The organism is Caproicibacterium sp. XB2 (assembly GCF_044880635.1).
GTDB lineage: Bacteria > Bacillota > Clostridia > Oscillospirales > Acutalibacteraceae > Caproicibacterium > Caproicibacterium lactatifermentans.
Genome location: NZ_CP173227.1, coordinates 639193 through 869878, shown reverse-complemented (window position 1 = coordinate 869878; position 230686 = coordinate 639193). Strand labels below are relative to the sequence as shown.

The window sequence follows — 230686 nt, the reverse complement described above, 5'->3', positions numbered from 1 at the left end:
CTGTTTTGGCTCGGCGCAGGGCAGACACAGGGCAGGAAACAATACGCACCACCAATTATGTCCGGCACCGCTGCCAATTGTCACACGCAAGGCACGATAAGTTCCCGCAGGAAACGTAACCGCCTGATACTGACGTGTTGGAAACCATGTGTCTTCCAAACTCACGCGGACCGGTGCAGAAGAACCATTTTTCCGAAGCTCTTCTGTGGCTTGCTTTTGTATTTCCGCCAAATGCTGCTCCGCCGCCTGTTCTGCCTGGCTGCGGGTGCGTACCCCGGAAAACCACACATCGCTGCTGCGCAGAATACAGTCGCGCACTTTATATTTCAACGCCTGATCTGAAGCAGAATCGCTGTTTGCCAAAACATGCAGGCGCAGAACGCGTCCGGGAATCCCCTCACTTGCCGCAACTGCCGATGTGCAGGAAAAAGCAAATGACAGTATCAGCCCCAATACAACAGCGCGTTCCCAAAGTTTCCACTTCATGCGGAAATACCCCCTTTTCTTTATCAGGAGTATGCACATAGAATGGAAATATTATGCAATTCTATCTAGAAAAGACATCATTTTGCAGACGAGCATTTTGTTTGCGGCGGCGATCTGTTTCCTGCTGGTCAATCTGCAGTATACCCTCTGTATCATCTATTTGCAGCACGGTACCCTCTTTGGCACCTTCCGGCAGTTCAGTTGATTCAATGCCAAAGAGTCCTCCATCTTTATCCTCACAGACTGCATACTTGCCTTCAAAACGGTCAATAGAAACAGTTTTCATAGTTACCTCCATTTTTTATCCATTTTCAGTGGTTTCTTCCGGTGGCTTTGTCGCACTGCGTTCCAGCCACTGCTGATAAGTGATAAGCACCTTCCGCGGTTTGCTTCCCTCACGTGGACCGATAATCCCCATTTCTTCCATTTGATCAACAATTCGTCCCGCACGCGCATACCCTAAACGCAGACGGCGCTGAAGCAGAGAAGTAGAGGCTTGCCCAGCTTCCACCACACATTTCACTGCATCTTCCAGCATGGGGTCCACATCTGGTGCAGAAGAAGAGGATGATGATGTTTCTTTTTTATCAGCCACTGCATTCTTTTCAATCTCTTCTGCTATCTGCGGGTCATATCCAGGATTCTGCGATTGCTTAATAAATTCTACAATACTTTCAATTTCACTATCACTAACAAAGGCACCCTGAATACGGACCGGCTTTTGTGCACCAACCGGAGAAAAAAGCATGTCGCCATTACCGAGCAGTTTTTCGGCTCCGCCTGTGTCCAGTATTGTCCGGCTGTCCACCTGTGACGAAACCGCCAACGCAATGCGGCTTGGAATATTGGCCTTGATTAAGCCAGTTACAACATCCACACTAGGCCGCTGGGTAGCAATAACCAGATGCATTCCGGCAGCACGCGCCATCTGTGCTAGGCGGCAGATACTATCTTCCACCTCATTCGGAGCCGCCATCATTAAATCTGCCAGCTCTTCGATAAAGACGACAATCTGCGGCATATATTCAACGGGTGTACCGTCCTCTGCCACATAATCGTGCTGGGCGGCCAGTCTATTATAAGATTTCAGATCGCGTACATTGTATTTTGCAAAAAGCTTGTAGCGTTTCAGCATTTCCGTTACAGCCCAGCCAAGGGCACCGGCAGCTTTGCGCGGGTCCGTTACAACCGGAACCAAAAGCTGCGGAATGCCATTATAAATGGACAGCTCAACCACTTTCGGGTCAATCATCAAAAAACGAACATCTTTTGGTGTAGATTTATAAAGCAGGCTGATGATAAAGGAATTCAAACAAACCGATTTGCCAGAACCGGTGGTACCAGCAATCAGCAAATGCGGCATTTTAGAAAGGTCCGCTACCTGTGGGTCTCCGGCAATATCGCGTCCTAAACAAACAGTCAGCTTGCCCTTTGCCATCAAGAATGCGTTGGATTCCACTAGGTCACGCATACGTACGATGCTTTTTTTCTTATTTGGGACTTCTATGCCAACTGCTGCTTTTCCTGGAATAGGCGCCTCAATACGTACGCCGGACGCTGCCAAATTCATGGCAATATCATCGGCCAAACCGGTAATCTTACTGATTTTGACACCTGCAGCCGGCTGCAATTCATAGCGGGTAACAGAAGGCCCACGGCTAATATTAACAATCTTTGTAGACACGCCAAAGCTGTTGAGTACCTGCACCAACTGCTGTCCATTCGTGCTCAGCTCCTGCTGTATTGAAGAATTGTCGGGCATTGGGGATGATTCCAGCATAGAAACCGGCGGTCGCTGATAGCCGTCCTGTCCCTGCTGCTCCTGCACAGGCTCTGATTTTGCTGCTGGCTGTTCCCCGTTTTCTGGACGAGTCTCCGGCGGATGATTCTGTTCTTGCTGAACTGTTTCCACCTGTTTTTTGACATGTTCCATAAACTTTTCTGCTGCCTGTGCTGACCCACTGTCTGGCTGTTCTTGATGCTGTTCCTGTTCTGGCTCATTCTTATGGACACGGTCGTCACGAATTGGCTTTTCCACAATAGCGGAAGGCGGTACCTGCCGGGAAAAAGTTTTCTTTTCTTTGCTTTCGCTAGACCCAAAGATATCCTGCAAACGAGGCCGTGCTATTCTGCTCTTTTTTGGCTGCGGCGTCTGTACTGGGTGCATTGGCATTCCTTCATTATCCAATGGAATGTCAATATCTCGATTCCGATTTTTAATTTGTACGGATTCTACATAATTTTCATGTACGGCTCCTACTGCCTGACTAACTGCTTTTGCCGGCTTTTGAATTCCATGCCACAATCTTGCAAGTGTCGTCCCTGTCAGCAGCATCAGCGTAACAAAGAGCAACAGTATCAGTAAAATGCATGCGCCAGTTTTGCCAAGCCCTGCAATCATAGGAATGCCAATCAATCCCCCGACCAGACCAGCTCCGCCATGGTCTTTGCAGGAAAGGAAAAGGCTAAGCAGCTTTTCTCCAAATCCATGTGAAATTGAAACATTAGATGGCTGTAAAAAAGCAGTTACAACCGCGCTAAACAAAACAATGGAAACTGCTGACAGCCCAACTTTTGTGCTCATAAAACTGCCCTGTCGCTCAAAAGCCGTAGTAAAGGCCACATAAAGCAGCAGTATCGGCCACAGGAAGGCGCAATCGCCAAACAATCCCCGCACCAGGTGGTGCAGCATCAACCAAATATGTACCCCTGGAACAAGCGCAATGCAGGCAAGTAAAATTGCCAGTGCAAACAGCAGGACCGCCGATATTTGGCACTGACGTTGTTCTGTTTCCAGTGTACGGCGATTAACTGGCGGCGCCGGACTGCGTGTGCGCTGACGCGGCGGTGTACGGCTTGCCGTTCGCTGCTGCTTTGCCTTTGTTGGCGTTCTTCCAGAAGGTTTTCGCCTTCCGGAAGAACGTGAACGATTTGATTTCTTTTGTGCCAATTTAACATTCCCCTTATGTTTTAAAAGAGCAATTTCCAACCAGTACGAATGTACGGCGCAGTGCGCCGAATATTAAGATTTATGTGCTTTTTTGGAGGGTTTAGAAGATTTTGTTCCAGCCGCTTTTTTGTGGTTACGGTCAATCATATGGTACAGATAGTCTACTGCATCAGACAAACCGCCCAATGAATCAATCAGTCCCTCTGCTACAGCGTCTTCACCATCCAGTACAGTTCCGACATCCATGACCAATTCTTTGGTATTCATTGCCAACTGCATAAATCGTTTTTCTGACATCCGGCTGTTGGCGGCGACAAAACGTGTAATACGCTCCTGCATCCGCTGAAAATAGTCAAGAGTCTGTGGTACTCCAATCAACAGGCCGCTCATCCGCACTGGATGAATCGTCATAGTTGCGCTCGGCACAATGAAGCTGTGCTTCGCCGCCACCGCAAGCGGAACGCCAATGCTGTGTCCACCGCCCAATACCAAACTAACCGTTGGCTTTTTCATACTTGCAACAAGTTCTGCCAAAGCTAGGCCCGCCTCTACATCGCCGCCGACGGTATTCAGCAGCATAAGCAGTCCTTCTGTCTTCTCGTCCTCTTCAATTTCGACCAGCTGTGGGATAACATGCTCATATTTAGTCGTTTTGCTGTTGCTGGGCAGAATGGTATGGCCCTCTATCTGTCCAATAATCGTCAGGCATTGAATTTTATGATGCCCAGAGCCGGTAATAATGGTCCCCGTATCAGAGGGACGATCCCCTTCTTCCTCATCAGGCCCAAAATCCGGTTGCCCTCCCGACAAAATCTGGTTGTAATAATCTTTTTTCATGCTTCCGCCTCCTGTGACACTAGTCTGTCACAGAAAACAAAATCTATGTATTCCCATATAAGGAAATACATACTTAAATGCTTTATATAAACGGCTGCATTCCCGCATTGTATAAATCTGTACGCACAATTTGTGCATTCAAAGTGATTTTTAAATATGTTTCAATACAGTTGACAAGCAGATGCGGGTTAAGATTAAAATTGCAGCCAGCCGGCAAGACCGCATGAATACAAACACCCTCTGGCGTTGCGCTGACCTGTGTACGGTTAAGTTCCGGGTGCAGGTCCATCTGCAGAACACCATGTTTGGATTTTTTATCAACCAAAAGCGGCTGCCTTTGAAGCAGTTCCTGGATGCCCTGTGAAAGCGACTGCGGTTTTTTTGACGGCAGAAAAATTTGATAGGACGCAAATTCAATTTCGCCAGGCCTCATTTTCGGTTCCGTCACGTCCAGTACCCGAATGTCCGGCGGCAAAACTTTGTTCATGCGTTTCGTTATTTCTTCAACCGGCATATCCTGTTCCAAACGCAGGTCCATACTTTCCCGCAGCCCGCTAACACCAAGACTTAAAGGCAGCGCAAATGTCATATAGACACGGGAATTAAACCCCTGTGTATACCACAGCGGTAAATGTGCCCGGCGGGCAGCACGAGTCATGCAGCGCATAAGATCCAAATGAGAAATAAAGCGGGCAGAACCGGTCTTAGAAAACCACACTCTAATCTCTCTCATAGCAGATACCTCCCCCAAACTGTGCTGCTCCGCAGTGAGAGCAGGCCTCACGACAGTTCGGTGTTGTTTGTGCGGCATATGCACGCTTACACTCTCGTATTAAAAATTCCTTGCTAATGCCATAGTCCATATGGTCCCATGGAAGAACCTCATCAAAGCTGCGCCGTCTGTTGGCGTAAAAGGCAGGGTCAATTCCGCTCCGCCGGAAAACATCCAGCCATCTTTCAAAGGAAAAGCCCGCTTCCCAGCCATCCATTTTGCAGCCGCAGCGATGTGCCTCCAACAGTGCTGGTCCCAGCCTACGGTCACCGCGTGCAAAAACAGCTTCTATCAGACTGGTAGAAGCATCATGCCAGGTCGGATTGATTTTATGTGACTTGACTGCGCACAGCATATGATGCTGCTTCTCTTCCATTTGTTCCATGGTATCCTGCGGTTCCCACTGAAAAGGCGTATGTGGTTTGGGAATAAAAGCAGAGGCGCTGACCGTGACCTTCACTCCACGTCCCTTATGCCGCGCTGGATTTGCGTAGTACGCATCCACAACTTTCTGTGCCAGCTGAGCAATACCTTCTACATCCTCCATCGTTTCCGTTGGCAGACCAAGCATAAAGTACAGCTTAATGGTACTCCACCCGCCGGAAAAAGCGGTATTGACGGTTTTCATCAGTTCTTCTTCCGTTACGTTTTTATTAATAACGTTGCGCAGGCGCTGCGTACCGGCCTCCGGCGCAAAGGTAAGGCCGCTGCGCCGGACAGTTTTAATTTTATCCATAATCTGTGGCTGAAAGCCATCCACACGCAGACTAGGCAAAGAAATACTGGTCTTTTCGTCTTTTGACCACGTCAGCATACGGTCCAGCAGAGGATTGATTTGTGTATAATCACTGGTGCTCAATGAAGAAAGAGAAATCTCGTCGTAGCCGGTACTCTCACACAGCTCATGGCACTGCCTGTCCACAACTTCCGGACTTTTTTCCCGAACCGGGCGGTACAGGAATCCCGCCTGGCAAAAGCGGCATCCACGGATACAGCCGCGAAAAACTTCTTCCACAACACGGTCATGGATAATATCGATATAAGGCACAATAAATTTATCCGGATAAAAGCTGTTGTCCATGTCCATCATCAGACGCTTTTTCACACGCGCCGGTGCGCCGTGATTCGGCGTAATTGCCTGTACGGTACCGTCATCATGATATGTTACCTTATAAAAAGCCGGTACATAAATGCCCTGGATCTGTGCTGCCCGGGTCAGAAATTCTTCCTTTGTAGCACCCGCTTTTTTACATTCCCGATACAAATCACAAACTTCCAAGTCAACTCCTTCACCTTCGCCCAAAAAGAAAAGGTCAACGAAATCGGCGATTGGTTCCGCATTGCAGACGCAGGGGCCACCTGCCACGACAAGGTTTTTGAGTCCCTTTCGGTCACGGGAAAGGAGTGGTACACCCGCCAGCTCCAGCATATTTAAAACATTTGTATAGCAAAGTTCATACTGCAAGGTGAAACCGATGATGTCAAAGTCTCCTACCGGGTCACCGCTTTCCAATGCATACAGCGGCAAATTTGCTTTCCGCAGTTCTTCTTCCATGTCCAGCCACGGCGTGAAGACACGTTCACACCATAAATAATCCCGTGTATTCAGCTGACTATATAGAATCTTTATACCCAAATGGGACATTCCAACCTCGTATGTGTCGGGAAAGCAAAAAGCAAACCGGACTTCGATATTCTGTTTATCTTTTACAACGCTGTTCAGTTCTCCGCCAACATAGCGGCCGGGTTTCTGCACACGGCTTAGCAGCGTTTCAGTTTCTCGATTAATCATATATCCTCCTGGGGCAGCCAGTCTGATATGGCTGTAATCTTATTTATTATACCCCAGATACAGCTGCCCTTCAAGCCTGCCCAAACCTTTCTGGCTTCATTAGCAGCAGAATAAAAAGATAAATGTCTGCCAGCAGCAGTGTGACATTCCAGTGGGAGCGAAACAAGAGCAGAAAACCGGCTACCCCAATCGGTACCAATGTCATAAAAGAGCATATCTGCACAATCCTATATGAAGTCTCTCTTTTACAATGACAGCTCAGCAAACTTAAAAGTGCCTGTCCCCCATCCAGTGGCTGAACAGGGAGTAAATTGAAAACTGCCAGTACGATATTTGCTAAAGCAAAAAGCTGCACAGCCGGGCTGACCGGTGCCAAAATTCGGCATAATAAAAGGAGCAAATACAGCAATAGATTCACCAGTGGACCGGCAGCCGCAATAAAAGCGTCCTCTAAATAAGACTCCGTCCCACCCTCCGCGGAAATTTCTGCACCAAGGGCTGTGAAACGGATTTTTATCGGTGCCCGCCCGCACAAGTGCATGGCCAGGAGGTGTCCGCCCTCATGTAGTGCTGCCGCACATAGTCCGCACAGTGCCGCACCGGTCCTATCTGCCAGTAGAAGGAATGCCATCAATGCAAAAAAAGGCACTGTTGTTTCCACACGGCAGTTTCCTGTAAAAAAAATCATGTTTTTTTGCTGTTTGCGGCTACTGAAGATGCTGATTTCCCTTTAGACGAACCGCCGTCCGACTGGGTATGGCTAGACTGCTGCGGCAAAACAGGTTTTGAAAAGTCGGCCTGCGGAAACCATTCCACAAATTTTTTTTGCAGATTTTTCGCTGTGGAATCCGGAAGAACCGAATTCTGCAGCAGGCCGGTATACCAAATTTTGCTGTCCGCATAAGTTTTTCCACCAACTGCAAAGCGCACAATCAGTGCCACCAAAAGTACCACCATACACAGGACAAGGCGGACTCTCCATAAGACCCGTTTTTCTTCTTTCATTTAGCTGCCCCCTGCCTGTTCTCTTTTCCAGTCAGATATATGTAACCGATGGAAAGAATAGAACCTAGTACAGCAAAAAGCCCGCCGCTTTTACAAGCAGCAGGCTAATCAAGTTTACCTGTTATTTGTTTTTGCCTTGAATAAATGCGTCAATGGAATTTGCCGCGGCTTTGCCGCCGCCCATCGCCAGAATAACGGTTGCCGCACCGGAAACTGCATCGCCGGCAGCGTAAACGCCCTCACGACTTGTTTTCATAGTTTCTTCATCAACAACAACGCAGCCTTTGTGATTTGCTTCCAGTCCCTTGGTAGTGGAGCGAATAAGCGGGTTCGGGCTGTTGCCGATTGCGACAACAACGCAGTCCACAGACTGTTTAAAGTTACTGCCCGGAATCTCTACCGGACGGCGGCGTCCACTGGCATCCGGCTCTCCAAGCTGCATTTTGACACACTCTACTTCCTGTACATGTCCCTTATCGTCCCCTAAAATGCGCACGGGAGCGGTCAGGAAATTAAAGATGACGCCTTCTTCTTTCGCATGATGAACTTCTTCCCTGCGAGCCGGCATCTGTTCTTCGGCACGGCGATAAAGGACGTGCACCTCTTCCGCACCCAAACGCAGGGCCGTACGAGCCGCATCCATGGCAACATTGCCGCCACCGATGACCGCCACTTTATGGACCGGTACGGCGGGTGTATCATAGTCCGGCTTGTAGGCTTTCATCAGATTGACCCGTGTCAGGAACTCATTCGCTGAATAAGTACCAACCAGCGCTTCACCCGGAATATTCATAAAATTCGGCAGTCCGGCACCCGTACCGATAAACACAGCTTCATAACCCATATCAAACAGTTCATCAATTTCCAGCACTTTGCCGATAACCATATCTGTCTTAACTTCAACGCCTTTTGCCTTTAGCGCATCAATTTCCTTCTGCACAATTTCCTTTGGCAGGCGGAACTGCGGAATACCATACATCAGCACACCGCCTGCAACATGCAGTGCTTCAAATACGGTAACCTGATAACCTTTGGCCGCCAAATCCCCGGCACAGGTAAGGCCGGACGGACCAGCGCCGATAATGGCTACTTTATGTCCGTTAGAAGGCACTTTTGTGCTTTCTTCTGTTCCATGCTTCATGTGCCAGTCGGACACAAAACGCTCCAGGCGGCCGATACCGACCGGTTCACCTTTCAGTCCACGCACACATTTACTTTCACATTGTGTCTCCTGCGGGCAGACACGGCCGCATACTGCCGGCAGAGAATTTGTCAGTTTGATAATTTGAAAAGCTTTTTCATACTCTCCATTGGCAACATGAGCAATAAAATCAGGAATGTGCACGCCAACCGGGCAACCGGAAACGCAGGGCTTATTTTTACAGTTCAAGCACCGCTGTGCTTCGTTTTTTGCCATTTCCTCTGTGTAGCCCTCTGCCACTTCTGCAAAGTTATGGCACCGAACCTCTGGTGCCTGCTCCGGCATCGGTGTCTTTTTCTGCTGCATATTAGGCATTTTTTGCACCCTCCATCAACTTGCACTTTTCTTCTCTGGCCATTCTGCGTTCCTCATCATAGTAGGTGTGGCTGCGTCTAATAGTCTCATCAAAATCAACTTCAAAGCCATCAAAGTCTGGGCCATCCACACAGGCAAACTTTGTTTTACCGCCAACCGTCAACCGGCAGCCGCCGCACATGCCTGTTCCATCAATCATAATAGGGTTCATACTGACAATCGTTTTGATGTTTTTCGGCTTGGTAACGCCGACAACCGCGCGCATCATAACCAGTGGACCAATGGCTACCACCAGGTCATAACCGGCGCCGTTGTTAATATTCTCTTCCAATGCGCTGGTAACAAATCCCTTATGGCCATTGCTACCGTCGTCCGTCATTAGATACAGGTTGTCACAGGCAGCGCGCATTTCATCTTCCAGAATAATAATATCCTTGTTGCGAAAGCCAGCAATCATATCCACTTTTGTACCCATCTGATGGAGCGCTTTGGCCTGAGGCCAAGCGATTGCACAGCCAGCACCGCCGCCAATGACCGCTGCACGGTGATAACCCTCCAGTTCACTTGGCTTCCCCAGTGGGCCGACAAAGTCAAGCAGGGCATCCCCTTCCTGCAGCTGGTCCAGCTTCATAGTTGTCTTGCCCACAACCTGATAAATAATCGTTATCGTACCGGTCTTGCGGTCATAATCTGCAATGGTCAGCGGAATTCTTTCACCATGCTCATCCACACGCAGAATAATGAACTGACCCGGTTTTGCCTTTTTTGCAATAAACGGAGCTTCTACAACCATAAGTGTCATGGAATCGTTCAGCTTGCGTTTACCTACGATTTGAAACATGACTCCACATCCTCACCAGTTATTTGCCTATCTTTGCCTGATTAGCTTTTGCCGCATGACATAATTTTATTATATCTATCTTTGCAGGCAAAAGCAAGAAAAAATCGAGCAAACAGCCGAAAGCCCTGTTTGCCCGAGTGTTTTTGAACATTTTATTAAAGAATAATGCAAATCAGGCCGTTGCAGCCATCATTGATAATGCGCTCTATTGTCTCCCTTACCTTTTCACGGGCGTCCTGCGGCATACGGTACAGCTTGTTGTGCATACCCTCGTTAACCAACTCATGCAAGCTCTTGCCAAAGATATTAGACTCCCAAATCTTCGATGGATTTTCTTCAAATTCTTTTAGGATATAAGAAACAAGCTCTTCACTTTGCGCCTGTGAACCCACAATGGGTGTAATTTCCGTTGTAATCTGCGTTTTCATCATGTGAATAGACGGTGCAGTTGCCTTCAGCCGAATGCCGTATTTGCCGCCCTGCCGAACAATGCGCGGCTCCTCCAGTGTCAGCTCATCTGTCGACGGCATGACAATACCGTATCCGGTTTCCTGCACATCATGATAGGCATCTTTAATTTTATCATACTCTTTCTGCATATCAGCGAAACGCATCATGCTATCCAGAAGGTCTTCCTCGGTTTCCAGCGAAAGCCCTGTTTTTTCGCCCAACACTTTATAAAACAGGGACTGCGCCAGAGTGACTGCTATCCGGACCTTGCCTGTGCCGAGATCAACATTAGAAACCTCCGCTTTATCAACGTATTCGCACTCAGACACTTTTTGTGTCATGTTGGTCATTTCTCGAATACAGCTTACCACAGCGGCGTTGTCCCGAATGGAAGTGTACACGGCAGAACGCAGCCAGTGGTCTTTCTCCAGTGTGGAAACCCAATGAGGCATATCGACACGAATTTCCTGTATTGGGAACTCAAACAGTACTTTAGAAAGAATCTGCCGAATTTCTTTCTCTTCCAACTCCAGACAGTTCACCGCGAGAACCGGCACTGCATACTTTGCCTCCAGCTGCTGTGCCAGCTGCTGCGTTTCAGCTGAACCGGGGTCAGTGGAGTTCAGCAGGACAATAAAAGGCTTATGTATCTCTCTGAGCTCTGTAATGACGCGTTCCTCAGCATCCTCATATTCTTCCCGTGGAATATCGCTGATGCTGCCGTCCGTGGTCACAACCAACCCTATAGTCGAGTGTTCCGTAATGACTTTCTTTGTACCAATTTCCGCAGCCATATTAAACGGCACCGGGTCATCAAACCACGGCGTCATGACCATGCGCGGATTTTCCCCTTCCACATATCCCAAAGCACTGGGAACAATATATCCTACACAATCAATCAGCCGGACAGAGAAAACGGCATTGTCGCCAATGTGTACCTGTACCGCCTGTTCCGGAATAAATTTCGGTTCCGTCGTCATAATTGTCCGGCCGGCCGCGGACTGCGGCAATTCATCCACCGCCCTGTCCTTACGGGCTTCCTCATCAATGTTTGGAATGACGATGGTATCCATAAATTTTTTGATGAAGGTGGATTTCCCAGTACGCACCGGCCCAACGACACCAATATAAATATCTCCGTTTGTCCGTTCAGCAATGTCCCTGTAAATCGTATGTTCTTCCATTTCCTGCCCTCCTGTATTGTGATGCTGCCATGGCTGCTGTGCGGTTTTGCTTTACATAGGAATCAGCAGCATTCCCTGATTTTCCACAGTCTCACCGGCCAGGCCGTTCTCTTCCTGAATTGCCTGCACACTGGTGCAGTAATGGCGCGCGATGTCCCAAAGCTTTTCACCGGCGTCTGCGAAGTAAATGCACAAAGCTGCTGTATCCTGCTGTTTCGTATGCGCCGTGTCCTCTTCTATTTCTGTGATAAACTTAAAAGTCTGCAGGCCATATACCTCTGCTGTCAGCAGTATCTCGGCTTTTAAGTCCATTTCACCGCCTGCAAGATGATAGTTCAGGCTAAGTACACTGCCCTCCGCAGCACAGCGGGTATCGGTTTGTGTTTCGATTGGCTTGGTACAGGTAAATTCCGTAGAACGCTCAAAATAAAAGGGTGTATTGTCCTTATTCAGTGCCAACACACAAATGGGGAGTTTTCCCACAAACTTCAGCTCGCCATTTTCCACCGCCGCTGTCACCGTACACGGTTCACTCCACAAATCCAAAACTTTGGTCAGTCCATCGTCACACTGTACAGTAAACCGATGGGAACAAGTGTCGCTAACAATGCTGTTCAAACTTTCCAGTGTTTTTTGTTTGCGGGTAATATTCAGCTCATAAGTGCGGGAATACGCGTCAACCAACGCCGTGACAGTCTTCGGTGTAAAGCAGGTCACAGATGCCAAAAGATGCACATGTGTATCAAAAGCAGAGGATTCCCCACTATAATCTTCCTGTACCTGTATTTCAACACCGGAGACAGTCAGCTGTATGCGGCACGTCGTCTGTGCAGAAATGCCGTCGCAGTCCAGCAGCTGTGTAAACGGCATGACATATTCCATAAACTCCGGTTCCGCATTTTCGTTCCCAGAGGCATATAAAATATGCAAATGCACTTCACCTGCCGCCATTACCTGCCCCTCCATAGGCTCGGCCGACTTTAAAACGGCACAGGTATCCGTACGCAGAATGGTTTCTGCCGGGGTTTTCCCTGGTGTCAGCTCCAGTGTATCTTCAACAGTAAAGGGCTGCTGTGAAAAGCTGGAAAACATACTGCAGCTTAGTTCTTTGGTCTGTTGTTCCATATCTTTATCATCCGCAGAAGTGACAATTTCCATATCACTGCTTCCACAGACACGTGCACAGACAGAAAAAGCCCCATGAATATCCAAACGGCGCGGGCTTGTTGGACGACAGTTGATGTATTCCACCCGGGTAGATGTCAGAATGCGCGGCCGTTCGGACGGCTGCTTGAGGGTAATGGCCGTTAAATACGGACTTTCCGTTTCGTAGCATCGGACCGCTTTTCCTCCTGCATCCAGATAATACACCCGTACTGCACAGGTGCCCTCTACCTCCAGCCGATCGCCGGACACGCTGCGGGAAGTAATGCTTGGGCACACCTGACACTTCAGAATACGCTGTATATCCGGGCAGTAATCCGGCAGACTGATGTCCAGATCGATAGGCTGTTCCTGACAGCCGTCATAAATGACTTCGCTTGCAGAAAGCACCTCACGGTTAAGCATATTGATAATCTCTCCTTTTCCTTTTCTGGCACATCATATTCCAAAAGTGCCTGTAATATGCCTGCCAGCAGCAGAGGAAAGACAGGAAACTGCAAAAAGGTCTGACATCTGTTTAGAAAACAGATGTCAGACCTTTTTAAATACTGTGCAGATTCAAATATCCGTATACGCGCCCACTCAGCGTTGGGAATCTGGTTTTTCCTTCTGAATATGGAACCATTTCCTCAGGAAAAAGCTGAGTACCTTTGAACTGTGTACCACTACGATTTTCACAGAAAATCCCCCCATTAACCACAGCGCCGGGTAAGCGAGATACCTAGGCAGACCAGCAGAACCGCCACAATAAAGAGAATCAGCCCTATCGGGCAGAAGGTGGAAAGCATCAGTCCTACGCCAAACGCAACCGCGCAGGGAACTCCTTTCCCTTTCATGCACTGCTGAAAATGTCCACGCATCGGCTCACCGCCTTTACTGGTTGATAACCCAGTATATACGCTGACGGAATTATCTGTGCATCTTTCGTTTAATTTTTTTCGCCGCTAAGTACATAAATAATGACATTGCCGCCAAGGACGGTAATAGTTGCATCGTCACTTTCAATAATGTTGCTGGTACCAATGGGGTTGTCGGAAGTCATAACGCTTTCTGTCAACGGGTACTTCATACCAGTATAGGAAACTGTAGCATTCGGTGCACCGAAAGGATAGACAGAAGCTGTGCTTCCCTTCATCCCCCGCAAGTGCAGCCGTCCACCCGGCATGAAGAAAAGCTTTTCATTGTCCGACACCATGACTCCATGGCCACCCAAGTTGCTGATGTACTGCAGGACCGCAGCATTGGCATACGAATGGTCAAACCGACCGCCCAGTGCGCCAAACAAGATAAAATCCTTATACCCACGATGCAGGCCCTCTTTAACTGCAGAAAGAGTATCGGTATCGTCCTTCTCACGCATCAGACGAACGGTTTCCACGCCCGCCGGTGGCTGCGCCTTTATAGAGTCAAAATCGCCAATCAGCAGATTCGGCTTAATCTTGGCTGCAAGCGCAGTATCCAAACCGCCGTCTGCACAAATAACAAAGGAATCCTCTACATGATATTCCCGAAAAATTGACAAGTTTTTTACTGGAGCAGAGCCAATGACGATACATTGATTCATTTTTGATTCCATTCCTTTCTATCCTTTAATTCCTGATAGATTGCGGCATAGCTGTCATGGCGCGAACGGGGTATTTCTCCGTTCCGCACCGCGCTAAGAACAGCGCAGCCTTTTTCACAGATATGCGAACATCCCTGAAACTGACAATGCCCAAGGTGGGGTGCAAATTCCCGAAAACAGTACTGCAGCTCATCTTTCTGAAAAGCGTGGTACCGTTCGGTACAGATTGAGGAAAAACCCGGCGTATCTGCCACCAGTCCACCTTCCGGAAGATGAAGCAGTTCTACTTGACGCGTCGTATGCCTCCCGCGCCCCAGCTTGTGACTAATTTCGCCGGTTGCTAAAGACAGCTCCGGATACAGTGCATTGAGCAAAGAAGATTTGCCTGCACCGGTATTGCCCGTCAGCACTGTTATTTTGCCTTTCAGAAAGGGGCGGATTGCCTCTACTCCACTATTAGTCGCGGAAGAAATGGAAAAGCACCGGAAACCAGCCTGCCGATAAATATCGCAGAGCCAGTCGCCGCTTTCCAAATCAGTTTTAGAAACGGCAACAGCAGGTTCAATCTGCTGTTGTTCCGCCGCCGCAATCAGCTTGTCGATAATCAGCGTACTGGGTGTTGGGTCACATACTGACACCACTATCAGTAATTGGTCGATATTTGCAACCGGTGGGCGTACCAAAAAATTTCGCCGTGGCAGCAGCTCTTCAATATAGCCGCTTCCGCTTTCCGGACGAAACCGGACATGGTCTCCCACCACTGGCTTCTCGCCGGTTTTGCGGAAGCGCCCACATGCGCGGCACTCTGTTTCTATGCCTGCAGGCGTTTCCACCTGATAAAATCCGCTGAGACTCTTTAAAATGACACCTTCACACATTTCCATATTATTTTTTCACCGCCGATGAAGAGGAAGAATTCTCTCCACTGGAAAACGATGAAGAGGTAGAGGAGGAAGACTGATTGGAAGAAGAAGAGGAGGAAGACTGACTGCTTTGTGAAACATCACTGCTGCTCACCGCTGAAGAAGAAACCTGCTGATCCTGGTAGTCTCCACGCCATGTAACCTCCCAATTACCCATATCAAAGTTCAGCCGATACTTAATATATTTTTGCCCATCCAACTCTACCAGCAGTTCCTTTATCCCACTGCTGTCTGTAAAGCGGCCCGTCCAAGTATTATTAGAAGCCGGATTAACCGTTTCGCTTCCCTGTTGAATGCCGTCCAGATAATAGGATAAATCAACACTATGGGAAACATTGGTCGGCAGCTGAACAACGACCTTTACCTCTTTTTCATTCTTTCCAGAACTATAGTTAACTGTTATCGTATCGCCCTTTTTCGCAGTATTCCCTGCACCCGGAGAAGTAGAAGTAACATAATAAGCTTCTCTGTTTGTATTATCATGAGCAACCGCCGACACATGGAAGCCAGCACTTTCTAATGTCTTTTTGGCCTCACTTAAGGTCTTTCCCACAACATCAGGAATCGTCATGGAGCCGGGGCCCGTGCTGATATAAACCGTAATGGTTTTCCCTTTTTCAACGCTGGACCCTGCCGCAGGACTGGTAGAAATTGCATTCCCAATATCGACCGTATCACTGGAGTGATTCTGGAAAGAGGCCAGCAGACCGCTTTCTTTCAGAGTCTGTTCAGCCGCTGCTCTTGTCTGGTTAGATACATCCGGGACGACAGCGGAATCGACACTTTTCACAACAGAAAGCGAAACTTTGGAACCAGGTGTTACCATTGTACCATTTTGGGGGTCTTGGGCTGTAATAGTGCCGGCATCCTTGCTGTTGTCTGTTACATATTTAATATCGAACTGAAAATTGTTTGGATTGTTCGCCTGTACGGTAGAAAGCGTTTTCCCAACAAAATTATCCAGGGCAATTTTCGCCTGTGAATGCATTGCACCAGAAAGAACCAGAATAGCCGCTACAATCAAAAACGCTGCGATAATTCCGGTTGCAATAATGGGAGCCTTACTGCGCGTTTTTGTACGAGTTTGTGTTTCATCCGGATGATTGTCGGCATTCCCATCCTCTGTATAAACAAAATCGTCGTTATATCCATGTTGTGGATTGATTTCAGTCGTATCTGTATCCAAATAATGCGTTGGTTTATCATTATTGGAATAATACTGATAGTGGAACCGTACTCCCGGGTCCTGTTCAAAAGTACTGATGTCCCGCAGCATCTGTGCGGCAGACTGATAGCGCTGCATTGGGTCTTTCTGCATTGCTTTCAAAGTGATTTCCTGCAGGCCCATCGGAATGTCCGGATTGATTTCCCGCGGCGGGCGCGGGTCCGTCTGCAACTGCATAATAGCGACAGAAACCGCATTTTCCGCCTCAAACGGAAGCTGTCCGGTCGTCATCTCATACAGCATGACACCTACAGAATAGATATCCGCTTTTTCGTCTGTAAGGTCACCGCGGGCCTGTTCCGGTGCAATATAGTGAACGGACCCAATTGCTTTATCCGTCATAGTACGCGTTTCACTGCGGGCAAAGCGTGCTATTCCAAAGTCAGTGACTTTGATATGTCCATTTGGCAGGACCATAATATTCTGCGGTTTAATGTCGCGGTGGACAATTCCGCGCTCATGTGCATGCTGTAGAGCCTGCAAAATTTCCATAGTGAAGTGCAGTGCCTTATGCCAGTCCACATTGGGCTGCTGGTCCAGGTACTGTTTTAGCGTAGTTCCATCAATATATTCTTCAACAATATACTGAATCTGGTCACCAAAACTGACGTCATATACTTTTACAATATTGGGGTGCGAAAGCAGCGCAATCGCTTTGCTCTCATTTTTAAAACGCCGAATGAATTCTGCGTTGTGTAGGTACTCGTCCTTTAAAATTTTGATGGCAACTGTACGCTCATCCAGCGTGTCGTATGCACGGTATACCAGTGCCATACCGCCCATACCGACCAGTTCATGGATTTCATACCGTCCATCAAGGCGTTTCCCAGTATATTTGTCCATTTACCGAAAGCACCTCCTGCGCGTCAGTTTTCGATAACAGCAACAGTAATATTATCACTGCCGCCGCTTTCTTTTGCTGCGCTGACCAACTTTTCAGCAAGCTGCTGTCCCGTATACTGCTGAGAAAAAGTATAGAGGTCCTCTTTTTCTAGGTAATTGGACAACCCGTCTGTACACAGAATAAGCAGACTTCTCCCCTCAAAGGGGACCTCGTTGTAGTCGACCAGTACAGAGGGCTCTATCCCCAGCGCACGCGTAATAATATTCTTTTGCGGGTGTACTTTTGCCTGTTGCTCTGTCAAATCACCGCTGTCTACAAGCTCCTGAACCATAGAATGGTCCGTAGTAATCTGCTTAGCTTCATCCGGTGTTACCAAATAGGCACGGCTGTCACCAGCGTGCGCAATACGTGCAACGCCATCACATACAATCGCCGAAACAACGGTAGTACCCATTCCCTTCAGCTCTTCATCTTCACGGGAACGGTCATAAACAGCTGTGTTGGCTTTATAAATAGCCGAAACCATCAACTCTCGTATTGCATCGTCATTATGGGACTGATTTTCCCGAAAAAAAGCATGGTATTGGCGCATCATGGCCTCTACTGCAACACTGCTTGCAATATTGCCGCCATTGACGCCTCCCATTCCGTCACAGACCACAGCCCACGCAATTCCGCTGGTAGTCAGGCCGCTTTTGCAGGCATCCTGATTTGACTGACGGACCAAACCAATATCTGTTTTATGACATACTTTAAACATGGGACACCTCTTCTTGTCTTCTGCGTCGAAGCTGTCCGCAGGAGGCGTTGATATCTGAACCCAAGGTTCGCCGCACGGTGGCGGTGATGCCGTGATGTTCCAAAATAGAGATAAAATGCTGCTGTTTTTCCAGAGGGCTTTTGCGGTAACCCGTTCCTGCTACACTGTTCACAGGAATAAGATTGACATGGCAAAGTGTTCCTTCCAGCCTTTCCGCCAGCTCTTTTGCACAGGCTTCACTGTCGTTGATACCTGAAATCATTGCATACTCATAAGAAACCCGCCTGCCTGTTACCTTTTCATAGTAGCGACATGCCTTTAAAAGTTCTTCTATCGAATATTTGCGGCTAATTGGCATGGTTTGGCTGCGAATCTGGTCATTTGGTGCATGCAGGGAAACCGACAGTGTCAATTGGTAGCGATGCTCCGCGAGGTCATAAATGCGGTCAACTAAGCCGCAAGTGGAAAGTGAAATATGGCGCATACCTATGTTCATGCCATCTATATTTGTTATTAATTCCAAAAAGCGCAGAACATTCTCATAATTGTCCAAAGGTTCTCCCATTCCCATTAAGACAATATTAGAAATGCGGACACCGCCGTCACGCTGAGCAGCCTGCACCTCGGCGACCATTTCTCCCGCTGTCATATTGCGGGAAAAACCACTTTTGCCAGTTGCACAGAAGGTGCAGTTCATCCGGCATCCAACCTGTGTGGAAATACAAATAGTGCGCCCATGATGATAGTCCATGAGAACCGCTTCCACCAATTCACCATCATTCAGCTGAAAAAGGTACTTGCGGGTGCCGTCGATTTTAGAAACCAGCCGCTGTGCAATTTCGGCATTCGCTATGTAATACCGCTGTGCCAGTGCTTCCCGCAGTGCTTTGCTGACATTGGTCATTTCCGAAAATTTTTGAATCCCATTTTTCTGCAGCCAGGAAAACACCTGCTTTGCACGGTAGGAAGGCTGCCCTAAATCTGATAAAACCCGTGACAGTTCCTGCTGATTTTTTGAACGAATATCTTCTGGCTCCAACTTATGCTTCCTTCCTGAATACGCTGATAAAGAATCCATCTGTATGATTGGTCTGCGGAAACAGTGTCAGCTGATTGTCCGGTTCTGAAATTGTACGCAAAACGCCTTTTGACAGACACAGTGACACACCCCTAAAGTCAAGATGCTCCCGCAGAAAGCGGCCAGCGTTCCCGCCGTTTTCCATAGGATTTAAGGTACAGGTGGAATACAGTAAAGTACCTCCCTGACGCACAAGCGCTGCGGACTTACACAGAATACGGTACTGCAAATCTGGCAGGCTGTCAATAGTTTCCCTTGATTTATAACGGATTTCGGGCTTCCTGCGCAAAATTCCATAGCCGGAACATGGTACATCACACAATACCCGGTCCGCTGGCGGCAAAGGAGTGCAATCCCCCACGGCGTCCCGCATGGCAGCTGTCACACAGCAAATTCCCAGCCGGTCGGCCCCTTTACGTATCAGCCCGACTTTTCCGCGGTATTGGTCAAACGCGTGAATCTCGCCGGTATCCCGCATCAGCTGCGCAATGGTAAATGTTTTGCCTCCGGGAGCTGCACATACATCATAAATATGTTCCCCCGGCTGTGCCCCCAGAAGGTGGCAGCACAGCTGACTCGCCAAGTCCTGTATATGGAAAAGCCCCTTTTGAAAACATCCATTCTGTGCAATAGAACCTGTGTGTGTCAATTCCAGTGCATCTGGCAGCCACGAAATTTTCTTTGCAGTAATACCTTCTTCCTGCAGGGCATCTATCAGCGCATCACTGCTGGTTTTCAAGGTGTTCACCCGCGCGTATAGAGGCGGGCGGGAAAAGCTGTCCTGCAGCATGGCTTCTACAGTAGCTGTGCCATATGTCTTCTCCCATCGCTCTATCAGCCATTCCGGACAAGAATAACGGACGGACATTTGCTGCAGGCGGCTGCCCTGCTGCGGCGGAAATGGTGTTTTTTCTTTTTGACGCAGCAGGTTTCGCAGCAATCCATTGACAAACCCGGCCGCTTTTTCTTTACCGGCTTCCTTTGTCAGGAAAACCGCTTCATTGACTGCTGCACTGTCTGGAATACGGTCCATATAATAAATTTGATAGGCCGCCATGCGCAGAATATCTTTGACCGCTATATTCAGTTTATCTTTCGGGTTTCGCAGATACGGCCGTAGGGCAGCATCCAATGTGATGCGGCGTTCCAACGTCCCATAGAACAAAGCGGACGTCAGTGCTTTGTCACGCGGCGCAAGCTCCGAAGAACGCAGCGCTTTGTCCAGCACTAAGTTGGAATACCCCTCATTTTCATCTACGCGCAAAAGTGCTTTCAGTGCAACTTCCCGTGCATTCAATTATCATCGCTCCTCCGGCCACTGGCAATCATCAGCAGCCTGACAAGCTGCAGCAGTGCTGTAAAAGATGCCGCAACATAGGTCATAGCGGCTGCAGAAAGTACCTTTCTGGCCCCATTTAATTCATCTGATGTTAAAAGATTTGTTTCGTCAAGGGAACGCAGTGCGCGAGCACTCGCGTTAAACTCCACCGGCAGTGTCACCAACTGAAAAAGCACTGCTATACTGAACAGAAGGATGCCCAAGTTGACGACAAAACTGTACTGGACCGGTAAAATCAGCCCAATAAAAATAAGCGGAAAAGAAAGACGGGATGCAAACTGTGTTGCCGGTACAATCGCTGTACGAATGCGGTTCGGCAGATATCCCTGTGCTGTCTGTATGCTGTGACCTGCCTCATGGGCAGCTACACCGACTGCACTAATGGAAGCACTGTCATATACGTCCTGCGAAAGGCTGATAGTATTGTTGCGCGGGTCAAAGTTATCCGTAAGGCTGCCGCCGATGCGGCGAATCTGCAGTCCCCTGACACCTCCGTAATAAGCAACCGTTTCAGCTGCCTGTGCACCAGTACAGCCACGCAGGCAGTGCACCCTGCTGTACCGACGAAAGGTAGACTGTACTTTCATCTGTGCAAAAGCAGTCAGCAAAATTGCTGGCAGCATCCATAAAAAATAAGTGTAATTATAGTAGTAAAAACCCATCGGCATTTCTCCTTTCAGCAAGGCAGCACAGCACCCTCCGGCACAGGATGTCCCCGCAGAAAATCAACAGCAGACATACGCTTTTTGCCTGCCAGCTGTACCTCTGTTACCTGCAGCGCCGTCCCCTCTCCACAGCAGACGGTCAAATCGCTGTCCACGGTGCCGGGCTGCTGGCCCGCCTGTTTTGGTTTCACAACACGAGCAGCAAGAATTTTCAGCTGTCGGCCGCCATAAGTGGTAGAGGCTGTTGGCCACGGATTCAACCCGCAAATCCAGCTGTGAATCTGGCTGGCTGTGTGGCTCCAGTCAATCGGACTCATGGATTTGTCCAGCATGGAAGCATAAGCTGTAGTTGCTTTTCCCTGCGGGCGAGGCTGAATAGCATCTAGTTCTGCCAGTGTGCGCACTAAAAGATGCGCCCCCAGCGCTGATAGACGGTCATGCAGCTGCCCCGCGGTTTCTTCCGCCCCGATTGGCGTTTTTTCCTGCAAAAGAATATCGCCGGTGTCCAGCCCCTCTGCCATATACATGGTTGTCACACCGGTTTCCTTATCTCCATTCAGCACAGACCACTGAATGGGCGCTGCCCCACGGTAAGCCGGCAGCAACGATGCATGCACATTGATACATCCCTTTGGCGGAATCTCTAATATTTCTTTAGGCAGAAGTTTTCCGTAAGCAACCACAAGCACTGCCTCTGGTGCCAGCTGCCGCAGCTGCGCTGCCGCTTCCGGTGTACGCAGTGTTTTCGGCTGAAAAACCGGAATACCGGATTTTTGCGCCAGAACCTTCACCGGCGGCGGTGTCAGGGTATATTTGCGACCTTTCGGCTTATCCGGCTGTGTATATACGCCGCACACTGTATGTCCAGCATCCAGCAGTGCCTGCAGACAGGGCACCGCAAAATCCGGTGTCCCCATAAAAACCAAACGCATTTTGTTCACCAATCCTGATAGGAGTTTATTTCCGTTTCGATAAAATATACATTACTGGGACATTCATTTCATTTTTTCAGTTCTTCATCTGTCAGGAAATGTTCAACATGTGAAAGGAACACAATGCCGTTCAGGTGGTCAATCTCGTGACAACAGGCAAGTGCAAGCATTTCTGTGCCGTCCAATTCAAAGAAAGTGCCATCACGGCGCTGTGCACGTACTTTGACATGATTCGGACGATGTGTAACGCCCCAGCGGTTTGGGAAAGACAGGCAGCCTTCTACACACTGCTGTTCCCCTTCCTGCAACAGGAATTCCGGGTTAATCAGTTCTACACGTCCGTCACCGACATCAATGACCACAATGCGGCGCAGAATGCCTACCTGTGGTGCAGCCAGGCCAACGCCGTTTGCACGTTTCATGGTTTCATACATATCATCCAAAATCTGGCCTAGGTGATCATCGAATTTTTCCACCGGACGGCAGACAGTCTTTAAACAAGGGTCATTTCCTGTACGAATATTACGAATTGCCATTGCAATTCCTCCTTATGTTTTTAATTTCAGCAGGACTTTATCAATATCAATAAGATTATAAACGGAATTCATTTCTTTTTTATGAATAAAACCGCACATCTACAGAATGCTGTCCGGATTGATGTCCGCAAAAGCGGTAACCCCTTTGGTATCTTTCCGTTTGGAAAAGGCAACCAACAAACATGCGATCATTTTCCGGAACAAAAGGCTGTTCCGGCACTTTATCAGAAGCTTATAGCGGTACCGCCCATCCATACGGACAATACGTGCCGGAGAAGGACGCAACACCCGAAGCGGCAGCTTCCCATATTCACTGGCCGCCAGCTTTCGCAGCATCTGCAGAAAAATACTGCTGCCGCCGCGGACGCGCGCTTCCTCACTTCCGACAAAACCGACCACACACAAATCGGCAAACGGTGGATACAGCATCCATTTGCGCAGCGGCAGCTCCTGTTCATAAAAAGCGGGGTAATCCTGTTTGGCTGCCAGCGCAAATACTGGATTTTCCGGTGTATAGGTCTGCAGATACGCTCTGCCGTGCAGACGGCCCCGGCCAGCTCGTCCAACAACCTGCGTCAGTAAATCAAATGTCCGCTCAGAACTGCGAAAATCGTCATTGTACAGGGAGCCATCCGCATTCAGTACACCGACCACCGTCACGTTTTCAAAATCAAGGCCTTTTGCGACCATTTGGGTTCCAATCATAAGGTTGTACTTGCCGTTTGCAAAGGCATGCAGCTTGTCCTCATATGCATAACGAGACATGGCTGCATCCGCATCCATACGCAGAACACGCGCTTGCGGCAGAAGCTTTTTCAGTTCTTCTTCCGCTTTTTGTGTGCCGGAGCCGCGATACTGCAAATGCGTTCCGTGACAGGCCGGACATTCCATCGTCATAGGGACAGAATAACCACAGTAGTGGCACATCAGACGATGGTTGGCCGCATGGTAAGTCAAGGAAATGCTGCAGTTGGGGCACGTCATTACATGACCGCAGTCCGGACAGACCACAAAGGTATGATACCCGCGGCGATTCAGCAGCAAAATGGCCTGCTGTCCATCGCACAGTGTCTCCTGCACAGCTTCCAAAAGCGGGCGGCTTAAAATAGAAACATTGCCGTTCTGCAGTTCTGCATTCATATCACAGACATGTACTTCCGGCATCTGTGCCGGACCATAGCGTTCCGGAAGAATCTCTAAATCTATTTTTCCCGTTTTCGCCGCATAATAAGTTTCTACACTGGGCGTTGCAGAAGTCAGCAACAAAAGTGCATGATGGTACCGGCACCGAAACCACGCCACTTCTTTTGCATGATAACGTGGGGAACTTTCCGACTGATAAGCAGATTCCTGTTCTTCGTCCACAACAATAAGTCCAATATGGTCTAATGGCGCAAAAACCGCAGAGCGCGTGCCAACAACCACCGTGGCTTCCCCCCTGCGCACACGTTTCCACTCGTCCATACGTTCACCGACAGAAAGGCCACTGTGAAAAACAGCCATTTTCTTTCCATAACGCTGCCGAAAAATGCGAACCATCTGCGGTGTCAGGGAAATTTCCGGCACCATTAGCAGTGCCGTACGGCCCGCCTCTAAGGCTTTGTCTATCAGGCAGAGATACACGCTGGTTTTCCCACTGCCTGTCACACCGTACAAAAGCGCGGCTGACGCATCTCCTTTGCAGGAAAGCTGATATAGGTGTGTAAAGGCTGTTTCCTGTGCGGGGGAAAGATGAATCGGCGTTTGTTCACCTGCTGCAATTCCATTTTTCGAATATGGAATGCGATATTGCTCCTGCTCGTATGTTTCACAAACGCCGTGAGCTTCCATGTTCTCAATAACGACCGGTGTAACACCTGTAAAATAACAAATTTCTTTGACAGACGCGCACCCGACGTCCTGCAAGACCTTAAAAACTTCCTTCTGCCGCGGTGTAAGGCGAAACTGTTGCGGCAGCTCGGCACACAGCCGTACCATCTTCTTGAAAGCGTCTCCCATGCGGCGAACCGGATTGCGTGTACAGGACAAAATGCCCGCTTCACACAAACGGTCGGGCACATTGGAATCCGGCGGCAAGCCCGCACATTTCAGCAGCTTTTTTCGTTCAACTGCCGCATGATTTGCAAGCTGTGCGACTACAATCTGTTCGTCCGGCAAAAGGCGCTGCACCTCTGCCGGACGAACGTCTGGTGCCAGTGTATAAAAACGGCGCAGCTGGTAGGTAAGTCCTACAGGCAGCAGCAATCGTACCGCTTCAAACAGTGTACAAAAGCAGCGCTGTTTCAGCCACGGTACCAAAAAAAGCATTTCATGCGAAAGAAGCGGTGCTTCATCCAGCACCGCTCTTATATATTTCAGCTTTTTGCCGCTGTCCAATTCCTCGGCGGAGGACAGAATCATGCCCTGGCGCAGGCGGCTGCCTGCGCCAAAAGGGACCAAGACGCGGCACCCTGGCACTGCCTGGCCGGTAAGAGAGTCCGGCACTGCATAGTCAAAGTCTTTATCAAAATGATACACTGTTTTTTCCACAGCGACTTTGACAACCTGCATTTGCCTTATCTCCCTCTTACTTCTATTCTTCAGGCTGTTCTGCGTTTTCCTCGTTCCACGCTTCGGAGCTCACCTTTGCATTTTCTTCAGCCGCGGCGATTTCAGCATTGCGCTGTTCTTCCAGCTGCTGCACCTTTGCCTCGTCCGCTTCTTCATCCTCATTGCGGTTGGATTCCACAATATGATATTTATGCTCTGTCAGTTCCTGAACAGCTATTTCGACCGGCTGCTCATCCAAAACGATGTGGTTTTTTTCCGCTTCTTCTGCAATTTCACGAGCACGCTTGGAAACGCCCACGCATAGTGCATAACGGCTCTGGCCCGGTTCTGTCAAAAGATCTGCAATCGGTTTAATCATGATTCAGCACCCTTTCTATCAGCGCCTGATTCCGGCTTGTTTTGTGTTTTTCTGCAGTGACGATTGCTGCAAGGTTCTCCGCCGCTTTTTCTACGGTATCATTTACCACCGCATAATCGTACTCTGCAGCCTTTGGAATTTCCCGTCTGGCTGCTGTCAAACGGTTTTCCACAACTTCTTCTGCTTCCGTTTCACGGCCCCTCAGACGCTCTCCCAGTACTTGAATGGATGGCGGCAGAATAAAGACACCGACGCTTTCCGGCAGCAGACGGCGAATCTGTGCACCGCCCTGCACCTCTATGTCCAGAAAAACGTCTTTGCCGTCTTTCAGGGCTTTTTCAATCGGTGCACGCGGTGTTCCGTAACAGTTACCACAGTACTCCGCACTTTCCAACAACTCATTATTCTGCTTCATCTGCATAAATTTTTCTCTGGATACAAAATAATACTCACGGCCGTCCTGCTCACCCGGACGGGGCTTGCGCGTAGTAGCAGAAACTGAGAATTGGGCTTCCGGGTGCTTTGCAAAGTAGGCGCTTAAAACCGTACCCTTTCCTGTTCCGGAAGGACCGGAAAAAACGATCAGCAGTCCTTTACTCATTGTTTTCACCCAGCTCCTCTTCATCCATATCGTTCTCTTTGCAGTTCAGCCGGTTTGCAACTGTTTCCGGCTGAACTGCAGACAAAATGACATGCTCGCTGTCCATAATAATCACTGCACGCGTGCGGCGGCCGTAAGTCGCATCAATCAGCGTACCCCGTTCTTTTGCGTCCTGAATAATGCGCTTGATAGGCGCAGACTCCGGACTGACAATAGCGACCAGACGGTTTGCGGAAACCATGTTTCCAAAACCGATATTGATCAACCTCATAAAGTCTTTATTCCCCCTGTTTTTCAGGATAGAAAATATTTATTCAATATTCTGAATCTGTTCCCGGATTTTTTCAATTTCCGCCTTGATGTCCACCACCAGATAGGCGATTTGTGTATCAGTGCACTTGGAACCGATGGTATTGGCTTCCCGGTTCATTTCCTGCACCAGAAAATCCAGCTTGCGGCCTACTGGACCGTCAGATTCCAGCATAGCACAAAACTGAGAAAGGTGACTGCGCAGCCGAACGGTTTCTTCATCCACCGCGACTTTGTCAGCAAAAATAGCCGCTTCCGTCACGATGCGCTGCTCGTCAACCGTCTGGTCCTGCAGCACTTCCTGCAAACGCGCCTGCAGTCGTCTGCGATATGCTTCCACTGTCTCCGGCGAACGCTGTTCAACTTTCTCCACTATTTTCAGAATGTCGTGTGCACGTGAAGCAACATCCTCTTTCATCTTTTGGCCCTCTGCTAAACGCATTTGTGCAAAAGAATCCATCGCATGGTCCAGCGTTTTCTGAACATCTGTCCAAACTTCCTCTTCATTTTCCGGCTCATGAAAGACTGTAAAAATGCCATCAAAATGTGCGAGGTCCGAGACCGAAAGGTCATTTTTTAGGCCATAGGTGCTGCAAAGGTCTTTCATCGCGGCAATATACCCTGCAGCAACGCCGTGATTGACGGAAATCTGTACATTTGCGTCCTCTACCGGCTCTATCAGCACCATAGCATCCACTTTGCCGCGGGAAATGCGGCTTTGCAGATAAGTACGAATTCTATCCTCCAAAAAGCCATATCCACGGCTAATGCGTGCGGAAAATTCAAAATAGCGGTGATTGACTGACTTTACTTCTGCTTGAATATGCCGACCATTGATAATAGCTTCATATCTTCCATAGCCGGTCATGCTCTTTATCAAAAAACCATCTCGTTTTCTTTATTCACTTCTGTTCACATACTTTATTATTGTATCAGATAAGTCCCCCGCTTGTCAATAAAAGGCCGTCTGGGAGGTCATTTTATCGCATAAACAGAAAAACAAATGTACCTGTTGGATGGTTTTTGCATATGCCGCTTTTTGAAAGGATACATCTGGTTCAGCGCCTGCTGTTATGGGGACGCGGCGCAGAAGTACTGTCGGACTGCCTGTCCGCCTTTGCCGCCGCATTCAGCTGATTTATTTCCTGTGCTGTTAATTCCCGATAATCACCCGGCTGAAGCATTCCCAAACGCAGCGGACCAATCGCCGTGCGCTTTAGACGCGCTACCTCCAGCCCCAATGCTTCGCACATCTTGCGGATTTGCCGGTTGCGCCCTTCATGCAGGATGATTTCCAGTACGACGCGCCCCTGCTCCTGCTTTAGGACGCGCACCTGTGCCGGCGCCGTACGGCGGCCGTCAATAACGATTCCAACGGCCATCTGTGTCAGCTGTTCCTCAGTAATGCTGGGATGAACCGTAACACGGTACGTTTTCGGCACATGACGGGAGGGATGCGTCATAGCATTTGCAAAAGCACCGTCGTTGGTCATCAGGAGCAATCCTTCGCTTTCCCGATCCAGCCGGCCGACCGGATAAACACGTTCCGGAATATCTTTGACCAAATCAGCAACGCATTTTCTTCCCTTTTCGTCCGACATGGTTGTAATAAAGCCGCGCGGCTTGTGAAGCAGCAAATAAACATTCGGTGTGTGCGTCTTTAGAAGCCGGCCCTTAACCGTAATTTTGTCGTGTTTTGGGTCCGCTTTGTCGCCCACCTGCACCGGCTGGTCATTTACCCGTACATCACCGGCGGCGATCATTTCCTCCGCTTTTCTGCGGGAAGCAACGCCTGCGTCCGCCAGTATTTTCTGCAGTCTGATTTTTTCTGCCATTTTTCATCCTCGTTTTATCTATAAAATTCAATTCATCAGTTTTTAGGAAGCAAATAGGGACTCTGCCAAGGAACTAAAGAAAGAGCAGATTTTTTGCCAAACGCTGCTTTCCTGTGGTGGTGCGGCAGATTCTTTCTGGGCTGTCAATACGGTTTGGGCTACTACTTTGCCCCCATAGCAGTACTGAACAGTGCCAACCGGTTCCTCTTTATCCAATGGTGCATACAAGAAATGAGGGAGCTGTACGCTGCGGTTCAAATTGGCATCTTTGGGGATAACGACTGTGCTGCCCGCCATGCCATGGACCTGCACTGCTTCCTTACTTCCGCCTACCAGCGGCAATGAAACAGAGTAGGCACTGTCATCAATTGGGACCGATCTCAGCTGCGAAAATCCATAATCAAGCATAATCTGATGGTCTTTCCAGTCATCCGGTGCGGAAAGTGTAACAGCCACCAATCGAACGCCATTGCGCTGTGCACAGCTGACAAAGCAGCGGCCTGCTTTCTTCGTAAAGCCTGTTTTCACTCCTATGCAGCCATTATACATAGACAATAGCTTGTTGTGATTGGTAAACGTCTGTGTACAGTCAGGCTGCACAAAATGCACCTGTATGGTTTTCTGCGCTGTAATCGCCGCAAATGATGCATTCTTCATCGCTGCACAAGCAAGTTTTGCCATATCCTCTGCAGTGGAATAATGCTGGCTGTCATCCAACCCAGAAGGGGTAGCGAAATGCGTATTGGTCATTTTCAGCTCTTGTGCACGCTGATTCATTTTTTGTACAAATGCTGCTGGGCTGCCAGCCAACGCATAGGCCGCTGCTGTGGCGGCGTCGTTGCCGGAAGTGCTGAGCATACCGGCCGCCAGTCCACTGAGAGAAAGACGGTCACCTGCGCGCAACCCCATGGAGGAGCCCTCCACCCGTACCATATCGGCTGTAATGTCAACCACACGGTCCTTGCAGGCAGCTGTTTCCAGTGTCAGCAGTGCCGTCATAATCTTTGTCGTACTGGCCATGGGACGTTTCTGTGCGGCATTTTTGGCCCACAGCACACTGCCATCATCCGCATTGACCAAAATGGCCGACTGCGCTGAAACCACTGGAACAGCGTCCGCTGTTTTGGCTGAGCAGACAACAGCGGTCCCACAAAAAATACAGAGTGCAAGAAAAAATGCTGCCCATTTTTTCCCGTCTTTTTTTATGTAACGAATACCTTCTCCCCCCTTAATAAAACAAAACAACCACCTGCCCAAAATACCTATATGCAGGCGGTTGTAAAAAGATTATTTCTGCGGCTGTGTTTCGGTATTTTCCTGCTTTGCCGCCGCTTGTTCGTCTTTTTTCTTCTTTTTTCCGTTAATCATTTCATTTACTTTATCAACAATATCCGGAACCATACCAACAATGCGGTCCGTAGAAGAATTATACGGGTCAATCTGCAGCATCTTAACATTGCCGTTGGAAATTGTGAGAAACGCGACCGGACTAATGGAAACACCGGCACCAGCACCGCCACCAAAGAAATCTTTGTCGGGGTTTGCTTTACAGGCAAAATCAGAACCGCCAGAAGCAAAACCATAGCTGATTTTAGAAATGGGAATAATAATCGTCCCGTCCGGCGCCGTAATGGGGTCGCCGATGATTGTGTTAATATCCACCATCTGCCGGATATTTTGGAGCGTTGTGTCCATCATGCCTTCAATTGGATGGTTGCTGTCGCTCATTTTCTGCACCGCCTTTTCTATTTTGATTTTGTGTGTCACTGTTTATTTTAGCCGATTTCATAAGTTTCATGTATGCCATCAATGCACGTATAAGTGCAGTTATTAAAAAGACTACACGAATTTTGACATCAGCTGTACCTTGTATTTTTGTTTGGATACCGTGAAAACTGGGAACAACCGCCACTTCAAACGCACGGCATCGCATGGCCTGCGTTAAAACCGAAAAAGCAGGATAAACTGCCGCACAAACATAGCCATACTTAACCGCTGTCGTTGCAGCATCTCTTTCTGCAACGGATATATGCAGAGAAAGCTGTTTTGCCCGAATATGCCGAAACAGCGTTTTCAATGCGCCGCTGGCCATATCCGCCAGTCCTTTCAGCAAATGCAGTAAGCCAGACAGACCCCGCTCCCGATAAGCTTTGTGGAAAATATTCTCTTTTTTCTGCTTTGGCTTCTCCTCCTTTTTCGGAGAAGGCTGCTTCTTTTTTGCCTTTTTCTTCTCCTTTTGCGGTAAAAGCATATAAGAGAAAAAAAGATAAGAGATTTTCATATGCAGTGTATCATAATAAGAAAAACGCAGACGCACCGATGCCATGGAAAGCAGGAAAAAAACAGCGTTCATTATCAAAAATACTTTTAAGAACGTCATGGCACCGCCTCCGACACCTGCGAAACAGAATCAGGAGTTGCTTCTGTTTCGCTCTTTTCGTCCTGTTTAAGCGGAGGGAGTTCATCTAATGAAGCAATTCCCATACACCGCAGAAAGTTAGAAGTTGTTCTGTAAAGCAGAGGACGGCCGGGCAATTCCAAACGGCCACATTCTTCTGCCAATCCTTTCTGGCAAAGGCTGTTCACCGTACTAGACGAATCAACTCCCCGAATCTGTTCAACAAATGCTTTTGTAACCGGCTGGTTATACGCGATAATTGCCAAGGCCTCCAGTGCTGCCTGTGAAAGCGGCGCATTGTGCCGAATATTAAGCAGGGCTCGAACCTGCCCAGCGAAAGGCGGTGCACTGCACATTTGGTAGCTGTCTTCCACGCGAATAATCTGTATTCCGCGGTTTGCTGTATTAAAAGCCATGCGGGTTTCTTCCGCTAGCTGTAAAGCTTTCTGTGGTGTTAGCCCCAACACTTCCGCAATTCGTTCCAGAGGAAGCGGCTCGCCGTTAGCAAACAGCATTGCCTGCAGCGCACCAGTCATGTCTTTGCATTTCATTTGTGTTCACCCACCTTCGTTAATTTCACAGTGGGGTTGTTCCCCTCGCCCTCTACACGCACACGTTTATCATGAATTAGTTCCAGTAAAGCGAGGAAAGTCGCCACAATTTCTGAACGATTCTGTTTACGGCGGAACAGTTCCTGATAGGCTGCCCGTCCTTTTTTCCACAAGCAGCGCATTACCCCAACCATTTGGGAGGCAACAGAAACGACTCGATGTGCCACTAATTTTGAGAAAGAATTTTGCGTTGGCGGCGGCATACGCCGGCCGGCAGCACCGTAATACGCTTTTTGCAGATTTTCCGGGTTAATTGGCCGGCGGTAAGTGAAGTCCGGTGCAACTGGTTCCGGTTCCCTTGTAAACGATGTATCCACCATAAGCGTACCGCCCAAAACTGCCGCCACTTTTTTGCATTCCTCATATTCCAGCAGCTGTCCCGAAAGCTGTGCACGCATGGTTTCAGCCTCTTCATGCTTTGGCAGAAGGTAAACTGTCTTCATATAAACAAGACGGGCCGCCATGTCCAGGAACTCGCTGGAAACATCCATATCTTTCTGCTGTGCAGCGTGGATATGGTCCATATACTGCTGCAGGACTTCTGCGATTGGAATGTCACAAATATTGAGTTTATTCTTGCGTATTAGATATAAGAGCAGGTCCAGTGGACCCTCAAAGGCGTCCAGTTTATAGGTTAGCTTTTCCATATTGTTTCCAAATATTACACACCCAACAGACGAAACGGCAGATTTGCCAAAGACATAATGCCAAAAGTGAACACACGCTGCAGAAAATTCAGCGGGACATCCAGTGCACCAATCAGAAGAAGCGCAAAAATACCGAACATAATATATTTTTCATACCGATAATATGCCATCATGGCCCGGTCACTTAAAAACATACCCAATATACGGGAACCATCCAGCGGCGGAATTGGCAGCAAGTTGAAGACCGCAAGGGAAATGTTGATGGTGGTGCAGGCACCGAAAAACAGCAGGAAAAACTGTACAATGCTGTTTTCCGGATACAGGCCATAAGTAACACTGCCGCCGCCTACCAGCAGAACGACATTAAAAAGGATACCGGAAGCCAGGGACGCCAACAAGTTGGCCAACGGGCCGGCAACAGCTGTCAATGCCATATCCTTTTTTGGGTTCTTAAAATAGCGCGGGTCGATTGGAACAGGCTTTGCCCAACCAAAGCCAAAAAGAATCAGAAACAGTGCACCAAAAGGGTCCAGACTCGCCAATGGGTTAAAAGTAAGGCGACCAGCATTTTCCGCCGTAGGGTCACCCAGTTTTTTGGCAGCCCAACCGTGCGCATATTCGTGAAACGGCAAAATGAAAATAATAATCAGGATGGAAGCCACAACATCAGCGAATGCGCTCATGGCATTGAAGCCCTGTCCCTGAATCATGGATTGAATAACATTAAATAGCATTTAAACTTTTCTCCTTTGTTCCATTCTGCCGGCACATGAGATATGCTTTATTATAATACGCCTGCCAATAAAATACAAGGCAAGTGCCGCCTACGCACAAATTCTAAAAAAGTCTTGCTTTTTAAAGGGAGTTCCTGTATAATATACTTTGTTATCGCAACATGCAAATATGCAAAAATCCTTTTAGAAGGAGGTGCAGACTCATGGCAAAGTGCGAAATCTGTGGCAAGGATCTTGCTTTCGGTATTCGAGTGTCCCATTCTCATCGTCGTTCCAACCGTACCTGGAAGCCAAACATCCGTCGTGTAAAAGCGATTGTTAACGGTTCTCCGAAGCGTATTTACGCCTGCACCCGCTGCCTGCGTTCCGGCAAGGTAAAACGAGCTATGTGAGAAATAAAGGAGCCTTCGGGCTTCTTTTTTTTATTGTTTTTTACTCTCAGGAACGTAAAAAGCACCGTATATGCTTTGCCCACAGCGGGCAGGCCATATACAGTGCTTTTTTATGTTTCGGTTTTAAAAGTCCTATTTTCAGTGGCTGCCATGGTGAAGAGAAAACTTTTTTTCTGTACCATGTATCAGCCGGCTGATATTTCCGCGGTGACGGATATCAATGCAGACTGAAAGAAAGCACAGAAGCAGCGTGGTAATCGTCATATACGTAAGAGAAACCTGCCCTGTACGGAAAAGCAGAAAATAGTTGAACATCCAGCCCCACAGCGGAAATGTACTGGCTGCAATAACCGAACCGAGCGAAACATATTTACTGATAATTGCAATAACCAAAAACAGTGAAAAATCGACAGCAATCAGCGGCGGATAAATCATCAGCAAAACCGCCGCGGTAGTCAGGACACCTTTTCCCCCACGGAATCCAAAATAAAAGGGAAACATATGTCCCAGCACACACGCAATACCGGCAATATAAACGCCGTAGCGGGCAAGCTCCGTTCCGCTGCCCAACAGTGCCACAAAAATCTGTATGCCTATAAAGCAGGACAAAATGCCTTTGCCGAAATCACAAAAAATCGTCAGCAGTCCCGGTTTGATACCCGCCGACCGCAGAACATTTGTCATACCGGCATTTCCGCTGCCCATGGTGCGGATATCCTTTTTCTCAAACATTTTTGTAAAGATGATAGAAAAAGAAATACTGCCCAGCAGGTAGCTGATAATTGCGGATAAGGCAATTGCAACAATAAAGTTTACAGGATACTGCATATTGGTTCCTCCCCAGAAAACCAGATTTTAAGAGCGCCGGTCACGTTCCCGAATGATAAAGCGGACCGGAGTTCCTGTAAGGCCAAATGTGTCGCGAATGCGGTTTTCCAAATACCGCTGATAGGAAAAATGAAACAATTCCGCCGAATTGACAAAGCAGACAAAAGTGGGTGGGCAGGTACTGGCCTGCGTCATATAATAAATTTTCAAGCGATGGCCCTTGTCAGTCGGCGGCTGTACACGAGCGGTAGCTTGCGCCAAAACGTCATTCAGCATGCCCGTTGCAATACGCTTTTTGTTCGATTCAGCTGACTGGCAAATTGTCTGGAACAGGTCCTTTAAATGTTGCCCTGTTTTTGCGGACAAAAAGATAATAGGCACATAGCTCATGAATGAAAAATCTCCCTGCAGTTTTGTACGCATGGATTCCATAGTACCTGTTTCTTTTTCAACAGCATCCCATTTGTTGACTGCCACTACACAGCCCTTCCCTGCCTCATGGGCAAGTCCGGCTACCTTTGAATCCTGTTCGGTAAAGCCTGTCAGTGCATCAATCATAATCACGCAGACATCCGCACGCTCTATGGCCATTTGTGCACGCAGCACACTGTAATGTTCAATTTGGTCAGTCACTTTACTTTTCCGGCGCAGGCCTGCTGTATCAATAAAAATAAACTTCCCATAAGAATTATCGACTTCCGTATCAATCGCGTCACGCGTTGTGCCCGCAATATCGGAAACGATGCAGCGATTTTCTCCGGAAATATGATTGATAAGCGATGATTTGCCGACATTTGGTTTGCCAATAACGGCCACACGAATCGCTTCGGTATCTTCTTCTTCCGTTTCTTCCTTTGGAAGATAAGAAACCACATGGTCCAACAGGTCACCGGTTCCATGACCATGCACGGATGAAACAGCAATCGGGTCACCAAGTCCCAGATTATAGAATTCATAAAATTCAACAGGTGGCTCGCCAACTGTGTCACATTTATTGACACACAGAATGACCGGACGGCCGCTTCGGCGCAGCATAGAGGCTACCTCTTGGTCCGCTGCAGTAACACCTGCATGCAGGTCCGTTACCATTAAAATAACATCTGCCGCATCAATCGCCAGCTGTGCCTGCGCACGCATCTGTGAAAGCAGAATATCACTGGTATTTGGCTCAATACCGCCGGTATCGATCACCGTAAACGAATGGCCGCACCATTCACATTTTCCATAAATACGGTCACGCGTAACACCCGGCGTATCATCAACAATAGACAGCCGTTTCCCTACCAGCTTGTTAAACAGCGTTGACTTTCCAACATTTGGGCGGCCAACAACTGCAACAACAGGTTTCGACATTTTTTTCACTCCCAGTTACTACAGGGAATCAGCTTGGACAGGGGCATCTTTTTCCTGCCTGTATCTGTTTCCGTGCGATATCATCTAAAAAAGTTTTTTTATAGCGCAAAGCACAGCTTGTCCTGTGCTCACTTCAGTACAGCAGGGCCGGCCGTGAAACTGGCTAAACGATACATAAGAAGATTATGGCATTTTCTGCGCAGTTCGTCAAGCGGAGATTCCAAAAAAGCACTTGCTTGCAGCCGAAAAAGTAAAATCCTACTATCAATATTCCCCTGACTGTACACAAGCATACAAATAAAGAAAAACAGGAGCTGCCCCACACAGCAAATGCTGTGTTTTACGAGACAACCCCTGGATTTTCCGGAAAACCAGCAGGACAATCAAACGTCCTTTTTGTTGATAACCTGTCTGCCATTGTAATAGCCGCAGTTACCACACACCTGATGTGCAACCTTAAAAGCACCACACTTTGGGCATTTCATCAGAGCAGGAGCGCTAATTTTCCAAACATTGGAACGCCGTTTATTCTGTCTTGCACTGGAAAGTTTGCTTTTTGGTACCGCCATGTTCAGCACCTCCTTATATGACTCTATATGACTCTGGTCATTTTATCAGTTGTTTCAGCACCTCAAGGCGCGGGTCAATCTCTTTGTGGCTACAGCCGCAGGGACCGTCATTCAAATTCTTGCCACAGATAGGGCACAAACCCTTGCAGTCTTCCCGGCACAAAAATTTGTTAGGAAGAGCCAAGAGGATGTCTTCCTGCAGCAGATGGTCCAAATCCAGTGAACCGTCCTCCTGCAGAACAACGTACCGGTCATCGTCTGCATCCCGTTCATTGGTAAGCGACGGAACCAGCGTGTGAGAAAACCGATAGGTCAAGCGCTTGTTTATCTGGGCTGTACAACGGTCGCACGGGACTGAGAAATCGAAAGATACAGCTGCCTGCAGCTGTGCAAAGCCGCCGTGCATATCTACTGTTCCCTCCACCTGGACAGGAGAAACAAAAGGATATACCGCATCACAGGAAAGCTTTGAAAGGTCAAACGAATACTGAAGAGGAAGCGAAGTTCCGTCTTCCTGTATTTTCTTTTTCAAATTCAAAAGCATAGATAGTACACCTCAATACGCGCTACAATTGATTATTATAGACGCTGTCCCGTTCGATGTCAAGAAAAAAGCAAAAGAAACGCGGAAAAAACATAGAAAATGCTGCCGGTAGGCAGCATTTTCCCTCGGCAGAAGTCAAACTTCTGTAATATACTGACGAACGCCATCCGGAATATCTGCCTTATCCGCAGAGATAAGGCAGGTGATATTTGTGTTTGCCATAGCTGCCAGTGCATTGACCTTTTCTGCAAACGGAATCAGCTGCTGCAGGTCAGGACCCATAATCTTGAGGGTGGAATCGACAAAGATGTCTGTTACATCATAGTTGCCGGCGCAGATGCCGCTGATAAAGCCAAACAATGCTTCCGCACCCTTAATGCCGTATGCCTCAATGTCTATCAGACGAGCTGCATGGTCAACATCATAGGTAAGCTTCAGGCCCTTTTCAATGACCACGACATTGCCCTTGGAGGAAGCAACTGCAGCATTTGCGCCTTCAATCAGCTTTTTGGTTTTTCCTGAGCCTTTTTTGCCTGTAATGAATGTAATCATAAAACTATCCCCTTTATGTTATTTGTGCTAACCTGCTTTACTTGTTTAACCGAGCTTCCAAAGCATCTTTCTGTGCCTCATAACCAGGTTTGCCAAGCAGAGCAAACATATTCTTCTTGTAACTTTCCACACCAGGCTGATTAAACGGGTTAACGCCCATCAGATAACCAGAAATGGCACAGGATTTTTCAAAGAAATATATCAGCCGACCAAGCGAATCTTCTGAAAAGTCTGGTACACGAATAACCAGATTCGGTACATTGCCGTCTGTATGTGCCAGCACAGTACCCTCAAAAGCTTTTTCGTTTACATAGGCCATTGTCTTGCCTTCCAGGAAATTCAAGCCATCAATGTTCTGCGGGTCATTGCCAATCGTGATTTCCTTTTTCGGCTTGTCAAACAAAACGGTCGTTTCAAAGAGGATACGGCGGCCCTGCTGAATGTACTGTCCCATAGAATGCAAGTCTGTAGAAAAGACCACCGAAGCCGGGAACAGTCCTTTGTTGTCCTTGCCTTCACTTTCGCCGTACAGCTGTTTCCACCATTCATTCATCATGGTAAAGCACGGTTCGTAGCTGACCAAGATTTCCACTTCTTTGCCTTTACGGTACAAAAGGTTGCGTGCCGCAGCATACTGATAGCAAGGATTTTCCGCAAGATTCGGATTATTGTAAAGCTTCTGTGCCTTTGCTGCACCTGCCATGAGGGCGCCGATGTCTGCACCGGAAACAGCAATCGGCAATAGGCCTACCGCCGTCAGAACACTGTAGCGTCCGCCGACATTATCCGGCACGACGAAGGTTTCGTATCCTTCCTCATCCGCCAGATGTTTTAAGGTCCCCTTGGATTTATCTGTTGTACAGAAAATGCGCTCGCGTGCACCTTCTTTGCCGTACTTTTTGTTCAGCATATCACGCAGTACACGAAATGCAATGGACGGCTCCGTTGTTGTGCCGGACTTACTAATCATGTTAATAGAAACATTTTTGCCTTCACACAGTTCCACTACTTCGGCAAGCGCCGTGGAGCTGATGCTGTTGCCAACGAAGTAGATATTCGGTGTATCTTTCTTCAGTGCATTATAGTTGTTGGACTTTAGGAATTCGACTGCAGCGCGTGCGCCTAGGTACGAACCACCGATACCAATGACAATAAATACATCTGAATTGTTTTGAATCCGTTTTGCAGCGGCCTGAATGCGGGCGAACTCTTCTTTATCATAATCTGTCGGAAGAGTGACCCAACCGGTAAAATCATTTCCCGCACCTGTACCTGTATGAAGCAGTTCATGCGCCAGTTTGACCTGAGGAGCCAGATTTGTCATTTCCTCTGGTATGGCAAAGCCATCCAGGTATTTTGTTTCCAGCCGAATAGACATAATAGGATTTCCTCCTTAAAAGCTTTATCAGTCTATGTGTTTGTTCATATTTTACAATATCACGTAATAATTTGCAAGTGAAACCGCCAGAATTTATATTCCGTTCACAGCATGACTTTTTTCTTGCTTTTTATTTATACATAAAGCAAATTCAGGAGGAGCAGATGCAGTACACGCTGAAAAGACAGCGGGCAAACCGTCTGTGTGGCCGTAATGGGACGGACACACACGACTTTCCCACCCAATGTATAGGTCACTTCACCAAGCTTCTGTCCCTTTGCAACCGGTGCCCGCACAGACGGCTGAACTGTTACCTTGCTGGAAACTGCCTTTTCTTGGCCTTTTGGTACCAATAATTTTCCAGAAAAATCCGCTTTCACTGGAACCGTGTCTGACATGCCGTTTTCTACAGTAACCGCTGCAAGGTTTTCTTTTGGCTGCTTTAAAGGAACCATAGACCAGCCTGCAAAGCCTTTGTTCAACAGCGCCGCGGCTGTGGAAAAGCGGTCCTTTGTGCTGCCCGCACCGAGAACAACTGCAATCAGAGAAAGGCCGTCCCGCTGCGCGGTTGCAGAAATACAGCTGCCGGCTTTGCTGGTCGTCCCTGTTTTCAGCCCGGTAATTCCTTTATAAGATTTTAGCAGTTTGTTGGTATTGGTCAGCTGTGTTTTTCCGCCGCGCAGGTGGTCTATCCAAACGGTTGTATAGTTAAAGATTTGTTTATGCTGAATCAATGCACGACTCATTAGCGCAACGTCATAGGCACTGGTTACATGCCCATCCTCATCCAAACCGTTGCAGTTTTTAAAGGTGGTATCCTGCATACCCAATGTTTTTGCTTTGGCGTTCATTTGTGCAATAAATACGTCATCACTACCGGCAACGTGTTCCGCCAACGCCACAGCGGCATCGTTTGCACTGGCGATTGCCGTAGCCTTAATCAGGTCATTGACAGACATGGTCTCCCCTTCCTTCAGCCAGATATCCGACCCACCCATAGAGGCAGCGTGCGCACTGGCAGAAACCATATCCGTCAAGTGGATTTTGCCGGTATCCAGTGCTTCCATAACCAGTAGCAGCGTCATTACTTTTGTCACTGACGCACAGGCACGCTTTTCATGCGGTGCTTTTTCGTACAGTACCTGCCCAGTAGATGCTTCCATTAAAACGGCGGCCGGCGCTTTAATGTCTGTTTTTGTTTCATCTGCAGCATACACACGTACTGGTGCTGCCGCTGCAATCATGACCACAGCAAGAACTGCGGCAGTGATTTGTTTAACCTTCATTCCCGACACCTCCAGATTATTCCACATGATATGTATGCAGAAAGAAAAGCTTTTACCCGTCCTTTTTATGGGAATTGCGGACTTTATGGTTTTTGTATGAGCTTTTATATATTCGTACCGTTCTGCATCTGTAAAGTATTTTGCTTTACTTATTTTCACTTTTAGTCTTTCTTGTACTTTACGCGTTCAATTTTGATAAGTATAACGCTTTACGTCTAATATCCCAGCAATTTCAGCATTTTACATGCTTTTTGTAGAAAATCTGTATGGGTTATTTTAAAATTCAGGAAATACTTACTTGTGAAATAAATCTGTAAAATGATCCTCTTTACAAATATTATGTAAATTTCCGCCGTATAATACTTTGGCGGAAAAGATATAAACCAAATTTTAAAAGCAACAAGGTCCAAGATAGACCGCATTGTTTCCCAGCAGTTCCTCTATACGCAGCAGGCGATTATACTTTGCGATACGCTCTGTTCGGCTGGGTGCGCCGGTCTTTATCTGTCCCGCATTGACGGCAACAGCTAAATCAGCAATCGTTGTATCCTCGGTTTCACCGGAACGATGGGAAACAATCGAGGCATAACCGGTACGGTCCGCCAAACGAATGGTTTCCAGTGTTTCAGAAAGTGTCCCTATCTGGTTGCACTTAATTAGAACCGCATTGGCACAGGACTGGTCGATTCCTTTTTGCAGCCGCTGTACATTCGTAACAAACAGGTCATCCCCCACTAGCTGTACCCTGTCCCCCAGCGCCTGCGTCAGCTCTGCCCAGCCGGACCAGTCCTCTTCACCAAGCGGATCTTCAATAGACGCAATCGGAAAACGTTCCACCAAACCCTCCCAATATGCATTCAGCTCTTTTGAGGTATACGCTTTCTGTGATTTAGGCAGCAAATAATTGCCGCCGGACGTATACCATTCACTGGCAGCCGCATCAATCGCAAAAACAAAATCTTTTTTCAGCACATATCCTGCTGCCTCTACCGCATGGGACAAATATTGAAGCGCTTCCTCATCATTTTGCAGATTCGGCGCATAACCGCCCTCGTCCCCCACTGCTGTAGAAAGATGTTCCTTTTTTAAAATGGCAGCCAGTGCATGGAAAACTTCCGCGCACATACGTAGACCCTCATGGAAGGAATGAGCCCCAACCGGCATAATCATAAACTCCTGAATATCCACCGTATTTGCTGCATGAGCACCTCCGTTCAGGATATTCATCATTGGCACCGGCAGGACAACCGCATTGCTGCCGCCCAAAAAACGGAACAACGGTATTCCCAGTGCTGCAGCAGCGGCCTTTGAACAGGCGATTGAAACAGACAGAATCGCATTGGCACCTAGTCTGGATTTATTTTTACTCGCATCCAAAACCAGCATTCTGTGGTCGATAGCTCCTATGTCAGAAACATCCATTCCACAAAGGTTGTCAGCAATGACCGTATTGACGTTTTGAGTGGCCTGCAGGACGCCTTTCCCGCCATAACGGTGTAAATCTTCGTCTCGAAGCTCGACTGCCTCATATGCACCGGTAGAGGCACCGCTGGGCACGGCCGCACTTGCTGTTGTTCCATCGGCAAGCGTTACCTCTGTTTCGACCGTTGGATTGCCCCGTGAATCGAGTATTTCGCGGGCGTGTATTTTTTGAATCTGCAGTTTCATATTGACCATCCTTTTTTTCATTTTGCAAAGCTTAAAATAGTATCCCCGTTTTTATTGATTTTGCAAAAAAATTTGCACCAGAAAAGAAAAAAGCAGTTCCAGACTAATGAACGCCTGAAACTGCGCAAAACAATCTCCACTACAAACGAAAGGCCGCACTGAAAAGCGTAAAAGCAGCTTAACAGTGCGGTCTTTCAACAATCCTATGTGGTCGAGGTGACTGGATTCGAACCAGCGACTTCTACGTCCCGAACGTAGCGCTCTACCAAGCTGAGCCACACCTCGAAAAAGAAAGCCCCAAGCATGGGGCCATGTTTGGTTGCGGAAGAAGGATTCGAACCCTCACAAACAGAGTCAGAGTCTGTCGTGCTACCTTTACACAATTCCGCAATATCCGCTGCTTCTTTAGAAGCACTAAGTGAAGCAACGTGTATTATTATATCAAAAATTTGATAATTGTCAAGCGTTTTTTCTAAAAAGTTGAAATTTTTTCGGGATGTTACCTTTTCCACCCTGCGTTCTGTGATTCCAGCAGGATTGCTTCCGCACAACGAATGCCGTCTACCGCGGCCGACATAATACCGCCAGCATAACCGGCGCCTTCCCCGCAGGGATATAATCCACGTGCGTCCGGTGCAAAAAGGGCACTGCTGCGTACAACACGCACTGGTGATGAAGAACGGCTTTCTACGGCAGTCAGCAACGCGTCCGCGTCGTCAAAGCCATGCAGGCGTCCCGCCAGCTTGCGTATGCCTTGTTCCAGCGGTTCCGTCAAAAAAGGCGGCAGGCATTTGTGCAGGTCCGTATAGGTAACGCCGCGGCTGTAAGTTGGCCGAACGCTCCCACAGCGCTGTGATGGCTTTCTGTCCAAAAAATCGCCCAGCCGCTGAACCGGAGCCAAATAAGCGCCGCCGCCCGTCAAATACGCTGCTGACTCTAACTGCCGTTGAAGTGCAATACCTGCCAAAGGATGTGGGCTGCCAAAATCTGCCGGTGTCAGCCCCGCCAGCAAAGCGGCGTTGGCATTCCTGCCATCCCGTGCAAAGGAGCTCATGCCATTGGTTGCAACACGTTTTTCTTCGCTGGCTGCCGGAACGACTGTACCGCCGGGACACATACAAAACGTATAGATACTGCGCCCGTCCGGGAAATGGACCGCCAGTTTATAGCTGGCAGCACCTAAAGCCGGGTCGCCGGCTGCCTGTCCGTACAAAGCTTGGTCAATTTTCTCCTGCAGATGCTCAATCCGCACACCAACGGCAAAGGGTTTCTGCTGCAGCTGCAAATGACTCTGCAGCAGCATTTCAAAGGTATCTCGGGCACTATGCCCGACCGCTAAAATCAAATGACCGCACGGCATATCGTACCGCGTCCCGTCCTCCTGACAAACCGTAACGCCTTGCAGAATTCCATTGTGTACCTTTATATGGTCCAACTTAGAATGGAAACGCACTTCTCCGCCAAGGGAAAGAATCGTCTGCCGAATGGTGCGGACAACACCAGGCAGGCGGTCCGTTCCAATATGCGGCTTTGCCTCCCACAAGATACAATCCGGCGCGCCGGCCTGTACAAAGGTTTCCAGCACATGGCGAATATGTGGATTTTTAGTACCGGTCGTCAGCTTGCCATCTGAAAAAGTACCGGCACCGCCTTCGCCAAACTGTACATTGGAATTTGTGTTCAGACTTCCCGTTTTCCAAAAGTGCTCCACGTCTCGGCTGCGCTCTTCCACCGGTGCACCCCGCTCCAAAATAATCGGGCGCTGCCCAGCCTGTGCCAGCGTCAGCGCCGCAAACATACCGGCAGGGCCAAAGCCCGCAACAACCGGACGCACCGGTAAAAGATTGCTTTCCGGCAAATGATACTGGTATACAGAGGCCTGCTGAATTTTATGATCACGCTGCAAAACGTTTTTCTTGACCTGTACACCCGGGCGAAGCGTCACTTCCGCTGTACAGATAAAATGAACATCATTTTTCTTTCGGGCGTCCACCGAACGGCGGTAGAGTTTGCAGGACGCAATATCCGAGTCACGAACACGAAGCCGTTTAGCTGCGCGTGCAGTCAACTCCCCCTCTACGTTGTGCAAGCCCAGCGAAATTTCCGAAACATGGTACATCATGACATCTGCGCCTCCTTATAAACCGCCTCTGCCGCACACAGTGCTGTGCTCCATGCCCAGTGCAGGTTAAAGCCGCCGCAGTCACCATCTACATTCAGCAGTTCTCCCGTCAGCCATGCATGGGGCGAACGCAAACTTTGGCAGGAAGCGTCCACTTGAGAAAGCGGCACACCGCCCGCTGTTACCTGTGCCTGCTGAAAATCAGCTGTACGGTCCACAGTAAAGCAGAAATTTTTGCAGAATTCAAACGGACAATTCTGCACCAATGCTTTATGCAAAACGCCCTCTAAGCGGCCGCCAGTCGCTTTGCGCAGTTCCGAACTTGTATAATCGGGTACAAGGTCCAGAGAAATGATATCGCCGTGCCGAGCTTCCCGTGCCAACTCAAAGATACAAATGCCGGACAGACCGCGCTCTGTAAACTGTACCTCGCCCTCTGTCCTGTGCAGCATTTTTCCGCCGCACTTCAGGACCACCGCCGCAGGTGCACGTACGCCCTTCAGGGCGCGCACTTTTTTCGTTTCCTGCACCCAAATCGGTGCCAGGGCTGGTTTGAGCGGCGTTATGCTGTGCCCCAGCTGTTTCACCAATGGATAGCCTGTTTCATCTCCGGTGTGAGCCGTGCCGCCGGTACACAGCATAACGAACTGTGCACACACCGGTACCTTCTCCTGGGAATACAGGACATACCCGTTTGGCGTGCGGTGAACAGTACGCACTGCAAAATTGCAGCGCTCTTCCGCACCGAGGTCCTTTAGCCGTGCCCGCAGAATATTCAATACCGTAGAGGCCTGCAGGCTGTACGGATAAACACGGCCCTGTGTCTGCTCACGGCAAAGCAGCCCTATATGCTGAAAATAAGCCAGTATTCTTTTGGGCGGAAATGCCTGCAGAATTTGCTCGGCACGTTCGGTATCCCCATGATAACGCGCAATATTCACACCCATATTGGTAAGATTACAGCGCCCATTTCCGGTCATCAGCAGTTTTTTTCCCACCCGTGCGGCGGCTTCCAGCACAACCACATTGGCGCCGCCCAGCAATTCTGCCGCGCGGACCGCTCCCAACAAACCGGATGCACCGCCGCCTACAACGGCCAGCGTATATCTTTTTGGCAAGAAAAGCCCTCCCTTTTTGTCTTATTGTAAACACTCCACGCGAAAAAAGCAACGCCGGCATGACATTTCCTGTTTCATTTTTATATAGGCAACGCATTGCATGCTTTCCCTTCAAATCCCGCGGCAGCAACTTTTCATTGTATTAGCGGCAGCAGAATGCTATAATGAAAATGAATGCATTATCCTTTTTCTCGTGCAGACAGCCTGTATTTTTGCCGGAAGTAAGGTATACGAATAAAATAAAGGAGCCTGCTGATTTGAAACTGTCTATTATTGTTCCCGTGTATAATACCCAGCAGTATTTAAAGAACTGTGTGGAAAGCATTCTTTCACAGCCTTTCAAAGACTATGAACTGCTGCTGGTCAATGACGCTTCTTCCGACCATTCCCTGGAAGCTGCACACGCTTTGGAACGTCAGGATTCGCATATCACGGTGTACGACAAGCCTCATGGTGGATTGGGGGACACCCGCAACTTTGGTGCACAGCGTGCACAGGGCGAGTACCTCCTTTTTATTGATTCAGACGACTGGATTGGTGAGGATACTCTCTTTAAAGTAATGGAGCCAACGCTGAAAGCGCAGGCAGACCTAACCGTTTTTAACTTTATACGGGAAAACGAAACAGACAGCATCAGTCGGCTATGCACTCTGCCGATTCATACACCAACCGATGATGCTGCAATCAACGAAATTGTCCTAAAAGAACAAATCGGTCCGGATGCCGGCAGCACCCCGTGGCGCAGTGTGGATATGCTGGGCTGCGCGTGGCGCCGCCTGTACCGCCGAGAATGGTTCCTGCAGCATCATTTGTCTTATCCAGACGAACAAAAAGTCATGCTGGAGGACCGGCCGGTCAGCATTATGGCCCACTTCTACTCGAAGAAAACTCTGTTTTTAGATGTTCCGCTTTACCACTACCGCTACAATCCGGATTCATTGAGCACCCGCTACCGGCCGGAAAAAATGCAGAAGCTTTCCTGTTGTTTCCAGCTGGTGGAATCCTTTCTAAAGGATAAAAACATCAACGGAAAGCTGCGGGACCGCCACATGGCGTGGTATCTGCGGAATGCAGCGCACAGTGCCCTCGTCAATGTTTTCAGCACCGGAAATAAACGGGATAAACGTGGAAAAAAGGCAGAAATTCAGAACATTCTGACAGACCCGCTGCTGAAACGTGCAGCAAAAAGCAGGTATCTGTGCAAAGGAACGGCTGCTGACCGTGTTATCTATCGCGTGATTAGTTCCGGCTCTGTTGGGCTGGTTTACACATTCTACCGCTGGTATGCAGACAAACTGCGCCAGCATACAGAAAAGCAATAGGAGAAATTATGCCGAAGAAGAAAATCCTTTTTATCAATTACTCCCTGCACAGTGGCGGGATTGAAAAAAGTCTGGTCACCCTGCTGACGCTGTTCGACTATGATCAGTATGATGTGGACCTGCAGCTGTTTGCCAATGATGGTCTGTTCCTGCCGCGGGTCCCCAAACAAGTTCATTTGCTACCGCCGCTTTTTCCAAAAGAATATCGTCTGAATATCCGGCAGGCGCTGCCGGCTCTGCTAAAAAACGGCCATCCGCTGACTGCCCTTTGCCGGGCGGGTGTCACATGTGCCGGCCTGCACGGCACCATGGGAGAACGGCTGGTGAAAATGTGGCGCTGCGAACGATGCTTTGTCCGTAAAAATCCTGTACAGTATGATGCAACTGTTGCCTATATGGAAGGCCAGCCTATCTATTATTGTATCGATGATGTGCATGCGAGACGCAAAATTGGCTTTGTGCATGGCGATTATACCGCAATGGGCCTGGACCGTGCATTTGACACCCCCTATTTTGCAAAGCTGGATGCTATCTGTACCGTTTCGGAGTCATGCAAAACAGCCTTGCAGACGAACTTTCCGCAGGACGCGCAGAAATGTCATGTGCAGTATAATTTACTTTCCTCTTCCCTGCTACGCCAAATGGCGGAGGAACCGGCAGCTTTTCCGGATAGCGGGTACACTGGCCTGCGTGTTTTGTCAATTGCGCGCCTTTCCCAACAGAAGGGGCTGGACCTTGCACTTCCGGCGGTTGCGGCCCTGCGCCGGAAAGGACTCGATTTTCGTTGGTATATTATTGGGGTTGGCCCGGAAAAAGAGTCTCTTCTCGCGCAGATACAAAAGCTTGGCCTTCAGAAAGACGTCGTCTTTCTGGGGGAACAGGCAAACCCCTACCCCTTCGTTCGGGCATGCGATATTTATATGCAGCCCTCCCGCTTTGAGGGGAAAAGCATTGCCGTTGATGAGGCCATGGCACTTTCCCGGCCAATTCTGCTGACGGATTTTTCCACTGCAAAAGACCAAATTGCGGACGGAAAGACTGGATTGATTGTACCTATGTCGCCGGAAGGAATTTCTAATGGGCTGGAACACCTTTTGACGAACGCTTCTCTGCGGCAATCCTTTTCCGCGGAACTTGCCGCACATGACTATTCCAATATGGAGGAAATCAGAAAGTTCTATGCCATTCTCAATGGTTCCCGTACCGCAGAACCAAACTGAAATGAAACATAATGAGGTGTACAGAAATGACAATCAAAGAACTGCTGGAAGATATGCCATGTAAAGTGACTGGACCGGTCGATACACCGGTAACCGGCATTGTTTATGACTCCCGCATGGTGAAGCCGGGCTGTGTGTTTGTCTGTCTGGTGGGCAGTAAGACGGACAGTCACGTTTATGCTGCACAGGCAGCGGAGGGCGGCGCGGCCGCCGTTGTAACACAGCATGATATTGCACCGGTTTCCTGCACGGAAATTCGTGTGGAAGATACGCGTAAGGCACTGGCACTGCTTTCGGCAGCATGGTTCGGTCATCCCGCGGAAAAGCTGAAGGTTATTGGTGTCACGGGCACCAAAGGGAAAACAACTTCTACCTATATGATTCATTCCATTTTGGAAGCCGCAGGCATTACGACCGGCATTATCGGAACGATTGGTACAGTCATCGGCAGCCAGCTGATTAAAACCAATAACACAACGCCGGAATCATACGACATACAGAAATTTATGCGCATGATGGTAGACGCTGGCTGCCGTGCCTGTGTGCTGGAAGCCAGTTCGATAGGCTTGCGTGACCACCGTGTGGACGGTTTCACCTTTGATATTGGGCTGTTTACCAACTTTAGCGAGGACCATATCGGCGGGCTGGAGCACAAGGACATGGCGGAATATATGGCCTGCAAAGCAATGCTGTTCCAGAAATGCCGTCTAGGTGTCATCAATATCGATGACGAAAACTGGAAAGGCATTACCGCAGGACATACCTGTGAACTGACAAGCTATGGCTTTGGTTCGGAAGCCAAGCTGCATGCTGAAAGTCCGGAACTGGTGTCACAGCCCGGTTACCTCGGCATTGCCTTTGACCTGTGCGGCAGTATGCAGGGGCGTGTACGCATTGATATTTCCGGTAAATTTAACGTTTATAACGCACTCGGTGCTGTAGCTGTCTGTCAGCAGTTCGGTGTTGCATTGGACAACGTGCGCAAAGGGCTGGACACTGTGAAGGTAAAGGGACGCGTGGAGCCGGTGGAAGTTCCCGGCGGCTACACCCTGCTGATTGACTACGCACATAACGCCGTCAGCATGGAAAACATTCTGACAACACTGCGGGAATATCACCCGAATCGCCTTATCTGTATGTTTGGTGCCGGCGGCAACCGCCCGAAACTCCGCCGCTACGAAATGGGTGAAGTCAGCGGTAAGTTGGCCGACCTCTCCGTGATTACCGCGGACAATTCCCGGTATGAAGATGTGATGGATATTCTGGCCGATATTGAAGTGGGCCTGAAAAAGACAACCGGCAAGTATATTGTCGTTCCGGACCGCAAACAGGCTATCAAGTACTGCATAGACAACGCCCAGAAAGGCGACGTTGTTGTCCTGGCGGGCAAGGGTCACGAAGATTACCAGGAAATCAAGGGAGTTAAATATCCCTTTGATGAACGGGATGTAATTCATGATATTCTGCAGGAGGAAGGAAAACTTCCGGCAGAATACTAAAAAGCATAAACATGGTGCAGCGTTTTGGGCTGCGCCATTTTGCTGTTAAAACATTTTTGAAATTCCTGCTTTTGCGGGAAAAAGATAAGGATTTTGCAATATGAAAATAACAGTCAGAGAAGCAGCAGAAATGAGCAGCGGACGGCTGCTCTGCGGAAATGCGGACAGTTGGATTACTTCCATTGTAACCGACAGCCGGGAGGCGTGCCCCGGTTCCTTGTTTGTGCCCATTCGGGGCGAAAAAACAGATGCACATATTTATATTCCAGCTGTTTTTGCCGCGGGTGCAGCGGCGTCCTTTACGCAGGAAGAAACAGCTGTTCCGCCGGACAGCAGCGCACTCATAGCTGTGCCGGATACAACAGCTGCCCTACAGCGTTTGGCGGCCGCCTACCGCCGCCGGTATACCGGCCCAGTTGTCGGCATAACCGGCAGTGTCGGCAAAACGACGACTAAGGAAATGGTGGCCCTGGCGCTTTCCGCCCGCTATCACGTAATGAAAACACAGGGAAACCAGAACAGCCAAGTTGGTGTGCCGCTAACCATGTTCCAGCTGAACGCAGACACGGAAACAGCAGTTGTGGAAATGGGAATGAGTCAGTTCGGTGAAATGGCCCGCCTTGCCAGGATTGCGGCACCGCAGTTTGCGGTTATGACGAACATCGGTATCTCTCATATAGAAAATCTGCATACACAGGAAAACATCATGCGGGAAAAGCTGCACATCACGGACGGCTTTACACCGCAGTCCGTACTGGTACTGAACGGTGATGATAAAATGCTCGCTACCCTGCGCGGGAAGCTGCCGTTCCATACAGAATTTGTGGGTACATCACCGTGGTGCAGCTATCGGGCCGTGCAGGTGGAAAGCCAGAACGGCTGTATGCACTTTTCCATGCAGCACGATGGGAAAAGCCTGCCGGTTACCATTCCAGTACTCGGTATGCATCAGGTGACCAATGCGCTTGCTGCATTGGCAATAGCCGACATTCTGCACGTTTCTCTGCCGGATGCAGCGGCTGAACTTGCCAAGTATCAGCCGCTGGCCATGCGCCAGCAAATACATGAGGCAGGCGGCATGACCGTCATTGATGACTCCTACAACGCCAGTCCGGACGCTATGCGCGGTGCTCTGGATGTTCTGTGCAGTTTTCCACACCGGCGTGTCGCTGTACTGGCGGATATGCTGGAGCTTGGGGACGCTTCCTGCCGTGCCCATCAGGACTGTGGGAGACACGCGGCACAGGCCGGCGTGGACGTACTGGTTACAATCGGCAAAGAAGCCGCGGCAATTGCAGAAGGCGCACATGAGGTTAATTCCAGCCTTCCCTGCACTGTTTGCAGCAGCAATCAAGAAGCAGGGGCTTATTTGCGCAAATTGCTGAAGCCAGGCGATACCATTCTGGTAAAGGGTTCCCGCGGCATGCACGTAGATGAAATCGTTTCAGGCATTCTTGCTTTCGCCTGACTGCGTAAAAATAAAGAAGTGACTGTACGGCCCCTAAAAACAGGGCGTACAGTCACTTTTTTATTCCCGATTTTATTAAAAAGGCAAAATATTTTCCGCAAATGCCGCAAAATTTTTATCTGCCTGAAAAGATTGTTCCCAAACTGCGCGGCAGGCTTTGCGCTGAGCAGCCATTTTTTCGGCAGACTGAGAAGCCGCATCCCGAATTGCCTTTGCCAATGCTTCCGGTGTTAAATCAGCGGGCAGCAGCTGCCCGGTCTCCCCTGTGCGTATCAACTCACTGGTGCCGCCTACATCTGTTGCTATGGATGGAATGCCAAAAGAGGAAGCCTCCATAATCGAAACCGGCAAGCCTTCACTGCTGCTGGTATTGACAAACAAGCTGACCGGGGTGGACTGATAAAAAGACATCAACTGCTGGTTTGGAAGTGCACCGCGCAGGTCCGTTTCCATAAAAGCAAGGTGTTCCTTTGCGAAGTTGCGCAATTCTTTCAGTGTATCGCCGTCACCAATATGCGTCCACTTTAGTTTCAGTCCGCTTCCCTGTAGCAAAGAAAGTGCCTGTGCCAACAATTCCACACGTTTTACCGGAGAAATGTGGCAGCAGCTAACAATGTGGAAACAGTCTTCCCGTGGCACTGGACCTAATCCATAGTCACGTGTACCCAAATATGCGGTGTGCACCTTTCCCTTTCCCGCAGGCCAGTGCTGTAGAATATAGCGGGTTCCATTTTCGCTGCAGGGATAAACCGCATCCAAATTTTTCAACAGATAAGGACGCAGCGGCAGAAAACCACTGGGCTGCCGTTCCTGATAAAGGTCATATCCGTGTGCCCGGCACACCGCTTTGCTTGTTTGTGCAGGGCAGTATTTTTTCAGCTGATTGGCAACAACCGCGACATCATAAAACCAATACGCATAAAATGTGATACCATCATACGCTTTCATGCGGTGCGCCAGCAGAATGCGGCGGCAGATACTAAACAGCACTTCACTCTTTGCAATAAAGTAATAAAAAAATGCCCACGATTTCAGTTTTGCATGTGCCTGCTTTAGTTCGTCCCGCTCTATAAATCCATGCATACTGGGAGAAAACAGCAGACGGGCCGCCGCGCCCGGCAGATACCGCTTTACTTGACTGGCCGGGATATGGTAAACCGTTACATTCTGCGGCACCTGCCGCGTCTGTACAGCGTTGTCTGCTGTACTGGTTGCAATCAAAAAAACATGCTCAAACTTTTCTGCCAGAACCGGCAGCTCATTTTCTATAAATTCTTCTCCTTTATCAAATGGAAAAGTCTTTGTCAGCATGACTAAGCAGTCCCTCATCTGTTGTCCTCCTGTACGCACAAACGCAGTTCGTCGTGCATTTTTGTTTCAAATTCATACAACAGAATAGCATATTTTTCATAGATATACAAGCCTGCACGCTTTTAGGCGACGTCAAATTGGTACTTTTGTGGCTGCACACAAAAAGCAGCTCCAGCTGTTTTGCGGCTGGAGCTGCTTTTATGAAGATTTACAGAAAGGGCGTTTTTTATTCCCCAAAATAACGTTTCAGAAGTCCCTTAAAGCCACAACCGTGACGGGCTTCATCCTTCGCCATTTCGTGAACGGTGTCATGGATAGCATCGTAGTTCAATGCCTTTGCTTTCTTGGCAAGCGCCAGCTTTCCGGCGCAGGCACCGGCCTCTGCCTCTACACGCATTTCCAGATTCTTCTTGGTGCTCTTTGTGACTACCTCACCAAGTAGCTCCGCAAACTTGGAAGCATGCTCTGCTTCTTCAAAAGCGTAGCGTTTATAGGCTTCTGCAATTTCCGGATAACCTTCGCGCTCTGCCTGACGGCTCATTGCAAGGTACATGCCAACTTCACTGCACTCGCCGTTAAAGTTGTCCTTGAGGCCCTGATAGACTTCCGGGTCGCAGCCCTGTGCGACACCCACTTCGTGCTCACAGGCAAAGCCAGCTGCAGCAACCTGCTCTTTAAACTTGCTCTTCGGTGCACCACACTGTGGGCACTTCTCCGGCGGCTGGTCACCTTCATAAACATAACCACATACAGAACAAACCCATTTTTTCATAGCAATACCTCCAATAATAAAAATAAATTTAGACTATTTGGTAAGGAATACAGGGCTTTTATGCGCCCTGATTGGTCTTGCATTCAGCAGCACAGGCGGCACACAGTCCCCGAAAAACAATTTGGTGACTTTCCACCTTGGCTCCCAGCATACGGGAAACCTTTGCGCTGTCTTCCGGTCCTAGAAACTCCATATTGATGTCCAAAACAGCGCCGCAGTGTGTACATACAAAGTGCGAATGGGGAGAAACATCTGCATCGTACCGTTCCTGTCCATTGACAACGGCAACTGTAATAATGGTTCCGTTCTTTTTAAAACGGCCAAGATTGCGGTAAACAGTTCCGAGGCTAAGGTCCGGGAAAGACGGTTTCAGTTGTTCATATACCCACTCCGCTGTCGGGTGTGTTTTGGTCGCCTTCAGTGTTTCTAGAATTGCTTCTCTTTTACGGCTGAAATTCTGCTTTTTTTCCATGTGACAATACTCCATCAAATACATATTTTCTGTTAGATATTGTATCATGCAGAACATAGAGTGTAAAGGAGCGGCAGATGAAAACGATAATAATAATTATTCTCTTTCCATGGCTATAGAATAGCACATCCCATGGTATTTGTAAAGCCCTTTTTTGAAAAAAAATAAAATATTTTTTCAATAAGACCAAACATCAGAAAATGCCCGCTCTATACATTTTTTCATTTTGCTCCTGCATCAGTTTGTGGGAAGAGCCTTGTATTTATTATGCACTGTTCTTTTTCAAAAAACGGCTTTCAAATTTTAAAAAATTTGAAAAAACAGCTTGTATTTTCTATATATATGTGTTATTATGTATAAGCTGTTTCAAGAAAGTACAGCTATGATATGGGGTATTAGCTCAGCTGGGAGCGCAGGGCATCCGGTAAGCAACACCTCAGAGTCAGGAACAAGCGAAAAATCGAATAGCCCGGAAAGCCGCATCAGTAAAGGGCTTTCCAATATTTGGGGGTATAGCTCAGCTGGGAGAGCGCCTGCATGGCATGCAGGAGGTCAGCGGTTCGATCCCGCTTATCTCCACCAAAAACAATAAGCCACAAGGCCAAAACCTTGTGGCTTGCGTTTTATCTTACAGCGACTGGGCACTTGATAAATATCAGGGGAATGCGGAGATCAGTCATCGCATGATGGGTACTCCCTGATATCCTCATTTTCATAGAGCAATCCCATTACCAAAAGCGAGGAAAGAGCTATGTTTTCCAATTGGAGGACATAGCTCTTTTTTTATATCCAAACGCGAAAATCCTAATAATCGCGGGCGTTATAAAAATGGAGTAGCTATTCCGTTCTCTTCGTGGTATCTTGTGTGCTTGACAAATCAAAAAAAGGAGATGAATATTGGTGAGCGTAAACGCCAGAGAAGAAGAATATGAGCATGTGGAGCTGTTCGGCCGGCCCGCGCTTTTTACGAATTCCCGCATTGACCGCGGCACCGTGCCGGAAGGCTTTCACTGCTATGACCTGCACGGCTCGGACCGTGACCCCGGAAAACCGACGACGGTGGAAAATCGGGTGGCCGTCCATCACGCCGGTACGGTGCTGACAGCCGAGCCAATCACCATTCCCAGGGAGGGCTTTCGCCGATTGCGCGGCGGCCTCAACTTTCTCGGTGAATGTCTGACGCTCCCGGAATTCTGTGAAAAGCAAAATCTCAGGCTCCCACCCGACGACCGGAAGTTTATTCTGCGGCCTGCCTCTCCCAGTGAGGCGGGCTTTTTTTTCGCCCTGCCGAAAGGACGGGACGCGGAGCTTGGAACCATTGGCCATATGCGGATCGATTTCGGCGGTGAAGGAAAGGAGTTCTGGCACACATGGTGGCCGAGGGGCGACGAGGAATTGAACAGCCCCGAATTCAAAGCGGAGATGAAAGAGCTGGTGAATGAACTGAAGGAAACCGGTCCGCTGAAAAGTCTCAGCACCATGTCCGGCTACTGCGGCGGGCATGGCGGCCAGATCGAGGGCGGCGGGCGGCAGAACTATGGCTACATCGTGGAAACGGAGCATTACCGCTACTGCCTGCGGTGCAATCCCGGTCCCGGAGATTATCAGGCGTACCTGACAGCTTTCGATCTGCGGGTACAGAGGGTGAATATGAAACAGAAAACGCCCGCGCAGGATTGCGGCCTTGAAGATAGAATCGGGGATCAGACGCCCGAACAGGGCATCACGATGGGAGGCTTATGAGATGAGACAGCATCCGAAATGGCTGGAGTTTTTACGCGAGCAGTACCCGCCGGGCACACGTATCCGGCTCGCACAGATGAACGATCCCTATTCCCCCGTGCCGCCCGGCACCGAGGGGACGCTCGAGTACATCGACGACGCGGGCCAGTTCCAGATAAATTGGGACAACGGCCGCACCCTCGCGCTCATCCCCAGTGAAGATCACTTTTCCGTCATTCCGCGGCCGCTCCAGACTCTCAAGCTCTACATGCCGCTCACCGTCACCACCTATGAGCGCGACGAATACGGCGACATGGACAACGATCCCGTCGAGCTTGACAGCCGGACGGTCCTTCCCTATGAGGATCATATCCTCGCCGCCATTCTGAAGGAGCGCGCGCCGGAGGAAGCGGAGCGCGGCCTCATGAAATACTATGGCGCGGACGACGCTGTAAACGACAAGGTGAGGTCTTATGTTTTCACGGTGGAACGTGTCCAGGGCCAATTGATGGGAGTCGCTGAGTGCCGCATCAAGAGCGAACTGACAGCTGAGGAACTGGAACGGCTAAAGGGGAACATCTCCGGCCAGGCGTCCGATGGGTTTGGGGAAGGATTTGAGCAGCGGCCGATCAAGACCCCGGACGGTGAGATTTACGTCAGCCTGTGGAGCAGCGAGAAAGGCTGGAACATCATGACGCAGGATGAGCTGGAGCAGAGCCAGCAGATGGGAGGCATGCGGCTTGATCAACAATAAAAGAATCATGGAGCTGGAGATCAGCCGTCCCGGTACGTTCGGCTCGAATACTTCGTCGACAATTGCGTTGCCCGCCACCCCCTATGAGCTGTTGGATGCACTGGACAGGGCGCGCGTGACCGACGAACGGGTTATCTACTCCACGGAAATCCTGCGCTGCGAGCTGGACTACCTGCCCCAATTTCTCAGCCCCAGCTCCAACCTGTATGAAATGAACCATCTCTCCCAGCGGCTGGCCTCACTCAGCGATTGGGAGCTGGACTGCTTCGAGGGGATGGTGATGATGGATGCTATCCAGAACAGCTATGCTTTGATCCCTGTGGAGCGGCTGATCAACATGACCGCCAGTATGGAGCACTGTCAGATCGCCTACGAAGCACACAACGACGAATCCCTCGGCAAATTTTATGCGGAAAACGGCTTCGTGCCGCAACTGGACAGCCTGCCGGACAATATCTACGCATGGCTGGACTTCGGCAAGATCGGAAAAGAGATGCGCGAGGGCGAAGGCGGCGTCTTTACCCCGCACGGCTATGTGGTGCAGAACGGTATGATCGCGCGGCTGTATCAGAGCGGAGAGGCCGTCCCCGCCGAGAAGCCGGACTACACGGTGCTCCTGCGCGTGACCAAAGGGCATTTCAACGATCCCGAATCTGACAACGGTCTCTCCGCACTTCTGAAGCTGCCCGCCGGCGATCAGGAGCTTTTTCAAGCGGTGAAGGAGGTGGACGCGATATCGCCGGAGGACTGCTCGTTTGTCGCCGTGGACTGCGCCATTCCGCAATTGACGGAGAAAATCACAGATGAGCTGGAAGCAACAAATGGCGATTGCTACGGTCTGGTCAATGAGCTGGCAGGACAGCTACGGCATCTTGACCGCGAGGGCGGCGTCCCCATTTGCAAGGCAATGCTGATGTCGGCGCCCAGGGACATCTCTCTGGAGGAAGCGCTCGACCTCGCGTATCAGACTGACGAATTCAGGCTTCTGCGGGAGACCGCGACCCCTGCGGATTACGCGAAAGCGGAGCTTGCGAAATGTACGATCCCGCTGAAAAAAGAACTGTTTGCCAGCGATGCTGCCCTTTGTTACTACGGTGAAAAGCTCATGGAGCACGACAAGGCTTCCTCTACCGAATACGGCATTCTCGTCGCACGGGGCGGTCAGACGGTGGAACAGTGCCTGAACCGACCCGAACCGCAAATGGAAATGAGGTAAATGAATCATACTATTATCCAGAGATGTGCAACCGTAAACAGAATAAACTTTGCGTCGCCTTTTGATTTTAACGAAGATCAAAAGGCACTTTTTTGTTTCAGGAGGAAAAGTGTTGGCAGGACAATCGAATACGGTTAACAAACGGCGCCGCCTTTGCAAAAAGGCAGCGCCGCTTCCGTTATAAGGAGATGAACCATGGATCAGAAAACAAAAGAAAATCCCGGAACAGGATCGGCGGGCCCTCCGAAGCCGGTAACCCTCCCGCTTCCCAAAGAGCTGTCCCGCTGCAAAGGCTGCCCGTACCCCGGAATCGGCTTCATCTGCTGGAACACGGACGGGACCTGCATACGCACGGATGAGGAAGAAATGAACCGCCGCGATGGAAGAAGGCGGCGCAAGTGAACAGCATCATCAGCTGGATCGGCGGGAAGAAAGCCCTGCGCGACCAGATCTACCAGCGGATGCCGATTCAGATAGGACGATATGTCGAGGTGTTCGGCGGGGGCGGCTGGGTGTTGTTCGGACGAAGGCCCGACTCCGCTATGGAGGTGTATAACGACTTCAATGCCAATCTTGTCAACCTTTTTCGCTGCGTCCGCGACCGCCCGTTCGCGCTTCTGAAGGAACTGAACTTTCTGCCCCTTAACGGGCGGGACGAATTCGGCGTCCTCAAAAGGTACCTCGAAAAAGAGGAATTCACCAGCCCTTACCTGAAAGAGGAACTGGAGATCGCCGAGCGTTACCTGGCTCCTCCGGAGTATGAGGAAATCAAGCCGATCCTGCTCGAAAACGCAACGATGAATGACGTCAAGCGGGCCGCGGCCTTTTACAAACTCGTCCGCCTGAGCTACGGCAGCGGCTGCACCAGCTACGGCTGCCAGCCCTTCGATATCCGCAAGACCTTCCATTTGTTGTGGGAAGGCAGCCGGAGGCTCCGCGACACGGTTATAGAGAACAAAGACTTTGAGGCCCTCATCCGGCAGTACGAGCGGGATGACGCCTTCTATTATTGCGACCCGCCGTATTACCAGACGGAAGGTCATTACGCCGTGGCGTTTGGCCTCGAGGACCATTACCGTCTGCGGGACACGCTCGCTTCCTGCAAGGGGAAATGGCTGGTGAGCTATAACGACTGCGCATTCATCCGTGAGCTCTACCATGACTTTCAGATCGAGGCGATCAGCCGCCTGAGCAACCTTGCCCAGCGGTATGACGGCGGCTGCGAATACGCCGAAGTCCTTATCGCCAACTATGACACCAGTGAAAGACTGCGCGAACTGCCGGTGCAGATGAATCTCTTCGGTTCGTCCGACGCCGGCCTTTTTTGCTATGCAAAAGCATAGCAAAAAAATAAATTCAACCGCGCCACATGCGCAAAAACTTCATGCGCTCCCGCCTCTTTTGCATCCATCGTGGCGCGCGATAATCCGCGCATGAAGTTTTATGACCAAACGGCTCAAATCAAGGAGGAAAATGCAATGAGATTACTTGAAACCAGCGCCGCCGTCGACCGGAAAGGGCGCCTCAGAATTCCCGAGGAAGTCTCCATTCAGCTGGAACTTTCCCCCGGCGATGAAATCCGTGCCCTGATCTGCGACGATTCGCACACTCTGCAGGCTCTGTGGCGGGAGTTTGTTTCCCGCCACGGCGTGGAGGATGAACAGGATCCGGCTGACAACGAGGCTTTGGAGGAAGTTGTGCTTCCCGGGGAGATGCTGGCGCAGGCGGGGTTCCGCGCCGGCGACGAGCTTGACGCCGTCTGCGGCGAGCGGAAGATCGTCATTACGGCCTCGGACGAAACGCCCGGCCGTCTCAACCCTCTCGACAGTCTGCCGGACGATCTGCGCAGGCTGTGCGGTGATCTCGGATTCAACCCCGGCACGGTTCGGAATGTGATGCGGGAAGGAGGTTATTTCCGTGAATAAGCCGATTTACAAGATCCTCGACGCCAAGGGGCGCGTGCTGATCCCGCGGGAAGCGCGCTCAGCCGCGGGCATGGACTACGGCGACATTGTCCGTCTGGATGTTCAGAACGGCCGGGTGTCGGTCAAAAAGGTCAACATCGTCGAGGTTGGGGACAAATCTCCGGAGGCGGTGGAAGCATTCGTGCACGCCGCCATCCGGGAGATGCCGGAGGATAGCCAGATCGCCATCGCCGCCCGGCTGCTGGAGCTGATCCAGCAGAGAAAGGAAGGCCGCCATGGATGAGAAATCGGCCTATGGCGGGGAAGACTGCGTCCAAACCGGAACCGGCATGTTCATTGCCGGAACTGTGGTCGTCCTCAAGCCGGAAGCACTGCCACAAGATCAGCGCGGTATCCGTCATCTCCTCTTCTGCGAAGGCGGATGGGGCAGCGGCCCGGACGAGCCCGACGGTTCTTCCGTGCGCGCCGTTTCCCTCGCCAACGGGGAATGTGTTCGCCGGAAACGCAGCGAAATCCTTGGGTTGCTGAAAACCGAGCTGCTTCCCGACCGCGCGCGGCTTCAGCTGTCACAGATCCGGCCCCTGGATTCGGAGGTTCCCAAGGCGCCGCAATTTTTCGGTTACTGCTTCCTGCCGGACGGGCGCTATGCCGCGGGTGTTCCTCTTTCCGATGAGATGGAGGTGCGGGAGTACATCGACACGCAGCGCGGATACCAGCACCGCGTCATGATCTGCGACAGCGAAGACAGCTGTGTGTTCGAGATGACCGCAGGCAAAGTCACTTTCCCCACGCGGGAGGACATCGAGCGTTTTAATAAAGAACAAACGCCGCCGAACGCGCCCGAGTCCGGCGGGATGGAAATGAAACCGTGAGTTTCCGAGAAAGTGAGGCGATCCGGCAATGAAGAATATTGAAATCCGAAACGGCCGCGTCCTGTATTACAGCAATGAAGCGGGCTATGTGGAAAACGGCAGGGCCGTGGTCGACCCCATCTTCCAAAGCGATGAACTCTCGGACTTTCTTGCAAAGGAGAAGCTCGAGACTCTATGGACCAACGGTGTCTACGACCGACTCACCACCGCGAGAGAAACCTCGGCGGCGGGCGCGGAGGTCCCCGCAGCCGGGCGGGCCCATGGTTTCCCCGACCGCCCGCCGCTGAAAAGCTGCCGGATATGGCAGCTGAAGCCGGACGTGGATGTCCGCATGAAATTCGTCGGCTACGACGAGCTGCTGAAGAACTTCGGCGAGCCGGATCCCGGCAATTACCAGATTGCCTACGACGGGCAGGTGGAAACCAACGATCTGGAGGAACTCTACACCAAATTCAACGTCGATCATCCGCCCGGTTACGAGGGGCACAGCCTTTCCATGTCGGACGTGGTGGAGCTGTACGACGAAACGGGCAGCTCCTTCCACTATATCGACCATTTCGGCTTTAAAGAGATCGGATTTGGCCCACCCGGGCAGGAGATGCGCCAGGGACCCGCCCTGAGTCCTTGAAGAGCGCTACAAAATTTCAAACAAAATACGGAGGTGTGGAATGAACCACGAAAACAACGACGGAAAGGAAAAAAATAAAAAGCGCAAAAGGGTGCTGCTGATTATCCTGCTCATCCTTTTGCTTGCGATCATCGGCATCACTTTTTCTTTTTGCCATGCCGGGACACCGAATGATGGCGGCCCGTCCCCATCCAGCCAATCGGCCCCTTCTTCTTCCCTCGACGATAACGGCAACGCCTTACCGGGCGGGTACGTCCCAAAATCCCGGCAGGAGATCCTGTCCGAGCTGCGGAAAAAGGAGGTCGTAGTCACCGACAAGGTGAGCGAGCAGATCGCTTTTTCAAGCGGCGTCAAGGGAACAGTCGGCACATGGGCGGTGGAGAACCCGGCATCCAACAAGGTGATTGAGCAGTGCGCTGTCATACTGAACGGACAGACCGTCGCGGAATCGGTGCCGATCTATCCCGGCCAGCATATTGAGCAGATCACCCTCTCCCAGAAAGTAGCCTCCGGTACTTACGACGTCATCGCAAATATCAAATATTACAGCACGGATACCAAGTCACTGCTTGGTCAGGCGGATTACCGCCTCAAGCTCACCGTTTCATAAAGCCGGATTTCCGGCTTACAATCAGATTTATAAGGAGGATTCCCCATAATGAAAAAGGGTATCAAAAAACTGCTTGCGGGCATCGTCACCCTCGCTATGCTTTCCCTCGCGGCGGTTCCGGCGTTTGCCGCGACCACCACAACCGACTCGGGAACCGGCAGCGTCACCGGCTCTGTAACCATCAACGGCTCCATTTCGCCGCTGACGATCAGCGTGACGCACCCCATCAACGTCGCCTACGCCATCAGCCCCGACACCGGCACATTCACTTCGCCGGACATCGGGATCACCAACAACACCAAAACGGCGGTCAACGTCACCGTTCAGTCCCTCACCGCGGCATCCGGCGGTACGCTAACCTTCACCGATGTCGACCCCGCGTCCAAGTCGTGGAATACACTGAACAACGCGGATTCCAAAAAATACATCGCGCTCGGCGTGAAAGCGAAGGACTCCACCGGCTGGAACTCCGGTTACAGCACCGCCACCCATTGGGCGACCACCCCGTCGCCGCTGCTGGTCGGATCGCTGAATCCCGCCACGACCGGGATCCTGACGCTTACGGCGGATTACGGCCTTGCCTTCGACGCAGCCTACACCGCAAACCACAGCCTCGTGTTCCTATTCCAGCTCACATAACCGATAACGGACAGGCGACCGGAGGCACACAGTTTCCGGCCGCTGTCTGTCCCACGGAAAGGAGGTCAAACTCTTCATGCGTTGCTTCAAGCGCCTGTGTTGCGTCCCGCTCCTTGCCTGCTTTCTCCTGTTCACGTCCATTTTGCCCGGCATCACGGCCTCCGCGGCAACCACCCTGACACTTTCTGCAACGCCGAATCCCGCAGCAAATTATGTTGCTTTGAGCTGGACAAACAGCGACAAAAGCCAGCCGTACAGCTACATGCTGTACAGCAAATCATCCCATGATTCGACGTTCCAAAGTATTCCATCAAAGGCCAGCGTGAAAGTGCTGAACATCTACCCCGACGTGACGCCGACCGTGACCTTTACAACGTGGCAGGGGCAGAACTATACCCTTCCGAAATCCGCATCGCTGAAAATATGGATGGAAACTCCGAACCAATACGACCCCAAAGGCTTCGGCAAAGGCTTGATTTCGGTCGACCCTGTATCCATCACCAGTTTCAACGCAAGCCCAAATTCATACCTGAAAAATTCAGATGGGACTTATAAGTACGATACCCTCTATTTCGGGGCGTGGGACGCTTTTGCCAGCGAGGATCTCTCCGCTGCGGCGGAAACCGTTACCGATGCTTTCATAAAAACCGGCAGAGGGGTTCTTTTCGGACATGATACGATGGTGAATAACGACACCATCTCCATGCCGAATTTTTTTAAGCTGGCCCATTACTGCAATATTCAGACCATCAGCCATTACACGATACTCGGTAATACGCAGATCAAGGTTTTCAAAAAAGGCTTGCTGACCAACTACCCCTGGCAGGTTGGGGACATCGGCACGGTGCTGAACGTGCCGATGTCTCACTCCAACCAGATGGCCTTCGGCGACATCTGGATGACCTACCAGCAGCCTTTTACCTATCCGAACAGCACCCTTGTTACCTCGGGTCTGGGCACCAACAATTTCTATCTCACCAGTTGGAGCAATGCCGCAATGATCCAGACAGGTCACTCCAATGGCGACGCTACCCCCGATGAGCAGCGGGTGACGGCGAACACGCTTTTCTATTTAAGCCAGATCACCACCGATACGAGTTGGTCTGATCACAAGGGGCAGGATCTGGACGCACCGGATGCGCCAGCCATTTCAGGCATCACCCATAATTCCGGGCGAACACAATACACGGTCAGCTACTCCTCGCAGGACAATGCTACTGGTTATCAGTATTATGTGGAAAGCACCGGTGAAAACGATGGTATGAAATACGATTCGCCTACCATCAGTACCAGCATCGAAAGCGGGATGAAGGGTTACTCCATTGCCGTCGACAATAACCCATCCGGGGTTCCTGACGGCTCCATCACCACCACAGCAGGAAGTTACACTTTTGCGCGGCCATCCGGCAGCGGTTTTTATGTTCACATTGCCGCTGCCGACAACGTAGGAAATGTTTCAGCAGTCTCGACCTATCATGTGGACGAGCTCGTTTCCGTCACACATCCGGTCAGCGTCGGCTATGCGATCAACCCCAACAGCGCGGCTCCTTTTACGGCGCCAGATGTCCAAATCGTCAACAATTCCACGATCCCCATTCGGGTTTCCGTTCAAAGCCTGTCCGCATCCACCGGAGGCTCGCTCACGCTGAACGACGTATCGCCCTCCAAGTATGCGGACTGGAGCAAGCTGACAACCGTGCAGACCAGATCGAATATTGCCCTCGGGCTTGGGATCAGGGAAACAGCAGCCGGAAGCGGCACATGGTCGGAGATCGACCGGACAGCCCCGCTCTATGCCTCAGATATCACAGACAAGACTCCTCTCGGTGTCCTGAACCCCAACGGCGCCGCGGGAACACTGGAGTTAACGGCGAAATACGGTCTTGCCTGGGATAAAGCCTACACTTCGGTTCACAGCCTTTCGCTGTTTTTCGATCTTACAGATTGAAAACGGATTTCTTCCACTGACAGCGGAAGGCTGTCTTTTTATACCCAAATTTGAAAACACAGGAGGAACAAGTCATGAGTGAACTGCAGAATGTACCGGCCGCCGCCCCCGAAAGTCCGGCGCAGCCCATGCAGGTGGATGTGAAAATCGGCTCCATCCGGCCGGAGGGCAATGTCAAAGCCTACGCTTCAGTCAACCTGAACGGCTGCTTTGCTATCCGTAATGTCAAGGTGCTCGAAAGCAGCAAGGGGCTGTTCGTGAGCATGCCGAGCTACCGGGCCGGGAACGGCGAGTACCGGGACATCTGCTTCCCGGTCACCAAGAAATTCCGGGAGCAGCTCAACGGCGCGGTGCTGGACGCCTATCACCAGGCGCTGATCCAGGGGCAGAAGGAAGCCCTCAGGCAGCATCTTCCCGAGGCTCCGAAGCAGGAAGCCGGAATGCAGATGGCGGGCGTGTGACGCCCGCCATCTTTTCGCCCCAAAGTATAAACAGAATAACGGAGGTATGTCATGAAAAAGAAAATATCCAGCGCGAAAAAGGAGTTCGCGTGCAAGCTGCTCCGGTTTTATGCCAGAGTATCCTCCCGGAAGGCGGAAGGATTCGTTGACAGCGCCATCAAAATCCTGATTGCCGTCGTCATCGGTGCGCTGCTCCTCGCCGGCCTGTATGCCCTGTTCGGCAATACGATTCTGCCGACCGTGACCCAGCGAATCAAAGATATGTTCAATTATGCCGGGTAAAGGCCATGGTCTGGATACGAACCGCCGCTTTTTTTCTTCTGCTGTCGGCGGCTGCTGCCGGCGATCTCAAAAACAGGGAGATCCCGAGGGGCGACATTCCCGGCATATTCCTGGCCGGGCTCCTCGTCTTTAACCCGATCAGGCTGCTCGGCGCCCTCGCGGGCGCCCCAATTTTTATCCTCGCCCTGATCTGTAAGGACAGGCTGGGTTTCGGAGACGTATGGCTGACAATCGCGGCCGGGTCCGTCGTTGGATTTGAGCATGGGCTGTGGGCACAGATCATCGCCTACAGCTCCATGCTCTTTTTTTACGTTGGCTGTCGGATCTATCGGAAGTACAGGCCGCATGGAAAGGTGCTGAACCAGCCGTACCCCCTTGCGCCTTTTATCTCATTCGGCTTTATCGCGGCCTATTTTCTATGAATATTGGAGGGATTATCTCGTGAGCTTTTTCAAAAACCGCACCGTTCTCGGGGCGCTCTGCATTTTGCTTTCACTCCTCATTTGCTTTGCGGTCACGCCCCTTTTTAACGCCGGGGTTTCGCATAAGACAAGCATTGTGCGCGTCACGAAGGACATCCAGGCCGGGCAGCAGATTACCAAAGACATGGTGCAGACGTTGGAAGTCGGCGGTTACAACCTGCCTTCAAATGTACTGAAAAGCCCGGACAGTGTTGTCGGAAAATACGCCGCCGCAGAGCTCGTTCCCGGCGACTATATCCTCAGCATGAAAGTCACCGGAACTCCTACCGTGTCAAACGCCTATCTGTCGGCCCTGAACGGGAGCAGGCAGGCTATTTCCGTGACGCTTAAAACCCTTGCGGAAGGGGTTTCAGGCAAACTGCTGCCGGGAGATATTGTGTCTGTCCTCGCCCCGGACTACCAGAACCAGGGCAGCACCGTCACTCCGAAGGAACTGCAGTATGTGGAAGTCATCGGCGTGACCACCAGTGAGGGCGCGGATGCCAATGCAAACATCGGCCAGAACGCATCGTCGGGCGGCACAACGACGAATGATGCGAAGAATCTGCCAAGCACCGTCACCCTGCTGGCGACACCGGAGCAGAGCGCCATCCTCGCGGGGCTGGACGCGGACGGGAAACTGCACCTTGCCCTTGTCTACCGGGGCAGCAAGGACAACGCTCAGAAATTCCTGGACGCACAGGACAAGGCCCTGAAAGAGCTGTACCCGGACGCCTCCAGTACGGCGCTGACGGATTCCTCCGGCCCGGCTCAGGAAAGCAGCTCTTCCCAGACCGCCGCTTTCTCCGGCGAGGGGGGACAGTAATGTTCCATTTTCAGACCGGAAGCCTTTTCTCCCGGAGCTCCGGCGCGTCCAAGGCGGATCCCGAGCCGGAGCCTTCCGCACAAATTCTGGCCGTATGGGGAAGCCCCTCCTCCGGAAAAACCACGGTCAGCGTCAAGCTGGCCCAATACCTGACGGATCAGCGCCGCAACGTGCTGCTTCTGCTCTGTGACAGCACGGTTCCCATGCTGCCCTGCATCTGCCCGCCCGCGGACCTTGAGTGCGAGTGCTCCCTTGGGAGTGTCCTTGCCGCTTCGCATATCACCGCAAGCCTGATCCGGCACAACTGCATCACCCATAAGCGCATCAGCCACTTGAGTATTCTCGGAATGCGCAAAGGAGAAAACGTCTTTACCTACCCGCCATATACCTCCGAGCTTGCGGCGGAACTGATCGCCGGTCTGCGGGAGGTCGCGCCCTATGTAATCATCGACTGCGGCAGCGCCATCGCCCATGACATCCTGTCAGCGGTGGCGCTCATGGAGTCCGACGCCGTTCTGCGGCTGGTTGGTTGCGATCTGAAATCCGTCAGCTACCTGTCCTCCCAGCTTCCGCTCCTCAAAGATAACAAATGGGATGCGGAGAAGCAGTATAAGGCGGCAAGCAACATTAAGCCCAATCAGGCCAGCGAAAACATGGAACAGGTTCTCGGAAACGTTGCGTTCAAAATTCCACATTCCGACGAGCTGGAAAGCCAGATGCTCGCCGGAGATCTGTTCCGGGAGTTGTCGCTCAAGGAGAGCCGGGGCTTTCGCAGGGAAATTCAGAAAATCAGCAAGGAGGTGTTCGACGTTTGAAGCCCATTCATATGACAGACAGCCAGAACCTGTTTTTTACACCCGCGGACGAATCCAGAGACTTCGGAGAGGTTCTGCGGGAAGTTCAGGGGTATATCTCCACCCACTACGCCTCTCTGCTTTCGGCGGGGGCGGGCCTTGAATCCAAGGCGCAGCTCAAGCGGTACATCGCGCAGTATGTGCGGGAAAACCGGATCGCCGTCGCCGGCATGGATCAGCCCCGGCTCGTAGAGGCGCTGCACACTGAAATGGCGGAGTTCGGTTTCCTGACCCATTACATTTTCGGCTCCGGCGTTGAAGAAATCGACGTCAACGCCTGGGACGACGTGGAGGTGCAGTACAGCGACGGCAGCATAAAAAAACTCGATGAACGCTTCGATTCCCCGGCGCACGCCGTCAGCGTCATCCGCCGCATGCTCCACATATCGGGCATGGTGCTCGACAATGCCAGCCCGGCCGTGCTGGGGCATTTGAGCAAAAACATCCGCATCGCAACGCTCAAGGATCCTCTGGTGGATGAGGACGTGGCGGTGGCCGCGTCCATCCGGATTGTCAACCCGCAGAACATGGGGCGTGATGATTTTATCCGTCTCGGCACGGCGACGGAGGACATGCTGGATTTTCTCTCCGAGTGCCTGCGTTACGGCGTTTCCATCTGCGTCGCGGGGCCAACCGGATCCGGCAAGACCACACTTGCGGGCTGGCTCTTGACCACTATACCGGACAATAAGCGCATTTTCACCATTGAATCCGGGAGCCGCGAGCTTTCACTGGTGAGAAGGGATGCAAACGGGAAAATCCGCAACAGCGTCATCCACACGCTGACGCGCGACAGCGAGAACGGCCGGCAGCGCATCGACCAGACCGACCTGCTGGATATCGCCCTGCGTTTCAACCCAGACTATGTCGTGGTTGGCGAAATGCGCGGGCCCGAAGCGGACGCGGCGCAGGAGGCCGCCCGCACCGGCATCGCGGTCGTCACCACAATCCACGCCAACTCCTGCCAGGCAACCTATTCCCGTATGGTATCCCTGTGCAAGCGCGCCGTCGATACGCCCGACGCGACCCTCATGGGCTATGTCACGGAGGCGTTCCCGCTGATTGTATTCTGTAAACAGCTCGAAAACCGGCAGCGCCGTGTGATGGAAGTGATGGAGTGCGAAATCCTGCCGGACGGCGCGAGGAATTTCCGCCCCATCTTCCAGTTCGCCATCAATGAAAACCGTATCGAAGACGGCCGGTTCATCATCAGCGGCAGCCACAGCGTGGTACAGGGTATCTCTCCGAGCCTGCAGAGGCAGCTCATTGAAAACGGCATGCCGCAGGACATCCTCAAACGGATCCTGCAGATTGGAGGCGAGGCCGCATGACCGCAATAGAATTGTTTGCCTGCGCCGGCCTGATCGCCGGCGCTTTTATGATCCTGAAGATCTCGCCGCTGGAATTCGCGGACGGGCTGTTCGGCTTTCTGCTGAAACGGCCCCGGAGCATCCGGGATAAGATCAATGAAACCACCAGGCGAAAAAAGCCGTCATTCCTGCACCGTGAAATCAGCGAGGCGCAGGAAATCCTCCGTATGACCGGACGGAGCGAACGCTTCTCCATGGTCTGTGCGGCGTCGCTCCTGTTCTTCGCTTTCGGAGCGTGCGTTGCCATTCTGATGCAGAATGTGTTTCTTGTGCCGGTTCTGGCGGTGGGGCTTGCGTTTCTGCCGTTTCTCTATGTCAGGACAACGGCGGAGCACTTCAAAAAGAACGTCGCTACCGAACTGGAAACGGCGCTCTCCATTGTCACATCGGCCTATTTGCGCAATGAGGATCTGATGACCTCGATAGAGGAAAACCTGCCCTATCTGAACCCGCCGGTGAAGAATGTTTTTGCGGAATTTACCGCGCGGGTCAAGCTCATCGACCCCGACATGGAGGCGGCAATCCGGGAGATGAAGCCCAAAATTCAAAACGAAGTGTTTCAGGAATGGTGCGATGCCGTCGCCGTGTGTCAATACGATCGGAGCCTGAAAAGCACGCTGACGCCGATTGTTACCAAGCTCTCCGACGTCCGCGTGGTCAACGCCGAGCTGGACTACCTGGTGTTTGAACCGCGAAAGGAATTCGTCATCATGGCGCTGTTGGTTGTCGGCAACATCCCGCTCATGTATTTCCTCAACCGGAGCTGGTACGCGGCGCTGATGCACAGCCTCGCGGGCCAGATCGTCCTTGCGGCCTGTGCCGCGGCAATTTTCATCAGCAGTGCCTTCGTGATCAAACTGACAAAGCCCATCCGCTACAGGAGGTGACGTGGATGACGGGTCTGCTGTTTCTTTTTGCAGCCCTGCTTGCGGCGGGGCTGTTTTTCCTTCTATCCGATTTGCTGAAGCTTCCGACGCTGGCCGCGGCCAAGGCTCTGCTGAGCGCCGGGAAGCCCCGGAAAAAAGCCGCCAAAAGCGTGGAGGCTTACCTCATGACGTGTGCCGGCAAGCTGGCAAGGCTTATCCGCATGGACGAATATAAACGCAGCCGGTTGGAGAACACCCTCAAAGCGGCGGGGATTCCCATGACGCCGGAGGTCTACACCGCGTATGCCATTGTGAAAGGCGGAGTGATCGTTGTCCTTGTGATCCCCTGTCTGTTCTTATTTCCGCTGCTGGCTCCGGTGCTGATGCTGCTTGCCGCCCTTGTATATTTCAAAGAAATCCGAAAGGCGGACGAGCAGCTCAAGGCGAAACGCGAGCAGATTGAAAGCGAGCTGCCCCGCTTTGTGGCGACCATTGAGCAATCCCTCAAATCCAGCCGCGACGTGCTGGCGATGCTGGAGCATTACAAGCAGAATGCGGGCGAAGCCTTTGCAAATGAGCTGGGAATCCTGACCGCCGACATGCGCTCCTCCTCCTATGAGGCGGCGCTGACCCGCTTTGAGGCCAGGTTCAATTCGCCTCGTATATCCGATGTGACGCGCGGCCTGATCGGGGTGCTGCGGGGCGACGACGGGGCGGTATACTTCCAGATGCTCGATCACGACTTCAAGGCGCTGGAGCTCCAGCGGCTGCGCGGCGAGGCGCTTAAAATTCCGCCGAAGATCCGCGTCTATTCCTTTGTGATGCTGATGTGTTTCCTGTTCACATGGCTCTCCGTCATGGCGATCTCAATCATGAAATCCCTCGGCACCATGTTTTAGCGGCGAACCGCCGCTGATATGACGCGGGTGCAGACAGCATCCAGCGGAAAACAAGGCGCCCGGGATCCTGAATATATCCATGTATGTGAGGAAGGGAGGTTTATAGATGGACCATCAGAAAACGCTGCAGGAGCTTCAGGAAAAACTCGATGAAAATTACAATGCCTTTGTGCAGGGATGGTTAAATCTCGACACACCGACCCTGATCGAAAAAGCGGAGGAAATCGCCGCAACCAAAACGGTATACAAGGCGCTCCGGGCCAGCCATTTCAGGGACATGGAATATCTGCTCCGATTCCGGAACCCTCTGGAGGTTGTGCGGGATCAGTGGATGGAGGAAGAATCCTATGCGCCCGATGAGGATATGGAGCATGTTCTCTGGTCGGTCGCGGACCGCAGCGACGCAGAGCAGAGTTATGAACTTGACGAGGATTTTCACCCTCCGGAACAGCAGGGGGTGAAACTGTGCTGAAACGGCTCCGCTCCCGCCGCGGGGAAGGTTATATCGACATCGCGGTGCTGGTGCTCTGCGCCATGCTGGTCATCGCTTTCGCGGTCAAACTGTTTCCCGTGTATATAGAGAAAAACCAGCTGGACTCCTTTGCCACGGAGCTGTGCCGGGAAGCGGAGATCTCAGGCCGCGTCGGTACGGAAACGGACGCACGGGCGCGGGAACTGGAGGAACAGACCGGGCTGCACCCGTCTGTCGACTGGTCAAAGACAGGTAAAATCCCGCTCGATCAGGAATTCACAGTGACGGTGTCCGCACAGGCGAATATCGGACTGTTCGGCGGATTCGGCAGTTTTCCGATCAATCTGGAAGGAAAGGCCAACGGGAAAAGCGAAATTTACTGGAAATGAGGTGAAGGAAAACGTGCGCAAAAAACTGAAGCATATTCTGAAAGACCGGCGCGGGTTTTCCTTCCCGCTGGTTGTGGCGGTCGCCCTCGCGCTGGTGCTCATCCTGTGCGGGATCTCCGAATACCTGCGTCTATGCATCATCGCGTCGGGCGTCCGGGATGCGGTGCAGTCTGCCGTCGTCGCTACCGTAACCGACAATTACAGCAACGTTTATCACGGAATCCGTGAGGGATATTCCGGTGGATATCGGCCCAGCGGCTCTTCCTGGGTCGGAAGCGTCAGTACCGGCGATATTTATGGTCGGCTTGATCGGAACCTCGGCCTTACAAATGAAAGCGGAGCCCATGTGAAGGAAGCGGGCGGCGCGGAGGAATTCAAGATATCCGGCCTGTCGGTAACCATACAAAACGCGCCTCTGGCGCCCTCCAATCCGGCCAACAGTCCGGTCTTTATGGCCGACGCGACGATCCAACTGGAAGTACCGGTGAGCTTCGGCGGTAAGACGCTTCCTCCAATGCACGCCAAATTGAAAGTTCGGGCAAAATATATGCCTGTTTTCTAAAAAAATCGCAGTAGCAATAGACTTTTTACCCTTTCTGTGATAGTGTGTGAAACAAGAGGAAACAAACGGAAAAGAGAAAAAAGGAGGTCAAACTCCATGAAGAAATTATCGGATAAAGCCAAAAGATCATTGACTATCGCCGGCATCGGCGTGGTGTGTGTGGCTGTGATAATCGGGATTTCCTATCAGCTTAAGGCCGAGGGAGCCAAAGACGTTGACGTCACACCGTCCTCTTCAGCCTCCTCCAGCGAAGTGACTGTCTCACCTATCGGGACGGATAATAATACAACGGAAAGCACGGCGCCTTCTTCGTCCGCATCCTCTCAGGCACCGGAGACCTCAAGCAAAGCGGATCAAGTGATACAACCCGATGTATCGAAACCCGCGGCACCTTCCTCTAAACCCGCCGCACAGGGCAGCACTACAAATCCGTCCAAGGCACCGACGTATAGCTCGAAGGATACTTCTCCAGGCAAGGGATCCGGAGATAAAAACTTTCAGAAAAAAGACGGGAAAATCTATGTCCCCGGATTTGGATGGGTAACGAACAACGGCGGCGGTGGCTCGGGAAGTACAGCGAGCGATATGTATGAAAACGGAAACAAGGTCGGACAGATGGACTGAGTCAAATTTCAAAATTTAAAACAGTATTTAAGACGCACGGCATAATTTGGCTGTGCGTCTTTTTTATTTTGGAGGCGATTATGAAGCGGCTATTCAGCATCTTTCTTTCTCTGGCATTGCTACTGACGCTTTGCACTCCGCTCAGCGCTTATGCCGATGGGGACAGTGACGGAAACATCGATCATGGAGGCGGCGGGCTCGGAAACGGAAGCGACGAGAATTTCTGGGACTCCGGTGACGAAGGTGTCCGAGTAACCGTCATCCGGGCCAGCGACCATGCGGTGGCGTCAGCTTCCGTGGATTTCACCAACAGGCATCCGGATAATATTATCATCAACTTTGGAAAAGTAAGCAAGATCGCCTACAACAACGGCCATGCGCTGGCACTGAATACCGGCCGGTATTCTTATGTCAATCCAGCGCAGCCGCTTCCCAAGATCATCAACTCCGATCAGGGGCAGTCCAGTATCGAAGTAATAAAAAGTTATTTCACTGACGAACAGGTGCTCCGAAGTATTGCAAACCTGACTGGCTTTAGCTACTCGATTCTTACCAATGGCAATTACAAAATTCTGTTGGAACCTATCGCATATTTCACTTTTTATGGCGCACGGGTGGCGATGACCGCTACGGAAGCCGCATTGTACGATCAGAGACTCGGAGGCGACCTTCGTTCCAAGATGGCGTCCCTGACGCACAAGAATTTGCCGCTTTCTATGTTTCTCGATACCTCGGATCTTGGTTACCCCGCCTGGACGGGTTCCAGAGATGATCGCGTGTCCGACTCCACGATTATTTCCTCTCTCGGTCTCGGCATCGTCCGCTTTTCCGCAGCCGAACCGCCAACGCAGGTCAGCACTCAGAATTACACTTACCATGTCAACACCGAAGTTATCACACCGGTGACTGTCAGCGGCGGGCAGTCGGATCCCGACCACCCGGTAACGGTAAGATTCAATATCGGCGGCAGAAACTATGCGGTTGGCAACGTATATTATCCTGACGGCGACAGTCAGCTGGCTTGGGTGCGCTGGACAACGCCTTCCACGCCGCAGTCCATGGCCATTCATGTGTCTGCAACGGGCGGAGGAAGCACCAGTGAAGGCACAATCAACGCGAGCATTGTGGATCTTTCCGGTCATGACCCGCCTGATCCCAACGCCGATGACCGAAACAGCGGCTATTCCCCGGCGAGTATGCCAAGCAATCCACAAAAAGCTTCGGCCTCATGGAACGTATGGCGGCCCGTATGGCATGCCGATTGGGTGTGGGTTTCGGACTGGATTTGGCACGGCGACGACACCAGCGGTTCTTGGGAGGACAACGGCAGTTGGGTTGACCACGGCTGGTGGGACTTTGCCTGCGACACCTATTCCGCAAGCCTTTCCGCGTCCATGAGCATCACGCCGGACGGCAAAGACCCGACTGCATCCGACGAAACAATCAAAAGCGGATATGGAATCCATCAGACCGCTGCGGCGTCAGTCAGCACCAATCATTCCTCGGCGGTAACTGGCGCTCAAACCGCCGTCACCTACTTCCCCGAATTTGGGTATAAGACGTATTGGCGCCTGCTGGACCCAACAGCCGGCGGGTACAACGCACGGTTTGAATTTGCCCCCAACCGCTATTCCACCTACAACCGGCGCACTCATTTCACACCGCTTTGGATGCCGGACGGAAGCTATACTCCATACACCTTTTTGGAAGATTGTTGGACCCCGACCGGCATGCTCAGCATGAATCTGACCGACTCAGTGACAATTAGGGGAAACCTGTGGTCGGACTGGCGCGCCATCCCGGCATTACCCTGAACCATCCGCAGATAAAGAAGAAGGCCGCAGACATCATGCTCTGCGGCCTTGAATTTTATCCTACAATGAAAGGTGTGAAAGCATATATGAAAAAGCGGAAGAAGTTTGTGATTCTCATTTGCATGGCTTTAGTGATGCTCTCCGTGTTTTGTATCACGGCGTCCGCAGCCGGCAGCGGCGACGTGGCGGGGGCGGTACAGAGTACCTGGTCGACTGCTTCCCAGCAGATCAAGACGGTTGTCAACAAAGTGGTTTTCCCCGCTATTGATCTGATTCTCGCTGTTTTCTTCTTTGCAAAACTTGGCACGGCTTATTTCGACTACAGAAAACAGGGCCAATTTGAGTGGGCCGCGCCAGCCATTTTGTTTGCGTGCTTAGTTTTCACCTTGACGGCCCCCCTTTATATCTGGGGTGTCATCGGGATGTAGCCAATTGACCGGTCAGCCTAATCCCGGTGTTATAAGGTCTAACCAGCAGACCGCTTGGCGTTTCCGATATTTTGTTTGTTATTTTCTTGCTTTGTAAAGGGCAATTCGGTATACTATAGTAAAATTTACATATAAGGGATGATGAAAATGCCTCGCGGCAGCCGTAAGACCATTGAAGAACAGATTTCTGAGGTTGACTCGAAACTCAAGGAACTGAACGAGCAGAAAAAGCAGCTTCTTGAAAAAAAGGAACAGGAGGATATCCAGACACTTCTCGAAGCGGCAAAAAAGGCCGGAGTATCTCCCGCGGAGCTTGTAAAAAAGCTCAAGGAAAAGGCTCCGACAGAGGAATGATTGCTATAAAAACCAAGTGACCTATCCCAAAACATAAAAACGAGAGGCTGGCATCCTGTCGAAAAGCGCAGGATACCGGCCTCTTTTGCTTTTCTGAAAGCCACCATACGGTGGCTTTTTATTTTGCGCAAAGGAAGTGAATGCTGTGTTCATCTGGAATTTCGTAGCTGGAACCGTGCTCAATCAGATTATCGACTGGATCTATAGTCAGATCGTCGGTTTCCTTGGAAACTTTTTCGCGCAGATGGGTGACATGGGTGCCGAGCTGTTCGACATGGACTGGGTGAAGTCCATCGTTCTCTTTTTCGTTTACCTGGCCTGGGCACTATACGGTACGGGTCTTGTAGTGGCGGTTTTCGAGTGCGCCATTGAGTATCAGTCCGGTCGCGGCAGCATCAAAGACACAGCCCTCAACGCGATCAAAGGGTTTATGGCAGTCGGGCTTTTTTCGACCGTACCGGTGGAGTTGTATAAGCTGTCCGTATCCCTGCAGAGCAGCCTGACGGCGGGCATCACCGGTTATGGTTCGGGAATCAGCGACCTTGCAAGCTCAATCATCACCGGGCTTAACTCGGCAGGCACACTGGAACAGGCGGCAAGCACCAATGTATTCGGCGGGCTCGGCGCCATTACCAGCCCCATTCTGATCTTGTTTATCCTCATTCTCATGGGGTACGCCGTGATTAAAGTATTTTTCAGCAACCTCAAACGCGGCGGAATCCTGCTGATCCAGATCGCAGTGGGAAGTCTGTATATGTTCAGCGTCCCGCGCGGCTACATTGACGGATTTGTATCATGGTGCAAACAGATCGTCGGGTTGTGCCTGACGACGTTTCTGCAGGCGACCATCCTCTGCGCCGGTCTGCTGGTGGTCAAAGACCATGCCCTGCTGGGGCTTGGGCTGATGCTGTCGGCCGGCGAGATTCCCCGCATTGCCGGGGCTTTCGGACTTGATACGTCAACCAAGGCCAACCTCATGAGCGCGGCGTATGCCGCACAAACCGCAGTGTCTATCACCCGCACCATTGCGAAGGCGGTGGCGAAGTAAACGAAAAGAAGGGATGAAGTTTGAAACTGGTCTATATCTGTTCCCCATACGCGGGGAGCATTGAGGAAAATGTCCGCTTTGCCAAAGCCGCGTGCCGGTACGCTATGAAGCAGGGCTGCGCACCCATTGCCCCGCACCTTCTGTACCCGCAGTTTTTGAACGATGCCGTTCCCATGGAAAGAGAAGCCGGTATCCGAATGGGGCTGCGGGTTTTAGCCTCCTGCGAAGAACTGTGGGTGTGTGGAAATCATACCAGCGAGGGTATGGAAAAAGAAATTGCTGAAGCAAAGCGGCTCGGCATTCCGGTCCGCAGGATATCGGCTGAACAAATTCAGAAAAAACAAGCCATCAGGCAGTACGGCATTCTGGCGCGCCGCAGCGCCTTGTCGGTCTGCGGTTCCGCCGAGGCGTGGGTGAAACAGGATGGAGAGCCGGTAACGTTTGACACCTACGAGGAAGCGGCCACCGAAGCAGGGCGGCTTAATGAAGGAATAGGGCCCGTCAACCGGACGGTGGAATATTTTCCGCAGAAAAGAAGTCCCCTGCCGGAAGAAACGCTTGTCTTCGGCATGAGCATGCGGCTATGAGCACTTCACTGACCATGGGCAGTCTATTCGACGGGATAGGCGGCTTTCCCCTCGCTGGCAGCCGGCAGGGCTTCACCCCTCTGTGGGCCAGCGAGATCGAGCCGTTTCCCATCCGGGTGACCAAACTTCATTTTTCAAATATGATTCACGTAGGCGACATTACTCAGCTCAACGGGGCAAATTTGCCCCCTGTGGATATGGTCTGCGGGGGCAGCCCGTGCCAGGATCTGAGCACTGCGGGAAAGCGGGCGGGGCTCCAGGGCGCGCGTTCCGGGCTGTTTATGGAACAGATCCGGGTGATCAAGGAGATGAGAACACATGACGCAGGAACCGGACGGACAGCTGACGCTGTTCGCCCCCGATACATGGTCTGGGAGAACGTACCCGGCGCCTTCTCCAGCGCCGATGGAGAGGATTTCCGTATCGTGCTGGAGGAAACCTGCCGAATTGTCGACAGCGCCATATCTGTTCCTCGACCTCCGGGCGGGGTGTGGTACGCTGCTGGGTGCATTATGGGAGATCAATTCTCCCTCGCTTGGAGAATATACAACGCTCAATACTGGGGTCTCGCCCAGCGCCGCAAAAGGGTGTACCTTGTCGCGGATTTTGGAGACTGTACCGCACCCGAAATATTATTTGAGCAAGACCGCCTGTTTGGGGATCCTGCGCCGGGCGAGGAAACGCGGGAAAGACCTCCCGCCGGTGCTGCAAATGGCTCTGGAGATTCAGGCAGGGATCCGGTCAACATAGGCGCGGATGGCAGTTTCGTTGCCTTTGCCTGCAACCAGCGGGACGAGGTGCGGAATCTCCATAATGTGTCCGGCACCATTCAAGCCCAGCCGGGGATGAAGCAGCAGACTTTTATCGCTCATCCGTCCAAGGAAACGCAGACTTCCAACTGCCTGACTTCATGGGACACCCAGCAGAAGCGGATCTTTACGGAAAAAAGTGTCGCTCCGACGCTTGCCGGTGCGGATGGAAACGGCGGCAGAAACCCCGGTGGCCTCCTGCTGTCTGCGGGCGTAGTCAGCAAAGGAAACGGCGAGTGTTTTCTCACACCGGAACAGCATACAGCCCTTTCATTGGGCGGCGGGCAGGCAGGCCAGGGATATCCATGTGTACTGACCGCCGCCTTTTCCACGGGAGCCGGTGCTGCGGCGGGCGGAATCGGATATCATGAGGAATGCGCGCCGACCCTTAAAGCGACCGAAGGCGGCAACATGGTGCCAGGCGTTCTGTGTCTGAACGATCAGGGCGGGAGCCGCATCGATCTGAGCGGCAACCTCTCCGGTACGCTCCGGGCGCAAGAGCATGGGCACACGCCTCTCGTGATGGGCGAACCGGAGTTATATAAAAACCACAGGATCGATTCCCGCTACACCGGGCCGCACGGCGTGGCGCCCACAATATCCGCGCGGTACGGAACGGGCGGCAACAACGTGCCGCTGATCAGCCAGCCGAGCGAAGGGGTCGGCTCCGACCTTCCTACCGGTCAGAGTTACTGCATCGCCGGCAACATTATCGACCGGCAGGATCATAACGGCGGCAACGGGATCGGCGTTCAACCAAACATCAGCTACACGCTGAACACCGCGGACCGGCATTGTGTCTTTTCTCAGCAACGAAGCGACGAGTACACGCCGAACGGCGTGGTCAGCACCCAAAGTGCCCGCCAGTATAAAGACGCGACCGATCTCGTGTGCGACACCGACATCGCGGGAATCAACTGCCGTGCCGGATCGGAAAACGGCGACCTGTGCGGTACGCCGCAGTCTCATCCAGGCGGCGGTTATTCGTTCAACACTCTGTATCCAGTGCGAACCGGAAAGCTCATCCGACGGCTGACACCGCTCGAATGCGAACGGCTCCAGGGCTTTCCCGATCACTGGACGGATATCCCCGGCGCATGTGACAGCGCGCGGTACAAAGCCCTCGGAAACAGCGTGGCGATCCCCTGTGTGGAGCATGTGCTCCGGGGGATCGCTTATTTTTTGCTCAAAATCAGAAATAAAAAGGACTGATTGCATGTATATCTATCCGGATAATCTCCGGGCGAAGCCCACCCTCTGGCTGTGGGAGTTGCGGGATCTCGGCGTGATCGGCATCGGCCTTCTCCTCGCGGTGCTTGCGTTGGCTCAGCTGCGATTTCTGCCGCCTATTGTCCTCGTCGCGCTTTACGCCTTTTTGAGTATCCGCTTCGACGACACCAGCATTTTGAATTTCATCAAGAATGCAGCGGCTTTCTTCCTCACGAAACAGCAGTATTTTGAATGGGGGCTGTCGGACGCTGCGAATCCGCCTGATATGGGACCGCGTGGAAGGAGCAAAAACTTATGAGCAGGCAAACAAAAAAACAGGCAAGGCAGTGGCAGACCACCCGCCAGCTGATCAACACAAAAGCCATCACCGATTACAGCCTGCAAACCTATCGGAACGACGAACTGGTCTATTTTATCGTGCAGCCCACAAATATCTCCGTGCTGTCTGAAGAAAGCCTGTCCGCCCGGATCTATGCGCTGATGACCGTCCTCAAGGGGATTGCGGAATTGGAGTTTATATGCTTAAACAGCCGCGAAAATTTCGAGGGCAACAAGCAATTTCTGCGCACGCGGCTTGAAAAGGAACAGAATCCGGCTATCCGTGCTCTGTTGGAGGCCGACCTGAACCATCTGGATCGTATCCAGATGCAGATGGCGACGGCGCGGGAATTTCTGGTCGTGCTGCGCCTGCGGAATGAGAAGCAAGGCGAAATTTATTCCTATCTTAACCGCATTGAGAAGACCCTGCGGGAACAGGGCTTCTCCGCCAAACGCGCAGATTCAGAGGACATCAAATGCCTTTTGGCCGTTTACTTCGAACAGAATGTCACCTCTGAAAAGTTTGAGGATTTCGACGGGGAGCGTTGGTTGATTCCAGACGAATAGCGGTGCCAGTTCTTGTTGGGTTTGGTAATAGACTTGACACAGAATTTCGGATATTGTGTATCCAAAGGGGTCCCCTTGGATTACATATTTACGGTTAAGGACGTGTAAAACGATGAAGGATGTTGACGAGGCGCTGAGCGACTATCTGGAAACCTATGAGGCCGATGAGATCTTCAACGACCATTTTTCCGGCATCCGCAGAGCGTTTATTGCGGGTTTTAAGGCGGCGGGAGGCGAAGTTCCCCCGATACAGCCCGTATTCAGGATCATACGGCAAGACCATCCCCCAAAATGATTCAGGAGGGATCGCAAAGAATCTATTATGAATGTTTTTGAATCGGCATTTACCCAGCTGTGCGAATCCATGGCGTTCGATGCCGTGCGCATTTGTGGATCCGGACACCATACCGCTCTTTTGTTGCTAAGGCCACAAAAGGAGTAACCGTAAAGCCGATTTATACTGTTCACTCATCACAAGCATGAAACGCCATCAATTCAAATATCTGCCCATCTATGCTGATTGTTTCGTCAATAGGGATCACTGTGCCGTCGGTCATAACGACAACCTGTTCATATTCGTCTATCTTTTTAGCTGAGCCGACAGCAGTAACATAGGCACCGCCTTTTTTCTTCGCATCCGGCTGGAAATAGGTGATCGTGATTTCGGGATGCTCTTTAATCCGATCTGTTATGATTTGCAGCTTTTCTCGCAGAGCGTCCTTCGCATATTCGTCCAACTCTACTCTCTCGTCAGTCAGTCTTGCGGTTTCTTTGATTGCGGCTTCATAACCGGTCAGTGCGGCAAACGGGGAAAACTGAGCTGCCCGGTCAATAGCGGTCATATGGGAACGTGTCGCGGAGATATGGTGAGGGAGATTGATGATGTCGTCATATGTCCTTTTCATGCCTTGTGCCCTCCAATCTGCCTGTTCCGATCTATTGTGGTAGCGCCTTCCTCCAGATTCATACCCCTTAGAATGGCGTTCTTGCCGTGTTTCTTTTTTATCTCCAGCATTGTTTTCTGCACCTTTTTTTCTCGTGCAAGTTCGGATTTTTCATCCTCTTTTTTCGCCTGCGCAGCCGCGTAATCCGTAAAGAGATCAAGCTGTTCAAAGTTGTCCGCCTTTTGAACAGTTCCCTCATCAACAACATGATTTGCTGTAATGTTGACTCTTCTGATCAGGAGATTTTTGTCAATGATGCGGTCAAACAGCTTTGCGACGGCATCCAATATTAGCTTTGTAGACGAGGTCGGTCTGCCAAGATTTATTGAACCATGCGCGGATTTCGGAACGGCGCGTCCATAGTGATCCATGGTAATTGCTCCGTGATATGATTTTTTTATCGTCGGATTTGTCAGATTTTCGATATCATATCCGACCGTCAAGACAAGCTGGTCGGTCACAAGCCGTTTATCCACCAGATCGAGTACCAGCAGATCGGTCATTTCCCGCACGATCAGCTTCGCTTTGTCAAAAGTATAGGCGGATTGCAGCACCTGCCCCGATCCAACACTGTTTGAGCCTGGCTTATATGCTTTAATATCGGCAATCGTGCATGGTTCCCACCCCCAGGCGTGGTCGATCAGCAGCTCGGCGTTGACGCCGAACAGCCTGTACAGTAAATCCTCGTTATAGTAATCGGTAGGTTTACCGAGAGAGCATCTCGCAATATCCCCCATCGTAAAGAGGCCGTGTTCCTCCAGCTTCTTGGCATATCCTTTTCCGACGCGCCAAAAGTCCGTTAGGGGCCGATGTGACCATAGGGAGCGTCGGTAGTTCATTTCGTCCAACTCGGCAATCCGCATACCGTTGTTATCAGCCGGTATGTGCTTTGCCTGGATATCCATAGCGATCTTGCTGAGGTACAGGTTTGCGCCAATTCCCGCCGTTGCTGTAATGCCAGTTGTTTTGAGTACATCCAGAATCATTTCCTTGGCAAGCTCACGGGCTGAGAGATTGTAGGTGTTCAGATATGCGGTGGCATCAATAAATACCTCGTCAATGGAGTAGACATGAATATCCTCGGGCGCGATGTACTTCAGGTAGATATTGTAAATTTGTGTGCTGTACTCTATATAATAGGCCATCCTCGGCGTTGCGACAATATAATCCAACGAAAGACCCGGTGAGGATTTCAGTTCGGTATCGTTACAGGAGGCACCGGAAAAGGCTCGTCCCGGTGCTTTGCGCAGCCGTCCTGCATTTACTTCCTTGACCTTCTGTACGACCTCAAACAGCCTCGCCCTGCCGGGGATGCCGTATGCTTTGAGGGAAGGAGAGACGGCGAGGCAGATGGTTTTTTCGGTGCGGCTTGCATCAGCGACAACGAGGTTGGTGGTCAGCGGATCAAGCCCTCGTTCCACGCACTCGACCGAAGCGTAGAAGGATTTTAGATCGATTGCGATATAGGTCCTGTTCTCCATGCTTATTCTCCGGCCTCCTCCTTTAAAAGTCATCTGTTTGCAGATTGAAATTACAGAGTTCCCATTTTACGTTTCCCCACTATGCTTCATGAAAAACCACGTTTCAGGGGTACCATTCGTTGAAATATATAGTACATTACCCTAAAATTAGAAACCAAGTTGTTTCAGCGTTTTCACAATGTCTGATAAAGTGCATTTAACATCGCACTTATTATACCATGCTTAACCGCAAGAGGGTCCGTGCCGTCACAGAGATGTGACGGCTTTTTTATCCAAAATCCAATCGGGAAGGAAGATGCCAAATGGCAAAGCAGCAGAAGACGAAAACGCCGCCGCAGGAGGATGTCCGCATGCAGGAATTTCTGGACATGATCGCACCCTCGGTGATCAAGTTTTTCACGGATTATTTTATCTGCGGCAACACATTTCGGTGCGTTTGGGCTTTGCGTGAATACCCGACGACGACCGATGAGCAGGCCATCTTACGCTATCTCGGAGAAAAAGACGGCGTAACCCTGCACCTCTACACCAGGCACGTCACACCCATGGAGGAAAAGAAAATCATCTCAAATGCTGCGAACAAAAACCGTATGCAGCGGAGCAGCACACAGGATCTTCAACAAACCGTCACAGCTGAGTCGAATTTACAAGACGTCACCACCCTTGTCACACAAATGCACCGGAGTAAGGAGCCGCTTCTGCATACGGCGGTTTACATCGAGCTCTCCGCCCACAGTCTGGAACAGCTCGGTCTGCTTCAAACCGAAGTGCTGACAGAACTCATTCGTTCCAAGCTCAATGTGGATAAACTCCTGCTCCGCCAGCAGCAGGGATTCCAGAGCGTCATCCCCTCAGGCTGGAATGCGTTTTCCAGCCAATTTGAGCGGGTCCTGCCCGCAAGCTCCGCCGCCAACCTGTACCCCTTTAATTATTCGGGCAAAACAGATCCCCATGGCTTTTACCTGGGCCGCGATAAGTTCGGCTCGAATATAATCGTGGACTTCGACAAGCGGGACGATGATAAAACCAACAGCAATATTTTGATCCTTGGCAATAGCGGCCAGGGCAAAAGCCACCTTTTGAAGCTGATCCTCTGCAATATCCTTGAATCCGGAAAAAGCGTGATCTGCCTCGATCCGGAACATGAATACGTTGATCTGGCCGAAAACCTCGGGGGGTGTTTTGCCGACCTCATGAGCGGTCAATATATGATAAACCCTTTGGAGCCCAAGACCTGGGACGAAGGCGGCAGCCCCGAGGATAAGGAAGCGCCCCAGGCATTCCGGCAGCGGACAAAGCTCAGCCAGCATGTTTCTTTCCTGAAGGACTTTTTCCGCTGTTACAAGAATTTTTCCGACCGCCACATCGATGTTATCGAAATCATGCTGGGTAAGCTCTATGAAAAATGGGGGCTCAGCGACCGCACCGATTTCAGCAAGCTGGAGGCCGCTGATTACCCCATCCTTTCCGACCTGTACGCGCTGATTGAGGATGAGTACAAAAGCTACGACCAGGCAAAATATCAGCTCTACACCGCCGAGCTCCTGCAGGAAATCCTGCTGGGGCTCCACTCCATGTGCCAGGGCGCCGAGAGCAAATTCTTCAACGGCCATACCAATGTGACTTCCAACCGCTTTATTGTGTTTGGCGTCAAGGGATTACTGCAGGCCAGCCGGAATGTCAAGAGCGCTCTCCTGTTCAACGTCCTTTCCTTTATGTCCGACAAACTGCTGACCGAAGGCAATACGGCCGCCAGCATCGACGAGCTGTATCTGTTCCTGACCAACAATGGCGGCGGGAACGGTAACAATTATGTGGTCATTGAGTATATTCGAAGCTGCATGAAGCGGGTACGGAAAAAGGACTCCGCCATGATTCTGGCCTCGCAGAATCTCGAAGATTTCAACATCGAGGGCATCAGGGAGCTGACGAAGCCGCTGTTTTCCATCCCCACGCACGCGTTCCTCTTCAACGCTGGCAACATCGACAAGCATTTTTACATCGACTCCCTGCAGCTCGAGGAATCCGAGTACAACCTGATCCGTTACCCTCAGCGGGGCGTCTGCTTGTATAAATGCGGCAACGAGCGGTATAACCTGATGGTCACCGCACCGGAGTACAAATCAAAACTCTTCGGTACGGCCGGAGGCCGCTGATCATCGGAAAAGAGATGAAAAATTTTGGACATGAAAGAACAGCGGTTCGGGATTGAAATCGAGATGACAGGCTTGACCCGTGAGGCTGCCGCACGTGTGCTGTCCGAACATTTAGGGAATCCCGTCAGCCGCGACGGGGGGTATTACGGCGAATATTCTGTTTTGGACAGTGAGAGCCGCCGCTGGAAGGTCATGAGCGACGGCAGTATCACCTGTCAGAAAAAAGAAGGAGGCAGGCTTGTTCCCGCGGACCATGATTACAGTGTGGAGCTGGTCAGCCCCATCTGCCATTGGGGTGACATCGAAATCATCCAGGAAATCGTGCGGAAACTGCGCGGCGCCGGAATGATCGCCGATAAAAGCTGTGGGATCCATGTGCATGTGGACGCCTCTCCGCACAACGCGAACACTCTGCGCAACATCACCAATATCATGGCTGCGAAAGAGGATCTGATCTATAAGGCCATGCAGGTGGAGGTTGCCCGCGAGCACCAATATTGCAGAAAGGTCGATCAGCGTTTTCTTGAAGAACTCAATCGCAAAAAACCCAGAACGCTCAATGAGGTCAGCCGCATCTGGTACGGAGGCGCAGACCGGAGCTACCACCATTACGACGATTCCCGTTACCACTGCCTGAACTTACATAGCGTGTTCCAAAAGGGCACAATTGAGTTCAGGCTTTTTAATTCCACCACTCATGCCGGAAAGATCAAGGCATATATCCAGTTCTGCCTCGCCGTTTCCGCGCAGGCCCTCAACCAGCGCTGCGCCAGCAGGCAGAAAACCCACAGCACCAATGAAAAATACACTTTCCGCACCTGGCTTTTACGGCTTGGGCTGATTGGGGATGAATTCAAAACCGCCCGGCTGCATCTGCTGGAGCATCTGGACGGCTGTATCGCGTGGAAAAACCCCGAGCAGGCTATACAGCAAAAGCAAAGGTTACGGCAGAAAAAAGAAAAAGAACTGGAATCGGCCGCAGAAAGCCAAGCCCAACAGGAGACTGCAACGGCCACTCCACAGCAGGAACCGGCCGGGGAGGACGAGTCCCCGGCCCTTGTCATGCGTATGTAAACATATAAAGGAGATGTGTTTTTGTGAGCAAATCTATGCTGTATATCGCTTACGGCAGCAACCTTAACCTTCCGCAGATGGCTTACCGCTGCCCGACCGCCAAAGTGGTTGGAACAAGCGAGATCAGGGATTATGAACTGCTGTTCCGTGGCGGACGCCGTGGGGCGGTTGCCACCGTGGAGCCGCTCAAGGGGGCGAATGTTCCCATTCTGTTATGGAAGATCCGGCCTGCCGACGAGCAGGCACTCGACCGGTATGAAGGATACCCCCATTTTTATCACAAAGAGATCCTGCCGGTGCAACTTGGGGGAAAGACACAACCGGCCATGGTCTACATCATGAACGACAGGCATCCCTTCGGGACCCCTTCGGATTACTACCTGGGAGTCATCATGGAGGGTTATAAAACGGCGAACTTTGATACGGATTTTCTGGAAAGGTCCGTGGAAAAGTCCATCCGGCTGGCCGAAGAACAAGAGCAGTCCGAACAGGAATCACCGGATCTGGAACAAGGCAGTCTGTTCAATATGAAATGGAAATAACGCTCAATCGATTATTGCAATAGGAGCGTAAAGCGGACGCCCTACTACCCGCCGGGGTGTCTGTTCTTTTCTGCCCAAAGGAGGAATGCTTCATGGCCGCACCCGCTGTGGCCCTTGCAGTTAAGGCGGCGGTTGCCGCCGCCACAGACAAACGGACGTGGAAGGTGATCGCAGTAACCATCACCGCTGTCCTGATGCCCTTTATTCTTGCCGTACTTTTACTCATGAGTTTTCTCTCCGGGGGCGCGGCACACAACAACGACGCTGTGAATCTCGCCTTCCACGGAGGGACGATCTCCTCGGATGTTCCCTCTGAATATCGGCAGCATATTGAAGAAATGCAAGATGCGTTCAGCCAGCTGGACGATGCGATCGCTCAGCTGCATATTGAATCCGGGGACGGAAGCCTCGACTCCACTCGGGTCAAGGCTGTTTTTTATTCTCTGTATTTCGGCGCCGACTCCCTGCAGGGGGTGGACTACGATTCGTTTGCCGGCTGCTTTGCAAAAACGGAAACCCGCACCCGCACTGTTCAGAATCCGGATGGAACCCATACTGAACAGAGCTATGACGCAGCTGTTCCGCTGACTGATCTCAATCAGGTCTTTAAGAATCTTGACAGACTCCTCGGCCGGACCGTCACGGACGATGAAAAGTCCAATGCCGATGAAATCTATCAAAGAGCTTTGGGCGAAACCGGCACAGGGCTTACCGTCTCATCGCAAGTCCCCTCCACTGCCGGCCTGATTTCCCCCTGTCGGAAGTAACTGGCGGGCACTGGTCACCTCGGAATTCGGGCCCCGCATTGACCCGATCAACGGAAAAGCCACTGTCCATACAGGCATCGATCTGGGCGTACCGACCGGCACACAGGTCCATGCGGCGAAGGATGGAACTGTTTCCAAGATTGCCTGGGATCCTGACGGCTATGGGAATTATCTTATAATCGGCCATGGCGGCGGGCTGGTCACTCTGTACGGACACTGCTCCCAAATTATCGCCCATGCAGGGCAAGCTGTCAAAGCCGGCGACGTCGTCGCACTTTCTGGAAACACCGGCCACAGCACAGGCAGCCACCTGCACTTTGAAGTGCGCATCGGCGGCAAGGCAGTCAACCCCAGAGGGTATCTGCCGTAAAGCAAGCCCCGTACATACAGGAGACCTTTTAATATAAACCGATCGAAGCCGTCTCTTGGGAGGCGGCTTTTTGTGCTTCGAAGGAGGTAAAGCATGCTGAACCTCAGTGGCATGTAATCCGAGAAGCAATCATATGGAGGCAGGCCATGCGACTTGTCTATATTTTTCAAAAGAGGTGTGATTCAGATGGTGATCAAACTCGGTGTGGATAACGGAAACTACAACACCAAATCCTCAGAGGGGATGCTGTACGCCTCCGGGTACGCGGCAAGCGATAAGGAATTCATCACGGATGAGATGCAGCTCTGCTATGGCGGCAGATATTACGCCATCGGTGAAAAGCGAGTGCGGTTTCAGCAGGATAAGACGAAAGCTCCTGATACCTTTCTTCTGACGTTGCCGGCCATTGCGTCCGCCATGAAAAAGGCGGGTGTTCGGGAAGCCGATGTCATTCTGGGCGTAGGGTTGCCCATCGAAGCATACGGAATGCAGAAAGACGCCTTCCGCCAATATTTTCTGCGCGGAAATCTGACTTTCCGGTTTGAAGGAACGGATTACCACTGCCACATTGCGGACTGCAAGGTGTTCGCCCAGGGGCATGCGGCGCTGTGCCGGTATTACCCTCAGCTCCGGGCATACCGCAGCATCACTCTGGCGGACATCGGGGGGTATACGGTAGATGTTCTAACCATGCATGGCTCCAAGCTGGACCGATCAAACTGCACAAGCCTCCGGATGGGCACCATTACGCTCTATACCCGCATTCAGGACATCCTGCGGCGGCGGGACATCCTGCTGACCGACGAGCTTGTCACCGACGCCATCCGCGGTAAAATTCAGCACGCGGATCAGGATTTCATCCGGCAGACCGTGGAGCAGGAGATGCAGAAGTATATCAGGGAATTGTTCAACACGCTGCGGGAACGGGGCCTCGACCTGAAGCTCCCCACCGTGTTCGCGGGTGGCGGCGCGGAACTGCTCGGCGGCATGCTGCGTGACAGCAGCGTCAATACAGTGGCCGTTCTGAACCGCTTCGCCAATGCGGACGGTTATCGTCTGCTGTTGGGGTGAGCAGGATGAGAAAACGCTTCAATGTCTCCTTCGATTTGCAAGCCGCGCGGCACAGAGAAGCGGCCCGCCTGCTCGATGAGCAGCCCGTCGGGCAGCGCACGGAATTTATTGTGGATTGTATCCTGCGATATGACCAGGCGGTGAAACTGGAAAAGATCGTCCGCATGACCATTCAGGAGGGACTGCGGTATTTCACCGATTACCAAGCGCCGTCCGACCCGCCTGCCTTCTCTGCTGTTCTGCAACTGGATGAGGCAAATCTTTCGGATGTGCCGGACAGCCTGCTCCACGCGATGGATGACCCATAACTCCGCTCATACGCCTTGTTGGACGTCAGCACTCTCACGAGAAGGCATCGCATATCGGTATCATGCGCCCTGTTGGGTGTTTGGAGCAACAATTCGCGCCTGCTCAACTTTCTGTATGCACCCTGTCAGGTGTCTGGCCTTGTACCCTTCAAGCTCTGTCAGTTGCAGGACCAATACGGAAATCCCGGTCACTTGGGAGGAATTGAGGGGCCAGACTGTCGAAAGTTGCCCTTACCATCCGGCTGACCGAAGCTGGAACCTGCTGACAGATGATCCCTCCCTGAGCCAGCCGACCCAGGCGCCCGAGATACGAATGTAAAGTGTCGACATAGGATCAAAGGCCGTAGACGTTGGTTTGAAAACAGAAAAGCCTGCTCCTCGCCCATGTCGCCGCCCGTGTGGCCCCGTGTCGCACTTTCTCCGCAGAGGTCACACAGCTGCACCGTGAGACGGTAAGGCCCGGTGCTGGGGCTTTGTGCGGAAATCTGCACAGCCAAACGCTCCGCTTTCGGGGAGTGAACCATGGGGTCGAAAACGATGCGGGTTAAAGCAGCGGGGTCGCGGTGCGCCCCCGCTGCGGCTCACACCGCCCCGCAATGCGGGTCGGGGAACGATTTGCTCCGGGGTCGGATTTCGGCCCCTGGGGTCGGTTCCGGGGTCGGCGGCTGAAAAAACAACCGTAAACCCGCATCTTTACGCCTTTACAGAGGGGTCATGACAGGAGTCATGGCCCTTTTTGTATAAAACAGAATGGAGGAAAACAATGCCGGAAGAAAGAGTAAACAAGAAGAAATTCCCGCTGTGGATGTACCCGGAAACACGCACTCTGATCGAGAAATGGTACAAACAGGACAACTGCCAGAGCCAGAGCGAGTTCATCGAAAAGGCCGTCCGTTTCTACTGCGGCTACATTTCGGCGGAGGACGGCGTGCGCTATCTGCCCGCCGCCATCACGTCCGCCATGACCGGAATGGTGGACAGTCTGGAAAGCCGGATGGCTCGCCTTATTTTCAAACTGGCTGTCGAGATGAGCATGATGATGAACATCCTCGCGGCAAACGTAGATGTGGACGAAGCCATGTTGCGCAGGCTGCGTGGCAAGTGCGTGAACGACGTTAAAAGGTCTGTCGGTTCCGTCACCTTCGAGGATGTGGTGAAATTCCAGAAGGGTGAGTAACGGCCATGCCGAAAATCATCTTTAAGTGCCGGTATCTCAAGGACGGAACCCATGCCGCCAACCTCGTGGAATACATGGCGACGCGCGAGGGCGTGGAGAAGCTTCCGGCGAATATCCGCGCCCTGCCCTCCACGGCAAAACAGCAACGGCTCATCGGTGATCTGTTGGCTCAGTTTCCCGATACCGCGGACCTGTTCGAATATGAGGACTTCCAGAAGCGGTCTACCATTGAGAACGCCTCGGAATTCATCACGGCGGCGTTGGAACAAAATCTGGATCAGCTCGGGCAAAAGGACGTGTACGTGCAATATATCGCCACCCGCCCTCATGTGGAGAAATCCGGCACGCACGGCCTGTTTTCAGATGCCGGGGCGCCACCAGTATTGTCCGAAGTGGCGGAGGAAGTCTCCCATCACACGGGAAACGTCTGGACGCCGATTATCAGCCTGCGGCGGGAGGACGCCGCCCGGCTCGGGTATGACCATGCCGCGGCGTGGATGGCGCTTCTGCGCAAACAGCGCAACCTGTTCTCCGAGCAGATGAAGATCTCCCCGGAAAACCTGCGCTGGTACGCGGCTTTTCACGATGAGGGCCATCATCCACACTGCCACACGATCGTCTATTCCATCGATCCCCGTGAGGGTTACGTTACCAAACCCGCCATCAACAAAATGCGGAGTACGCTGGCGCATGAAATCTTCCAGCAGGACCTGATGCAGATCTATCCGGAGCAGACCGCACGCCGCAACGAGCTCGCCGAACAGAGCCGTGCCGCGCTTTCCGAAATCATCGGGCAGATGGAATCCGGTGTCTACGAAAACAAGGTTATTGAAGATCTGATCTCCCGGCTTGTCGAACGCCTGAAATACACCTCGGGCAGAAAACAGTACGGTTACCTCAAGGCCGAGCTCAAGACCATCGTCGATCAGATCGTGGATGAGCTGTCAAAGGACGCGCGGGTGGCGGAAGCCTACCAGGCATGGTACGAACTACAAAACGAGGTTCTGCACACTTACGCCGACAAGCTGCCCGGCCCGCTTCCGCTTTCCCAACAGAAGGAATTCAAGCACATCAAGAACATCGTGATCGAGGAAGCCCTGCGCATCAATGAACGGCAGATCACGTTTGAGGGCGACGAGGGCATTGAGGCTCAGGCGGATACGGCAGCTGATCAGGCCGATCGGGTGTATGAGCCGGAGGATGAGCCAGACGATGAATCCCCAGAAGACGGGAATTTTCCGGACAGCACATCAGAAGGCCCGGAACCCATTGAAAGTCCGCCCGCGACACCCCACCCATATATCGAATGGAGCGACCGCTACAAACAGGCCCGTGAATTTTTGTACGGGAAAGACGATATGGAGCCGGATTTAGCTCAGACGCTCCGGCTGTTTCAAGAAGAAGCCGATGCTGGAAACGCACTCGCCATGCATGATCTCGGACGCATGTACGCAGACGGACTGGGGATAGAAGCCGATGCGGGGATTTCTTTCACCTGGTACGAAAAGGCCCTCACAGCCTTTTATGAGATTGAAACGGGGAAAAGCCACCGCTATGTGGAATACCGCATCGGCAAGATGCATGCGGCTGGCAACGGCACCGATCAGGATTATGAAGAAGCGGCGGGCTGGTTTGAGAAATCTGCCTCGGAGAATTACAAGTACGCGCAGTATTCCCTCGCCGGCCTGTATTACCGTGGCCAGGGCTTGGAACAGAACTACAATACGGCGTTTGTTCTCTATGACAAAGCGGCGCGGCAGCACTTCCCATATGCGTCCTACGAACTGGCGAAGATGTACCGCGACGGTATCGGCACGGCAAAAAATCATGATGCGGCCGCCGCCTGCTTCCGGGAAGCCTTTCTCGGCTTTCAGCAACTGGAGGCTCAGAGCCGCGACGATAAGCTCCAGTACCGCCTCGGACAAATGCTTTATACGGGCACCGGAACGGAACAGAATATCGGCGCGGCGGTGCAATACCTCGAGAAATCGGCCAAGCTCGGGAATGCCTATGCCCAATGTCTGCTTGGAAAAATTTATCTGGCTGTTGAAAGTCCGTTGAATCCGGTTGAAAACTCCTATGCGAACCCCGAAAGTGGCATCTTCTGGCTCACCAAAGCTGCGGATGCCGGAAATGACTCCGCAGAGTATCTATTAGGAAAGCTCTACCGGGACGGCCTGTATGTGGAGCGGAACTCGGAAAAAGCCGTCGCACTGTTCACCGCGGCGGCCAAACAGAAGAACCCCTACGCCGCCTACGCCCTGGGAAAGTTGTACCTCGAAGGAACGGCTGTCGTAAAGGATACGGGTGCCGCAGCCAGATGGCTGACATTCTCGGCCGGCCTCGGCAATGCGTATGCGCAGTACGCGCTGGCAAAGCTGTATCTGGCCGACGAAGATGTGCCAAAGGATGTTCCGCGGGCGGTGGATTTACTCACAAAGGCGGCCCTGCAGAACAATTCCTTTGCCCAATACCGGATCGGCAAGCTGTACCTTCTGGGAGAGGAAGTTTCCAAAGATATGGATGCCGCCTTCCGGTGGCTCACAGACGCAGCGGAACAGAACAACCAATATGCCCAGTACATGCTCGGCAAGCTCTATCTGATGGGGCAGGATGTTCCCCGCGACCGCGAGGCCGCCGCCCGATGGCTGACGGCTTCCGCCGGGCAGGGCAATCCATACGCCCAAATTTTTCTCAATCATCTGGACTCGTTCCGTGATCCGTCCCCGATGCTGGCGGTTACCCGGCTCCTGCACCATCTGAGCCGGATCTTCCGGCAGCAGCAAGGCAGACTGTACGGAGGCCCCTCCATGGAGACGGACAGCAAGCTCCGCCGCCGGCTTCGACAGAAGAAGATGGCAATGGGCCATGCGCCCGACGAGCGGGCGCCCGAACAAACCTATTAAAAGGAGATGCACACCTGATGCAAAAGCATTATCCACAGGCAAAAGAGATCCCGCCCGCCAAAATCAATATGGTGCCGGAAAAGCCGTCCGTACATCAGCGGACGGCCTTTTTTCGCCGGTGCGGGAAACGCAAACGCTGAAAGGAAGGATCCTTCATGTCCTATATCCCGTTCACAGAGGAAGAAAAGCAAAGGGCCAACTCGGTTGACCTGGTGGATTTTTTGCAGAGGCAGGGCGAGCAGCTCGTCCGCTCCGGGCATGAGTGGCGTTGGAAACGGCACGACAGCGTGACGATCCGCGGCAGCGAGTGGTTTCGGCATTCCCGCAAGGAAGGAGGCCACGCGATTGACTTCGTCCAACGGTTTTACGACATGGATTTCCCCGGAGCGGTCACCTTTCTGCTCGGAGGCGAAGGCGGCCTGGAATGGAACCAGACCGCGAAAAGCGCGCCGCCGCCCAAAAAGAACTTCGCGCTTCCGGAGGCCAATCCGGACATGCGCCGGGTGTTTGCCTATCTTCTCAAACAGCGGTTCATCGGCCCGAGCGTGCTGTCGTATTTCGCGCGCGAACACCTGATCTACGAGGACAAAGAATACCATAACGCCGTATTCGTTGGTCTGGATGAGGATGGTGCCGCCCGGCATGCGCACAAGCGCGGCACCTATACCAAGGGCGAGCCTTACAAGGGTAATGTCGAGGGAAGCGATCCGAAATACAGCTTTCACTACATTGGCGAGGACGACACCCTTTATGTGTTCGAAGCGCCGATCGATATGCTCTCTTTTATTTCCCTTCACCTGAAGGACTGGCAAAAACACAGCTATGTCACGCTGGACGGTGTGTCTGAGCACGCGATGCTGCAACAGCTGAAAAGCCATTCGAACCTGAAAAAGATTGTGCTGTGCCTTGATCACGACGAGGCCGGGATTGAGGCCACCGGCAGACTGAAGGACATCCTTGCGGAACACGATTATTACGCCCCCGCTTATATGGACATTCCTGTTTTGCAATCCCGGTACAAGGACTGGAACGAGGATATCAAGGCAAAACACGGCATTACCCCCATCCCTGCCGGGGAGCATCCGAAGCTCGTCCTGCTGCCGGAGATCTGCGAGAATCTGTTCTCCGCATGTGAAACCCTATCGGCCGTTCCGGATCCGAACGCTGTCATTCGGGAATATCACCGGAGGCTGACGCCGCTGGTCGATTCCGAAAAGCTCGCTGCCGCGAATCCGGAAATCGTGGGAGCCTGTCTGCAGAAGATGGCGGCGGGCGCGTTGCTGGCCGCTCAGCGGGAGCTTCGGCAAATGGAACGACCGGAAACGCTCGGGCAGCTGGTCGGAAACCTGCGGGACAGCTACAGGCCCCACCTGGACCGGGGCTGGATGCGAACCAAAGCGGAAGATATTCGCGAGGATGCGGTGAATATAGACCGGCAGTTATTCGCACCCGGCATCCGCACGCTGCAGGAGCGGCTGGCATTGGTTTCGGATTACAGGCGCCTCGCGCTTGACTGCGTGAAGGCGCAGCTTTTTGTCCGGCTGGAACTGTCCCAGCCGCTCCAGGCGCCGGAGGAAGCGGCGCCAAATTTTAGAATGAGCATGTAAGGGAGGTCTTTCTATGCAAATATCTCCGGTTGTCACACTGCTGATCGCCGGATTTCTGATGTTCGCCGTCATCGGGCTTCTGTCCCTGCTGGCGCATTATTATACCCTCAACGGAATCAAATCCCGGACGGTGGGCGACGGCCAGCACGGTACGGCCCGTTGGGCGACCAAATCCGAAATCAAGCACACCTATTCGGAAGTCCCTTTTGAGCCGGAACTCTGGCGGCAGGGCAAAAACCTTCCCTCCGCACAGGGCCTGATTATCGGCTGGCATAAAGCGCCGCTGTTTGACCGGACGGCTCCCCACGGCTACGCGCTGATTGATGACGACGATATCCACTGCCTCATGATCGGTGCGGCCGGCGTCGGGAAAACCGCAAATTTTTTATATCCCAACCTCGAATACGCATGTGCGGCCGGCATGAGCTTTCTTACGACCGATACCAAGGGAGATCTGTATCGCAATTGATACCAAGGGAGATCTGTATCGCAATTATGGGGGGATCGCAAAAGAGTGTTACGGTTACGACGTGGCCGTAATTGATCTGCGCAACCCGACCCGGAGCGACGGGTTCAACCTGAATCATCTGGTCAACCGGTACATGGACGCCTATCTGCGGGACTATGCAAATCTGGCATATAAGGCAAAGGCCGAAAAGTATGCTAAGATTACGGCGAAGACCATCATCGGGTCGGGAGGTTTCGATATCGCTACGGCCGGCCAGAACGCCTTCTTTTACGACGCGGCGGAAGGTCTGCTGACCTCGGTCATCCTTCTGCTCGCGGAATTCTGCCCTCCGGAGAAGCGTCATATCGTCTCCGTCTTCAAACTGATTCAGGACCTGCTCGCACCGAGCGGCGTGAAGGGCAGGACTCTGTTCCAGTTGCTGATGGCGCATCTTCCGGACGACCACAAGACAAAATGGTTCGCGGGCGCGGCGCTCAACAGCGCGGATATGGCGATGCAGAGCGTCCTTTCCACGGCGCTTTCCAGGCTCAACGCATTCCTGGATTCCGAACTGGAGCAGGTTCTGTGTTTTGACACTGCGATCGACGCGGAGAAGTTCTGTAATACCAAGTCCGCGATATTTTTGGTGATGCCTGAAGAGGATTCCACCAAATACTTCATTATCAGCCTGATTGTCCAGCAGCTCTACCGGGAAATTCTTGCCGTAGCTGATGAGCACGGCGGCAAGCTGCCCAACCGTGTCATGATGTACCTTGATGAGATAGGGACCATTCCAAAAATAGAGTCAGCCGAGATGATGTTCTCATCCAGTCGCTCCCGGCGGGTGTCTATAACAGCCATCATCCAGAGCCTTGCTCAGTTGGAGAAAAATTACGGAAAAGAAGGCGCCGCCATCATCGTGGATAACTGCCAGGACACGATTTTCGGAGGTTTCGCGCCCAACAGCGAGTCGGCGGAAACCCTGTCCAAATCGCTGGGAACCCGAACGGTGATGAGCGGGACCGTTAATCGAGGCAAAAGCGACGGCTCGCAGAACCTCGAAATGATCGAGCGTCCGCTCCTTTCGCCGGACGAACTCAAATCCATGCCCAAGGGCAGATTCGTTGTGACGAAAACCGGCGCTTATCCAATGCGCACCCGGCTCAAGCTGTTTAAGGATTGGGGTATCACCTTCGGCAAACCTTATGAGGTTGAGGAAAAGTCGGCCCGGAAGGTGGAGTACGCCGACCGGTTCGAGCTGGAGGAAGAACTCATCCGCAGGAATGCGGCTTATACGGTTGACCCGGACATAGCTGAAGGTGAACCCAGTGCACACGGTGGGATCGAGCATGCGCCTGCGCAGGAGATACGCAATTTTCCGCGAAGAAAAGATCCCGTTCGCATTGAATAGGAGTGATATATCATGGGGTATTTTACATCCCTTTACGCTTCTGAGCTTCCTCACCGCGCGGTTGCCGTGTATATGTACCTGCGCGACCGAGCCGATAAGGACGGCAAATGCTACCCGGCGATCGGTACCATCGCACGGGAACTGAAGCTGTCCAAAAGCACGGTCAAGCGGGCAATTTCCGACCTTGAAAAAAGCGGCCATCTCTGCAAAGAGCCGAGGTGGCGCGAAAACGGCGGAAAATCCTCCAACCTGTATCACATCAAATAACGCTGAAAAAGGCATCACTTCCGCCAGGGAGAAAGTCTGTCTACAGGTGAACCGTGGAACGGTTCATGTTGAACCATGAAAGCGAACCTCCTACTCTAAGCAGATCTAAATCAGAGAAAAGACAAGCGGAAAGGTTTTTTTTCTTTCTTCCTTTCTTTCACCGGTATGGGAGTAACCTCCGCTGTATCCGGGTCAATCAGAATAATTTCCTTGTTCTTTTCTCTGGCATATGTAATGAGATGAGCGGCAGATTCCACAAAAACGAGCATCTGTTCTTTGTAAACCGCCAGAACGGAGCCGGAGCGGTTCACCAGTATTCATTGCAGCGGGGATAACAACTGTTTTTAAGTAAGTGTCAAAACGCCGTCACCTTGACAGAATCAATTGGTGTCGCGCTAAGTTTTCATTGCCCCTGAATGTCCGGCAAATCCGGTGGAAGATATTTGCTTTTGAGCGCGCGCAGAACATCGCTGATGGTGGAAACCGATGCCATATTCTGTATTTCCACCCCCGCTTCCCGAAGCGGGTTGTTACGACGGCTCCCGTGGTTGGTGCCTCTTTTGGGGGATCCAGTTCAGCAAATACCACTCGCGGGTCGGCGATGATTTCTCCATCCGGTTGGCTGCAGGCCAGCAGTGCTTCGAGCCGTACTCTCCGGGAAAAGGTACACAAGCCGCGCAATAAAGTCATCAGATCCGCGCCGGGAAAACGAGTCAATCTGCTGGTGTACATTCGGGCCAAACTCCGCGCCGGAAAAGGCATCTGCTACGAACGGTGGGCCAGGATTTTCAACCTCAAACATGGCATCCAACAGATCCGGAATATTTTTTATTTTTCTATTGACAATAATCTATGTCAATGATAATATAACGATTAAGCAATCGTTTAATCGTTATATTAAGGGGGCTCATCCATGTCGACGAAGGTATTTATGCTTAATGGGTTGGACTGCGCCAACTGTGCCGCAAAAATAGAAACAGAAATTAAAAATATTGAAGGGATTAAGTTCGCTTCAGTAGATTTTGTTTCTAAGAGACTTACTTGGGAAGCTGAGTCGAATACCAATGTTCCTATGTTAGTGGAGAAGATAGAAAGCATCGTAAAAAAAATAGAACCGGATGTGAAAATTGCTTTAGTGGAGAACACTTCTAAGCCTAAAATAGAAGAAAAAGATGACGACGATGACGACGATGAAGAAGATCATAAGAAAGAGATAGTCGAACTGGTGATTGGAGGAACTTTATTTGTTGTTGGATTGATTTTTAAGTTCCAGAACTGGCTTGAACTTACCATATTCTTAATAAGCTATATCATTGTTGGCAGAAAAGTTGTTTTAAGCGCAATAAAGGGGATCGTACGAGGTCAGGTATTCAGTGAGCACTTCCTTATGAGTGTTGCTACAATCGGTGCCTTCTTTGTTGGAGAGTATCCGGAAGGTGTCGCCGTTATGTTGTTCTATCTGGTTGGGGAATTATTCGAGGATATGGCCGTGGATAATTCCAGAAAGTCAATCAGTGAATTAATGGATATAAGACCTGATTATGCAAATTTACGGGTTGGCGAAGAACTCAAAAAAGTATCTCCTGATGAAGTAAATATCGGTAATAAGATTGTAGTAAAACCGGGAGAAAAAATTCCTCTTGACGGCAAGGTCATAGAAGGCACTTCAATGGTTGATACAGCGGCATTGACCGGTGAATCCGTTCCACGTGAGTTAAAACCCGGAAGTGATGCTTTGAGCGGGTTTGTAAATAAAAATGGCGTTTTGACTATTGAAGTTACAAAAGAATTCGGAGAATCTACAGTTTCAAAAATCTTGGATTTAGTACAGAATGCCAGCAACAAAAAAGCGCCAACTGAAAAATTTATAACAAAATTTGCGCGTTACTATACTCCGGTTGTTGTATTTGGAGCATTGGCATTAGCAATTATTCCGCCTTTGGTTATTCCAGGAGCATCCTTCTCTGACTGGATTTACCGAGGGTTAGTATTCTTGGTGGTTTCCTGCCCCTGCGCGTTAGTGCTTTCAATACCATTGGGATTCCTTGGGGGAATTGGAGGAGCTTCAAAAAAGGGAATATTAGTAAAAGGCGGCAACTACCTTGAAGCGTTGAACAATGTTGAAGTAGTTGTTTTTGATAAGACCGGGACTTTAACCAAAGGTGTATTCAAGGTTACAAAAGCGATTTCTGAAAACGGTTATACAGAGGATGAACTGATCAAATATGCGGCATATGCTGAAAGCTATTCAAATCATCCGATTGCACTTTCAATTATAGCTGCTTATCATGCTGAAATTGATAAAGATAAAATTGAGAATTATCAGGAAATAGCGGGAAATGGCATTAAGGTCAATGTCAATGGAAAGGAAATACTTGCTGGAAATACTAAATTAATGATCAGTGAAAACATCCAATACACTGATGTGGATACGTTAGGCACAGTAGTACATGTGGCCATAGACAAAAAGTATGCGGGCAGTATCATAATTTCAGATGAGGTGAAAGAAGACTCTGCAAAAACAATTAAAGAGTTGAAAGCGCTTGGCGTTAGAAAAACAGTTATGCTTACTGGCGACTTGAAGAAGGTGGCAGACAATATCGGCAAGGAATTAGGTTTAGACAAGGTTTATTCTGAACTGTTACCCGCCGATAAAGTTGAAAAAGTTGAATCCCTGGAAGCCCAAAAATCTCACAAGGGAAAGATTGTATTTGTTGGTGATGGAATTAACGATGCGCCGGTACTTGCAAGAGCCGACATCGGTATCGCTATGGGAGGCTTGGGCTCGGACGCTGCGATTGAGGCCGCAGATGTAGTGATTATGACTGATGAACCTCACAAAGTAGCATCAGCGATAAAAATTGCGAAAAGAACGAGAAACATTGTATCTCAGAATATCGTGTTTGCATTAGGAGTTAAAGCCATATTCCTCGTATTAGGAGCATTGGGGTTAGCTTCCATGTGGGCGGCCGTGTTTGCAGATATGGGGGTTGCTCTGATTGCAGTTGTTAACGCAATGAGAGCTCTGAATACGAAAAAAATATGAATCTTTTTATGGTTATATCTTATATTGTTTATATGAAAGGGTGGCTATAATGTCTGAAAACCAGGAAAACATGACAGATCAAGAAAATGCAATGTGTGATATCACTATTGTTCATCAGGATATATTAGATAAAGTGAAAAAAGAAATAACTGACGATGATACTTTGTATAATATGGCTGGTATATTTAAAGTACTCAGCGATCCTACACGCCTAAAAATTATAAATGCGCTTATGCTTTCTGAAATGTGCGTGTGTGATATTTCAGCTTTGCTGAATATGTCGAAACCTGCTATTTCGCATCATCTAAAATCGTTACGGCAAACCCACTTAATTAAATACAGGCGTGACGGGAAAATCGCTTATTATTCACTGAATGATGCACACATTAAAATGATGTTTGATCTATGCATAACGCATATCAAAAAATAATGATACAGGTAAGTTTAGCTGAAATGAGGCGGGGGTGCGCCGGCTGATCTACACCACCAACGTTATTGAAGGCTTCAACCGGCAGCTCTGAAAGGTGACGAAGGCGAAATCGGTCTTTCCGACGGATGACAGCCTGCTCAAGATGCTATATCTGGCCATGATGGACATCACGAAAAAATTGACCGGCAGGCGGCAGGACTGGAGCGTGATCCACGCCCAACTGGCCGTATATTTTGCCGGCCGGATGCTGTGCTTTCTTTTATGTCCATACACTTTCCGCTCAGTTGTCGGGGCGGTATAAGGACGGTACTTATCATGGACTTGGCGCCGGATTTCGGGGAGGCACAACGACGGTGACGGTCGAAGTTTCGGGCGGGAAAGTTACTGCAATCCAAGTGGATTCCAGCATTGAAGCGAACTGAGCCAATCGCGCGGCAATAACATGGAACAACGCTCGAAACCCATATCGTTTTGAAAAGCACTTTTCCGGCAGACCATTCATATAATGGGTTAAAATCAACGGGAGAGGATCGGAAGATATGCCTGATGAAGAATTAAGAGACTATGGCCCCATACCAATCGTAGTGAATATTGAAGCGGTTACGGAGCAAAACGATACCTTCCGTACCGCTTTATGGACAGGGAATCATCTGCAGCTTACGCTGATGAGCATTCGTGTGAACTAAGGCAGGAACAGCCTACTGTACGCTATTCCTGCCTGTCCAATTTTGAAGCGAAAAGGGAGGGCCTCTCAGCGGCTGAAGGCAGATTTATATGAAAGGCGGAGGATTATCATGAGCTATACGCATCCGAACGGACAGCCGCAGGGCGCGGCACAGAAGTTTACGGATAAACTCAGGGAAATCCTGATCAGTGAAATCATCGCGATTAACGGTTACCAAACCCACATTGCCAACTCGGACATTCCTGAAATAAACGATGCCTGGCACAGTATTATGCTCGACGAAAAGCAGCATTACGGCTGGGTGCTGAAGCTGCTCCGCAAATATGATCCGGAGCAGTATAAACAGTTTTTAGCTCATAAGGGCGACAACCCCGGGCCCCAAACACCGGTGTCGCTCTCCCATTCCCAGTCCGGCGGTGCGGCCATTCTGAACGATATCCGGGACGATATCAAGGGAGAACTCGAGGCCGTGATTCTGTATGAAGCGCAGCTTCCAAAATATCCATATCGGGATATCCGCACCACCTTGCAGGCCGTGATTGACGACGAAAAAGGCCACGCGGAGCATCTTACCAGACTGTTGCTGAAATATGACGTCGATCCGTATGATGAATTGGTCTGATTCCGGGCATTTCAGGGAACCGGCAAACTTGAACGGCCGTGAAATCCATTGGAGATGTCACGGCCGTTCTGATTTTCCTGTTACTTCTTTCTCAGATGTTTTACAAGTTTTACGATTTCGACCCAAAGTACCGACGCCGCCGACATTACGATTACGGCGATCGCTTCCGGTCCGGTCAGCGGAGCCAGCTTCACAAAGGCTGAAAGCGGAGTGTATAAGAGCAGGACAAGCATGAAAATGGTTCCCGCAAAGGCCGCCCACATCACCTTGTCTTTGATCAGACGGTGGAATGACTGGAATGCAAAATTCGTTTGGGAACTGTTGACCAGAACCAAAAGTATATTGCTTAGAAAAATAATGGAAAGGCCCATCGCACGGGCAACCGGAGCGTTTACGGCCGGATCCGCCATAAGAACCGTATAATAGGTTCCAAAAGAAGAGGCAAAAACCGTCAGCCCCTGCAGAATGCTTCTGAAGAGACCTTTCGCTCTCATCAGTTTTTCTTTCGGATCACGGGGATCGCGTTCCATCACATTCTGTTCCGCGGGCTGTCGTTCAAAAATGATGGAGCAGGTCGGGTCGATAATCAGTTCCAAAAGGACGACATGGACGGGCAGTAACATAAGGTTCGCCGGATTTACTTTCAGAAGAGGGGCCAGCAGACAGGAAAACGCGATTGGAATGTGAATCGTGAACACATATCCGACCGCTTTTTTGATGTTGTCGTAAATCCGCCTGCCGTCCCTGATGGTATCCACAATCGTCGAAAAATTATCGTCAAGCAGGATGAGATCGGCGGCTTCGCGGGACACCTCCGAACCGCGCTTTCCCATCGCGATGCCGATATCGGCATATTTGAGCGCGGGGGCGTCGTTGACCCCGTCGCCCGTCATTGCCACGATCTCGCCGTTTGCCTTGAAAGCCTTCACGATGCGCATCTTATGCTCCGGGACGACGCGGGAAAAAATGCTGACGGAACGGACACGTTTCTGAAGTTTCTCATCCGTCATCCGGTCGATCTCGTCGCCAGTGACGGATTCCCCGCATGGCATGCCGATCTGCTTCGCGATCGCGCCTGCCGTGATGCCGTTGTCGCCGGTAATCATCACAACGCGGACGCCTGCCTTCCTGCAGCGGAGGATATCCGCTTTTACGGATTCCCTCGGAGGATCCGCAAGGCCAACCAATCCGCAGAACTGAAGGCGGCACTGAGCCAAAGAAGCGGGAACTTCGCCCGCTGTTCCAACTTCCATTCTGCCAACCGCGATCACGCGGAGCCCGCGTGCCGCCATACCGGCGGCTTTTTCCTGCGCTTTGTCCCGTTCGTCCGAATTGAGATTACATAAAGCGAGGATCTTTTCCGGCGAGCCTTTCGCGGCGATCAGGATTTCATTGCCGCGCCGCCAGACATGGCCCATCATTTTTGCCTCATGAGTGAAGGAATATTCCCGAATCAGCCTGCCGCCGAACAGGAAATCCCTGGACAGGCCCCTGCCTTCACAATACGAAATCATGGCCTTTTCCATAGGGTCATATGCGTCCGGTTCACAGGCCATCCCCATAACCGCGCAGAGGTCCCGCTCTTTGCCTTCGTTCGCCCACGTTTCGCATACGGTCATCCGGTTCGTCGTAATGGTGCCGGTCTTATCCACGCAAAGAACCGACACGGCGCCGAGCGTTTCCACAGAAGCCAGCCTGCGCATAAGCGAATGCCTTTTTGCAAGCCGCCATGCGCCCATGGAAAGGAAGACTGTTAAAATAACCGGGAACTCTTCCGGGATCATGGCCATGGCGAGCGTGACGCCGGAAAGGATGCTTTCAATCAGTCTGTCGGTAAATTGGTGGTCCGGGATATTCAGCCAGGTGAAACAGCCTACCAATACGAACAGGACCGCCGCGATGGCCGCGCAGAGCTTCACGAGCCCGCGGGTCTGCCTCTGAAGCGGCGACGGGGCTTCCGGCGCGCCGGCGACATTCACGCCGATTTTTCCGAACTCGGTGGCTTTTCCGATTCGCTTCACGCGGACCAGCGCGCTCCCCTGCGTCACAAGCGTCCCCGCGTAGCAGAAATCGCGCCGCCAGTGCCCGCCGTCTGTATCGGCGGTCCCGAGCGCGACCTTCCAAACGCCTTCCGCTTCGCCCGTCATGGACGACTCGTCGACGCACAGATCATTCGCCTGAAGGATCTCCCCGTCCGCCGGGATCTTGTCGCCTTCGGCAATCAGCATGATATCTCCCGGGACAAGATCGGCGCTGTCGATCCGCCGCTCCGCTCCGTCCCGCAGCACCGTAATGCGCGGCGCCGCGAGATCTTTTAAGGCGTTCAGGGTCTTGTCGGTTTTCCAGCCCTGAACCACATCGATGCTGATCATGCCCAACACAAAAATCAGCATAACCGCTCCGTCGCGCGGCTCACCCAGCAGAAAATAGATGACCGCCGTCACGATAAGCAGCAGAAACATGGGTTCCGACAAGGCTTTTAAAATCTCCCGAAAAAGATTCTTCTTCTTTTTAGGAATCAATTCGTTTCTGCCGAACTGTTTTTGACGCTCCTCGGCTTCTGCCGTCGTCAGGCCGGTTGGATTTGCGGTGTTCTTTTGTTCTGTCATAAAAGTTACCTCCATCATGCATTTCAGCATTTATGCGACAGCTCTATGGCATTGCAAAGACCCAGCTGCAGTCCCAAAAGGGTATAAAAATACCCGTGGGACAACATACTGTCCCACAGGTTCCGATTCCCTGTTGCCGTAAGGCCCAGCCCCATAAACCCATTTCGGGTTTATCGCCTGCTCAGTTTGTACTGTAGATCAAATGCAGCGCAAAGAGATGAAAGACATTCTATCATATTCGTTTACAAGCGTCAAGTGATTAAAAACAAAAATATAAGATTCACACCATGAATTTTTCGGCGGCGCCTGAGGGAAAATCTATTGTTTGTTTTTCCTCTTTTTAGAAAGCCAAATGATAAAACCGACTACGGCAACGGCCAGCACGGTGAGTGCAATGTAGGTATAGAGATTCATCGATTGGCTGACGCGTTCCCACCCGGCTCCGGCAAAAGCGCCCAGAGTCACCAGAACCACATTCCAAATTGCGGAGCCGAGGGTGGTGTACAAAAGGAACCTGCCTCTGCGCATCCGCGCCATCCCCGCGGGGATGGAGATGAGGCTTCGGACTAATGGAATAAACCGGCAAAAAAAGACGGTGGAGGCACCGCGCCGATTAAACCAGTTATCCGCCCGTTCCACATCCCCTTTTTTCAGCCCGAGGACATGTCCCCATTTCCCGATGAACCTGTCCATTTTCTCGGCCGGAAGCAGCTGTCCGACACCGTAAAGGACGATTGCCCCGGCCACCGACCCGATGGTGGCGGACAAGGCTACGATCCAGATGTTCATGCTGGTGTAAGTGGTCATGAAGCCGCCGAAAGTCAGGATCAGCTCGGAAGGAATGGGAGGAAACAGGTTCTCGATTGCAATCAGCAGTGCTATCCCCACGTATCCATACTGATTCATGATATTGATGACCCATTCCTGCATTTTTGACTCCCTTTTCAAAAATCCGGGTTTTTACTCTTTGTTTGTCTGCCGTTTCAAAGAGAATCGGCCGGCGGGAATACGGCGGCGCCGGCGCCGGCGCCGGCGCAGTCGCGGCAGGACAGCTATTTGCGCAGCTCGGGCGGGTGTATTATCAATCTTTCTTTTGAGGAATCGCTTTGAATTTCTGATTTGCTTCCAGTTTGCATTCCTCGCGCAGGCTCCAGAAAATTTTGAACTCCAGCTTTTCGATCTCCCGCTGCTGCTTGTAGCTGACGCGCAGAGTGGCTTCCCGCGGGATCGTGACGTCCCTGCCGAGCTCCGGCAGCAGCGCCTGGATCCGGTTTCCGTTTTTTCGCAGAAAGTCCAGCCTGCTTCCGATGCCGTCGAGCAGGTCGGGGGACCTGCCGGGCGTGTCCTCGGAAACCATGTACCGCTCGTTTTGGTTGATATAGTTCGTCGAATCCCCGGCGGCGAGCCAGCGGACCAGCGCTTCCCGGCTGAAGCGCCATTCGCGGCCGATTTTCCGGGCGGGGATGTGCTCCTCCCGGAGCAGCTTGATCAGCGTCTTCTCGCTGATCCCCAAAAATTCCGATGCCTGACTCAGATTTAAGATGTCGTTGTCCATGTTGTTCCTCCTCCTGAACCGTCTGCGGAAATATTATAATACTTCCAATTTAAAATGGCAAGCAGAACGGAAATTAAATTCATTATAAAAGAATTTAACAGTACTATGACGGCCTTTTCGATTATTTCCAACGCCTTTCCGGCATCTTCGGCGGACAAGTCGGCTTTGCTCTTTCAATTTTCCGCTATTGTAATTGATATTGGCACTAAGTACGCTTATCATATGATTATATTCCGTTCTGTGTTGACTTTATTCAATGTTTGCGCTATCATAAGATAAATTTGTAATTCTTTGTTTTCACGGCGGCATGACGGCGGATCGCGCCGGCGCGGCCGGCTTTTTGACAGAGCATCATAAAGACGGGGAGGCGTTCGTTTGTTGAAAAAAAGGACAGCCGCGGTTTCCAACATTTTTCTGATCGGGCTGGTCAGCTTTTTTATGGATATGAGTACGGAAATGATCTACCCGATCATTCCTCTTTACCTGACGGCGGTTCTCGGGGCGACGCCGGCCATTGTCGGCGTGATCGAAGGCGTTGCGGAAAGCGTCGCTTCCCTTCTGAAAGTGGCGAGCGGCTACATCGGAGATCGGTATCAAAATAAAAAACGGTTGGCTTTCCTCGGGTATTCCGCTTCCGTGCTCTATAAGTTCGTCCTTCTGATAGCCGGCTCGTGGGGCGGCGTGCTGGCGGCGCGGGTGATCGACCGCACCGGCAAAGGGATCCGGACCGCACCGCGCGACGCCCTGGTGGCGCAGTCGAGCGAAAAAGGAAAACTGGGCGGTTCCTACGGTCTACATAAGATGCTCGATATGGCGGGGTCCTCCCTCGGGGCCCTTTTCGCTTTCCTGTTTATCGCCTTCGGAATGAAATATCGCGCGGCGTTTCTCTGGTCCGTCATTCCGGGCGTTGTCGCCGTGACGATCATCCCGCTGATCCGGGAAGAAAAGGGAGCCGCCCCAAACCGGCGGAGGCTGGCCTTGCGGGGCCTGAAGCTGGACGCGAGGCTGAAATGGTATTTTGCCGTCCTCTTCCTTTTCTGCCTCGGCAACTCGTCCAACGTCTTTTTGCTGCTCAAGGCGCAGTCGCGCGGGTTTTCCACCTCCGAGGTGATGCTGCTCTATCTGATTTTCAGCGTTTCCGCGTCAATCCTGGCGATCCCGGCCGGCCGACTGTCGGACCGGTTCGGCAGAAGCAGAATCCTGATTCCCGGCTATCTGATCTACGGCCTGGTCTATCTGGGGTTCGCCCTGCTGACGTCGAAGGTTTCCCTGCTGATTCTGTTTGTCGCCTACGGCGCTTACACCGCCTTTATCAGCGGAGCGGAACGGGCGTTGATCGCGGAAGCGTCGCCGGCGGACTATCAGGGGACCGTGCTCGGCATCTACGGCATGCTGCAAGGCTTCGGCCTCCTGCTCTCCTCCATGATCGGCGGCGTTCTGGGCATCGTCTCCGCGCTGCTGATCGCCGTCATCCTCCGCTCCGGGAAAGGGCGGAAAGCGGCGGACCGTCCGGATTGAAGCCGGAACAGGAGGAAATCTTCAGAAAAAGCGGCCGCCGCGGCCGCGGAAAATCTTGATCTTGAGGTGAAAGCATTGGAACAGCTCACATTCCGGGATGTTTCCTACCGGCAGGGCGGAAAAGAGATTCTCAAAGGCGTTTCGGCACAGTTTTCAGCCGGCGACTTTGTCTCCATCGTCGGCCCTTCCGGAAGCGGGAAGAGTACCTTTTTACGGCTGTGCTGCCATCTGATCAGCCCGACGGAAGGAAAAATCTTCTTCCATGGAAAGGATATGCTTCAGGAAGACCCGATCGGACTGCGGAAAAAAATCAGCTATTGCTTTCAGGAACCGATCCTCTGGGGGAATACGGTGGAAGACAACGTCGCGTTCCCCTACCGCGTCAGGGACCGGAAGATCGACCGGGAAAAGATCGTTTCGCTGTTCGCCCGCTTCCATCTGGACGAAAGCTACCTCTCGCATGAGGTCAAAGGGCTGTCGGGAGGGGAAAAACAGCGGATCTCCCTGATCCGCACCCTGCTTTTCGAGCCGGAAATATTACTGCTGGACGAAGTGACCTCCGCGCTCGACGCCGAGAACACGGAGCTGATCGAAAAAGAAATCCTGCGGCTGAACCGGAAGGGCGTCACGGTCCTGTGGGTCACCCACAACGCCGCCCAGAGCCGGAAATACGCCGACCGGCTGCTGACTCTGGAAAACGGCCGAATTCAATCCCTGGAGGAAATCAAATGAACGGTGCGAATATCAGCGACGCCTCTCTTCTGATGGCGTCTTCGTTAGTTCTCGTTTCCCTGCTGTTTTCCTATTTTCAGAAACTCAGGCTGGAAAAAGAGACCCTCATCAGCGTGATCCGGGCGGTCATCCAGCTCTTTGCGGTGGGATATGTCCTTCAATTTATCTTTGGACTCCGCAACCCGGCCGTCACGACGCTGATTGTGCTCTTCATGACCTTCAACGCGGCCTTGAACGCGGCCAAGCGGGGAAAAGGGATCAAAAACGGAATTCTGATTTCTTTCCTTTCCATTTTGGTCGGCGCAGGCGCCACGCTTTCCGTTCTGGTGCTCTCCGGCGCGGTGCGGTACGAGGCGAACCAGATCATTCCGATCAGCGGCATGATCATCAGCAACGCCATGGTCGCCATCGGCCTGTGCTACCGGCAGCTCACAGGCGATTTCAAAAGCCGGAGGAACGAGGTGGAAATCAAGCTTTCACTGGGCGCGGATCTTCTTCCGGCTTCGATGGATATCCTCCGGGACTCGATCCGCACGGGGATGGTTCCCACCATCGACTCCACGAAGACGCTGGGCATCGTCTCCCTTCCCGGCATGATGACGGGGCTGATCCTTGCCGGCATATCCCCGCTCATGGCAATCCGGTACCAGATCATGGTAACCTTCATGCTGCTGTCTACGACGGCGATTTCCTCATTTATGGCCTGCTTTCTCTCTTACCGGACCTTCTTCAATGAGAGAAAGCAACTGCTGTAGCGCTTTTAAAATAAACGGCCCCTCGCGGACTGCTCCAGCGTGTGGGGCAGAATCGCCGCAAAAGGGCCGCTTTTTGCCGGGTATGGGGCAAAAAGCAATTTTTCGCCTTTGCCCCGGACATAGGAAAAGGGGCTATTTTGCAACAGCCCCTTCTGTTTGGTTGCGGAGGCAGAATTTAAACCAACGGCCTTTGGGTTTTACCGCTGACACAGAAAGCCTTGGACTGGGAACTGAAACATTGAATTTTCTGGTTCACTTTGGCCAATTGCTTTTTCATGGAGGCGATGCGACCTTCCACATCCCTTTTATGTGCCATTAGAATTTCGCAGCGCTGAGGCAGAGTCTGCTCCGCCCTGCGGCTCAGATCGACGAATTCCCTGATCTTTTTGATTGGCATTCCGGTGTTTTTCAGGCAAAAAACCAGACCAAGCCACTCCAGGTCTTCTTCCGAAAAACGCCGGACGCCGCCGCAGATAGTCTTTTGCCGGCAGAGGTAGCAAGCTGGCTCCCACTCCCTACCCCCAACGTAGGCAAATATTTTTATTTAACTATTGCAATATACAACTGTTGTATGATAGAATATGCACGAGGTGATGAAATGATTGACCAAGGGAGCGCAATCCTGAGAGAGCTGATCCGGGTGCTTGTAAGGAACTTAGGCATCCTGGAAAAAGGCGATGCCTCTTGCTGCGGCGTTACGATCACGCAATGTCACGCCATTGTCGAAATTGGCCGGAAAGAAAAAATATCACTGGTGGACCTTGCCGACTTATTGGGCGTGGACAAAAGTACCATGAGCCGGACTGTCAATAACCTTGTGGAAGCGGATTTAGCGGTGCGGGAACTGGATGCTGAAAACAGGAGATATGTTACAATTCAGTTGACAGAAAAGGGCAAAGATGTATTCCGGAATATTGAAAAAAGCATGGAGAGCTACTACAAAGGGATATTCGGTTCCATTCCAGAGGATAAAAGAAGTCAGGTGCTGGAAAGCTTGAAGCTCCTGGCGGACGCGGCGCAACGCAACAAATGCTGTTAATCGGAAATGATTTTATTGCTAATTTTAAGGAGGCTATCTTTATGTCGAAGAACATTCGGGAAGAAATCAAGGAGCATTACGGCGATATTGCAAAAAAAGTGTCTGAAACCGCAAAAAGTTCCTGTTGCGGTGGTGGGTCTTGCTGCGGTGATATATCGAATGATCTGTATTCCGTAGAATATGTTGCCGGATTGCCGGAAGAAGCGATCCGGGCCTCGTTGGGCTGCGCGAATCCGGTTGCCCTTGCAAACCTGCAAAAGGGTGAAACGGTGCTGGATTTGGGCAGCGGCGGCGGGATAGACGTGCTGATTTCCGCAAAATTTGTGGGCGAAACAGGCAAAGCCTATGGATTGGATATGACCGACAAAATGCTGGAACTGGCGAATCGCAACAAGGAGAAGATCGGCGCGAAAAATGTTGAATTTATTAAAGGATACATTGAGAATATTCCACTGCCAGACGAATCTGTTGACGTTGTTACATCGAACTGTGTAATCAACCTGACTGAGAACAAGGAAGTCGCTCTGAGAGAGGCTTATCGGGTTTTGAAAAAGGGCGGCAGACTTGCGATTGCTGATATTGTTGAACTGAAAGCCGTTCCGGATGAGATTCGCAAAAGCGTCCAAATGTGGGTCGGCTGCATTTCCGGGGCATTGAGCGTCGCAGAATATGAACGAATTCTGAAAAAAGTCGGCTTTACAAACGTAGAAATTACGCCTGTCAATATCTATACAAAAGAAATCATCCGAAATATTGCGGAAGAAAAGGAACTTGGTGAGATTTACTCCCACCTAAACGAAGATGCCTTGGACGGTGCTTTTGCGGGCGCACATGTAAAGGCATATAAATAGAGAAAGGCTTTGAAATGGACTTTACGATTGAGAAGATGGAACCGGCCGACTGGCCTCAGGTTTCTACCATCTATTCGGCAGGCATCAAAACCGGGATCGCAACTTTCCAAAGAGACGTTCCAAGCTGGAAGGAGTGGGATCAAAGCCATCTGAAATCCTGCCGTTTTGTTGCACGATTCAATGATGTGATTTTGGGATGGGCAGCTTTATCCCCAACCTCCAGCAGATGTGTCTATGCGGGAGTAGCCGAAGTCAGCGTATACATCGATCCGGAATATAAACATCAGGGCATAGGAACTAAACTCCTGAAAAATTTAATTCAGCAGTCGGAAAAAGAAGGTTTCTGGTCTTTGCAAGCCGGAATCATCAAAGAAAATACCCACAGCCGAGAATTACATCAGAAATGCGAGTTTCGGGAGCTTGGCTTCAGAGAAAGATTAGGACAGATGTCAAATGAAAAATGGCATGACGTCGTTTTAATGGAGCGCAGAAGCAAAGCTGTTGGCTGAATCAATCTATTTCAAGTAGAAAGCAGTGGCATAAAATGGTTCTTCTTTTCATAACTTTACTGATCATCGTCGCGGTAACTCCAAGGGAAAGCAACTCCGATTATGAGGAATATTGCCGGATGGAATGCTGGAGCAGGAGATTTCCGAAATCGTCGAATTAGTCAGAAGGCGGCTTCACGAACAAAATTCGTGAAGCTCCTTTTCTTGTCAGGCATTTACCAGTTCTAAAAATATTTATAAATTCGATTTTTCGATTTAAAGATATTGAATATTGACTTTATACTGTATATTACATATCTGATTACTTTAATTTAGAGGGGTAGAGGGGAGCAATAGCAATGACATTACAAAAAGAAGTGTTGGCCACCCAAGCCGTTGATCTATTCAGAAATGGGCTCTATTGTTCGGAAGCAATTCTTCAGGTTTTTAATAAGGAGCTTGGCCTGGGATTGAATGACACTGCCATAAAAATGGCAACCGGATTTGGCGCAGGTTTAGGTGCGTCGAAATGCTGCTGCGGCTCGCTGACAGGTGCAGTGATGGTTTTAAGCGCCGTGAAAGGCAGAACAAGTACAGAAGGCAATGTAGATGAGGTGTTTTCCTTAACTCAGGAATTGCATAATGAGTTTAAAAAAAGATATAAAGCTACCTGCTGCCGTGTGCTGACGAGATCAGTAAAATGGGGAGAACCGGAGCATCATCAGCTCTGTGAGCAATATGTCAGAGGTGCTGTAGAAATATTAACTGATATTTTAGAGAGGGAAAGTAAGTCAGCACCAGTAAAAAGCAATGGGTAACTTGGAACTGAACTAAATTAAACCCAAGGCTGCAGAAACAGCTTGCCGCCTTGGGTTCTATTTTATAAAATTTTTTCTCCGACATATTGACATTCATCGATATAAGTATATAATATAGATGAATTTGAATGAAATCGATGCATGTCTATCTTAATGCAGAACTGGGAGGCGTACAGAAAATGAGATATTCCCACGCGGAATATGCCCCGGTGTTTAAGGCGCTGTCCGACGAAACGCGGCTGAAGATCGTCGAGATGCTTTCCTGCGGCGAAATGTGCGCCTGTGACATTCTGGAATCCTTCAAGATCACGCAGCCTACCCTTTCCTACCACATGAAAATCCTGACGGATTGCGGCCTTGTGAACGGCAGGCGCGAAGGAGCCTGGATGAGGTATACGATCAACGACAAAAAAGTTACTGCCATAAAAAATTTCTGGGACGGAATCACATCGGAACATCGGGATTGTATCTGTAATAATGTCGAGGAGGCAGGAAAATGCGAATCATAATCATAGGTGCAGTTGCCGCCGGAACTTCCGCAGCGGCAAAAGCAAGAAGGAACAGCGAAAGCGCCGAAATCGTCGTCTATGACAAGGACAGCTTTATTTCTTATTCCGGCTGTGGTATGCCCTATTACATCGGCGGCGAAGTCGGAAACGCAGATGAACTCACCCCACGCGATCCCGCGTTTTTCAAAAGCAAATACAATGTGGATATTTTAACCCGCCATGAAGTTCTCTCGATTGACCCCGATCGAAAGGTTCTGAAAGTCAAAAACCTTACGACCGGAGAGGTGTTTCCCGATTCGTATGACAAGCTGGTGATCGCAACCGGCGCGCAGGCGTTTGTTCCGCCGATCAAGGGCGTGGACGGACGGCACGTCTTTACCTTGCGCAATATCAACGACATGAACCGCATCAAGGCTTATATCGACGGAAACAGCCCGAAGCGTGCGGCGATCATCGGGACGGGCTTCATCGGACTGGAAGTCTGTGAAAATCTGAAAAAGCTCGGCTTGGAAGTGATTCTGCTGGAAAAGCTGCCGCAAGTAACACCGGGGCTCGACAGCGACATGGCGGTCTATGTGCAGGACTATATCGAAAAGAACGGCGTCCCTGTCCTGACAGGCGTTTCTATTACGGAGATCACGGAAAGCGGTGTCATCCTATCGGATGGCAAAGAGATTCCTGCGGATCTGGTTCTGATCTCCGCTGGGGTCCGCCCCAACACGGCATTGGCCAAAGCGGCGGAGATTGAGCTTGGCGTTTCCGGTGCGATCCGTGTGAACACAAAGATGCAAACCAGCCAGCCGGACATCTATGCCTGCGGCGACTGTATCGAGCAGTTTCATGCGGTGACGGGGAAACCAGTTTACCGGCCGCTGGGTTCTACGGCCAACAAGACCGGCAGAATCGCAGGTGACAGCATGACGGGCGGTGATCTGGAATTCAGAGGCATCCTCGGTACCGGAATCTTCAAAATATTTGATATGACGGTAGCGCAGACCGGCCTTTCCGAACATGAGGCGCTTGCTTTGGGTTATCAAGTCCAGGTTTGCCACAACATCAAGCCCAACAGGCCGGAATACATGGGCGGCCGGGAAATGGTCATCAAGGGAATCGCCGACCGCGTGAGCGGCAGGCTCCTGGGTGCGCAGATTGTCGGATATGAGGGCGTGGACAAGAGAATCGACGTGTTTGTGACAGCGATTACCTTCAAGGCGAAGGCGGAAGACCTTTTCCATCTCGATCTGGCCTATGCCCCGCCGTTTTCCACCACAAAGGATTCGGTGATGTACACCGGCATGATCCTGGACAACGCCATTCACAGAGGCAGATCGCTGATCACGGCGCAGGAGCTCGATACCCTGATGCAGTCTGGGAAACCCTATACGTTGATCGACGCCAGAGCTGCCGCGCAATATGAACAGGGACATATCGAAACCGCGAAAAGTGTCCCCCATGCCCAAGTAAGAGCCACGGCTGAGGCGCTGGATCGGGACGTTATCACGGTTACCTACTGCAATAAGGGCGTGACCGGAAACGCGGCGCAGAACATCCTGATCAACGACGGATTTCAAAAAGTATATAACCTCTCGGGAGGATATAAGCATTACTGCAAAATACATTCAGAGAAATAAATCGGTTATTTTGTTCTTGTAACAAATGGTCAACGAGAACATATAATATGCGTATATGAGCATTCAATAATATAATCGCCGGTTACAGAAACCATCGTAGGTACGCAAAGAAGGTGAAATGAATGGTTGAAATTTTTAGGGCCCTGTCGGAAGAAAACAGACTCAGAATCCTATCCCTTCTTTTGGAAGGTGAAATGTGCGTCTGTGAGATCGAAGCGGTGCTAAACCTGTCGCAGTCGAACGCGTCCAGACATCTCACGGCGTTGAAACAGTGCGGCATTCTCGACAGCTTTAAAAAAGCGCAATGGACTTATTATCGGATCAATGACCAATTTAAGCAGGAAAATGCTAAACTTTTGGGCTATCTCCAGGACGGCTTAAAAGAACTTCCGACCTATCAGGCCGATCAGGAGGCATATAAAAAGTATGATAGTCAAAATCTATGTGATTGTATCACTCCACAACAAGGGCTTAAAAAACTGTGAGTCCAAATATTTACGCTAATTTGGGGGCAATGATTGATGAGTGATGAAAAAACACAAGGCATTGGTTTCTTTGAGAAATATCTGACAGTTTGGGTGCTTCTCTGTATGGCGGCGGGCATTCTGATCAGTAAATTTCTGCCGGTAATTCCTGCATTTCTGGAAAAACTTCAGTACGCGCAACAGAATATTCCGATCGCGATTCTGATCTGGATCATGATTTATCCCATGATGCTGAAGATCAATTTCCAATCCATCAAAAACGTGGGAAAGCATCCCCTCGGTATCCTCATATCGAGCGGGAGCAGTTGGGCGATCAAACCATTCCTGATGCTGGGGCTGGCGACTCTCTTTCTTAAAATCGTATTCAGCGCCTTTATCCCCGCCGCCCTGGCGCAAAATTTTGTTACAGGCGCGGTCCTGTTGGGGACGGCTCCCTGCACTGCGATGGTGTTTGTCTGGAGCAATCTCGCCAAAGGCGACCCGGCGCACACCCTTGTACAGGTTTCGGTCAATGATCTGCTGATTCTTGTTCTGTTTGTCCCACTGGTTTCTTTCCTGCTCGGCGTAAACAACGTTCAGATCCCCTGGAATACCCTTGTTTTCTCAGTCGTGCTTTTCGTCGTGGTCCCCTTGGTCGGCGGCGCTGTTACACGAGTTACAATGATCAAAAAAATGGGAGAAACGGCTTTCAATGAAAAATTCGTTTCCAAGTTTGACAATGTAACGACGCTGGGCCTGCTGCTGACTTTAATCATCATTTTTTCATTCCAAGGCAACATTCTCTTGGAAAAACCGCTTTATGTTCTGATGATTGCCGTACCGCTGATCCTCCAGAATCTTATCTCCTCTACGTTTACCTATTTGCTGTGCAAATGGACAAAACAGCCGCACAATATAGCGGCGCCGGCATCCCTGATTGCCGCTTCCGACTTCTTTGAACTTTCAGTCGCGGTAGCAATCTCGCTGTTCGGCCCAAACTCGCCAGTCGTGCTGGCTTGCACCGTCGGCGTCCTTACGGAAGTCCCTGTGATGCTGATGCTTGTCAGAATCATTACGAAAACCAAAGACTGGTATTACAAAGGCTGGCATTCTAAACCTGCCGTTCACAACTAATTTTATTTTAGGAGATGTTTGATATGAAAAAAATGCAAATCTTTGAACCCGCTATGTGCTGCTCAACCGGCCTTTGCGGAGTTGGGGTCGACCCCGAACTGCTCAGGGTTTCCACCGTGCTGAACACGCTCAAGAAAAACGGGATCAATGTTGAACGGTTCAATTTGTCCAACGCTCCGCAGCAGTTTGTAAACGATAAGGCAGTCAACCACTTTATCAACACAAAGGGCGTTGATGGGCTGCCCGTCACTGTTTTGGATGGAGAAATCGTGATTGCAGGCCGGTATCCGACCAATGAAGAGTTTGCCAACCTGCTCGGCGTTCCGGAAACTCTGTTCGGCGGAAAGCCGAAGACTGTCAAGGTCACTCCGAGAAGGTCGGGCGGATGCGGTTGCTCGGGAGGAAAGTGCTGCTGATTTGGTTCATACTTTCTGCTGAGAAAGAGATTTGGCACTTCTAACAAGATGATAGGAGCATATCTTCCCAAATTAATGTTGTGAATTTTTCACAAGGGACGAGAATGCTCCTTCTTTTTATCGAAAATTGGAGGTTATCATCATGGAGAATTTTAATCCACAATCGATCAGATTGACAAAATATCTATTTTACACGGGAAAAGGTGGAGTTGGAAAAACATCGACGGCGTGTGCTACGGCCGTTACCCTTGCGGATAGCGGAAAAAAGGTCCTTTTAATCAGCACGGACCCCGCCTCAAATTTGCAGGATGTTTTTCATACCGAACTTACGAACAAGGGTGTGGTGATTCGGGGGGTGCCCAATCTGATCGTTTGCAACCTCGACCCTGTCCAGGCGGCGGCGGAATACAGAGAAAGTGTCATCGGTCCTTATCGCGGCAAGCTGCCCGATGTTGTAATCAGAAATATGGAGGAACAGCTCTCCGGTTCGTGTACGGTGGAGATTGCCGCGTTCAACGAGTTTTCAAAGTTCATCACGGACGAAACGATGCAGAAAGAATATGACCATATCCTGTTCGATACCGCCCCGACAGGGCATACCCTCCGGATGTTGCAACTGCCGTCTGCGTGGAGTAATTTCATCAGCGAAAACACACACGGGGCTTCCTGTTTAGGTCAGCTTTCGGGATTGGAAAGTAAAAAAGCAGTTTACAAAAAAGCCGTTGAAACACTGTCCGATGGAAAGCTGACGACGCTGATTCTTGTTTCACGTCCGGAAGAAGCGCCTTTGAAAGAAGCGGAACGGGCATCCAGAGAACTGGCGGAGATCGGAATCAAAAATCAGGCACTGGTGATCAACGGTGTGCTGACTTCCTATGATGACAGCGTTTCCGAAAGCCTGTATCGGAAACAGCAGGATGCGCTTCATGACATCCCGCAAGGCTTGAAAAAACTGGCCGCATACCGGATTCCGCTCCGGGCTTATAACATCACCGGAATTGACAATGTCAGGGCTTTTCTGACCCGGGACCGGTATCAGGCCTGCAGTCAGACCCGCAGCGAAAAAATCAAGGCCAAAACGATTCCATGCCTTCAGGATGTCATCAACGACCTGTACTGCGCCGATAAAAAAGTCATCTTCACCATGGGAAAGGGCGGCGTCGGGAAAACCACCGTTGCGGCCGCAATCGCCCTGGGCCTTTCAAAAAGAGGCAGGAAGGTCCATCTGGCCACCACGGATCCGGCAGGGCATCTGGAATCCGTGATCGACGAATCCAGCGGCATCACCATGAGCCGTATCGACGAGCGCGCCGAACTGAAAAAATATCAGGACGAAGTGCTTTCCAAAGCGAGAAAGACCCTGTCCGCTGATGATGTCGCCTATATTCAGGAGGATCTGCGTTCCCCCTGCACGCAGGAAATCGCGGTTTTCCGGGCCTTTGCCGAGATTGTGGAAAAAGCGGAAGACCGGACTGTGGTGATTGACACCGCTCCGACAGGACATACCCTTTTGCTGCTGGATTCCACACAAAGCTACAATCAGGAGATCAAACGCTCCCAAGGCGAAATCCCCGAATCCGCAAAAAAACTTCTGCCCCGCCTCCGCGACCCTAACGAAACCGAGGTCGTCATCGTAACTTTGGCCGAGGATACACCTGTCTATGAAGCACTGCGCCTTGAGGAAGATTTAAGGCGCGCCGGCATAGAAGCGAAATGGTGGGTCATCAACTCTTCCTTTTACCGGACCGGTACAACAAACCGTGTCCTTTCCGCGAAGGTAAACAACGAAATTGAATGGATCAACAAGGTTTCGGGCCATTCAAAAGGAAATTTTGCTGTTATTGGCTGGAAAGCAAATGAGATAAAAGGTGACGAGTTGCTGAAGCTGTAAATACTGGTAAGCCGCTTTATAATCTTGGTAAAAAATGTTTTTACGCAGGGTCCTATTTCGACAAGAGTTGAAACAGGCTACCTGCGTTTCTATCGACATTCCCCTTCATCCCTTTTCTAAATGATCTGGTATATCTTATCACCGAAAAAAGAAGAGGAACAGTAAAAGATGAACTGGACCCTTTTAGCGTCCGAGGGACGCGCAGCCGCACAATTTATTGTGCATTTAAAGGGGATTGGGGGCGCTGCCACCAACAAGCAATTTCCCGGTTTTCGCGGAAGCGAAAAATTGGGGAATGGGCATCGTGGGTCCCACGATGCATTGCTTGCCGGTCATCTCCCACCCCTTGTAAGTCCACACATGTGCTTATCATATGGAAAACGGCTGGTTTGTGTTGGTTGCCAAAAATCCGAAGAAATGCAAACCGAAAAAAGTTAAAAACAAAATAGTCAAACCAAGGGCAAACCCATTTAACGATGAGGACGCAAAGCCATAGGGTCTAAAGTGCGTAAAAGTGCGCTATGACAGCCTGGCTGCCGGAAGTCACACTTGAAAGCTTGCCCTTTTACGGGCAGGCTTTCATCGTTTTTATAGCTTCTGACGGATAATTTGAACATAGATCATTCATGGCTCTGCTATGTCCCTTGGTGAAAGGGGAATCCATGAGTATTCTTTACTTCTTCCTTTTCCGGAGGTTGAAATAAAGACGGCGAATCCCGTACACACTCGCCTCCATTAACTGAATATATTCAAAAATCAGCACTTTGCCGTCCCGGGCAAAGTGCTGATTTTTTATTTTCGACAACAAAAGCCCCGCCTCGACCGCTAAAGAACAGTTTCGATTTTAAGCTCTTTTCTTTTTGTAGAAGCGTGTCGAATCGACATTGCCGATCCCCTCCGCTTGTTCTTCATTTCCGAATTTCAACAATCACGAAATGGAGGACAAGCTTATGGCAAAGTATCGGAGAAAAACAAATTACCGGGATAAATATTCCGATGTAAGCAAAGAAATTATCGGGGTTCTGGAGAAAAGCGACCGCCTGATGGAATACCAGCAGTACGACATCAAAGTCGAACGGTGCAGGATTGATTATGGCAGTGGGACCGTTACATACATTCCAAGCCGGGAGGACTCCTACGAGCGGCTTCTGGAGGAAAACAGACAGTTTGTCACCGAGATTGAAAGTGTTGAGGATGCCGCGATCAAGACGGTGCTGATCGGGAAAATGCTGGCCTGCCTCAAACATCTCGCCCCGGAAGAACAGGAGTTGATCACGGCTCTCTTTTTTATGGATAAGAGCGAGCGCCAGCTATCCAGAGAAACCGGGATCGCGCAGCGGACAATTCACGATAGAAAGGCAAAAGTCCTGGCGAAATTAAAAAAACTTATGGAAAAGTGAAAACTTTTCCGCTCAACCCCCTCGCTCAACGTGGAAATAAGTGAGGGGGTTTTACTCTTCCCTCATTGCTCTTTGAAAATTTCATATCCGGCAGCATAAATACATGATCTGTCCGGCCGTGATGAGCGGCAGCGACATTGACGGGCGCGCCAAGACTACCTGCGGATGGGTGACAGACATCCGTCAAACCGATGGCATCGAAGGCGACGAGCGGCAAAGCCCGGTTATAAAGCAGCCCGTGGTGGGTTGTTTCGCAATGAAACGGACAGTGCCAACGCTACTTCCGTCCAGCCACAGCCCCGCTTGAAAGCGGGATCACGCAATGGGGGCGGCTCGGTGAGAACCACGGAGAGGTGAAATCCCTATGGTGTTTGCTTAACCGGCAAACCATTTATGTTGCCGCCCTCGCTTCGGGAAACAGTGCCGAATAGAAGCACTAAATTGAAATGAAGAACAAGCAAATCGTTTGACCTTAGAAACTACACGGCAGGACAATTGCGTCCTGCCGCGCCCTTGTGAGGTCAAACCACATTATTTAGGAACAGGAGGTTTTTATTATAATGGGACTGAAAAAAAGAGCGTGGCTGTACTGCCGCATTGACGCGCCGGAGGATGCCCACGGCATGCTGAAAGGTCAGAAAAAAGAGCTCTATGACTATGCGGATCAGCTGGGATTCATCATTGTTGGCTGTTCCGAGGATTTGGGAAGCGGCCTGAAATATAATCGCCCCGGCCTGATTGCAGTCGAACGTGCCGCTGAACAAGACAGGATGGATGTCTTATTAGTAAAACAACTAAGCCACCTCGGGAGAGATTCGGCACAAACGCTGGATTTTCTCCGGAAGCTGGAGCAGTCGGGCATAAAGCTCTATTCACCGCTGGAAGGAGAAATCAGATTGTTCAGAGATATCAATGCAATCCATGAGCTCACCATGGGCATGGAATAGGAGGCTTCACTATGAAGGCAAAGCAGCCGGATAGAAGGGCTGAGACTATAAGAATCCAAGTAAATGGACTACCTGTCACATTGCTTTTTTCTGCGGAGCCGAACAAAGAAGCGGCTGATTTCATAAAAAAGGCTTTGATAAATGCTTATGTAGTTAGGACAGCATAAACGCAAAGCACAATTTAAAGGCGGTTTTTTCTAATGTCAATATGCGAAAAATCAGCTATTTGTATAGCTTTTTCCTGCTTTGTGTGAGATAATGGCGTTGGCAAAAAGCCAACTGCTCCTTGACAATTGAATAAAATCAAGTGTCCGGTCTCTCACACAAAACACCAACGATATGAGAGGACGGATACAAAATGGCTGAAAGAGTTTATTGTTTATACAGAGTATCTACCGCAAAGCAGGTAGACCATGATGAACAGAATCAGGCCGACATTCCCATGCAGCGCAAAGCCTGCCATGAATTTGCAGACCGCATGGGCTGGACCATTGTTCATGAAGAACAGGAAGACGGTGTTTCCGGCTATAAAGTCAGTGCCGCTCAGCGTGACAAAATCCAGCTCATAAGAGAACATGCAGAGCAAGGCAAATTTGATATCCTTCTGGTTTTTATGTTCGACAGGCTCGGCAGGAAAGCCGATGAAACTCCCTTTGTAGTGGAATGGTTTGTAAAAAAGGGTGTCAGAGTATGGAGCGTCAATGAAGGAGAGCAGCGGTTTGAGTCCCACACCGACCGCTTGACAAACTATATCCGCTTTTGGCAGGCTGACGGCGAAAGTCAGAAAACCTCCATCAGAACCAGAACTGCTCTTGGACAGATGGTTCAGGAGGGACGCTTCCGCGGCGGCACTGCTCCATATGGTTATTGTCTCGAGAAAAGCGGCATCATCAACAAGCGCAAGCATGAAGTCTACAAATTGGTCATTGACGAGGAAGAAGCCGAAGTAGTACGCATGATGTTTAATTTATGCGTATCGGCAGGTTACGGACGCTGGCGGCTTGCCATGTTCCTGAACGATAAGGGAATCAAGACTCGCAAGGGAACCAATTGGCATGACGCATCGGTAGGCGCGATTCTGCACAACGTGATATACAAGGGCGTCCTCCGGAGCGGCACCACTTTCTCAGAGCCGTTCGAGAAACTTCAAATCGTTGATCCCTCTACTTTTGATTTAGCGCAAAGGCTTATGACTGAGCGGGTAAATGAGAAGAAAAACGAAAGAACGGTTCCGCTAAACACCGCAGGTCAATCGCTTCTGTCCGGAAATGTATTCTGTGGACATTGCGGCGGGCGCCTGGTCCTAACCACCAACGGCAAAGTAGTCAGGCTTGCAAACGGTGAAAAAAAGGGTGTCAAGCGCATTCGTTATATCTGCTATAACAAAACGAGGCGCCGTCTTGACTGCGATGGACAAACAGGCTATACTATGCACATCCTTGACGATGCGGTGGTTCAGATCCTGCATCAGATTTTTGACCGCATGAATTCGGCTTCCGACATCATGATTCTTGGAAGCACGGAGGATCGCCGGATGGCGGAATTACGAGCCGAGGTTAAACGGGCTAAGGCCGAGAACAGCAAGGCTACCACCGAGTACGAATCCATGAAAGCTGAAATGGTAAAGGTTGTTCTTGGCACGAGCGATATGCCCAAAGATGTATTGTCAGAGGTTGTAAATGAGTGCCGCGATAAGGTGATTGCCACCAGTGAACGGTTGACTTCATTAACAGCTGAGTTGGAACGCGGCAATGCAAGGGTAACTGAAATGAAATCTGAGCTTTCCCGCATCCGCACATGGTCGGAAATTTTCGATGGCAGCGATATGGAAGTCAAGAAGATGATCGCGAACTACATCATCAAGAGAGTCAACGTATTCAAAGGCTATAAACTGGACATCGAGCTGAACCTGAATGTGCAGCAATTTCTGAATGGTCTTGACAGCATCAGCGGCGATGAAGAACCGCACCCTGCGGTGGCGTCGTAAATTACTGCAGCTTCAATAAACTCTCTGCAGCTGAGTAAATATCCACATATGCGGGTTGGGTTTTGTGGTGGTGCACACCCGATACTTCGGGAGAGCGCCACACTGGCAGTGTGGAGGTCAGCGGTTCGAGCCCGCTATGCTCCACCAAAAAGGTTGCCGCAGGAGAATCCATTCGTGGGTTTTAATGCGGCTTTTTTATTGTTATTAACACAAAACAGAGCAGAACCTAACGGCACAAAATGCCGGAAAGTCCTGCTCCGTTTTGATTTACAGTACCAGCTGGTCTTTTATCTGTACATACAGCTTATCACCAATGCCTTTGACTTGTTTCAGCTCTTCCACAGAATGGAATCCACCATGTTCCTTCCGATATTGAATAATCCGGCCGGCAAGTGCGTTACCAACGCCTTTCAAATTTTTCAGCTGCGCCGCTGTTGCGGTATTAAGGTGGATTTTGCTGTAACTTCCACTTGCTGCAGATGAAATGGCAGAATCCGTCGCAATAACTGCCGCCGGGTCACTGATGGGCGGCTCATAAAAAACTGTATATCCTATACACAGAGCCAGCAGCACCGCCGCAATACCAATAAGAATGCGAATATGCACTTTCTCTTCATCCACAGCCATCCACCTCGTTTGTCTATCCTTGCCGGCAGAAATTACGGACGCAGTCTTTTTAGAAAATCCGTAAAGTAAGTCGGCAGCGGGCTGGTAAACTCCATATACTTTCCTGTACGGGGATGTACAAATCCAATGACTCTGGCATGCAGGCACTGGCCTTGTAGTCCCGCAACTGCTTTTTTAGGCCCATACACCGGGTCCCCAGCGACGGGATGACCAATGTATGCCATGTGTACACGAATTTGGTGTGTACGGCCAGTTTCCAGCTTTAAACGAACATGGGTAAAGCCGCGGTACCGCGCTAGTACCCGATAATGCGTTACCGCCTGACGGCCGTCTGGTACAACGGCCATTTTCTTGCGGTCTGCCGGGCTGCGGCCAATGGGTGCATCCACTGTATCGCTGTCCTGATTAAGTACACCATGAACAACGGCTTCATAAATGCGTGTAAAGCTGTGCACCTTAATTTGTTCTGCCAGTCCCTTGTGTGCCTCATCATTCTTGGCGACAATCAGCAGGCCACTGGTATCTTTGTCGATACGGTGGACAATTCCAGGGCGAATGACACCGTTGATACCGGATAAAGTGTCCCCACAGTATGCCAGCAGTGCATTGACCAAAGTTCCTGTATAATGGCCCGGCGCCGGATGCACCACCATACCTTTCGGCTTATTGACTACCAGCAGGTCATTATCCTCGTACACAATATGCAGTGGAATTGCTTCCGGCTTTACGTCCAGCACCTGCGGGTCCGGAATAACCGCCTGCACTTCCTCCCCGGCAGCGACACGGAAACTCTTGCTGAGTGTTTTTCCGTTACTGGTCACACAACCCTGCCCAATATACTTTTCTGCAAGGGAGCGAGTCACTCCTATTCCCTGCTGGCTGAGATATTTATCCAACCGCAGGCCAGCTTCTTCTTCTTTTACTGTAAAATGATAATATTCAGGCATGATTTTCCTCGGTCTTTGGCTCGTGACTTGGCAGGAACAAACTGATAATCAGCAGAGCTACCCCAACCACGACACAGATATCCGCAAAGTTGAAAATAAACGGGAAAAAGTGGAAATGAATGTAGTCCACCACATATCCCCGCAACAGACGGTCCAAAATGTTGCCGACGCCGCCGCCCAGAATCAGCGTGCAGACCGTCATAAATAATTTGGTACGCTCCTGATAGCGGAACATAGCTACGACAATAAAAACGCAAATAATGCCTGTAATAAGTGCAATCGCCCATTGCCGGTTCTGCAGAATACCGAAAGCCGCACCTCGGTTTTCAAGATACTGCAGAGAAAGGAAATGCGGTATCAAAGTGACGGTGCCGACAGGCATCAGATTGCGGACAACCAGCAGCTTTAAAATTTGGTCAACCGCGACCTCTGCCGCTGCAAGCAGTAAAGCGATAAATGGCATAATTGTTTCCCCCTATCATACAAAAAGCGGAGCGGTTTTATCTGCCGCCCCGTTCTTTATTGTTCATTTTATGCAAGTACGTGTGCGCAGCGCTCACAAATGTCCGGATGTGCGGAGTCCTTGCCGACTGTATCACTGTACATCCAGCAGCGGGCACATTTTTCGCCCTCTGCATGGGTGACGGTAACCGAAAAGTCCGGCAGAGCAACATCTGTAAAGGTGCCTGTGCCACCGTTTGTAACCTCTACTGCTGAAACAATCAGCACACTGACCAGTTCCTGCTGTACGCTCTTCAGGAAGTCGTACAGGCCACCGGTGCAGAACAGCTGTACTTTCGCGTCCAGAGAAGAACCAATGGTCTTCTGTTTCCGAGCCTGCTCCAATGCCTTCTTCACGTCGTCCCGAACTGCATGGATACGGTCCCAGCGTGCCAGGAAAGCCTCATCTGTCTGAACGCCCGTCTTATCCGGGAATTCATTCAGCATAACCGAAGCAGTGTCTTCTTTGCTGCTGTGACGCATAGCCTTCCAGATTTCCTCACTGGTATAAGCAAGAATTGGTGAGACCAAACGTGTTAAGCCACTGAGAATGGTATACATTACTGTCTGTGCCGCACGGCGTGTCTGGCTGTCTGTTTTTTCTGTATACAGACGGTCCTTGGCAACATCCAAATAGAAGTTACTCATATCGACAACGCAGAAGTTGTGGATTGCATGGTAGGCGTTGTGGAACTCCAGGGAATCGTATCCTTCACGTACATTATCAATCAGGTTGTCAAAGCAGTGCAGTGCCCAGCGGTCAATCTCTTCCGATTTATCCTGTGACACGGCATCTTTATCCGGGTCAAAGTCATGCAGGTTTCCCAACATAAAGCGTGCCGTGTTGCGAATCTTGCGGTAGGCATCAGACAGCTGCTTTAGGATTGCTTTGGAAATACGAATATCTGCATGATAATCGGAGGACGCAACCCATAGGCGCAGAATGTCGGCGCCGTATTTGTCGATAATTTCCTGAGGACGAATGCCATTACCCATGGATTTGCTCATTTTGCGGCCTTCGCCATCAACCACCCAGCCATGTGTGCAAACGGCTTTATACGGTGCCTGACCGCGCCATGCGGTACTGGTCAGCAGGCTGGACTGGAACCATCCACGGTACTGGTCAGCACCTTCCAAATACAGGTCTGCCGGCCAATGCAGTTCTGGACGCTTATCCGCCACTGCCGCGTGAGAAACGCCAGAGTCAAACCATACATCCATAATGTCGTGCTCTTTGGTAAACTCTGTGCAGCCGCACTTTTTACACTTTGTGCCCGCCGGAAGAATGTCTTTCGGGTCAGTTGTATACCACGAGTCACTGCCCTCTTTTGCAAACAGGGCAGAAACATTTGCCATGGCTTCCTTGCTCATCAGCGGTTCACCGCAGTCTTTGCAGTAGAAAATCGGAATCGGAACACCCCAGCGGCGCTGACGGGAAATGCACCAGTCGTTGCGTTCGCGGACCATGGAAGTGATGCGATCACGGCCCCATGCGGGAATCCATTTTACCTGATTGATTTCCTTGACAGCCTGCTCCTTAATGGCATCGACGGAGCAGAACCACTGCTCCGTTGCGCGGAACAGAATCGGCTTCTTGCAGCGCCAGCAGTGCGGATACTGATGGATAATTTTCTTCCGCGCAAACATAGCGCCGATTTCCACCAAATAATCAGCGATTGCCTTATTTGCCTGCTGTGTTGTCAAACCGGCAAAGCGCTCGCCGGCTTCCTCAGTCATACGGCCGTTCGCATCGACCGGAACTAGAATCGGCAGCTGCGGGTAATGGTCGTGACAGACATTATAGTCGTCAACGCCGTGGCCCGGCGCAGTATGAACGCAGCCGGTGCCGCTGTCCAGTGTAACATGGTCGCCGATAATGACCAGAGATTCACGGTCAAGGAACGGGTGCTGTGCTTTCATGTACTCGCAGTCCTTGCCCTTAAAGGTAGCAATGACCGAGTAATCTGTCTTGCCCGCTTCCTTCATAACCTGCTCATACAGGGTGCTGGCCATAACGTAGTACTCATCGCCGCAGTGAATCAGGGAATAATCGAACTCCGGACCAAGGCAGATCGCCTCATTGGCAGGAATGGTCCATGTTGTGGTAGTCCAAATGACAAAGTAGGTATGCGCAAGGTCTGCCCCTTTTGCCGTAAACATTCCCTTATCGTCTGTTACATGGAATTTTACATAGATGGAATCACAGGGGTCTTCCTGATACTCAATTTCCGCTTCTGCTAAAGCGGTTTTGCAGTCAGAGCACCAGTACACTGGCTTCAAGCCCTTATAAATCAGGCCCTTTTCGCACATATTGGAGAATATTTCAATCTGTTTGGCTTCATAGTCATGTGTCAACGTAACATAAGGGTGATCCCAATCGCCCAGACCGCCAAGACGCTTGAATTCATTGCGCTGGTCGTCAATGTAGGACAGGGCAAAGTCACGGCAAATTTTGCGCAGCTCAACGTCAGAAATGGTATCGCTGTTTTTTACGCCGGCTTTTTTGCGGGCTTTCAGTTCCGTAGGCAGTCCATGTGTATCCCAGCCAGGTACATAAGGTGCCTGATAACCGGACATATTCTTCGACCGAACAATAATGTCCTTCAGGGCCTTGTTAAGCGCTGTGCCAAGATGAATGTCACCGTTGGCATACGGAGGGCCATCATGCAGGACAAAGACCGGTTTCCCTTCGTTCTTTTTCATGACCTGCCCATACAGGTCCTCTTTTTCCCACGCCGCCAGCGTTTCCGGTTCCCGCTTAGGCAGGTGTGCCTGCATGGGAAAGTCCGTTTTTGGCAAGTTCAGAGTGCTTTTGTAATCCATCAGATTTTCATTCTCCTTCAACATTTACACGACACAAGCTATTACCGACTCAATGCTTTTTACTGAAAATTTCGGAAGCATCCTCATCGTCTAAATCATAGTCATCAGCAAAAGAAGATACCGATTTATCCGCTTTGTTTTCATTCTTTACCGGAGCAAACGGTTTTGCTGTTAAATAGTCCGGTTCGTCCAACTCATCGGCAAAAGTGACCGGCACAGGGCCTTTCTTTGCCGCAGGCGCCGCGGCTTCCTGCGGGTAACAAGGCTCCTCTTCCGGCTCTGCTTCCGCCGCAGCAGGTGCTTCTTGTTTCGCCGCAGGTGCTGCAGCTTCCTGTGGGTACGAGGGCTCCTTTTCCGGCTGTGGCTGTACCGCAGGAGCTGGTGCAGGCTGCGGCTGTACCGCAGGAGCTGGTGCAGGCTGCGGCTGCTTCTTTTCCATATGCGGCAATGCATTGATGAGCGTCAGATGCTGCTTATAAACACGCAGAAGCTGCGAACGGAAATCAGATACAGCCTGCTTCATCGCCTGCAGCTTTTCCTGTTCACCTTCAATTTCCTGGGAAGCTTCAGTTACAATGCCTTTTGCTTTGCGGTTGGCATCCGCAACAATGCTGTCAGCCTGCTGGCGCGCTTCTCGCAAAGCTGCATCCCGCATTTTCTGTGCACTGAGCAGCGCTTCCTTAATTTCATCTTCCTCAGCACAATATTTTTGAATCTGCTCCTGCATTGATTTCATTTTTTCCTGCATTTGGCGCATTTCATTTTTTTTGTGCTCCAACTCATCGTGCTGCTGAGCGGTCTTTTGAATCAATGCAGTATAGGAAGACTCCACTTCGTCCAGAAAGTCATCTACTTCCTCGCGCATATAGCCCCCGCGCAGACTGGCTTTTTGGAATCTTTTATTTTTAATATCATTTAAAGACAGCATCTGTTAACCCTCCATCAAATAAATTTTCTGCCCTGCAGCCGCAACCGGCCCTTGTGGGTTGGCTGTGAAAAAGTGTCAATACGATATCTGCCGCGGCCACGGATAGAGAGCAAATCGCCCTCTTTTACAGAAACATCTGCGTCAGTTGCCAACAGATGGTTGACCTGTACGCATTCTTTTTTCAGCAGTTCCTGTGCCTTTGCTCGGCTAAGCCCCGTACAGGCAGCCGCAACACAGTCAAGCCTAGGTGAAGAAATGACTGTTGAAAAAGGACGATACCGATGCGCAGGCGGCAGAGGTTCCTGCGCATCCGGAGAAAGATGAACACCCACTCTGCCGACCTTTGTCATTTGTGTTAAAAGAAAATCCATTATTTCACTGCGGCAGAAAAAGACGCAACGTCCCTCCTGCAGTAAAACATCCCCCAACACCTCACGGCTGACACCAGCACCCGTCAGAGCACCCAGAAAGTCCCGATGTGACAGCTGGTCGCAGGGACGAAACGCAGCTGTTACCGCGTGTATTGGAAATGACACAGTGTTAGGTTCTTCCCATGCTGGAAACGCACCAAAACAGACGCGCTCTGCCTGCGTATATCCGCCCCAAAGCAGATAACGTGTAAAGCGTGCCTGTTTCGCTGTCTGCCGTACCAGTACAGCCTGACGCTCATCTAGAAAACCGATAAAATGTGCGTCGCGTCCGCTTTGGGCAGAATAGATAGCATCTTTCACTTTGGCCTGCAGTACAGCATCCTGACTATCTGTACGCATCAATAGTATGTAGCATTGTCACCGTTGTCGGAATCTTCTACGTTGTCCTCACCCATCAGGTCAACATTGTAAGGAGTGATGATGAACGTGTTGGTTGCAACGCGCTTAATTTTTCCGCCGTTGGCATAGGCAACGCCGCTGAGAAAATCGATAATGCGGCGGGCAATATCCTTCTGCGTTTCTTCAAGGTTCAGAACGACAGTATTGGTATGAATCAGTTCGTCCGCAACAGCACAGGTTTCTTCCCCAAAATGCTGTGGCTTGAAGATGACGACCTGCAGCTGACGAGAATTGTTGATATTGACCACTTTTCCGTCAGAATTGGAACGGGCATACGCTGTTTGTGTACGTTCACGCCGGGAAACAGAAGGAGAAGACTGCTGCTCCGCACGCGGTGCCTGATGTGGGCGTGGAGCAGGCTCTTCCTGCTGCTCTTCCTCGTAATCGTAATCATCATATTCTTCTTCGGGCGGATTCCAAAGGTCCTTAAATTTCTGCATCAGTCCTGGCATATGAAAGTTGCCCCCTAAATTTTTTTCTGTTTTACGCGCTTATTTTTTGGAGTAATCCCTGGGTCCAAACAGAGCGGAACCGACACGCACCATATTGGCACCTGCTGCAATCGCCAGCTCATAATCGGCGGACATTCCCATTGATAAACGTTGCATACTGACATTATCTAATTTTTTCGAGCCTATGTCAATAAAATATTGATACATTTGGGTAAAATACGCAAAAGTTTCTTCCTTTTCAGCCCCTGCCGGCGGAATTGCCATTAAACCGCGCACCTGAATGTTCGGCATTTGTGATACTTCACCCAACAGCTGTTCCAAATTCTCCGGCAGGACACCGGACTTGTTTTCTTCCCTGCCGATGTTTACCTCCAGCAGAATATTGGTCGTAATGCCAGCACGCTGGGACAGGCGGGAAACCTCCGCGGCCAATTTACGGCTGTCAATGCTTTGTATCAAACTGACTTTACCAATCAGATATTTCACTTTGTTTGTCTGCAAATGGCCAATAAACTGAACGTCTGCAAGGTCCTTGCGGTATCCTTCATATTTGTCCATTAGTTCCTGCACGCGGTTTTCACCAATGCAGCGGATGCCCGCCTCAATCCCGTGGTTAATGATTTCCACAGGCACGGTTTTTGTGGCCGCCAGCAAAGTAATGTCCTCACGTTTGCGCCCAGCGTGTTCCGCCGCAGCAGCAATGCGCTCTTCCACCACTTTGAGGTTTTCTTCTACATCACGGAACCGACGCTGTAAATCTTCTTCACTCAATGATTTTGTTGTCACGTAAATCCTTCCCTTCAATTATGACTTCATCATACAGCTGAATTTGTTCCTTTGTGGAACTTTTGCTTGGATCCGGATTGGGGTCACAGTAACAATAAATATAGGTACCGTCGCTGTACAGCGGCGTAATCTGCTTGAATTTCATCTTGATGCCATATAAAACGTATACCCCTTCTACCGTTTTTTCCTTGGTAACGGTCTTTCCGTTTTCCTGCACCGTCTGCTGCTGCTTTTCAAAATGAACCGCTTTTTGGTTGATTTGAATGCCTTTGTAAGTATGAACTGTAATCTTCGCAGTTTCATGTCGAATATTGGCAAGGGCGCTGTTCATGGTGTTACATTGTAAAATAACGGCTGCCGGTGAAGCCTTCGTTTTTTGGTTCACACGCAGGACCGTCGCATTTACTTCCGAGGAACTGGCAAAGGGAAATGTAATGGTAACAGAAGTATCCGGCTGAAATTTAGAGGCATTGGATGCGCTGACAACACAGGCAAAGTACCAGTTAAACTGAGAACAGACTTTTCCAACAACATCTTTGGGAACAGCTTTTGGCTTCACGGAATCCGAAAGATTTTCTGGAAGCAGTTCCTTTGCATTCTGGTAAGGGAACACCGATTCGTATCCGTCCGTTTTGCTGGAAAAATAGCCGGAAGCATTGGCCGTTACTTTTCCAAGTGATGTACCGCTGCTGCTGGCAGGAAGCGCGGCAATCTGCTTTTGCAGTGCACTGATACGGGCAGAGAAGTTGGTGATTTGGCCGCTGGAAAGCTGCTTTTCATTCATTAAGTTTAAAAGCTGCTGACGGGAATCTGTAATATCCGCGTCGCCGTCGTTGGCATCTTTGATAACCCGCAGCAGCTGGTCACTCAGTAAAGAATCCACATTGTCCGCGTTCGCTCCTACATAAGAGCCCTGGCTGGCCAGCGACTGCAGTGCTGTCATTTCATTGGTCATTCTTTCCTTTTTCTGCAGGACCCCGGCATCTGCAACACTGCTGTAGGCACGGGCTACTGTACCGCCTTTGTCCACCTTTCCACCGTCCGGAATATCGTACTGCAAAACACCACTGGTGTGACTGGTGACCAGCGACTCCTGCCGAATCGCATATCCGCTGACGGTAATAGAATCCGCCACGGTTTTATACAAAGCCGTTTCTGTTTTCTGATGTGAAAAACTTGCCTGAAAAATCTGATACCCGACAAACAGAAGGATAACAGCCGCCGCAGCCAGCGACAAAATTCGTTTAACCAGTAGCTTGTTCATAGGCTGCTTCCTTTCAGAAAATTCTTGATGATTGTCTGGGCCGCCTGGGAAAGGTCCTCAAAAGTTTCGTAGTCATCTACCCACAGCCAGCGGGCGTCCTTTTCTCTGCGAAACCAAGTCATCTGGCGCTTAGCGTAGCGGCGTGTTTCACGCTTGAGAGAGGCCACTGCCTCTTGCAGGGAACATTCCCCCCGCATATACGGCAGCAGTTCTTTATAGCCGATTGCCTGCCGTGCAGTCGCGCAGTCAGTCTGTAATACTTCTCTTGCCTCCCGCAGTAGGCCCTGCTGCATCATATGGCCTACACGCTCATTAATGCGCTGATACAGCTTTTCCCTGTCACGGAAGCCCAGGCAAAGGAAGCAAGAGCGATATGGGCTCTCCTGCCTGGAGGCATCTGCATTCTCCGCCTGTGTTTTTCCGGTTGTGCGGTACATTTCCAGCGCACGAATCACACGCTTGATATCATGCGGATGTATCTTTTCTGCCGCACCCGGGTCTTCCTTCATAAGCTCCGCATGCAGGGCCTGCGGGCCTTCCGTTTCCGCCTGCTGTTCCAGCTGACTGCGAATCGACGCATCAGCATTCTGCTGTGTATAGGAAATCCCCTGCAGAAGACTGCGGATATAAAGCCCCGTACCGCCTGTCAGTACCGGCAAATGACCGGCATTATGGATGTTCTTAATTTCTTCAGATGCAAGGCGCACATAATCCGCCACACTGAACGGTTCCTGTGGAGACTGAAAATCAATCATATGGTGCGGTATGCCGTTCATCTCTTCCGCGGTTGGTTTAGCGGTTGCAATCTGCATACCGTGATAAATCTGCATGGAATCTGCTGAAACGACCTCGCCGTGAAAGACTTTGCACAGGGAAACCGCCAGGCGTGTCTTTCCGGAAGCAGTAGGACCAGCAACCACTGCCAAAGGAATTTTATTCATCTGAACCTCCCCTGTTCCTGTTTCAAATGTAAAATACGGACAATTTATGTTTTATCTTAGACGTGCTGACACTAAAAAATAAATGATGGTCAAATTCTGCCAAACTGGTGCTCCAAATCTTTGCGCCGCAAAACAATGGAGACGGGACGGCCGTGCGGACAGTAACGAACATCTTCTTTTTCCAGCCGCCGAACAAGTTCCAGCAGTTCCTCCGGTGTACTCTCATCTCCGGCTTTCACTGCCGCACGGCAGGCAATGTTGTGGTACAGCCAGTCCAGTTTTTCGGTTAAAATGCTGGTCCTGTTTTCAGCCAGATATCCAGCCATTTCTTCCACTGCAGATGAAATGTTTTCCTGCAGCATAACTGGCGCGCTGCGTACCAACACGGTTCCCGGCCCAAAGTCCTCTATGTCAAATCCGGCCCTTGCCAAAAGCTCGGTATGCTCCAATACCGCTGTATACTCTTCTTTAGAAAGTGTTACCGTAATGGGTGACAGCAGCATTTGCTGCGGCAAGTCACCAGTTTGTGCCTTCAGCTGTTCATACAGCATTCGCTCATGAGCCGCATGCTTATCCACAATGCGGATTTCGTCGTCCCCCTGCTGTACTAGAATATAAGTGCCGAAAGCTTCACCAATCAGCTTCTGCGGTTTCTCCTCTGCATCCCCCGATGTCTGCGGTGCAAGGTCCGACTCCACCGCGGTCGGTTCGTTTGCAGGCGGAACAGCCGCTGTTGTTTGGATGGGCGGCGGGACAGCTACTTTATCAGCGGGCACCGCAGGAATATCAGCAAATGTAACACTGTCATGCACTGCCGGCATCTGGTGTCGCTGCGGCTGCAGGTGCATCTGCTGACCTGTAACAGGTGTAGGGAAAATTACCTGTGTTGGTTTCTGTGGCTGCGGCTGAAGCTTAAGAATACTGGGAGTGTCCTCTTTTTGCAGAGCTGTCTTGACACCATGATAAACGGCCTCAAAGACCGGACGTTCATTCATAAAGCGAATTTCCATTTTGCTGGGGTGCACGTTAACATCTACCGCTGAAAAGGCCAACTGGATATGAAGAACACAGGCAGGAAACCGCCCCACCATCAGACTGCCTTTAAAGGCTTCCTCCATAGCGACCATTGCGGTTCGGGAACGAACATACCGGCCATTAAAAAAGAAATTCTGCATACTGCGGTTCGGCCGAGAAGCCACTGGCTTGCTGATATAGCCCCATACCTTCACGCCGTTTAATTCATAGCGGACCGGCAGCAGACCCTGTGTGAATTCACGGCTGTACACCGCGAAGATTGCATTCTTCAGCTTATTGTCACCGGGCGTATGCAGCGTCTCTTTTCCGTCCCGCAGGAAGCGAAAAGCAATTTCGGGGTGCGCCAGCGCTTCATGGTCGACCACACCGGACACTGCATTGCCCTCGGTTACGTCTTTTTTTAGGAATTTCATACGAGCCGGCGTATTATAAAAGAGGTCACGGACGACAAAAGTCGTTCCCTGTGCGCAGCCGGCGTCCTCACAGCCTTCCTCATCGCCGCCGGAAATCAAGTATCGCGTTCCGGCAAGGTCATTGGCTGTGCGCGTCAGCAGCTCCACATGGGAAACCGCCGCAATCGATGCCAGCGCTTCTCCCCGGAAACCCAGCGTGTGGATACCGGCAAGGTCCTCTTTTCCCTGTACTTTGCTTGTTGCATGGCGCAGAAATGCCAGCGGAACATCTTTCCTTACCATGCCGCAGCCGTTATCCGTGACACGCAGGAACGGAATGCCGCCGTGCTTAATTTCCACTGTAACAGCGGTTGCTCCCGCATCTACTGTATTTTCCACCAGTTCCTTTGCCACGGAAGCGGGGCGCTCAACTACCTCTCCGGCCGCGATGAGTTCGGCAACATGTTTTTCAAGGACATGGATTTTAGGCATTTTGTTCATTTCCTTCCACAGTCAATCCTCCGGTGCACTCCATTTCCGCTCTGTGCAGAAAATCGGCCGCAAAGTCCAGCCGATAAGAAAGTTCCTGCCGAGAAACCAGAAAGTGCATCAGCGACAAATAACAGCTTCGTTTTTGCTGTGACGCCCGCCAAGCAACTGACGGGTACGCACAGCGCCGGCGCAACCATAAACCGCATGGTCCGCGGTATTATCATGGAACATACCTGCCAGATAAAGAAGCGGGTCCCGCGCTTTAGATAAGCTTCACCGCAGGAAAGTCTTCTTTTGTCATGGACCGTATGGTAAGCGGCATATCATTTTTCTCCCTTTACAAGCTTAGAAAGCTCAAACAGCTGATTCATGCACTCGATTGGCGTCAGCGTATTGACATCCATGCTACGCAGACGTTCCAGTGCTTCTTTTTCACCGGGTGGTGTTAAAGTAAGCTGCATGGATTCCTCTGCAAGCTGCGGCTTTGCCTTGCGCACAGATTTTTTATCCGCGGGTGCGTTCCGATTCAGTTCCGCTAAAATCCGTTTTGCACGCTGAATGACTTTGTTCGGGACACCGGCAAGCTTTGCTACTTCAATGCCATAGCTTTCATCTGCACCGCCGCGCACAATCCGTCGCAGGAACGTAATGTCATCACCGTGTTTTTTACAGGCAATATTGTAATTCTTCACACCGTCCAGCAAATTTTCCAGTGCGGTCAGTTCGTGATAATGTGTGGCAAACAGTGTTTTCGCGCCCAGCGTTTTTTTGTCGGCCACATATTCGACCACTGCACGGGCAATGCTCATGCCGTCATATGTAGAAGTTCCTCGGCCAATTTCGTCCAGAATAATCAGGCTGTCCGGCGTTGCATTTTTTAGGATATCTGCAACCTCTACCATTTCCAGCATGAAGGTAGACTGTCCTGCCGCAAGGTCATCGGAAGCACCCACCCGTGTGAAGATAGCGTCCGTAATACCTACCCTGGCAGAGGCTGCCGGAACAAAGCAGCCAATCTGTGCCATAATCGTAATTAAGGCAGCCTGCCGCATATAAGTGGATTTGCCCGCCATGTTGGGGCCGGTAATAATGGCCACCCGATTCTGGTCCTTGTCCAGCGTCACATCATTTGGAACAAAAGGCGCTTCCAGAAGGGCCTCCACCACCGGATGCCGGCTGTCCTTCAGCTCCAGCTTTCCACTCATATCCACAATGGGGCGGGTATACTGATGGCCCACACTGACCTGTGCAAAGGAAAGCAGGACATCCAGCTGTGCTACTGCTACTGCTGTACGCTGTACCCGGTCCATCTCACCGGCTATCTGCTTACGCACCTGTTCAAACAGCTGATGCTCCAGCTGCACGCTTTTGTCGTGTGCGCCGAGAATGCGCCCTTCCAGCTGTTTAAGTTCCGGTGTAATGTAACGCTCACAGTTTGTTAAAGTCTGCTTGCGGATATACGTTTCCGGTACCTTCTCCTTAAAGGCATTGGGTACTTCAATGTAATACCCAAAGACACGGTTGTACCCCACTTTCAACTTGGAGATACCGGTTTTTTCCCGTTCACGCGTTTCTATCTGTGCCAGCACACCGCGGCCACTGCTCATGTCCCCTTTCAGCAGGTCCAGTTCCTCGCTGAAACCGGAACGGATAATACCGCCTTCCCGCAGGGAAAACGGCGGTTCCTCCACGATTGCGCGGTCCACTAAATCCGCAATATCGTCAAGCGGGTCCATATCCTCCAAGATTTTGCACAGCAGCTGGGACTGCACGTTTTTCAGTGCGGTACGCAGCGGTGGCAGGCGGCGGGCTGTACCCTCCAGTGCACGCAGTTCCCGGCCATTTGCACTGCCGTAAACAACACGGGACATCACCCGCTCCAAATCATGTACGCCGGAAAGCTGTTCGGCGATAGTGTCACGCAGGACAGAATCCTCCGTCAACTCTTCGACAGCGTTTAAACGGCGGCTAATAGCGGCGGGGCTTAACAGCGGCTGCAAAATCCAGCTGCGAATCAGGCGCTTGCCCATCGGCGTATGTGTTTTGTCCAGCACCCACAAAAGGGAACCGCGCTTTTCCCCGCTGCGCATGGTTTCCGTCAGTTCCAAATTGCGGCGCGTGTTTAGGTCCAGCCGCATATATTGTGCGCCGCTGTACATTTGTATGGCGGCAATCCGCTCCACTCCCGTGCGTTCCGTCTGTTTTAAATAGGCAAACAGCGCGCCCAGCGCAGAAGTAAGCTCCGGCTTATCGTCCAGCTGCAGCTGTTCCAATGAATCCTTCTGGAACTGCTGCAGGACCTTCTTTTCTGCCTCTGACTGTTCAAAGTCCGCCTCGTCCAGCAGTTCCACACTGGCACAAAGGCGGTCGTGAATAAACTTCGGCAGCTTTTTAAAGTCCAGCACTGCCTGATTCACAAGGATCTCACTAGGTGAATAACGGGACAGTTCATTCTGCAGCTGTTCCTCCAGATTTTTATGCAAGGAAGTTGCGTACAGTTCCCCGGTAGAAATGTCTGCAAAACAGACGCCCGCGGTTTCCCCGCGGACGCAGACCGAACTGATATAGTTGTTGCGGGATTCGTCGAGCATACTGCTTTCCAGCACTGTGCCGGGTGTAACCACGCGGATGATGTCCCGTTTAACCAGTCCCTTTGCCAGTGCCGGGTCCTCCATCTGCTCACAGATAGCGACTTTGTAGCCTTTGGCAACCAGACGGGCCAAATACGTTTCATAGCTGTGGAAAGGCACGCCGCACATAGGGGCACGTTCTTCCTGCCCACAGTCACGTCCAGTTAAGGTAAGGTCCAATTCACGGGAAACCAGCTTGGCATCGTCGTAGAACATCTCGTAAAAATCACCCAGGCGGAAAAACAAAATCGTATCCGGGTACTTCTTTTTCATTTCAAAATACTGTTTCATCATGGGTGAAAGACTTGCCATGAACCGGTTTCCTCCTTACATTTTCAAAACAGACAGACAGTGCGAATCAGTGGCATCCGCCGCCACAGGTGGAACAGTCGTGTGTGCAGGGATTGTAGTCCGCTGTAGCGGGGTCTGCACCCTGTGCACACTGGTTCAGGATACCGGCCATACGGTTCAGCAGGTCCTGCATTTCCTTCTGTGCAACGCTGTACTGTGTCATGTTGGCATTTTCCATGGTTGCGTCATAGGCTTTCTGCAGGTCCGCTTTCATCTGATTAATTTTGTCAGTGTCCTGCGGGTTCTTCTGCATTTCCGCGTTGAGGTTCATACGCAGAAGATTAAAGTTGCCAATCAGGTCCTGCAACTCTTTGTCCTTATCACATTTTGCAGTGGCTTCCTGCAGTCTGTCATAGCGGGGGTCCTGTTGCAGAGTGCGGCCAAGTGCTCTGGTTTCATCAATGATATTCATGTGTGTTCTCCTTAAATAATAATATTTATATCAAAAATAAATTGATAAGCAAAATTTTCCGTTCCGTTAGGGGAGCAGTTCGCCGGTCAGAATCCAGTTGCGCGCGTGCGTAATGCGTACCTGCTGAAAGGTTCCGCACAAATCTTCATTTCCCGGAAAATCAACGATGATGTTGCCGCCGGTGCGGCCGGTCAGCAGGCCTGTCTTCGCGTTTCTGCCCTCCACCAGCACACGTTGTACTGTGCCGACAGCCGCCGCGCAGCGCTGTGCGGCAATTTGTTCCTGTGTGTCACAAAGCTGCCGAAACCAGCGTGACTTTTCTTCGGCGGAAACGGGGTCCGGCATTTTTGCGGCACGTGTTCCTTCCCGTGGAGAATAAATAAAGGTAAACAGGCTGGTAAAGTCCACTTCCTGTATTAAAGAAAGGGTATCACAGAATTCTTCATAGGTTTCACCGGGGAATCCTACAATCACATCACTGGTAAGGCTTAGGTCCGGCATCACTTTTTTCGCGTAGCTGACCAGTTCCAGATACTGGCTGCGATTATAGTGGCGATTCATTTCTTTCAGCACACGGTCATTGCCGGACTGGAACGGCAGGTGCAGGTGATGCGCAATATGCTTGCCATTTGCCATGGTATCCAGTAGCTCATGTGTGCAGTCCTTTGGATGGCTGGTCATAAAACGAATGCGGTAATCGCCGGGCGTTTTGTCCAGCATCTGCAGCAGCTGCGCAAAGTTAACCCCGCAGCCGTTGTTTTTGCCATAGGAATTGACATTCTGTCCCAGCAGGGTAATGTCCTTATATCCTGCCGCAACCAATTCCTGAAATTCAGCAAGAACGGCCTGCGGTGTACGGGAGCGTTCCCGCCCGCGCACATACGGCACAATACAATAGGAACAAAAGTTGTTGCAGCCGTACATAATAGTAAGCCACGCCTTGACTTTTCCGTCGCGGTAGGTTGGCAGACCCTCTGCAATGGTACGGTCCTGTTCCTCTCCGCCGCGCACAAAGACACGCCTATCATCTGTAACGCAGGTAAACAGCAGCTTCGGGAACTGACAAATCTGATGTGTACCAAACAAAAGGCTGACAAATGGGTAGCTGTCATGAATGCGCTGGGCAACATGTTCCTGCTCCATCATACAGCCACACAGGGCAATAATTAGGCTGGGATGACGGCGCTTGATGTTTTTCAGCGCGCCGACATTGCCAAAGACACGGTCCTCAGCGTGTTCCCGTACGGCGCAGGTATTGAATAAAATGAAGTCGGCATCTTCCGGTGTTTGGGTGAAGGAAAAGCCCATCTGTACAAGCATTCCCTTTATTTTTTCACTATCCGCTACGTTCTGCTGGCAGCCGTAGGTGTGCACAAAGGCAAGTGGTACTTCCCCACGTTTCCGCACCTGCATAATCTGCCTCAGCTGCCGGATATAATTCTGTTCTTCCATTACCGATGTACAAAGCTGTTCTGACAAAAGCCGGTCCTCCTTGCTTTCATATCATAAGTCTTTTTATTATATCACATTTTATTTAAAAACGAAACGAAAGAATACGGAAATCCATGCTTTTTGCAGAATTGGCGGAGAAGCAGAATATTGCCCGCAGACAAAAAGGCTGCCGCAAACCAAAGGGCAAAAGCCCCGGCTCCGTGGCAGCCTAAAATAAGCAAAAATCAATCAAAGAATTTACCGTGAATAACTGATACAGCACGGTCCGCATCGTCTGCATCAATCAGCACCGAAATCTTAATTTCACTAGTGGAAATCATCTGAATGTTGATGTCAGACTCAAACAGGGACTCGAACATAGTGGATGCCACACCGGGGTGGGATTCCATGCCGGCACCGACAATGCTGACCTTTGCCACATGGTCATCATAGGCTACGGAAGAGGCGCCTATCATATCCACATACGGATTCAGCAGGTCCATGGCTGCTTTCAGGTTATCTTTCCCAATTGTAAAGCTGATATCCTTTGTACCATTGCGTCCAACGGACTGCAAGATAATATCCACATTGATATTTTTGGCTGCCAGTTTAGTGAAAATCTTAAAGGCAAGACCCGGCCGGTCCGGGACACCGATAATGGAAATACGGGCAATGTCGCCGTCCTTTGCCACACCGCTGATAAGCATTTTTTCGATATGGCTGGTTTCTCTTACAATGGTACCGGGTTCGTTTGTCATACTGGAAAGCACCTCCAACTCAATTCCGTACTTTTTTGCAAGCTCTACCGAGCGGTTATTCAGCACCTGCGCACCCAAAGTGGCCAGCTCCAGCATTTCATCATAGGAAATGTAGTCAAGCTTTCTGACATTTTTCACTTTGCGCGGGTCCGCTGTAAAGATACCCTCAACATCCGTGAAAATCTGGCACAAGTCAGCGTGCAGCGACGCCGCCAGCGCAACTGCACTGGTATCACTGCCGCCACGGCCAAGCGTTGTCATATCGTCAAACCGATTGATTCCCTGAAAACCGGTTACCACAACAATATGCTTTTTGTCCAGTTCCCGGCAAATGCGCTCCGGATTCACTTTATGAATGCGGGCACTGCCATAGGCGGTGCTAGTGGTAAAGCCCGCCTGCCAGCCCAATAGAGAAACAACGGGACAGCCGATTTTCTCAATGGCCATAGCCATCAGTGACGCACTCATCTGCTCGCCGGCTGTCAGCAGCATATCCATTTCACGCTTGCTGGCATTCGGGTTGATTTCATTTGCCTTGGCAATCAGGTCATCGGTCGTATCACCCTGTGCAGAAACAACTGCCACAACATCGTTGCCCGCTTTGTATGTATCGGTAATAATTTTCGCTACATGAAAAACGCACTGGGCATTTGCTACAGAACTGCCGCCGAACTTCTGTACAATTAGACTCATTCCCTCTTATCCCCCGTTTCGTTATAGAACTCGTTACTCAATGAAAATCTGCGCGCCGTCAGGTTCTGTATGCAGCAGCTTTACCTGCCATCCGTCCAACCCCTTAGAGGACAAACGCGCCTTTGCAGCCTGTGCAAAAGCCTCTGCCTCCTCTGTTTTAACCATAGAAATTATGGTGGGACCGGCACCGCTGACACAAGTGCCCAGTGTACCCAGTTCGTAACTCATACGGTATACATCATCATAATTGGCAATCAGGCCGCAGCGGTAAGGCTGGTGAATACGGTCCTGTACCGCGACCCGCAGATTTTCAAGATTTCCAGAAAAGAGCGACGCTGTCATCAGTGCTGAACGGGAAAGATTGTAAACTGCATCAGCACGGGAATAGGTGTCCGGCAGAACAGAGCGGGCCTTCTCCGTTTTTAGCTCAAAAGGCGGAATAAAGACAACAAAACGAATTTTTTCTGACACCGGCACACTGACACTGTACACTTTTTCGCCCTCTATGGCAGAGGCAACCAAACCGCCCTCAATGGCCGGCGCTACATTGTCTGGGTGTCCTTCTATTCTGGTTGCCAAGGAAACCAGGTCCTTCTGGTCCAGCGGTGTACCCAACAGGCGGTTTGCTCCCAAAATGCCGGCGACAATACACGCTGAACTGCTGCCTAGACCCCGTGCCATTGGAATATTATTCAGCTGAACGATTTTCATGCCCGGCAGCTTTCGACCGCATTCTTCATACAGCTGGCTGGCAGCCCAGTAAATCAAATTATGTTCATCTATTGGAACCTGCACATCATCTTTGCAGGAAATATCAATTGTGTCTGCTTCTTCCATCCAGACTTGGTTAAACAGATTGAGTGCAATGCCCAAAGAATCAAAGCCGGAACCCAGATTGGCACTGGTAGCTGGTACTTGGATACGTATCATAAAAGTTACTCCTGACAAGACAAATTGTTTATCGTTTTCTATTTTGCGGTAAAAAATTACATATCGCCTATACGAATCTTGTTGTCAATCGTGACGCCGACTGCCTTCAGATGCTGCAGTGCCGTGTCAAAGTCCTTTTCCGGTATCTGCGACGTTACAAAGGCGAGCTCCTTTGCATCGGCCTCTTTCCGGTACAGACGGGAAGCGCCCGGAAACAATGCCACGGCCTGCTCATAAGCCGCATCCGTGTCCTGTGCATGCGCCCGCACAAAGAACTGACGGGCTGTTTCACGGTAGTCCGCCACATAGTCTGGAGAACCGTCGGCCCAGTAAAGGTACTTGCGGGCTTTTAAGTGCTTCACACAGTCAATCACATCTGCTACCACAGCACTGGCCGTCGGCATCTTGCCGGCGCCTTTTCCATAAAAGACAATGTCTCCTGTAATATCACCGCGGACCATAATGCCGTTAAAGACATCGTCAACATTAGCAAGCTGACTTTCTCCAGAAATAAACATTGGGCAGACAACGACGTCTACTTTTCCGCTGTCCGTGCGTCTCGCCTCTGCAATCAGCTTGACGACACCGCCCCATTTTTGTGCATACTCAACATCCGCTAACGTAATATGCGTAATGCCCTCGGTATGCACCTGCTCGGGATACACGTGCTTGCCATAAGCTAAGGAAGTTAAAATGCAGATTTTCCGGCAAGCGTCGGTTCCCTCAATGTCCGCGGAAGGGTCACGTTCCGCATAGCCGAGCCGCTGAGCATCCGCCAGTGCGTCCTGGAAAGACACGCCCTCCTGAAACATTTTTGTAAGGATATAGTTGGTAGTACCATTCAAGATACCCGCGATGCCAATAACAATATTGGCCGCCAAGCACTGGCTCATAGGACGAATAATCGGAATACCGCCGCCGACACTGGCCTCAAACAGGAAATTGACGTTGTGATCTTTTGCAACCTGCAGAAGGTCCGCGCCCTTGGCAGCAACCAGCTCTTTGTTGGAAGTAACTACGCTCTTTCCTGCTGCCAGACAGCGGCGCACATAATTATACGCGGGGTCCAGCCCACCCATAACTTCCACAACAATGCGAATTTCCGGATCATTTAAAATCTGTTCAAAGGACCTAGTAAAGGTGCCCATCATAGGCGGTTCCGGATAATCATGACGCACCAGAATGTACTTGATGTGAATTCCTTCATGTGCACGATGAGAAAGACCTTCTGCGTGCTGTGCAAGGACCTGCACAACACCGGTTCCCACGACACCGTAGCCCATAACTGCAACCTCAACCATATTTCAGCACTCCTTACTACTGCTCTGTTAACAGATATTTCAAAAGCCTGACAGGCAAAATATGAAATGGACGAATTTATAAAATGCTTTATCAGTGTACCATGTTTCTTTACAGGATTCAACCTCTTTGCCTGCTTTTAGCGTTTTTATTTGCTAAAGTAATATGAATAAAAAGAACAGGGTACCTGCAGAACGAGGAAATATCTGCAGAACCCTGTTCAAAAAGCAGTTCCTATTTATTTGCCTTTTTGCGACGCAGTCCCATGTTCCTGCCCTTTATGAGAAGTACTGGGCTGGCTGTCAGATGCCGGCTGTTTGGAAGATGACTGCTGGCTTTGTCCGGCAGAAGAGGACGACTGATGATGCGTATAAGAGGAAGTGGACTGTCCATTTTCATTTTTACTATCAGCGCTTTGATTGCCGTTTTCGCTGGTGTCACCCTGCTGACTGTCCGCTTCACTGGAATTTGAATTTCCACCGTCACTGGAATATTGGCTGCTTTCGTTATTATATCCGTTATTTCCGGTATCGTTGTCTTCCTCCCCTATTCCGTTTCCAGAACCACTGCCCGCATGGCTGGAACTGCAAACCGCAGGGAGATTATTCTTATCATAGTAACCTGTCTGAATATTCAAACATCCGCTGCCTGCCAGCAGGCCGGAATCTTTGCAGTAGGATTTTTTAACCATATCTGAATCAAACGTAAAATCTTTCTGCGTTTTTGTTGCCAGATAAGTTTTAAAGATTCCGCGCCATAGGGCCTTGGAATACTGCGTACTGGACAATGTTTTGTTCTTGCCATAGCCTGTCCATACCGCACCGGAGGCATACGGTGTACAGCCGACGAACCAGCTGTTTACATCTTTATCCGTAGTGCCGGTCTTGCCAACAATATCCCAGCCGCTGATGTCGGCAGCAGAACCAGTGCCGTCCGTCACAACTGTACGCAGCAGGCGATTCATAACAGAAGCAGACACCGGCTGAATTGCCTGTACTGGCGTTGTTTGGGTATTGTCCAAAATAACATTGCCGTTATGGTCCAGCACTTTATAAAAGGTATAAGGCTTATAATATTTTCCGCCGTTGCCGAAAATCTCATAGGCAGCTGCCATATTCAGCACCGTAACACCCTGTGTCTGGCCGCCGAGGGCCATATTGCCCAGCAGCTGGCTGTCCTCTTTGGTCAGGCAGTTGGAAAAGCCCAGTTTCTGCACCATAAAGTTATAACTATCGCTGACTCCATACGCCCTACAGACCTGCGCTGCGGCACAGTTGTAGGAATGCGCCAATGCTTCCTGCACCGTTACATTTCCGTGCAGCACTGACGACTGTGTATCCGAGCTATAGTTGTTCGGCCCAGCAGTGCCGTCCGGAAAATAGTTCTCAATTTTTTCATCTTTTACAAGTGAAGAATACGTAATTTGGCCCTTGTCCAATGCCGGACCATAAGTAGAAATAGGCTTGACAGAAGAACCTGACTGGAACTTCAGCATAGTGGCATAGGAATTGACAAGGTTCCCGTTCTTTGTATTGCGGCTGCCAACTGTTGCCAAAACACGACCGTCATATCCGACCGCGCAAAAGCCAGTCTGCACTTGTGTATCATCACTAAGCACACCGCTTTTTAGCACATAGTTTTCAGAAATTTTTTGAAAGTCCTGATCTTCTGCGGAATAAATCTTAATGCCGGAATTATAAATCATATTGCTGGCCGTGCTGGCAGAGCAGCTATACTTTGTCATAAGGGCGGACTGCACATCACGAATAACCGCTTCCGTATACCAATCCCACACCTGACTGTTATTAGCTGCTTTCTTGCCTACGAACGTCATATGATTGCTTTCCTGCACGGCCTGCTGATACTGGGTATCGGTAATCCGTTTTTGGTCATGCATCGCGGTCAGCACAGTCTGCTGACGCTGCCGGTTGTTGTCCCTATGCACCAGCGGTGTATACTTGGCCGGATTCTGCGTAATGCCAGCGATAGCGGCACACTGCGCAAGGTCACAGTCCTGAATGTTTTTGCCAAAGTATAGGTTAGCCGCAGCCTGCACGCCTTGTGTACCAGAGCCAAACGGTACACAGTTTAGATAGGCTTCCAGGATTTGCTCCTTGCTGTACTTTTTCTCCATATTCAGCGCACGGAAAATTTCTTTGACTTTTCGTGTTAAGCTGACTTCATTTTCCTGTGTCAGGTTTTTAATGAGCTGCTGTGTAATGGTAGAACCACCGTAGTTGCCGGAACCACCGGCAAGATTCGCCATGGCACTGAATGTTCGTTTCCAGTCTACCCCGTTGTGGTCCCAAAAGCGCTTATCCTCAATGGATACCATGGCATCTTTCATATAAGTAGGAATCTTGCTGTAATCCACCCAAGTGCGCTGTTCCCCACTGTGCAGGGAAAGCTTCTGTACCGGCTGATTCTTATCATCATTAGAACCATTTACATACAGGTAACTGGTGTAAGTTTGTTTGTAGGTTGCTAAATTAATCTTTACTTCCTCATCTTTCATGCTGAAGATGAAAGAAAGCAGAGAAATACCTACAATCAACAGGGTAATCAGAAAAATGGCAAGCAGCGTAAGCAGAACTTTGCCAATAATCTGAGAAACTGAAGCACCAATGGCTGCTGCTGTGCGGTCCTGCAGCTGGCCGTCGATGAAACTGGTATCCCGGTCCGTTTTCTTCATGCTTTATTGTCCTCCAGTGCTGGGGTTCCAGAACGGCTTTCCAGCATCCCAGCTATTTCTACGGGTTCCAGCTGAACGCCGTGATGGAAAATGTATAAATTACCAGATAATGTACAAAATACAGCAGAGGTGATTGCTGTGAAAAAGCTAAATATAGGAATGCTCTCGTGTGCGGTTGCTTTAGCGGCCGTGCTGGTTGTGTCACTCGCCATGACAGAAAGCAGCCGGGAAACCGAAAAAATGCCATCCAGCACGTCTGTTTATTCTAGCTCAAAACCGTTTTCAAGTCAAGGCAGCGCCTCGGCAGCAGCGAGCCTGCCCTCCACCGTATCCGCAGGGAAACAAGCTGTATACCTTGTAAAAACCTACAATGGAAAAATCGGAATTTTCCGAGTAGAGACGGACAAGCCTTTTCGTGTGCTCGACGTAAATGTTAATTCCCTGCCAAAAGCCGATCAAGAATTGCTGCGCAGTGGTATTTCGGTGCAGTCCTCCGAAGAACTGCAGACAATCATAGAAGATTATGTCAGCTAAATAGGGAACTTTTTATGTAAAGGAACGCCGTACCAAAAGGTGCGGCGCTCCGGAAAATGCGAATTTACTTTACGTTTTCCTCATAGGACTTAATCATTTTTTTAACCATCTGGCCGCCAACGCTGCCAGCCTCACGGCTGGTCAGGTCGCCGTTGTAACCGTCCTTCAGGTTGACACCGACTTCAGAAGCTGCCTCCATTTTGAATTTGTCCAGTGCTGCGCGAGCCTCCGGAACAACGAGTTTGTTGCTGCCATTAGAATTGCTAGCCATTTCAAATACACTCCTTTTTTATTAAACAGGAACTTTTTTTCTTGCGTTTGCATTCCTATTTTGTGTGAAGAGGAGTGTTTTATAACTGACAAATATAGCCGTCAACGTGAAATTTTTACTGTTTTCCAGCAAAAATGCACCTATAAATTTGTTATTTTCACGAGGATATGAACGCTGCTTCCATAAAAACAGGGCAGACGGCTTTGGTCGCCGCTGCCCTGCCTATAAAAATCCCTGTCAAACGCCCTCTTTGTCCGCTTCCACAGCCAGCAAGTCAGTTTTATCCGCATGGCCGGAATAAGTGGGCACCAAGCGGTGGACAATACCAACCATTTTATGGTTGTCCGCTCCTGCAGCCGAACGCAGTTCTTCCAAATCAGACAAAAAGCTGTTCTCATTGAAACGAATTGGCGAACCGATGTAGATAAGGTCATGTTCTGTCTTTTTGCATTTACCCTCAGCGTCCAGCAGCAGCTCTTCATACAGCTTTTCACCTGGACGAAGACCCGTGTAGACAATTTTAATGTCAACATCCGGTTCATATCCAGAAAGCCGAATCAGGTTGCGCGCCAAATCGACAATTTTGACCGGCTGCCCCATATCCAGTACAAAGATTTCGCCGCCTTGTGCCATACCGCCGGCCTGAATGACCAGACGGGCAGCTTCCGGAATCGTCATAAAGTAGCGAATAATGTCCGGGTGCGTAACAGTGACCGGACCGCCCGCCGCAATCTGACGTTTAAACAGCGGAATGACGCTGCCGCTGCTTCCCAGCACGTTGCCGAAACGAACCGCCGCATATTCTGTATGATGACTGTGACGGCTCATATACTGAATAATCAGCTCACAGATACGCTTGGTGGCACCCATAATGTTGGTCGGATTAACCGCCTTATCCGTAGAAATCAGCACCATGCGGTTGACACCGAATTTGTCGCATGCCTGCGCGACATTTAAAGTGCCGAAAACATTATTTTTAACCGCTTCACCGGGACTGAGTTCCATCAGCGGCACATGTTTGTGCGCCGCCGCATGAAAAACAACAGACGGCTGGTAAATCCGCATTACGTGCTCCACACGTGCCTTGTCGCGAACGGAACCAATGATAACCTCCAGGTCCAGTTTATCGCCGTACTTCATCTTCAGTTCATTCTGCAGGTCATAGGCATTATTCTCGTAAATATCAAAGACAACAATTTTCTTTGGATAAAAGTGTGCAATCTGACGGCAGAGTTCACTGCCGATAGAGCCGCCGCCGCCGGTAACCAAAATGGTTTTTCCGGCAAGGTAGCCGCTGATTTCCTCTGTATTCAGGTGAATTTCATCACGGCCCAGCAGGTCTGTAATGTCCACATCGTGCACCTGCATGCTAGCAGGACTGCCCTCCACCAGTTCGTACAGGGCAGGTACTGTTTTCAGCTTACACCCTGTAGAAGAGCAGATATGCATGATTTCCTGCTTGTCCGCACGGGGCACAGAAGACATTGCCAGCAAAATTTCATCAATATTGTAGCGGGCAGCCATGCGCGGAATGGCATGGCGGCCACCCACTATCTTAACACCGTTAATGCGGGCGCCGCGCTTTTTTGGGTCGTCATCAATGGCGACGATTGGTGTGCCGCGGCTTTCCGGTGCGCTTTTCATATCCTTGATAAGCATAGAGCCCATTTCACCGGCACCGACAATCATAACACGCTTGGACTCTTCCAGTAAACTTCCGGAGCGGTGTGACCGGCGCAACCGATATACAAATCGTACACTAATTCTGGTCAGGCATACCAACCCAAAAATGAGTACATAGGCAAAGACGTAAATGCTCCTCCAGAACTTGCGCACATCAAACAGCGGGCTGGCAAACCAAACCAGCAGGAAACAGATGGCAGCTGCCGCCGTTGTACCCAAAAAGATCTGAAAGATTTCATCGATACTGCAATACTCCCAGCGTGTGTTGTAAAAGCGCGCCATAAAGAAGCAGCCGATGTGAATAAGGATGAGCCATGGAATCCAGAAAGTGAAGGTTTCCCAGTTATAATAGTCAAAAATGACTGTATCAAATCGCAGTGCAAAAGCCAGCCAATAACCAAGATATACTGCCAGGCAGTCTGCAACCAACTGGGGAATCAGGTTTTTCATGGACAAATTCCGGAAAATCCGGTTTGATTGTTTCATATTTTGATAATCTCCAATGCAGGCAGTATTGTCGCAATCCGACCAAAGTATTATACCACATTTATTTATCAAATGAAACAGAAAAATCCGCTTTTCAGGTTTTCTCACCTGAAAGCGGATTCTTTCATTCATAGAACACTGGACAAAGAACTAGTCCGCTTCTCTTCGTCGATTTTTAGGCGGTTCCAGTTGTTCCTCTTCCCTATTGACATTTTCCAAATCTGTATAGCCCAAAAAGACAGCCATTCCCCTGCGGTCCGTGATTTGTATGCGCCGCCCACGCTGCTGCAGCAGACCGGCACTTTGCAAATTTTCCATCGCACGGTACAGCGAAGCCCGGCTGATGCCCAAAAGGCCGGACAAATTTGCTATGCTGCAGGGCAAATACAAGCTGCTGTCCTCATTCAAACGCTGTGACAACAACCATGCCGCCAACCGCTGCTGGGCCGTTCCACCAGAAGCAACCGCCAGCCGCTGCGTCAGAAATGCAACCTTGCTGGAAAGGCAGGCAATATAATTTTCCGAAAGTTTTTCGTCCTCCGCAAGCAATTTCCGCATTAAGGACATTTCCAAATACAGAATAGTTGATGTACGCTTGGCATAAATCCGCGCCAATGGAACCGATGTTTGTAAAAAAGCGGTCGGCATTCCAAATAAATCACCCCGCTGAAACGTATTCAGCAAGATTTTACTGCCCGCCGCAGTATATCGGTAGGCGCGCACCTCACCCGCACACACAAGCCCAACGCTGCGCCACAAAGGCAGCACCTCGCCCGCAGAAACGGAAAAGCAACGGCACCCATCATCCCCGAAGGCAGCACGCGCTGTTTTTGGGGAAACGTCCTGAAATAATGCTGTCCTGCATAGCATTCCAAAAAATCGGCTTTTCTTTGTTATCTGGTGCACGGGTAATCCTTCCAATTTGTATTATATAATACAATACTCAGATTTATATAGTACTCCGTGTCCCGCATTTTGTCAAGTTGTGCAACAAAAAAGCACTGCCTGCGGGACATTTCCCGTGGGCAGTGCCTGCATTCTTACAAGTATCCCATACTTTTTAGTCCTTGTCTTCTTCAGCGGAATCGTCCTCGTCAGAATTCTCATCGTCATCTTCCAAGTCAAACTCCAGAACTTCCCCACAGTTGGGGCATTCCATCTGGCCGTCTTCAACGATATCCTGAGAAAGACAAATTGTTTCATGACAATTTGGGCAGGTTACCTCATAGTAGTCATCCTCGTCCCCATCGTCACAGCTGCAACCGCAGCCATCATCCGCTTCCGACTCGTTGTCGCCATAAACAAAGCGTTCCAGATTGCCGAGGTCTTCATCTACCTCATCCAGCTGACCTTCCACGTCCGTTACAACATCTTCTGTGTCAGTAATGGACTCGGAAAGGTCCTCCAGCAGGTCAATAATGGCATTGATGACCTTGACTTCTTTCTTGTTTTCGTCCAGTTCCAGCCCTTCGGCCAGGCCACGGATATACGCAACTTTCTCGGTGACTGTCATAAGGAACCTCCTTTATCATGACCAAATTCTTTAATATGTGTAAGTGCAAGCGGTCCCACAAAAAGCAAAGCCGCTCTACAGCAAGTATGGCTTATGCGCGCTCCATATATTCACCTGTACGGGTGTCAATACGAATCATTTCGCCTTCGTTAATAAACAGAGGAACTTTGATTTCTGCGCCGGTTTCCAAAGTGGCAGGCTTAGTTGCGTTGGTAGCAGTATCACCCTTAAAGCCGGGGTCCGTTTTGGTAATCTGCAGCTCAACAAAGTTTGGCGGCTCTACGCCAAAAACGTTGTCCTTATAGGACAGAACCTTGCATTCCATGTTTTCCTTGACAAACTTAAAGCTATCGCCCAGAATGTCCTTGCTAATCGGAATCTGCTCATAGCTTTCGGTATCCATGAAGTAATAAAGGTCACCGTCATTGTAAAGGTACTGCATATCCTTGCGCTCGATATATGCAACTGGGAATTTTTCATTCGGGTTAAAAGTACGCTCAGTCACGGAACCGGAAACGATATTGCGAATCTTGGTGCGGACAAAAGCAGCACCCTTGCCCGGCTTTACATGCTGGAACTCAATGATGGAATAGACCTGACCCTCCATTTCGAAGGTCGCACCATTCCTGAAATCACCTGCAGAGATCATTGGTATATCCTCCAATTCAAATAAATAACAAATTCATCTTCATTAGTGTACCGTATTTTCAGCAAAATTTCAAGCTGTTTTACAAAAAACGGGCTTTACAGCATTCCCTTTAGGGCATACAATGCCAAAAGATAGCTCCTTTTACCGAACCCGGAAATCTGGCCCGCACACACTGGCGCAATCACGCTGGTGTGACGGAATTCCTCACGGGCATAAATGTTGCTCATATGCGTTTCAACAAACGGTACCTCATGTACACAGCAGATAGCGTCCCGCAGGGCATAGCTGTAATGTGTCAGCGCACCGGCATTAAGGATACAGCCGTCATACACGCCGCGCACAGCATGAATCTTATCAATCAAATCACCCTCATGGTTTGATTGATAAACAGCCAGCTCAAAGCCAAGGGACTCAGCGGCCCGCTTCGTTTCCTGGGCAATGCTTTCTGCTGTTTCTGTTCCGTAAATTCCCTGCTCACGTACACCAACCATATCGAGGTTTGGCCCCAGCAGGAGCAAAATTTTTTTCTTTGCCAACAGCGGTCACTCCTTTGGTCGAATATGGCGGCCAGTTTCCTTTAATTTTTGGCGGATAGGCACTTCCCCGCGCCGCCTGCGCAGAAAAGATACACTTTCTTCCGTAACAACGGGTGTCACTAGTATAGAATGAATACCAACAATGTTGGCGCCAATAATATCTGTATAAACCTGGTCCCCCACGATAACGGCCTGTGAACGGGGAATTTTCAGTGTATGCAGTGCACGCAGATAGCCAAATGGCAGCGGCTTCATGGCAAAGCTGACAAACGGAAGGCTGTACTGCGCCGCAAAGGGAGCTACCCGCCGGCGAAAGTTATTAGAAACAATCACCAGGTGAAAACCCTGACGCGTCATTTCATGTGCCCACTGCACAGTTCCGGGGAAAGGGACAGGACTGTCCGGCGGAGAAAGCGTATTGTCCACATCCAGCAGAACCGCACTGACGCCCAGCATCTGCAGCAGATGCGGTGTAATCTGTGTAACCCGATCCACAGAGCAGGTGGGCATTTTCAGCGCCATGGAAGTGCCTCCTTTGCGAGAAAAAAGCGGGCATTAAGCCCGCTTTCCATGTGCCTAAGAAACCGATGGCAGATAAAACTTACTTATATCTGCGCTTACGGGCTGCTTCGGATTTTTTCTTCCGCCGAACAGAAGGCTTCTCATAAGCCTCTCTTTTGCGGACTTCGGCAATCACACCAGAACGAGCGCACTGTTTTTTAAACCGGCGCAGAGCACTGTCCAGAGATTCATTGTCTTTCACTCGAACTTCAGCCATGTATTTTCCCTCCCATCCGCCAAAAGGCAGGGGTTACTGTAATCAATACCTGTTACATATCAAATATTATACCGACTAAAAAAACGGCTGTCAAGCCCTTGTCCCCAGAAAAGCACCTTTTATTATACGAAACCTGCAAATAACTGACCGGCAGCGGTCCACTTTCGCAGCGGTGCTTTTACCTGCCGCAAAGCCAAACAATAAAAAAATGGAATTTATATAGTTTAAACAAATGCGGCCATAAAAATTCATTTTTCACAACAATTTCACGAATTCCGCTTGACATACGTTGTCATTATGCTATTCTTCTGGCAAATTTGGGACATAAATTCACATAAAAGGATGTGCCTCCACAAGTGTAAACTTTTGTGCGGTATTTTTTGTTTTATTACCAGAAAGAGGGCTGCACTGTGACCAAAATGAGCGGAAAAGGAATCAGCACTGACGGAAAAACACTGACGCAGTACCTTGCCGGTACAGATTATGCACTTTCCGGCATTGCTGTGGAGCGAAACGGACATATGCTGTAAGACGGAAATGCAGATAAAAGCAGCCGTTTATTTTGGCCAAAAGTCCTGTTTTTTCAATTCTTTTCCCTGTTGCATTTCTTTCCTGTACCTGTTAAACTTATGTCAGTTACAGACTTTTAACCGTTTATTTTGAAATAGGAGACTGACAGCCAATATGAGCAACACAATGATAGGGGAATTGCTGGTCATTATCTTATGCATTCTTCTGTCTGCCTTTTTTTCGGCATCCGAAACTTCCTATAATACGCTAAACCGCGTCCGCATTAAGAATATGGCCAATGACGGTAATAAGCGTGCCGCCCTGACGCTGCGCAATGCAGAAAATTATGACAACCTGCTTTCCACTATTTTAATAGGAAACAATGTTGTCAATATTTTGGCTTCTTCTGTTGCAACGGTTTTTTTCACCTATCTTTTGGGTACGAACGGCGTTTCCATTTCCACTGCTGTTATGACCATAGTGGTCCTGATTTTTGGGGAAATTACACCGAAGTGGCTGGCAAAGGAATTTGCCGACAGCTATGCTATGGCGGTTGCACCCGTCCTGCATGGACTTATTACACTCTTTACCCCGCTGAACTGGCTGTTTTCTTTGTGGAAAGCGCTGCTGTCCCATGCGTTCAAGCACCCAGATGAGGCAAAGATGACACAGGATGACCTGATGACGATTGTAGACGAAGCGCAAAGTGACGGCGGCATTGACGAACGCAACGGTGACTTGATTCGTTCCGCTATTGAATTCAACGACCTGGACGCCGGCGATATTCTGACACCGCGCGTAGACGTGGTGGCAATCAGCCAAGATGCTTCTTTGGACGAAATTACGGATTTGTTCCTGCACAACGGCTTTTCCCGCATTCCGGTTTATGAAGAAACCATTGACAATATCATTGGCATGATTCACGAAAAAGACTTCTTTCGCGGGCTGCACACCGGCATGACTTCCATTTCCGGCATTATCAAAAAAATCATTTATGTCGGAACCGGCATTTCCGTCAGCGACCTGCTGCATGAACTGCAGCAGAGCCAAACACACATGGCCGTTGTAGTGGACGAGTTCGGCGGAACAGAGGGCATTGTAACCATTGAAGACATTGTAGAAGAACTGGTCGGTGAAATTTGGGACGAGCACGACCAGGCAATTCAATATTTCCGCAAAGTTGGCAACCAGCGCTATGCCGTCAACTGCAGTGCCGACCTGGATGACTTTTTTACGTATTTCCGCATTCCACTGGATGCAGAGGATTTTGACTATATGACCGTCAGCGGCTGGATAATGGAACAGCTTGGAAAAATTCCTGCCGTAGGAGATTCCTTTGTATACGGCGACAATATCATTACTGTAACAAAAACTTCTGCCCGTCATGCTGTGCAGATTGTTGTGCAGAACAGGCGGCCCCTGCAGAAGAAGGAGGATTGACCTGTGTCCGACGAAGAAGCAACACCTCGTTTTTCGCTGTCCCTAATCCTGCCTATTAAAAATGCAGAAACAGGAATGAAGGACTTGATGCATTTTCTGGCAACACAGATAAAACAGTTGCCGAAAACGGAACTGATTATGATTGATATTGGTTCTACCGATAACACGGTCCTAGCCGCGGTTCAGTCCCTGCACGCAGAGGACCTGTGCGGCTGCGTCATGCAAAACGGTGATACCACTGTTGCCGCCGGTTTGAATACGGGGCTGGCACGTGCCAACGGCACCTATGTTTCTTTTTTGTTTGCACACAAGCTTTATAAAAACAGTTTGCCAGCCTACTGTCAGGCCGCCGCCCGCACACACGCTGACCTGATTTTCGGCTGCTGGACACCGGAAGCCGCCAGTCATGCTGCAAAGCGGCTGCCCGGTGCCGGACCGGATACAACGGACTTTGCTCGGCAGCTGCTGAAAGGCAGTTTGGCGCTTGACCTTTCCGCTGTCTTGATTCGCTCTCAATTTCTTGTGAAAAACGGAATCACTTTTTCGGAAGAATGCCGCTGCGGCTATGCGGAGGAATTTTTGCTGCGCTGTCTATTTATGGCAGATACCGTGTATCAGTCCCCCGTATTTTTGGAGCGTGGCACAGCACATGAACTGCCGCAGATGCCGGACGGCCACAGCCGCGGGACCGCTGTCCTGCAAAAAGTGGATGCTATGGTTCGTGTATTGGACATTCTACATACATATTCGTGCGGTACACCAGAACTCATGGCGCTTTTTCAAGAGGAGTATATTCCCAAAACAGTTTTGTCCTGCATTGACACCCTGCTGAATGAGGGGTTTCGCCGCAGCACGATTCACCTGTATCTGCAGCAAAACGGTTATGATAAGCTGCTGCTGACCGGCAGCAAGACGGACCCTGTGTTGCGAAACCGCATTTTTCTGTGGAAAGCCTGTCCGCTGTTTTATCATACCGAAACGTCCGGGGAAAAGCCAAATACTGACAGGCATACAGTTTTATTTCCCACTGTACTAAGCGGGAGAAAAAAGTTGCATTTGCCATTCAAAAAGAAAAAATAGCTGTTAAAACAGCAAAAGAACCGCCGCGTTTTGCAATACGCAGCGGTCCTTTTATTATATTCTTGCTAAATATATATTTTCCTTTATTTACCAAGTGCCTGCTTGACCGTTTTTGCAATGCCCTCTGCACAAAGGCCAAACTCTTTCAGCAGCTCTGCACCAGGGCCGGAATGACCAAAGCAGTCATGTGTACCCATGCGGATAACCGGAGCTGGATAAGATTCACACAGCGCACTGCAGACCGCTTCACCCAGTCCACCAATGATGTTGTGTTCTTCAACGGTAATAATCTTTCCGGTTTCGCGTGCAGCCTTGGCAATCAGTTCTTTGTCCAGCGGCTTAATGGTGTGGATATCCAACACACGAACAGAAATGCCCTCTGCTTTCAGCGCATCCGCAGCTTTTACCGCTTCCGAAACCATCAAGCCCGTGGCTGCGACCGTGATATCACTGCCGTCCCGCAGGGTAATGCCCTTGCCAAGTTCAAAACGATAATCGTCGTTGTTGTTGACGCTTTCCACAGGCAGGCGGCATAAGCGCAGATAAGCGGGGCCCTGATAATCCACAAGTGCACGAACTGCCGCGGTCATCTCATAGTGATCCGCCGGATTGATAACAACCATGCCCGGAATAGAGCGCATTAAAGCAATATCCTCCAGGCACTGATGCGTTGCACCGTCCTCACCAACTGAAACACCTGCATGGGAACCAACCACTTTCACGTTCAAGTGAGGGTACCCAATGGAGTTGCGGACCTGCTCAAAGGCGCGGCCGGCACTGAACATGGCAAAGCTAGCCGCAAACGGAATCTTGCCGCAAGTCGCTAAACCGGCCGCAATGCCAATCATATTGCACTCCGCAATGCCAACATCGACAAAGCGCTCCGGAAAAGCTTTCTTAAAAATAGCGGTCTTCGTAGCCTGCGCAAGGTCAGCGTCCAGCACGACGATGTTCGGATTTTCTTTTGCGGCAGCTGTAACAGCCAGACCAAACGATTCACGAGTTGCTTTTTTTATCATCTCAGCCATCATTCTGCCTCCAGTCTGGCAAGTTCTGCCTTAAGTTCTGTCATTGCCTGGTGATACTGTTCTTCATCCGGGGCTTTTCCATGCCAGCCAACCTGATTCTCCATATAGGAAACACCTTTGCCCTTAATGGTATTCATAATGATGCAGGAAGGCTTGCCCTTAACGGTGCGTGCGTGCGCAAAGGCTTTTTCTATTGCGTCAAAGTCATGGCCGTCAATGGTCTGTACATCAAAGCCAAATGCCTCGAATTTTTTGTCTATCGGATATGAACCGCCAACTTCAGAAACAGGACCGTCAATTTGCAGCTTGTTGGAATCTACAATTTCGCACAGGTTGTCCAGGTCGTGGTGGCCGGCAAACATAGCAGCCTCCCAGACCTGACCTTCCTCCACTTCGCCGTCCCCCAGCAGGGCATAAACGCGGTAATCTTTTTTGTCCATTTTACCAGCCAAAGCCATACCGCAGGCAGCGGAAATACCTTGTCCCAAGGAACCTGTGCTCATATCAATGCCGGGTGTATGTTTCATATCCGGATGGCCCTGAAGCATGGCACCAATGTGCCGCAGGGACTTGAGCTCTTCACGCGGGAAGAAGCCGCGTTCCGCCAAAGCAGCGTACAGACCTGGGCAAGCATGACCTTTGCTCAGGACAAAACGGTCGCGCTGTGGGTCCTTCGGATTTTTCGGGTCAACGTGCAGTTCCCGGAAGTATAGATATGTAAACATATCGGCTGCTGAAAGGGAACCGCCGGGATGGCCGGACTTTGCATGATAGACGCCCTCGATGATGCCCATACGAACTTTACAGGCAGTCACCGCAAGTGCTTTTTTTTCCGTGCTGTTCATGATATCCCTCCTGAAGGTTATGTAACACATTTGCGATTTCATTATACTCTAATGTCGTTTTTCATACAAGTATTTTATGCAGAAAACACAAAAGCCGACTGCGGCAAATTAGAATTGCCGCAGCCGGTCTTTTTATATTTCCGCTGTTTGGCGGACAAAAGCAGATTTTGTTGCGCCGCAGATAGGGCAAGCCCAATCCTCCGGCAGCTCCTCAAAGGGTGTAATGGCGTCGTGATACAAATAACCGCACACCGTGCAGGCAAACGCTTCGCCGTCACTGTTGGAGCGATCCGGTGTCGGCTCCTGATATGTCGGGGCATTGCGGGGTGCGCTTCCTTTAATCACGTTGCGGTAGTACGAATAAGTCATTGGTGTGCCGACAACCCTATCGCTCCCAGCAAGGACTTTCGCAAGAAAAACAGTGTAGGAAGGCGTTTCCATAGAATCAATCACTTTGCACAGGAACCAGCAGCAGCTGTTTTCCCGGATAACCGGTACACCTTCGCGCAGCATTTTGTAGCGGATATTATCCAGCTTTCTGCTGCTGCGGCCGGAAGTAAGCCCCAGTGCCCCGATAACCGCTCCGGAAGTGTCCTCACTAAGCACGCTGACCGTAAACAGGCCGTTTTTGTGAATACACGCATAGCTGTAACTGCTGCGGTGAATGCTGACCGTCAGCAAATTCGGATGATTGGAAACCTGTGAAACGGTGTTGACGATACTGGCTGAAGGGTGTTTCCCGTCTGTCACACCAATGGCATACATTCCATATGTGAAACTGAAAAGAGATTCATTTTTCATGGCAGCCTGTACCTCCCTTTTTCAAAAGGCAGAAATTCACCACCCTATTTATCCGGTGTTTCTTCCTTTTTAATGTGGCGCCAATATGCCGCATAGGACTGCTCTGTCTTGTTTTCCCCCGGGGTGTAATAAGCAGCTCCCTGCAGGGTGTCCGGCAGGTACTGCTGCTGCACCCAGTGATTCGGGTATATGTGCGGGTATTTATAAAACTGACCTTTGCGCTTTACTTCGGCACTGTCGTAATGTTTGTTCTGCAGGCAGCGCGGAACCGGACCGGCTCTGCCCGCTTTGACATCCGTCAGCGCCGCATCAATGGCAGCTTCCCCAGAATTGCTTTTGGGTGCCAGAGAAACCAAAATGACCGCATCGGACAGCGGAATGCGTGCCTCCGGCAAACCAACCATCTGTGCCGCATCCACGGCAGCTTTGACGATTGGAATAATCTGCGGATAGGCAAGGCCAACATCCTCGCACGCACAAACCATTAGGCGGCGGCAGGCAGACGGCAAGTCACCCGCAGCCAGCAGACGCGCCAGATAATGCAGTGCCGCATCCGGGTCCGAACCGCGCATGGATTTCTGGTAGGCTGAAACAATATCGTAATGTTCGTCGCCTTCCCGGTCATAACGAGGCGCACTGCTTTGTGTCAGCTCTGCAGCCAATTCCGGCGTAACCTGCAGTGCATCGTCCGTTTCTTCCGCGGCCAGCGCGCACAGTTCCGCCGCATTCATCGCCTTGCGTACATCGCCGCCACAGGAAAATGCAATGCGGCGAACCGCTTCCGGCTCCGCTTTAATCGGTTTCCCGCGTTCCTGTGAAAGGAAGCGGAAAGCCCGTTCGACAGCGGGAACAATATCTTTCGGCTCAACCGGCTTAAATTCAAACACCGTTGAACGGCTGAGTATGGCATTGTATACATAGAAATACGGATTTTCTGTGGTAGAGGCAATCAGTGTAATATCGCCGTTTTCAATGAACTCCAAAAGAGTTTGCTGCTGCTTCTTATTAAAATACTGAATCTCATCTAAATACAGCAGAATCCCGTTGACAGCTTCCAGCGTACCAACTTTGCTGACGACGGCACGAATATCCGCAGTGGAAGCGGAAGTACCATTTAGCTTACACAAATGCTTTTTAGTACGCCGGGCAATAATCGAAGCAAGCGTTGTCTTCCCTACACCGGAAGGTCCATAAAAAACCAGGTTGGGAATCTCTCCGCTTTCAATAATGCGGCGCAGCGGCCGTCCCGGTCCCAAAAGATGCTGCTGACCGACAATGTCATCCAGCGTTTTGGGCCGGATACGGTCTGCGAGAGGAGCTGACATAGGAACACATCCTTTCCGGCAGGCGGCTGTCCGTTCTTTTATTCTTATGCGTGCTTGGGCACAAACATCCGTTTTTTATTCGTACAGCGGGTATTTTTTGCACAGGGCGCCCACTTTGGCCAAAGAAGCTTCCTTGGTGCCGTCAAAGTCACGAATGGTGTCCGCAATGCAGGAAGCAATAATATCCATGTCCTTCGGCTGCATACCGCGTGTGGTAACGGCCGGCGTACCCAAACGCAGGCCGGAAGTCTTAAAGGGGCTGCGTGTTTCGCCCGGCACAGTGTTCTTATTCGCGGTAATGCGGATGGAATCGAGGCGGGTTTCCAGCTCTTTGCCGGTCAGGTCCATACCGGTCAGGTCCACCAGCAGAAGGTGGTTGTCTGTGCCGCCGGAAACCAGCTTGACGCCGCGGTCCAGAAGGCCCTTGGCCAGTGCCTGTGCGTTTTCAACAATCTTTTTGCCATATTCCTTAAAGGAAGGCTTCATAGCCTCGCCCAGGCAAACTGCCTTGCCAGCAATGATGTGCATGAGCGGGCCGCCCTGCGTGCCCGGGAAGATAGCCTTGTCAATGGCTTTCGCGTATTTCTCTTTGCATAGAATCATGCCGCCGCGCGGGCCGCGCAGTGTCTTGTGGGTGGTAGTGGTGACAATATCGGCGTACTCTACCGGGTTGGGATGCACGCCCGCGGCGACCAGTCCGGCAATATGTGCCATGTCAATCATCAGGATAGCACCGCAGGAATCCGCCGCTTCCCGGAATTTTTTAAAGTCAATGATACGCGGATAGGCACTGGCACCGCCGACAATCATCTTCGGCTTTACCAGCTGTGCCTGTTCAATTAGCTTGTCATAGTCAATTCGTCCGGTTTTGGAATCGACTCCATACGGAACGAAGTTAAAATAAGTGCCGGAAATGTTGACAGGAGAACCATGTGTTAGGTGTCCGCCTTCATTAAGATTCATGCCCATGACAGTATCACCGGGCTTCAGCAACGCAAAATAAACGGCAATGTTTGCCTGTGCGCCGGAATGCGGCTGTACATTGGCATGCTCAGCGCCAAAAAGCTGGCAGGCACGCTTGCGGGCAATTTCTTCTACCACATCAACATACTGGCAGCCGCCGTAGTACCGCTTTCCGGGATAACCTTCCGCGTACTTATTGGTAAGAACACTGCCCATGGCTGCCATAACTGCTGGAGAAACGATATTTTCAGAGGCAATCAGCTCCAGGTTGCGGCGCTGCCGGGAAAGCTCGTCCTGCATGGCATTGCCAACTTCGGGGTCGGCATTTTTGACGAATCCAATGGTGTCTATCAAATCCTTGTACATATCCATTCTCCTTGCCTGTTGAGTTTTCTTTTCATTATACCGTTTGATGCAAAAAAACTCAACACATCTCCGCGGGAAAGTACAGAAAAGGAATTTTTACGCGTTTGGCCTTGCTTCCTTTACTATTTTTCTCTTTTGCGATAAGATATAGTACAGCAAACAAATCGGAAAGGGTGATACCAAAATGGCTACAAAGGAGCGGGCACAACTGGCAGTAGAGGCCCTAAAAAAAGAATATCCGAACGGGGCCTGCTCGCTGACCTATACGGACCCGCTGCAGCTGCTGATTGCCACCCGCCTATCTGCGCAGTGCACGGATGCCCGTGTCAACAAAGTAACGCCGGCACTGTTTGCGCGCTTCCCCACCCTGGAAACATTCTGTGAAGCGGAACCGGAAGAAGTCGGTGAATATATCCACTCTTGCGGACTCTATAAGACCAAAGCGCGTGATATCTGTGCCATGTGCCGTATGCTGCGGGATAGCTTCGGCGGTAAAGTGCCGGACACAATGGAGCAGCTGACAAAGCTGCCTGGCGTGGGCCGCAAGACAGCCAACCTAATCCTCGGCGACATTTATCACAAGCCGGCCATTGTAACCGATACACACTGCATCCGCATTTGCGGCAGGCTGGGCCTTTCCTCCGGAAAGGACCCCCGAAAGGTGGAAACACAGCTTCGTGCCGTTCTCCCGCCGGAGGAAAGCAATCTTTTCTGCCACCGGTTGGTTCTGCACGGACGGGCTGTGTGTACCGCCCGCAGTCCGAAATGTCATCTGTGCTGTATGCGCACATTCTGTAAAACATATTTAGCGGAACAGGAGGAAAACAGCAAAAAATGAAACGGCTTTTTATTGTTGTCGATTTCCAAAATGATTTTGTAACAGGCACGCTTGGTTTTCCCGGTGCGGAACAGCTGGAAGCGCCTATCTGCCAAAAGATTGAAGCGTACCGTACTGCCGGGCAGGACGTTATTTATACTATGGATACACACACAGATTCTTACCTGCAGACCGCGGAAGGGTACGCACTGCCGATAGTCCACTGTGTCAAAGGCACACCCGGGTGGGAATTGTATGGCCGCACTGCAAAGCTGCTGCAGGGCTGCCGAAGATTTGAAAAGCCATGCTTTGGCTGTGCGGACCTTATCCCCTTTCTTCAGGAAAAGCAATATGATGAGGTGGAACTTGGGGGCCTAGTCAGCAACATTTGTGTTCTTTCTAATGCGGTCCTTGCAAAAGCCGCCTTGCCGGAAGCCACCGTTTTTGTGGATGCTTCCTGTACTGCCGCAGCAGACGCCCGTCAAAATGTAGAAGCTCTTCACTGCATGGAAGGAATGCAAATACATATCGTGGGGGATTCCTATGAACATTAAGTTACTGGCAATTGATATGGATGGCACCACACTGAACAGCAAAAACACACTTTCCGCCGAAAACCAGGCCGCACTGGAATGCGCCATTCAGTCGGGCGTTTACATTGTCCCCACAACTGGGCGGCAGTACTCCGGCCTGCCGCCGGAACTGCAGAAAGTACACGGCATTCGTTACTGCCTTTGCAGCAACGGCGCCGTGGTTTATGACTGCTTACAAAAAAAGGTATTGTATCAGGATTTGATGGACTGCAGCCTTGCTTTGCGTGTACTGGATGAACTAAGTTGCTATCCCGACGTATCTTGTGACGTATATATCGGCGGAAAAGCGTACACCACAATCGAGCATTATCAGGACCCGATGAAATACGGCATTAGTCCCGTTCATTTAAAGAGCTTTCTCGATTCCCGCACACCGGTCCCCGACCTGCAGCAGTTTGTCCGCAGCCAGCATCTGCGCCCGGAAAAAGTTTTTTCTATTTTCCAGGAAATGCAGGAATGCCGCCACTGCTGGGACCAGTTCTGCACATGGCCGGAGCTGGCTGTGACCACTTCACTGGAAAACGTGATAGAGCTTACCAGCGCGACCGCCACTAAGGGAAATGGTCTGCAGGTGCTGGCCGGTCTGCTGCATATCCCGCAGGAAGCGGTCATGGCAGTCGGCGACGGACACAATGATATTACAATGCTGGATTGGGCCGGCACAAGTGTTGCCATGGGAAACGCCAACGCGCAGATTCGGCAGCATGCTGCTTTCGTAACGGACGACTGTGACCATGACGGGCTGGCGAAAGCAGTCAGGCGCTTTATTTCTCTTTAGTTTTTTGCTGGTCGCAATTTTTGTAAAATCCCTTGACAAGATACCAATAGTATGCAATAATATAGTTTGTTGCATTTGGGGCATTAGCTCAGCTGGGAGAGCGCAAGGTTCGCAATCTTGAGGTCAGGGGTTCGATCCCCCTATGCTCCACCAAAGCGATAAGCCGCATGGTTAAGCCGTTTTTCATGGTTTTTCCGTGCGGTTGTTTTTTACCCGTTTTGAGTTTTGACTACAGTTTGACTACTTTTCAAATAAAAATGCTCTCGGCAGGCAGCCCTTTGCTTGGTCTCGGCGACGTCGGCTCTATGTATGCCCCCTTTATCATAGCATAATTTTTTATTGCGCTGTTTCTGATTGCTGCATATTCTATAATGACCCATGCGTTTAACGTAGCAGCAACCAAATGTGATAAGGAGGTTCTATGAATACCTGTTGCAGTCAGAAAAATTTGACACTTGTCTTTCGTGACCTATGGACACAGCACGTTATATGGACGAGGCTATTTATCATTAGTACGTTGTCCGAATTAAATGACCTAAAATATGTGACCAACCGCCTTTTGCGCAATCCAAACGATTTTGCCAAGGTTCTATGTCAATATTACGGCAGGCAAAAGGCAAAGAAATTTCAGGACCTATTGACAGAGCACCTTATGATTGGGTCAAAGCTCGTCAACGCCGCAAAGGACGGCAAAACGGACCTTGCGGACGATGCGCGAAAGAAATGGTATGTCAATGCAGATGAGATCGCCTGCTTTCTTGCCAGCATTAACTGTTTCTGGTCACAAGAAAAATGGGAAGAAATGCTGCACTGCCATTTGAAAATGATCGAAGCAGAAACAAACTATCGTATTGACGGCCTCTACGAAAAAGATATTGCGGAATTTGATGATATCAGTGCACAGGCCCTGCAAATGGGTGACTATATGGCCATGGGAATGATGAAACAATTCTATAGGCCCTAAAGAGAAAGGCGGAGCCAACCACTCTGCCTTTTATATTTATTTCGTTATAAAGTTTTTCGTTCCGAAACACTCTTTCCGCTATATGGCCTGCATCCGCATTTTCTGCTCCGCTGGCGGTATATCCCCCCATCCGAATGGAACAATAGAAAAGTCTCATGCAGAAAACTCCTGTCAGAGATTGACAAAAGGCCATACAGCTGATAGAATAGCTGTGTAATGAGGGAGTAGTTTACACGCATCAGCCGATGCGTGCGCCAAGTCAACATACATGGCCAAAATGGTCTGGCTTGCCCTGATAAACGAGACTCATGCCTGGTTTGCTACCAACGCATGAGTCTTGTTTTTTTTTGTCTATATTTTATAAGGAGGATCTATATGAGATTCTATCTGGAAAACAAGGATTCCGTCCTACAGAAGTGCAAAAGCACATCGAAAGGCCTTTCCTCGGAGGAAGCCGCCGCACGGCTGGAACGAAACGGAAAAAATAAGCTGGCAGAGGAAAACCGTGTGCCATTGTGGAAGCGGCTGTTGGCACAGCTGAGTGACCCGATGACCATTATTCTGCTTGTCGCAGCAATCCTATCCGGCGTGACAGCCGCTTATTCGGGCGAATCCTACGCGGATGTATTCATTATTCTGTTTGTCGTAATTGTCAACGCTATATTGGGTGTATTACAGGAAAGCAAAGCGGAAAAAGCGATGGAAGCGCTGAAAAAGATGACTGCGGCGACCTCCAAAGTTTACAGAAACGGAGAAATCACATCTGTAAAGAGCGAAGACCTTGCCGTTGGCGATGTGGTCCTTCTGGAGGCCGGCGACTCTGTCCCCGCCGACTGCCGTGTTCTGGAAAGCGTCAGCATGAAGGCAGAGGAGTCTTCCCTGACCGGCGAATCAGTGCCGGTTGAAAAAGCGACGGACGCGCTTCCTTTAAACGGTCAAAAAGACATTTCGCTTGGCGACCGGACCAATATGGTCTTTATGGGTAGCACCATCGTCTACGGACGCGGCAAAGCGGTAGTCACCGCCGTTGGCATGGACACAGAAATGGGCAAAATTGCCTCGGTCCTTGTCAACGCCAAGCATAACCTGACGCCGCTGCAGATTAAGATGAAGCAGCTCAGCAAAATCCTGACATGGCTGGTTATCGGTATCTGTGCCGTGATTTTCGTTTTCAGCCTGATACGTTCCGGAAACTTCAGCGAAAAATCTATCATTAACGTCTTTATGATTGCGATTAGCCTGGCTGTTGCTGCCATTCCGGAAGGTCTGGCCGCTGTGGTCACCATTGTGCTTTCCATCGGCGTTTCTAATATGTCAAAACGCAATGCCATTATCCGCCGCTTAACCGCTGTGGAAACACTGGGCTGCGCGCAGGTCATCTGCACGGATAAAACCGGAACGCTTACCCAAAACCGCATGACCGTTGTGGACCATTTTACGGACAGTGAAAGTGTGCTTGCTACGGCGCTGGCACTGTGCAGTGACTCCCGCCTTGGTCACGATGGAAAAGCCGTAGGTGAACCGACAGAAAATGCGCTGGTCAACTACGCGACCTCTCTCGGCCTGAAAAAGAATGAACTGGAAGAAAGCGCACCGCGTGTAGGTGAAATTCCGTTTGACTCTGGCAGAAAAATGATGTCTACCGTACACCCCACGCAGGAAGGCTTCATTCAGTATACAAAAGGTGCACCGGACGTTATTTTGAAACACTGCACCTGTGTTTACAAAGGCGGCCGTGAAATTCCCCTGACACCGGAAATGCGCAGCCAGATTCTAGGCGAAAATAAGCGCATGGCAGATAAGGCGCTGCGTGTGCTAGGTTCGGCATTCCGCAGGTATAGCACCAAACCAAGTTCTTACAAATCCAGTGATATGGAAGAAAAGCTTACTTTTATTGGCCTTGTCGGTATGATTGACCCTGTCCGTCCAGAAGTGGAAGCTGCTGTAAACGAATGCCGGGGCGCTGGCATCCGTGTTAACATGATTACCGGTGACCACAAGGACACCGCCGCGGCGATTGCCTCTCAGCTGGGCATTTTGAAGGACCCTTCCCAGGCCATTACCGGTGCTGAACTGGACGACCTAAGTGATGAAAAGCTGGAAAAGAACGTTGATAAATATACGGTATTCGCACGAGTTCAGCCGGAACATAAAGTTCGTATTGTCAACGCATGGAAAAAACGCGGCATGATTACCGCCATGACCGGTGACGGCGTCAATGATGCGCCCGCTATTAAGAGCGCCGACATCGGCGTTGGTATGGGCATCACCGGCACGGACGTAACTAAAAACGTCGCGGATATGATTCTGGCAGACGACAACTTCGCAACTATTGTTTCTGCTGTAGAAGAAGGCCGCCGCGTTTACGATAATATCCGCAAAGCTATTCAGTTCCTATTAAGCTCCAACATAAGTGAAGTTATCTCCATCTTTGTAGCCACCATGATTGGCTTCACGATTTTGAAGCCTGCCCACCTTTTGTGGATTAACCTAATTACCGACTGCTTCCCCGCGCTGGCTCTTGGCTTGGAAAAGAAAGAGAATGGCTTAATGAGCCGCAGTCCGCGGAACCCCAAAGAAGGATTTTTCGCGCGCGGTATGGGCGCCGACCTGATTTATCAGGGCGTTTTAATTTCCATTGTGACACTGGTGTCTTACTTTGTCGGCCATTTTATGGAACACGGTGTATGGGAGATTGCGGAAAGCCCGGACGGTATGACCATGGCGTTCCTGACACTGTCTATGGCTGAAATTTTCCACTCCTTTAATATGCGCTCGCAGCGCAACTCTATTTTCAGCCTGCACTGTCAGAACAAAGCCCTGCTTGGAGCTATGCTTGGCTCCCTGGTACTGACTTCCGTTGTTATCTTTGTTCCGCCGTTGGCAAACGCTTTTGGCTTCATGAAAATTTCCGCCGAAGAATACTTCACAGCTATGCTGCTGGCGTTCTCGGTCATTCCGGTTGTTGAAATCGTAAAGTTTTTCCAGCGGAAACTGGAACGCCGCAGATAAGCGCTCTTTCCGCATAAAGACACTTAAATGCTCTCTGTTTACAGGCTGTCCTGTAGCAGGGAGCATTTTTGCTGGCCCCGGCCGTGTCACCAAAAGCGCTGCAGTAACTTGCTGCCGTCCAACCGTACCTGCTATAATAGAAGTAAAAACATAACAGAAAGGAAGCTATATTATGGATAACCGCACTCGCCGTGACCTTGGGCTCGCTTATATAGCTGACAACGCCGTACAGAACGAAATGAAAGCAACTCAAAAACTGCTTTATGCCTTCAATCACACGGACGCAGAACAGACCGACCAGCTAACATCTCTGGCCTATCGAATCATCGGGAAAGCCGGAAAAGGGCTGTACATTATTCCGCCTTTTCACTGTGATTATGGAACACACATTTCCGTCGGGAGTCACCTATTTATTAACTACAACTGCACTATCCTGGACGTGGCAAGTGTTGAAATAGGGAATCACGTTCTTTTGGCCCCAAACGTTGCCATTTATACGGCCGGCCACCCCATTCACCCGGCGGCCCGCCGCTCCCAGTACGAATACGGCATACCTGTAAAAATTGGGGATAATGTGTGGATTGGCGGCAGTGCTGTTGTTCTGCCCGGCGTCACCATTGGGAGCGGAAGCGTTATCGGTGCCGGCAGTGTTGTTACCCATGACATTCCCGACAATGTTGTGGCCGCGGGAAATCCGTGCCGCGTCCTGCGCCCCATTACAGAAGACGATAAAAGATTTTACTATCGGGACAAAAAATTCGACCCGGAAGCATGGGCAGCTGTCTGCCCCGAATAAATCTTTATGCCTTTGCGGGCAACTATGCGGTATATTGGAAAATAAGCGGTCAACTTTTATGCAGATGCATGAAGCCATCATCTTTCCTTGACGCGACCTGTCAGATATGCCATAATGTTCTTTAGATTTTCTCAGGATTTCCGTGTCCTGCCTATCCTATATATAGGTGGGAAATCCTGTCAGGCTATAGCTATCTTCATAGAAGAGGAAGAATGAATCAAGTATTATGAAAAAACAAATAAAGCACATTTTGCCTGTCTTTCTTGCGGCGGCAGCCGCCCTGTTGATTGTCATCATTGTGCCGGCATCGGTTTCCGCCGCCTACAAAAGCGCGCAGAAGCAAAGCGCCTCGGACCGCGCGGCGGCCGCTGGTGCGGCACATCTGGAGCAGATGGAAAAGGCGAGCACTTCCGCTGTGGAAGCAAAGGTTTCGGCCATGCGGGAGCAGGAAACGATGGCAAAAATCGCGTCTGGGAAAGGTTCCATTTGGGACCAGTTTCAGGACTATGCGATTTTGGGTGACTCCCGTGCATCTGCATTTTATGAAAATGGATTGCTGGAAAAAGGACGTGTCCTCGCAAAAATCGGCTCTCAAATTACAGATGTAAAAAATCAGGTTACTGCGCTAAAAGCGCTCAACCCGTCCCGCATTTTTCTGATGTATGGTTTAAATGATATCGAATCCGGTGACTGGAACAACATACAGGCCTATACGGAAGAGCTTGGTCAAACTGTATCTATTTTAAAGCAGCTTTGCCCGCGCGCAACGGTTTATGTAAACTCTATTCTGCCGGTGCAGTCCCCTGCCTATCAGGAGTCAACATCTTATTACCGCCTAGCGGAATATAACACAGCCATCAAAGCATACTGCAAAAAGAATTCCATTTCTTATATTGATGCAACCGCTGTCTGTGAAGCGCACACTGACCTGTTTGAACCGGACGGCATTCACTATAAAGAAACATTTTACCCCTTCTGGGCCAACACCATTTTATCTGAGGTTTATAATCATGAAAAAGACTGAACGCTTTCTGATTCCTGCAGCGATGGCCGTATGTGTCGCTGTTCTTCTGCTATTTATAGGTTTCCTGCAAAAATCGGGAAAAATCAGCAAAGCGGATATAAAGACTGTTTCGCACGCCGTTACCTCGGTTACGGATATGTCCCAGATGGAAGAGGGCGACAACAGCATGGTAAAGCGGCTGTATGGTCTAGAACCCGGGAAATACAACGGGACTGTGCTTTATTACCCGACTTCCGCCGCCACTGCCAATGAAATTTTAATTGTAAAGTTGACGGACATCAAACAGCAGGATGAAGTAAAGGCCGCTGTGGAAGCACGGCTGGCCGTGCAGAAAAAGAATTTTAACGGCTATGGTGTCGGACAATATGAAATGCTGCAAAACAGCGTTACAGATATTTCCGGAAACTATGTCTTGTTCGCAGCAACCAAAAACGCAAAAGCGGCGGACGCTGCTTTTCAGAAAACACTCTAATGGGGGCAGAAGCAATGACATTTAGCAGTCTTATTTTCCTTTTTGCTTTCTTCCCCATCAGCCTTCTGCTGTACTATTTGGTACCGCAGAAAGCAAAGAACACGGCCCTCGTTGTAATCAGCCTACTTTTTTACGCCTGGGGCATGCCAAAATACATGGTGCTCCTTGCTTTCAGCATCTTTTTTAACTATTTTGCCGGCCTTGGCATTGCCCGCAGCAAAGCAGCGGACAAACGACACGCGGCACTGACCTATATGGTTATAGCCACTGTAGTGAATCTGCTGCTGCTCGGCTTCTTTAAATATGACGGATTTCTAATTGAAAACATCAATCATCTTTTTCATCTGTCCCTCACCTATACGCCGCTGCCGCTGCCGATTGGCATTTCTTTTTATACATTCCAGGCGCTCTCTTATCTTTTTGACATTTACATGGAAAAAGCACCTGTACAGGAAAATTTCATCAATTTTGCGGTTTATGTCAGCTTTTTCCCGAAAATCACCTCCGGACCGATTGTGCAGTACCATGACATGGTGGACCAGCTGACTCACCGCAGCTGTGACCTTGTAAAGTTCGGTGAAGGCGCCAAACTCTTTATTATCGGCCTTGGCAAAAAAGTGCTTTTGGCCGACGGCCTAAACACAACCTTTACTGCGGTTTCAGCTCTGCCGGCAAACGGTATTTCCACACTGACAGCCTGGGTGGGCTGCATTACTTACACACTGGTCATTTATTTTGATTTCAGCGGATATTCCGACATGGCGATTGGCCTTGCGAAAATGTTCGGCTTTGACTTTGCCAAAAACTTTGATTACCCTTATATTTCTGAAAGCGTTACAGAATACTGGAGGAGATGGCACATCTCCCTTGGACGGTGGTTCCGCGACTATGTCTATATTCCACTGGGCGGCAACCGGAACGGCCTTGCCAAAAATATCCGGAATATCATCATTGTCTGGCTGCTGACCGGCCTGTGGCATGGCGCCGCCTGGAACTTCATTTTCTGGGGCGGTTTCTACGGTGCGCTGCTGCTTCTTGAAAAATTTGTTCTGAAAGATTTTTTGCCCAAGATACCTGCGGCTGTAAAGCACATATTCACCATGCTGATGGTAATGATTGGCTGGGTCTTTTTCTTCTCGCCCACCCTCCCCTCTGGTCTGCTCTGGGTTGGAAGAATGTTCGGCATCGGTGCCCCCGCCGCAGCGGACGCGGCCGGCCGCTATTATCTTACACAAAGTCTGGCATTGATTATCATTGGTGCCTTCGGTGCCACGCCGGCCGCCGCACGAATCGGCCGCGGCATTTCCGCCATGGCACGCGGAAAGTACCGGCTGGCATTGCGAATTGTCAGCTGCTGTTTGATTTTGGTCCTGTCCATGGCCTATATGGTCAATTCAACCTACAGCACATTCCTTTACTTCAAATTCTGACAGGAGGCTATAAAAATGATTGATAGTGATACAGAAGCCTCCGGGAAGGAGACCATTGAAACACGGCGTCGGGCAACGCAGAAAAAGCGCGCACTGCTGCAGAAACGTCTGTCCATTTTAACCGGAATGACACTGCTTGTGGTGGTTTTGCTGACAGTAATCATAAACCTTGTAGTGCCTGATAAAAGCTTTTCCGTAAACGAAAACAGGAATCTGGCAGAATGGCCGAAGTTTTCCGTACAGAGCCTATTAGACGGCAGCTATACCACCGGGCTGCAGTCCTACGTTTCAGACCAGTTCTTCGGCAGGGATGGCTGGATTACATTCAAACTGAAGCAGGACCGGATAAAAGGTGTACAGGAATCCAACGGCGTATACCTCGGAAAAGACGGCTATCTGATGGAAAAGCCGGCGGAACCGGATAACAGCGCGGTGCAGAAAAGCATAGATGCTATCAATTCTTTTGCCGAAAAATACAACAGCGTTCATATGCACATGACAGTTGTGCCCAATGCCGCCTGCGTTTTATCCGACAAACTGCCAAAAAACGCACCAGTACGGGACCAAAAAGCGGACCTCGCAAACATCAAGGCACACCTGAATCAGCAGGTTTCTTTTACCGATGTGACCAGTGCCCTCTCCGCACACAAGAAGGAAAATATTTATTACCACACCGACCACCATTGGACCAGCCTAGGTGCAAGTTATGCGTTTCACGCCATGGCAGGCGGCCTCGGCATACAAAATCCACCGAAAAAATGCGACATCTACACGGTTACCAACCGTTTTGAGGGCACCATGGCTTCCAAAAGCGGCTGTTACGATTATCAGGACAGCATCGAGGTGTACATACCTAAAAACAGTGAAAACAGCTACTATGTAACCTATGAGGACAGCCATAAAAAAAGCGCCTCCCTTTACCAAAGCGCGGCGCTGAAAGCAAAAGACAAATACACGGTATTTCTGGGCGGTAACCACCCGCTTGTGACCATTCACACTACCAACAACAACCGCAAATGCCTACTGTTGTTTAAGGATTCCTATGCCAACTGCTTCGTGCAGTTCCTAACTCCCTACTATGAGGAAATCATTTTGGTAGACCCGCGGTATTACTACGAAAACGTCGGAAAAATCATGTCCGGCGAAAATGTTACCGATGTTCTGTTCCTCTACAATCTGAATACATTTGCTGCGGACACCGACCTTGCAGATGTGCTTTCCTCCGCAAAGATGACAGCAAAATAAAATGTGCTATATAGCAAAAGCCGTTCCCTTCTGTATAGGGAGCGGCTTTTGTGCATTGAAGAAGCAATATTTGATTTATTCCACGGCGCCCATTTCCATGGCCTCTTCTTCAGCGGCATCACGAAGTTTATCCAGCTTTACGTTGCGGGCATACAGAACCAGGTCAATACAGACCATAGCAATATCCGCAAGGTAGAACCATACAGAATAGGCTAACTGACCGCCTTGTGCCCATGTCCACAACTTGCTGAACAAGCCAAATCCATAGCCGGTGACCACCAAAATCTCGAACAAAACGCTTTTGCCTTTTGCAGTACGGGAATGTACCGACTTGGCAATGTTAAACGGCCAGGATACCCCAAACGTACAAAGCATCGCAATTTCACAGATTTGCACAACGTCAATCATTCATTTACGCTCCTTTTGCCACAAAGATGACTCTCTGCTACCCATTTGCATTTCTCTGTACTTTTTATTATACTAAGCACAGCGCAGTCTGTAAAAACTATATTTGCTATTGCTTCTATATGATATTGATATGGATAGGACGGAAATGCTTATGGAAATCACTTATGATTATTACCGCATTTTTTACTACGCGGCACAATACCACAGCTTTACCAGAGCGGCGCGGGCTATGCACAACAGTCAGCCAAACATCACACGCTGCATGAACGCGTTGGAGCAGCAGCTGGGGTGCACCCTGTTTGTTCGTTCCAACAAGGGAACAAAGCTGACGCCGGAGGGGCGTCGGTTGTACGCGCACGTTTCCATTGCTTATGAGCAGCTCCTCGCCGGACAGCAGGAGCTGGCGGGTGAACACAGCATGAAGCACGGGCTTGTTTCCATCGCCGCCAGTGAAACAGCACTGCACCTGCTTTTACTGAAACAGCTGCAGCGGTTTCACCGGCAGTATCCGGGCATTCGTCTGCGTATTTCCAATCACTCTACGCCGCAGGCTGTCGCCGCCCTGCAGAATGGGCTGGCGGACTTTGCGGTTGTGACAACTCCAGCTGATGTGCGAAAGCCGCTGAACGAAGGCATTCTCTATTCTTTTCGGGAAGTTCTCATCGGCGGACCGCAGTATGCCGAACTGGCAAAAAAGCCCCACTCCCTGCGAGACCTGCTGGATTGCCCGTTCATTTGCCTGGGAGAAGGCACCGGCACCCGTGAACTGTACCGGCACTGGTTCGCAGAGTACGGCCTTCCTCTACAGGCAGATGTAGAAGCCGCGACAATGGACCAAGTACTGCCGATGGTGCAGTACGACCTCGGCATTGGCTTCTATCCGGCGGAGCTAGCCGAGCCGGAAATCGCACAGAAACGCATTGTACAAATTCCGCTGACGGAACCGGTTCCTACCCGTTCGGTCTGCTTAATTGAAGATACTGCCCGACCGCTGAGCATGGCGGCAAAGGCACTGAAACAAATGCTGCCGGAAGAACACTGACCCTATCAAAAAAGAAGCGTTTCTATGAAATGGATGATTGCAGCGGATATTCACGGTTCGGCGCTGTACATGAACTGTTACCTATTGTTTTCTATCTTCTGTGTATTGTAATCAGTACAGATTCTTGTATAATATAATGCAATTAAAGAAAATAATGGAGGATAGAGCTATGGAAAACCGGTATGAGCTGAACAAAGACCTTGCACAGATGCTGAAGGGCGGCGTCATTATGGACGTTACATCCCCGGAACAGGCCAAAATTGCGGAACAGGCTGGTGCCTGTGCGGTGATGGCGCTGGAACGCATTCCTGCCGATATTCGGGCCGCCGGCGGTGTTTCCCGTATGAGTGACCCCAAAATGATTCGCAGCATTCAGCAGGCTGTGTCCATTCCTGTGATGGCCAAAGTGCGTATTGGGCACTTTGTAGAAGCCCAAATTTTGCAGGCAATTGAAATAGACTTCATCGATGAAAGTGAAGTGCTCTCCCCTGCCGATGATGTCTATCATATCGACAAAACAAAGTTTCAAGTCCCCTTTGTCTGCGGCGCAAAGGACCTCGGTGAAGCACTGCGGCGCATTGCGGAAGGTGCTTCCATGATTCGCACCAAAGGGGAACCCGGCACGGGAGATGTTGTACAGGCCGTGCGGCATATGCGGAAAATGAACAGTGAAATTCGCCGCATTCAAAGTATGCGGGAAGATGAACTGTACGAGGCCGCCAAACAGCTGGAGGTCCCCTACCGTATGGTACGCTCGGTACACGATAACGGCCGTCTGCCTGTTGTCAACTTTGCGGCCGGCGGCATTGCAACTCCGGCGGACGCCGCGCTGATGATGCAGCTGGGCGCTGAAGGCGTATTTGTCGGTTCCGGCATTTTTAAATCCGGCAACCCTGCCAAACGTGCTTCTGCTATCGTAAAAGCTGTGACAAATTACAAGGACCCCAAAATGCTCGCTGAACTTTCCACGGACTTGGGTGAAGCAATGGTCGGCATTAACGCAGATGAAATTGCGCTGTTAATGGCGGAACGCGGCAAATAAGGAGGCACTGTAAAAATGAAAATAGGTGTTTTTGCACTGCAGGGTGCTTTTGCGGAACACAGTGCCATGCTGCACCGTCTGGGTGTGGAAAGCCGTGAAATTCGTCAGCGTGCAGATATGAACGATTCTTTTGATGGGTTTATTCTTCCCGGCGGTGAAAGCACAGTCATGCGTAAACTGCTGCTGGAACTCGGTCTGCAACAGCCGCTTTCAGAACAGCTTGACCACGGTGTACCGATTTTCGGAACCTGTGCCGGTCTGCTGCTGCTTGCAAAGCAGGTGGAAAATGGACCCACCTGTCTTTCCCGAATGGACATTGCGGCAAAGCGGAATGCCTATGGGCGGCAGTTGGGCAGCTTCACAACTGTAGCACCGTTCGCTGGCATTGACAGCATCCCAATGACGTTTATCCGTGCGCCCTATATTTCCCGCACCTTTGGTGCCGCCCAGCCGTTGGCCGAAGTAAACGGCAAAATCGTTGCCGCACAGCAGGGAAATATGCTGGTCACCGCGTTCCACCCGGAATTAACCGCGGATACACGTGTGCACGCATATTTTCTGGACATGGTCAGACGGGCCGCACAAAAAGCCTCCTAAAATAAAATTCTCTCCATGTAAAAGGCCGCGCCTTACCATTGCTGTGGATAAAAAATCCGAGGACTTCTTTGAATAAAATTTTCCATATGCATTTGGCATGATAAAAAGCCGAAATCCCTTGAAATCTCCGGGATTTCGGCTTTAACTATAATATATGCTCAGTTTGCACAAATAGGCCGATTTCATCATAATAGTGCAAAGTGCGAACCGAAACACCTGTCAGCTTTGCAACCTCGTTTATTTTCAATTCCAACTGTCCCCATCTTTTTACATCTCTCGTGTTATGTTCAAACCATCATCATACTTTACACTATTACGTAACGTAACAGTCAATAGTTTTAGAGAAAGTTTTAAAAATAAAGAAAGAGTCTGCTTCGGGATAATATAAAAATGACAGATAATCCGAGGACTACCTGTCATTTGAAATAAACTATATTAAATTATAAGTCTCCTGCTGTGATTCCCACTCGGTGTTTGAAAATCCAATCTGATTCCAAACAATTGATATATATAATTTTTTGTGCTCATATAAACCTTTTGTACTTTTACAAATAACGATTATCAGAAAAATGCACTTAATATGTACTTCACAACTGGAACGATAGACTGGACCAACTGTCTATGGATACCCAAACAGATATCATGCTCCTGTTTCGGCAATTTTCAGTTCCTGGAGTACTTGCTCCTTTATTTGATAATACTCATCAATCTGTTGCTGGCTGGAAGCAAATAGGGACTCTCCAGCCAGTGTCTGCAGATTCGGACTTTTGGCATCCTTGTCACTTGATAAAAAAGTCTTTTTTGCACTTCCAAGTAAGAAGCAGCCTGCAGGACTGTTTGTAACAGGATAATATTGTCTTTGTTGAAAATCATTCAGTTTTCTTGCCTTATCAAAAGGTAATTTTTTAAGCAACACAAGATATTCCGAATTTTTTTGCAATGGAATCCACATTGGCATATTACAATTTAAAAAATTTCGTTTTTTGAAAGACGGACATACTTTCTGTTAAAATAATATTCTGCCCTTCCTTTTGTATGTTGCCCTTATAAATTTTTTGCACATGAATGGTTGAATATAAGCCGTTATCCCGAACCAGTCGTTCTCCATTGAATTGAACTCGTGCAATTAAATCAGCCTGCTTTACTAAATCGTTCGTATTTTTCACACCTGCATCTTTAAAAACTGTTTCCCAACTTTTTTCTGTAACCGGCAAATAAAGATAAGAAGAAATTTCATTTTTCACACTGTCCGTATAGGAAAAACGAATGATTCCCGCAAAGACGACGCAAGCCAAGCATAGAGCCGCAGGTATCAGATACCATTTCCACTTCATTCCTGCAGTTCGCCTTCTTCCAATTTGCCATCTGTCATTTTATAGTACTGGTCGCACATCTGTTTAAGATCTTCCCTATTATGGCTTGCAATCAAAATAGTTGCCCCGCGTTTCTGTTCCTCACGAATCAAATGTCGCACGGCTTCCACTGCTTCTTCGTCCAAAGCATTTGTTGGTTCATCCAGAATAATTAGCTCTGGTTTTTCCATTACCACTTGCGCAATTGCAAGACGCTGTTTCATACCGAGCGAGTATTTTTTATAGGTGCGCTTGTCCTCCGGGTTCAATCCTACACGGCGAATGCTTTCTTTAATCTCCTCATCTGAAATAATGTGGCGGATGGACGCCAGCACCTGCAAATTTTCAAAACCTGTGTAATAAGGCCAAAATCCAACATTCTCTATAATTAGTCCCATACTTTCAGGAAACGAGATTTCTTTTCCTAATTCTTTTCCAAACACCTTAACACTGCCTTCTGTTGGATGAATTAAACCGGAAACTGCACGAAACAGCATGGATTTTCCAGAGCCATTGTGACCGTAAAATTCGTAGCTTCCTCCTGTCTCCAGCGTTAAGTTAATATTGGATAATACTGTTTGGCCTTTTATTGTTTTTGACATATTCTGAATCTCAATCGCGGTCATGCAGATTCCCCTTTCACGAGTTCGATTAGGTCTTTTTTCTGTAAAATAACAGCTGATAGGACATAAGAAACAACAAACAAAACTGCCATCCATATCATAGAAAAAGCAGTGGTAAATCCCTTGAGTGGCTTATCCCAAAGATTTGCAAGCGGGCTGTCGCTGTGCCAGATATACATCTGGCTACTGGGCGGCAGTAATGAAAGAATTAAATTAATTTGTGAACTCTTATTATAAAATAATACTCCCAGTGCCAAACTGGCAGCATAAAAAATTAGAAGCAGTAAAAAAGATTTGCTTCTGCCAATCGACAACGAAGCAAAATTCTGAACAAACAGCATAAAAAACATCGACACCGTTTGAAATAAGAACAGCCGTCCATATATACTCATACTTTCCGAAGATAGAGTGAATCCACCCACCGTTCCAAAAAGAAAACTGAGGACAAAAATCAGCAACCATAAAACAACAACTTTCATTAAAAGTTCCACTGCTTTTTTCAGCAACCAACGTTGCTTGCTGCCAACCCTTGTAAAAACATACACAAAGTTAATCTCGTAATCTGCCAAAAACACGCCTGAAAAGATATAAAAGACAACAATTTCCGGGACAATTTGCAACAAAACCTGTGATATATCTGTACCATAAACAACGATACCCATAAAATTCTGTATAAAATACTGTTCCATATGGCTGTCCTGCACCGTGGATAAATTGCGAACCATAATAAATAAAAACAGAGCCGCAGCTGCCAAACACTCTAAAAAATCACGTAAATATTTCTTTCGGCGCATACTAGGATACCTCTTTTTTCAGGCTGTCCACATGGTCAGACATTACCGGAAGTAATAGAAATAGCCCCACCGTCAAACCAACCAGCAACAACAACTCTAGCAGAAAGTCATCCATAAAAGGTGGTGCAACACAAATAGTTTTCAAAAAGAATTTGAGGTCTATAAGTGCTTTTGTAGATGAAACCACATAATCCAACAACACGAATGCATACACTACTGCAGCACCTAATACACTATTTCTTCCAATAAAAGTAATCGCGCAAAATAGAATATCCATCAAAAGAAAAGTCAACACTTGCAGGATAAATCCCTGCAGTAAAAAGGTTCTCTGTCCCCGCATACCGCTCCACTGGCCTGCAACTGCCAGTCGAAGGAAAAGCAACAGATACAGATAAATTACATAAGCAGCGCTTTCCAACAGCATCACTTTCAACCACTGGCACCAAAACTTCTGATTGCTTCCAAATCGGACACGCACAGCAGAATTCAGGAAAAAGTCTTGACTAAAAAGCAGGCAGAGAATAAAAAATGGAACCTCAATAAATGCAACGCTCCACATTCCAAAAACAGATTCATAAGTAGCGTCGAAGAAAACAAATTTTCCTTCGTCCCAAGTTGCTGCATTTAATAAATCAGGGAATAAAGGAATAAGGAAAAATAGAGCGGCAAAAGTACTACAATAGCCCACAACTTTCGCTCACGAATTCGCAGTTCTAGATATTTTTTTATCATAACGACTCATCCTTCTGAAAGCGCTTGTACAACACCACAAGTAGTGCACAAATTCCAGCAAGCACCGCCGCAACAATTGGAAACAGCATAATGTTGCCACTTGCAAATAAAGCATAACTGGGATCCATTTTAAAGTTGAACTTCCCAATCAGGAAACCCACAACCATCCACACAATTCCCGGCAAAGTCAGCACTAAAAAGCGACTTTTGCGTAAAAATAAGGATAGAGCAAATGCAACGACTCCAAACAAGCCAGATGTTAATGCTGGAACGAGGCAATACAAAAAATTATTTAGATATTATTTAGATACGGATGGTTTAGCTGAAATGCGGTAAAGCTGCCACCAATTGTATTGCCAAACATATGGCTGTAATTGTCTATATATGGTCTGTCCGCAATCATATATGGTGTACTAGCAGGGCAGCAAATCAACAAAACGACCTGCTCCAAAACCAGTGGAATCAGCACAATTAGAAATGCACCTAAAAAAGAAGTCAGCAGATTGCCAAGATAATAATTTTGCTTTCCTACCCTTGGAATCACCACATTGGCAACGCCGCTCTTTCGGTCATCAAAGCTGTGATATGCATAGGCTAATGCAGCAAGGAAAGGCATTGCCATTCTCACAAAGACTTGATTCATAATTGAATTGGGAAATGTATTTCCCCCATAACTATCGCCCCAATAAAAACCAGTCCCATTCGGTCCCCAGTAAACATAAGCTGGATTTAAATATGTAACATCGGTTTTATAAAATGAAAATAGACAAAAGAAAAGCACACCAAAAATAAGTGCGAAAGACAGCAACAATGCAAAATAAAATTCTCTACATCGCATCATGTCTTTAAAATCTCGTTTCAATTCTTGCCGTAACATAAAATTCCTCCCATAAAAGCGCATTTATAAGCATAAAGAGAGGAATTGCCTGTAAGCAATTTCTCTCTTCCAAGCTACTACATTAAATTAACCGAAATCACACGTTCCGGATAATGGAGTGTTAGATTTTTAACACAGGGATAGTTATAATGAGCATGCCCCGATCCTTTTCCCATTGTAAATGTATCTACTACACGTTCATTGCAAACAAGTTGATATATATCCAAATATATTTTTTTGTTCCAATCAAGCTTGTCATTCAAATACGCATCTGAAACTGCACCAACCCCTTTTTCATAATGCCCGCTAACCGGTGCAATAACCAAAGTGTTTGGTGTCCGCCATTCTTTCAGTTCACAGTTTGTCCAACCGTCACTTCCCGCAAAAGCAGGAGCAGCGTACACCGCCAATTAAAAAGAGAAGTCCCGTATTGGTAGATTCTTTTTTTCTCTTCTGTACGGAACGTTTTCGGAGCAAGTTCATCCGCAAGTCTTTCATTCCATGCTTTCAACGCATCTTTCTACCATTGTTCTTTAATATTATACCACCAATTTTTCCATTTCAAGCCAGATTGTAATAATTGGTAGATTTTTTGCTGAATAATCCGAAAAAGGCACTAAAAATCCAAATGTATCCTGTCCAGGTAAGAAATAAATCTCCATGATATATTTATCGACGACCATCTGCACATTTTTCAATCCAACGCCATGCCGAAGCTTATTTGCTTTTTCTGTGATAAATCACCGACCGCTATAATTGCGTCAATGGCGTATGCTTTGGATGATATAAAAGATAAGGCAAAGTAGTACAAGAAAAGCAAACCGGCTTAAAATATCCGTCTGTGAAAACAATTGCTTTTCCAAATTGCTACGTACAAGATTGACCATAACAAATAAGATTAGTCTAACAAACAGAATCAGTAAAACCCACTCTTTTTCCAATTGACAGCTATACTGGACTTTTTTAATGGCAAAGCTGAACAGCAATACCGTTGCAACCTGCTTTTCTAATTTCAGTATTCATGCTCCAAATAATTTTATATGCATGGCTTTCTGGTACATTAAGCATTTTTGAAAGTTCCGCTGCAATCATGATAAATCTATTAAAACTTTATTAGAAAAATGGGAGTTTGAAAAAGAAGCATCTGTTTATCTTGATACATCATGGCACCACTGTTAAGTTGTAATTTGCTATTAAGTGTACTCAAAATGCACTCACAAACAAAAAAGAACCCCAAAAGCCTAGAAAGAACAAGGCTTTTGGGGTTTCGTTTTGTTATTCCCACTCGATTGTGGCCGGAGGTTTACTGGTAATGTCATAAACCACCCGGTTAATGCCTTTTACTTCATTGATAATACGGTCGGAGGTACGCTCCAGCACAGGATATGGAATACGTGCCCAGTCCGCAGTCATAAAATCGCTGGTCGTAACACCGCGCAGTGCAATCGTATAATCATACGTACGTCCGTCACCCATAACGCCAACACTGCGCATATTAGTAAGCACTGCAAAATACTGGCTAATTTTTTTAGACAGCCCCGCTTTCGCTACCTCTTCACGGAAAATAGCATCCGCTTCCTGCAGAACTGCAATTTTTTCAGCGGTGATTTCCCCGAGAATACGAATGCCGAGTCCTGGGCCCGGGAACGGCTGCCGCCAGACTAAGTTTTCCGGAATGCCCAGCTGTGTGCCGACTTCCCGTACTTCATCCTTAAACAAGTTCCGCAGCGGCTCAATAATGCCTTCAAAGCCAATATCTTTCGGCAGACCGCCGACATTGTGGTGGCTTTTGATAACCGCCGCATCCCCGGTGCCGCTTTCAACAACGTCCGGATAAATGGTGCCCTGACAGAGAAACTCAATCTTTCCCAATTTACGGGATTCCATCTCAAAGGTACGGATAAAACCCTCACCAATAATTTTGCGTTTCTTTTCTGGGTCCGTTACGCCCTTCAGTTTCTCTAAAAACTGCGGGCCGGCATTGACACGAATCAGGTTCATATCAAACTGTTTCCGGAAAACAGTTTCCACCTGGTCACCCTCATCTTTGCGCAGCATACCATGGTCCACAAAAATACAGGTTAAGTTTTTGCCGATTGCTTTATGCATCAGTACCGCCGCAACGGAACTGTCTACGCCGCCGGAAAGCGCACAGAGCACTTTCTTGCTGCCGACCTTCTCACGAATATCTGCAACAGTCTGCTCAATAAAGGAAGACATAATCCAGTCCCCGCTGCAATCGCATACCTGAAACAGAAAATTGCGCAGAATCTGCTGACCATATTCAGTATGCTCCACTTCCGGATGGAACTGCACAGCATACAGTTTTTCTGAACGATTTTCCATGGCCGCAATCGGGCAGGTCTTTGTGGAAGCGATGGTCTCAAAGCCTTCCGGCACCTCGCTGATGTGGTCTGTGTGACTCATCCAACAAACCGAAGTTTCCGGCACTTCCTGCATCAGCGGGCTCTGCAGATTTTTAACCTGAAACGGCGTTTTTCCATATTCACGCACTTCGCTGCTGCTGACTTTACCGTTTAAAGTATAAGCCATTAACTGAGCACCATAGCAAATACCCAATACCGGAACGCCCATTTCGAAAAGCGCTTTGTCACAGTGCGGGGATTTTTCATCATACACGGACTTTGGTCCGCCAGTTAAAATAATCCCTTTATAATGCTTTTTAGCAAGTTCGGTAACAGGTGTCTTATAACTTTTAATTTCACAGTAAACTTTACATTCACGCACACGGCGTGCAATGAGCTGGCAGTACTGGCCACCAAAATCCAGCACCAGTACGGCCTCATTCTTTACCATCCTGATAGCCCCTTTCTCTTTTGAAATAAAAGGGCGTCAGCACCCGGTTCTGCCCTGTGCTGACGCTTCGATTTTATAAAATTTAGCGGTAGATAATGTCATCGCGGCTGGGACCGTTGGAAATCATCTTAAAAGGCACACCGACCGCTTTTTCCGCAAACTCGATATACTTGCGGCAATTTTCCGGCAGGTCCTCATACTTCTTAATACCACGGATGTCACACTTCCAGCCGGGCAGCTTTTCGTAAATCGGCTTACAGTGTTTCAGCAGTGGTGTCGGCGGGAAGGATTCAATACGCTTGCCGTTCAGGTCATAGGCAACACACACCGGGATTTCGTCCAGATATCCCAGCACGTCCAGCACGGTAAAGGCAACTTGTGTGGCGCCCTGCGCACGGCAGCCATAACGGGTAGCCACAAGGTCCAGCCAGCCCATACGGCGCGGACGGCCAGTTGTTGCACCGAACTCTCCGCCGTCACCGCCGCGGTGACGCAGCTCGTCTGCTTCATCGCCAAAGACTTCACTGACAAACTCGCCGGCGCCAACCGCGCTGGAGTATGCCTTTACAACCGTGATGATATCCTGAATGGCATACGGCGGCAAACCGGCGCCAACCGCACCATAGCCCGCCAGCGTGGAGCTGGAGGTAACCATGGGGTAAATGCCCCAATCCGGGTCCTTCAAAGAGCCAAGCTGGCCTTCCAGCAGAATGGTCTTTCCACCCTGCAGCGCCTCATGCAGCAGTGAGAATGTATCCGCCACATAAGGCTCCAGCATTTCTCTGTACTGCATCAGCTGATTATAAACATCGTCCGCTTTCAGTTCCGGCTGATGATACAGCTCACGGAAAAGGACATTCTTAATCGACAGCACATGGTCAATCTTTTCACGAATGCTGGCTTCATCGTCAAAAAGTTCCGCTACCTGAAAACCAATTTTCGCATATTTATCCGAATAGAAAGGCGCAATGCCGCTTTTGGTAGAGCCAAAAGACTTTCCCGCCAGACGCGCCTCTTCAAAGGTGTCCTGCTGAATATGATACGGCATGACAACCTGCGCGCGGTCAGAAACGACCACGTGCGGTTTTGGCACACCGCGGGACTCCAAACCGGCAATTTCCTGTACCAGTTTTTCCGGACTGAGCGCTACGCCATTGCCGATAACATTGGTGACGTGGTCATAAAAGACACCGGAAGGCAGCTGATGCAGTGCGAATTTTCCATACTGGTTAACAATCGTATGACCCGCATTGCAGCCACCCTGAAAGCGGACAACAAGATCTGCTTTCTCTGCTTCCACATCGGTGATTTTTCCTTTGCCCTCATCGCCCCAGTTTGCGCCAACAATAGCTTTTACCATAAGAGTACTCCTATCCAGCTGCGCCGCTGCAGCCACTTGACAAGTAACAGTATGGTCCTTTTCCTGAACACAGGGATCCGGCCTCTGTCACTGCTCCGTCCACGGCTTATTTAACGAAGCAGAACAGAATTTATTCTACCACATAAATCATCTTTCGTAAACCATTAAACCGTTATGGCCACCGCATCGTCCGGAAACTCCGCATACTGTGCCAGCACCGGCGCCACGGTTTCCTTCAAAAATTCTTCTGTCTGCTGCGGTGCACACCCCACATACTTTTCGGGTTTCACCACTTCCTGTAGCTGCTCCAGTGTGACACCAAAAATCGGGTCATCCGCAATGCGCTGCAGAAGGTCGTTTTCCCCGCCCTCTTCCTTGACAACCTTGCTGGCCGCCATGGAATGCTGCCGAATATGCTCATGCAGCTGCTGACGGTCGCCGCCGCGCTTGACAGCGTCCATCATGATATTTTCTGTTGCCATAAAGGGCAGTTCTCGCTGCAAATGCTGCATAATCACCTTTGGATATACGACCAGACCGTCCGCAACATTGCGGTACAGGTTCAAGATACCGTCCACTGCCAGGAATGCTTCCGGCACAGAAATTCGCTTGTTTGCGGAATCGTCCAATGTACGTTCAAACCACTGTGTGGAAGCCGTCATAGCCGGATTCAGTGCATCGGCAATGACATAGCGGGCAAGGGACGCAATACGTTCACTGCGCATAGGATTGCGTTTATAGGCCATCGCAGAAGAGCCAATCTGCTTTTTCTCGAACGGCTCTTCCACCTCTTTCAAATGCTGCAGCAGGCGAATGTCATTGCTGAACTTCGCCGCGCTTTGGGCAACACCAGAAAGGACATTCAGCACCTGACTGTCCAGTTTGCGGGAGTAGGTCTGACCAGAAACCGGGAAAACACCGGAGAAGCCCATCTTTTCCGCAATCTTGCAGTCCACCGCTTTTACCTTCTTATGGTCCCCGTCAAACAGCTCGAGAAAGCTTGCCTGTGTACCGGTGGTTCCCTTGCTGCCCAGCAGCTTTGCCTTACTCAGCTGGTAGCGCACATCTTCCAAGTCCATCAGAAGGTCCTGCATCCACAGTGTAGCGCGTTTGCCGACTGTAGTTGGCTGGGCCGGCTGAAAATGCGTAAATGCCAGTGTCGGTTGGTCCTTTTCCTTTTCAGCAAACTTCGCCAGCACCCGCAGCACGCTGACAATCTTCTTTTCAACCAGCTGCAATGCTTCCGTCATAATAATAATATCAGTATTATCGCCAACATAGCAGGAAGTGGCACCGAGGTGGATAATAGGCTCTGCCTTTGGGCACTGTACGCCAAACGCATAAACATGGCTCATAACGTCGTGACGGACTTCTTTTTCACGGGCTTCCGCAACGTCATAGTTAATATCGTCCCGGTGCGCTTTCATTTCATCGATCTGCTCCTGCGTAATGGAAAGGCCCAGTTCTTTTTCCGACTCAGCCAGCGCAATCCACAGCCGCCGCCAAGTACGGAATTTTTTGTCCGGGGAAAACAGATATTTCATTTCCTTGTCCGCATACCGCGCAGAAAGCGGCGATTCATACGTATCTTTCAAGTGCAGAGTTCCTCCTTTTACTTTACCCGCTGGATAGGCTTGGTATAATCATACATTTTATCCGCAACGGAAACATTCGGTATTGGCGCGGGGTAATGTCCGGTGAAGCAGGCGTCACAGAAGCCGCCCTCTACACCAAGCATAGGCGCAAGATTTTCCACACGCAGGTAGTCAATCGAGTCAGCACCGCTCATTTTGCCAATTTCCTCAACTGTATGCTGGCAGGCAATCAGGCAGTCCTTGTCCGGAATATCCGTGCCGTAATAGCAGGGCCACCGGAACGGCGGCGAGCTGATGCGCAGATGTACTTCTTTGGCACCCGCGTCCCGCAGGACACTGACCAAACGTGCACAGGTTGTCCCGCGCACAATGGAGTCATCCAACAACACCACACGCTTGCCACGGAAGGCGTGTGGAATCAGGTTCAGTTTCAGCCGAACACTCTTTTCACGCTCTCCCTGTGTTGGTTTAATGAACGTACGGCCAATGTAAGAATTCTTAACAATGCCCTTCTGGTAAGGAATTCCGCTGGCTTCCGCATAGCCAATCGCCGCATCAATACCGGATTCCGGCACACCGATGACTACATCAGCATCCACAGGTTTCTGCTTCCACAGCAGACAGCCCGCACGCTTGCGCGCTTCATAGACATTGATACCATCAATGACGCTGTCCGGCCGTGCAAAGTAAATGTACTCAAATACACACAGGGATTTGTGCCGTCCCGTCGGTTTCTGCACAACGTGCAAACCGTCCCGGTCCGCCATAACAACTTCACCTGGCTCAACGTCCCGCACAAAAGTCGCGCCGCAGGCGTCCAATGCGCAGGTTTCAGAGGCGAAAACGTAGGTCCTCTCCCCTATCCGGCCAATGACCAGTGGGCGGAAGCCGTTGGGGTCACGTGCGGCAATCAGCTTCTGCGGGCTCATAACAACCAGCGAATAGGAACCCCGCAGGTACGGCAGTGTACGTATTACTGCTTCTTCTATGGAAGAAGATGTGACGCGCTGTTGTGCAATGATATAAGCAATCGCTTCTGTGTCGATTGTTGTTTGGAAGATGCAGCCTTTCTGTATCAGCTCTTCGTGCAGTTCGTAGGCGTTGGTCAGGTTGCCGTTGTGCGCAATGGCAATCGTCCCCTTTATATAGCGCATAACAAGCGGCTGTGCGTTTTCACGCACACTGGCACCGGCTGTAGAATAACGTACATGGGCACAGGCCATTTGCCCCAGCAGGCTGTCCAATACCTGCTGGTCAAACGCCTCCGTTACCAGCCCCATGCTTTTGGAAGAAGAAAAAACCCCGCGGTCGTTGGTGACAATGCCGCAGCTTTCCTGTCCACGGTGCTGCTGTGCCAGCAGACCATTGTAAGAAGCGTAAGCGACGTTTACGGAGGCGTCCGGACTGCAAATGCCAAAGACGCCGCACTCTTCATGTGGTTTCTGTTCGTACGCAAATTCATTGAGCAAAAAGGTTCCCCTCCTTGTCAGGTCAGCAAAGCAGGTGCTCCCTGCTTTACAGGCCAATGCGCTTCATAACTTCGGCATAAGCTTCTTCCACACCGCCAAGGTTGCGGCGGAAGCGGTCCTTGTCCAGCTTCTCATGTGTTTTAACGTCCCAGAAACGGCAGGTATCCGGGCTGATTTCGTCCGCCAGAATAATCTGGCCCTTGTAGCGGCCGAATTCCAGCTTAAAGTCGATAAGGTCAATGTTGACGCTCAGGAAGAACTTCTTCATCAGTTCATTGATACGCAGTGCCATTTCCTTAATGGTGTTCACTTCTGCTTCGGTTGCCCAGCCCATAGCCAGAACATGGGAATCGTTGACCATTGGGTCATCCAGAGCATCGGACTTATAGCAGAACTCCAGAACTGGGCACTTCAGTACGCTGCCTTCTGGCACGCCAAGGCGCTTGGAGAAAGAGCCGGCTGCCACATTGCGAATGATAACTTCCAGCGGAACAATCTGCACTTTTTTCACCAGTGTATCGCGGTCGCTGAGTTCCTTGACATAATGTGTTAGGATGCCATGTTTCTCCAACATTTTGAACATATAGTTGCTCATCTTATTATTGACAACGCCCTTGCCAGTGATGGTTCCCTTTTTCTTGCCATTGAATGCGGTTGCGTCATCCTTGTAAGAAACGATGCAGTAATCCAGGTCATCCGTAGCGAAAACTTTTTTGGCTTTGCCTTCGTACAGCTGTTCTGTCTTTTCCATGAAAAATACCTCCGTTATGCTTGAAAATCTATATAAAATTTACGGGAAGGCGAAGGGAAATGTCTGACGGAATGAGTTCCGTTCAGACAAAATTCAGGAATCTGTTGACACTGGTAATATCCACAACACTCAGCTGAGTGGTCTGCACATGACGTGCGCAGGTAAGGAATGCGTTGGCCGTATCCAGAGAAGTCAGGCAGGTAACACCGCACTCCACCGCGGCACGCCGAATGGTAAAACCGTCACGGCTGTGCTGTGCGGTTGTAGTGGGTGTATTGATAATGAGGTCCGCTTTGCCGGAAGTGACCAGCGAAAGCGTATCCCGTTCTCCCTGCCCAATTTTACACACACGGATAGTCGGAATGTCGTGGTCGTTCAGGTAATCAGACGTACCGGCCGTAGCATAAATGGTCCAGCCGAGGTCATATAGGCCCTTGGCAATCGGCAGCACTTCCGGCTTGTCGCTGTTCTTCACGGTGATGATGACACGGCCGTTCTGAATGAGGTGTACACCTGCACCGTAAAATGCCTTAATCAGCGCCTCGTCAAATGTGCGGGCAATGCCCAGCACTTCACCGGTCGACTTCATCTCCGGTCCGAGGTTAATTTCCGCCTCACGGATTTTTTCAAAGGAGAACACCGGCATTTTAACAGCGACATAATCGTGCGGACGCTGCAGACCATACCGATACCCCATTTCCGGCAGCGTCTTTCCGAAGAAAGTATGGACTGCCAGCGGGACAATCGGAATACCTGTTACCTTGCTGATGTACGGCACCGTACGGGAAGAACGCGGATTTGCCTCAATAATGTACACAAGATCATCCTTGACAATGAACTGCACATTGAGCAGGCCCTTTACATGCAGTGCTTTTGCCAGCTGGCGGGTGTAGGAAACAATGGTTTCCTGCGCCTCTTCGCTTAGGCTAATCGGAGGATACACCGAGATACTGTCGCCGGAATGAATGCCGGCACGTTCCACATGCTGCATAATGCCGGGAATGACCGAATCGGTACCGTCACAAACTGCATCTACTTCTACTTCAGTACCCATCAGGTACTTATCCACCAAGATGGGGTGCTCCTGTGCGATACGATTGATAATGCCAATCTGATTGATAATATCCTGGTCCGTATAGGCAATCTGCATGCCCTGTCCGCCCAGCACATAGGAGGGGCGCACCAAAACTGGATAACCCAGTTCATGGGCCGCAGCAATAGCTTCTTCACAGGTAAAGACGGTACGGCCTGCCGCACGCGGAATCTGGCAGGCATTCAGAATCTCATCAAAGCGTTCACGGTCCTCCGCAAGGTCAATGCTGTCACTGGAAGTGCCCAGCACCGGAACACCCATCTGCTCAATGGACGCTGCCAGCTTAATGGCCGTCTGGCCGCCGAACTGGCACACTGCGCCGTCCGGCTTTTCCAGTTGTACAATATGCAGGACGTCCTCTTCTGTCAGCGGCTCAAAGTACAGTTTGTCTGCAATATCAAAGTCAGTGGAAACCGTTTCAGGATTATTGTTGACAATGATGGTTTCATAGCCGAGGTCACGCAGTGCCCAAACGCTGTGCACCGAGCAGAAATCAAACTCAATGCCCTGTCCAATACGGATAGGGCCGGAACCAATGACCATAATCTTCTTACGGTCAGAACGGGGACTGGATTCATTCTGCGTGCCGTAGCAGGAGTAATAATATGGCGTTTCGGCATCAAACTCTGCCGCGCAGGTATCGACCATTTTATAAACCGGATGAATCTTCCAGTCGTCCTCCAGCTTGCGGATTTCTTCCACGGATTTTCCGCAAAGCTCACTGATGGTGCTGTCCAGGAAACCGAAGTTTTTGGCGTGCAGCAGCAGTTCCTGTGTTAACGGCTGTGCCTGCAGGTCATTTTCTGTTTCGACGATTGCCTGCAGTTTGCCGATAAACCACAGGTCAATTTTGGTAATGTCATGAATCTGCTGAACGGGTACATGGCGGCGCAGTGCTTCCGCACAAACCCACAGACGGCGGTCGTCAATATTGTGCAGGCGCTTGACGATTTCTTCATCAGAAAGCTTGGCCAGTGATGGGTCCCGCAGGCTGTAAAGATTCTGCTCCAGGCAGCGTACAGCCTTCATCAGTGCCATCTCAAAGTTAGGGGCAATCCCCATCACTTCGCCGGTTGCCTGCATCTGTGTACCCAGCGTATGGTGGGCACCGATAAATTTATCAAACGGCCACTTTGGAATCTTAACGACACAGTAGTCCAGTGTCGGCTCAAAGCAGGCGTACGTCTTTTTGGTAATGGCGTTCTTAACTTCATCCAGCGTATAGCCCAGTGCAATCTTGCTGGCCACCTTTGCAATCGGGTAGCCGGTTGCTTTACTTGCCAAAGCAGAGGAACGGCTGACACGTGGATTGACTTCAATGACGCTATACTCAAAACTGTCTGGATTTAATGCAAACTGTACATTACAGCCGCCCTCTACGCCCAATTCCGTGATAATATCCAAAGCCGCTGTGCGCAGCATTTGTGTTTCTTTATCTTCCAGTGTTTGACAGGGTGCCACCACAATGGAGTCGCCGGTATGCACACCGACCGGGTCCAGGTTTTCCATGTTGCACACAGTGATGCAGTTGCCGTTATGGTCACGCATAACTTCGTATTCGATTTCTTTCCAACCGGCAATGCTGCGTTCAATCAGTACCTGATGCACGCGGCTGCGCTGCAGGCCAAGGGTAGCGATTTCTTCCAGCTCTTTTTTGTCGGCAGCGATACCGCCGCCGCTACCGCCCAGCGTGTACGCCGGACGGACAACAACCGGATAGCCTATCTTGTCAGCAATCTTAAAGCAGGTGTCCAAGTCTTCCGCCACCGCGCTGTCCGCACAGGGCTGGTCAATGCGCTCCATGGCTTCTTTAAACAGTTCCCGATCTTCTGCCATACGAATGGTGTTGGCACTAGTACCAATCATCTCAACATGGTGCTCTTTCAGAAAGCCGGACTCCTCCAGTTCCACTGCCAGGTTCAGGGCATTCTGTCCGCCGAGTGTCGGCAGAATGCTGTCCGGCTTTTCTTTGATGATGACTTTTTTGACTGTATCCGTTGTCAGCGGCTCAATATAGACCTTATCGGCAATCTGCTTGTCCGTCATAATGGTAGCAGGGTTGGAGTTAATTAGAACGACTTCCACGCCCTCTTCCCGCAGGGCACGGCACGCCTGTGTGCCAGCATAGTCAAATTCGGCCGCCTGTCCAATCACGATAGGGCCGGACCCAATGATGATGACTTTTTTAATTTCCGGACGTTTACTCAAAGCCGCTCACCTCCAAGTACTTTCATAAAACGGTCAAACAAGAATGCCGTATCACGCGGGCCGCCGCAGGCTTCTGGGTGGAACTGCACAGAGAAGCACCGGCCATTCTTATAACGCAGGCCCTCAATGCTGCCGTCGTTCATGCTGACGAAGCTGATGCTGGCGACTGCCGGGTCCACTGTCTTTTCATCTACAACATAGCCATGGTTTTGGGACGTAATATAAACGCGGTTGGTCGCAAGGTCCTTGACCGGATGATTGATGCCACGGTGGCCATACTTCAGCTTATAAGTGTCAAAGCCCTGTGCCAGCGCCATCAGCTGATGTCCCAGGCAAATGGCAAAGGTCGGCACATCCGCCGCATATACTTTCTTTAATTCCGCAATCGCTTTTTTGCACTCTTTGGGGTCGCCCGGGCCGTTGCTGAGCATGATGCCGTCCGGCTTCCACTCCATCACCTGCTCGAAGGCAGCGTCCCACGGGAAACACTTCACGGTACAGCCGTGCGCCACCAGGGAACGAATGATGTTGCTCTTAACGCCATAGTCCATCAGCGCAACTTTCACCGCACCGTCGCCGTACACATTGCCTCCCCGTACACTGACCTGCGGTACACAGGATTCCAGCCGATAAGCCGCAATCTTCTGTTTCATTGCCTGCTGGTCAATGTCTTCCAGCCGGTCGGCATAGGCAATCATGCCGCGCATGGTGCCGCTTTCACGCAGAATACGTGTCAGCGCGCGTGTATCGATGCCCTGCAGGCCCGGCACATGATGTGCCGTAAGATAGCTGTTCAGGTCAATGTCGCAGCGGAAATTGCTTGCCACATTGGAAACGGAGCGGACAATATAAGCCCGCAGCCACGGTTTTGCAGATTCTGCATCTTCATAGCAGATGCCATAATTGCCAATCATGGGATACGTCATGACGACTCCCTGTCCCGCATACGAGGGGTCCGTCAGCAGCTCCGGATAGCCGCACATGGCGCTGTTGAACACTACTTCACATAAGATATCGTGTTCATCGCCAAAACCGGTGCCGGCAAAGGTCGCCCCATTTTCCAGCATCAGCAGTCCTTTCATGAAATCACCAGCCATTTCTATAAAATTCAATTCTGCTTAACAATTTTCGCAGAAGACATCCTCAAGCTTTTTCCGCAGGCAAAGGTTCTTTACCGCGGACAGAACGATTCCCTCAGTCGCGGGCAAAACCTGTCAGGCGGTCTGAGGGAGCTTTTTCATTGATTCATGTGAACTGTTCCACAATACGTTGAACAGCCTTTTCTGTATTTTCGGTTGTATTAAAGGAAGTAAGGCGGAAATAGCCCTCACCATGGGTACCAAATCCGGAACCTGGTGTACCAACAACAGCACAGCGTTTGAGCAGTTCATCAAAGAACTGCCAGCTGGTCAGGCCTTCCGGTACTTTCATCCATACATAGGGAGAATCTACGCCGCCGTAAACGGTAAAGCCGGCGTGCTGCAGTCCCTGCAGAATAATCTTTGCGTTCTTGTGATAATACGCTAAATTCTCACGGACCAGTTTCTGCCCTTCCTCTGTGTAGACTGCTTCCGCGGCACGCTGCACAGGGTAGGAAACACCATTCATTTTGGTAGACTGGTGACGTGCCCACATCTGGTTCAGAGAAGTGCCGCCAAACTGCAGCGCCTTTGGCACAACAGTAAATGCGCAGCGCACGCCGGTAAAGCCAGCGGTTTTGGAAAAGCTGCGGAACTCAATGGCACAGGTCTTGGCACCCTGGCACTCGTAAATGCTGTGCGGCACACCAGGTGTCTGAATAAATGCCTCGTATGCGGCGTCATACAGGATAACCGAACCGTGCAGGTTGGCGTAATCCACCCATGCCTGCAGCTGTTCCTTCGGAATGCTGACACCAGAGGGGTTGTTGGGAAAGCACAGATAAATCATGTCTGGTACCGTTTTGGGAAACGTCGGCAGAAAAGAGTTTTCCTCCATGCAGGGCATATATACAATTTTGCTCCACCCGCTGCCTTCCTTGTAATCACCCGCGCGGCTTGCCATTACGTTGGAGTCCACATACACCGGATAAACCGGGTCGCAGACAGCAACGATATTATCCAGTCCAAAAATATCACCGATGGAACTGGTGTCACTCTTGGCACCGTCGCTGATGAAAATCTCATCCGGAGAAATATCCAGATTCTGATAATCATGCGCCGCGATGGTTTCCCGCAGAAAGCCATATCCGGCTTCCGGACCATAGCCGCGGAATGTTTCCGCGTACCCCATTTCGTCGGCAGCCTTTTTCATGGCATCCACAACTGGCTTTACCAGCGGACGGGTTACGTCACCAATACCGAGCCGCAGAATCTCGCGGCCCGGATTCTCTTTCTGATAAGCGTCCACTTTCTTGGCAATATCAACAAACAGGTAATTTGCAGGCAGTTTCGCAAAGTTTTCGTTCACTTTTACCATTCGTTCAGTTCCCCTTTCTGCAAATAAAAAACATTATTCAAAATAAGGCTGTTATACTTCTACTGTTCCGTCAAAGACAAACGCTGCAGGCCCTTCCAGAAAAACATGACCGGTCTTTTCGTCCCATGTGACCACAAGGTCGCCGCCCAGCAGATGCAGCCGAACCCGGCGCTCTGTTTTATCGTTGAGGACACAGGCAACAACAGAAGCGCATGCGCCTGTTCCGCAGGCCAGTGTTTCGCCGGAGCCGCGCTCCCAAACACGCATTTTGATTTCTGTTCGGCTGATGAGCTGGATAAACTCTGTATTGACACGTTCCGGAAAAATCGGCGCGTTTTCAAAGTTCGGCCCAATTTTCTCCAGATCCAGGCTGTCCGTATCCGGCACAAACAGGACACAATGCGGGTTCCCCATGGAAACGCAGGTAATATGCTGTTCTTTTCCCGCAACAGAGTACGGCACATTCACGGCATGGCTGCCCGGCAGCTGTACCGGAATGTTTTCCGGCTCCAAAACGGGTGCACCCATGTCCACCCGCACGGATTGAACGGCACCATTTTCCACCTGCAGATACAGTGTTTTAATGCCGCTTTGGGTATCTACCCGCAGCGGATTTTTTCGGCAGATGCCGCGGTCGTAAACATATTTGCCAACGCACCGAATCCCATTGCCGCACATTTTTCCGCGGGAGCCGTCCGCATTATACATATCCATTTCACAGTCAGCCGTTTTGCTGGGTTTAATCAAAATCACACCATCAGAGCCAATGCCAAAATGGCGGTCACTCAGGCGAATGCTCAATTTGCCCGGGTCCGTAACCTGCTCCTCAAAACAGTTGACATAGATATAATCATTACCGATTCCCTGCATCTTTGTAAACTTCATGTATTGCCTCCAGCTGTAAAAATAAAGAATGCGGCAAGGCTGCTGTCCGAAAACTGCACCTCCCTGCCGCAAAAATCCGTATTTCTGTCTGTTTGACTGCTTTCCCTATTCTATTCTATTTTGTGTAAGCTGTCAATCATTTTTGCAGGGAAAGTTGCTCGGCTGCCCATTCAGACTGCTGTCGCAGGCTGTGCCTTTCCCTCATTTTGTCTGAAAAACTGCTGTATTTTAGAAAGATGCTGAATTGATTTTGCAGGATTTTACACAATGCTACGCATTTTACAGGGAGTCTTCGGAAAACACACGGTACCTGTCGCCGCCCGCAGGGTGAAATGCTATAAAAATATATGAATACAGTCAATAAATATGGACGTTCTATGAATTTTCGATTGCATTTCCGGTTTTGCTATGGTACACTAAGCAATGGAAAAAAGTTGCCTGGCTTTGTGAAGAAAGCAAACGAACAGGTCATCCTCTGCCAAGGAGAGGACAGAGGAATGTTTACATTTTTCCACACCCTGCCTTTTTGGGGATTGTGCAGGAGCTGTATTGAAAATAAAAGGACAAGACGTCTTCAAGCCATTGCGTGCCTGGAGACGTCTTATCCTTTTATTTATGATATTTCCCGTGATTCAAAATTTCATATGCGCGATAAATCTGTTCACACAGCATGACTCGTGTTAGCTGATGCGGGAACGTCATAGGTGACATAGATAGGCGCATCTGCCCGGCCTGCTTCACTTCCTGCACAAGGCCGTAGCTGCTGCCTATAACAAAGGAAATACGGCCGGCCCCGCGTACACCCGCCTTCTGCAGATAGGCTGCCAAAGATGGCGAATCCATTTCTTTTCCCTCAATACACAGAGGAACGATAACGCCGCTGCCGCAGGCAGCCAAAATTTGTTTGCCTTCCTTTTGCAGGGCAGCCTCTATTTGTGCCGGTGAAGGATTTTCCGGAAGCCGGCTTTCTGACAGTTCGACAATGCGGAACTGTGCAAACGGACGCAGACGCTTTTCATATTCGGCGCAGGCCTGCCGCCAATAAGCTTCCTTCAGTCCGCCAACACAGACAATCTGTACTTTCTGCATTAAAATTCCGTAACCTTTCCCTGGTTTTCCCGTGGGGCAACCTCTAAAAAGAAATCGCGGCCCTGCTGCGCGCCCATCTGTGTCAATGCACACAAACTGGTAGCGTGTGCCAAATCTGGCGTATTATTTTCTTTGCTGAGGTGTGCCAGAAAAATACGCTGCGTGCCGCTGTGCACCAGCCCTGTAACGGCCTGTGAACACGCCGCATTGGAAAGATGCCCACGATTCGACAAAATACGCCGTTTCAGCGGATAAGGATATGGGCCGTTCTGCAGCATACCCACATCATGGTTGGATTCCAACACGACCAGCCCAGCGCCCGTAATATTCTTCTGCACCTCTTCTGAAAAACAGCCGAGGTCCGTGGCAAAGGCAGCGTGACGGCCATCCGCTGTTTCCACACAATAGCCGTATCCTTCTGCGCAATCATGTGAGGTATGAAAAGGCTGTATGTACATATCCGCGCACTGCATACCCTGCTGGTCAATAACTTGATACGGAAATTTCCCATTGAGGATTTTCATCCGGTCCAATGCCTGCAGCGTTCCCGGAGAAGCATATACCGGTACACCCAGTCGACCCGCCAATACCCGCAGGCCCTGCACATGGTCCGTGTGCTCATGTGTAACAAAAATAGCCTGTACCGCCTTCTGCGAAATGCCGCAGGCTTCCAGCTTCAGCGTGATTTGTTTCGCGCTGCGTCCGGCGTCCACCAAAATGCCTTCCGTTTTAGAACCTATGTAATAGCTGTTTCCGCTGCTGCCGCTAAACAATGGACAAAAAATTGCCATAAACTAAGCCTGTCCCCCATCCCACGCAGAAAAGACGGGACTGCGCTGCTGTTTTTCGCCCGCCCCGTCTATTTATTTTCCGCTATATGGTTTTATACTGCTTCCTGCTCGGCCGCGCCGTCCTTTACAGTGACGCGGCGAATATCCGCACCCAGTTCCTGCAGCTTTTCCACAATGTTCTCATAGCCGCGCTCAATGTTGCGAATCTGTTCAATTTCTGTAGTACCTTCTGCCGAAAGGGCAGCAATAATCATCGCTGCACCAGCACGCAGATCCGTTGCCTTCACTGGGGCAGCGGTCAGGTGGTCCACACCCTCCACCACAGCCAAACGGCCGTTTACAGAAATCTGCGCACCCATACGCTTGAGTTCCTCAACATAACGGAAGCGGTTGTCCCACACGCTTTCGTTGACAATGCTGGTGCCGTTGGCGATAGACAACAGTGCCGTAATCTGCGGCTGCATATCCGTTGGGAATCCGGGATGCGGCATGGTCTTGATGTTGCATTTTTCCAGTTTCCCGGTATACCGTACCCGTACGGCCTCATCATATTCGGTAATCTCTAAGCCCATTTCCTCAAGCTTCGCCATAATAGATTCCAAATGTTTGGGGATGACACTGGTGACCGTCACATCACCGTGCGTTGCTGCCCCCGCGACCATGTATGTGCCCGCCTCAATCTGGTCTGGAATAATGGGATAAGTGACACCATGCAGGTGTTTAACGCCGTATACCTTAATGACGTCCGTACCGGCGCCGCGGATATCCGCACCCATGGAATTCAGGAAATTGGCAAGATCGACAATATGCGGCTCTTTTGCCGCATTTTCAATCACTGTCATGCCGTCTGCCTTCACAGCAGCCAGCATAATATTGATGGTTGCGCCGACGGAAACAACATCCAAATAAATGCTGCTGCCAACTAGCTTCGCCGCGGAAACATTGACCATGCCGCCCTCAACTGTATGGCTTGCCCCCAAAGCAGCAAAACCCTTTAAATGCAGGTCAATAGGGCGCACACCAAAGTTGCAGCCGCCCGGCATGGAAACAACCGCATGGTGGCAGCGGCCCAAAAGTGCCCCCAAAAGGTAATAAGAACCGCGCATCTGCCGTGCCAGTTCATCCGGTGCCACATAAGTGGACAACGACCGCGGGTCAATAATTAGCGTAGAGCGATTAATCCAGTGAATATTGACACCCATATCGTGTAAAATGTGAATCATTGCGTTCACATCTGTAATATTGGGAACATTTTCAATTCTGCAAACATCGTCACATAAAAGAACGGCAGGAATAATCGCAAGTGCAGCATTTTTTGCACCACTAATTCGCACTTTGCCTTCCAGCCGTTTTCCACCATTAATTAAGAGCTTATCCAAGTTCCGCCACTCCATTCCATGATAATCTTTCTGCAATCACGCCCGCATGGCTTCCGTTCATAGTATGACGCAAACCTACAATAACTTGAATAAAAAGCTGTGCCATTTTTCACCACTCTGGGCTTTATCTATGGTATGGCTACCGATGCACAGGGCATTTTTTCGAAAGAGCTGCCAAATTCTGTGCCGTATCCATTATATTCATTCTCAATTTAGAATTATGTAAATATACCTTTATGATAATAACGCAAGGAATGGCGCTTGTCAACAGAAAACAGCATGGAGGAACAGACGAAAAAACAGCGCTCCGCCTGCAAAAAACAGACAGAGTGCCGTTTCTTTTTCATGGGAAACAGGTTTTGTGAAAAAAGTCGTTATTTTTACTGATTTGCGGCGGTGGCTGCAGCTGTGCTGATACTTTTTTGATAAGTTTCCAGTGTCAGTTTGGCGGTTTGCTGTGCCGCTTTATCCATCGCCGTAATCTGTTCCGCTGTAAGCTTATTTCCCAAATAGGAAACCGTTTTGGCCACATCAGCATGGACTAGGTTTGTTGGGTTCACTTTTTCGCCGTTTTTATGCACCTCAAAATGACAATGCGCACCGGTGGAATGTCCCGTGCTTCCCACCATTGCAATCAGCTGGCCCTGTGCAACCTTTTGGCCCTGAGAAACCAGCAGTTTGCAGGCGTGTCCGTAAATGCTGCAGTAGCCGTTGCCATGGTCAATAACAACGTAGTTGCCAAATCCGCCCGGGTCGACACCCGAAAACTGCACGGTGCCGCCATCAGCCGCGTAAATTGGCTGTCCCATTGCGTTCTCACCGGAAATATCCAGTCCGTAGTGGAATCTGCCCCACCGCGCGCTATAGCCGGAAGTAACTGTTGTCAGCGTTGGCACCGGCCACAGAAAACTGCCGGTCGCCATACCAACCGCACTGGTTGTCACCGTCTGCGCCTTAGGCTGCTCTTTGGTCCCCTGTTCTGTCACTTCCGTGACAGGGGGCACGGTCTTTTGGCTGATTATTTTGCGGGCTGTTTCCACACCATTGACATACGTTACCTGATACGTTGTTGCCTTCGTTCCGGCTGTGCCCTTTGTTTTCAGAACCCTCTGTCCTTTATTCAAAGAAGCGGAAGGCACTGTCTGTTTCGAATAGGCGATACTGGAAGTTTCCGTTTTGCTGCCAACAGTTTGAATGGAAAGCAGTTTTTTCTGCGGCTCCAGATAAATAACGTCGCCCGGCTGCAGACTTTTCACGTTAAGACCCGGATTGACTGCGGCCAGTCGTGCCGCCGTTACGCCGCTTTTCTTCGCTATTTTATCAATGGTATCGCCGTTCTCCACTGTATAAGTTTTGCTCGCCGTTTTTTCGCCGGAAAGCAGAACCTGCATGGCATTTTCCGTAACGATAACCGATTTGTCATATTGTCCCGGCACAAGCCGGATTTTGTTGAGGATAGAAGCAGTTGTACACCCCGTGTTGGATTCTGCACGGGAAAGAAATGTGTTCAGCATAGACTGCAGTTCGCTGCCGTCCTGAACCGCGCCGATGAAGGTGTTGTCCACATAGACACCAACCGCCTGCTGTTTGACAACCGGTTTATTGATGTTAAGCAAAAGGGATTGTTCCGCTGCCCGATTTGCGGCAGAACTCTCCGTCAGCGCAAAGCGCAGACGGTACTGCTGTGCTGGACGGACCGATGCAAAGTTCTGGGAAAACTGCTGGCCCGCACCGTGCAGCGAAACACTAGCTGTACGTGGTTTTTCCCATGCTGTGTGCGCCGCATAAGCGGCACCCGCTGCCACAAACAAAGCAAGAATCGGAACCAGGAACCGTGCTTTATGCTTCAGCCCATTATTTGCTGTTTTTTCTGCCTTTGGCGGAAAAGAGTCATTCTCAGACAGCACAGGTTTTGTCTGCTGTTTTGGATTGTTTTGCTGCATAGAATTATCCTTTCTGACTTTTTAATGGTTGAATAGAGTATTTGCATTCATTGCTCCTATTATAAGGCAGAGATTACAATTTTGCAATTATTTTTTGTCGACAAAAAGCGCCGTTCTCGACTCTGCTGACGAACTCTGGGACTGGTTTACGGACGGTAAGCCAAATCCGCCGTTTTCCAATTATCGATAACCGGAAGGAAGTTTTCCGCTTCTTTTTTGGCCCCCGCAAGGTTGTGCTCTAAATAGTTGCCGCACTCCGCCTTTTTTGCGCCGGGAATTTCTCCGCTCCAGTCCGCAATTTGGCGGAACGTTTCCGTAATCAGCGCAATGACGTCCGCAGGTTTCATATCCCGTACCAGTAGGTAAAATCCTGTCCGGCAGCCCATCGGACCGAAGTAGATAACCTGATTTTTAAACCGGCTGTTGCGTGCCGCTGTTGCGAACAAATGCTCAATGGTATGCAAACTGCCCTGCTCCAGAAAAGGCGGCTGATTGGGTGTGCGCATCCGAATATCATACGTAGTAATATCCCCGTCAATGCGGGAAGTATAAATTCCGGGTGTCAGGGTATTATGATTGACACAAAAACTGGCAATGCGTTTCATTTTTAAATTTCCTTTCTAACGGATTGACATCATAAAATCAGGACGGGACGCAGGCACAAATGGTTTTTTGTACCTGCGTTACTGTATCCCCGTATAACTGCAAAAAAGTACGGCGGTCCGGACACGCCGGTGTGCCCCAGTCGGCCCCCTGCAGATTGGCATAATCGAAGCCGCCGTCCTCCATAAAGCTATGCAGACAGCTGGACTTTTCGTGTGGGCCTCTGCCCTCTTTATGTTGGAAGAAAATGCGTTTTAGTCCTGTGCGGTCTGTCATTTTTCGGTACCGCCGACGACATTCCGCGGCTGCCGCTTCACAAAGGTCTTGACCGTCCGCATGTCCGGTCAAACTTTCCAGCAAAAATGCGCACAGATGTGCGGTTTGCCGGCAAGCCGTTTCCGACTTTGGCAATGTCCGCACAAGCGGGAACTCCGTAGGCAGCATACCACGCTCATACCGCAGCAAAATGGTGTCCAGTGCGGACTCCTCTTCCTTCTCCCAAACTTCCGTTGGCTGAGAGGAATCCGTACCGGAAAGCTGTACGGCGGCCCAGCGGACAAACGGTGATGCCGCACTTTCTAATTCTGTGCCGCACAAAAAGCCATATACACAGGAGACTGCTGTATCTTCCGAATGCTGGCCGGCATATTGGCACAGCAGCGCGCGCCGCCGCTCCGGCGGCAGAGAACGAAGTGCTTTTGCGCAGTCCTGCAAATTCGATTCACCCGATAAAACTGCCGTTCCCTGTGCACCCCAAAGAAAACTGTTTTCATCAGGTACGGGCAGACCACACGCTTCCAGAGCCGCTTCTTCGCGCTCCGCGAACAGATACTGTACAATCGCTGCAGGCATTGTTATTCCTCCCTTGCCGCTGTTCATTGTAGCATATTCCAGCTAAGAATACCACTATATCCCACTGTGCAGAAATGCCTGCAGGTTTGCCACGTCCGCGGAAAGGTCAAGTGCTTTCAGCAGGCCGCGGAAATCAGCTGGAAAAGGAGCGATTACTGTTTTTTCTCCGCCGGCAGGAGAAAGAAAGCGAGCGCTGCCGCAATGCAGCGCCTGACGGGGAATCCACTTTCGGCTGCCGCCGTAAAAATCATCGCCGGCAAGCGGATGGCCTATGTATGCCATATGCACACGAATTTGATGTGTACGGCCGGTTTCCAGCACACAGCGCACCAATGTATGTTCCTTTGCGCTTCCCACTGCCTGCCAATGCGTGACAGCCGTACGTCCCTGCTGCATCACCTGCTGTCGCGTTTTACTGCCGGATGCTGTACCAATCGGTGCCGAAATGGTTCCGCTGCCGTGAAGAATTCCTTCGCACACAGCCCAATACGTTTTCTGTATGGTTGGCGGTACCGAACAGGCGGTGTAACGGTCTTTGGCCAGCAAAACCAAACCGGTGGTGTCGCGGTCCAGCCGATACAGCGGATGAAAAGACGGTGTTTCTCCTTTCTTTTGCAGATAATCCAGCGTGATATCCCGCAGCGTGCCGGTCAGCTGACCGGCGCGTGCATAGATAATCATACCGGCGGGCTTATCAGCCGCAATAAGGGAGTCGTCCTCATATAGAACAGAAAGCGGTGGTGCGCCGTTCGGATGTACCGCCAGCTTTTCTTTTTCCTGCGGCAGACGCAGCGTAATCACTTCACCGGCGTGCAGTTTGTCCGTAGCAATTTTTTGATGGCCCGCCGCGGTAATGCCGTGCTCCACCCGTTTGCATTGTGCCAGCAGACGTGACGACACGCCGCATGGCCCGCGCAGGAAGCCGCGTACACTGACGCCGTCATAATTTGGCGGTACTGTAAAAGATAACTGACGCATATTTCCTCCACAAAAAAATGCCGCTCCGCAGACGCAGAGTGGCATTGCGTTATTTTCGTTGTTTTCTCAGCAGACTTTTGTCGTCCAGTGCATATCGTCCGGCAGACGGCCCCACTGAATGCCTGTCAAGGTATCATACAGGCGCTGTGTCACTTCACCGATTTCACCGTTGTTAATCTGTGCAACTTCATCCTTATACTTCAGGACTCCAACCGGAGAAATAACCGCTGCGGTGCCTGTGCCAAAAACTTCCTCCAGCTTGCCTTCACGGGAAGCCTTCATCACGTCAGCGACCGGCAGACGCTCCTCAGAAACATTGTAACCCCATTTTTTCAGCAGGTCAATGCAGGACATACGGGTAACTCCCGGCAGAACCGTGCCGATGGTCGGCGCTGTATAAATTGTACCGTCAATCTTAAAGAAGCAGTTCATAGAGCCAACCTCTTCAACGTACTTCCGCTCGACACCGTCCAGCCAAAGTGTCTGGCTGTAACCTATGGATTCCGCAATCTCCTGGGAAATAAGAGAAGCCGCATAGTTTCCGCCGCACTTGATGTAGCCTGTTCCGCCGGGAGTAGCACGGACATATTTGTCCTCCACATAAATCTTAACCGGATTCAGGCCTGTCGGATAATAGGCAGCCACCGGGCAGCAGATAACCATAAATTTATAAGTATTGGACGGCTTTACGCCCAAGTGTGCTTCTGTAGCAATGCAGAAAGGACGAATGTATAGGGATTCACCCGGCTGGCTGGGAACCCAGTCTTTTTCTGTCTTGACCAGTGCCTTAACGGCCGTGATGAAGTCCTCTTCCGGTACAACCGGCATAACCATACGTTCGTTGGTGGATTTAAAACGTACCGCGTTGCGGTCCGGACGGAACAGCTGAATGGAACCATCCGGTGTACGGTAAGCCTTCAGGCCCTCAAAAGACTCCTGCGCATAGTGCAGTACAATCGCAGCGGGGTCCAGCTGCAGCGGCGCGTAAGGCACAATTCGTGGGTCGTGCCAGCCGGTGCCGGCTGTATAGTCCATGACAAACATATGGTCCGTAAAAATAGAACCAAACGGCAGCGGGTCGCCCGGGGCCGGTTTCTTCTTTGGCGTTTTTGTCAGTTCATAGCGGATCTCCTGCATAAAAAAAGCCCTCTTTCTATTGATTGCCTATTATTTTATCACGTCAGCACGCTGCTGACAAGCTTTTCAGCACATTAGGTATTATGACACAAACGCGGAGAAAAAAATGTAAAGCGTGTTACAGTTTTTGCTTCCTTTTTTCAAGAAAATGCATAAATGGGCAATTCCTTTCTGCCATCGCATCGGAACAAACGGCGCACTATTCCCTGTCTGTTCCTCTGTTTTCGCTTTCCGGCAGCATACGCAAACCTTTGGGATAATGATTTTTAAGGCGTCCGCCGCTGCATTTTCCGAACCCAACGGTGACGCCTGCAACGGAAACGCCGCAATAGCCGCGGAAGGTATCTGGCACTTCTATTTCCTCACCGCGCAAAAAAGCAAATACGCGTGGGTCATCATGAACAAGCTGCAGGCACTGCCGCAGCTGTTCCGGCCGTGATGCCAAAAAAGCCGCGTGTGCCGGCTCCAGCCGCGGCGGTGCGTTTTTGCGATGCACTGGCTTTGCCTCGCCCAGCAGAATACCCGCACGCAGAACGCCAAGTCCCTGCAGCGGCGGCAGACCTTCCGGCAGCAGGTACAGCCGTTCTCCGACTTGCGCCGGCACACCAGGGCGCGTTCCCTTGTATAAGGATGCCGCAAGCTGTTCCGCCGCCGTGGAAAAAGCTTGCCCGGATGCTGAAAAGGTCGTATCGGGTGTTTTCCCGTCCCGCCGCATGACGGCAACAAAATGTCCTTCGCCGCCATCCATGGGATAAATGCGCCGCGCAAAGCGCAGAGCAGGGCGGCCGCCCTGCAGGCCGGTATCAACCAGGTGAAAGTCGGGGTGCCGCTGCAAAAACGCCGTGACAACGCCCTCATTTTCCTCTTCAGAGAAAGTACAGGTAGAATATGTCAGAACACCGCCCGGCCGCACCGCTTTTTGCGCGCTCTCCAAAATGGCTTTCTGCCGCACCGCGCAGGCAGAAACGTGCTCTGGGCTCCATTCTTCCATAGCTTTCGCGTCACGCCGGAACATACCTTCCCCAGAGCAGGGAGCGTCCACCAGCACACGGTCGAAAAACTCCTGCAGGGCACTGCACAATGTTTCCGGTTGACACGAACTGACAACTGCATTGGGCACACCGATTCTTTCCATATTGGAGAGCAAAATTTTTGCGCGCCCACGCACCAATTCGTTGCTCCACAAAAGGCCCTGTCCGCTGAGCTGACCGGCAATCTGGGTGCTTTTCCCTCCGGGCGCCGCGCACAGGTCGAGCACCCGTTCCCCCGGCTGCGGATTGAGTGCCGTCACGGCTGCCGCGGCGCTTGGTTCCTGCATATAAAAAGCGCCGGCATGATGCAGCGGTTCCCTGCCGGGCCGGAACTCAGCTGGCACATAATAAGAAAGCGGTGAAAACGGCGCCTGCCTAAGCGGAAAAGGCAACGATTCTTCCAAAATTTTTTGAGAACACTTCAGCGGATTTCGCCGCAGGGCACGCAGTGCTGGGCACTGATATTTGGGAAAAAACTCCTCAGCTTCAGTACCTAACTGTTCCTTCATGCGCTGTATAAAAGCGGTAGGCAGCTGCAATTTTATCACTCATTTCGTATATTTTTTTCAGGACAGACCATACTACACGTTGTAAGGAGGTGAGTATCTTGGATAACCAGAATTACTCTTCTGACAAATACGAGAATTGCACCCACACCAACAGCCAGAATAAGGCACAGCAGAACGCACAGAACCGTAACAACCAGAACGCACAGAACCGTAACAACCAGAACGCACAGAATCGTTGCAATCAGAATGCGCAGAACAAAAAGGCGCAGAATGCACAGAACAAGAATTCTTCCTCTAACACAGAAGGCTGAAGCCTTTTGTAACAAAACAAACCGGGCCGGAGAGCACTGCAGAACACAATCTGCGGCGCTCTCCGGCCCCATTTTATGGGATATAAAAATTATTTTTTTCGTGTCCCGTTATTTTTGCGTTCCGCCAAGATTTCCGGCAGTGTCTTGTCCACAGGGGCAGAACTGCGAAAACCTTCTCCGCGGATTTGGGCCGCCTCGCCGGCGATAATAAACGCATCTTTATCCTCATCCTTCACCAAATCCATGACCTGATAAATCTCTGACCGGCTGACAGCACACATAAGGACTTCGCCCTCACGGCCGCTGTACATTCCCTTGGAATGAATAGCGGTTACGCCGCGGTCCACTTCCTTAAAGATACGCTGGGAAATTCCGTCCGGATACTGTGTGACAATCCACAAGATCTTTCCCCGGCCAATGTCTGAACCGTACAAGATTTCATCAATCACGTTGGTAGAAACAAACAGATAAATAACTGCATACAGGACACTTTCTATCCGACGATACACGATTGCGGAACTGATAACGACCACAACATCTACAGACATCATCAGTCTGCCTGTACTTAAATGTCGGAAGTGACGCTGCAGCAAACGCGCCACCATATCGGTTCCCCCGGTCGTAGCGCCGCGCCGAAAGACCATGGCCAAACTGACTCCTTCCAGCAGGCCGCCAAAAATGGCCGCCAGCATAGGGTCCCCTTTATAGGCTGGCAGCATGGAGCCAAACCAGTCAATGGCAAAGGAGGTCAGGAAAGATGCCACAATCGTCTTTGTCACAATTTTATAGCCAATCTCCATCAGTGAGAAAATAAAAATTGGTACATTGAGCAGGAAGGTCACGAGGCCAATGGGTAAACCGAACGCATAGTTCAGCATTGTAGAGATACCGGTAACACCGCCCGGTGCAATTTTATTTGGAGCCGTAAAAACGCGGACGGCCACCGCAAAAATGCAGCCGCTGACAAAATACAACAGTACATCCGTTATCATTATTTTTACAGTGTTTTTCTGTTTTACCGACAATTTTCCACCTACACCTCTCCCCTGTTTTCTCTGGCATTCTGCAGAACCTGAAAAAGTTCGCGCAGACGTGGCAAACGGCTCTGCAGGTACAGGTAGCCAAACAGTGCTTCCAATCCGGTTGCCGCATGATAGTCTGCCACAGAAGCATTTTTCGGAATATGATGCGTATGTGCGTTTCGTCCCCGATGCAGGACAGCTATTTCTTCTTCTGTTAATATTGGCTGCAGGATTTTACAGTCCTGTGCCTGTGCCGTGCAGCACACCTGCTGTACAGCTTTTCCGTGCAGTGTATTTACGGAACAGTTGGAATCGCAAACCAATTTTTCCCGCACAAAAAGTTCAAATACACAGTCACCCACAAAAGCCAGCGTTAGCGGGCTAAGTTTTTTGGGGTCACAGGGGATATCTAAAAAACGTTCCATGTTTCGCCTTTCTCCATCTGACACCGTGCAGAGCGTCCCTGCATGGCACTCGTACAGCATTCATTTCTTTCATTTATTCAACATAATCAAACTGTACGTCATAAATAGAAACCGTGTCGCCGTCCTGCACACCTGCTTCCCGCAGATGCTGGTCCACGCCGGTCTTGAGAAGTACACGCTGGAAATACTGCAGTGATTCATAATCGTCAAAATTAACGGACTGTATAACCTGCAAAAGCCACGGTGCCTCCACAACATAAATGCCATCCTGTTTGGTGATTTTTACCTCGCCGCGCGGAATTTCCTCCGGCTTTGTCAGCGGCACCGGATCCGGCTCATAGCGGCGGACCGGTGGCAGCTTGCTGAGTTCCTCACTGATTTTATTGATTAATGAGTCCACACCCTCATGAATAGGCGCCATAATGGGGAAGAAAGAATACCCCTGCTTCTCGATGAAATCACGGAAATCGGCAACGTGCGCTTCATCTGTCAAGTCACATTTATTGCCGGCCACAATCATAGGACGCTCCGCAAGTTCCGGATTAAAGCGGCGCAGTTCTTCATTGATAATGCGAAAATCCTCTTTCGGGTCACGGCCCTCACTGCCGGAAACATCGACAATATGCAGAAGCAGACGGCAGCGCTCCACATGGCGCAGGAACTGGTGCCCCAGACCAACGCCTTTCCATGCGCCTTCCACCAGACCGGGAATATCCGCCATGACAAAGGAACGTCCCTGCGGGAGGTGAACAACACCCAAAACCGGCGTTAACGTTGTGAAATGATAGTCTGCAATATTTGGCTTTGCTTCACTGACAACACTGACCAGTGTACTTTTGCCAACGTTCGGAAAACCAACCAGCCCAACGTCAGCCAGAAGTTTGAGTTCCAGTTGAACATCTGCTTCCTGCCCGGGCATACCCGGTTTTGCAAAGCGCGGCACCTGACGGGTTGGGGTGGCAAAATGTGTATTCCCCCAGCCGCCGCGGCCACCCTGCAGTACAACCTGTGGCTCATCGTTGGAAACATCCGCCAGCAGCCGACCGCTTGCCGCATCTTTTACCAGTGTGCCGCGCGGAACCTTCAGCAGAAGGTCCTCTCCTTTTTTCCCGAAGCAGCGTTTGCCGCGGCCGGCTTCCCCGCTCTTTGCCACAAATTTATGGCGGTACCGGTAATCCGACAGTGTTGAAATACTGTCATCTGCCTGAAACAGGACGTTTCCGCCGCGGCCACCGTCGCCGCCGTCCGGTCCGCCTGCGGCAACATACTTTTCTCTACGGAAAGAAACTGCGCCAGCGCCGCCGTCACCTGCTTTGATATGGATTTTTGCTTGGTCAATAAACATAAAAAACCTCCAGTCGGCACTGCAGTCCCCCGCAGAAAAGATAAAGAACATTCATCAGCTTGTTTGAACTTCGTCAGAAATTTATTCTGCCCGATATACAACAAAAATCCCAGGCCATACGGCCTGGGATTTACTTTGCCGGTTTACTGTTCTACTTCGTAAACGCTGACCTTCTTGCGGTCTGCGCCCAGGCGCTCAAACTTAACAGTGCCGCTGATTTTTGCAAACAGTGTGTCATCAGAACCAATGCCGACGTTCAGGCCGGGATGGATGTGTGTACCGCGCTGCTTAACCAGAACATTTCCGGCCAGAACGAACTGACCGTCCGCACGCTTGACACCGAGGCGCTTAGACTCGGAATCACGGCCGTTCTTTGTGGAACCCATACCTTTTTTATGAGCAAATAACTGAATATTTACTTTCAGCATTTTTTACACCTCTTTATTTCTCATGCAAATCTGTTTCGGATACTGTTCTTTTAGGCCGATGATATGCAGCCGCAGCGATTCCAGCAAAGGACCGCACTGCTGTGCAGCTGTATTTGAAACCTGCACGGTAAGCAGGCCGTCCTGCTCACTTACCCGGGCCGGAACATGGAGAACATCTGTTATCCCGTTTGCTGTCAGGTAAGCCGCGGAAGAAACCGCCGCGCACACAATGCTGTTCCCGCTTTCCGCGTCATTGGCATGTCCCCGAAAGGAAAAGCCAATCAGCTGCTGTGTGTCAGTATCTAAAAGAAAGCTGCACCGAATCATCAGGCTTCAATAGATTCAATCTGTACCTTTGTGTAAGGCTGACGATGGCCCATCTTGCGGGACTCACCCTTCTTCGGCTTGTAAGTCCAGATGTTAATTTTCTTGGATTTGCCGTTTTTCAGGACCTTACCCTTAACTGCAACGCCCTCGACATAGGGTTTGCCAACCTTCAGGCCGTCGTCGCCGCCAACCGCAAGGACCTTGAATTCAACGGAGCTGTCGACATCAGCTGCAAGCTTTTCGACAAAGACAACATCGTCTTTCTCTACTTTATACTGCTTGCCGCCGGTTTCAATAATTGCATACATAAACAGAAAACCTGCTTTCCTTAGACTCGCTATCGTGGGCGGAGCCATTCGGGCCCACTTATACCCAAAATATGCGGCTCTTATATTCTAACATGCCGCTTTTTATTTGTCAACTTTTGTTTTCAGTGTCTGCGCGCCGCAAGACTGTCCGCCAGCATACGCAGGAATTCCGCCTGTTCGCCGAAAACAGAAAGCGCCTGTTCCGCCTGACGGGTAAGGTCCGCGGCCACCTGACGGGCCTTCGTCAGGCCAAGCAGCGTAACATATGTGCCCTTTTCGTTCTGTGCGTCACTGCCGGTCGGCTTGCCAAGTGCTTCCGTGCTGCCCGCAACGTCCAGAATGTCGTCCTGAATCTGGAAAGCAAGCCCCAGTGCCCGGGCATAGCGGTCGGCGGCATCGGTCTGTTCCTGGGAAGCGCCGGCCAGTGCACAGCCCATATGTGCCGCCGCACGAATCATGGCACCCGTTTTTTTTGCATCGATGTCCGCCAGCTCTTCCACACGGATGTCTTTGTTTTCATTCAGTAAATCCAGCACCTGACCGGCCACCATGCCGTGGTCACCGGCGGCCTGCGCCAAAATGGAGGCTGCCTGCAATGCGCGGCTGCTTCCGACAGCGGCCGCCTGTTTTTCATCCGTCGCCACTTCAAATGCTTTGGTCAGCAGGGCATCCCCAGCCAGCAGCGCATTGGCTTCGCCGAAAGCCTTGTGGCTGGAAGGTCTGCCACGGCGTAGGTCGTCGTCGTCCATACAGGGCAGGTCATCATGAATAAGTGAATATGTGTGGACCATTTCCAGCGCACAAGCAAATGGCACAGCTGCCTGTGCGTTCCCGCCGCACAGCGAGCAGAAAGCAAGCAGCATCACCGGACGTACCCGCTTGCCGCCGGCCAGCAGACTGTAACGCATGGCTTGGTACAAAACGGCCTCCGTCAGTTGTGGCTGCTCCGGCACCAGTTCTTTCAGTTTTTCTTCCGTCAGACACGCATACTCTTTCATCTGTGCCTGAAATTCTGTCTGATTCATGTTTTTCCGCTCCCCCGGCATTTTGCCGTCATTGCATATTTTTACTTTTCGTCCTTTGTAAAAGTCAGGATACCCGCACAGAAGGAAATGCGGTGGAACGAAGCCTCTGGAAACTGTTTTGTAAAGGAAGCAATATCCAGATAATGTTCGTTCTCGTCCCAGGTACTCCCGCTTTTTTCACGGCATGCCTGCCGTTCTTTATCCGTTGGAAACATGACGTCCCCTATTAGAATACGGCCGCCGGGATTGAGTGTTTGCAGCAGTTCCCGAAGGAATACCGCTTTTTGTTCATCTGTCAGGTGATGAAACGCGTAGGTGCTGATGATATCATCATAAGTCTGCCCGGCAAGCCGCGGCGGCACACCCTTGGAAAAGTCCGCCTGCACCAAGGTAGCTTTCGGCATCTTTGGCTGCGCAGTGTCAATCATTTTACGAGAAAAGTCAATACCGGAAATCCGGCAGCCGGCGTCATACAGCTTTTTGGTAAGGACACCGGTGCCAAAGCCAATGTCCAGCACAGCCGGTGCTTTACCCGTAGTAACGGTTTTATAAATGGTCTGCAGAACGGTATGATACCCCGCAAAAGGATAGGATTCCTCCTGTTCGTTTTTGCTGACACTTTCGTCGTAGGTTTCTGCCCACTCATCAAATCCCTGTTCGTTGCGCATAAAAAATACCCCCTGTCAAAAGCAGTCAATCCGCCGTTTCGTTTTTATCTTTTCCTTCGGAAATGGTTTTCAGCTTCTGTTCGGCTGTCTGCAGTTTGTGGTAGCAGAATGCTGTCAGTTTTACACCTTCATCGTAAAGTTTCATCGTCTTGTCCAGCGGCGCACTGGCGCTTTCCAACTGCTGCACAATATCGGACAGCTTATCCATAGCCTGTTCAAATGTCATTTTCTGATTCATGCAGGTTCTCCTTTTTATCTACTGTACACAGCAGCGTTCCCTGGTCCATACGAACCTGTACCTGCTCCCCTGTGTGAATTTTTTCAGGGCTCATGAGGACTTGTCCATCTATGCTGGTCACAACGGAATAACCGCGGCGGAGCACCCGCAGCGGATTCAAATCTTCCAGCCGACCCGCAAGTACGCCCAGTTCCTGCTGGCGCAGCTGTGTCGGTTTTTCCAGCGCTTCCTGCAGGGACTGCGATAATAAGTCAAGCTGCATACGCTCATCATTCAGACGGTTTTCCAGCCCCATGTGCATAGAAACCGCTGTTTGCAGCAGTGCGTTTTTCAGCTTCTCACCGTCCGGCACAGCCAGTTCCGCCGCAGCACTTGGGGTAGGTGCCCGCAGGTCCGCGGCAAAGTCCGTCAATGTAACGTCCGTTTCATGACCGACCGCGGAAATAACCGGAAGCGGACAGGCAGCTACGGCCCGCACGACCGCTTCTTCATTGAAAGCCCACAGGTCTTCCGCGCTGCCGCCGCCGCGTCCGATAATCAGGACATCGGCACAGCTGCGGCTGCTGAAATACTGCAGCGCCTGCACCAGCTGCGGTGCAGCCCCTTCTCCCTGTACAGCGACCGGATACAAGAGAATTTCCGCCAGCGGCCAACGTCTGGCTGTTACATTTTGTATGTCGTGGATAACCGCGCCGGTCGGGGACGTAATCACACCGATTTTCGTGGGATAACGGGGCAGTTCTTTTTTGCGCTCCGCATCAAACAAACCTTCTCGGCGGAGCTTTTCTTTCAGCTGCTCATAGGCCAGTGCGCGTTCCCCCGCGCCAACCGGCTGCATCTCCTCCACGTACAGCTGATACTGTCCGGAAACCTCATAGGAAGAGATTCTGCCTCGCACCAGTACTTTTATACCGTTCTGCGGGTGAAAACGCAGCCGGCGGGCGGAGGAAGCGAACATAACCGCCTTCACTGCGCACTTTTCGTCTTTTAGGGAAAAGTACAAGTGGCCGGAACGGTAGTGGTCCGTAAAGTTGCTGATTTCTCCGGCCACATAAACGCAGTGAAGCTTTTCGTCCCCTTCCAGCAGGGATTTCACATATAGATTGATTTGTGTGACGGTCAGCACACAGCTCGGTATCATAGCAGTCCCTCCCTGCATGCGGTCAGCACCGCCACGCCTGCGGCATTGTCCGCCGAAAAAGCCGGTTCCGCAAAACAGGCTCCGTATTTTTCCGTCAGCGCCTTCCGAATAAACTGATTGGCCATCACGCCGCCGGCAAAAACCAGCGGCAGGCCGGGATGTTCTTTCAGCAGAGCCGCCGCCATGGCATCCAGCGCAGCCAGCAGACTGCACAGACAATATTTTGCCGTGTCCGCCGCCGGTCGGCCATCGCTCTGCATTTTTAGGCATTTATTTTCAATGCCGGAGAGGGAGCAGTCGGCTCCCTTCATAGAAGGATGAATGCGGAACTGTACCTGCGACTGCGCCGCCAGCTTTTCCAGTTCCGGTCCGGCCGGAAATGGCAGGCCAAGCATGCGGCCCACCCGGTCCACAGCCTGCCCGCCTTTCAGGTCCAGCGACTGTGCAAGCAGTGTGACAGTAAACGGCTCCTCTGTCCCCGGCTGAGTCAAGACTGCTTCGGTCGTTCCGCCGGAAACATGAAAAGCGAGAAACGGACGCTCAAACAAATCCAGCCGGCCGGCGGACCACAGTGCCGCGGCGATGTGTCCCTGCTGATGGGAAAAGGTATGCAGCGGCACACCAAAGCAGGCGGCCGTCTGGCGCGCCGCACCGTGCCCTACCGTAAAGCACGGCATATAGCTGCCCGGCTGTGTACGCGGGCGGGTGGAACAGCCCACCGCTTTTAGGTCCTGCAGCGGTGTCTGCCTCAAAAGTTCTTCCAGCAGGTCCGGCAGCTGCTGCACATGGTGAAAAACCGCGTCACTTTGGCGCAGGCCAAGCTCCCCTTTTTTAACGGGAAGCAGATGTTTCTGCTGATAAATTTTCCTGTCCCGAAACAGGGCCGTGCTGGTCGTATAATTGCTGGTATCAAAAGCTAAAATGTCAGGCATTCCGCGGCAGCTCCTTTGCAGCGCTTCCCAAAATGCCGTTAAGGAAAGGTGCGTCGCCGGCATCGCCGTACTGTTTGGCAAGTTCCACTACTTCATTGATGGAAACGCTGACTGGGATGTCCGCCTCCCATTTCATTTCATACAGTGCCAGCCGTGCCAGTGCCAGGCAAACACGGGACAGGCGCTTTACGGACCAGCCGCGGGCATATTTTCCGATGCACTCGTCCAGCTCTTTTTGGTGCTGCTCAACACCCAGTGCTACCCGTACGGCAAAATCGTCCACCGGCACCGGTGCAGGGCTGTCCTCTTCCTGAAAAGAACCCGCTTCATTTGCGTAATCAATCAATTCATCAATCGTGCCGCCGTTCAGGCTCTGCTCAAACAAAAGGAAGAAAGCCTGTCTGCGCGCTTCATGTCGTTTCATTAGTTACCCCCAAAAAAGAAAGAATCCTCCGCTGTGGAGGATTCTTTCTATCTGTTTCTGTTATTTTGTCAAACTCCACTAAAAACAGTATACCACGCTTTCCGGCAGAGTTGCAAGAGAAACGGCAGAAGCTGTGGTTTTCAGCCTTAAGAGGATTTTTTTTCAATCACTTTAATTTTATCGAAGGAAACGCCAGTCTGTCCGGAAACCGTGTCTTTCACCAGCAAAGCGGCATTTCCCATATTGGCGCTCCCCTCTTTTACAACTGCGCTGCATTCGCCATTTTGCACAAATACGACACAGTCGGAAAAGCCCTTTGCTTTCAGGATATTTTCCGCGTTGCTTTCCTGCAGCTCAATTTGTGCCAAAGCTGCCGACTGCTGCACTGCTTCTTTTTTCGCCGCATCATTGGAACCTGCATCGGTCAGCGTCTTTTCCAGCATCTGCGAAGCATTGTCGCGCGCTTTTTGGCGGTTTAGACGTGCTTCCGAAAAGTAATCGCTGCTGGAAGAAGCGGCCGCTTTGGCAGAAGAAACGGCGGACGACGGCGCCCGGGACGAACTGGCAGAGGATGCCTCCCCCGCATTGACCAGCTGCACCTGCCCCAAGTCGTGGGACGCGGCTGCATCTTTGGCAAGAATCTGGTTCCCGTTTGAGAATCTCCAGTTCAAATAAACAGCCGCGCCGAGCGCCACGACCAGTGCGGCCAGTACCAGCTGACGTTTTTCTACTTTCATGCTGTACTCCTCCATTCGCTTTCCCGGAACCTGTTTTCTGTCCGGATACATAATCGTTCTATATGAATATGTTTATGTGTATGCCCGTAAAAAGATGACAAGGAAAAGCAATGTCTTATGCTGATGGCACAACACATATGCGGGCACTGCTGATACCGGCCGCCGCTGAAACAGCGTCCAGTACGGCCTGCTGCACGGCGGGCTGTGAAGCGCCCGGGCAGGCGACCACCACGCCCTGTACCTTGGGACGGCGGCGGGTGACCGTCAGTGCGTGTTCGCTGCCGTCGGCATCCTTTACAATAATGCAGCTGGTTTCCTGACTGTTTGTGTTCTGTCCGGAGGAGCCCTGCTGCTGCTGCGCCGCATGCTTTTCCCCTTGCGCGTATACCTCGGTTTCTCCCTCTTCCAGCGTCACCAAAATGTGCGGCTTACCCGCCCCCTGTATCTGTCCTATTATAGAAGTCAGTTCCTGTTCCAGTGTCTGCGCATACGCGTCATCGGAAACCGAACTGGCCGCCGCGCTGGAAGCTGTTTGTGTCGTCCGCGCAGAGGAATGGCCGCTGCCGCTGAAAAGGCTGGAAAGGAACAGCAGTGCAATGCCGAGAATGCCGAGAATGAAAACTACCTTCCGCCCAGTATCATTGTTGGCCAGCTTTTGCAGAACGCCTGTCTTTTTCGCTTCACTGTCATTCAACGGTTTTCACCTCCACTTCCATGCCCAGCGACTCCCGCAGTAGAGATTCCGCACGCGCTTGATTGCTGCTGTCCGGCAGCGTTACGGTCACTTTTGCGGTATGTGAACCCTCCGCTGTACCGGACAGCAGCTGTACCTCGACTTTTCGAAAAGCAATGCCCGACTGCTGCAGCCGCACCTCTGCCATCTCCTGTATTTGCTTTTTTGCGGCATCTGTTTTCTGTTGCTGCACCAATGCGGAAAAGCTGGAAGTATTAGAAGCGGCAGAGTCCTGCAGGCTGGATAAATTCATCTTTGGAACGCCCTGCAAAAATGGACCAATTGCCACACACAGCATCATGGTACCCAGTATGAGTTTCAGCATTTTTCCCATGGAGCCACTCGGTGCCAAAATCCGTACCATGGCTGCCGCCACTGCCAGAGCGCACAGTCCGCTTGCCCATGTGCGTATCATGTGGCTCCGCCCCCCATGTTCAGCAGCACGGTACTGGAAACAATCAGTACCGTCATGGAGCACAGCAAAATAGCCAGAAGGATTTCCAGTACACTGCTGCACGCCTGCAGCAAGCCGGCCACTTCCTGCAGGGAAAACACTTTGCTGACCGCCGCGCATATCTGCAACATCATCATCCACAAAAGGCTGCTAATCAAGACCGGCAGGAACATAACCAGCAGTGCCAAAAGAATAAACGCCCCGACGCCTGACCGAAGCATTTGTATACAGCCCGTCACGGTATTCATGGCATCACTGAGCGTACCGCCCACCACCGGCACAGCACTGCTGACTACAAAGCGTGCCGCACGACCGGCCAGTGTATCCGCGCCGTCCGCTGTCAGCTGCTTCATCGCTAAAATACCGGTAAACAATGTCATGGAAAGGCCCAGCAGCCACTTAACTGCTTTGCTGAAACAGCGGAAAAGTCCAAGCAGATTTACGTCCGGCGAAATGGAGGACACAATGGCCATAGCAAGGCATATTTTCATCGCTGGAGCAAACACGCAGGCAGACAAAAGCTGTACCGCATTCCCGGCCGTTGTCAGCAAAAGCTGCATAGAAGCAGCGGAAGCCGGCCGTCCTGCCGCCGCCAAAACGGCTGCGCCAACCGGTACAGACGCCAGCGTAAAACCGCACGCCGTATGAATAACGGAAGATGCCCGCACCAGTACATTGATAACCGGTTCCACAATGCCAACACAGATGCACAGTGCCGCCACGACATCCGCTACTCCTCCCAGCGGTCGGTCCCCAAAGGACAATTTCATAGAATTGACCAGCGCACAGAGAAGGATAATGCCTAAACAGCTGCCCGCCGCATGCAGCGGCCCTTTGCCTTCTGTACCGGCCAGACCAAAGACAGCGGAAAAGAAAGTCTTGGGGTTAATATCCCCAACGCTTTGAAAATTGCTGTCATCTACACCAAGGCCGGCAATTTGCCGCCGTGTTTCTGCCGGCAGTTTTTCCGGCAGCTGGTCCGCACCGCTTCCCTGCATTTGCTGTGCATAGTACGGCGGCAGAGAAGACGTTCCCGCCGCCGTACATGGTATGCAGGTACACAAAAGCACCATGGCCGCAGCAAGTCCCGCAAAAAGGAATCTGCACCGTTTCCTCCACTCCTTGCTTTTCATACTTCCCCCTACTTTTTCACCAAAGCTGACGCAATGGACGCCACGCGTGCAAACAGCGGCAGCGCCAGTACCAGAATGCCCACTCGGCCGGCCAGCTCCACCTTGCTGGCCAATGCTGTTTCTTCGGCATCCCGGCAGGCATCCGCCGCAAACTGTGTAAGGAACACCACCCCCAGTGCGCGCAGAAGAATACCGCTGTATTCCCCGCCCACACCCGCTGAGGACAGCAAACCAGAAATCTCCCGCAGGGCAGGCAGCACCGCCTGCAGAATCTCCAGCACAATCAGCACACCAGCCGCTGTGCGCAGCACCACGGCATATTCGCTGTTTGTCCGGCGCAGCAGGGCTGCAAAGACTGCCGCCGTAAGGGCCGCGCCGATAACGCCCGCCAAATGAATACTCATAAGCCAAAAGTGGACTTAATGGTACGGAACAGAACATCAATCTGCTGGATAATCATCATCAGTACCACAATCAGTCCGGCCAGTGTCGTCATCATCGCCTGCTCCTCTCGGCCGGAGCGAATCAGCAGCTGGTTCAGCACTGCCACAATAATGCCGATGGCGGCAATCTTAAAAATCAGGTCCACATTCATGCAGCGCACCTCCGCTCTTTTTACAGCAATACCAGCGCAAAAATCAGTCCGCCGCAGACGCCCAGCATCCGGTAAAGCTTTCCGTCCTTCTGATACGTTTTTTGTGATTCTTCCAGTTCCTGCCGTGTTAGTTCTTCATATAAAGTACAGTGGGCCAGCTGCCCCTGCATATCCGTTGCGCCGAACCCTTCGCCAAAGTTTCGCAGCAGTACCCTTTCCTGCGGTGTCAATGAGGAATCGGACGATGCCTTCTGCCACGCCTGTGTAAAAGGTTCTCCTGCTTCAATTGCTGTAAAATACGGTGCTAAAAAATCCAGCTTTCGGCCGTGGTGCTCAACAATGTCCTGCACCGGTGCCGCCGTACAGGATATTTCCGCCTTTGCCGCGGACAAAAACTGCAGAAAATCCTGTGCACGGTCCCGCCGCAGGCGCAGCTTACGCGATTGCAGGCAACCCGCCGCCGTTCCCGCGAAGACAAGGCAGAGCGCTCCCAGTATTCTGAGCAAGCACATCACCCGCCTTCACCAATTTGGCAACACGCCCCGGCCGGCCGCCGGACAGCAGTGCTACCTGTGCAAAGGCCCCGCTCTGCAGCAAAGCCCTTGCCTGCGGCCGGGCGGCCAGCTGTTCCAAACTGCCCGCATGTATACTGGCAATCACACTGGCGCCGGCATTTACGCTTTGCAGCAACGCTTCCGCTTCCTGCCCGCTGCCGAGTTCGTCGCAAATAAGGTACTCCGGTGAAAGGGACCGCAGTGCCAGCAGCATTCCCTCTGCTTTAGGAAAGCCGTCCAAAACGTCGCAACAGGGACCAAGGTTATTGCCGTACTCAGCACGGTTTGCTCCGCACAATTCACCGCGTTCGTCCACCACTGTCACCTTGTGAATTCGCCCGCATGCACCACTGGAAAGCTGACGCGCAATATCCCGCAGCAATGTCGTTTTGCCGCAGGCAGGCGGTCCCGCCAGCAGCAGCCCGCCGCTTAGGTTCCCTGCACGCTGCAACAGTGCTTGTGCACAGCCGTCTACCTGCCGTGCGACCCGCAGGTTAATGGAAGTGATATCCCGCATACCGGTAATGGTGCCGCCGGTCATCACCGCCGTGCCGGCAAGCCCCGCGCGGTGGCCGCCCCGCAGGGTTACGTATCCTTTTCGTATCTGTTCCTGATAACTGTAAACCGAAAAGCTGCACAAAGTCCGAAAGCTCTCGTACAAATCCGCCTTAGAGGCGCACAGGCCGTCCCGCGGCAACAGCGTGACACCGCCTTCCTTTAAGAACCATGTACTGCCGCCGTCCCACAGGCAGACCGGTTGCCCTACATGCAGACGTATCTCGGACACACGGCTGCGAATTTCCTCCGGCAGACGCAGCAGCAGTGCCCGTAAACGCGGGCAAAGTGCCCCTGCTGCCTGATTAAACTTCTGTGCATTTTCTAATTTTCCTGCCATTTTGGTTTGTCCCACCTTTCCTATGTCCCTACATCTTATGAGGGACAGGCACTGCTTAGAACTGCCGTCCAAAAGCAAAAAAACGGCAGATACCACAGAGAAACTCTCCGTGGCATCTGCCGTATCCATTATTATGTCTGAATGAAATTTTTATGCCGTATATTCATAATCGAACGAAGTACGCCCACAGATAACCTGATGCACCAGTTCCTTAATTTTCAGATGCTCCGGGTGTGTCTGATAAGCTTCCTGTGCCTTTTTATCTGTAAAATCTGCAACCAGGCACAAATCATATTCGCCACCGTTATAGTTGACACCGACGTCGATGGCGGTCAAACCATCCACTATACCCAACAGAGCCTTGAAACAGCTGCGCAGGCTAGCGGCAATCCCCGCAGCGTTGTCGCTCTGGGCTTTTTTCAGCTTCCACAAAACGATATGCTTTACCATAATGACGTTACCTCCTCTGTTCTAACAGTGATGAATTTATCTAAAATATATCAGCCAGGAACATACCGATATTGGGTTTATTATAACATAAAAATACGCTGGGATATAAAAAGTTGTTTCTTTAGATAAAAATTTGTCATATTACACAAACGGAACCGTGGTTTCCCTGCACGGGCTGTATAAAATACGGGTGTTTCTGTTTTCCTCTTTTTCTATGTTTTGAAAGTAAACAGAAAAAATTCCGCAGTCAAAAGCTGCGGAATCTGTTTTCTATTTTCTGCGGTCATTCTCTTTTTTGCCGGCAGCCCGGTGGCATTTCCCGCAGGCACTGCACTGGGAGCAGCTGCCACAGCAGCCGCGGTGCTTCCAACTGGAACGCGCCGCACATACTGCCAGCACCAATAGAATCAGCAGAACAATCCAGTCCTGTATCTGCATATCTTGTTTCCTTTCTGAGAAACACTCAAATCACACGGGAGCCAATCTGATAAATGGCGAAGGCCACCAGCCAGCCAATGCCAGTCTGGTACAGCACAACGGACAGTGCAGAAAGGCGGGAATGCATTTCGCGGCGGACCGCTGTGATAGCCGCCACACAGGGTGTATACAGCAGTGTAAAAGCAAGGAAAGAAACCGCCGCAAGCGGTGTGAACATCTGGGAAAGCATATGCGGCAGAGCAGCGCCCGTAGCACCGGTCAGAACAGCGAATGTGCTGATCACTGCTTCCTTGGCGGTGAACCCCGCCAGCAGGGCCGTGCTTGTACGCCAGTCGCCGAAACCAAGCGGCGCGAAAATCGGCGAGATAAAACGGCCAATGTCGGCCAACATACTGCTGCCGCTGGAAGAAACGGGATTTAGGTGCGTGTCAAAGGTCTGTAGGAACCAGATGATAATCGAAGCCATGAAAATCACGGTGAAGGCGCGCTGCAGAAAATCTTTTGCCTTTTCCCACACCAGCAGGCCCGTGTTGCGCGGAGTGGGCAGACGATAATTCGGCAGCTCCATAACAAAGGGAACTGGTTCCCCGTGAAAAACCGTATGCTTCATCAGCAGAGCACTGAGAATGCCCATGAGGATACCACCTACATACAGGCAAATCATGACCAACGAACGATATTTCGGGAAAAAGGCCATGGTGAACATGGTATAAATGGGCAGCTTGGCACTGCAGCTCATAAAAGGTGTTAGGAAAATGGTCATTTTGCGGTCCCGTTCACTGGAAAGTGTACGGGTGGACATAATTGCTGGAACTGAACAACCAAAGCCAATCAGCATAGGAACAAAGCTGCGGCCGGAAAGGCCGATTTTTCGCAGCAGGCTGTCCATGACAAACGCTACACGCGCCATATAGCCGCTGTCCTCCAACAGAGAAAGGAAGAAGAACAGCACCACAATGGTCGGCAGGAAGGAAAGCACACTGCCCACACCGGAAAAAACGCCGTTGACAACCAGTGACTCGACAACAGGGTTAATGCCGTAGGCTTTTAATGCGGTATCTGTCAGGTCAGTAAGTGCGCTGATTCCCATTGTCATCAAGTCGCTGAGCGCCGCGCCGATAACGCTGAAGGTCAGCCAAAAAATGAGGAGCATAATGCCGAGGAAAATGGGAATGGCCGCATATTTGTTGGTCAGGACCTCATCAATCCGCACACTGCGTCGGTGCTCCGCACTCTCCTTCGGCTTAATCACGGTATTGCCGCACAGCTTTTCAATAAAGGTATACCGCATATCGGCCACAGCCGCTTCCCGGTCGGTATTCATATCGTATTCCATTTCTTTTACGGTATGTCCCAGCAGCTCTATTTCATTCTGGTTGAGTTTCAAGACCTTCAGCATGGGTTCATCACCCTCTACCAGCTTGGTTGCCGCGAAACGGGGTGGAATGCCTGCACGCTGGGCATGGTCCTCTATCAAGTGTGCCACCGCGTGAATGCAGCGATGCATGGGGCCGCTGCAAAAATCCTGCCGCTGTGGTCGGCGCTTTTCCTCTGCCGTTTCCAGGGCAACTTCAATCAGTTCATCAATGCCCTCATTTTTGCTGGCGGCAATCGGAATGACCGGTACGCCCAGTTCTTTCTGCAGTTCCTGTATATGTATGGTTCCGCCGTTGTTGCGTACCTCGTCCATCATATTGAGGCACACAACCATGGGCAAATCCAATTCGATAAGCTGCATTGTCAAATACAGGTTCCGCTCGATATTGGTGGCATCCACGATATTGATAATTCCGTCCGGATGATTTTTAAAAATAAAGTCACGCGTTACGATTTCTTCACTGGTATAAGGTGACAGAGAATAGATACCCGGAAGGTCAACCACCACTGCACCCTTGTGCCCGCGGATAACGCCGTCCTTTCTTTCCACCGTAACACCGGGAAAATTGCCGACGTGCTGGTTGCTGCCGGTCAGCTGATTGAATAAGGTCGTCTTCCCGCAGTTTTGGTTACCTGCCAGTGCAAAAATCATTTCTCAGTCCCCTTTTCTGCTTCCAAAGTAATATTGCGGGCGTCTTCCAACCGCAGGGTCAGCTCATATCCGCGCAGTTCCAGCTGAATAGGGTCCCCCATTGGGGCAACTTTACGCATGGTCACACGGGTGTGCGGGGTAAGACCCATTTCCAGCATGTGGCGGCGCAGCGCACCCTGCCCGCCTACCTGGGCAATCACAGCTGAATGGCTGATGGGAAGCTTATCTAAAGTCATGGTTTCCTCCTTGTGTTAGCCTATGCTACCTATAGTTAGTCTATACTATCTTTCTACTCCCTGATTATATCGTAACGGGCAAAAAAAGTCAAGAAAGAAGACCGGATTCCACCGCAAAAAGTGGAACCCGGTCCTTTTATGCACCTATGAAATTTATTTGCCTGTATGTTCGGTTTTGGGCAGTTCTTTTCCGGAAAGCGTGCGGGCAACAACGACACCTGTCGCAGAGGCCTGCATTAAACCGCGGGTAATGCCCGCGCCGTCACCAATCGCGTACAGTCCCGGAATCTTGGTGGAAAATGTGTTGTCCACCGCCATTTTTGAGGAATAGAATTTAACCTCCACGCCGTACAGCAGTGTATTCTTGCTGTACAAACCGGGTGCAAGTGCATCAAACGCTTTCAGTGCTTCTACAATCGAAGTCAGATGCCGATGCGGCAGCACAAAGGAGAGGTCGCCGGGCACGGCTGTTTTTAAGGTCGGGACGGTTGTGGATTTTGCCAAACGGGAAGCACTGCTGCGGCGTCCCAAAAGCAGGTCGCCCAGACGCTGTACCATAATGCCGCCGCCTGTCAGCATATTGCCCAGCTTTGCAATGTAACGGCCGTACTCAATCGGCTGATGGAATGGTTCCGTAAACTTTGTGGAAACAAGCAGTGCAAAGTTGGTATTGTCGCTGTGACGTTCATCGTTTGCGTAGGAATGTCCGTTAACCACTGCCAGGCCGCCGTCCGGACCGTCATAGTGTTCCTCGCTGACAATACCGCCCGGATTCATGCAGAAAGTACGGACTTTATTTTCAAAAGTATCCGAATAATAAACCAATTTTGCCTCATATAAACTTTTGGTCAGGCAGTCCATGACGCCGTTTGGCACCTCTACCCGAACACCGATGTCCACCTCGTTGTTGGTCAGCTGCAAACCGGTTTCGTGCGCAATGCGGGTAAGCCACGCGGCGCCCCCGCGTCCCGGTGCCGCAACGACCGTTCCGGCCGCAACACGGCGGATAGTCCCGTCCGCAAGGGATAATTCCGCACCGGCCGCACGGCCATTTTCCACAAGAATCCGTTCCGCTGTCGTATGCGGTAAAAAAGTAAACTGTGGTTTTTCCGCAAGGTAATCGTACATGGCTTTCAGGACCTGATAGCTGTACTCAGTGCCCATGTGCCGTACCGGGCATCGGATAAGCTGAATATTCTGCCGGCGCGCTTCATAGGCAATTTTGTCCGCGGTGCGGTCACCAAGGCCGAACACTTTTTCCGGTGCGCCAAAGTGCAGGTAAATGCTGTCACAGTAATGAATGAGCGCCTGTGCCTGTTCCCGCGGCATATAGTCAACCAAGTTGCCGCCGACGTCTTCATTTAGGGACAGTTTGCCGTCCGAAAAAGCGCCTGCTCCCGCCCAGCCGTTCATAATGCTACAGGTTTTGCAGTGCATACAGCGTCCGCCGGTTCTTGCCGGACAGCGCCGGTCGTCGATTGCACTGCCGCTGTCGACCATCAGAACGGTTTTATCCGGCGCCAAACGGTCCAGCTCCAATGCCGTAAAGATACCGGCAGGGCCTGCACCAATAATGAGTACATCATATGTATTTTTCATTTCTTATCCTTTCGCTCTGTCAATGCTTTTACAGCATGTAATCCAGTTTGACACAAACTTTGTTATTATAATAGAGCGTTTTCATCTTGTCAAGCATTTTCTTTTATCTGCTTTCACACAGCAAAAAGGCGCACCTTTCTTTTGCTGTGTGCCATAGCATCTTTTCCATTTAAATAAGCCGATAGGCACAGTCTGTTCTGGAACAAGCCGCGCATTTCCCATCGCAGGCTTTTCCGCCCGTCTTCACCGGCTGCGGGGAAACGCCAACGATAGCCGTTACACTTTTTGTCGGCACCAATAAAAGGCTCCGCGTGCAGGAAAGGCCAATGCGTTTTTGTGCATCTAAAATCTGCAGCAGCCGGTCCTGACAGGAAAGGTCCAAATCCCCGTACCCGGGGCTGTACCGCGGACGCAGGAACAGAGATTCCTTTGCAAAATGCGACGCTAATTTTTCACAGCATTCATCACAAAAAGTTTCCGTCATAGCAGCGGCGGCAGCCTGCAGCACCGCTGCCGGTGTCACCGCTGAAGCCGCTGCACGCTGCATCAGACGGTCCGGTGCAGGCCCCAGTGTTGCCGCAAACAGGCACACCTGTGTACACCCCTGCAGATGTTCTGCCAGATTTTGGCTGACAAGGTTAAGCCTCGCCGCAAATGTGTGGTTTCCCCGCACAGTAACCGGATAAGAAGCCCATATCCAGTGTGGCGTGCATGTTTTTTGCAGCAATTCCAGCGCCCGCTCCACCTGCTGCCGAATGGTGGGGCCGGGGTCCGCTCTGCCGCAGCCGAGGTAGCGGTAGATTTCCCGCCGGTCAGTCTGCATGACTGGAAATGACATGGGACAGGTTGCTGAGAATCTTAGCCGCCACATCCGGCTTATTCATGGTGTAAATATGAATGTGTTCCACGCCGTTGGCAATCAAATCAATAATCTGTTCGGTCGCGTAGGCAATGCCGGCCTGTTTCATGGTGGCCGGGTCACTGCCGAAACGGTCAACCAAACTTAAAAAGCGGCGCGGCAGATAAGTGCCGGAAAGTTCCACGCAGCGGCGCATCTGCTTGGCGCTGGTCAGCGGCATAATGCCCGCAAGGATAGGCACATGAATTCCCACCGCAAGCGCACGGTAAAGAAAATTATAAAAAAGGTCATTGTCAAAAAACATCTGGCTGGTAAAGAAGTCACAGCCGGCATCGGCTTTTTCCTTCAGATACTGCAAATCTTCCGCCTTATTGGCGCTTTCCACATGGCCTTCCGGATAGCACGCACCGCCAATGCAGAAGTTTCCCATTTCCTTCAGGTCTGTAATCAGTTCACAGGCATGGCGGTATTGCCCGTCCCGCGGAAAGGAATCGTCCTTGGGCAAATCTCCCCGCAGTGCCAGAATGTTCTCAATGCCGTTTGCCGCAAAACGGCGTGCAACCGCAAGAACTTCCTGCTTTTCCGCGGAGACGCAGGTCAAATGTGCAAGGGCCGGCACCCCGCATTTTTCCACTTCCGCCGCAAGTTCAATGGAATTTGCACAGTTGGTGCCGCCTGCCCCGTAAGTCACACTGACAAAGGCGGGCTGCAGGGCCGCAATGGCGTGAACGACCTCCCGCGCATGCGGCAGTCCGGTGCCTTGTTTGGGCGGAAAAATCTCACAGCTGACAGTAACCTGCCCCGGTTTCAGTAAATTCTTAATTTTCATCTGCCGTCCCTCATTTTCCTCTCTTGTCTGCAGTAAAGCGTTGTGAACCTTAACTATGTCGTTTAGTATATCATACATTCTAAAAACGTGCTATTCTTTTTTACTGCAAAGCGCAGAAGTTTCCTCGCGCCAAACGTGACAAATCCTGTCTTTTCTATTATAATAGACAGGAATTCGCAAAACAGGGGGAACCAATATTGGATAAGGCAGCGATATGTGCGCTGGCACAGGCAGCACGCACGGACCTTGAAAAAAAAGCACATCTGTGCCTACAGGCACTGCGGGGACCACGCCTGCCGGGCGGTACCGGCCTGCGGCAGGACCAACTGCTGCATCTGGTATCCCGCCGCGGTGAAGATACCGTCTGCCGGAAGGCTGCCTGCCGCTATTTTATGGAGCTGGCGGGTATCCGCTATATGGAAGTAAACGGCTGTCTGCCGCAGCGTGTTCTTTCCCCCGCCGCCGGAAACGAACTTCCGCAGATACTGGAAAGCTGGCTTTCCACCCATGCGGATACACTGGACCGGGATGAGATATACACCCGGCTTTTCCGGCGGGAATGTGCCCGCCTGCATCAGCTGGTTCCCGATTTTTTCCCGAAGCCCGATTGTACAGACCTGCTCCTTTCCTTAAGCTATCGGCACGGCGCAGCGGCGCTTTTCCGGGACAGCCTTCCGGAAGACGCGTGGAAAGACCAAATTGAAATCATCGGCTGGCTGTATCAATATTATCACCTGCAGGAAAAGAATGCCGCTATTGATGTTTACCGTGGTGCCGTGAAAATGCGTGACGTACCAGCCGCAACGCAATTTTTCACGACCGACTGGGTTGTAAAATACATGGTGCAGAATACGCTTGGCCGTGTGTGGCTGGAGGGTCACCCGGACAGCCGTCTGCGCACAAAAATGCCCTATTTTTTGGATACGCCCCAGAAAGCCACACGCAGTCCTATGAATCCCGAGGACCTGCACCTGCTGGACCCCTGCATGGACAGCGGACATATTTTGGTTTATGCCTTTGACCTATTGTTAAATATATACGCGGAATGCGGCATCCCTGCACAAAAGGCTGCGCCGCTGATTCTGGAAAAGAATCTGTGGGGACTGGATATTGACGAACACAGCAGGCAGCTGGCCGCTTTTGCATTGATGATGCGGGCATATGCCTGTGACAAAGATATTTTCAATCAGCATCCTCTTCTGCATCTGTGTACCATTCACAGCAGCAAAAATGTACCCCGCCGGGCGGTGCACTTTGCCTCAAAGCACGACGAAGCACTGCAAGATGACCTGCAGCGCATTCTTTACGCGTATCACGGCGCGGAACAATACGGTTCGCTGATTTCCGCACCCCGGGTAGAACTGCCCGCTTTGAAAAAACGATTTCAAGAGATTCAACAGACACAGCAGACCGGAAACTTGTTTCAAATGGAAGGCCGCCGGCTGGCACTGGAAACACTGCTGCCGCTGGTAAAACAAACGGAAGTGCTTGCCGGACAGTATGACGCCGTGGTAACCAACCCCCCCTACCTAAGCCACATGGACCGCCCGCTGCGCCGCTTTGTTGACAAGCACTGGCCGCACTGCAACAATGACCTGTTCGCGGTATTCATGGTACGCTGTTTCGGCTTTTGCAAGCCCGGCAGCTACTGCGGTTTTATGACCCCATTTGTATGGATGTTTATTAAAAGCTATGTCAATCTGCGCCGCTTCCTAGTAAAGGAAAAATCCGTTTCGTCACTGGTGCAGCTGGCATATTCCGCTTTCGAGGAAGCAACTGTGCCGCTGTGTACCTTTGTCCTGCAAAATAAAAAAGAGGAAGACCCCGGACGTTATCTAAGGCTGACCGGCTTTTCCGGCGGCATGGATGAAATGGGCCGATATGTTCAGGAGGCAGCCGCACATCCCGGAAATAGCTGGGACTTTGAGGCACGCCTGTCCGACTTCCGCCAGATACCGGGCAGTCCCTTTGCTTACTGGGCCAGCGGCAGCATTGCTCGTGTCTTTCGGCAGGGCACTCCTCTTGGCCGCATGACGCCGGTCTGCAACGGACTCTTCACCTGCAGCAACCGGCGCTTCCTGCGAAAATGGTGGGAAGTGGACCGAACTGCGATTGACTTTTACTGTACCAGTGCGCAGGACTGCCGCAGCAGCGCCTGCCGCTGGTTCCCCTACAACAAAGGCGGCGCCTACCGAAAATGGTACGGCAATCAGGAATGGGTTGTGGATTTTTCCGACTTTGGTGCGGAAATTCAGCGCTACCGCACAGCAAGCGGCCAGAGTGCCGCCATGCCGGGACGGCAATACTATTTTCATGAGAGCCTAAGCTGGAGCTTTGTTAGTTCCAGCCGGTTCGGTGTCCGTGCCTATCCGCCCGGATTTGTCTTTGATATTGCCGGTTCTTCTTTGTTCCCGGAACCAAAGGACCGGCTGTACCGGCTGGGCTTCCTGGGCAGTTCCACCGCTTTTCAGCTTTTGCAGATTCTGAACCCAACCCTGAACTGCCAGGTCGGCGACATTTCCCGCCTGCCCGTTCTGGAAGCAGACGACCACACGGAAATTGACCATTTGGTACAGGAAAATATTGAACTTTCCAAAGCTGACTGGAACGACAGCGAATTAAGCTGGGACTTTACTATGCCGCCGCTGCTGACTGCTGAAGGTAATACACTGGCGGAAGCTCAGGCAAATCGTGAACAGGAAGCAAACATACGCTGGAACCGGCTGCGACAGAATGAGGAAACCATCAACCGGCACTTTGCTACCCTGTACGGAACCGGCGCACCTACCACCGTACCGGAACGGGATTTGTCCATTGCGCCCGTCAGCCGAGAACGGGACGCGGAAAGTTTGCTTTCCTACTTTGTCGGCGTTTACTTTGGCCGCTGGTTCTGCCGTTTCTGGCAGCCAAAAGAACGAAAACCGGTCCTGCTGCTGGAGGAAGCACCGCAGCTCTTTGCCGATTTTCTGGAAGCACGCTTTGGCACCGGCGCGGCGGACGAACTGGCACCTTTCCTTGGAAAAGGCAGCACTGCTTATGTATTCAAGCGGCGCTTTACCCGCACTTTCTTTCGCAGCCACTGCCAACAATACAAAAAGCGGCCTGTTTACTGGCAGACTTCATGCGGAAAACCTGCCCTGCTCTACTATTTCAGCGATTTGCAGCAGGCACTCACTTTTCTCGCCGAACTCGCCCCGGAAGAAGCGGCACTGCAGACACTTGCTGCAAAGCCGCCGCACTTTGACCGAAATGACGGCATTCCTGCCAACTTTGCAAAACTGCAATCTATACTGCGAAAAATATAAAAGAATCCAATAAGAGGAGGGGCCGCAAATGGTATCTGTACACAGTCAGCTGGGAAAAAGAATGCTCATCTGTGACGGCGCAATGGGCACAATGCTGCAGCAGGCCGGCCTGACAGCGGGCGAAACAACGGAACTGTGGAACTTTTCCCACCCGGAAGTTCTGACACAGATTCACACCGCATACGCACAGGCGGGCGCTGACATTCTAACCGCCAACACATTCGGTGCAAATGGGATAAAGCTGGAGGACAAAACATATTCTGTCCCAGAGATTATCGCACAAGGAATCCGCCTTGCAAAACAGGTGGCTACACCGCTTGGAAAATGGACCGCACTGGACATCGGCCCGACTGGACGGCTGCTGGAACCCATGGGGGACCTCTCTTTTTACGATGCCTACCATGCTTTCACCGAAGCGGCAAAGGCCGGTGAAAAAGCCGGTGCCGACCTGATTCTTATTGAAACCATGAGCGATACGCTGGAAATGAAAGCCGCCCTTCTTGCCTGCAAGGAAAGCACAAACCTGCCTGTCTTCGCGACCATGACCTTTGATGAAAAAGGTAAGCTGCTGACCGGCGGTGACATTCCCGCGGCTGTGGTCCTGCTGGAAAGCCTGCACGCGGATGCAATCGGCTTTAACTGCGGGCTGGGACCAAAACAGATGATTGACTTTCTGCCGACACTGAGGGAATACACGGACCTGCCGATTCTCATTCAGCCAAATGCCGGACTGCCGCAGGTGGAAAACGGAAAAACTGTATTCTGCGTTGGTCCGGAAGAATTTGCACAGGACGCAGAAAGCCTTTGGGAAGGCGGTGCCTGGGTCTTGGGCGGCTGCTGCGGCACAACACCGAAACACATTCGGGCACTGGTGCGGCAAATGCAAGAAAAAGCTCCCAAGCCTCTGCCCGTACACAACCGCACCATCGTTTCCTCTTACAGTCATACCGTCACGTTCGGCGGCAGGGCTCAGCTGATTGGGGAACGCATTAACCCAACCGGAAAAAAGCGCCTGCAAAAAGCGCTGCACGAAGAGGATATTGACTATATCCTGCGTGAGGGCATTGCCCAGCAGGACGCTGGTGCCGATATTCTCGATGTAAACGTCGGCCTGCCGGACATCGACGAACCCCGGCTGCTTACCAAAGCGGTCCAGTCCCTGCAGAGCGTGACGGACCTGCCGCTGCAGATAGACACCAGCGACCCGCTGGCTATGGAACAGGCCCTGCGCATTTACAACGGTAAACCGCTGCTGAACTCGGTAAACGGCAAGCAGGAAGTGATGGACGCTGTTTTCCCATTGGTTAAAAAATACGGCTGCACGGTCATTGCGCTGACACTGGACGAAGGCGGCATTCCCGATACCGCCGAAGGCCGGTTGGCAATCGCCAAAAAGATTGTGCGGGAAGCGGAAAAATACGGTATTCCGAAAAAGGACATCATTGTGGACACGCTGGCTATGACCATTTCCGCGGTGCAGGGTGCCGCCCAGGTCACGCTGAAAGCGCTGCGGATGGCACAGCAGATGGGCCTGCACACCAGTCTGGGTGTTTCCAACATTTCCTTTGGCCTGCCGCACCGTGAACGGGTAACCGCCGCCTTTTTCACCATGGCCATGCAGGCCGGTCTGTCCGCCGCCATTATTAACCCGAAAAGTGCGGCAGTTATGGACGCGTGGCGCAGTTTCAACGCCCTGATGTGCTATGATAAAAATTGTGTACAGTATATCGCATACTACAAAGACCTGCCGAAAGCCGGTACACCCAAACCGGCAGCTCCTGTTTCCGCTGCTTCCGGCAATGCATTGTCCGCTGCAGCCGGCGGCGCACCTTTGCAGTCATGCGCGGCAATCTCCCCCTCCCCTGCCCCGAAAAAATCCCCTGCCGCCCAGCCAAACCAAAAAAGTGAACTATACCGTGCGGTTGCAAAAGGGCTGCAGGACAGCGCCCGTATTGCTGCCGCGGAATCCCTGAAAACGACCGCTCCGCTGGACGTTATTCAAAACGAATTGATTCCGGCACTGGACGAAGTGGGCAGCGGCTATGAAAGCGGAAAACTGTTTTTGCCACAGCTTTTGATGAGTGCGGACGCCGCCACCGCCGCCTTTGACGTCATTCGTTCTTCTCTGCAGGCACAGGGAAAGGGTGACGCCAAAAAGGGAACTATCGTGCTTGCCACCGTTCTGGGTGACATTCATGACATTGGGAAAAACATCGTCAAGGTGCTGTTGGAAAACTACGGCTATGAAGTCATTGATTTGGGACGTGACGTGGACCCACAGGTAGTTGTAGATGCGGTGAAAAAGCACCATGCGCCGCTGTGCGGCCTTTCCGCCCTGATGACAACCACCGTTGTAAACATGGAAAAGACAATTACACGGCTGCAAAAAGAGTGCCCGTGGTGCAAAGTAATGGTCGGCGGTGCCGTGCTGACGCAGGAATACGCCGACAAAATTCACGCGGACAACTACAGCAAAGACGCCATGGGTGCGGTCCGCTACGCGGCAACTATTTTTGACTAACATATAAAAGAACACCTGCTTCTATTTCCAATCTGGAAACGAGAAGCAGGTGTTCTTTTGTTTGCTGTAAAGATTAAAGCGTGCCAAAAATACGGTCGCCCGCATCACCCAAGCCGGGCACAATGTATCCATTTTCGTTCAGGTGGTCATCGACCGCTGCACAGTACAACTGTACATCCGGGTGTGCCTCCGTAAAGGCTTTAATGCCTTCCGGCGCGGCAATGATGCACATAAACTTAATGCTCTTCGGATGGCTCTTTTTAATGATGGAAACAGCGTCCTTGCCGGAACCACCGGTTGCCAGCATGGGGTCCAGTACAATGACCTCCCGCTCCTCAATATCGTGCGGCAACTTGCTGTAATATTCGACCGGCTGCAGTGTTTTGGGGTCTCGATACAGGCCGATATGGCCAACCTTGGCGGCCGGCACCATGGACAGCACGCCTTCCACCATGCCGAGTCCCGCGCGCAGAATGGGCACGAAAGCCAGCTTGCGGCCGGCAATCACTTTCGTTGTTGCCGTAGCGACCGGTGTTTCCGTGGCTGTTTCTTCCAGCGGCAGGTCACGGGTTGCCTCGTAGCACTCCAGCATGGCAATTTCACTGACCAGCTGACGAAAATCCTTACTGCCGGTGTTTTTATCCCGCAGGTAGGTCAGTTTATGCTGAATCAGCGGGTGGTCCATAACAAATACATTTTCAGGGTACTGCATAAAAGATGATACTCCTCCCGATATGTTTACAGTTCTCCATTTTCAATTTTTGCAATTTCGTCGATACGGCGCTGGTGGCGGCCGCCTTCAAACGGCGTATCCAGATAAATGCGCACCAGCTCCAGTGCCTTTTCTGTTGTTAACACGCGGCCGCCAAGGCACAGGCAGTTGCAATTGTTGTGACGGCGTGTAAATTCAGTGCCATAAGGCTCTGTTACAACAGCCGCCCTTATTCCATGAACTTTATTTGCCGCAATCGACATGCCAATGCCTGTCCCACAGCAAAGGATTGCCCGGTCACAGGTACCGTCGGCAACACTGTGTGCAACCTTTGCCGCAAACAGCGGGTAGTCAACACTTTCCTCACTGTCTGTTCCAAAATCACGGTATTCGATTTTGCGGCTTTCCAAATATGCTTCAATTTCTTTTTTCAGCTGAAAACCGCCGTGGTCGCAACCGATTGCTAACATTTTCGATTCCTCCGTTTGATTGTTATTATCATTTTTAAAGCAAACCACATTTTCAATAGATGTTTTGTATGCAGCCTGCTTTATAAGCAAGACGGACCAAGGGAAACACATTCATGTCCGAAATGACAGCATCCACGGTCATGATTGTTTTTCTGCCGCGCGGCGCTTTTTTAAGGAACGCTGTGCCTGCGGTGGACGCAGGTAAATCGGCATCAGCTCACGGGCAGAAACCAGCTTTCCCTCTTTGGCCGCACGCGCGGCACATTCGGCTGCACCGCTGGCACGCTGAAAGCGAATCGGCTCCGGCGCAAGATGTACACCGGCCTGTGCAAAAGCTGCCGATTGTGCGCAAAGCTGTGCGCCGTCCCCTACCAGCACAACCGGCTGTGGATAAGAAGCACACTCTTTCGCAAGTGCTTCAATGGAAAGAGCACGGTCCGGTGTCAGACGCTTTATTTCTCCATTACGAATGGAAAAAACAGCATTGTATACCTGCGCGCAGCGGGCATCCATGACACAGCAGGCGGTGCAGTCCAATACACGCAGATTTTCCGCCATGGCCTCCAGTGAGGAAACACCCGCGCACGGTTTGTTTGCCGCAAACGCCATTCCTTTGATGCTGGCAACACCGATACGCACACCGGTAAAGGAGCCAGGTCCGGCCGTAACCGCAAACAGGTCAACCTGCTCAAGCGGTATTTTTGCGTATTCCAAAACACCACATATCATGGGCATCAGCGTCTGGCTGTGTGTCAGCTTTACATTCGTGTAGCATTCACCCAGTACTTTTCCATCCTGCCAAACGCAGGCGGAAGCCGCCCCTGCCGAGCAGTCTATTGCTAATATATTCATGCTATCGTCCTTACTTTAAAGAATCTACAACTGCAGCGGACAGACCAGTCATGGTAATGGTGCGGTCATCGTCACCGCTGCCGCGCGCAAAAGTAATGTGTATGGCTTCCGGCGGCAGAGCTTCCTCGATATTTTCACTCCACTCAATGACCATAACGCCGCCGTCCTCCAGATAATCAAAATATCCAGTGGAGGAAAGGTCATCCCAGCCCTCTACCCGATACATATCAAAGTGATAAAGCGGCAGACGGCCACCGTCATAGACATGCACCAGCGCAAAGGTTGGGCTGGAAACGCCCCCTGTACCCAATCCCGCCGCAATGCCGCGGGTGAAAGCCGTTTTTCCCATACCCATCGGCCCAAACAGTGCCAGTACTTCGCCGCCGGAAAAGGCCTTCGCCATTTTTTTGCCCAAAGTTTCCGTTTCAGCGGCCGAGTGTGTCTGCAGGACAGCTGTATGATTGTTTTCCATTTTCATATTAAAACAGCCCGATAATGCGGCCGTCGTCGGTTACGTCGATACGCTCTGCCGCAGGCGACTTCGGCAGGCCCGGCATCACCATGATATTGCCGGCATAAGCAACCACAAAACCTGCGCCGTTGGAAAGCTTCAGGTCACGGATATGCAGTGTAAAGTCATGCGGCCGGCCCAGCAGCGATGGGTCATCCGAAAGGCTGTACTGCGTTTTGGCTATGCAGACCGGCAGCTTGTCCCCGCCGAGTGTCTTAATTTCTTTCAGCGCTTTCTTTGCC

At 50.6% G+C, this 230686-nt stretch carries 232 protein-coding genes, 4 tRNA genes, 4 pseudogenes and 2 riboswitches (2 of these 242 running past the window's edge); of the genes and pseudogenes, 94 read left to right on the top strand and 146 right to left on the bottom strand.

Annotated elements, in window-relative coordinates:
* The 34 genes from ACIHKT_RS04205 to ACIHKT_RS04040 all read right to left on the bottom strand — a co-directional run.
* Positions 1-486: the 5' portion of a stage II sporulation protein R gene (locus tag ACIHKT_RS04205; RefSeq protein ID WP_157658928.1), read on the bottom strand. It extends 120 nt beyond the left edge of the window; only the first 486 of its 606 coding nucleotides appear in the window; it begins with the start codon at positions 484-486; its stop codon lies beyond the left edge, outside the window.
* Positions 487-547: 61 nt separating this feature from the next.
* Positions 548-772, bottom strand: a complete 225-nt coding sequence (locus ACIHKT_RS04200) for a DUF3006 domain-containing protein (RefSeq protein ID WP_404352828.1) — start codon at positions 770-772, stop codon at positions 548-550.
* Positions 773-787: 15 nt separating this feature from the next.
* Positions 788-3436, bottom strand: coding sequence for a DNA translocase FtsK (locus ACIHKT_RS04195; RefSeq protein ID WP_236849652.1), 2649 nt, complete (start codon positions 3434-3436; stop codon positions 788-790).
* Positions 3437-3508: 72 nt separating this feature from the next.
* Complete coding sequence (locus ACIHKT_RS04190) at positions 3509-4273, bottom strand: ClpP family protease (protein WP_086035686.1); 765 nt, start codon at positions 4271-4273, stop codon at positions 3509-3511.
* Positions 4274-4355: 82 nt separating this feature from the next.
* Entirely contained in the window at positions 4356-5006 is a 651-nt protein-coding gene (locus ACIHKT_RS04185; RefSeq protein ID WP_157658927.1) for a TIGR03936 family radical SAM-associated protein, read from the bottom strand.
* On the bottom strand, positions 4993-6837 hold the full coding sequence (locus ACIHKT_RS04180; RefSeq protein WP_086035684.1) for a TIGR03960 family B12-binding radical SAM protein: 1845 nt from the start codon (positions 6835-6837) through the stop codon (positions 4993-4995). Before ACIHKT_RS04180 ends, ACIHKT_RS04185 begins: the two co-directional genes overlap by 14 nt.
* Before the next feature lie 70 nt (positions 6838-6907).
* Positions 6908-7498, bottom strand: a complete 591-nt coding sequence (locus tag ACIHKT_RS04175; RefSeq protein ID WP_157658926.1) for a site-2 protease family protein — start codon at positions 7496-7498, stop codon at positions 6908-6910.
* Positions 7499-7521: 23 nt separating this feature from the next.
* Positions 7522-7842, bottom strand: coding sequence for a hypothetical protein (locus ACIHKT_RS04170; RefSeq protein ID WP_086035682.1), 321 nt, complete (start codon positions 7840-7842; stop codon positions 7522-7524).
* Between the two features lie 121 nt (positions 7843-7963).
* Complete coding sequence (gene gltA, locus ACIHKT_RS04165) at positions 7964-9358, bottom strand: NADPH-dependent glutamate synthase (RefSeq protein WP_086035681.1); 1395 nt, start codon at positions 9356-9358, stop codon at positions 7964-7966.
* Positions 9351-10199 carry a sulfide/dihydroorotate dehydrogenase-like FAD/NAD-binding protein gene (locus ACIHKT_RS04160; RefSeq protein WP_086035680.1) on the bottom strand — a complete coding sequence of 283 codons (849 nt, stop codon included), beginning with the start codon at positions 10197-10199 and terminating at the stop codon, positions 9351-9353. Before ACIHKT_RS04160 ends, gltA begins: the two co-directional genes overlap by 8 nt.
* A 155-nt stretch (positions 10200-10354) precedes the next feature.
* Entirely contained in the window at positions 10355-11833 is a 1479-nt protein-coding gene (gene spoIVA / locus ACIHKT_RS04155) for a stage IV sporulation protein A (RefSeq protein WP_086035679.1), read from the bottom strand.
* A 51-nt stretch (positions 11834-11884) separates the two neighbouring features.
* Positions 11885-13402 (bottom strand): SPOCS domain-containing protein, encoded by a 1518-nt coding sequence (locus ACIHKT_RS04150; RefSeq protein ID WP_174193210.1) that lies wholly within the window; start codon positions 13400-13402, stop codon positions 11885-11887.
* A gap of 287 nt (positions 13403-13689) precedes the next feature.
* Positions 13690-13857 (bottom strand): hypothetical protein, encoded by a 168-nt coding sequence (locus tag ACIHKT_RS04145; RefSeq protein WP_174193211.1) that lies wholly within the window; start codon positions 13855-13857, stop codon positions 13690-13692.
* Positions 13858-13925: 68 nt separating this feature from the next.
* Positions 13926-14573, bottom strand: coding sequence for a thiamine diphosphokinase (locus ACIHKT_RS04140; RefSeq protein WP_086035677.1), 648 nt, complete (start codon positions 14571-14573; stop codon positions 13926-13928).
* Entirely contained in the window at positions 14558-15445 is an 888-nt protein-coding gene (gene rsgA, locus ACIHKT_RS04135; protein WP_086035676.1) for a ribosome small subunit-dependent GTPase A, read from the bottom strand. The genes ACIHKT_RS04140 and rsgA overlap by 16 nt, the downstream gene beginning before the upstream one ends.
* A 1-nt stretch (position 15446) precedes the next feature.
* A complete protein-coding gene (gene pknB, locus ACIHKT_RS04130) occupies positions 15447-17552 on the bottom strand; it encodes a Stk1 family PASTA domain-containing Ser/Thr kinase (protein ID WP_404352823.1) in 2106 nt (701 codons plus the stop codon).
* Between the two features lie 23 nt (positions 17553-17575).
* Complete coding sequence (locus ACIHKT_RS04125) at positions 17576-18313, bottom strand: Stp1/IreP family PP2C-type Ser/Thr phosphatase (protein ID WP_086035674.1); 738 nt, start codon at positions 18311-18313, stop codon at positions 17576-17578.
* Positions 18306-19391, bottom strand: a complete 1086-nt coding sequence (gene rlmN / locus ACIHKT_RS04120; protein WP_404352821.1) for a 23S rRNA (adenine(2503)-C(2))-methyltransferase RlmN — start codon at positions 19389-19391, stop codon at positions 18306-18308. The genes ACIHKT_RS04125 and rlmN overlap by 8 nt, the downstream gene beginning before the upstream one ends.
* Positions 19354-20688: a 16S rRNA (cytosine(967)-C(5))-methyltransferase RsmB gene (gene rsmB, locus ACIHKT_RS04115; protein WP_086035672.1), complete on the bottom strand. Its 1335-nt coding sequence runs from the start codon at positions 20686-20688 to the stop codon at positions 19354-19356. Before rsmB ends, rlmN begins: the two co-directional genes overlap by 38 nt.
* Positions 20685-21413, bottom strand: a complete 729-nt coding sequence (locus ACIHKT_RS04110) for a zinc metallopeptidase (RefSeq protein WP_338031338.1) — start codon at positions 21411-21413, stop codon at positions 20685-20687. The genes rsmB and ACIHKT_RS04110 overlap by 4 nt, the downstream gene beginning before the upstream one ends.
* Entirely contained in the window at positions 21407-22327 is a 921-nt protein-coding gene (fmt, locus tag ACIHKT_RS04105; protein ID WP_086035670.1) for a methionyl-tRNA formyltransferase, read from the bottom strand. Before fmt ends, ACIHKT_RS04110 begins: the two co-directional genes overlap by 7 nt.
* 68 nt (positions 22328-22395) lie before the next feature.
* Positions 22396-22863: a peptide deformylase gene (gene def, locus ACIHKT_RS04100; RefSeq protein ID WP_086035669.1), complete on the bottom strand. Its 468-nt coding sequence runs from the start codon at positions 22861-22863 to the stop codon at positions 22396-22398.
* 99 nt (positions 22864-22962) lie between these two features.
* Positions 22963-25413 carry a primosomal protein N' gene (priA, locus tag ACIHKT_RS04095; protein ID WP_236858894.1) on the bottom strand — a complete coding sequence of 817 codons (2451 nt, stop codon included), beginning with the start codon at positions 25411-25413 and terminating at the stop codon, positions 22963-22965.
* Positions 25414-25435: 22 nt separating this feature from the next.
* Complete coding sequence (locus ACIHKT_RS04090) at positions 25436-25771, bottom strand: DNA-directed RNA polymerase subunit omega (protein WP_086035667.1); 336 nt, start codon at positions 25769-25771, stop codon at positions 25436-25438.
* A complete protein-coding gene (gmk, locus tag ACIHKT_RS04085; protein ID WP_086035666.1) occupies positions 25764-26372 on the bottom strand; it encodes a guanylate kinase in 609 nt (202 codons plus the stop codon). The genes ACIHKT_RS04090 and gmk overlap by 8 nt, the downstream gene beginning before the upstream one ends.
* Positions 26365-26643 carry an extracellular matrix/biofilm regulator RemA gene (gene remA / locus ACIHKT_RS04080; RefSeq protein WP_086035665.1) on the bottom strand — a complete coding sequence of 93 codons (279 nt, stop codon included), beginning with the start codon at positions 26641-26643 and terminating at the stop codon, positions 26365-26367. Before remA ends, gmk begins: the two co-directional genes overlap by 8 nt.
* Before the next feature lie 39 nt (positions 26644-26682).
* Positions 26683-27561 carry a YicC/YloC family endoribonuclease gene (locus ACIHKT_RS04075; protein ID WP_086035664.1) on the bottom strand — a complete coding sequence of 293 codons (879 nt, stop codon included), beginning with the start codon at positions 27559-27561 and terminating at the stop codon, positions 26683-26685.
* Positions 27562-27739: 178 nt separating this feature from the next.
* Positions 27740-28516 (bottom strand): pseudouridine synthase, encoded by a 777-nt coding sequence (locus tag ACIHKT_RS04070; protein WP_086035663.1) that lies wholly within the window; start codon positions 28514-28516, stop codon positions 27740-27742.
* 42 nt (positions 28517-28558) lie between these two features.
* Positions 28559-29620 carry a D-alanyl-D-alanine carboxypeptidase family protein gene (locus ACIHKT_RS04065; RefSeq protein WP_157658925.1) on the bottom strand — a complete coding sequence of 354 codons (1062 nt, stop codon included), beginning with the start codon at positions 29618-29620 and terminating at the stop codon, positions 28559-28561.
* Between the two features lie 183 nt (positions 29621-29803).
* Positions 29804-30244 (bottom strand): GerW family sporulation protein, encoded by a 441-nt coding sequence (gene ytfJ, locus ACIHKT_RS04060; protein WP_086035661.1) that lies wholly within the window; start codon positions 30242-30244, stop codon positions 29804-29806.
* Positions 30219-30896: a DUF2953 domain-containing protein gene (locus ACIHKT_RS04055; protein ID WP_404352815.1), complete on the bottom strand. Its 678-nt coding sequence runs from the start codon at positions 30894-30896 to the stop codon at positions 30219-30221. Before ACIHKT_RS04055 ends, ytfJ begins: the two co-directional genes overlap by 26 nt.
* The gene (gene scpB / locus ACIHKT_RS04050) at positions 30893-31465 is read right to left on the bottom strand and encodes an SMC-Scp complex subunit ScpB (protein WP_404352813.1); all 573 of its coding nucleotides are present in this window, start codon (positions 31463-31465) and stop codon (positions 30893-30895) included. Before scpB ends, ACIHKT_RS04055 begins: the two co-directional genes overlap by 4 nt.
* Complete coding sequence (locus ACIHKT_RS04045) at positions 31462-32172, bottom strand: segregation and condensation protein A (protein WP_404352811.1); 711 nt, start codon at positions 32170-32172, stop codon at positions 31462-31464. The genes scpB and ACIHKT_RS04045 overlap by 4 nt, the downstream gene beginning before the upstream one ends.
* 14 nt (positions 32173-32186) lie before the next feature.
* A complete protein-coding gene (locus tag ACIHKT_RS04040; RefSeq protein WP_086035657.1) occupies positions 32187-32906 on the bottom strand; it encodes a site-2 protease family protein in 720 nt (239 codons plus the stop codon).
* 203 nt (positions 32907-33109) lie between these two features.
* On the opposite strand from ACIHKT_RS04040, the gene rpmB reads away from it, so the two are divergent.
* A complete protein-coding gene (rpmB, locus tag ACIHKT_RS04035; RefSeq protein ID WP_086035656.1) occupies positions 33110-33298 on the top strand; it encodes a 50S ribosomal protein L28 in 189 nt (62 codons plus the stop codon).
* Positions 33299-33436: 138 nt separating this feature from the next.
* On the opposite strand, the gene plsY is transcribed toward rpmB, so the two are convergent.
* The 12 genes from plsY to ACIHKT_RS03975 form a co-directional block, all read right to left on the bottom strand.
* Positions 33437-34126 carry a glycerol-3-phosphate 1-O-acyltransferase PlsY gene (gene plsY, locus ACIHKT_RS04030; RefSeq protein ID WP_174193220.1) on the bottom strand — a complete coding sequence of 230 codons (690 nt, stop codon included), beginning with the start codon at positions 34124-34126 and terminating at the stop codon, positions 33437-33439.
* Positions 34127-34153: 27 nt separating this feature from the next.
* Positions 34154-35479: a ribosome biogenesis GTPase Der gene (gene der / locus ACIHKT_RS04025; RefSeq protein ID WP_086035654.1), complete on the bottom strand. Its 1326-nt coding sequence runs from the start codon at positions 35477-35479 to the stop codon at positions 34154-34156.
* 383 nt (positions 35480-35862) lie between these two features.
* Positions 35863-36048 (bottom strand): 50S ribosomal protein L32, encoded by a 186-nt coding sequence (gene rpmF, locus ACIHKT_RS04020; RefSeq protein ID WP_086035652.1) that lies wholly within the window; start codon positions 36046-36048, stop codon positions 35863-35865.
* Positions 36049-36085: 37 nt separating this feature from the next.
* Positions 36086-36592 (bottom strand): DUF177 domain-containing protein, encoded by a 507-nt coding sequence (locus ACIHKT_RS04015; RefSeq protein WP_086035651.1) that lies wholly within the window; start codon positions 36590-36592, stop codon positions 36086-36088.
* 135 nt (positions 36593-36727) lie between these two features.
* Positions 36728-37144: a hypothetical protein gene (locus ACIHKT_RS04010; protein WP_086035650.1), complete on the bottom strand. Its 417-nt coding sequence runs from the start codon at positions 37142-37144 to the stop codon at positions 36728-36730.
* Between the two features lie 37 nt (positions 37145-37181).
* Positions 37182-38522: a glucose-6-phosphate isomerase gene (locus ACIHKT_RS04005; RefSeq protein ID WP_086035649.1), complete on the bottom strand. Its 1341-nt coding sequence runs from the start codon at positions 38520-38522 to the stop codon at positions 37182-37184.
* A gap of 134 nt (positions 38523-38656) precedes the next feature.
* A complete protein-coding gene (locus ACIHKT_RS04000) occupies positions 38657-39808 on the bottom strand; it encodes a D-alanyl-D-alanine carboxypeptidase family protein (protein ID WP_086036842.1) in 1152 nt (383 codons plus the stop codon).
* 390 nt (positions 39809-40198) lie between these two features.
* Positions 40199-41476 carry a phosphopyruvate hydratase gene (gene eno, locus ACIHKT_RS03995; protein WP_404352806.1) on the bottom strand — a complete coding sequence of 426 codons (1278 nt, stop codon included), beginning with the start codon at positions 41474-41476 and terminating at the stop codon, positions 40199-40201.
* Positions 41477-41684: 208 nt separating this feature from the next.
* Positions 41685-41761: transfer RNA gene (locus ACIHKT_RS03990), tRNA-Pro, on the bottom strand.
* Positions 41762-41792: 31 nt separating this feature from the next.
* A tRNA-Gln gene (locus tag ACIHKT_RS03985) sits at positions 41793-41866 on the bottom strand.
* Between the two features lie 109 nt (positions 41867-41975).
* The gene (locus tag ACIHKT_RS03980; RefSeq protein WP_338084215.1) at positions 41976-43598 is read right to left on the bottom strand and encodes an FAD-dependent protein; all 1623 of its coding nucleotides are present in this window, start codon (positions 43596-43598) and stop codon (positions 41976-41978) included.
* On the bottom strand, positions 43595-44716 hold the full coding sequence (locus ACIHKT_RS03975) for an aminoacetone oxidase family FAD-binding enzyme (RefSeq protein WP_236858892.1): 1122 nt from the start codon (positions 44714-44716) through the stop codon (positions 43595-43597). Before ACIHKT_RS03975 ends, ACIHKT_RS03980 begins: the two co-directional genes overlap by 4 nt.
* Positions 44717-44973: 257 nt before the next feature.
* Here ACIHKT_RS03975 and ACIHKT_RS03970 point away from each other — a divergent pair, with 257 nt between their 5' ends.
* From ACIHKT_RS03970 to murF, 4 genes are all read left to right on the top strand, one after another.
* Positions 44974-46038: a glycosyltransferase family 2 protein gene (locus ACIHKT_RS03970; RefSeq protein ID WP_404352803.1), complete on the top strand. Its 1065-nt coding sequence runs from the start codon at positions 44974-44976 to the stop codon at positions 46036-46038.
* 8 nt (positions 46039-46046) lie between these two features.
* The gene (locus ACIHKT_RS03965; protein WP_404352801.1) at positions 46047-47258 is read left to right on the top strand and encodes a glycosyltransferase; all 1212 of its coding nucleotides are present in this window, start codon (positions 46047-46049) and stop codon (positions 47256-47258) included.
* A 26-nt stretch (positions 47259-47284) separates the two neighbouring features.
* Positions 47285-48757 (top strand): UDP-N-acetylmuramoyl-L-alanyl-D-glutamate--2,6-diaminopimelate ligase, encoded by a 1473-nt coding sequence (locus tag ACIHKT_RS03960; protein WP_086035643.1) that lies wholly within the window; start codon positions 47285-47287, stop codon positions 48755-48757.
* Between the two features lie 100 nt (positions 48758-48857).
* Positions 48858-50225: a UDP-N-acetylmuramoyl-tripeptide--D-alanyl-D-alanine ligase gene (gene murF, locus ACIHKT_RS03955; RefSeq protein WP_086035642.1), complete on the top strand. Its 1368-nt coding sequence runs from the start codon at positions 48858-48860 to the stop codon at positions 50223-50225.
* A gap of 75 nt (positions 50226-50300) precedes the next feature.
* On the opposite strand, the gene ACIHKT_RS03950 is transcribed toward murF, so the two are convergent.
* From ACIHKT_RS03950 to ACIHKT_RS03940, 3 genes are all read right to left on the bottom strand, one after another.
* A complete protein-coding gene (locus tag ACIHKT_RS03950) occupies positions 50301-51554 on the bottom strand; it encodes a glycosyltransferase (RefSeq protein WP_086035641.1) in 1254 nt (417 codons plus the stop codon).
* A gap of 208 nt (positions 51555-51762) precedes the next feature.
* Complete coding sequence (locus ACIHKT_RS03945; protein WP_174193223.1) at positions 51763-52308, bottom strand: NADH peroxidase; 546 nt, start codon at positions 52306-52308, stop codon at positions 51763-51765.
* Positions 52309-52366: 58 nt separating this feature from the next.
* Positions 52367-52780, bottom strand: a complete 414-nt coding sequence (locus ACIHKT_RS03940) for a transcriptional repressor (RefSeq protein ID WP_086035639.1) — start codon at positions 52778-52780, stop codon at positions 52367-52369.
* Positions 52781-53286: 506 nt separating this feature from the next.
* On the opposite strand from ACIHKT_RS03940, the gene ACIHKT_RS03935 reads away from it, so the two are divergent.
* The 34 genes from ACIHKT_RS03935 to ACIHKT_RS03770 all read left to right on the top strand — a co-directional run bounded on the left by ACIHKT_RS03935 (position 53287) and on the right by ACIHKT_RS03770 (position 78610).
* A tRNA-Ala gene (locus ACIHKT_RS03935) sits at positions 53287-53362 on the top strand.
* 318 nt (positions 53363-53680) lie between these two features.
* A complete protein-coding gene (locus tag ACIHKT_RS03930; protein WP_086035638.1) occupies positions 53681-54523 on the top strand; it encodes an LPD28 domain-containing protein in 843 nt (280 codons plus the stop codon).
* A 1-nt stretch (position 54524) separates the two neighbouring features.
* A complete protein-coding gene (locus ACIHKT_RS03925; protein ID WP_174193227.1) occupies positions 54525-55256 on the top strand; it encodes a DUF4314 domain-containing protein in 732 nt (243 codons plus the stop codon).
* A complete protein-coding gene (locus tag ACIHKT_RS03920) occupies positions 55243-56472 on the top strand; it encodes an antirestriction protein ArdA (RefSeq protein ID WP_404352797.1) in 1230 nt (409 codons plus the stop codon). The genes ACIHKT_RS03925 and ACIHKT_RS03920 overlap by 14 nt, the downstream gene beginning before the upstream one ends.
* Positions 56473-56667: 195 nt before the next feature.
* A complete protein-coding gene (locus ACIHKT_RS03915) occupies positions 56668-56874 on the top strand; it encodes a hypothetical protein (RefSeq protein WP_086035635.1) in 207 nt (68 codons plus the stop codon).
* A complete protein-coding gene (locus ACIHKT_RS03910) occupies positions 56871-57815 on the top strand; it encodes a DNA adenine methylase (protein ID WP_174403175.1) in 945 nt (314 codons plus the stop codon). The genes ACIHKT_RS03915 and ACIHKT_RS03910 overlap by 4 nt, the downstream gene beginning before the upstream one ends.
* A gap of 135 nt (positions 57816-57950) precedes the next feature.
* A complete protein-coding gene (locus ACIHKT_RS03905) occupies positions 57951-58397 on the top strand; it encodes an AbrB/MazE/SpoVT family DNA-binding domain-containing protein (protein WP_174403174.1) in 447 nt (148 codons plus the stop codon).
* Positions 58390-58680, top strand: coding sequence for an AbrB family transcriptional regulator (locus ACIHKT_RS03900; protein WP_086035632.1), 291 nt, complete (start codon positions 58390-58392; stop codon positions 58678-58680). Before ACIHKT_RS03905 ends, ACIHKT_RS03900 begins: the two co-directional genes overlap by 8 nt.
* Positions 58673-59269 (top strand): hypothetical protein, encoded by a 597-nt coding sequence (locus tag ACIHKT_RS03895; protein WP_174403173.1) that lies wholly within the window; start codon positions 58673-58675, stop codon positions 59267-59269. Before ACIHKT_RS03900 ends, ACIHKT_RS03895 begins: the two co-directional genes overlap by 8 nt.
* 28 nt (positions 59270-59297) lie before the next feature.
* A complete protein-coding gene (locus ACIHKT_RS03890) occupies positions 59298-59897 on the top strand; it encodes a YodL domain-containing protein (protein ID WP_086035630.1) in 600 nt (199 codons plus the stop codon).
* 40 nt (positions 59898-59937) lie between these two features.
* A complete protein-coding gene (locus ACIHKT_RS03885; RefSeq protein WP_174403172.1) occupies positions 59938-60507 on the top strand; it encodes a hypothetical protein in 570 nt (189 codons plus the stop codon).
* 48 nt (positions 60508-60555) lie between these two features.
* Complete coding sequence (locus ACIHKT_RS03880) at positions 60556-61146, top strand: hypothetical protein (protein WP_174403171.1); 591 nt, start codon at positions 60556-60558, stop codon at positions 61144-61146.
* A gap of 76 nt (positions 61147-61222) precedes the next feature.
* Positions 61223-63094, top strand: a complete 1872-nt coding sequence (locus ACIHKT_RS03875; RefSeq protein WP_174403170.1) for a DUF5057 domain-containing protein — start codon at positions 61223-61225, stop codon at positions 63092-63094.
* A 74-nt stretch (positions 63095-63168) separates the two neighbouring features.
* The gene (locus tag ACIHKT_RS03870; protein WP_086035626.1) at positions 63169-63555 is read left to right on the top strand and encodes a SpoVG family protein; all 387 of its coding nucleotides are present in this window, start codon (positions 63169-63171) and stop codon (positions 63553-63555) included.
* A 51-nt stretch (positions 63556-63606) separates the two neighbouring features.
* Positions 63607-63837, top strand: a complete 231-nt coding sequence (locus ACIHKT_RS03865; protein ID WP_086035625.1) for a DUF6133 family protein — start codon at positions 63607-63609, stop codon at positions 63835-63837.
* A gap of 5 nt (positions 63838-63842) precedes the next feature.
* A complete protein-coding gene (locus tag ACIHKT_RS03860; RefSeq protein ID WP_086035624.1) occupies positions 63843-64259 on the top strand; it encodes a prepilin peptidase in 417 nt (138 codons plus the stop codon).
* Between the two features lie 19 nt (positions 64260-64278).
* Complete coding sequence (gene cpaB / locus ACIHKT_RS03855; protein WP_086035623.1) at positions 64279-65124, top strand: Flp pilus assembly protein CpaB; 846 nt, start codon at positions 64279-64281, stop codon at positions 65122-65124.
* Positions 65124-65939: an AAA family ATPase gene (locus ACIHKT_RS03850; protein WP_086035622.1), complete on the top strand. Its 816-nt coding sequence runs from the start codon at positions 65124-65126 to the stop codon at positions 65937-65939. Before cpaB ends, ACIHKT_RS03850 begins: the two co-directional genes overlap by 1 nt.
* A gap of 11 nt (positions 65940-65950) precedes the next feature.
* The gene (locus ACIHKT_RS03845) at positions 65951-67309 is read left to right on the top strand and encodes a CpaF/VirB11 family protein (RefSeq protein ID WP_086036840.1); all 1359 of its coding nucleotides are present in this window, start codon (positions 65951-65953) and stop codon (positions 67307-67309) included.
* Positions 67306-68235: a type II secretion system F family protein gene (locus ACIHKT_RS03840; protein WP_404352791.1), complete on the top strand. Its 930-nt coding sequence runs from the start codon at positions 67306-67308 to the stop codon at positions 68233-68235. Before ACIHKT_RS03845 ends, ACIHKT_RS03840 begins: the two co-directional genes overlap by 4 nt.
* A gap of 5 nt (positions 68236-68240) precedes the next feature.
* Complete coding sequence (locus ACIHKT_RS03835) at positions 68241-69113, top strand: secretion protein F (protein WP_086035620.1); 873 nt, start codon at positions 68241-68243, stop codon at positions 69111-69113.
* Between the two features lie 106 nt (positions 69114-69219).
* Complete coding sequence (locus tag ACIHKT_RS03830) at positions 69220-69585, top strand: hypothetical protein (RefSeq protein WP_086035619.1); 366 nt, start codon at positions 69220-69222, stop codon at positions 69583-69585.
* Positions 69579-69974: a DUF4320 family protein gene (locus ACIHKT_RS03825; protein ID WP_086035618.1), complete on the top strand. Its 396-nt coding sequence runs from the start codon at positions 69579-69581 to the stop codon at positions 69972-69974. Before ACIHKT_RS03830 ends, ACIHKT_RS03825 begins: the two co-directional genes overlap by 7 nt.
* Before the next feature lie 13 nt (positions 69975-69987).
* Complete coding sequence (locus ACIHKT_RS03820; RefSeq protein WP_086036839.1) at positions 69988-70536, top strand: hypothetical protein; 549 nt, start codon at positions 69988-69990, stop codon at positions 70534-70536.
* A gap of 96 nt (positions 70537-70632) precedes the next feature.
* Positions 70633-71160, top strand: coding sequence for a DUF6550 family protein (locus ACIHKT_RS03815; protein ID WP_086035617.1), 528 nt, complete (start codon positions 70633-70635; stop codon positions 71158-71160).
* Between the two features lie 80 nt (positions 71161-71240).
* Entirely contained in the window at positions 71241-72974 is a 1734-nt protein-coding gene (locus ACIHKT_RS03810; RefSeq protein ID WP_086035616.1) for a hypothetical protein, read from the top strand.
* Positions 72975-73060: 86 nt separating this feature from the next.
* Positions 73061-73402, top strand: coding sequence for a DUF3852 domain-containing protein (locus tag ACIHKT_RS03805; RefSeq protein WP_086036838.1), 342 nt, complete (start codon positions 73061-73063; stop codon positions 73400-73402).
* 141 nt (positions 73403-73543) lie between these two features.
* The gene (locus ACIHKT_RS03800; RefSeq protein WP_086035615.1) at positions 73544-73756 is read left to right on the top strand and encodes a hypothetical protein; all 213 of its coding nucleotides are present in this window, start codon (positions 73544-73546) and stop codon (positions 73754-73756) included.
* A gap of 145 nt (positions 73757-73901) precedes the next feature.
* Positions 73902-74804, top strand: a complete 903-nt coding sequence (locus tag ACIHKT_RS03795) for a conjugal transfer protein TrbL family protein (protein WP_086035614.1) — start codon at positions 73902-73904, stop codon at positions 74802-74804.
* Between the two features lie 20 nt (positions 74805-74824).
* On the top strand, positions 74825-75391 hold the full coding sequence (locus ACIHKT_RS03790; RefSeq protein WP_174193245.1) for a DUF4406 domain-containing protein: 567 nt from the start codon (positions 74825-74827) through the stop codon (positions 75389-75391).
* Entirely contained in the window at positions 75388-77412 is a 2025-nt protein-coding gene (locus ACIHKT_RS03785) for a DNA cytosine methyltransferase (protein WP_404352787.1), read from the top strand. The genes ACIHKT_RS03790 and ACIHKT_RS03785 overlap by 4 nt, the downstream gene beginning before the upstream one ends.
* A gap of 4 nt (positions 77413-77416) precedes the next feature.
* Positions 77417-77728 carry a hypothetical protein gene (locus ACIHKT_RS03780; RefSeq protein ID WP_086035611.1) on the top strand — a complete coding sequence of 104 codons (312 nt, stop codon included), beginning with the start codon at positions 77417-77419 and terminating at the stop codon, positions 77726-77728.
* Complete coding sequence (locus tag ACIHKT_RS03775; RefSeq protein WP_086035610.1) at positions 77725-78315, top strand: hypothetical protein; 591 nt, start codon at positions 77725-77727, stop codon at positions 78313-78315. Before ACIHKT_RS03780 ends, ACIHKT_RS03775 begins: the two co-directional genes overlap by 4 nt.
* A gap of 112 nt (positions 78316-78427) precedes the next feature.
* The gene (locus ACIHKT_RS03770) at positions 78428-78610 is read left to right on the top strand and encodes a hypothetical protein (protein WP_086035609.1); all 183 of its coding nucleotides are present in this window, start codon (positions 78428-78430) and stop codon (positions 78608-78610) included.
* Positions 78611-78779: 169 nt separating this feature from the next.
* On the opposite strand, the gene ACIHKT_RS03765 is transcribed toward ACIHKT_RS03770, so the two are convergent.
* Positions 78780-79220, bottom strand: coding sequence for a hypothetical protein (locus ACIHKT_RS03765; RefSeq protein ID WP_086035608.1), 441 nt, complete (start codon positions 79218-79220; stop codon positions 78780-78782).
* Positions 79217-80740 (bottom strand): DNA methylase, encoded by a 1524-nt coding sequence (locus tag ACIHKT_RS03760; protein WP_086035607.1) that lies wholly within the window; start codon positions 80738-80740, stop codon positions 79217-79219. Before ACIHKT_RS03760 ends, ACIHKT_RS03765 begins: the two co-directional genes overlap by 4 nt.
* Before the next feature lie 302 nt (positions 80741-81042).
* Here ACIHKT_RS03760 and ACIHKT_RS03755 point away from each other — a divergent pair, with 302 nt between their 5' ends.
* The 18 genes and pseudogenes from ACIHKT_RS03755 to ACIHKT_RS03670 all read left to right on the top strand — a co-directional run bounded on the left by ACIHKT_RS03755 (position 81043) and on the right by ACIHKT_RS03670 (position 99627).
* On the top strand, positions 81043-82896 hold the full coding sequence (locus ACIHKT_RS03755) for a VirB4 family type IV secretion system protein (protein WP_086035606.1): 1854 nt from the start codon (positions 81043-81045) through the stop codon (positions 82894-82896).
* 24 nt (positions 82897-82920) lie between these two features.
* On the top strand, positions 82921-83970 hold the full coding sequence (locus ACIHKT_RS03750; protein ID WP_086035605.1) for an amidoligase family protein: 1050 nt from the start codon (positions 82921-82923) through the stop codon (positions 83968-83970).
* A gap of 23 nt (positions 83971-83993) precedes the next feature.
* Positions 83994-84512: a gamma-glutamylcyclotransferase family protein gene (locus tag ACIHKT_RS03745; protein WP_174193257.1), complete on the top strand. Its 519-nt coding sequence runs from the start codon at positions 83994-83996 to the stop codon at positions 84510-84512.
* 92 nt (positions 84513-84604) lie between these two features.
* The gene (locus ACIHKT_RS03740; RefSeq protein WP_404352783.1) at positions 84605-85279 is read left to right on the top strand and encodes a hypothetical protein; all 675 of its coding nucleotides are present in this window, start codon (positions 84605-84607) and stop codon (positions 85277-85279) included.
* A 10-nt stretch (positions 85280-85289) separates the two neighbouring features.
* Positions 85290-85649: a M23 family metallopeptidase gene (locus tag ACIHKT_RS03735; protein WP_338084226.1), complete on the top strand. Its 360-nt coding sequence runs from the start codon at positions 85290-85292 to the stop codon at positions 85647-85649.
* 189 nt (positions 85650-85838) lie between these two features.
* Positions 85839-86720 (top strand): ParM/StbA family protein, encoded by an 882-nt coding sequence (locus ACIHKT_RS03730; RefSeq protein WP_086036836.1) that lies wholly within the window; start codon positions 85839-85841, stop codon positions 86718-86720.
* Between the two features lie 5 nt (positions 86721-86725).
* On the top strand, positions 86726-87028 hold the full coding sequence (locus ACIHKT_RS03725) for a hypothetical protein (RefSeq protein WP_086035604.1): 303 nt from the start codon (positions 86726-86728) through the stop codon (positions 87026-87028).
* Between the two features lie 763 nt (positions 87029-87791).
* The gene (locus tag ACIHKT_RS03720) at positions 87792-88205 is read left to right on the top strand and encodes a hypothetical protein (protein WP_086035603.1); all 414 of its coding nucleotides are present in this window, start codon (positions 87792-87794) and stop codon (positions 88203-88205) included.
* 5 nt (positions 88206-88210) lie between these two features.
* The gene (gene mobP3 / locus ACIHKT_RS03715) at positions 88211-91111 is read left to right on the top strand and encodes a MobP3 family relaxase (protein ID WP_174403168.1); all 2901 of its coding nucleotides are present in this window, start codon (positions 88211-88213) and stop codon (positions 91109-91111) included.
* A 17-nt stretch (positions 91112-91128) separates the two neighbouring features.
* Positions 91129-91251, top strand: coding sequence for a hypothetical protein (locus ACIHKT_RS03710; RefSeq protein WP_274379835.1), 123 nt, complete (start codon positions 91129-91131; stop codon positions 91249-91251).
* Positions 91252-91266: 15 nt separating this feature from the next.
* Positions 91267-92718, top strand: coding sequence for a DUF3991 and toprim domain-containing protein (locus ACIHKT_RS03705; RefSeq protein ID WP_404352780.1), 1452 nt, complete (start codon positions 91267-91269; stop codon positions 92716-92718).
* A 13-nt stretch (positions 92719-92731) separates the two neighbouring features.
* Positions 92732-94577 (top strand): annotated as a pseudogene (locus tag ACIHKT_RS03700) (type IV secretory system conjugative DNA transfer family protein).
* Positions 94578-94589: 12 nt separating this feature from the next.
* Positions 94590-94844: a helix-turn-helix domain-containing protein gene (locus tag ACIHKT_RS03695; RefSeq protein ID WP_066648644.1), complete on the top strand. Its 255-nt coding sequence runs from the start codon at positions 94590-94592 to the stop codon at positions 94842-94844.
* Positions 94845-95757: 913 nt separating this feature from the next.
* Positions 95758-97890 carry a heavy metal translocating P-type ATPase gene (locus tag ACIHKT_RS03690; protein ID WP_086035599.1) on the top strand — a complete coding sequence of 711 codons (2133 nt, stop codon included), beginning with the start codon at positions 95758-95760 and terminating at the stop codon, positions 97888-97890.
* 49 nt (positions 97891-97939) lie between these two features.
* Positions 97940-98320, top strand: a complete 381-nt coding sequence (locus tag ACIHKT_RS03685; protein ID WP_066648661.1) for a metalloregulator ArsR/SmtB family transcription factor — start codon at positions 97940-97942, stop codon at positions 98318-98320.
* 34 nt (positions 98321-98354) lie between these two features.
* A pseudogene (locus ACIHKT_RS03680) lies at positions 98355-98621 on the top strand (transposase); the annotation flags it as partial.
* Between the two features lie 250 nt (positions 98622-98871).
* Positions 98872-99000 (top strand): annotated as a pseudogene (locus ACIHKT_RS03675) (cupin domain-containing protein); the annotation flags it as partial.
* Between the two features lie 114 nt (positions 99001-99114).
* Positions 99115-99627 carry a ferritin-like domain-containing protein gene (locus ACIHKT_RS03670; protein ID WP_086035598.1) on the top strand — a complete coding sequence of 171 codons (513 nt, stop codon included), beginning with the start codon at positions 99115-99117 and terminating at the stop codon, positions 99625-99627.
* Between the two features lie 80 nt (positions 99628-99707).
* On the opposite strand, the gene ACIHKT_RS03665 is transcribed toward ACIHKT_RS03670, so the two are convergent.
* The 3 genes from ACIHKT_RS03665 to ACIHKT_RS03655 all read right to left on the bottom strand — a co-directional run bounded on the left by ACIHKT_RS03665 (position 99708) and on the right by ACIHKT_RS03655 (position 103791).
* Positions 99708-102236 carry a cation-translocating P-type ATPase gene (locus ACIHKT_RS03665; protein WP_174403167.1) on the bottom strand — a complete coding sequence of 843 codons (2529 nt, stop codon included), beginning with the start codon at positions 102234-102236 and terminating at the stop codon, positions 99708-99710.
* Between the two features lie 106 nt (positions 102237-102342).
* Positions 102343-102431, bottom strand: a riboswitch (NiCo riboswitch).
* 123 nt (positions 102432-102554) lie between these two features.
* A complete protein-coding gene (locus ACIHKT_RS03660) occupies positions 102555-103166 on the bottom strand; it encodes a DedA family protein (RefSeq protein WP_086035596.1) in 612 nt (203 codons plus the stop codon).
* A 151-nt stretch (positions 103167-103317) separates the two neighbouring features.
* Positions 103318-103791 carry a helix-turn-helix domain-containing protein gene (locus ACIHKT_RS03655; protein WP_086035595.1) on the bottom strand — a complete coding sequence of 158 codons (474 nt, stop codon included), beginning with the start codon at positions 103789-103791 and terminating at the stop codon, positions 103318-103320.
* A gap of 375 nt (positions 103792-104166) precedes the next feature.
* Between ACIHKT_RS03655 and ACIHKT_RS03650 the strand changes: the two genes are divergently transcribed.
* From ACIHKT_RS03650 to ACIHKT_RS03640, 3 genes are all read left to right on the top strand, one after another.
* Positions 104167-105309 (top strand): MFS transporter, encoded by a 1143-nt coding sequence (locus ACIHKT_RS03650; protein ID WP_236849655.1) that lies wholly within the window; start codon positions 104167-104169, stop codon positions 105307-105309.
* 75 nt (positions 105310-105384) lie between these two features.
* The gene (locus ACIHKT_RS03645) at positions 105385-106041 is read left to right on the top strand and encodes an ATP-binding cassette domain-containing protein (protein WP_086035593.1); all 657 of its coding nucleotides are present in this window, start codon (positions 105385-105387) and stop codon (positions 106039-106041) included.
* A complete protein-coding gene (locus tag ACIHKT_RS03640; protein WP_086035592.1) occupies positions 106038-106796 on the top strand; it encodes an ABC transporter permease in 759 nt (252 codons plus the stop codon). The genes ACIHKT_RS03645 and ACIHKT_RS03640 overlap by 4 nt, the downstream gene beginning before the upstream one ends.
* Before the next feature lie 175 nt (positions 106797-106971).
* Here ACIHKT_RS03640 and ACIHKT_RS03635 read toward each other — a convergent pair whose 3' ends face one another.
* Positions 106972-107271, bottom strand: coding sequence for a MerR family transcriptional regulator (locus tag ACIHKT_RS03635; protein WP_274379849.1), 300 nt, complete (start codon positions 107269-107271; stop codon positions 106972-106974).
* A gap of 123 nt (positions 107272-107394) precedes the next feature.
* Between ACIHKT_RS03635 and ACIHKT_RS03630 the strand changes: the two genes are divergently transcribed.
* From ACIHKT_RS03630 to ACIHKT_RS03565, 14 genes are all read left to right on the top strand, one after another.
* Complete coding sequence (locus ACIHKT_RS03630; RefSeq protein ID WP_066648712.1) at positions 107395-107835, top strand: MarR family winged helix-turn-helix transcriptional regulator; 441 nt, start codon at positions 107395-107397, stop codon at positions 107833-107835.
* Positions 107836-107876: 41 nt separating this feature from the next.
* Complete coding sequence (gene arsM / locus ACIHKT_RS03625; protein WP_174403166.1) at positions 107877-108686, top strand: arsenite methyltransferase; 810 nt, start codon at positions 107877-107879, stop codon at positions 108684-108686.
* Between the two features lie 14 nt (positions 108687-108700).
* Positions 108701-109195, top strand: a complete 495-nt coding sequence (locus tag ACIHKT_RS03620; RefSeq protein ID WP_174403165.1) for a GNAT family N-acetyltransferase — start codon at positions 108701-108703, stop codon at positions 109193-109195.
* Positions 109196-109533: 338 nt separating this feature from the next.
* Positions 109534-109992 carry a C-GCAxxG-C-C family protein gene (locus tag ACIHKT_RS03615; protein WP_086035588.1) on the top strand — a complete coding sequence of 153 codons (459 nt, stop codon included), beginning with the start codon at positions 109534-109536 and terminating at the stop codon, positions 109990-109992.
* 179 nt (positions 109993-110171) lie between these two features.
* Complete coding sequence (locus ACIHKT_RS03610) at positions 110172-110501, top strand: metalloregulator ArsR/SmtB family transcription factor (protein WP_086035587.1); 330 nt, start codon at positions 110172-110174, stop codon at positions 110499-110501.
* The gene (locus ACIHKT_RS03605) at positions 110489-112132 is read left to right on the top strand and encodes an FAD-dependent oxidoreductase (protein WP_086035586.1); all 1644 of its coding nucleotides are present in this window, start codon (positions 110489-110491) and stop codon (positions 112130-112132) included. Before ACIHKT_RS03610 ends, ACIHKT_RS03605 begins: the two co-directional genes overlap by 13 nt.
* A 122-nt stretch (positions 112133-112254) precedes the next feature.
* Positions 112255-112617, top strand: coding sequence for a metalloregulator ArsR/SmtB family transcription factor (locus ACIHKT_RS03600; protein WP_086035585.1), 363 nt, complete (start codon positions 112255-112257; stop codon positions 112615-112617).
* A gap of 36 nt (positions 112618-112653) precedes the next feature.
* Positions 112654-113730, top strand: a complete 1077-nt coding sequence (gene arsB / locus ACIHKT_RS03595; protein ID WP_086035584.1) for an ACR3 family arsenite efflux transporter — start codon at positions 112654-112656, stop codon at positions 113728-113730.
* Between the two features lie 23 nt (positions 113731-113753).
* Positions 113754-114146, top strand: coding sequence for an arsenite efflux transporter metallochaperone ArsD (arsD, locus tag ACIHKT_RS03590; protein WP_086035583.1), 393 nt, complete (start codon positions 113754-113756; stop codon positions 114144-114146).
* A 142-nt stretch (positions 114147-114288) separates the two neighbouring features.
* A complete protein-coding gene (gene arsA, locus ACIHKT_RS03585; RefSeq protein ID WP_086035582.1) occupies positions 114289-116037 on the top strand; it encodes an arsenical pump-driving ATPase in 1749 nt (582 codons plus the stop codon).
* Between the two features lie 449 nt (positions 116038-116486).
* Positions 116487-116578: riboswitch (cyclic di-GMP riboswitch) on the top strand.
* A gap of 409 nt (positions 116579-116987) precedes the next feature.
* Entirely contained in the window at positions 116988-117437 is a 450-nt protein-coding gene (locus tag ACIHKT_RS03580) for a sigma-70 family RNA polymerase sigma factor (protein WP_086035580.1), read from the top strand.
* A gap of 560 nt (positions 117438-117997) precedes the next feature.
* Entirely contained in the window at positions 117998-118384 is a 387-nt protein-coding gene (locus ACIHKT_RS03575) for a recombinase family protein (protein WP_086035579.1), read from the top strand.
* A gap of 11 nt (positions 118385-118395) precedes the next feature.
* Positions 118396-118551 carry a hypothetical protein gene (locus ACIHKT_RS03570; RefSeq protein ID WP_157658920.1) on the top strand — a complete coding sequence of 52 codons (156 nt, stop codon included), beginning with the start codon at positions 118396-118398 and terminating at the stop codon, positions 118549-118551.
* 191 nt (positions 118552-118742) lie between these two features.
* The gene (locus ACIHKT_RS03565) at positions 118743-120371 is read left to right on the top strand and encodes a recombinase family protein (RefSeq protein WP_086035578.1); all 1629 of its coding nucleotides are present in this window, start codon (positions 118743-118745) and stop codon (positions 120369-120371) included.
* Positions 120372-120638: 267 nt separating this feature from the next.
* Here ACIHKT_RS03565 and ACIHKT_RS03560 read toward each other — a convergent pair whose 3' ends face one another.
* The 19 genes from ACIHKT_RS03560 to ACIHKT_RS03470 form a co-directional block, all read right to left on the bottom strand.
* A complete protein-coding gene (locus ACIHKT_RS03560; protein WP_157658919.1) occupies positions 120639-120992 on the bottom strand; it encodes a helix-hairpin-helix domain-containing protein in 354 nt (117 codons plus the stop codon).
* 38 nt (positions 120993-121030) lie between these two features.
* Entirely contained in the window at positions 121031-121945 is a 915-nt protein-coding gene (locus ACIHKT_RS03555; RefSeq protein WP_086035576.1) for an RluA family pseudouridine synthase, read from the bottom strand.
* The gene (gene lspA, locus ACIHKT_RS03550; protein ID WP_174403164.1) at positions 121938-122408 is read right to left on the bottom strand and encodes a signal peptidase II; all 471 of its coding nucleotides are present in this window, start codon (positions 122406-122408) and stop codon (positions 121938-121940) included. The genes ACIHKT_RS03555 and lspA overlap by 8 nt, the downstream gene beginning before the upstream one ends.
* Before the next feature lie 68 nt (positions 122409-122476).
* The gene (gene ileS / locus ACIHKT_RS03545; protein ID WP_174403163.1) at positions 122477-125269 is read right to left on the bottom strand and encodes an isoleucine--tRNA ligase; all 2793 of its coding nucleotides are present in this window, start codon (positions 125267-125269) and stop codon (positions 122477-122479) included.
* A gap of 49 nt (positions 125270-125318) precedes the next feature.
* The gene (locus ACIHKT_RS03540; RefSeq protein WP_086035573.1) at positions 125319-126197 is read right to left on the bottom strand and encodes a DivIVA domain-containing protein; all 879 of its coding nucleotides are present in this window, start codon (positions 126195-126197) and stop codon (positions 125319-125321) included.
* A 14-nt stretch (positions 126198-126211) separates the two neighbouring features.
* A complete protein-coding gene (locus ACIHKT_RS03535) occupies positions 126212-126967 on the bottom strand; it encodes an RNA-binding protein (protein ID WP_086035572.1) in 756 nt (251 codons plus the stop codon).
* On the bottom strand, positions 126967-127479 hold the full coding sequence (locus tag ACIHKT_RS03530; RefSeq protein WP_086035571.1) for a cell division protein SepF: 513 nt from the start codon (positions 127477-127479) through the stop codon (positions 126967-126969). Before ACIHKT_RS03530 ends, ACIHKT_RS03535 begins: the two co-directional genes overlap by 1 nt.
* Positions 127480-127518: 39 nt before the next feature.
* Entirely contained in the window at positions 127519-128265 is a 747-nt protein-coding gene (locus tag ACIHKT_RS03525; RefSeq protein WP_086035570.1) for a YggS family pyridoxal phosphate-dependent enzyme, read from the bottom strand.
* The gene (locus tag ACIHKT_RS03520) at positions 128243-129529 is read right to left on the bottom strand and encodes an HlyD family efflux transporter periplasmic adaptor subunit (RefSeq protein ID WP_086035569.1); all 1287 of its coding nucleotides are present in this window, start codon (positions 129527-129529) and stop codon (positions 128243-128245) included. Before ACIHKT_RS03520 ends, ACIHKT_RS03525 begins: the two co-directional genes overlap by 23 nt.
* Entirely contained in the window at positions 129526-130470 is a 945-nt protein-coding gene (miaA, locus tag ACIHKT_RS03515; RefSeq protein WP_174403162.1) for a tRNA (adenosine(37)-N6)-dimethylallyltransferase MiaA, read from the bottom strand. Before miaA ends, ACIHKT_RS03520 begins: the two co-directional genes overlap by 4 nt.
* Positions 130471-130559: 89 nt before the next feature.
* Positions 130560-132389 (bottom strand): DNA mismatch repair endonuclease MutL, encoded by a 1830-nt coding sequence (gene mutL / locus ACIHKT_RS03510; RefSeq protein WP_174403161.1) that lies wholly within the window; start codon positions 132387-132389, stop codon positions 130560-130562.
* The gene (locus ACIHKT_RS03505) at positions 132382-132516 is read right to left on the bottom strand and encodes a hypothetical protein (RefSeq protein WP_274380229.1); all 135 of its coding nucleotides are present in this window, start codon (positions 132514-132516) and stop codon (positions 132382-132384) included. The genes mutL and ACIHKT_RS03505 overlap by 8 nt, the downstream gene beginning before the upstream one ends.
* Before the next feature lie 196 nt (positions 132517-132712).
* Positions 132713-135331, bottom strand: coding sequence for a DNA mismatch repair protein MutS (mutS, locus tag ACIHKT_RS03500; protein WP_174403160.1), 2619 nt, complete (start codon positions 135329-135331; stop codon positions 132713-132715).
* Positions 135332-135377: 46 nt separating this feature from the next.
* Positions 135378-135782 (bottom strand): YlbF family regulator, encoded by a 405-nt coding sequence (locus ACIHKT_RS03495; RefSeq protein WP_086035565.1) that lies wholly within the window; start codon positions 135780-135782, stop codon positions 135378-135380.
* Between the two features lie 66 nt (positions 135783-135848).
* Positions 135849-137261: a tRNA (N6-isopentenyl adenosine(37)-C2)-methylthiotransferase MiaB gene (miaB, locus tag ACIHKT_RS03490; protein ID WP_236849656.1), complete on the bottom strand. Its 1413-nt coding sequence runs from the start codon at positions 137259-137261 to the stop codon at positions 135849-135851.
* 197 nt (positions 137262-137458) lie between these two features.
* Positions 137459-138664 carry an aspartate kinase gene (locus tag ACIHKT_RS03485; RefSeq protein ID WP_086035564.1) on the bottom strand — a complete coding sequence of 402 codons (1206 nt, stop codon included), beginning with the start codon at positions 138662-138664 and terminating at the stop codon, positions 137459-137461.
* 33 nt (positions 138665-138697) lie between these two features.
* Entirely contained in the window at positions 138698-139594 is an 897-nt protein-coding gene (gene thrB, locus ACIHKT_RS03480; RefSeq protein ID WP_086035563.1) for a homoserine kinase, read from the bottom strand.
* 56 nt (positions 139595-139650) lie between these two features.
* Positions 139651-140895, bottom strand: coding sequence for a homoserine dehydrogenase (locus ACIHKT_RS03475; RefSeq protein WP_086035562.1), 1245 nt, complete (start codon positions 140893-140895; stop codon positions 139651-139653).
* Between the two features lie 236 nt (positions 140896-141131).
* On the bottom strand, positions 141132-143585 hold the full coding sequence (locus ACIHKT_RS03470) for a transglycosylase domain-containing protein (RefSeq protein WP_086035561.1): 2454 nt from the start codon (positions 143583-143585) through the stop codon (positions 141132-141134).
* A 138-nt stretch (positions 143586-143723) separates the two neighbouring features.
* Here ACIHKT_RS03470 and ACIHKT_RS03465 point away from each other — a divergent pair, with 138 nt between their 5' ends.
* Positions 143724-144119, top strand: coding sequence for a BofC C-terminal domain-containing protein (locus tag ACIHKT_RS03465; protein WP_157658918.1), 396 nt, complete (start codon positions 143724-143726; stop codon positions 144117-144119).
* 64 nt (positions 144120-144183) lie between these two features.
* Here the strand turns inward: ACIHKT_RS03465 and ACIHKT_RS03460 are convergent, their stop codons facing one another.
* The 8 genes from ACIHKT_RS03460 to rpsU all read right to left on the bottom strand — a co-directional run bounded on the left by ACIHKT_RS03460 (position 144184) and on the right by rpsU (position 150035).
* Complete coding sequence (locus tag ACIHKT_RS03460; protein ID WP_086035559.1) at positions 144184-144390, bottom strand: alpha/beta-type small acid-soluble spore protein; 207 nt, start codon at positions 144388-144390, stop codon at positions 144184-144186.
* 237 nt (positions 144391-144627) lie between these two features.
* Positions 144628-146559 carry a nucleoside-diphosphate sugar epimerase/dehydratase gene (locus tag ACIHKT_RS03455; RefSeq protein ID WP_236849657.1) on the bottom strand — a complete coding sequence of 644 codons (1932 nt, stop codon included), beginning with the start codon at positions 146557-146559 and terminating at the stop codon, positions 144628-144630.
* Between the two features lie 150 nt (positions 146560-146709).
* The gene (locus ACIHKT_RS03450) at positions 146710-147318 is read right to left on the bottom strand and encodes a Crp/Fnr family transcriptional regulator (protein WP_404352763.1); all 609 of its coding nucleotides are present in this window, start codon (positions 147316-147318) and stop codon (positions 146710-146712) included.
* 301 nt (positions 147319-147619) lie between these two features.
* Positions 147620-148072 (bottom strand): CD1247 N-terminal domain-containing protein, encoded by a 453-nt coding sequence (locus ACIHKT_RS03445; protein WP_086035557.1) that lies wholly within the window; start codon positions 148070-148072, stop codon positions 147620-147622.
* A 91-nt stretch (positions 148073-148163) separates the two neighbouring features.
* Positions 148164-148721 (bottom strand): elongation factor P, encoded by a 558-nt coding sequence (efp, locus tag ACIHKT_RS03440; RefSeq protein ID WP_086035556.1) that lies wholly within the window; start codon positions 148719-148721, stop codon positions 148164-148166.
* A gap of 95 nt (positions 148722-148816) precedes the next feature.
* Positions 148817-149257 (bottom strand): type II 3-dehydroquinate dehydratase, encoded by a 441-nt coding sequence (aroQ, locus tag ACIHKT_RS03435; RefSeq protein WP_086035555.1) that lies wholly within the window; start codon positions 149255-149257, stop codon positions 148817-148819.
* Positions 149258-149263: 6 nt separating this feature from the next.
* Positions 149264-149779, bottom strand: coding sequence for a YqeG family HAD IIIA-type phosphatase (locus ACIHKT_RS03430; protein ID WP_086035554.1), 516 nt, complete (start codon positions 149777-149779; stop codon positions 149264-149266).
* A 79-nt stretch (positions 149780-149858) separates the two neighbouring features.
* Complete coding sequence (gene rpsU / locus ACIHKT_RS03425; RefSeq protein ID WP_086035553.1) at positions 149859-150035, bottom strand: 30S ribosomal protein S21; 177 nt, start codon at positions 150033-150035, stop codon at positions 149859-149861.
* 684 nt (positions 150036-150719) lie between these two features.
* Here rpsU and ACIHKT_RS03420 point away from each other — a divergent pair.
* Entirely contained in the window at positions 150720-151985 is a 1266-nt protein-coding gene (locus ACIHKT_RS03420; RefSeq protein WP_174193284.1) for an HlyC/CorC family transporter, read from the top strand.
* A gap of 3 nt (positions 151986-151988) precedes the next feature.
* Complete coding sequence (locus ACIHKT_RS03415) at positions 151989-153065, top strand: glycosyltransferase (protein ID WP_086035551.1); 1077 nt, start codon at positions 151989-151991, stop codon at positions 153063-153065.
* Positions 153066-153148: 83 nt separating this feature from the next.
* Here ACIHKT_RS03415 and ACIHKT_RS03410 read toward each other — a convergent pair whose 3' ends face one another.
* The 5 genes from ACIHKT_RS03410 to glyA all read right to left on the bottom strand — a co-directional run bounded on the left by ACIHKT_RS03410 (position 153149) and on the right by glyA (position 158393).
* A complete protein-coding gene (locus ACIHKT_RS03410) occupies positions 153149-154093 on the bottom strand; it encodes a transketolase family protein (protein ID WP_086035550.1) in 945 nt (314 codons plus the stop codon).
* Positions 154093-154938: a transketolase gene (locus ACIHKT_RS03405; protein WP_086035549.1), complete on the bottom strand. Its 846-nt coding sequence runs from the start codon at positions 154936-154938 to the stop codon at positions 154093-154095. Before ACIHKT_RS03405 ends, ACIHKT_RS03410 begins: the two co-directional genes overlap by 1 nt.
* A gap of 132 nt (positions 154939-155070) precedes the next feature.
* Positions 155071-155739: a flavin reductase gene (locus ACIHKT_RS03400; protein ID WP_086035548.1), complete on the bottom strand. Its 669-nt coding sequence runs from the start codon at positions 155737-155739 to the stop codon at positions 155071-155073.
* A 44-nt stretch (positions 155740-155783) separates the two neighbouring features.
* A complete protein-coding gene (locus ACIHKT_RS03395; protein ID WP_086035547.1) occupies positions 155784-157064 on the bottom strand; it encodes a replication-associated recombination protein A in 1281 nt (426 codons plus the stop codon).
* Positions 157065-157139: 75 nt separating this feature from the next.
* A complete protein-coding gene (gene glyA, locus ACIHKT_RS03390; protein ID WP_086035546.1) occupies positions 157140-158393 on the bottom strand; it encodes a serine hydroxymethyltransferase in 1254 nt (417 codons plus the stop codon).
* A 184-nt stretch (positions 158394-158577) separates the two neighbouring features.
* Between glyA and nth the strand changes: the two genes are divergently transcribed.
* The 11 genes from nth to ACIHKT_RS03335 all read left to right on the top strand — a co-directional run bounded on the left by nth (position 158578) and on the right by ACIHKT_RS03335 (position 169524).
* Complete coding sequence (nth, locus tag ACIHKT_RS03385) at positions 158578-159231, top strand: endonuclease III (protein ID WP_086035545.1); 654 nt, start codon at positions 158578-158580, stop codon at positions 159229-159231.
* Positions 159228-159764: a cysteine hydrolase family protein gene (locus ACIHKT_RS03380; protein WP_086035544.1), complete on the top strand. Its 537-nt coding sequence runs from the start codon at positions 159228-159230 to the stop codon at positions 159762-159764. Before nth ends, ACIHKT_RS03380 begins: the two co-directional genes overlap by 4 nt.
* Entirely contained in the window at positions 159754-160581 is an 828-nt protein-coding gene (locus ACIHKT_RS03375; protein ID WP_086035543.1) for a Cof-type HAD-IIB family hydrolase, read from the top strand. Before ACIHKT_RS03380 ends, ACIHKT_RS03375 begins: the two co-directional genes overlap by 11 nt.
* A gap of 77 nt (positions 160582-160658) precedes the next feature.
* Positions 160659-160734, top strand: a tRNA-Ala gene (locus ACIHKT_RS03370).
* A 268-nt stretch (positions 160735-161002) separates the two neighbouring features.
* A complete protein-coding gene (locus ACIHKT_RS03365) occupies positions 161003-161545 on the top strand; it encodes a hypothetical protein (RefSeq protein WP_086035542.1) in 543 nt (180 codons plus the stop codon).
* Between the two features lie 375 nt (positions 161546-161920).
* Positions 161921-164557, top strand: coding sequence for a calcium-translocating P-type ATPase, PMCA-type (locus tag ACIHKT_RS03360; protein ID WP_174193297.1), 2637 nt, complete (start codon positions 161921-161923; stop codon positions 164555-164557).
* 172 nt (positions 164558-164729) lie between these two features.
* Complete coding sequence (locus ACIHKT_RS03355) at positions 164730-165353, top strand: sugar O-acetyltransferase (protein WP_404352756.1); 624 nt, start codon at positions 164730-164732, stop codon at positions 165351-165353.
* 226 nt (positions 165354-165579) lie between these two features.
* Positions 165580-166377 carry an SGNH/GDSL hydrolase family protein gene (locus tag ACIHKT_RS03350; protein ID WP_086035539.1) on the top strand — a complete coding sequence of 266 codons (798 nt, stop codon included), beginning with the start codon at positions 165580-165582 and terminating at the stop codon, positions 166375-166377.
* A complete protein-coding gene (locus tag ACIHKT_RS03345) occupies positions 166364-166849 on the top strand; it encodes a DUF4358 domain-containing protein (RefSeq protein ID WP_157658916.1) in 486 nt (161 codons plus the stop codon). Before ACIHKT_RS03350 ends, ACIHKT_RS03345 begins: the two co-directional genes overlap by 14 nt.
* Positions 166850-166863: 14 nt before the next feature.
* A complete protein-coding gene (locus ACIHKT_RS03340) occupies positions 166864-168279 on the top strand; it encodes an MBOAT family O-acyltransferase (RefSeq protein ID WP_086035537.1) in 1416 nt (471 codons plus the stop codon).
* Positions 168280-168294: 15 nt separating this feature from the next.
* Positions 168295-169524: a DHHW family protein gene (locus tag ACIHKT_RS03335; RefSeq protein ID WP_174193298.1), complete on the top strand. Its 1230-nt coding sequence runs from the start codon at positions 168295-168297 to the stop codon at positions 169522-169524.
* A 75-nt stretch (positions 169525-169599) separates the two neighbouring features.
* Here ACIHKT_RS03335 and ACIHKT_RS03330 read toward each other — a convergent pair whose 3' ends face one another.
* On the bottom strand, positions 169600-169932 hold the full coding sequence (locus ACIHKT_RS03330; RefSeq protein WP_236849658.1) for a hypothetical protein: 333 nt from the start codon (positions 169930-169932) through the stop codon (positions 169600-169602).
* A 151-nt stretch (positions 169933-170083) separates the two neighbouring features.
* On the opposite strand from ACIHKT_RS03330, the gene ACIHKT_RS03325 reads away from it, so the two are divergent.
* From ACIHKT_RS03325 to pdxT, 3 genes are all read left to right on the top strand, one after another.
* Entirely contained in the window at positions 170084-170974 is an 891-nt protein-coding gene (locus ACIHKT_RS03325; protein ID WP_086035535.1) for a LysR family transcriptional regulator, read from the top strand.
* A 169-nt stretch (positions 170975-171143) separates the two neighbouring features.
* Positions 171144-172016 (top strand): pyridoxal 5'-phosphate synthase lyase subunit PdxS, encoded by an 873-nt coding sequence (pdxS, locus tag ACIHKT_RS03320; protein ID WP_086035534.1) that lies wholly within the window; start codon positions 171144-171146, stop codon positions 172014-172016.
* 15 nt (positions 172017-172031) lie between these two features.
* Positions 172032-172613 carry a pyridoxal 5'-phosphate synthase glutaminase subunit PdxT gene (gene pdxT / locus ACIHKT_RS03315; RefSeq protein WP_086035533.1) on the top strand — a complete coding sequence of 194 codons (582 nt, stop codon included), beginning with the start codon at positions 172032-172034 and terminating at the stop codon, positions 172611-172613.
* Between the two features lie 157 nt (positions 172614-172770).
* On the opposite strand, the pseudogene ACIHKT_RS03310 reads toward pdxT, so the two are convergent.
* From ACIHKT_RS03310 to ACIHKT_RS03185, 26 genes and pseudogenes are all read right to left on the bottom strand, one after another.
* Positions 172771-172860, bottom strand: a pseudogene (locus ACIHKT_RS03310) (MerR family DNA-binding transcriptional regulator); the annotation flags it as partial.
* A gap of 393 nt (positions 172861-173253) precedes the next feature.
* Entirely contained in the window at positions 173254-173553 is a 300-nt protein-coding gene (locus ACIHKT_RS03305; protein ID WP_086035531.1) for a hypothetical protein, read from the bottom strand.
* A 19-nt stretch (positions 173554-173572) separates the two neighbouring features.
* A complete protein-coding gene (locus ACIHKT_RS03300; protein ID WP_086035530.1) occupies positions 173573-173947 on the bottom strand; it encodes a hypothetical protein in 375 nt (124 codons plus the stop codon).
* On the bottom strand, positions 173944-174591 hold the full coding sequence (locus ACIHKT_RS03295; protein ID WP_086035529.1) for an ATP-binding cassette domain-containing protein: 648 nt from the start codon (positions 174589-174591) through the stop codon (positions 173944-173946). Before ACIHKT_RS03295 ends, ACIHKT_RS03300 begins: the two co-directional genes overlap by 4 nt.
* Positions 174588-175382, bottom strand: a complete 795-nt coding sequence (locus ACIHKT_RS03290) for a DUF2705 family protein (RefSeq protein WP_086035528.1) — start codon at positions 175380-175382, stop codon at positions 174588-174590. Before ACIHKT_RS03290 ends, ACIHKT_RS03295 begins: the two co-directional genes overlap by 4 nt.
* A gap of 1 nt (position 175383) precedes the next feature.
* Positions 175384-176070 carry a hypothetical protein gene (locus tag ACIHKT_RS03285; protein ID WP_404352751.1) on the bottom strand — a complete coding sequence of 229 codons (687 nt, stop codon included), beginning with the start codon at positions 176068-176070 and terminating at the stop codon, positions 175384-175386.
* Positions 176071-176406: 336 nt separating this feature from the next.
* On the bottom strand, positions 176407-176991 hold the full coding sequence (locus ACIHKT_RS03280) for a hypothetical protein (RefSeq protein ID WP_174193304.1): 585 nt from the start codon (positions 176989-176991) through the stop codon (positions 176407-176409).
* Between the two features lie 77 nt (positions 176992-177068).
* On the bottom strand, positions 177069-177401 hold the full coding sequence (locus ACIHKT_RS03275) for a hypothetical protein (RefSeq protein ID WP_157658912.1): 333 nt from the start codon (positions 177399-177401) through the stop codon (positions 177069-177071).
* Between the two features lie 865 nt (positions 177402-178266).
* Entirely contained in the window at positions 178267-179808 is a 1542-nt protein-coding gene (gene guaA, locus ACIHKT_RS03270) for a glutamine-hydrolyzing GMP synthase (RefSeq protein ID WP_086035524.1), read from the bottom strand.
* Between the two features lie 82 nt (positions 179809-179890).
* The gene (locus tag ACIHKT_RS03265) at positions 179891-181168 is read right to left on the bottom strand and encodes an adenylosuccinate synthase (RefSeq protein ID WP_086035523.1); all 1278 of its coding nucleotides are present in this window, start codon (positions 181166-181168) and stop codon (positions 179891-179893) included.
* 164 nt (positions 181169-181332) lie between these two features.
* Positions 181333-182763: an adenylosuccinate lyase gene (gene purB, locus ACIHKT_RS03260; protein ID WP_086035522.1), complete on the bottom strand. Its 1431-nt coding sequence runs from the start codon at positions 182761-182763 to the stop codon at positions 181333-181335.
* 17 nt (positions 182764-182780) lie between these two features.
* On the bottom strand, positions 182781-184232 hold the full coding sequence (gene purF, locus ACIHKT_RS03255) for an amidophosphoribosyltransferase (protein ID WP_086035521.1): 1452 nt from the start codon (positions 184230-184232) through the stop codon (positions 182781-182783).
* A 46-nt stretch (positions 184233-184278) separates the two neighbouring features.
* The gene (gene purC, locus ACIHKT_RS03250; RefSeq protein WP_174193305.1) at positions 184279-184983 is read right to left on the bottom strand and encodes a phosphoribosylaminoimidazolesuccinocarboxamide synthase; all 705 of its coding nucleotides are present in this window, start codon (positions 184981-184983) and stop codon (positions 184279-184281) included.
* Between the two features lie 82 nt (positions 184984-185065).
* A complete protein-coding gene (gene carB, locus ACIHKT_RS03245; protein ID WP_404352747.1) occupies positions 185066-188284 on the bottom strand; it encodes a carbamoyl-phosphate synthase large subunit in 3219 nt (1072 codons plus the stop codon).
* Positions 188281-189366, bottom strand: a complete 1086-nt coding sequence (locus tag ACIHKT_RS03240; protein ID WP_086036831.1) for a carbamoyl phosphate synthase small subunit — start codon at positions 189364-189366, stop codon at positions 188281-188283. Before ACIHKT_RS03240 ends, carB begins: the two co-directional genes overlap by 4 nt.
* 163 nt (positions 189367-189529) lie before the next feature.
* Positions 189530-190741 (bottom strand): LL-diaminopimelate aminotransferase, encoded by a 1212-nt coding sequence (locus ACIHKT_RS03235; RefSeq protein WP_086035518.1) that lies wholly within the window; start codon positions 190739-190741, stop codon positions 189530-189532.
* Positions 190742-190792: 51 nt separating this feature from the next.
* Positions 190793-191626 (bottom strand): diaminopimelate epimerase, encoded by an 834-nt coding sequence (gene dapF / locus ACIHKT_RS03230; RefSeq protein ID WP_086035517.1) that lies wholly within the window; start codon positions 191624-191626, stop codon positions 190793-190795.
* Between the two features lie 609 nt (positions 191627-192235).
* Positions 192236-192715 (bottom strand): 23S rRNA (pseudouridine(1915)-N(3))-methyltransferase RlmH, encoded by a 480-nt coding sequence (locus ACIHKT_RS03225; RefSeq protein ID WP_086035516.1) that lies wholly within the window; start codon positions 192713-192715, stop codon positions 192236-192238.
* Positions 192715-193506 (bottom strand): MBL fold metallo-hydrolase, encoded by a 792-nt coding sequence (locus ACIHKT_RS03220; RefSeq protein WP_086035515.1) that lies wholly within the window; start codon positions 193504-193506, stop codon positions 192715-192717. Before ACIHKT_RS03220 ends, ACIHKT_RS03225 begins: the two co-directional genes overlap by 1 nt.
* A gap of 92 nt (positions 193507-193598) precedes the next feature.
* Complete coding sequence (locus ACIHKT_RS03215) at positions 193599-194885, bottom strand: UDP-N-acetylglucosamine 1-carboxyvinyltransferase (protein ID WP_174403153.1); 1287 nt, start codon at positions 194883-194885, stop codon at positions 193599-193601.
* A 380-nt stretch (positions 194886-195265) separates the two neighbouring features.
* On the bottom strand, positions 195266-196828 hold the full coding sequence (locus ACIHKT_RS03210; protein ID WP_086035513.1) for a peptidoglycan DD-metalloendopeptidase family protein: 1563 nt from the start codon (positions 196826-196828) through the stop codon (positions 195266-195268).
* A gap of 146 nt (positions 196829-196974) precedes the next feature.
* Positions 196975-197433 carry an S-ribosylhomocysteine lyase gene (locus ACIHKT_RS03205; RefSeq protein WP_086035512.1) on the bottom strand — a complete coding sequence of 153 codons (459 nt, stop codon included), beginning with the start codon at positions 197431-197433 and terminating at the stop codon, positions 196975-196977.
* 37 nt (positions 197434-197470) lie between these two features.
* On the bottom strand, positions 197471-198283 hold the full coding sequence (locus tag ACIHKT_RS03200; protein ID WP_174403152.1) for a hypothetical protein: 813 nt from the start codon (positions 198281-198283) through the stop codon (positions 197471-197473).
* A 54-nt stretch (positions 198284-198337) separates the two neighbouring features.
* Positions 198338-199261 carry an RluA family pseudouridine synthase gene (locus tag ACIHKT_RS03195; protein WP_157658911.1) on the bottom strand — a complete coding sequence of 308 codons (924 nt, stop codon included), beginning with the start codon at positions 199259-199261 and terminating at the stop codon, positions 198338-198340.
* 66 nt (positions 199262-199327) lie between these two features.
* On the bottom strand, positions 199328-200398 hold the full coding sequence (locus tag ACIHKT_RS03190) for a branched-chain amino acid aminotransferase (protein ID WP_174403151.1): 1071 nt from the start codon (positions 200396-200398) through the stop codon (positions 199328-199330).
* 199 nt (positions 200399-200597) lie between these two features.
* Positions 200598-201977, bottom strand: a complete 1380-nt coding sequence (locus ACIHKT_RS03185; protein ID WP_274380228.1) for an RsmB/NOP family class I SAM-dependent RNA methyltransferase — start codon at positions 201975-201977, stop codon at positions 200598-200600.
* Between the two features lie 59 nt (positions 201978-202036).
* Here ACIHKT_RS03185 and ACIHKT_RS03180 point away from each other — a divergent pair, with 59 nt between their 5' ends.
* On the top strand, positions 202037-202249 hold the full coding sequence (locus ACIHKT_RS03180; protein ID WP_086035507.1) for a hypothetical protein: 213 nt from the start codon (positions 202037-202039) through the stop codon (positions 202247-202249).
* A gap of 89 nt (positions 202250-202338) precedes the next feature.
* Here the strand turns inward: ACIHKT_RS03180 and ACIHKT_RS03175 are convergent, their stop codons facing one another.
* The 27 genes from ACIHKT_RS03175 to ACIHKT_RS03045 form a co-directional block, all read right to left on the bottom strand.
* Complete coding sequence (locus tag ACIHKT_RS03175) at positions 202339-203274, bottom strand: YitT family protein (protein ID WP_236849659.1); 936 nt, start codon at positions 203272-203274, stop codon at positions 202339-202341.
* A gap of 8 nt (positions 203275-203282) precedes the next feature.
* On the bottom strand, positions 203283-203696 hold the full coding sequence (locus ACIHKT_RS03170; RefSeq protein ID WP_174193309.1) for a Mini-ribonuclease 3: 414 nt from the start codon (positions 203694-203696) through the stop codon (positions 203283-203285).
* A gap of 73 nt (positions 203697-203769) precedes the next feature.
* Positions 203770-205041 (bottom strand): GTPase ObgE, encoded by a 1272-nt coding sequence (obgE, locus tag ACIHKT_RS03165; protein WP_086035505.1) that lies wholly within the window; start codon positions 205039-205041, stop codon positions 203770-203772.
* 143 nt (positions 205042-205184) lie between these two features.
* On the bottom strand, positions 205185-205469 hold the full coding sequence (rpmA, locus tag ACIHKT_RS03160) for a 50S ribosomal protein L27 (RefSeq protein ID WP_086035504.1): 285 nt from the start codon (positions 205467-205469) through the stop codon (positions 205185-205187).
* Between the two features lie 3 nt (positions 205470-205472).
* Positions 205473-205796 (bottom strand): ribosomal-processing cysteine protease Prp, encoded by a 324-nt coding sequence (locus tag ACIHKT_RS03155; protein ID WP_086035503.1) that lies wholly within the window; start codon positions 205794-205796, stop codon positions 205473-205475.
* On the bottom strand, positions 205796-206104 hold the full coding sequence (gene rplU / locus ACIHKT_RS03150) for a 50S ribosomal protein L21 (protein ID WP_086035502.1): 309 nt from the start codon (positions 206102-206104) through the stop codon (positions 205796-205798). Before rplU ends, ACIHKT_RS03155 begins: the two co-directional genes overlap by 1 nt.
* A 122-nt stretch (positions 206105-206226) precedes the next feature.
* Entirely contained in the window at positions 206227-207129 is a 903-nt protein-coding gene (locus tag ACIHKT_RS03145; protein WP_174193311.1) for a polyprenyl synthetase family protein, read from the bottom strand.
* A 41-nt stretch (positions 207130-207170) separates the two neighbouring features.
* Complete coding sequence (locus ACIHKT_RS03140) at positions 207171-207797, bottom strand: class I SAM-dependent methyltransferase (RefSeq protein WP_404352737.1); 627 nt, start codon at positions 207795-207797, stop codon at positions 207171-207173.
* A 25-nt stretch (positions 207798-207822) separates the two neighbouring features.
* Positions 207823-208035, bottom strand: a complete 213-nt coding sequence (gene xseB / locus ACIHKT_RS03135; RefSeq protein WP_086035499.1) for an exodeoxyribonuclease VII small subunit — start codon at positions 208033-208035, stop codon at positions 207823-207825.
* Positions 208013-209176: an exodeoxyribonuclease VII large subunit gene (gene xseA / locus ACIHKT_RS03130; RefSeq protein ID WP_404352735.1), complete on the bottom strand. Its 1164-nt coding sequence runs from the start codon at positions 209174-209176 to the stop codon at positions 208013-208015. Before xseA ends, xseB begins: the two co-directional genes overlap by 23 nt.
* Positions 209173-210108: a peptidase M22 gene (locus tag ACIHKT_RS03125; protein WP_086035497.1), complete on the bottom strand. Its 936-nt coding sequence runs from the start codon at positions 210106-210108 to the stop codon at positions 209173-209175. Before ACIHKT_RS03125 ends, xseA begins: the two co-directional genes overlap by 4 nt.
* Complete coding sequence (gene nusB, locus ACIHKT_RS03120) at positions 210101-210532, bottom strand: transcription antitermination factor NusB (RefSeq protein WP_174193313.1); 432 nt, start codon at positions 210530-210532, stop codon at positions 210101-210103. Before nusB ends, ACIHKT_RS03125 begins: the two co-directional genes overlap by 8 nt.
* Before the next feature lie 146 nt (positions 210533-210678).
* Positions 210679-211269 carry a SpoIIIAH-like family protein gene (locus ACIHKT_RS03115; protein WP_086035495.1) on the bottom strand — a complete coding sequence of 197 codons (591 nt, stop codon included), beginning with the start codon at positions 211267-211269 and terminating at the stop codon, positions 210679-210681.
* A 115-nt stretch (positions 211270-211384) separates the two neighbouring features.
* Positions 211385-211963 (bottom strand): hypothetical protein, encoded by a 579-nt coding sequence (locus ACIHKT_RS03110; RefSeq protein ID WP_086035494.1) that lies wholly within the window; start codon positions 211961-211963, stop codon positions 211385-211387.
* On the bottom strand, positions 211956-212417 hold the full coding sequence (locus tag ACIHKT_RS03105; protein WP_086035493.1) for a stage III sporulation protein AF: 462 nt from the start codon (positions 212415-212417) through the stop codon (positions 211956-211958). The genes ACIHKT_RS03110 and ACIHKT_RS03105 overlap by 8 nt, the downstream gene beginning before the upstream one ends.
* On the bottom strand, positions 212414-213589 hold the full coding sequence (locus ACIHKT_RS03100) for a stage III sporulation protein AE (protein ID WP_086035492.1): 1176 nt from the start codon (positions 213587-213589) through the stop codon (positions 212414-212416). Before ACIHKT_RS03100 ends, ACIHKT_RS03105 begins: the two co-directional genes overlap by 4 nt.
* Before the next feature lie 8 nt (positions 213590-213597).
* Entirely contained in the window at positions 213598-213993 is a 396-nt protein-coding gene (locus tag ACIHKT_RS03095; RefSeq protein WP_236849660.1) for a stage III sporulation AC/AD family protein, read from the bottom strand.
* Positions 213990-214184: a stage III sporulation protein AC gene (gene spoIIIAC, locus ACIHKT_RS03090; RefSeq protein ID WP_086035491.1), complete on the bottom strand. Its 195-nt coding sequence runs from the start codon at positions 214182-214184 to the stop codon at positions 213990-213992. The genes ACIHKT_RS03095 and spoIIIAC overlap by 4 nt, the downstream gene beginning before the upstream one ends.
* Before the next feature lie 20 nt (positions 214185-214204).
* Complete coding sequence (locus ACIHKT_RS03085; protein ID WP_157658910.1) at positions 214205-214690, bottom strand: stage III sporulation protein AB; 486 nt, start codon at positions 214688-214690, stop codon at positions 214205-214207.
* Positions 214620-215633 carry a hypothetical protein gene (locus ACIHKT_RS03080; RefSeq protein ID WP_086035489.1) on the bottom strand — a complete coding sequence of 338 codons (1014 nt, stop codon included), beginning with the start codon at positions 215631-215633 and terminating at the stop codon, positions 214620-214622. The genes ACIHKT_RS03085 and ACIHKT_RS03080 overlap by 71 nt, the downstream gene beginning before the upstream one ends.
* A gap of 150 nt (positions 215634-215783) precedes the next feature.
* A complete protein-coding gene (locus ACIHKT_RS03075; protein ID WP_404352730.1) occupies positions 215784-216083 on the bottom strand; it encodes a Dabb family protein in 300 nt (99 codons plus the stop codon).
* A 270-nt stretch (positions 216084-216353) separates the two neighbouring features.
* Positions 216354-216521, bottom strand: a complete 168-nt coding sequence (locus ACIHKT_RS03070) for a FeoB-associated Cys-rich membrane protein (protein WP_086035487.1) — start codon at positions 216519-216521, stop codon at positions 216354-216356.
* 25 nt (positions 216522-216546) lie between these two features.
* A complete protein-coding gene (feoB, locus tag ACIHKT_RS03065; RefSeq protein ID WP_086035486.1) occupies positions 216547-218550 on the bottom strand; it encodes a ferrous iron transport protein B in 2004 nt (667 codons plus the stop codon).
* A complete protein-coding gene (locus ACIHKT_RS03060) occupies positions 218547-218786 on the bottom strand; it encodes a FeoA family protein (protein WP_086035485.1) in 240 nt (79 codons plus the stop codon). The genes feoB and ACIHKT_RS03060 overlap by 4 nt, the downstream gene beginning before the upstream one ends.
* A gap of 153 nt (positions 218787-218939) precedes the next feature.
* Positions 218940-220385 carry an NAD(P)/FAD-dependent oxidoreductase gene (locus ACIHKT_RS03055; protein ID WP_086035484.1) on the bottom strand — a complete coding sequence of 482 codons (1446 nt, stop codon included), beginning with the start codon at positions 220383-220385 and terminating at the stop codon, positions 218940-218942.
* Between the two features lie 169 nt (positions 220386-220554).
* The gene (locus ACIHKT_RS03050) at positions 220555-221223 is read right to left on the bottom strand and encodes a vitamin B12 dependent-methionine synthase activation domain-containing protein (RefSeq protein WP_086035483.1); all 669 of its coding nucleotides are present in this window, start codon (positions 221221-221223) and stop codon (positions 220555-220557) included.
* The gene (locus tag ACIHKT_RS03045) at positions 221198-222073 is read right to left on the bottom strand and encodes a methylenetetrahydrofolate reductase (RefSeq protein WP_174193315.1); all 876 of its coding nucleotides are present in this window, start codon (positions 222071-222073) and stop codon (positions 221198-221200) included. Before ACIHKT_RS03045 ends, ACIHKT_RS03050 begins: the two co-directional genes overlap by 26 nt.
* A gap of 92 nt (positions 222074-222165) precedes the next feature.
* Here ACIHKT_RS03045 and pglX point away from each other — a divergent pair, with 92 nt between their 5' ends.
* Together pglX and ACIHKT_RS03035 are read left to right on the top strand one after the other, a co-directional pair.
* A complete protein-coding gene (gene pglX, locus ACIHKT_RS03040; protein WP_404352882.1) occupies positions 222166-225378 on the top strand; it encodes a BREX-1 system adenine-specific DNA-methyltransferase PglX in 3213 nt (1070 codons plus the stop codon).
* 28 nt (positions 225379-225406) lie between these two features.
* Positions 225407-227899 carry a homocysteine S-methyltransferase family protein gene (locus tag ACIHKT_RS03035; RefSeq protein WP_174403147.1) on the top strand — a complete coding sequence of 831 codons (2493 nt, stop codon included), beginning with the start codon at positions 225407-225409 and terminating at the stop codon, positions 227897-227899.
* 73 nt (positions 227900-227972) lie between these two features.
* Here the strand turns inward: ACIHKT_RS03035 and upp are convergent, their stop codons facing one another.
* The 5 genes from upp to ACIHKT_RS03010 form a co-directional block, all read right to left on the bottom strand.
* Positions 227973-228611 (bottom strand): uracil phosphoribosyltransferase, encoded by a 639-nt coding sequence (gene upp / locus ACIHKT_RS03030; RefSeq protein WP_086035423.1) that lies wholly within the window; start codon positions 228609-228611, stop codon positions 227973-227975.
* A gap of 26 nt (positions 228612-228637) precedes the next feature.
* The gene (rpiB, locus tag ACIHKT_RS03025) at positions 228638-229081 is read right to left on the bottom strand and encodes a ribose 5-phosphate isomerase B (RefSeq protein WP_086035422.1); all 444 of its coding nucleotides are present in this window, start codon (positions 229079-229081) and stop codon (positions 228638-228640) included.
* A 138-nt stretch (positions 229082-229219) separates the two neighbouring features.
* Entirely contained in the window at positions 229220-229933 is a 714-nt protein-coding gene (tsaB, locus tag ACIHKT_RS03020; protein ID WP_086035421.1) for a tRNA (adenosine(37)-N6)-threonylcarbamoyltransferase complex dimerization subunit type 1 TsaB, read from the bottom strand.
* 10 nt (positions 229934-229943) lie between these two features.
* Positions 229944-230411 carry a tRNA (adenosine(37)-N6)-threonylcarbamoyltransferase complex ATPase subunit type 1 TsaE gene (gene tsaE, locus ACIHKT_RS03015; protein ID WP_236849661.1) on the bottom strand — a complete coding sequence of 156 codons (468 nt, stop codon included), beginning with the start codon at positions 230409-230411 and terminating at the stop codon, positions 229944-229946.
* A gap of 1 nt (position 230412) precedes the next feature.
* On the bottom strand, positions 230413-230686 hold the final stretch of the coding sequence (locus ACIHKT_RS03010) for a formate--tetrahydrofolate ligase (protein WP_086035420.1). It continues 1394 nt past the right edge of the window; 274 of the gene's 1668 nt are visible here — the last part of the coding sequence; its start codon lies beyond the right edge, outside the window; it ends in the stop codon at positions 230413-230415.

Bases quoted from the DNA above. Each gene is read 5' to 3' on its own strand.
- ACIHKT_RS03265 (WP_086035523.1), bottom strand. From the start codon at position 181,168: ATGGTAAAAGCTATTGTTGGCGCAAACTGGGGCGATGAGGGCAAAGGA.
- ACIHKT_RS04180 (WP_086035684.1), bottom strand. From the start codon at position 6,837: ATGATTAATCGAGAAACTGAAACGCTGCTAAGCCGTGTGCAGAAACCC.
- ACIHKT_RS03225 (WP_086035516.1), bottom strand. From the start codon at position 192,715: ATGCAGAAAGTACAGATTGTCTGTGTTGGCGGACTGAAGGAAGCTTAT.
- ACIHKT_RS04045 (WP_404352811.1), bottom strand. From the start codon at position 32,172: ATGGAAAAGCTAACCTATAAACTGGACGCCTTTGAGGGTCCACTGGAC.
- ACIHKT_RS03210 (WP_086035513.1), bottom strand. From the start codon at position 196,828: ATGCAGCAAAACAATCCAAAACAGCAGACAAAACCTGTGCTGTCTGAG.
- ACIHKT_RS03580 (WP_086035580.1), top strand. From the start codon at position 116,988: ATGGCAAAGTATCGGAGAAAAACAAATTACCGGGATAAATATTCCGAT.
- tsaB (WP_086035421.1), bottom strand. From the start codon at position 229,933: ATGAATATATTAGCAATAGACTGCTCGGCAGGGGCGGCTTCCGCCTGC.
- ACIHKT_RS03455 (WP_236849657.1), bottom strand. From the start codon at position 146,559: ATGAAACAATCAAACCGGATTTTCCGGAATTTGTCCATGAAAAACCTG.
- ACIHKT_RS03105 (WP_086035493.1), bottom strand. From the start codon at position 212,417: ATGATACGCACATGGGCAAGCGGACTGTGCGCTCTGGCAGTGGCGGCA.
- ACIHKT_RS03600 (WP_086035585.1), top strand. From the start codon at position 112,255: ATGGTTGAAATTTTTAGGGCCCTGTCGGAAGAAAACAGACTCAGAATC.
- ACIHKT_RS03765 (WP_086035608.1), bottom strand. From the start codon at position 79,220: ATGAAAAGGACATATGACGACATCATCAATCTCCCTCACCATATCTCC.
- spoIIIAC (WP_086035491.1), bottom strand. From the start codon at position 214,184: ATGAATGTGGACCTGATTTTTAAGATTGCCGCCATCGGCATTATTGTG.
- ACIHKT_RS03605 (WP_086035586.1), top strand. From the start codon at position 110,489: ATGCGAATCATAATCATAGGTGCAGTTGCCGCCGGAACTTCCGCAGCG.
- ytfJ (WP_086035661.1), bottom strand. From the start codon at position 30,244: ATGAGCGACAGCAACCATCCAATTGAAGGCATGATGGACACAACGCTC.
- ACIHKT_RS03460 (WP_086035559.1), bottom strand. From the start codon at position 144,390: ATGGCTAGCAATTCTAATGGCAGCAACAAACTCGTTGTTCCGGAGGCT.
- pdxT (WP_086035533.1), top strand. From the start codon at position 172,032: ATGAAAATAGGTGTTTTTGCACTGCAGGGTGCTTTTGCGGAACACAGT.
- rsgA (WP_086035676.1), bottom strand. From the start codon at position 15,445: ATGGAAATGTGTGAAGGTGTCATTTTAAAGAGTCTCAGCGGATTTTAT.
- ACIHKT_RS04090 (WP_086035667.1), bottom strand. From the start codon at position 25,771: ATGATTAAACCGATTGCAGATCTTTTGACAGAACCGGGCCAGAGCCGT.
- ACIHKT_RS03865 (WP_086035625.1), top strand. From the start codon at position 63,607: ATGAAAAAGAAAATATCCAGCGCGAAAAAGGAGTTCGCGTGCAAGCTG.
- ACIHKT_RS03860 (WP_086035624.1), top strand. From the start codon at position 63,843: ATGGTCTGGATACGAACCGCCGCTTTTTTTCTTCTGCTGTCGGCGGCT.
- ACIHKT_RS03570 (WP_157658920.1), top strand. From the start codon at position 118,396: ATGAAGGCAAAGCAGCCGGATAGAAGGGCTGAGACTATAAGAATCCAA.
- ACIHKT_RS03640 (WP_086035592.1), top strand. From the start codon at position 106,038: ATGAACGGTGCGAATATCAGCGACGCCTCTCTTCTGATGGCGTCTTCG.
- ACIHKT_RS03360 (WP_174193297.1), top strand. From the start codon at position 161,921: ATGAGATTCTATCTGGAAAACAAGGATTCCGTCCTACAGAAGTGCAAA.
- xseA (WP_404352735.1), bottom strand. From the start codon at position 209,176: ATGATACCGAGCTGTGTGCTGACCGTCACACAAATCAATCTATATGTG.
- ACIHKT_RS03375 (WP_086035543.1), top strand. From the start codon at position 159,754: ATGAACATTAAGTTACTGGCAATTGATATGGATGGCACCACACTGAAC.
- ACIHKT_RS04070 (WP_086035663.1), bottom strand. From the start codon at position 28,516: ATGGCAGAAAAAATCAGACTGCAGAAAATACTGGCGGACGCAGGCGTT.
- ACIHKT_RS04185 (WP_157658927.1), bottom strand. From the start codon at position 5,006: ATGAGAGAGATTAGAGTGTGGTTTTCTAAGACCGGTTCTGCCCGCTTT.
- ACIHKT_RS04055 (WP_404352815.1), bottom strand. From the start codon at position 30,896: ATGACGTTCTTAAAAGTATTTTTGATAATGAACGCTGTTTTTTTCCTG.
- miaA (WP_174403162.1), bottom strand. From the start codon at position 130,470: ATGAATAAAATTCCTTTGGCAGTGGTTGCTGGTCCTACTGCTTCCGGA.
- ACIHKT_RS03190 (WP_174403151.1), bottom strand. From the start codon at position 200,398: ATGCAGGAGATCCGCTATGAACTGACAAAAACGCCAAAGAAGAAACCG.
- ACIHKT_RS03140 (WP_404352737.1), bottom strand. From the start codon at position 207,797: ATGCGCAACGAACAGGGATTTGATGAGTGGGCAGAAACCTACGACGAA.
- ACIHKT_RS03325 (WP_086035535.1), top strand. From the start codon at position 170,084: ATGGAAATCACTTATGATTATTACCGCATTTTTTACTACGCGGCACAA.
- upp (WP_086035423.1), bottom strand. From the start codon at position 228,611: ATGCAGTACCCTGAAAATGTATTTGTTATGGACCACCCGCTGATTCAG.
- ACIHKT_RS04040 (WP_086035657.1), bottom strand. From the start codon at position 32,906: ATGCTATTTAATGTTATTCAATCCATGATTCAGGGACAGGGCTTCAAT.
- ACIHKT_RS03710 (WP_274379835.1), top strand. From the start codon at position 91,129: ATGCAAAAGCATTATCCACAGGCAAAAGAGATCCCGCCCGCCAAAATC.
- ACIHKT_RS03925 (WP_174193227.1), top strand. From the start codon at position 54,525: ATGAGACAGCATCCGAAATGGCTGGAGTTTTTACGCGAGCAGTACCCG.
- ACIHKT_RS04145 (WP_174193211.1), bottom strand. From the start codon at position 13,857: ATGCGTGGACATTTTCAGCAGTGCATGAAAGGGAAAGGAGTTCCCTGC.
- ACIHKT_RS03915 (WP_086035635.1), top strand. From the start codon at position 56,668: ATGGATCAGAAAACAAAAGAAAATCCCGGAACAGGATCGGCGGGCCCT.
- arsB (WP_086035584.1), top strand. From the start codon at position 112,654: ATGAGTGATGAAAAAACACAAGGCATTGGTTTCTTTGAGAAATATCTG.
- remA (WP_086035665.1), bottom strand. From the start codon at position 26,643: ATGAGGTTGATCAATATCGGTTTTGGAAACATGGTTTCCGCAAACCGT.
- ACIHKT_RS03875 (WP_174403170.1), top strand. From the start codon at position 61,223: ATGCGTTGCTTCAAGCGCCTGTGTTGCGTCCCGCTCCTTGCCTGCTTT.
- der (WP_086035654.1), bottom strand. From the start codon at position 35,479: ATGTCGAAACCTGTTGTTGCAGTTGTTGGCCGCCCAAATGTTGGAAAG.
- ACIHKT_RS03610 (WP_086035587.1), top strand. From the start codon at position 110,172: ATGAGATATTCCCACGCGGAATATGCCCCGGTGTTTAAGGCGCTGTCC.
- ACIHKT_RS03845 (WP_086036840.1), top strand. From the start codon at position 65,951: ATGACAGACAGCCAGAACCTGTTTTTTACACCCGCGGACGAATCCAGA.
- ACIHKT_RS03195 (WP_157658911.1), bottom strand. From the start codon at position 199,261: ATGCGTCAGTTATCTTTTACAGTACCGCCAAATTATGACGGCGTCAGT.
- ACIHKT_RS03045 (WP_174193315.1), bottom strand. From the start codon at position 222,073: ATGAAAATTAAGAATTTACTGAAACCGGGGCAGGTTACTGTCAGCTGT.
- ACIHKT_RS03540 (WP_086035573.1), bottom strand. From the start codon at position 126,197: ATGCTGTCTTTAAATGATATTAAAAATAAAAGATTCCAAAAAGCCAGT.
- rpmF (WP_086035652.1), bottom strand. From the start codon at position 36,048: ATGGCGGTACCAAAAAGCAAACTTTCCAGTGCAAGACAGAATAAACGG.
- ACIHKT_RS03620 (WP_174403165.1), top strand. From the start codon at position 108,701: ATGGACTTTACGATTGAGAAGATGGAACCGGCCGACTGGCCTCAGGTT.
- ACIHKT_RS03815 (WP_086035617.1), top strand. From the start codon at position 70,633: ATGAAGAAATTATCGGATAAAGCCAAAAGATCATTGACTATCGCCGGC.
- ACIHKT_RS03835 (WP_086035620.1), top strand. From the start codon at position 68,241: ATGACGGGTCTGCTGTTTCTTTTTGCAGCCCTGCTTGCGGCGGGGCTG.
- ACIHKT_RS03290 (WP_086035528.1), bottom strand. From the start codon at position 175,382: ATGCGCCGAAAGAAATATTTACGTGATTTTTTAGAGTGTTTGGCAGCT.
- ACIHKT_RS03805 (WP_086036838.1), top strand. From the start codon at position 73,061: ATGAAAAAGCGGAAGAAGTTTGTGATTCTCATTTGCATGGCTTTAGTG.
- ACIHKT_RS03410 (WP_086035550.1), bottom strand. From the start codon at position 154,093: ATGGCTGAGATGATAAAAAAAGCAACTCGTGAATCGTTTGGTCTGGCT.
- arsM (WP_174403166.1), top strand. From the start codon at position 107,877: ATGTCGAAGAACATTCGGGAAGAAATCAAGGAGCATTACGGCGATATT.
- efp (WP_086035556.1), bottom strand. From the start codon at position 148,721: ATGATCTCTGCAGGTGATTTCAGGAATGGTGCGACCTTCGAAATGGAG.
- lspA (WP_174403164.1), bottom strand. From the start codon at position 122,408: ATGCCATTTATCGCTTTACTGCTTGCAGCGGCAGAGGTCGCGGTTGAC.
- nusB (WP_174193313.1), bottom strand. From the start codon at position 210,532: ATGAAACGACATGAAGCGCGCAGACAGGCTTTCTTCCTTTTGTTTGAG.
- ACIHKT_RS03830 (WP_086035619.1), top strand. From the start codon at position 69,220: ATGGACCATCAGAAAACGCTGCAGGAGCTTCAGGAAAAACTCGATGAA.
- rpiB (WP_086035422.1), bottom strand. From the start codon at position 229,081: ATGTTAGCAATCGGTTGCGACCACGGCGGTTTTCAGCTGAAAAAAGAA.
- ACIHKT_RS03055 (WP_086035484.1), bottom strand. From the start codon at position 220,385: ATGAAAAATACATATGATGTACTCATTATTGGTGCAGGCCCTGCCGGT.
- ACIHKT_RS03980 (WP_338084215.1), bottom strand. From the start codon at position 43,598: ATGATGTACCATGTTTCGGAAATTTCGCTGGGCTTGCACAACGTAGAG.
- ACIHKT_RS03725 (WP_086035604.1), top strand. From the start codon at position 86,726: ATGAGAAAACGCTTCAATGTCTCCTTCGATTTGCAAGCCGCGCGGCAC.
- ACIHKT_RS03220 (WP_086035515.1), bottom strand. From the start codon at position 193,506: ATGGCAATTTTTTGTCCATTGTTTAGCGGCAGCAGCGGAAACAGCTAT.
- ACIHKT_RS03960 (WP_086035643.1), top strand. From the start codon at position 47,285: ATGACAATCAAAGAACTGCTGGAAGATATGCCATGTAAAGTGACTGGA.
- ACIHKT_RS03840 (WP_404352791.1), top strand. From the start codon at position 67,306: ATGACCGCAATAGAATTGTTTGCCTGCGCCGGCCTGATCGCCGGCGCT.
- eno (WP_404352806.1), bottom strand. From the start codon at position 41,476: ATGAAACTGCAGATTCAAAAAATACACGCCCGCGAAATACTCGATTCA.
- ACIHKT_RS03050 (WP_086035483.1), bottom strand. From the start codon at position 221,223: ATGTCATTTCCAGTCATGCAGACTGACCGGCGGGAAATCTACCGCTAC.
- ACIHKT_RS03705 (WP_404352780.1), top strand. From the start codon at position 91,267: ATGTCCTATATCCCGTTCACAGAGGAAGAAAAGCAAAGGGCCAACTCG.
- ACIHKT_RS03685 (WP_066648661.1), top strand. From the start codon at position 97,940: ATGTCTGAAAACCAGGAAAACATGACAGATCAAGAAAATGCAATGTGT.
- ACIHKT_RS03720 (WP_086035603.1), top strand. From the start codon at position 87,792: ATGCCGGAAGAAAGAGTAAACAAGAAGAAATTCCCGCTGTGGATGTAC.
- ACIHKT_RS03205 (WP_086035512.1), bottom strand. From the start codon at position 197,433: ATGAAACGCATTGCCAGTTTTTGTGTCAATCATAATACCCTGACACCC.
- ACIHKT_RS03665 (WP_174403167.1), bottom strand. From the start codon at position 102,236: ATGACAGAACAAAAGAACACCGCAAATCCAACCGGCCTGACGACGGCA.
- ACIHKT_RS03775 (WP_086035610.1), top strand. From the start codon at position 77,725: ATGAGCAGGCAAACAAAAAAACAGGCAAGGCAGTGGCAGACCACCCGC.
- ACIHKT_RS03850 (WP_086035622.1), top strand. From the start codon at position 65,124: ATGTTCCATTTTCAGACCGGAAGCCTTTTCTCCCGGAGCTCCGGCGCG.
- ACIHKT_RS03060 (WP_086035485.1), bottom strand. From the start codon at position 218,786: ATGACTTTAGATAAGCTTCCCATCAGCCATTCAGCTGTGATTGCCCAG.
- ACIHKT_RS04015 (WP_086035651.1), bottom strand. From the start codon at position 36,592: ATGCTTTTGAATTTGAAAAAGAAAATACAGGAAGACGGAACTTCGCTT.
- ACIHKT_RS03345 (WP_157658916.1), top strand. From the start codon at position 166,364: ATGAAAAAGACTGAACGCTTTCTGATTCCTGCAGCGATGGCCGTATGT.
- ACIHKT_RS03660 (WP_086035596.1), bottom strand. From the start codon at position 103,166: ATGCAGGAATGGGTCATCAATATCATGAATCAGTATGGATACGTGGGG.
- ACIHKT_RS03235 (WP_086035518.1), bottom strand. From the start codon at position 190,741: ATGGTAAAAGTGAACGAAAACTTTGCGAAACTGCCTGCAAATTACCTG.
- ACIHKT_RS03535 (WP_086035572.1), bottom strand. From the start codon at position 126,967: ATGCGTACAGATAGTCAGGATGCTGTACTGCAGGCCAAAGTGAAAGAT.
- ACIHKT_RS03755 (WP_086035606.1), top strand. From the start codon at position 81,043: ATGGCAAAGCAGCAGAAGACGAAAACGCCGCCGCAGGAGGATGTCCGC.
- ACIHKT_RS03630 (WP_066648712.1), top strand. From the start codon at position 107,395: ATGATTGACCAAGGGAGCGCAATCCTGAGAGAGCTGATCCGGGTGCTT.
- rpmB (WP_086035656.1), top strand. From the start codon at position 33,110: ATGGCAAAGTGCGAAATCTGTGGCAAGGATCTTGCTTTCGGTATTCGA.
- ACIHKT_RS03615 (WP_086035588.1), top strand. From the start codon at position 109,534: ATGACATTACAAAAAGAAGTGTTGGCCACCCAAGCCGTTGATCTATTC.
- rpsU (WP_086035553.1), bottom strand. From the start codon at position 150,035: ATGGCTGAAGTTCGAGTGAAAGACAATGAATCTCTGGACAGTGCTCTG.
- ACIHKT_RS03295 (WP_086035529.1), bottom strand. From the start codon at position 174,591: ATGACCGCGATTGAGATTCAGAATATGTCAAAAACAATAAAAGGCCAA.
- ACIHKT_RS03365 (WP_086035542.1), top strand. From the start codon at position 161,003: ATGAATACCTGTTGCAGTCAGAAAAATTTGACACTTGTCTTTCGTGAC.
- ACIHKT_RS04200 (WP_404352828.1), bottom strand. From the start codon at position 772: ATGAAAACTGTTTCTATTGACCGTTTTGAAGGCAAGTATGCAGTCTGT.
- ACIHKT_RS03870 (WP_086035626.1), top strand. From the start codon at position 63,169: ATGAGTGAACTGCAGAATGTACCGGCCGCCGCCCCCGAAAGTCCGGCG.
- ACIHKT_RS04125 (WP_086035674.1), bottom strand. From the start codon at position 18,313: ATGTTTAAAGTATGTCATAAAACAGATATTGGTTTGGTCCGTCAGTCA.
- ACIHKT_RS03300 (WP_086035530.1), bottom strand. From the start codon at position 173,947: ATGAAGTGGAAATGGTATCTGATACCTGCGGCTCTATGCTTGGCTTGC.
- ACIHKT_RS03695 (WP_066648644.1), top strand. From the start codon at position 94,590: ATGGGGTATTTTACATCCCTTTACGCTTCTGAGCTTCCTCACCGCGCG.
- ACIHKT_RS03555 (WP_086035576.1), bottom strand. From the start codon at position 121,945: ATGCCTGAATATTATCATTTTACAGTAAAAGAAGAAGAAGCTGGCCTG.
- ACIHKT_RS03470 (WP_086035561.1), bottom strand. From the start codon at position 143,585: ATGAAGAAAACGGACCGGGATACCAGTTTCATCGACGGCCAGCTGCAG.
- ACIHKT_RS03885 (WP_174403172.1), top strand. From the start codon at position 59,938: ATGAACCACGAAAACAACGACGGAAAGGAAAAAAATAAAAAGCGCAAA.
- priA (WP_236858894.1), bottom strand. From the start codon at position 25,413: ATGCAGGTTGTCAAAGTCGCTGTGGAAAAAACAGTGTATCATTTTGAT.
- ACIHKT_RS03240 (WP_086036831.1), bottom strand. From the start codon at position 189,366: ATGAAAGGACTGCTGATGCTGGAAAATGGGGCGACCTTTGCCGGCACC.
- ACIHKT_RS03965 (WP_404352801.1), top strand. From the start codon at position 46,047: ATGCCGAAGAAGAAAATCCTTTTTATCAATTACTCCCTGCACAGTGGC.
- obgE (WP_086035505.1), bottom strand. From the start codon at position 205,041: ATGTTTATTGACCAAGCAAAAATCCATATCAAAGCAGGTGACGGCGGC.
- ACIHKT_RS03565 (WP_086035578.1), top strand. From the start codon at position 118,743: ATGGCTGAAAGAGTTTATTGTTTATACAGAGTATCTACCGCAAAGCAG.
- ACIHKT_RS04010 (WP_086035650.1), bottom strand. From the start codon at position 37,144: ATGATTACATTCATTACAGGCAAAAAAGGCTCAGGAAAAACCAAAAAG.
- ACIHKT_RS04170 (WP_086035682.1), bottom strand. From the start codon at position 7,842: ATGAAAGAAGAAAAACGGGTCTTATGGAGAGTCCGCCTTGTCCTGTGT.
- ACIHKT_RS03095 (WP_236849660.1), bottom strand. From the start codon at position 213,993: ATGAGTATTCATTTGGCGGGCGTTATCGGCGCGGCCCTTACGGCGGCA.
- ACIHKT_RS03080 (WP_086035489.1), bottom strand. From the start codon at position 215,633: ATGGCAGGAAAATTAGAAAATGCACAGAAGTTTAATCAGGCAGCAGGG.
- ACIHKT_RS03420 (WP_174193284.1), top strand. From the start codon at position 150,720: ATGAGCAACACAATGATAGGGGAATTGCTGGTCATTATCTTATGCATT.
- ACIHKT_RS03800 (WP_086035615.1), top strand. From the start codon at position 73,544: ATGAAAATGCCTCGCGGCAGCCGTAAGACCATTGAAGAACAGATTTCT.
- ACIHKT_RS03945 (WP_174193223.1), bottom strand. From the start codon at position 52,308: ATGAAAAAATGGGTTTGTTCTGTATGTGGTTATGTTTATGAAGGTGAC.
- ACIHKT_RS04140 (WP_086035677.1), bottom strand. From the start codon at position 14,573: ATGGAATCAAAAATGAATCAATGTATCGTCATTGGCTCTGCTCCAGTA.
- feoB (WP_086035486.1), bottom strand. From the start codon at position 218,550: ATGATTTTTGCACTGGCAGGTAACCAAAACTGCGGGAAGACGACCTTA.
- ACIHKT_RS03760 (WP_086035607.1), bottom strand. From the start codon at position 80,740: ATGGAGAACAGGACCTATATCGCAATCGATCTAAAATCCTTCTACGCT.
- ACIHKT_RS04190 (WP_086035686.1), bottom strand. From the start codon at position 4,273: ATGAAAAAAGATTATTACAACCAGATTTTGTCGGGAGGGCAACCGGAT.
- ACIHKT_RS03340 (WP_086035537.1), top strand. From the start codon at position 166,864: ATGACATTTAGCAGTCTTATTTTCCTTTTTGCTTTCTTCCCCATCAGC.
- thrB (WP_086035563.1), bottom strand. From the start codon at position 139,594: ATGATACGTATCCAAGTACCAGCTACCAGTGCCAATCTGGGTTCCGGC.
- guaA (WP_086035524.1), bottom strand. From the start codon at position 179,808: ATGGTAAAGAATGAGGCCGTACTGGTGCTGGATTTTGGTGGCCAGTAC.
- scpB (WP_404352813.1), bottom strand. From the start codon at position 31,465: ATGAAATGCAAAGACATGACTGGTGCGCTGCAGGCAATGCTGTTTGCT.
- ileS (WP_174403163.1), bottom strand. From the start codon at position 125,269: ATGGATTACAAAAGCACTCTGAACTTGCCAAAAACGGACTTTCCCATG.
- nth (WP_086035545.1), top strand. From the start codon at position 158,578: ATGGCTACAAAGGAGCGGGCACAACTGGCAGTAGAGGCCCTAAAAAAA.
- gmk (WP_086035666.1), bottom strand. From the start codon at position 26,372: ATGAGTAAAGGACTGCTGATCGTTTTTTCCGGTCCTTCCGGAACAGGA.
- rpmA (WP_086035504.1), bottom strand. From the start codon at position 205,469: ATGCTGAAAGTAAATATTCAGTTATTTGCTCATAAAAAAGGTATGGGT.
- ACIHKT_RS03115 (WP_086035495.1), bottom strand. From the start codon at position 211,269: ATGAAAGTAGAAAAACGTCAGCTGGTACTGGCCGCACTGGTCGTGGCG.
- rplU (WP_086035502.1), bottom strand. From the start codon at position 206,104: ATGTATGCAATTATTGAAACCGGCGGCAAGCAGTATAAAGTAGAGAAA.
- arsA (WP_086035582.1), top strand. From the start codon at position 114,289: ATGGAGAATTTTAATCCACAATCGATCAGATTGACAAAATATCTATTT.
- fmt (WP_086035670.1), bottom strand. From the start codon at position 22,327: ATGCGTTTGGTTTTTATGGGGACACCGGATTTTGCGGTGCCCTGTCTG.
- mutL (WP_174403161.1), bottom strand. From the start codon at position 132,389: ATGCCTAAAATCCATGTCCTTGAAAAACATGTTGCCGAACTCATCGCG.
- ACIHKT_RS03395 (WP_086035547.1), bottom strand. From the start codon at position 157,064: ATGTCAGCTCCTCTCGCAGACCGTATCCGGCCCAAAACGCTGGATGAC.
- ACIHKT_RS03495 (WP_086035565.1), bottom strand. From the start codon at position 135,782: ATGAATATCATTGATGAAACCAGAGCACTTGGCCGCACTCTGCAACAG.
- tsaE (WP_236849661.1), bottom strand. From the start codon at position 230,411: ATGAAAATGGAAAACAATCATACAGCTGTCCTGCAGACACACTCGGCC.
- glyA (WP_086035546.1), bottom strand. From the start codon at position 158,393: ATGTACAAGGATTTGATAGACACCATTGGATTCGTCAAAAATGCCGAC.
- ACIHKT_RS03070 (WP_086035487.1), bottom strand. From the start codon at position 216,521: ATGCAGATACAGGACTGGATTGTTCTGCTGATTCTATTGGTGCTGGCA.
- ACIHKT_RS03035 (WP_174403147.1), top strand. From the start codon at position 225,407: ATGGTATCTGTACACAGTCAGCTGGGAAAAAGAATGCTCATCTGTGAC.
- murF (WP_086035642.1), top strand. From the start codon at position 48,858: ATGAAAATAACAGTCAGAGAAGCAGCAGAAATGAGCAGCGGACGGCTG.
- ACIHKT_RS04150 (WP_174193210.1), bottom strand. From the start codon at position 13,402: ATGCTTAACCGTGAGGTGCTTTCTGCAAGCGAAGTCATTTATGACGGC.
- ACIHKT_RS03355 (WP_404352756.1), top strand. From the start codon at position 164,730: ATGGATAACCGCACTCGCCGTGACCTTGGGCTCGCTTATATAGCTGAC.
- ACIHKT_RS03335 (WP_174193298.1), top strand. From the start codon at position 168,295: ATGATTGATAGTGATACAGAAGCCTCCGGGAAGGAGACCATTGAAACA.
- ACIHKT_RS03350 (WP_086035539.1), top strand. From the start codon at position 165,580: ATGAAAAAACAAATAAAGCACATTTTGCCTGTCTTTCTTGCGGCGGCA.
- pknB (WP_404352823.1), bottom strand. From the start codon at position 17,552: ATGGACAAATATACTGGGAAACGCCTTGATGGACGGTATGAAATCCAT.
- ACIHKT_RS03145 (WP_174193311.1), bottom strand. From the start codon at position 207,129: ATGAATCAGACAGAATTTCAGGCACAGATGAAAGAGTATGCGTGTCTG.
- ACIHKT_RS03670 (WP_086035598.1), top strand. From the start codon at position 99,115: ATGAGCTATACGCATCCGAACGGACAGCCGCAGGGCGCGGCACAGAAG.
- ACIHKT_RS03810 (WP_086035616.1), top strand. From the start codon at position 71,241: ATGAAGCGGCTATTCAGCATCTTTCTTTCTCTGGCATTGCTACTGACG.
- ACIHKT_RS03075 (WP_404352730.1), bottom strand. From the start codon at position 216,083: ATGGTAAAGCATATCGTTTTGTGGAAGCTGAAAAAAGCCCAGAGCGAC.
- ACIHKT_RS03200 (WP_174403152.1), bottom strand. From the start codon at position 198,283: ATGCCTGCAGCGATTGTACAGTATCTGTTCGCGGAGCGCGAAGAAGCG.
- ACIHKT_RS03905 (WP_174403174.1), top strand. From the start codon at position 57,951: ATGAGATTACTTGAAACCAGCGCCGCCGTCGACCGGAAAGGGCGCCTC.
- ACIHKT_RS04005 (WP_086035649.1), bottom strand. From the start codon at position 38,522: ATGTCTATTCGGCTGGAAACAAAATACCTGGATGGCTTTGCCATACCA.
- spoIVA (WP_086035679.1), bottom strand. From the start codon at position 11,833: ATGGAAGAACATACGATTTACAGGGACATTGCTGAACGGACAAACGGA.
- ACIHKT_RS03690 (WP_086035599.1), top strand. From the start codon at position 95,758: ATGTCGACGAAGGTATTTATGCTTAATGGGTTGGACTGCGCCAACTGT.
- ACIHKT_RS03485 (WP_086035564.1), bottom strand. From the start codon at position 138,664: ATGAGTCTAATTGTACAGAAGTTCGGCGGCAGTTCTGTAGCAAATGCC.
- ACIHKT_RS03125 (WP_086035497.1), bottom strand. From the start codon at position 210,108: ATGCCTGACATTTTAGCTTTTGATACCAGCAATTATACGACCAGCACG.
- def (WP_086035669.1), bottom strand. From the start codon at position 22,863: ATGGCAATTCGTAATATTCGTACAGGAAATGACCCTTGTTTAAAGACT.
- ACIHKT_RS03950 (WP_086035641.1), bottom strand. From the start codon at position 51,554: ATGAGGGACTGCTTAGTCATGCTGACAAAGACTTTTCCATTTGATAAA.
- ACIHKT_RS03520 (WP_086035569.1), bottom strand. From the start codon at position 129,529: ATGAACAAGCTACTGGTTAAACGAATTTTGTCGCTGGCTGCGGCGGCT.
- ACIHKT_RS03405 (WP_086035549.1), bottom strand. From the start codon at position 154,938: ATGAACAGCACGGAAAAAAAAGCACTTGCGGTGACTGCCTGTAAAGTT.
- ACIHKT_RS03100 (WP_086035492.1), bottom strand. From the start codon at position 213,589: ATGAAAAGCAAGGAGTGGAGGAAACGGTGCAGATTCCTTTTTGCGGGA.
- rlmN (WP_404352821.1), bottom strand. From the start codon at position 19,391: ATGGATTCTTTATCAGCGTATTCAGGAAGGAAGCATAAGTTGGAGCCA.
- ACIHKT_RS03785 (WP_404352787.1), top strand. From the start codon at position 75,388: ATGAGCACTTCACTGACCATGGGCAGTCTATTCGACGGGATAGGCGGC.
- ACIHKT_RS03895 (WP_174403173.1), top strand. From the start codon at position 58,673: ATGGATGAGAAATCGGCCTATGGCGGGGAAGACTGCGTCCAAACCGGA.
- ACIHKT_RS03740 (WP_404352783.1), top strand. From the start codon at position 84,605: ATGGCCGCACCCGCTGTGGCCCTTGCAGTTAAGGCGGCGGTTGCCGCC.
- xseB (WP_086035499.1), bottom strand. From the start codon at position 208,035: ATGAATCAGAAAATGACATTTGAACAGGCTATGGATAAGCTGTCCGAT.
- mobP3 (WP_174403168.1), top strand. From the start codon at position 88,211: ATGCCGAAAATCATCTTTAAGTGCCGGTATCTCAAGGACGGAACCCAT.
- ACIHKT_RS03780 (WP_086035611.1), top strand. From the start codon at position 77,417: ATGTATATCTATCCGGATAATCTCCGGGCGAAGCCCACCCTCTGGCTG.
- ACIHKT_RS03655 (WP_086035595.1), bottom strand. From the start codon at position 103,791: ATGGACAACGACATCTTAAATCTGAGTCAGGCATCGGAATTTTTGGGG.
- ACIHKT_RS04160 (WP_086035680.1), bottom strand. From the start codon at position 10,199: ATGTTTCAAATCGTAGGTAAACGCAAGCTGAACGATTCCATGACACTT.
- ACIHKT_RS03890 (WP_086035630.1), top strand. From the start codon at position 59,298: ATGAAGAATATTGAAATCCGAAACGGCCGCGTCCTGTATTACAGCAAT.
- ACIHKT_RS03155 (WP_086035503.1), bottom strand. From the start codon at position 205,796: ATGATTCGGTGCAGCTTTCTTTTAGATACTGACACACAGCAGCTGATT.
- mutS (WP_174403160.1), bottom strand. From the start codon at position 135,331: ATGGCAAGTCTTTCACCCATGATGAAACAGTATTTTGAAATGAAAAAG.
- arsD (WP_086035583.1), top strand. From the start codon at position 113,754: ATGAAAAAAATGCAAATCTTTGAACCCGCTATGTGCTGCTCAACCGGC.
- ACIHKT_RS03770 (WP_086035609.1), top strand. From the start codon at position 78,428: ATGAAGGATGTTGACGAGGCGCTGAGCGACTATCTGGAAACCTATGAG.
- ACIHKT_RS03170 (WP_174193309.1), bottom strand. From the start codon at position 203,696: ATGGAACGTTTTTTAGATATCCCCTGTGACCCCAAAAAACTTAGCCCG.
- ACIHKT_RS03530 (WP_086035571.1), bottom strand. From the start codon at position 127,479: ATGCCAGGACTGATGCAGAAATTTAAGGACCTTTGGAATCCGCCCGAA.
- ACIHKT_RS03380 (WP_086035544.1), top strand. From the start codon at position 159,228: ATGAAACGGCTTTTTATTGTTGTCGATTTCCAAAATGATTTTGTAACA.
- ACIHKT_RS03575 (WP_086035579.1), top strand. From the start codon at position 117,998: ATGGGACTGAAAAAAAGAGCGTGGCTGTACTGCCGCATTGACGCGCCG.
- plsY (WP_174193220.1), bottom strand. From the start codon at position 34,126: ATGCAGTATCCTGTAAACTTTATTGTTGCAATTGCCTTATCCGCAATT.
- ACIHKT_RS03940 (WP_086035639.1), bottom strand. From the start codon at position 52,780: ATGGAAAAAAAGCAGAATTTCAGCCGTAAAAGAGAAGCAATTCTAGAA.
- purC (WP_174193305.1), bottom strand. From the start codon at position 184,983: ATGGAAAAGACAGAACAGCTGTACGAAGGCAAAGCCAAAAAAGTTTTC.
- dapF (WP_086035517.1), bottom strand. From the start codon at position 191,626: ATGAAGTTTACAAAGATGCAGGGAATCGGTAATGATTATATCTATGTC.
- ACIHKT_RS03430 (WP_086035554.1), bottom strand. From the start codon at position 149,779: ATGGCGCTGAAAATGCCCACCTGCTCTGTGGATCGGGTTACACAGATT.
- ACIHKT_RS03445 (WP_086035557.1), bottom strand. From the start codon at position 148,072: ATGACAGTCACCGAGAAAGTTGCGTATATCCGTGGCCTGGCCGAAGGG.
- ACIHKT_RS04000 (WP_086036842.1), bottom strand. From the start codon at position 39,808: ATGAAGGTTAAACAAATCACTGCCGCAGTTCTTGCTGTGGTCATGATT.
- ACIHKT_RS03330 (WP_236849658.1), bottom strand. From the start codon at position 169,932: ATGATTGACGTTGTGCAAATCTGTGAAATTGCGATGCTTTGTACGTTT.
- pdxS (WP_086035534.1), top strand. From the start codon at position 171,144: ATGGAAAACCGGTATGAGCTGAACAAAGACCTTGCACAGATGCTGAAG.
- ACIHKT_RS03475 (WP_086035562.1), bottom strand. From the start codon at position 140,895: ATGGTTGAGGTTGCAGTTATGGGCTACGGTGTCGTGGGAACCGGTGTT.
- gltA (WP_086035681.1), bottom strand. From the start codon at position 9,358: ATGCCTAATATGCAGCAGAAAAAGACACCGATGCCGGAGCAGGCACCA.
- ACIHKT_RS03280 (WP_174193304.1), bottom strand. From the start codon at position 176,991: ATGTTACGGCAAGAATTGAAACGAGATTTTAAAGACATGATGCGATGT.
- ACIHKT_RS03880 (WP_174403171.1), top strand. From the start codon at position 60,556: ATGAAAAAGGGTATCAAAAAACTGCTTGCGGGCATCGTCACCCTCGCT.
- ACIHKT_RS03400 (WP_086035548.1), bottom strand. From the start codon at position 155,739: ATGAAAAATGAATCTCTTTTCAGTTTCACATATGGAATGTATGCCATT.